Here is a 228430-nt window from a genome sequence, read left to right as displayed (position 1 = left end):
GCCATAACGGCCACGCGACGAAAACCGAGCAGACCGACCAGGGCAACGCGGCCAGCGGGCAGGCGACCCTCGCCAAGAAGAAGGCTGCCGCCCTGTGGAACCCCATAGCGCAGCAGTACGGTCTCCGGCAGCACCAGTTCAACAAGCTCTGAGCCGCTGGCCGCGGCACTGAGTAGACCGTATGAGCCGAGCCGGTCACCGAGACGACAGGACAGGTTCGGGCCGCTGCGGTGACGGGGTCGACGTGCCCCATCGCGTCGAGGGCTTCGGTGCGGAGGCGCTCGCGCCGCATTACCAGCGGATCCTGTCGGTCCTGGCCGCACCGGAGGCCGCTTGCGGGACGCGGGCGATGAACGCTCGAATTGAAGACCGTGCTGTACAGCAGGGAAGCACAGCAACCGACCACGACCAGCAGCGCCCTTCAGGGCCATAGCGCAACCGGTATGACCGTCTCCGACCGATCCACATAGAGCTACGGTCAGAAGGTAGCTGTGCCCCACACCACCCCTGGCCGACCCCCCTGACGGCAGTCTGACGGCAACGACAACGGACGTCAGCGTACGCAGCGGTATGTCACGGGGCGTCGATGTCGGTCGTTGTCGGGCCGGATCATGATCTGGCCGAACGATCAACTCGCCTGAAAAGCAGAGGATCGGCTGTGCCCTGCGTGCCCGTTGCGTGCGCGGTCCGGCGGGGCGCAACGGGAACTCACGAGGAACAACGGTGCCGATCGCGCTCCGACCCAGGTCAGGGACTTGCCAGGTCAGCCGCCATCCGCATACGGCGTCTTCCAAACTGGTGCTCCAGGGACGCAGCGGCGCTTGACCGCGTCATCGATTCGGCTCACCAGGCGCCGACGCCCGCCAGCAGGCAGGCGAGCTGGTAACTGCCCAGCCCGGACGCGAGTGTTGCCGCGCCCATGGCCAAGAACCCGGCGAACGCATGCCCGACCTCGGGCGCGGATGACCAGGGTTCCCGGCCCAGGCGGGCTCGAGCATGCCTGCTCGCTTTGAGCGAAGCACCGCCCGGTCGGGCATCGGCTGTCTCGACTGCCTCGCGGACGGCTCCGATGACCGCCTTGTCGCCGGAGTCGACGGCCAGGCGCACCCCGTGCTGGTCGCGCAAGCGCAACTCGTCCGTCGAGCCGCCGAATCGGCCGATCAGCATGGCCGGCCGAAGTCAGCTCGGCTTGCTTGATGACAATCAACTCGCCGCGGTCCGGCACGGCCTCGACGTACCAGAGGCCGCCTTCCTCATCAGCATGGCGAAAGTGGTGCCATACGGTGGCGCCCTCATCGAGTGCCCGGTAGTGCGCCATGATCTCTGCTGCGTTGCGCGCCAGGTCGACCACGAGACCATCGTGCCAGCGAGCGCAAACGGCTGCACCGTCCTGACATCCACGAGTGACATCAAGGGCGCCGGACGCCAACACTCCTAGGCGGTCTGGCATGGCCAATGTGGCCGGGAGGCTCCCCGGCAGTATCGAGGAGGGATCGAACTTACAAGGCAGTGGTCTTCAAGCCTCAGAACGCTATGCGCGCCGCTTTGGCCCACCCAGGTCCAAGTTCCCGACTGGCTCAACTGTCCAGAGATGCCACGTAGGAAGCCAGCTTGGCAGGGCTCACGACCCACATGATGCGTTCGATGCCGCGTTCCGACACATCAGCGGTCACAAGAGCCACCGCGTCACCGTGGCGCATCACGAGGGCAGCTGGCCTGCCGTTTGCCTCTACCCAGCGGATATCTGTCTCGGGCCAGAAGCGCGGGGAGTATGCGACAAGGGTCTTGGAGACATGTGGGCGGCCGACGATCGGAATCTTGGATGCCCCGCGCTTCCCTGCACCGTCGGCGTAGCTGACCACGTCGGCGGCGAGAAGCTTCTCCAGGGCCGCCAGATTGCCGGTTTGCGCCGCTTCGACGAACGCCCTCAGCAGACGGCGGTGAGCGGTAGAGCTGACCGGCTCTTTGCGTTCCGCTGTCAGGTGCTTCCGGGCACGGCTTACCAACTGGCGCGTATTGGCTTCGCTCGTCTCCAAGATATCCGCGATCTGTTTGTACGGGTAGATAAAGGCTTCCCTCAGCACGTAAGCAGCACGTTCCACGGGGTTCAACTTCTCCAGAAGGAAAAGAACCGCCATGTCGAGTACCTCTGCCCGTTCCGCCCCCAACTGCGGATCCGCGCTCGTATCGATCGGCTCCGGAAGCCAAGGCCCGATGTAGGACTCGCGCTGCATCCTGGCGGACTTGGCATGGTTGATTGACAGGCGGGTGGTGATCGTGGTCAGGAACGCCGCCGGCTTCTGGATGTCGGCATGGTCGATGGTCTGCCACCGCAGCCATGCCTCCTGGACGATGTCCTCGGCTTCCGCGGCACTGCCAAGCACGCGGTAGGCGATGCCGAACAGTCGGGGACGCGCCGCCATGAAATCCCGTGTTGCCTGCTCAAGGGAGTCTGCTTTTTCACGCGTGCGCATGAGTGGCCTCCAACTCGTGATCACCATGCTATTAGTGGGCACAGTGGGGCGCTCGCCGAGATGGGCAGGTGTCCCGCTCCCCTCCAGCGGTTGACTCAGGTCACCTTCACCTGGACCACGTGCGCTCGTACTGGTGGATCTTGTTCCAGTCAACGCCGTCGAACGCTGGCACCCACGCGAATCCAGCACCCAGGGGTGCTGTGTCCCAGCCGTGCCTAATGGCGTCTCCACTCACGGCCCGATACCGAGCCCAATCGTTCAGTGACTTTCGGTTTGATTTGCGGAGCTGTCACAAAGTGGAGGGCTGGTTTGACATTCGACCGAAAGGGTTGAAATGGGGCCTCTCTTCCCCCGGCTGCGCAAGGACAACATCCCAATGTTGACAGAAAACATCACAAAGGTGACTCTCGGTAGCGAGGTCAACGGCCTCGGCATGTCCGGCACAGCATTCGCGCTGCTCGACGAACTGGGCACGGTTGTCGGATGGACGCAGGCTGCCCAGCGGCTCGTCGGTCATGGTGCCGGGGACATCATGGGCCGTTCTGCCGCCCTGGTGGTGCCGTCCTTCGAGGCAGCAGCCACCACCTCAGGGTTCGTCGAGCGCTGCCTCGCCGAGAACGGCCGGCCGGGCGCGACGTCTGTACGCCACCGCGGCGGTCACCTGATCGACATCAGCCTGCGGATCACGGCACTGCGAGGCCAGGACCCGGCCGAGGTCGTCCACATCCTGCCGGGACACATGCGGCTCCAGCCGTCCACCCCGCCATGGTCCCGGCCGCCGCAGCCGACCTGCGTGAGAACGACAGCCACCTGCGTGAGGAGGACAGCTCGATGACCAACACGGACAGGATGACCCTTGGCAAACGATTGAACACGCGCGAGATATCCGAGTCGGCGGTCGCGATGCTCGACGAGAGTGGGACGGTGGTCGCATTGACGCAGGCCGCCGAGCGGATTCTCGGGTACTCCGCCGGGGACGTGGTGGGCCGGTCCGCCACACTCGTGCTGCCGTCTTCCGAGGAAACGCCGACGATATCGGCGTTCATCGAGCAGTGGCGTGCCCAAAATGACTGGTCGGGCATGATCACGGTGCGCCACCGCGACGGCCGCATGCTCGACATCGCCCATCGGATCTCGACGTTGAAGGGGCAGGACGGAACATTCCGGTGGCTTGTGTCCGTCACCGACGTCGGCACTCTCTCCCAGGAAGCGATAAACGGAACGGTGCGGGAGTCGCTCCGCACCCACGCGCCGATCGGCATCGTCGTTCGTGACCCGCAGCTGCGTTGCGTCTGGGCGAACGACACGATGGAGAGCCACGACGGCATCTCCCTCGACCGGCGGCTCGGCCGGCGACTCACCGAGTGCCTGCCCGGCTTCGAGGCCGAAGCCCTCGAAGCGGCGATGCAGCAGGCGCTGCGGAACGGCACCACCGCGGTCCACGAGCACCGGGCGTGGCCGACGGAAGATCCGCGCCGGGAGCATGTGTTCTCGGTCTCGTACTCCTGCCTCCAGGACGCGGACGGCAAGACAGTGGCGGTGTGCGCCATCAGCGTGGATGTCACCGGCAATCAGCGGACGCGCGAGCGCTTTGCCATCCTCAGCCAGGCCCGCACGCGTATCGGCAGCACCCTGGACGTCATGCAGACCGGGCAGGAACTGGCCGACCTTGCCGTGCCCGTGCTGGCCGACTTCGCCTACGTCGAACTGGCGGAGTCCATCCCGTTCGGCGAAGAGCCCCCGACCCCCATCGACATGAGCGATCGCCCTCCCGTATTCCTCCGTGCCGGTCAGGCCTCGATCCACCCAGGAGTCCCGGAGTCGTCCTTTGCGCGAGGGGAGACGGTTTTCGTCCCCGCAACCTTGCCGCACGCCGGCGTTCTGCGCACAGGGAGGTCCTACCTGGAACCGGTGCTGGACACCTCTCCTGGGGCATGGATCGACCACGACCCGGCGCGGGCGCAAAAGATCCGTGAGAACGGGACGCATTCCCTGATGATCGTGCCCATCATTGCGCGACGCGCCGTCCTGGGTATCGCGCTGTTCCTCCGCACCGAGGACCCCGTCCCCTTTCACGAGGATGACCTGCTCCTCGCCGAGGAGCTCGTCACCCGGGCCGCGCTGGCCTTGGACAACGCCCGCCGATACACGCGCGAACGCACCGCGGCCCTCGCACTCCAACGCAACCTGCTCCCCCACCGTTTGATGGGCGGCGCGGCGGTCGAGGCGGCCTGGCGCTACCTGCCGGCCGACACGGAAGCCGGCGTCGGAGGTGACTGGTTCGATGTGATCCCGCTGTCCGGCGCCCGGGTGGCCCTCGTCGTCGGCGATGTCGTCGGACACGGCATCAACGCCGCCGCGACCATGGGCAGGCTCCGCACCGCCGTACGCACGCTCGCCGACCTGGAGATGCCCCCCGACGAACTGCTGGCCCGTCTCGACGGCACGTTCCAGCGACTGGCCGAGGAAGACGCCAACGCCGCGGACCAGACCCCCACGGTTGTAGGCGCCACCTGCCTGTACGCCGTCTACGACCCGGTCACCCGAAAGTGCACCATGGCACGGGCCGGGCACCCCCCGCCCGTGATCATCGACCCGCAGGGCCAGGTCACCTTCCCCGACCTGCCCACCGGAAGCCCACTCGGCATCGGGCTGGGGGTTCCCTTCGAGGCCGTGGAGCTGGCACTGACCGAGGGAAGTCTCCTCGCCCTCTACACCGACGGCCTGATCGAAACCCGCGACCACGACATCGACGTGGGAATGCGCCGCCTGGCCACCGCCCTGGCCCAACCGGATCGCTGCCTGGAAGACCTGTGCGCCCGAGCGACGCAGACCCGCCCGCGTCAGGCACCGTCCGACGACGTCACCCTGCTCCTGGTGCGGACCCGCTCCCTCAATCCCGCCCAGGTCGCCTCCTGGACGCTTCCGAACGACCAAACCGCTGTCCGCAGCGCCCGGCACATGGCGGCCCGTCAGCTGACCGAATGGGGCCTGGAAGGTCTCCAGGACCCGACGCAACTGATCGTCAGTGAACTGGTCACCAACGCCGTCCGCCACAGCACCGGCCCGATCGGACTGCGTCTGATCCAGCATCAAGTCCTGACCTGCGAAGTGTTCGACACCGACGCCAGCTTCCCGCGTCTGAGTCACGCACGCGCCATCGACGAAAACGGCCGCGGACTCTTCCTGGTCACCCAGCTGTCCCGCAGATGGGGCACCCGCCCGGAATCGGGCGGCAAAGTCATCTGGGCCGACCTGGACTCCGCACCCTCACACGGTTGAGCAGACGCCCGGCCACGTCCACGGCCGGGCCGTCCCTGGGACGTCCGAGGCCGGAACGTCAGCCTCACCACCCCGCCCACGAGCTCACTCACCACGCACAGCGTGTTCTCACGCTCGACGCTCAGGCCGACGGCCTTCGGCTGCAGCGCACACCGCTGGACGCCTCCCCGGAGAGGTACGCGAGTGCACAACGTGTGCACACTCGCGCGGGAACGCCCCGGGAACTCGCAGGCCGAAGCGGGCACTGCCCGGACACGGTAAAGGGCCCCGACCAGACCATAAGCCCGGGTCAAAGCCCAGACGGCAGACGAGTCGGGCTGTACGCCGGGTTCTGTCCCCCGAGGTCCTCGCGGCCCTCAGGGTGACGGCCATCCATCTAGGACCGGCGTTGCCGCCGGCCTCGTGCGGTCTACCCGCGGACTCGGGCGGGCAGCCCTCGAACGTCCGCGCAGGAACGCCCCTTCTTTCGGAGGGGTGCCCCCTTTTGACCTTGCTCCGGGTGGGGTTTACCGAGCTGCCCAGGTCACCCTGGGCACTGGTGGTCTCTTACACCACCGTTTCACCCTTACCGGGGCCGTACGCATACGGTCCCGGCGGTTTGCTTTCTGTGGCACTGTCCCGCGGGTCACCCCGGGTGGCCGTTAGCCACCACCTTGCCCTGTGGAGCCCGGACGTTCCTCGGGGAACCCCCTAGGGGGACTCCACGCGGCCGTCCGCCCGGCTCGTCTGCCGTATCGACCATGGTACCGGGCGTGCCGAGCGCTTGGGTGCCGCGGCCGTCGCCAGCACCGAGCCGGCGAGGATCAACGCGAAGGCGACGACGATGCCCGCCGTCAGCCGCTCGTCCAGGAAGATCGCGCCCGCCCCGACCGCGACCGCCGGATTGACGTACGTGATGACCGTCGAGCGGGTCGGGCCCACCTCCTTGATCAGCTCCAGGAAGGCCACGAAGGCGACGGCGGTGCAGATGACGCCCAGTCCGGCGAGCGCGGCCAGCACTTGCGCGGACGGCACGGTGCTCGGCCAGGTGGCCGCGGCGGCCGGGGCGTACACCAGTGCCGCGAGGGTCAGGCAGGGCGCCGTGAGGTGGAGCGAGGGCACGTCCTTCATGTACCGGGCGGCTATCAGCGGCGCCGTGGCGTAGCCGAGCACGGTCACCAGCACTTCGGCCAGGGAGCGCGCGTCGCCGCCGGTCAGATGCGGGATCGTGAGGACCGCCACGCCCCCGAGGCCGAGCGCGAGCCCGACGATCCGCCGTGCGCCGAGCCGTTCGGTGGCGCCGAAGAAGCGGGCCATGACCACGCCGACGATCGGAACGCCCGCGATGAGCAGGCCGGCGGTGGAGCTGGACAGATGGCGCTCGGCGTCGGTGAGGGTGAACCAGGGGCCGATGATCTCGATGCACGCGAAGGCCAGCATCGGTGCCCAGTGCACCCGTACGGTCCGGATCAGGCCCCCTTGGCGCACCGCGAAGGGCAGCAGGAGCAGGGCACCCAGCGCACAGCGCGTGAACACCACCATGGACGGGGACACGGCGTCCACCGCCACCTTGATCATCAGGTAGGGGACGCCCCAGATCACTCCCATCAGGGAGAACAGGAACCAGCCGCGTGCAGTCATACCGGCAGTGTCGGCGTCTGCTCACCCCGCGTCTTGAACGCTGTTGCGGTACACCGTCACGGACACGCTCGTGCGGTACGCCGCCGGGGTCACCCCGAGCACCCGCCGGAACCAGCGCGTCAGATGCGCCTGGTCGGCGAAGCCGACGAGGGCGGCCACCTCGGCAGGGCGCAGGCCGGCCTCCAGCAGGGTCCTGGCCCGGTTCACCCGGTGCTGGGCGAGCCAGGCGTACGGAGGCACTCCCATGGTCGTGCGGAAGGCACGGAGCAACTGGTAGCGGGACAGGCCGAGCCCGGCGGCGAGGTCGGCGAGGGAGGGCGGGGTGACGAGTTCGTCGGCGAGACGGTCCCGTACGACGTGGGCGATGGAGGCCGCGCCGGGGATCGCGTCGTCGAGCGCGCGGGCCGTGGAGTGGCGCCGGGCGAGCGCCGTGAGCAGCCAGGGCAGGCGCGACTCGGCCTCCAACGGGTCAGGACAGACGCTCAGTTCGGTGTGGGTGGCACGCAGCGCGGCGACGAGTTCTGGGTCGTCGACGACGGGTTCGCGGAAGTGCGGGAGGCCGCCCAGGATGCCGTCGGCGAGCAGCGACGGCTCCGCGTACAGGGCGCGGTAGGCGTAGCCGTCGGTGGCGGTGGCGGGTGCACCGGTGTGCATCTCACCGGGGTCGAGGACGACGATCGTGCCCGGTCCGGTGCGGATGTGGCCGCCGCGGTAGTCGATGACCTCGGAGCCGCCGGTGCAGACGCCGATCGTGTACTCGTCGTGGGCGTGCGGGGCGTAGCGGTGCTGGTCGAAGCGGGCGGTGAGCAGGTCAAGCGACGGCCCGCAGCGGCCGAGATGTGCCCTGGTCCAATGGGCCTGTTCACGTGCGCTCACCCTGCACCCCCCTCATCTGGGGGTGCAACGCCTTCAGCGCCCGTTTCCATACCGCCGAGAAGCTCAGAGGAAGTCGGTCGTGTCCAGTTCGAAGGCGAACGGCTCGGGGAGGGTCAGCGACTTGCCGAAGGGGAACGTGCGGTGCTGGCGGTAGTCGTCCTTCTCGGGTTCGCTGAACAAGGCGATCGAAGAGGCTTCGCGGTCGACCAGCAAGTAGAGTCGACCAGCAAGTAGAGGGGGATGCCGCCGCGGGCGTAGCAGCGGCGTTTGACCTCGCGGTCGGTCCTGGGCTTGGTCGACGACACCTCCAGCACCATGGCGACTCCCTCGCAGGGCATCCAGGGGTCGGCGCTCCGGTAGAGGCGCATATCCCTGGGGGCGAATGTGCCGTCCGGGATGATGTGGTCTTTCGGGGCTCCACCCTCGTTCTTCGGCTTCAGCCCCTTGTTCCCGGAGAACTGCATGTCGGTCCGGGACCGCCTCTACATCTGCATCACGATCGACTCGATGTAGTCCTCGTGATCCCCGTCCGGCGGCGGGGTCACAACGATCTCCCCCTCGATCAGCTCAGCCCTGAAACCCTCCGGGGTGTCCAGAGCGAGAAACCCCTCCAGCAGGACCTCTGCCTGCGTAAGCGGCTCATGGGCCATGGCAGTCACGTCACCCCCTCCTCCGGTCGCTCGCCAGACTGGGACATCGGAAGATCAACTGTCCGTGAGCTCGGGAACCGTTCCCTCGATCGTGGCACACGATCACGGCCACCGTCAGGGACATCCGGGCACGTCGGAGGCGGCGAGGTCCTCGCTTGACCCTGCCGCGACGTCAGCGTTTGTACTGGTGCCATGCGGATCGGAGAACTGGCCGCGGCCGTCGGCGTCACCACACGGACCGTGCGCCACTACCATCATCTCGGGCTCCTGCCCGAACCTGACCGGCGCCCCAACGGCTATCGGGACTACGGACTGCGGCATGCCGTGGTCCTCGCCCGGATACGGCGGCTGGCCGAGCTGGGCCTCGGTCTCGCCGAGGTGCGGGACGTGCTCGCGGACGACGAGGGGCGCGACCTCGCCGAGGTGCTCGCGGAGCTGGACGAGGACCTGGCGCGGCAGGAGGCGGCGATCCGTGAGCGCCGGGCCCGGCTGCGCCTGCTGCTGGAGCGGGGCCGGCCGGGCGAGGACCCCGTCTCCCCCGAGCTCGCCGCCCTGTTCGCCGGGATGGAGCGCTTCCTCGATTCCCCCATGGCCGCCAAGGACCGCGAGGTGCTGGCACTGATCGAGACCGCGGCCGGACCCGAGGAGCGGAAGCGGCTGGCGGCCGCACTGGGCGAGGCGTTCGGGGACCCGGCCGCCGTGGAACAGGCGCAGGACGTCTATGCGCTGCTCGACGCGCTCGTGGACGCCGACGTGGACGATCCGCGGGTCGAGGAGGCCGCCCGGGCGGTCGAAGCGTGCCTGCCGGACGGTCTGGTGCCCGAGGAGGGCATCGACGACGACCACGCCTTCCTGCATGCGCTCTACGCGGACATGTCACCGGCCCAGGCGGAAGCCGTCCGCCGCGCGCTGCGGATGCACCTGCGGGGCCGGCGATGAGAACGGTGTGCGTCCTGGTGCGGCACGAGATGCGGCTCCTCGCGAGCCTGGCGCTGTGGGCCACGCGCCGGACCCACGGGACGGCCGGCGGACAGGCCTTCGGATACGCACGGGGACAGGGCGCGGTGCTGTCCGGGTTCGCGTTCGTGTGCGTGGTGGAGACCTTCACCACGTCCGTGCTGCTGCGCGGCCGGCCGTTGCTGCACCGGGTGGTGCTGTTCCTGGACGTCTACACCGTCGTCTTCGTCGTCGCCCTGTACGCGGCCCACATGGTGCGCCCGCACGTACTCGACCGCACATGTCTGCGCGTCCGCCGGGCCGCCCACGTCGATCTGCGCATCCCGCTGGAGCGCATCGGGACCGTGCGCCGCGAACTGCGCACCGTGCACGAACGCCGCGAGGGCGAACTGGACCTCCCGGTCGGCTCCCAGACCTCCATCACGCTCGAACTGACCGAGCCGGTCGCCCACCTCACCTTTTTCGGCCACAGCCGCCCGGTCCGCGTCGTCCGCTTCCACGCCGACGACGCCGACCGCGTCGTACGGGCGCTCACGCAGGCGCGATCGGCACGGCCCCAGGGGGACCCCGTAACCTGACGAACGCCCCACCACTCGCTCCTGAGGAGAATCCGTGCTCGTCCTGCTCCCGCCCTCCGAAGGCAAGGCGTCCTCCGGTCGCGGTGCCCCGCTGGACCTCGGGTCGCTGTCGCTGCCGGGGCTGACCGCCGCGCGGGAGGCCGTCCTGGCCGAGCTGGTGGAGCTGTGCGCGGGCGACGAGGACAAGGCGAGCGAGGTGCTCGGACTCAGTGAGGGCCTGCGCGGGGAGGTCGCGAAGAACACCGGGCTGCGGACCGCGGGAGCGCGGCCCGCGGGGCAGATCTACACCGGTGTGCTGTACGACGCACTGGATCTGTCCTCGCTGGACACGGCGGCGAAGCGGCGTGCGTCCGCGTCGCTCCTGGTCTTCTCCGGCCTGTGGGGCGCGGTCCGTGTGACCGACCGCATCCCCTCGTACCGCTGCTCGATGGGAGCGAAGCTGCCCGGACTCGGGGCGCTCGCCTCCCACTGGCGCACGCCGATGGCCACCGTCCTGCCCGAAGTGGCGGGCGACGGACTGGTGCTCGACCTGCGCTCCTCCGCGTACACGCCCGCATGGCGGCCGAAAGGCGTCGTCGCCGGGCGGACGGCGACCGTGCGGGTACTGCACTCCCAGATGGTGGACGGCGTGGAGAAGCGCTCGGTCGTCAGCCACTTCAACAAGGCGACGAAGGGGCGCATCGTCCGCGCCCTGCTCACGGCCGGAGCCGCGCCCAAGCACCCGGCGGCGCTTGTGGAGGCGCTGAGAGACCTCGGCTATGTGGTGGAGGCCGAGGCGCCCGCCGGACCGGGGAAGGCGTGGTCCCTGGACGTGGTGGTGACGGAGATCCACTGACACCCGGAGGCATTGCAGCATGTGCAATGACCTTTGCGCATGCTGTTTTCGCTGGGCAGGATACGGCCATGACCTCGCCACTGCCCTCGTCGCCGTCCGCCGTTCCGGTCCTCGATCTCGCGCCCGTCGTCCCCGTGGTCGTTCTGGACGAGGCGGCCGATGCCGTGCCCCTGGCGCGGGCGCTCGTGGCGGGCGGGCTGCCCGCGATCGAGGTGACGCTGCGCACCCCGGCCGCGCTCGACGCGATCCGTGCGATCAGGGCCGAGGTCACGGACGCGGTGGTCGGGGCGGGCACGGTGATCAGCCCCGGGCAGGTGGACGACTGCGTGGCGGCGGGCGCACGCTTCCTGGTCAGCCCCGGCTGGACGGACACGCTGCTGGCGGCGATGCGGGCGTCCGGGGTGCCGTTCCTGCCGGGCGTGTCGACGACGTCGGAGGTCGTGGCCCTGCTGGAGCGAGGCGTACGGGAGATGAAGTTCTTCCCGGCGCAGGCGGCCGGCGGTACGGCGTATCTCAAGTCGCTCGCCGGACCGCTCCCGCAGGCCCGTTTCTGCCCCACGGGCGGCATCGGCCCGGCGAACGCCCCCGAGTATCTGGCACTGCCCAACGTCGGTTGTGTGGGGGGGACATGGATGCTGCCCGGGGACGCGGTCGCGGCGAAGGACTGGGCCCGCGTCGAGCGGCTGGCGCGGGAGGCGGCGGGGCTGCGCCGCCCGATCAGCGCAGAGGGGACGTGTCGTTGAGGAGGCGGAGACTGGCGTTGCCGTCGCCGTAGTACGCCACCGCGGTCAGCGACGCCGCCGACAGTTCCATGCGGAACAGTGCCTCGGGAGGTGCGCCGAGAGCGAGGCGGACGAGGGTCTTGATGGGCGTGACGTGCGAGACGAGCAGGACCGTGCGGCCCGCGTGGGAGGCGAGCAGCTTGTCCCGTGCGGCGGCGACCCGGCGGGCGACCCCCTCGAAGCTCTCGCCGCCGCCGCTGGGTTCGGCCTCCGGATCGCTCAGCCAGGCGTTCATGTCGTCGGGGTACCGCTCGCGCACCTCGCCGAACGTGAGACCCTCCCAGGCCCCGAAGTCCGTCTCGCGCAGCTCCTCCTCCACGCTGACGTCGAGTCCCAGGCGGGCGGCGGCGATCCCGGCCGTTTCACGGCAGCGCGCGAGCGGCGAGGAGACGACGGCCTCGATGGTCCCGCGTGCGGCGAGCGCTCCGGCCACGAGTTCGGCCTGGCGGCGTCCGACCTCGGAGAGCGCCGGGTCGCTGCCGCCGCTGCCGGAGAACCGCTTGAGCGGGGTGAGGGCCGTCTCGCCGTGGCGCAGCAGCACGAAGGTGGTGGGGGTGCCGAGGTCGGGCGGGGCCGAGGCGACGTTACGGGCGGCCCGGACGTCGGCGTCGGCCCGCTCCGCCCGGCCGGGCCCGGCGCTCGCGGCCGCGCCCTCCTGCCGCCGGTCCGGTGAACGGACGCCGGAGGACGAAGCGGCCGAGGCCGCCAGGGCCGCCCGCGCCCGCGCAGCGCCGGCGCTCGCATCAGCCGGCGGCCCCACCGGATCAGGCGCCGTCACACCGTTCACGTCCAGGTCCGCGGTGGACCGGGACGCGTCCCACTGCTCGCCCCGCTTCCCCGCGTCCATCGCCTCGTTGGCCAGACGGTCCGCGTGCTTGTTGCGTTCGCGCGGGATCCACTCGTACGTGACCTGCCCGGCGGGGAAGACGGCGGCCGCCTGCATCGCCAGCGGTCTCATGTCCGGGTGCTTGATCTTCCAGCGGCCGGACATCTGCTCCACGACCAGCTTGGAGTCCATGCGGACCGACACCCGTGCGTCCGGGTCCAGTTCGCGGGCCGCACGCAGCCCGGCCAGCAGTCCCCGGTACTCGGCGACGTTGTTGGTGGCGGTGCCGATGAACTCGGCCCGTTCCGCCAGCGTTCGGCCGGTCGCCGCGTCACGCACCACGCTGCCGTAGCCCGCGGGCCCCGGGTTGCCCCGGGACCCGCCGTCGGCCTCGACGATGAACTCCCGCACGCCGTACGCCTCTTACAGTCCGGACTCGGAGGTGCGCACCAGGATGCGGCGGCAGTTCTCGCAGCGCACCACCGTGTCGGGCGCGGCCGCGCGGATCTCGCTGAGCTCGGTGATCGCCAGCTCCTGGCGGCAGCCCTGGCAGGTGCGCTGGTACAGCTTGGCCGCGCCGATGCCGCCCTGCTGCTCGCGCAGCTTGTCGTACAGCTTCAGCAGATCCGCGGGCACCGAGCCCGCGACGACCTCGCGCTCCTTCGTCACCGAGGCGGCCTCACCGTCGATCTCCTCGAAGGCCGCGCCCCGGCGCGCCGTGGCGTCGTCGATCTTCGACTGCACCGACGCGACACGCTCGGTCAGCTCGGCGACCCGCTCCTGCGCGGACTCGCGGCGCTCCATCACCTCGAGGACGACGTCCTCCAGGTCGCCCTGCCGCTTGGCGAGGGAGGCGATCTCGTGCTGGAGGTTCGCCAGGTCCTTCGGCGAGGTGACCGCGCCGGAGTCGAGGCGCTGCTGGTCGCGGGTGGCACGCTGGCGCACCTGGTCCACGTCCTGCTCCGCCTTGGTCTGCTCGCGGGCGGTGTCGCTCTCCTCGGTCTGCGCGGCCACCAGCAGGTCGCGCAGCTGTGTGAGGTCCTTGGTCAGCGACTCGATCTCGGCGTGCTCGGGCAGGGACTTCCGCTTGTGCGCGAGCTGCTGCAGGCGTACGTCCAGGGACTGGACGTCGAGGAGTCGGATCTGGTCGGCGGGCGCGGCGTTCAGTTGGGGGCTCCAGGGGTATCGGACGGTGCGCGCACAGCGCTCCTCGGAAGGGCGGTGGCGGGCGCCGCGTGGGCGGTCCAGGGGTCGGTGACCGTCTTCGAGACATGGACGCGCAGGTCCCATCCGTGACGGTCGGAGATCTCGTCGAGCTGGGCGGCGGCCAGCTCGCACCAGGGCCATTCGGTGGCCCAGTGCGCCGCGTCGAGCAGCGCGAGAGGACTGTGGGCGCCGGCGGCCATGAACTCCGACGCCGGGTGATGGCGCAGGTCCGCCGTGAGGAAGGCGTCGACGCCGGCCGCGCGGACGTCGTCGAAGAGGCTGTCGCCGGAACCGCCGCTGACGGCGATCGTGCGGACCAGTGCCTCGGGGTCCCCGGCCACCCGGATGCCCTGCGCGGTGGCGGGCAGCCGCTCGGCGGCGCGGGCGGACAGCTCGCGCAGGGTCACGGGGTGGTCCAGCTCGCAGACCCGGCCGAGGCCCCGGCGGCCCTCCGGATCGGTCGGGTCCGGGACCAGGGGGCGCAGGACCCGCAGGTCGAGCGCGCCGGCGAGGGCGTCGCTGACACCGGGGTCGGCCCGGTCGGCGTTGGTGTGGGCGACGTGCAGCGCGATGTCGTTCTTGATCAGGGTGTGCACGACCCGGCCCTTGAAGGTGGACGCCGCCACCGTCGTCGTACCGCGCAGATAGAGCGGGTGGTGGGTCACCAGGAGGTCGGCGCCCAGCTCCACCGCCTCGTCGACGATCTCCTGCACGGGGTCGACGGCGAACAGGACCCGGGACACCCCCTGGCCGGGGTCACCGACGACCGTGCCGACCGCGTCCCAGGACTCGGCCCGCTCGGTGGGCCACAGGGTCTCCAGCGCGGCGATGACTTCAGACAGACGGGGCACGGGGAAAAGGCTACCTGCCCCGGGTCCCTGCCCCATCGGTCACGGACGACGGGCCGGACGGACGGGCGCGGCGGACCCGGATGCCCGCCCGGGAGGGGCCGGGCGGGCGGGTGCGAGACGCGGGTCGCGAGAGGACCTGCGCCGCGCGCCGGGGAGGTGACGAGAGGCCCGGGTCCGCGGGAGGAAAAGGTCACCAGGGGACCGGGCGGGTGCGAGAAAGGGGTCGCGAGAGGACCTGCGCCGCGCGCCGGGGAGGTGACGAGAGGCCCGGGTCCGCGGGAGGAAAAGGTCACGAGAGGACCGGCGGGCGCGAGGAAGAGGTCGCGAGAGAAGCGGGTCCGCGTCAGGGGGAGGTCGCGAGAGAACCGAGCCGCCCGCGCCAAGACGAGGCCATGAGAGAACCGGTCCCCGCCAGGCAGAGGTCGCGCGGGGGCCGTCGCGCGCCCCCTGGTGCAGCACACCCGCCCCCGTTTCCTCAGCGGAATCGCATGACGAACACCCTTATGTGTGAAGCGGCCGTCTGCCCATGTCACGCCCGTGCGTACGAAAACTAGCTTCGTTGCCGGAGGTGACCGAACGATGACGGCCTGTGCCTTCACGACCGCCGCGCCGAACGGGAACGAACGGGCCGAGCGGCCCGGATGCGTGCTCACCGCGGACGGCTCCTACGCGGCGCGTCTCGCCCTGAACGGCGAGTGCTGGTACCCGGAACGCTGGACCCTGGACGGCCCCGAACCCTACGCCGTGCCCCTGCCCGGCACCCAGCCGGAGGAACCCGGCACCGAGGTGCAGCCCCTGGCCGACGGCCGGGTGCTGATCCACCGCCTCGTCGACGGGCGGCACACGTTCTCCCTGCTCTACCCGACCGGGCCGGGGACCGGCGAACTGCCGCTCGGCGCGCTGGAGTGCCCCCGGGAGGGGACCCGGGTCCGGCTGCTCCCGCCCGCGCCCACGGGGGACCGGGCGTTCGCACTCGCCGTGGACGAGGGGTCGACGGCGCTCTGGCTGGTCGCGGGCGGACCGGGCGGACCCGAACGGCTGGCGCAGGTGCCCGGCCGGTGCTCGGGCGGGGCGTGGCTGGACCGCACGGGCCGGCTGCTGGCCCTGGACAGCACGCCCGAGTCGGGTCCCACGAAGACGGTCGTGGTGGATCTCGCGCGGGGCGGGGAGGTGTCGCCGCTGCTGCAGATCACGGACGCGAGCAACGACCGGCTGCTGCTCGCGGATCCGGACAGCGGGCTGCTGCTGATCCGCTCGGACGCGCCGTCACCGGGTGAGGACCGGCTTGGCTGGGGCGTGTTGGGGAGCACGCTGCCGGTGCGCTTCCCCGAGTGTCTGCGACTGGGCTGTCCGACGACGCCGTTCGCGATCCAGCCGGGCCAGGCCCTGATGCCGGAGAGCTGCGCGGTGGCGCTGCGGATCGACGGTGCGGCGGGCAGCTGGCTCGGGTTGTGGCGCCCGGCCGAGCGCAGGGTCCGGCATCTCGCGCCGCCGGCGGGCTGGTTGGCGGGGGCGGGGCTGTGGACGCGGGAGGGGGTGCTGCGGCTGCCGTTCGCGACGCGGGCCGTCCGGTGCGGGGTGGCGAGCCTGGCGGTGCCCAGAGGGCCGGTCGCACCGGCGGCGCCGAGGGACACGCGCGAGCAGCAGGTCGCGGAACGCCCCGAGCGGGAGGGGTCGGCACGTCCGGTGCCCCTGCGAGATGCCCCCTTCGGGAACCCCGCGGCATACGCACCGCAGAGCGCCCGGGGAAGCTCCCTCCCCGCGACCGCCCCCGGCACCCCTCCGGCACCCGAGCCCGAGGCCGCTCAGGGATCAGCCGTCCCCGCGACCGCCCCCGGCACCCCTCTGGCACCCGAGCCCGAGGCCGCTCAGGGATCACCCGTCCCCGCGACCGCCCCCGGGACACCTGTGACACCCGAGCCCGAGGTCCCCCGGAGATCTCCCCTCCCCGCGGCCGCCCCGGCGAGCGGACCCCCGTCGTCCGGACCGAGCGGCATCGTGCTCAACCGCCCCCGCTTTCGTCTTCTGACCCCCCATAGTGCTGCTTCCGGCCGTGAGACCTCCATGAGCGGGGGACGCCCATGACGGACGGCACATATGGACGGGAGCCGGGACGGTCCACGCCCGACGGGTCTTCCTCAACGAAACGGCAACAACCCGTGTCCAACCGGGGTGTCTCCTGTCACCACAGCCGCAGGTGCCCGCTAAGATCGCCCGCCTGTACGAAGGTCATATCTACGGGGTGAAGACTTCCGATGAGCGTGAACGACACCAGCACCACCCAGCCGCCCGGTACCGGGGCCGGCGAGCCCGACGGGCACGGCCGGCACCGCGGTCCGGTATCCGCCCGGGAGACCGACGTGACCCCCAACGGGCGTCACCGCAAGCCTTCCGAGCGGACCGCCGCGTGACGTCCGATCAGCAGGCGATCGCTTTCTGAAGGTGCATCGGTTCCACCGAGGGCCCCGTCCGTTCCTCACGGACGGGGCCCTCGCCGCGCAGGATCAGGAACGGCCGGGCGGTCCGGAGCCGGCCGCCCCTCGGCGAGCGTTCATTCCCGGCGTGCCGGACCGCGTACGAGGAGCATCATGGCCGCCCCGATCGCCATCGCCGCCGCCGGCCACAGCAGGGCGTTGGCCATGACGGCCGAGACGACGGCACGGACGGAGTCCTGCACGTCGTGTGCGGACTCCAGCCGCTGGAAGTCGATGTTCTTGAGCGCCTCCCGCCGGCTCGCGGTGAGGCTCGCCGAGTGCGCCGCGATCTGGGTCTTGAACTGGGCCGTCATGACGGTCGCGATGACCGCGGAGCCGAGCGTGGCACCGATCTGCCGTGAAGCGTTGAACACGCCCGATCCCGCGCCGATGTAGGTGGGCGGCAGGCCCTGCATCGCCGCGACGGCCAGCGGGCTCATCATCAGCGAGCTCGCCGCGCCCATCCAGGCGGCGTGCGCGAGCAGCAGGACCAGGGACATGTCGGGCGTCATCAGGAAGTGCCGGACGAAGAGCGCGCAGCTGAACAGGGCGAGCCCGGTGAACGCCGGCCATTTGGGCCCGACCCGGTCGACCAGCTTGCCGATCCAGGGCGCGAGCGGTACCGAGACCAGCGCCGAGGGCAGCATCATCAGCGCTGCCTGGGCGGGCGTCATGCCTCGGCCGGCCTGGAAGTAGAGGGTGCCCGGGAAACTCGCGGCGGTGATGGCGAAGCCCCCGGCCGCGACGGCCAGGTTGGCCGCGGCGAACGTCCTGACCCGGAAGATCCCCATCGGCACCAGCGGCTCGCTCCTGTTCACCAGCTCCCAGGCGACGAAGAGAACCGCGAGGACGACTCCGAGGGCGAGGACGTCGAAGACGCGGACGGGAATCCCGGTGCGGTAGCCGAGGACTTCGAGGTTGTCGGTGATCCTCGACCATTCGTAGTCGCTGCCGTTCTCCAGGCCGTAGACGAGGCAGAACAGGGACAGGCCGCTGATCAGTACGCCGATGAAGTCGAAGCGGTGCGGGTCGCCGGGCAGGGCCGGCACGAACCGCCGGGCCACCAGGAGCCCGACGATCCCGATCGGCACGTTGATCAGGAAGATCGAACGCCAGCCCAGTGAGTCGATGAGCAGACCGCCGCAGACCGGCCCGACGAGGATGGCGCCGCCGGAGACCAGGCCCCAGTACGACATGGCCCGGCCGCGGACCTCCTTGGGGAAGATCCTGCTGACGGTCGCCATGGACTGCGGGGACATGGTGGCGGCACCCAGGCCCTGAAGGGCCCGGAAGGCGATCAGCTGTCCGATGCCGGCCGCGAGACCGCACAGAAGGGAGGCTCCGGTGAAGACCGCCAGGCCGATCAGATACATCCGCTTCGGGCCGAACCGGTCACCGAGGCGGCCCGCCAGCAGCAGCGGCACGGAGTACGCCAGCAAGTAGGAACTGGTCACCCAGACCGTCGTACTGATGTCCGTGTGGAGATCGGCGGCGAGCTTGGGCATCGCCACGACCACGATGGTGGTGTCGAGCATGAGCAGGAAGAAGCCGACCATGAGGGCGGCGAGTGCACCCCACGGTGCCTGGACTGGAGGCGCGGCTCTCTCGGCATGCGACGTGGTCATGGTCCGACGGTGCCACGGAGCGCGGCCCGGACATCGGTGGCACGCGGCGGGCCAGGGCCGGTTGGGGGCGAGAAGGACGACCGGGCCGCCGTTTCGGTGGGGCGGCGGCCCGGGACCCGGTCATGCGTGCTTCAGTGCCAGCACCTCCACCGCCGCGAACGTGTCGCCCTTCGGACGCTGCGCGTAGTGCGGGGTGAGCAGGGCGTCGAGCTCGTCGTAGCTGAAGGCGTCCTGCTTGGTGTCGAATCTGGCCTGTACGCGCGGGCGTTCGATGATCGCGACGACGCCGCCGTGCACGACGAGGAGTTGCCCGTTGACCAGGGCGGCGGCGGGTGAGGCCAGATAGCCGACCAGCGGTGCCACATGCTCCGGGGCGAGCGGGTCGAGGCCCTCGTCGGGCGGCTCGAGGCCGGCGAAGACGTCCTGGGTCATCCGGGTCCGGGCGCGCGGGCAGATCGCGTTCGCCGTCACCCCGTACTTGGCGAGGGCGAAGGCCGTCGAGGTGGTGAGTCCGACGATTCCGCCCTTGGCCGCCGCGTAGTTGGGCTGCCCGGCCGATCCGGCGAGGAACGCCTCCGACGACGTGTTCACGATCCGCCCGTACACCGTCCCGTCCCCGGCCTTGGCGCGCGCCCTCCAGTGCGCGGCGGCGAAGCGGGTGGTGTTGAAGTGTCCCTTGAGGTGGACCCGGATCACCGCGTCCCATTCGTCCTCGGCCATCGAGAAGACCATGCGGTCCCGCAGGATGCCCGCGTTGTTGACCAGTACGTCGAGCTTTCCGAACTCGGCGACCGCCAGTTCGACGAGATCGCGGGCCTCGGCGAAGTCGGCGACGTCCCCCGTGTGGGCGACAGCCCGGCCGCCCGCCGCGCGGATCTCGGCGGCGACCGCCTCGGCGGGGGCCGCCGAGGCCTCGCCCGAGCCGTCCCGGCCCGGCTGCCCGTAGTCGTTGACGACGACGGCCGCGCCGAGCCGGGCGAGCTCCAGCGCCTCGGCCCGGCCCAGGCCCCGGCCCGCGCCGGTGACGACCGCGGACAGACCTTCCAGTGGCAGCGACATCAGGGTCCCTTCGGAAGACGTGCGGACGGGAAGTGGCTCAGATCTCGATGCAGGTGCGCAGCGCCGTGCCCGTCCGCATCTGCTCCAGTGCCTCGTTGATCCCGGCGAGCGGCACCCGGTGGGTGATCAGGCCCGCCAGATCGATGCGCCCGGCACGCCAGAGCGCGATGGTCCGCTCGTAGGAGCGCAGGACGTCCCCGCCGCCGTACATGGACGGCAGGATCCGTTTCTCGTCGAAGAACAGCTCGAACATGTTCAGCTGGAGGAAGTCGTCCATGGCGCCCGCGCCGACCACGACGAGCGTGCCGCCGCGCCGGGTGTTCTCGTAGGCGGTGCGGGCGGTGGCCGACCTGCCGACGACCTCGAAGACGTAGTCGAAGCCCTCGCCGCCGGTGACCTGCTGCTTGGCATCGGGCAGTTCCTCAGGCGGCACCGCCCGTGTGGCGCCGAACCTCAGGGCGGCCTCGCGGCGGGAGAGCACCGGGTCGACGGCGACGATCTCGGCCGCGCCCTTGAGCCGCGCGCCCTGGATCGCGGAGATGCCGACGCCGCCGCACCCGATGACGGCGACGGACGAACCGGCCCCCACGTCGGCGGTGTTGAGGGCCGCCCCGAGGCCGGTGGTCACACCGCAGCCGATGAGGGCGGCGATGTCGTACGGCACGTCGTCCGGGACGGGCACCGCGCAGCCCGCGTCGACGACGACCTCCTCGGTGAACGTCCCGGTGCCGGCGAAGCCGAAGACGTCACCGCCGGGGCGCTTGAAGTTGGGGGCGCCCGCGTTCATGAACCCGGCCAGGCACAGTTCGGTCTGGCCGCGCCGGCAGGCGGGACAGGCACCGCAGGCCGGCAGCCAGCAGACGACCACCCGGTCGCCGGGCTTCACGGTGCCGACACCCTCACCCACTTCGAGGACCTCGCCCGCGCCCTCGTGGCCGGGCACGAACGGGGCCGGCTGCGGCAGTACGCCGCTCATCGCGGACAGGTCCGAGTGGCACAGCCCGGTGGCGCGCACCCGGATCCTGACCTTGCCGGGGCCGAAGCCCGTCGCCTCGACGTCGTCGAGGACCTCCAGCTTGTCCTGGCCGATCTCGTGCAGTACGGCTGCGCGCATGGTGCGGCTCCCCTCTAAGGCTGGATGGCTCAGGAGTGTTCGACGATCGTGTCGGCGAGGACCGGGGCGTCGTCCCGCTCGAGGGCGGACACGGCCACCCGGACGGAGCCCTCCTGCCGCCACATCCGGATGCGCAGGGTCTCGCCGGGGAAGACGACCCCGGCGAATCGGGTGGTGTAGGCGCGCACGCGGGTCACATCACCGCCGAGCAGTGTGTCGGCGACCGCCTTGAGCGTGATGCCGTAGGTGCACAGCCCGTGCAGGATGGGCCGCTCGAAGCCGGCGACCTCGGCGAACTCGGGATCGGCGTGCAGCGGGTTCCAGTCGCCGCTGAGGCGGTAGAGCAGGGCCTGGTCTTCGCGGACCGGCCGCTGGGCGACCTTGTCGGGCTCCCCGGTGGGCGGGTCGAGGCGGGCGGAGGGCCCGCGGTCGCCGCCGAAGCCGCCCTCGCCGCGCAGGAAGATCTGCGAGTCGCTGGTCCACAGCGGGCCGTCGGCGTCGGCGGCCTCGGTGCGCAGGACGAGCACGGCGGCCTTGCCCTTGTCGTACAGGGCGGCGATCCGGGAGGTGGTTCTCGCCCTCCCCTCGACCGGGATCGGCCGGTGCACGGTCAGGGTCTGGCCGCCGTGCAGGACGCGGGCGAGATCGACCTCCACGCCGGGCATGGAGAGGCCGCTGATGACGCCCGGGGCTCCCGCGCCCGCGACGGTGGCGAAGCTCGGCAGCACATGCAGGCGGGACTCCAGGGTGTAGCGCAGTTCGTCGGGGTCGGTCGCCGGGCTCGGCCTGTCGGGGTTCGTGCCGGCGCCGACACCGAGGTGGTAGAGCTGGACGTCCTTGCGGTCCCAGGTGATCTCGCCGGTCCGGGGTTCGGCGGCGAGGGCCTTGGCTGCATCGATGGGCATGGGGCTCCTGACGCTGGCGGGTAAGACCCCGGCGCGGCCGTCCGCACCGTCGGCCGCACCGGGGCCGTCAAGCGGCCGCGGAACCCGCCCGTTCTAGAACGCGTTCCAGTACGGCGTCCTTCTGTATAGCTCAGCTCCCAGGGGTTGGGAAGACTGCTGACGGTACGTCAGGAATGCTGCCGTGCCCCGACAGCCGTGACATTTGTCCTGCCGGAGTCCGTACAACAACCACTACTGCCGTCAGCTCCGCCTCCGTAATGTCACAGACATGACTAAGACGACCGGGACACCACCTGCCGTGTCCTTCACGGGGGCGGTCAAGACCTTCGGCGCGGTGCGCGCCGTCGACGGCGTGAACCTGACGATCGCGAGCGGCGAGACGGTGGCACTGCTCGGCCGCAACGGCGCCGGGAAGTCCACCACCATCTCCCTTCTGCTCGGCCTGAACGAGCCCGACGAGGGCGGGGTGGAGCTCTTCGGCGGCACCCCGGAACAGGCCGTGCTGGCCGGCCGGGTGGGCGCCATGCTGCAGGAGGCGCGGGCGGTCCCCCGGGTCACCGTCCACGAGCTGATCTCCTTCGTGGCAGGCCGCTACCCGGCCCCGATGCCCGTGGCGCAGGCCCTGGAACTGGCTGGGATCGCCGATCTGGCCCGGCGGCGCGTGGACCGGCTCTCGGGCGGACAGACACAGCGGGTGCGGTTCGCGGTGGCGCTCGCCGGCAATCCCGCGCTGCTCGTGCTGGACGAGCCGACCGCGGCGCTGGACGTGGAGGCGCGGCACGCCTTCTGGAACTCGATGCGGGACTACGCCGGCCGCGGTCACACCGTCCTGTTCTCGACGCACTACCTGGAAGAGGCCGACGCGCACGCCGACCGCATCGTCGTCATCGACCGCGGCCGCATCGTGGCGGACGGCACGGGCGAACAGCTGAGGCGGGCGGCGGGCGGCAACCTCGTCTCCATCGACCTGGCCGGGCGCGGCACCGAAGGGCTGACCCTGCTGCCCGGTGTGCGCTCGGTGGAGGTTCGCGGAGACCGGGCGCTGCTGCGCACGGACGACTCCGACGCGACGGTCATCGCCCTGGCGGAGCTGGGCGCGATACGCGGCCTGGAGGTCGCCCCCGCGTCGCTGGACGACGCGTTCCTGGCCCTGACGGCCCGCGAGAAGGAGACGGTGTGATGTGGGACTACCTGCGGCTCGAAGTGCGCCGGACGCTGCGTGACGTGGGCTTCGTGATCGGCGGGATCGCGATGCCGGTGATGATGTATCTGCTCTTCACCAACCTCGGGGGCGCGGACAACGACTGGAAGACGGCCTCGATGGTGGGCATGGCGGCGTACGGCGCGGTCGGTTCGGCCTTGAACACCGGCGGCGGGGTCGCCGAGGACCGGGCGATCGGCTGGCTGCGGCAGCTGAGGGTGACCCCGATGCCCCCGCGCCAGGTCGTCGCCGGACGGGCGCTGACCGGTTCGGTCACGGTGCTGCCCGCGATCGTCGCGGTGCTCCTGGCGGGTGGACTGTTCAACGGGGCCCGGCTGGCGGCATGGCAGTGGGCGGCCATCGCACTGCTGCTGTGGCTCGGCTCGGTGCCCTTCACCCTGCTCGGCCTCGGCAACGGCTACCGGCTGACCGCGCAGACCACGGGCGTCGCCAACATGATGTGCAACCTTGGCCTCGCGGTGCTCGGCGGCCTGTGGTTCCCCATCGCCCTGTTCCCCGGCTGGCTGCGCTCGGTCTCCGCGTACACCCCGACGCACCGCTTCGCCGAGATCGGCATATCGGTGGCCGAGGGCCACGCCCCCGCACTCGGTGCGGTCGTCGTCCTGACGGCCTGGCTGCTCGCGTTCGGTTCGTACGCTGTCTTGTCGTACCGCCGCAACGCGGGGAACGTCTGAACGGAGGTGAAGGACATGTCCTGGTTGCGCAAGGCCGGCTGCCGCGTGGACGCGTGGCAACTCGCGCGCGAGACGTGGAAAGAGGACAAGGAGCGCCTCAAGGCCGAGCGGAAGGCCGCCCGCAAGGCGGGCAAGGCGGTGGAGAACCCGGGCCCGCCGCCCACCGGGTTCACCCTGCTGCCGTGGCTGCTGATGGGGTTGGGGGCCTTCTCCAACATCTTCCAGGGCAAGACCCCGAACCCGTGGATCGGCAGCATCGGCCTGCTCACCTTCAACTCCCTCTACATCTACGTCGTGTTCCGCGCCTTCGACAGGGAACGGCGCGAGGCGTGGTCCACGCGTGCGGCCCTGGTCCTGATGGGGGCGGTGACCTGCGGTCTGGCCATCGGCTACGGCGGCAACTGGCTGCTGTTCTTCCCTCTGCTCGGCCTGGCGACGGGCGCCATCGTCCGGGGCCCCTGGCTGGGGAAGTCCGGCCTGGGGATCACCGTGGTGGCCGGTACCGTCGCGTGCCTGCGCGACGGCTGGAGCGGGATCAACATCGCCTACGGCACCTTCCTCTCGACGATGGTGACCGCCGCGATCCTGTCCCTGTCCGAGGCCGTGCGCGAACTGCGCGCCGCCCGTGAGGAACTGGCCCGCCGCGCGGTGGAGAAGGAACGCCTGCGCTTCTCCCGCGATCTGCACGACCTGCTCGGCCACACCCTCTCGGTGATCGTCGTGAAGTCGGAGGCGGCCCGCAGGCTGGCCGACCGCGACCTGGACGCGGCACTGATGCAGGTCACCGACATCGAGTCGGTCGGGCGCCAGGCGCTCACCGAGATCCGCGAGGCGGTGACCGGCTACCGCGAGGGAAGCCTGGCGACGGAGCTGGACCGGGCCCGCTCGGCCCTGACCGCCGCGGGCATCGAGCCCCTCGTCCGCCAGTCGGGCCCTCCTCTGGTCCCGCAGACCGAGGCCCTGCTCGGCTGGGTGGTGCGCGAGGCGGTCACCAACGCCGTACGGCACAGCGGCGCGTCCCGCTGCGAGATCGCCGTCGAGGGCAGGGCCGGTCGCGTCCGGCTGACGATCTCCGACAACGGCGACGGCACACCCTCCACCCCTCCCCCGGCGGGCATCGGCGGAACCGGGCTGAAGGGCCTGACCGAACGCCTTGGGGCAGCGGGCGGCTCCCTGCGTGCCGGCCCGTCGCCGCGCGGCGGCTTCACGGTCACCGCCGAACTCCCGGTGGAGGGCGAACTGCCCGTGGAGCCGTCCGCCGCACCGCTCTCGGCGGCGGCCACCGGGCCCAGGGCCGACTGACCACCCGGCCGGCGCCGGCGGTCCAGAAGGAGGCGCCCGAGGAGGACAAGAGGAGGTGCCGTGAAGAGGCGCGTAGCCGAATCATGACGACTCCTCGCTCATCGGACCCGGTGGCCCCTTCGACCGCTCGGCACGCGTCCCGCCGGGCGTCGCGGCCGTATCCGGCACCGTACGCTTCACTCCGTGGACGAGATGCCCAGAAGTCACCGGCCTGCGAAGTGCATCAGGGTTCTGCTCGCCGAGGACCAGGGCATGATGCGCGGCGCGCTCGCCCTCCTCCTCGGCATGGAGGCGGACATCGAGGTCGTCGCGCAGGTCGCCACGGGTGACGCGATCGTGGACGCCGCGCTGATCCACCGCCCCGACGTGGCCCTGCTGGACATCGAACTGCCGGGTATGAGCGGTCTGGACGCGGCCGCCGAGCTGCGGGAACAGACTCCGGACTGCCGGGTGCTGATCCTCACCACCTTCGGCAGGCCCGGTTATCTGCGCCGGGCCATGGAGGCCGGCGCCGCGGGGTTCCTGGTCAAGGACGGTCCGGTGGAGGAGCTGGCCGCCGCGATCCGCAAGGTGCTCACCGGCGAGACGGTCGTCGACCCGGCGCTGGCCGCGGCGGCTCTCAGCGCCGGGCCCAGCCCGCTGACCGCGCGCGAGTGCGATGTGCTGAAGGCCTGCGTGGACGGGGCGACGGTCTCCGATATCGCGGGCAAGCTACATCTGTCCGAGTCCACGGTCCGCAACTACCTCTCCTCGGCCATCGGCAAGACGGGCACCCGCAACCGCATGGAGGCGATGCGGGAGGCCAGGCAGCAGGGCTGGCTGTAGCGCACCGCGGGGCGGCGCCGGGGGCGGCGCCGGGGGCGGCCGTGACGGCCGTCCGGCCCTGACCCGGGTTCAGATTCCCATGGGCTGGTCAAGGATTCGTTAGTACGCCGAAGCATCGGAATAGTTGCTCGTGCATACGAGGTTTACCCAGCACTTATCCCGCGCGGATCTTGCGAACCACTCATTCCGCGCCTGATCACTTTCGGCCTGGAGGCCTCACGCAATGACGCACACGACGACCGACCAGCCCGCTCGGAGGCAGTCCGGCGCGATCGTGCCGGTGCTCGCCTTCGCGGGAATCGTTGTCGCGGTGATGCAGACCCTGCTCGTCCCGGTCATCAAGGATCTGCCCCAACTGCTGAGCACCGCGCCCAGCAACGCCACCTGGGTCCTGACCTCCACCCTGCTCTCGGGTGCCGTGGCCACTCCGATCATGGGCCGCCTCGGCGACCTCTACGGCAAGCGCCGGATGCTGCTCGCCAGCCTCGCGGTGATGGTGGTCGGCGCCTTGGTCAGCGGCCTCACCAGCGCGGTACTCCCGATGATCGTCGGGCGCACGCTCCAGGGCTTCGCGATGGGCGCGATCCCGCTCGGCATCGGCCTGATGCGCGACATGCTGCCCCGCGAGCGGCTCGGTTCGGCGATGGCCCTGATGAGCTCGTCGATCGGCGTCGGCGGCGGACTGGCGCTGCCCGCCGCCGCCCTGGTCGCCCAGCACGCGAACTGGCACGCCCTGTTCTTCGGCGCCGCCGGACTCGGCGTCCTGTGCATCGTCCTCACCCTTCTCGTGGTGCCCGAGTCCCCCGCCCGCGCCGCCGGCTCCTTCGACCTGGCCGGCGCGCTCGGCCTGTCCGCCGGTCTGGTGCTGCTCCTGCTGCCGGTCACCAAGGGCAGCGACTGGGGCTGGTCCTCCGGCACCACGCTCGGACTGTTCGCCGCGTCGGTCGTGGTCCTCGTCCTGTGGGGCGTGATGGAACTGCGCATGAAAGCCCCGCTCGTGGACCTGCGCACCACCGCCCGCCGCGAGGTGCTGCTCACCAACCTCGCCTCGATCATGGTCGGCGTCTCGTTCTACGTCGTCTCGCTCGTCCTGCCGCAGCTGCTCCAGCTGCCCGCCGCCACCGGCTACGGCCTCGGTCAGTCCATGGTCGTCGCGGGCCTGTGCGTGGCACCGCTCGGCCTGACCATGATGTTCACCGCGCCGGTCTACGCCCGGCTGTCCGCCAGGTACGGCCCCAAGGTCACCCTGGTCCTCGGCCTGATGATCATCGCGCTCGGCTACGGCGGCGGACTCGGCCTGATGGACGCCGCCTGGCAGACGGTGATCACCTCGGTGGTCCTCGGCGCCGGCATCGGCCTCGCCTACTCCTCGCTGCCCGCGCTGATCATCGGCGCGGTCCCGGCCTCGGAGACGGGTGCGGCCAACGGCCTCAACACCTTGATGCGCTCGATCGGCACCTCGGTCTCCAGCGCCGTCATCGGCATGGTGCTCGCCAACACCGCGAACCGTGTGAACGGCGTCGTGATCCCCACCATGCACGGCTTCCACGTCTCGTTCCTGATCGCGACGGCCGCGGTCGCGGTCGGTCTGCTGCTCGCCCTCTTCCTGCCGGGCAGCCGCTCCTCGGCCAGGCCGCAGCTGCGCGCCAGCAGCGAGGAGGACGCCAACCTGGAGCGGGCTCAGGAGGCACTGCGCGCCTTCCGCGGCCGGATCCTGGACGCCGACGGCACCCCGGTCGCCCGCGCCAAGGTCACGCTGATCGACCGCCGGGGCCGCCAGGCGGGCGCGACGCTGTCCGCGGAGGACGGCGGCTACACGCTGGCCGTACCGTCCGAGGGCTCCTACGTCCTGGCCGCCACGGCCGCGGGCCACGCCCCGCTGGCCTCCTCGGCCACCCACTCCGGCGACGACCGCCCGGTGGACCTGGACCTCTCCCTGCCGGGCCGGACGGTCTCCGCCTGATCCGCCCCGGCACCCCGTACCCCCCGTCGCCCGCGCGACGGGGGGTGCGGCAGCATGGGGCGCCTACAGGTGGTGCGCCGGCTTGCACAGCCGCACGCCGCCTGCCCGCACGTGCAAGCGAAAGGATCCCCATGCCAGCGGCACCCAAGCCCGAGATCCTGGCCGCGTTCGAGGCCGCCAAGGGGTTCATGCCGCTCGGTGAGGGGCTCGCGCTGTACGAGGCCGCCGTCACGGCCGGGCGGCTGGGCCTGCCGCTGCTGGAGGTCGGCACGTACTGCGGACGCTCCACGATCCTGCTCGCCGACGCGGCCCGCGCCGCGGGGGTCACCGCGCTCACGGTCGACCACCACCGCGGCAGCGAGGAGCAGCAACCGGGCTGGGACTACCACGACCCGGAGACGGTCGACCCCGAGGTCGGTCTGATGGACACCCTGCCCACCTTCCGGCGCACCCTGCACAAGACCGGCCTCGAGGACCACGTGATCGCGCTCGTCGGCCGTTCGCCCCAGGTGGCCACGGTGTGGAATGCGCCACTCGGCCTCGTGTTCATCGACGGCGGCCACACCGACGAACACGCGAACGCCGACTACGAGGGCTGGGCGCCGCACGTGGCCGAGGGCGGGCTGCTCGTCATTCACGACGTCTTCCCCGAGCCGGAGGACGAGTTCACCGGCCAGGCCCCTTACCGCGTCTACCTCAGGGCGCTCGCATCCGGCGCGTTCAAGGAGGTCTCGGCGACGGAGTCGCTGCGCGTCCTGGAGCGAACGCGGGCGATGGACGAGCCGCGCCGTTAGGGTCGCAGACATGTCGTACGCAGGTCCGGACTTCGATCCTCCAGAGCCGCGCCGCTCCCGGCGCGGTCCCCTCACGGTGGCGGTGGCCACGCTGGTACCGGCCGCGCTGGTGGGCTGGCTGGTCTACGAGGCGGTGGCCGACACGGGCAGCGGCCCGGCCGGCGCGGCGCCCGCGACGAGTTCCGCGGCGTCCCGCTCCGCCACGGCCTCCCCGCCGGAGGGCGGCAACAAACCGGCCGCGCCACCCGCCTCCACGCGGGCGGCCACCCGCGGCGGGACCGGCCCCCTGGCGGGCAAGATCGTCGTCGTCGACCCCGGGCACAACCCCGATAATTACCAGCACACCGCCGAAATCAATCGGAAAGTGAATATCGGGACAAATCGCAAGGAGTGCGACACCACCGGCACGTCCACCAACGCCGGTTACCCGGAGGCCCGGTTCACACTGGATGTGGCCCGCCGCCTGCGCACGCTCCTCGAACAGCAGGGCGCCACGGTGAAGTTCACCCAGGACGGCGACCGCCCGTGGGGACCCTGCGTGGACGAACGGGCCAGGATCGGCAACGCGGCGCACGCCGACGCGGCGATCTCCATCCACGCGGACGGGGCGCCCGCGGGCGACCGCGGCTTCCATGTGATCCTCCCGGCCTCGGTGCACGACGGTGCGGCCGACACCCGGCCGATCGCCGCCCCTTCCCGCGCTCTCGGCGAGCGCATCGTGGGCAACTTCGTCCGCGTCACCGGCAGCGCTCCCGCCAACTACGTGGGCGGCGGCACCGGTCTCGACGTCCGGAGCGATCTCGGCGGTCTCAATCTGTCAACGGTTCCGAAGGTGTTCATCGAGTGCGGCAACATGCGCGATAGCAAGGACGCGGCATTGCTGACCAGCGGCGCGTGGCGGCAGAAGGCGGCAGAGGGGATCTCTGAGGGAATCGTGAGTTTCCTGCGCCGGTGACGATCATCGGTCCGGACCGGGCGGACACCCAGCGCGGGCGGACGATAGTGTCCTCCTACGATGAGGGGCCACCCCCGCGCTTCACACCGCGGCCCGGGGGCGACATGGTGACAGCGACGCCTCCACCGACGACGAGACGACAGACGAAGGACCTGAAGTGAATATCCGCTCCCTCACTAGGGGCGACGGCGTGGTGATCGGAGCAGCGGTATTGCTGTTCATCGCGTCGTTCCTCGACTTCTACTCGGCCGCGGGCTTCAGCGGCTCGAACGCCTGGGACACCCTCGGTGTAGGCCTCGGCCTCTACATGGGTGGAGTCATCGGTGCCGCTCTGATCGTCGCCAACCGCTGCCTGCCGCAGCCTCGCAAGATCGCCGGTCTGGACCTCGGAACGGTCGGTGCGGCGTTCACGATCCTCGCCGCGTGGAGCCTGTTCTGGTTCCTGCTGGACGTCCCGAGCAGCCTGGACGCCGGCACCGGCCTCGTCCTCGGCTTCATCGCCGCCCTCGTCCTGGCCGCCGCAGCCGTCGCCGGCCCCCTGGTCCCCGCCCTGCAGGCCGCCCTGATCCCGGCCCCCAAGCCCGCCGCGCCCCAGCCCTACGGCGTGCAACCGCAGGGCGGCTACGGCTACCCGGGCGCCCAGCAGCCGTCGTACGGCGGGCAGCCGCAGCAGGTTCAGCAGCCGTACGGTGGACAGCCGCAGCAGGCTCCCGCCCCGGAGTTCTCGCCGTTCTGGTTCGCCGTGCCGGTGCCGCGTCCGCTGTACGCGGAGGACGGCTCGCCCACGCCGGTCGCCGAACTCGCCCCGGGCACCTGGTACTTGGCCGTCGACCAGCGCGGCCCCGGCCTGGTCGCGCAGACGCAGGACGGCCGTCGCGGTCTGCTCCAGGACACGACCGGCATCCAGCGCGGCTGAACCCCTTTCAGATTTCAGGCACGGCCCTTCGCCCTTCCGGGCGGGGGGCCGTTGTCGTAGAGTCGCAGCCGTACTTGGACAACTGACGCTGTGTCAGATCTGACGGCGCAGGGAGGCGGCATGCGGCTCGGACTCGCGCTCGGCTACTGGGGCCGCGGCCCCGCGGCGGACCAGGTCACGCTGGCGCAGGAGGCTGAGCGGCTCGGCTACGACTCGGTGTGGACCGCCGAGTCCTGGGGTTCGGACGCCTTCACACCGCTGACCTGGATCGCCGCGCGGACGTCACGGATCAAGCTGGGCACGGCGGTGGCTCAGATGGCGGCGCGGTCCCCGACCACGACCGCGATGCACGCGCTCACTCTCGACCATCTCTCCGGCGGACGCATGATGCTGGGCCTCGGCCTTTCCGGGCCGCAGGTCGTCGAGGGCTGGTACGGGCGGCCGTTCCCCGCGTCGCCGCTGACCGCGACCCGCGAGTACGTGGACGTGGTGCGCCAGGTCCTGCGCCGCGAGGCGCCCGTCGCACTGGACGGGCGCTTCCACCCGCTCCCCTACCCCGGCCCGGACGGCACCGGACTCGGCAAGTCGCTGAAGCCGATCACCCATCCCCTCCGCGCCGATCTGCCGGTCCTGCTCGGCGCCGAAGGGCCGAAGAACGTGGCGCAGACGACCCGGATCGCGGACGGCTGGCTGCCGCTGTACTGGTCGCCGACCCGTTCCGAGGTGTACGGGGTGACGTCCGCGGGACCGGACGAGGCCCGCCGGGAAACGGGCGGGCGCCCCTTCCTCGTCGCCCCGATGGCCCGGGTGACGGTCTGCGACGACGTGGCCGAGGGGCTGCTGCCGGTCAAGGCGATGCTCGGCTTCTATGTCGGGGGGATGGGGCCGATGAAGGGGCCCGCGAAAGGCCCGGCGGGGAGCGGTGGCCGGGCGGCGGGCGGACGGAACTTCCACGCCGACCTCATGGCCCGCATGGGCTACGAGGAGGAGGCGCACCGGATCCAGCGGCTGTTCCGGGAGGGCCGGCGTCAGGAGGCCGTACAGGCCGTGCCCGACGCCTTCGCCGACGAGATCTCGCTCGTCGGTCCGCGCGAACGCGTCGCGGAGCGGCTGGAGTTGTGGCGCAAGGGTCCGGTGACCGACCTGCTGGCACTGGCACCGGACCCGCACACACTCCGGGTGCTGGCCGAACTGAACGCGTAGGAGGGGCACCGCCCCGCGACGCTGCGCGGCGGCGCCCCCAGTGCTCGCGGCGTGTGCGTCAGCCCGTCGCGAGCTGTCTGGCCGTCGGGACCTGGCTGCTGACCGGGATACCCGCACTCTTCACCGCGTTCCTCACCTGACGGACGACGTCGGCGAAGGTGCGCGCCGCTGCCTCGTCCCCCTTGCGGAGCCGGGGCGGCAGAGTCTTCAGCGCCTCGATGCGCGGGGAGAGCGGGGCGAGGGCCTTGGTCAGCGCCGGGTCGCCCTGGGCGTTGCGCAGAGCCGCCTCGAGCCGGTTGTAGGCGTAGGTGCCCGCCAGTTCCGCCTGGGCGAGTGCCGCCGCCCGCCTTCTGTCGCCCGCCTTGAACGCCCCTGCCTTCGACGGCTCGGCGATCCACCGGGACGTGGCGCCGGCCGCGAGCCCCGCGTTCGTCACCAGCCGGGACCTGGCGAACTTCTGCCGCTCCGCCGGGGTGCTCGGGGACGGTGTGGCAACCGCTATGTATGAGGCGGCCTTCTGCGCGGTACCGCCCCTGCCGCAGGCGGCGGCGCCGAACAGGACGGAAGAAAGGGCGAGCACCACGGCTAGAGGGCGTATCGGTGCGGGCACGGGATCCTCCGGGCCTTGGACAGGGAACGGGAGGTCTGCCGAGGCCGGGAGACCGCGGCTCCACCGACAGGCTCGCCCGCCTGGCCGCACCGCGCCGTTCGGACGGGTCCGTTCGGGTGACTCCCTTGTCCCACAAGGGAGTCACGGCACCCGCGCTGGTTTCATCGAGGGACGACGGGCAACCCGATGGATATGTCCCCTCGATATCGCAACGGTGCGAACCAGGCCGGCACGGTCATCGCGATCGTCGCCGACGTCATGGCCTTCATCCTGGGCCTGTGGATCCTGATGTACGTACTGGACGCCAACCGCGCCAACGACCTGGTGCAGTTCGTCCACGACGCGGCGAACTGGCTTGCGGGCTGGTCGCACGACCTGTTCACCTTCGACCAGGCCTGGGCCCGTGTGGTCGCCGGCTACGGCCTGGCCGCCGTGGTCTATCTCTTCGTGGGCCACGCCATCGCCCACCGGATGCACCGGCACTGAGCCGCCGAGGGCCTTCCTAGGCGCAGCAGTCCGGGTCCAGGCCGCGCGGCAGCCGTTCACCGCCGAAGACCGCGCACGTCGGCTCGTCGCCACCGAGCGCGGCCACGGCGAGAAGCAGCGAACCCGCCGTCCACGTGGTGAGTTCCCGCGGCCAGACAGTCCGGTCCTCGAAGACGTAACCCGTCCAGTACAGGCCCGTCTGCGGATCGCGCAGGTGCTGGATCGACTGGAGGATCTCCAGCGCTCGGTCGGACTCGCCCATCGCCCACAGGGCCAGGGCGAGTTCGGCCGACTCGCCGCCGGTCACCCACGGGTTGGGGACGACACAGCGCACGCCGAGACCGGGTACCACGAAGCGGTCCCAGTCGGTCTCGATGCGCTCCTTCGCCTCCGGGCCGGTCAGCGCGCCGCCCAGGACGGGGTAGTACCAGTCCATCGAGTAGCGGTCCTTGTCGAGGAACCGCTCCGGGTGCCGGCGTATCGCGTGGCGTAGCGCGCCCACCGCCAACTCCCAGTCCGGCTGGGCCTCTTCGCGCTGCTCGGCGATCGCGAGGGCACAGCGCAGGGCGTGGTGGATGGAGGAGCAGCCCGTCAGCAGGGCGTCCGGGACGTCCGTGCCGTCGTCCTCGCGCTTCCAGCCGATCTGCCCGCCGGGCTGCTGGAGGCGGAGCACGAACTCCATCGCCCCGTACACCGTCGGCCACAGCCGGTCCAGGAACGTGTCGTCGCCGGTGGCCAGGTAGTGGTGCCACACTCCGACCGCCACGTACGCGACGAAGTTCGTCTCACGGCCGCGGTCGGTGACGTCCAGCGGGTCCCCGTCGGCGTACGCCGCGTACCAGGAGCCGTCCTCGTTCTGGTGCCGGGCCATCCAGTCGTACGCCCGCTCGGCCGCCGCGTGCTCTCCCGCCGCGTCCAGCGCCATGGCCGCCTCGACGTGGTCCCACGGATCGAGGTGGTGGCCGCGGAACCAGGGCACGGCGCCGTCCTCCCGCTGCACGGCGAGGAGCCCGCGGACGGTCGCGGCGGCCTCGTCGGCGGTGAGGACCCCGGGCAGGACGAGGTGTTCTGTCCGGGGCGTGGTCACGCGGCGTCCGCCTCGGAGAGGCGGGGCAGGTGGGGCTTGGTCGCGTAGGCCACGAAGCTCTTGCCGATCACCGGGTTCAGCGCCTGTTCGGCGACCCGGGTGGCGAACGGCTTCTTCATGATGTCCCAGACCAGCAGCTTGTGGTACGCGCGCACCGGCAGCACCTTGTCGTTGTCGACGCCGAACGCGCACTTCAGCCACCAGTACGGCGAATGCAGCGCGTGCGCGTGATGCGTGCCGTACGGCCGCAGGCCCGCCTCCCGGATCTTGCCGAGGAGTTCGTCGGCCTTGTAGATGCGGATGTGGCCGCCCTCGACCTCGTGGTAGGCGTCGGACAGGGCCCAGCAGACCTTCTCGGGGCCGTAGCGCGGAACGGTGATCGCGATGCGGCCGCCCGGCTTGAGCACCCGGACCATCTCGGCGAGCACGCCCTTGTCGTCCGGGATGTGCTCCATCACCTCGGAGATGATCACGACATCGAAGGACTCGTCGGGGAAGGGGAGCGCGAGGGCGTCGCCCTCCATGGCGGTCGCGGTGGCGCCCTCCGGGGCCTCGCCCGCCTCCTTCATCGCCGCGAACCACTTGGCGACCTCGCGGATCTCCTCGCCGTTGCGGTCCAGAGCCACGACCTGGGCGCCGCGCCGGTAGCACTCGAAGGCGTGCCGTCCGGCACCGCAGCCGAGGTCCAGGACACGGTCGCCCGGGGCGAGCGGGAACCGGGAGAAGTCGACGGTCAGCACGTGGCCCTGCTTTCGCGATCGGGTACGACGAGTTCTTCGGCTGGTACTTCGGCGGCGACCGTCACCGCGGACACGGAGCGGTCGCGGTGCGCTGCGGGACGACCGGTACCGGGGGCCGCGGAGCCGGCGATAGCCTCGCGGTACCGGGCCACGGTTCCCTCGGCGGCGCGCGCCCAGGTGAAGCGGCGCAGTACCCGCTCCCGGCCGGCCACGCCGAGCCGTACCCTCAGCTCCGGGTCCCCGAGCAGCCGGCTCAGACCGGCGGCCAGCGCCCCCGCGTCGCCCGGCGGTACCGCCAGGCATGTCTCGCCGTCCGGTCCCGCGACCTCCGGTATGGCGCCTCCGGTCGTCGCCACCAGCGGCGTGCCCGTGGCCATCGCCTCGGCGGCCGGCAGTGAGAAGCCCTCGTACAGCGACGGCACGCACGCCACCTCGGCCGACCGGACCAGGTCGACCAGTTCCGCGTCCGAGATGCCCTTCACGAACTCGACGGCGCCCTCGAGCCCGTACCGCTCGATCGCCCGCGCGACCGGCCCGTCCTCGGCGCGCTTGCCGACCACCACCAGATGCGCCCCGGGGTGCTCGGTCCGCACCTTCGCGAGCGCCTCGATCAGGAAGACGAGGCCCTTGAGCGGCACGTCCGCGCTGGACGTCGTCACGATCCGGCCGGGCACCTGCGGCACCGAGGGGTCCGGCGAGAACAGGTCGGTGTCGGCGCCGATGTGCACGACGTGGACTCGGTCCCGGGCGACGCCGAGATGGTCCACGATCTCCTGTCGGGAGGTGCCGGAGACGGTGAGGATCGTGGGCAGCCGGCGGGCGACGCGCTTCTGCATGCGGGTGAACGCGTACCAGCGCCGTACGGACGCCTGCCGCACCCAGCCCTTGGCCGCGTCCAGCTCCAGCCGCCGGTCCACGGTGATGGGATGGTGGACGGTGGTCACCAGCGGCGCGCCCAGGTCGCCCAACAGGCCGTACCCGAGCGTCTGGTTGTCGTGCACGACGTCGAAGTCACCGCGCCTGGCCCGCAGATGACGGCCGGCGCGCAGGGAGAAGGTCAGCGGCTCCGGGAAGCCGCCGGTCCACATCGTCGCCACTTCGAGGGCGTCGATCCAGTCCCGGTACTCGTCCCGCTTCGGGGTGCGAAAGGGGTCGGGCTGGCGATACAGGTCGAGGCTGGGCAGTTCGGTGAGGGACAGGCCCCGAAGGTCCTCCCCCTCGTCGAGCACGGGGTACGGCTGCGCACCGATCACCTCGGCCCGGTGGCCGAGCCGGGTGAGCTCACGCGAGAGGTGCCGTACGTAGACGCCCTGACCGCCGCAGAACGGGTTTCCCTTGTAGGTGAGGAGCGCGATGCGCAACGGGCGGTCCCCGTCTGCGGCCGAGCCCTCCTGGGGACCCGCCTCCCTGGCATCAGCGGTCACTCTCGGCCCCTTCGTTCTGCCATTTCCCGCGAGACTACGCCGGGACGGTAATCTAGAACAAGTTACAGACTTGATCGTAGAGCCTCCGAATCTACCGGCAGGTAGGGCCGCTGTGAGAGGGGGATCAGGTGATTCGCGCCACGGCCCGACACCCTGCCATGCTGTTTGATCACCCGCCCTCACCGACTGTCACGGAACGGGACCCATGCCTGCGGAAGCCAAGGTGCCAGCCAGTACCGCGCGACCGGCGGCGCAGCCGGCCTCACCTCCGCTCACCGAGCGGCAGGAGGCGCGTCGTCGCAGGATTCTGCACGCGAGCGCGCAGCTCGCCAGCCGGGGCGGATTCGACGCGGTGCAGATGCGTGAGGTGGCGGAGTCCTCGCAGGTGGCCCTGGGCACGCTCTACCGCTACTTCCCCTCGAAGGTGCACCTCCTGGTCGCCACCATGCAGGACCAGCTGGAGCACATGCACGGCACCCTCAGGAAGAAGCCGCCGGCCGGGGAGAGTGCGGCCGATCGGGTGGCGGAGACCCTGATGCGCGCCTTTCGCGCGCTGCAGCGCGAGCCGCATCTGGCCGACGCCATGGTGCGCGCCCTGACTTTCGCGGACCGCAGCGTCTCCCCCGAGGTGGACCAGGTCTCCCGCCAGACGACGGCGATCATCCTGGACGCGATGGGCCTGGAGGACCCGACACCGGAGCAGCTCTCGGCGGTCCGCGTGATCGAGCACACCTGGCACTCGGCCCTGATCACCTGGCTCTCCGGCCGCGCCTCCATCGCCCAGGTCAGGATCGACATAGAGACGGTGTGCCGGCTGATCGACCTGACGGGCCCCGGCGAGCGGGGCTAGGACCGCCGGCGCGGCGAAGGGGCCGTCCGGGCACAAATAAAGACCTACGAGACGGGCTTGGGCGACCTTCAGATCTCTCGACCTTCCGAGTCTTTCAACCTTCCGATCTCTGGATCTTGCGATCTATTGATCTTCAGGTCTCTCGGCCGACCGTTGTCGGCCCCGGCGGAAACCGAAGTCTCACGCCAAAGTCGGCATCTTCCGGTCGAGATTCCTCACTCGCCCCGTAGGCGACTTTCAGAATAGCATCGTCATACCGGGATGGAACCCCTCATGACCACATTTTTCGGACGATTCGGGCGGTGTCCCGGACCGGCCTAGTCCTCCGACGGGAACACCGGCTCCCCGCTTCCCACCAGCGTGATCGCGATCGCCCCCACCGGGCAGTTCTCCGCCGCGTCCAGCACCTGCTCGCCCGCGTCGGCGTCCGGGTGGACGGGGTGGGACTGCCGGGCCGAGTCGAGACTGAAGGCGCCGGGTGCGCGGTGGACGCACTGCGCGGAGCCGATGCAGACGGCGCGGTCGACCTCGATGTGCCAGCGGTCTCCCATGCGCTACGCCTCCCCGTACCCGGCCGGCAGGTGGATCATCTTGTGCTCCAGGAACTCGCCGTACCCCTCGGGCCCGAACTCGCGCCCGAGACCCGAGTTCTTGTAGCCGCCGAAGGGGCCGAGCATGTCGAGGCTGAAGGTGTTCACCGAGTACGTGCCGGTACGCACCCGGCGGGCGACCTCGATGCCGTGCTCGACGTCCGCCGTCCACACGCTGCCGCTCAGCCCGTAGTCGGAGTCGTTGGCGATCCTCACGGCCTCGCTCTCGTCGCCGTACGGGAGCAGGCAGATGACGGGCCCGAAGATCTCCTCCCGGGCGATCCGCATGGAGTTGTCGACGTCGCCGAAGAGGGTCGGCTCCACGTACCAGCCGCGGTCCAGGCCCGGCGGCCGGCCGCCGCCGGTGAGGATCTTGGCGCCCTCCTCCTGGCCGATGCGGATGTAGTCGAGGCTGCGCTGCTGCTGGCGCCCGGCGACCAGCGGACCAACTTGGGTGGCCGCGTCCAGCGGGTCCCCGACCACGAGGGCACTCGCCGCGGCGGCGAAGGCGTCGGCGAACTCGTCGTAGCGCGAGCGCGGTACGAGGATGCGGGTCTGGGCCACACAGGCCTGGCCGTTGTTCATCCACGCGGCCGGCACGATCCCCTGCACCGCCGTGGAGACGTCCGCGTCCGGCAGCACGACGGCCGCCGACTTGCCGCCCAGCTCCAAGGTCACCCGCGTCAGGTTGCGCGAGGCCACCTCCATGACGCGCCTGCCCGCCGTGACCGAACCGGTGAACGACACCTTGTCCACGCCGGGGTGCGCGACCAGGTACTCGCTGACCTCGCGGTCGGCGGGCAGGATCGACAGCACGCCCTCCGGCAACCCCGCCTCGCGCGCGATCTCGCCGAGGACGTACGCGTCCAGCGGCGACTCGGGGGACGGCTTCAGGATCACCGTGCAGCCGCTGAGCAGGGCGGGGGCGAGCTTGGCGGCGGCCACGAACTGCGGCACGTTCCAGGGCACGACGGCCGCCACGACCCCGACCGGCTCGCGCCGCACGAGGATCTTCCCGAGGACGCCGTCGCGCCGCTCCTCGTGGGTGAAGTCCCGTGCGACCGTGATCGCCGCGTCCCACACCATCATCGCGCCCAGCGCCTGAGCGAGGACGCTCCAGGAGTACGGGGAGCCGTTCTGGGAGGAGATCACGCGGGCGATCTCCTCGTACCGTGCCGCGATCGCGTCCTTGATCCGGCCGACCACCTCGATCCGCTCGCCGAGCGTCGTCCGCGGCCAGGGGCCCTCGTCGAAGGCCCGGCGCGCCACGGCCACCGCCCGGTCGACGTCCTCGCGCGAGGCGTGCGGCACCCGGCCGATGACCTCTTCCGTGTGCGGCGAGACCACCTCGATGACGTCCTTGCCCAGGGGGTCGGTCAACTCCCCGCCGATGAACAGCTGTCCGTGTTCCACGAGCTCGGTCATGGCCGACTGCCTCCCCGGGACGCCTCTGACGATCCATCAGATATCGCCACTGATACCAGGTCCGGCCGACGGAGTCCACGGCCGGGACGCACATGGAAGATGACCCGGGCTACCTTCGAAACACGTTCTAGTTATAGTGACCCGAAGACGGCGATTGGGGAGTCATGGCTGAGACGGCCGATCACGGTGGGGGCGTACGGTCGATCAGGGTCCCGATCCCCGACAATCCCCTCGGCCACACGCTGGTGTACGTCGTCGACACCGACCGCGGCCCGGTGCTGGTCGACACCGGCTGGGACGACCCGGACTCGTGGGACACCCTCGCCGAGGGGCTGACCGCGTGCGGTACATCGGCCACGGAGATCCACGGGGTCGTCGTCACCCACCACCACCCGGACCACCACGGCCTGTCCGGCAAGGTCCGTGAGACGTCCGGGGCCTGGGTCGCGATGCACGCGGCGGACGCCGCGATCGTGCGCCGGACCCGCGAGACCCGCCCCGAGCAGTGGTTCTCCTACATGGCCGCCAAACTGGCGGCGGCCGGCGCGCCCGAGGACCACCTGGCACCGCTGCGCGCCGCGCGCGGCCGGGGCCGCCTGCCCGGCTTCTCCCCCGCGCTCCCCGACCGCGAGATCGCCCCCGGTGAGCTCCTCGACCTCGCCGGCCGCCGGCTGCGCGCGATCTGGACCCCCGGACACACACCCGGCCATGTGTGCCTCCACCTCGAGGAGGAGCACCCCGCCGGGCTCCCGGGCCACGGCCGCCTCTTCTCCGGCGACCACCTGCTCCCGGAGATCACCCCGCACATCGGCCTGTACGAGGACCCGGACGACACCACCGTGACCGACCCTCTCGGCGACTACCTGGACTCCCTGGAGCGCGTCGGCCGACTCGGCCCCGCCGAGGTGTTCCCGGCCCACCAGCACATGTTCACCGACGCCTCCGCCCGCGTCGGGGAGTTGCTGGCCCACCACCAGGACCGGCTGACCGGCCTGCTGGCCCTGCTCGGCACCCCGCTGACTCCCTGGCAGCTCGCCGAGCGCATGGAGTGGAACCGCCCCTGGGACGAGATCCCGTACGGCTCGCGGAACATAGCGGTCTCGGAGGCCGAGGCCCATGTGCGCCGCCTGGTGAAGACGGGCCGCGCGAAGGCGGCGCCCGGAACCGACCCCGTGACGTACGTGGCCGTGTAAAAGACTTCGCATCCGGCCTCCCCGCGCTGGTACCAAACGGTATGGATCCCTTGGAGCAGCTCCTCGCCGAACGCGCCTGCGAGCGCCTCGTCCTCGACTTCGTCCACCGCCTCGACCTCGGCGAGCCCGCCTCCGTGGCCGAGTTGTTCACGGAGGACGGCAGCTGGCGGTGGCCGGCGGGCGAGAGACTGGTACGGGGCCGGGAGGCGCTGCGGCAGTACTTCGCCGGGCGGCCGCCGACCGGCTCTCGCGCCGGCTCATGTCCAACGTCCTGGTCACGGTGACGTCCCCGGACACGGCCGTCGCGAGGTCGTACTTCACGACGCACCGCGTCGACGGCCACCAGGGCGGCATGGTCCCGGCGGGTCCGCCGACGCAAGTCGGCCACTACGAGGACGAGTTCAAGAAGGTGCACGACACCTGGCTGCTCTCCGGCCGCACCCTCTTCCTCGCTTTCGGCGGCCCGACACCCCGTCTGCCGGCTAGCGGCCGTGCCCGTCACCGCCGCCCGGACGGACCGGCTCACAGGGGCCTCTCAGGGGTGCCTGTACCGGCGGGTAGAGTGGCCGGGTCGTTCTCACACTCGTACGGGGGGAAGCCGGTGGAAATCCGGCGCTGACCCGCAGCCGTGAGCCACGCACGTGGCGAGCCGGATTGCCCCGCGCGGTTCGTGACCGGCTCACGCGCACCGGCGGCCCGCCGGTGTACGGCACCGTCGAGGTCTACGGAGCCGAGCCGCCCGGAGTGTTCCGTGCTGCCCGGCTCCTCGCAGGGAGTGGCACATGAACCTCCGCCGCAGCACCGCGGCTCTGGCAGCAGCGGCCGTGATCGGCCTCGCCGCGCCCGCCGTCGCCGCCGGCCCGTCCGCGTCGCCGACCCCGGCGATACCCGACGGCCTGTACGGCAGCGCGGACCCGACCTACGACGGCGTGTGGCGCCAGTCGCTGACGCTTCTCGCCCAGCACACCGTGGGTGCCGAACCGGCGAGTTCGGCGGTGGGCTGGCTGACCGGGCAGCAGTGCGCGAACGGCGCGTTCGCGGCGTTCCGTCCGGACCGCGCCAAGCCCTGCGACGCCAAGCTCATGGTCGACACCAACAGCACGGGCGCCGCCGTCCAGGCCCTCGCCGCGCTCGGCGGACACGACGCCACCACCGGCAAGGCCGTCACCTGGCTGAAGTCCCTGCAGAACGCGGACGGCGGCTGGGGCTACTCCCCGGGCGGCGCGAGCGACGCCAACTCCACGGCCGTCGTCATCGGCGCCCTCGCCGCCACGGGCGAGAAGCCGCAGGAGGTCCGCAAGGGCGGCAAGTCCCCGTACGACGCCCTGCTGAAGTTCGCGCTCCCCTGCGCCGGCGACGGGGCGGGCGCCTTCGCCTACCAGCCGGACAAGAAGGGCACGTTGGCGGCCAACGCGGACGCGACGGCGGCGGCCGTGGCCGGCGCGCTCGGCAAGGGACTGGCCGGGGACGGTGTGAAGCCCGACGGCGCGACCCTGACCTGCAAGGACGCCACCGACCCCGGGCAGGCCGCCCGGAACGGCGCCGCGTACCTCCTCAAGGCCCTGGCCAAGGACCAGCACCTCACACAGACCCTGCCCGGCGCCAAGCCGCAGCCCGACTACGGCAACACGGCGGACGCGGTCGTCGCACTCGCCACCGTGGGCCAGGGCGAGCAGGCCGCTCGTCCGCTGCGCTGGCTGGAGGCCCACTACGCGCAGTGGGCGAAGCAGAGCGGACCGGCCGCGTACGCCCAGCTGATCCTCGCCGCGAACGCGGAGGGCTTCGACCCGCGCGACTTCGGCGGCCAGGACCTGGTCCGGCTCATGGACACGACCGGACCGGCCCCCAAGTCCGTGCCCGACGCGGACGCGTCCTCTTCGGACGACTCCGGAACCTCGGCGACGTCCGACAAGGGCGACGGCCCGCTGCGCGTCGCGTGGATCGTAGGCGCCTGCCTCCTCGCTCTGACCGCCGGAGGCATCCTGTACACCTCCCGGGGCGGGAGGCGGCCGTGATCCGCCGTGTGTGCGCCCTGTTCCTGGCTCCTCTGCTCCTGCTGCTGGGCGCCGCCGGCCAGGCCGAGGCCGTCGGCTACCGCTACTGGTCCTTCTGGGAGCGCGGCGACGGCCATTGGACGTATGCCACCCAGGGCCCGTCGACCGCCCGCCCGGCCGACGGTGACGTCCAGGGCTTCCGGTTCGCCGTCAGCGAGGACTCCGGGGACGCCACGAAGCCGCGCGGCGCAGCGGACTTCGACGCCATCTGCGGGGGGACGCCCGCGCGGGCCGGCCAGAAGCGGGTGGCACTGGTCATCGACTTCGGCATTCCGTCGGACGCCTCGTCGGGCGAGACACCGCCCCCCGCTCGCACCGCCTGTGCCCGCATCCCCGGGGACGCGACGACGGCGGACGCGCTGGCGGCGGTCGCCAAGCCCCTCCGCTACGACACGAACGCCCTGTTGTGCGCCATAGCGGGCTACCCGCACAAGGGTTGCGGCGAGCAGGTCGCGGCGAAGACGGACCCGGCGCCCGCGAAGAGCGAGCCGGACCAGGGCCCGTCGGTGGGCGTCCTCGCGGGCGCCGCCGCCGTGGCCGCGCTGGGCGGGGCGGCGCTGTGGCAGGCCCGCCGCCGCAGGGGCTGACGATGGCACCCCCGTCGCGCGGCGGCCGGCGGGCCGTCCACCCGGGCGCCTGGTGGCTGTGGTCCCTGGGGCTCGCCGTCGCGGCCACCCGCACCACCAACCCCCTCGTGCTCGCCCTGCTCGTCGCCGTGTCCTCCTACGTCGTCGCGGCCCGCCGGACCTCGGACCCCTGGTCCCGCTCGTACTCCGCCTTCGCCAGGCTCGCCCTCGCCGTCCTCGCCGTCCGGCTCGTCTTCGCCGTGGTCCTCGGCTCGCCCATTCCGGGCAGCCACACCCTTGTGACCCTGCCCGAAGTCCCGCTCCCGCACTGGGCCCAGGGCATCCGCATCGGCGGCCGGGTCACCGCCGAGGGCCTCGTCTTCGCGTTCTACGACGGCCTGAAACTGGCGACGCTGCTCGTCTGCGTCGGTGCGGCGAACGCGCTCGCCAACCCGGCCAGGCTCCTCAAGGCCCTGCCGGGCGCCCTGTACGAGGCCGGCGTAGCGGTGGTCGTCGCGCTCACCTTCGCCCCGCACCTCGTCGCCGATGTGCGGCGCCTGCGCGCGGCGCGCCGCCTGCGCGGCCGGCCCGACCGGGGTCTGCGCGGTCTGCTCCAGGTCGGGCTGCCGGTCCTGGAGGGCGCGCTGGAACGCTCGGTGGCCCTGGCCGCCGCGATGGACGCACGCGGCTTCGGCCGCACCGCCGATGTCCCACCCGCCGTGCGGCGCACCACCGCGGCCCTCTCCCTCGGCGGTCTGCTCGGTGTCTGCGCGGGCACGTACGGACTGCTGACGGCGGAAGGGGGCACCTACGGTCTGCCGCTGCTCCTTGCCGGCCTGGCCGCCGCCCTCGCCGGGCTGCGTCTCGGCGGCCGCCGCTCGCCGCGCACGCGCTACCGGCCCGACGAGTGGGGCGTACGGGCCTGGCTGGTCGCCGGTTCCGGGATCGCGGCGGCGGCGCTGCTGGCCGTCGCCGCCGCCCGGGATCCCGCCGCCCTGAACCCCGGCGTCGTACCGCTGACCGCTCCCGCGCTGCCCCTGCTGCCCGCTGCGGCCGTGCTGCTCGGTCTGCTGCCCGCGTTCGTCACCCCCGCACCCGAGGAGTCCGCGTGATCCGCTTCGAGGATGTCTCCGTGACGTACGACGGTGCGGCCGAACCCGCCGTGCGGGGCGTCGACTTCTGGATCCCCGAGGGCGAACTGGCGCTGCTCGTGGGCCCGTCCGGGGTCGGCAAGTCGACGGTGCTCGGCGCGGTGAGCGGGCTGGTACCGCATTTCACGGGCGGCACCCTGCGCGGCCGGGTCACCGTGGCCGGACGCGACACCCGTACCCACAAACCCCGCGAACTCGCCGACGTGGTGGGCACGGTGGGACAGGATCCGCTGTCCCACTTCGTGACCGACACCGTGGAGGACGAACTCGCCTACGGCATGGAGTCGCTGGGGCTGCCGCCGGACGTCATGCGGCGCCGCGTCGAGGAGACCCTGGACCTGCTCGGTCTCGCCGAGCTGAGGGACCGGCCGATCACCGCCCTCTCCGGCGGGCAGCAGCAGCGCGTGGCGATCGGCTCGGTGCTCACCCCCCATCCCAAGGTCCTGGTGCTCGACGAGCCGACGTCCGCGCTGGACCCGGCGGCGGCCGAGGAGGTCCTCGCCGTCCTGCAGCGGCTCGTCCACGACCTGGGCACCACGGTCCTGCTGGCGGAGCACCGGCTGGAACGGGTCGTCCAGTACGCCGACAGCGTGGTCCTGCTCCCGGGCCCCGGTGCCCGCCCGGTCCTCGGCACCCCCGCGGAGATCATGGCCGTCTCCCCGGTGTACCCGCCGGTGGTGGACCTCGGCCGCCTGGCCGGCTGGTCGCCCCTGCCCCTGACGGTCCGCGACGCGCGCCGCCGCGCGGGCGCCCTGCGTGACCGCCTCGCGGGCAGCGCACCGGTGAACGGCCCTGGGCCGCGCCCGGTGTCCGGGCCGGGCCCCGGTATCCCCGCACCACGCCGTCTGCTGCGCCGGCGTACCGCCCCGGCAGTGGCGGCGCCGGAACCCCCGGCGGCCGTGACGGCGCTCGCGGTCCGCCGCGGGCGCGTCCAGGCCCTGCGCCATGTCGACCTCACGGTCACCGCCGGGGAGACCGTGGCCCTCATGGGCCGCAACGGCGCCGGCAAGTCCACGCTGCTGGCCGCGCTCGTCGGGCTGGTCGAACCGGCCCACGGCTCGGTACGGGCCGGCGGCGCCGTGCCGCACCGCACCGCACCGCACGACCTCGTACGGCGCGTGGGCCTCGTACCACAGGAGCCGCGAGACCTTCTGTACGCGGACACGGTCGCCGCCGAGTGCGCTGCCGCGGACCAGGACGCGGACGCCGCACCCGGCACCTGCCGGGCCCTGGTGTCCGAACTGCTGCCTGGCGTCGCGGACGACACGCACCCGAGGGACCTCTCGGAGGGGCAGCGCCTGGCCCTCGCGCTGGCCGTCGTGCTCACGGCGAGGCCCCCGCTGCTGCTCCTGGACGAACCGACGCGGGGTCTCGACTACGCGGCGAAGGCCCGTCTGGTCGCCCTGCTGCGGGAACTGGCCGCCGAGGGGCACGCCATCGTGCTGGCCACCCATGATGTGGAGCTGGCCGCGGAACTCGCCCACCGCGTGGTGATCCTGGCCGAGGGCGAGGTCGTCGCCGACGGCCCCGCCGCCGAGGTGGTCGTGGGGTCCCCGTCGTTCGCGCCCCAGGTGACCAAGGTCCTGGCCCCGCAGCGGTGGCTCACCGTGGCCCAGGTCAAGGAGGCGCTGTCGTCATGACCTCCCGGCTGCCGGAGGGGGCCGCGCCGTCCCGGCCCCGTCCGTTCGCGAACTCCCGGATCCGCCCCGTCCGCCTCGGCCCCCGTTCCGTCGCCGCGCTGTCCCTTGTGAGCGCGGTGGGTGTCGTGGGGTTCACGTGGCCCCTGTTCACCGATCCCGGCTCGGGTCTGGCGGCGCACGCCCAGGACGCACCCTGGCTGTTCGCCGGGCTGCTCGTGCTGCTGGTCGCCGTCGTGACGGCGACGATCTCCGAGTCGGGGCTCGGTCCGAAGGCCGTGGCCATGCTGGGGGTGCTCGCCGCGACCGGCGCGGCCCTGCGGCCGATCGGCGCCGGAACCGCCGGTATCGAGCCGATGTTCTTCCTGATGGTGCTGAGCGGGCGGGTGCTCGGGCCGGGGTTCGGGTTCGTCCTCGGCAACGTGACCATGTTCGCGTCGGCGCTGCTGACGGGCGGGGTCGGCCCCTGGCTGCCGTTCCAGATGCTGGCCATGGGCTGGTTCACGCTGGGCGCGGGCCTGCTTCCGGGCCCCGGCCGGATGCGGGGGCGCGCCGAGGTGGCGATGCTCGCCGGGTACGGGTTCCTGGCCGCGTTCGCCTACGGCACGGTGATGAACCTGGCCGGCTGGCCTTATATGGGGGCCCTCGCCTCGGGCATCGCCTACGACCCGCACGCCGCTCTCGCCGCCAACCTCGCCCGTTTCCTCGCGTACTGCCTGGCCACCTCCCTGGGCTGGGACCTCGGCCGCGCCGTCGTCACCGTCGTCCTGACGTTCGCCCTCGGCCCGGCCGTGCTCAAGGCGCTGCGCAGGGCGACCCGGCGCGCGGCTTTCGAGAGCCCGGTCGCCTTCGAAGACGCCTAGCCCGTCCCCTCGGTCACGCTCCGCTCTCCGCGGGTACGCCCCGGGTCACGCTCCCGCCCTCCACGGGTGCGACCCCGGTCACATCTCAACTCCCCCACATGCGGCGCCGGTCACATCCGGGGGCCCTTCACGGGCATCCCCACCACCCCTGGGCTGCGACCTGGGTCACAGCGACCACCCCTCCGGCTGCGGCGCGGGTCACACCGTATGTCTGCGCTGCGTATCGCCACCTCGACCTTCGGTGACACAAACCGTGACGAGCCCCACGTGAGCGGCGTCACCTACGGCCTCGGGCCGTAGCCGGAACCGGAAGTCATGTACGCGGCAATTCAGCCGCTGACCTGGGAATTGAGAGCCAGATCACACAACCAGTCCGAGCCGCGGATGCGACCACCACTAGTAAAAGGGGGCATTGCGGACATTCCTTCGGCCTGCTTCTCTGGATGACGTCGCCGGGCGCCGCAGAGCCCACACGGGCCGCGGCGCCGATGCACACCCTCACCACGCCCCGCGTGGTTCGGGCATGCCGCGACTCCCTGTACCCGACCGAAAGGTGCCACGTGTCCGTCTCCTTCATCCGCCGCATCGCCACCCCGAAGAAGGCCATCGCCACCGCCGCCGTCGCGGCTGCCGCCGCCGGCATGGCAATGGCTTCGGCGCCCGCTCAGGCCGCCACTCCTTCTACGGCCACCAACGCCCAGGCGATCGCGCGTCAGATGATTCCGGACGCCACGCAGTACGAAGCGTTCAACAAGATCGTCTCCCACGAGAGCGGCTGGAACGTCCACGCCACCAATGCCTCCTCCGGCGCCTACGGCCTGGTCCAGGCCCTGCCGGGCTCCAAGATGGCGTCCGCCGGTGCCGACTGGAAGACCAACCCGGCCACTCAGATCAAGTGGGGCCTCGACTACATGAACTCCCGCTACGGCAGCCCGGCCGCCGCGTGGAACTTCTGGTCGGCCCACCACTGGTACTGATCGAGCCGAGCTCTCGCTGCTGCGCAGGCGGCGGTCCCCGAACCGGGGCCGCCGCCTTCGGCGTTTGCGCGCGAGTCGCTCCGCCGCACGGGTGAGCGCGGTCACCGACCGACTACGGCGTCTACAACCGCTGGATGATCGTGCCGGTGGCCAGTCCGCCGCCCGCACACATCGTGATCAGTGCGAACTCCTTGTCGCTGCGCTCCAGTTCATGGAGCGCCGTGGTGATCAGCCGGGCGCCGGTCGCACCCACCGGGTGCCCCAGCGCGATGGCGCCGCCGTTCACGTTCACCTTCTCCAGTTCCTGCTCGAAGACCTGCGCCCAGCTCAGCACCACCGACGCGAACGCCTCGTTGATCTCGACCAGGTCGATGTCCTTCAGCGACATCCCGGCCTTCCCGAGTACGGCCTTCGTCGCGTCGATCGGCCCGTCCAGGTGGAAGTGCGGGTCCGCCCCCACCAGCGCCTGGGCCACGATCCGCGCCCGAGGGCGCAGTTTCAGCGCCCGGGCCATCCGCTTCGACGCCCACATGATCGCCGCGGCGCCGTCCGAGATCTGCGACGAGTTGCCCGCCGTGTGCACCGCCGTCGGCATGATCGGCTTGAGCCTCGCCAGCGCCTCCATCGACGTGTCGCGCAGCCCCTCGTCCCGGTCGACCAGCCGCCACATGCCCTGGCCGGCCTGCTGCTCCTCCTCGTTGGTGGGCACCTGCACGGCGAACGTCTCGCGCTTGAACCGCTCCTCCGACCAGGCGATCGCGGCCCGCTCCTGCGAGATGAGCCCGAGCGAGTCGACGTTCTCCCGGGTGAGTCCGCGGTGCCGGGCGATCCGCTCCGCCGCCTCGAACTGGTTCGGCAGATCCACGTTCCACTCGTCGGGGAAGGGCTTGCCGGGGCCGTGCTTGGACCCGGAGCCCAGCGGCACCCGCGACATGGCCTCCACGCCGCAACTGATCCCGACGTCGATGACGCCCGCCGCGACCATGTTGGCCACCATGTGCGAGGCCTGCTGCGAGGAGCCGCACTGGCAGTCCACGGTCGTGGCGGCGGTCTCGTAGGGCAGGCCCATGGTCAGCCACGCCGTGCGCGCGGGGTTCATGGACTGCTCGCCGGCGTGTGTCACGGTGCCGCCGACGATCTGCTCGACGCAGTCGGCGTGAATGCCGGTGCGGCCGAGGAGTTCGCGATAGGTCTCGCCCAGAAGATAGGCGGGGTGCAGATTGGCGAGCGCGCCTCCGCGCCTGCCGATGGGGGTGCGTACGGCTTCGACGATCACGGGCTCCGCGGCCATGGGGGGTTCGTCCTCTCCTCGGTCACCCGCGCGGCGCGGGCGTCCCGGCCCACCCGCCACGCAGAACTAGTACGCGTTCTAGTTCTGCGTGCAGTCTGCTGACACCGGACCCGAGGCCGCAAGAGGCTTGCAGCCTCCGAAGTCGTGATCTGCACGAATCCCGCACGCAATTGGGGTGGCCGCACCCCTTGCGACTTATAGAACCCGTTACTACCTTCACGGCAATTCCTGATGGACCGTCAGAATGCTGGGGGTCGCCATGCCCTGTCCCGCGCTGCCCGACGGGTTCGACTTCACCGACCCCGATCTGCTGCACCACCGAGTGCCCCTGCCGGAGTTCGCCGCGCTGCGCCTGGCCGAACCCGTGCGCTGGATAGCCCAGGCGGGCAATGCCGCCGGCTTCCAGGACGAGGGGTACTGGGCCGTGACCCGCCACGCGGACGTCAAGTACGTCTCCACGCACCCGGAGATCTTCTCCTCGTCCCTCAACACCGCGATCATCCGGTTCAACGAGGACATCGCGCGCGCCGCGATCGACGCCCAGCGGCTGATCATGCTGAACATGGACCCGCCCGAGCACACCCGGGTCCGCCAGATCGTCCAGCGCGGCTTCACCCCGCGGGCCATCCGCGCGCTGGAGGACAGACTGCGCGCCCGTGCGCAGGCCATCGTCCACGGCGCTCTCGCACAGCGGGGCCCGTTCGACTTCGTCACCCAGGTCGCCTGTGAACTGCCCCTTCAGGCCATAGCCGAGCTGATCGGCGTCCCCCAGGACGACCGGTCCAAGATCTTCGACTGGTCGAACAAGATGATCGCCTACGACGACCCGGAGTACGCGATCACCAAGGAGGTCGGCGCCGAGGCGGCCACGGAGATCATCGCCTATGCCATGAACATGGCCGCCGACCGCAAACAGTGCCCGGCCAAGGACATCGTCACCACGCTGGTGGCCGCCGAGGGCGAGGGCAATCTGACCTACGACGAGTTCGGGTTCTTCGTGCTGATGCTGTCGGTCGCCGGCAACGAGACGACCCGCAACGCCATCACGCACGGCATGCACGCCTTCCTCACCCATCCACAGCAGTGGGACCTGTACAAGCGGGAGCGCCCGTCCACCGCCGCCGAGGAGATCGTCCGCTGGGCGACCCCGGTGGTCTCCTTCCAGCGCACCGCCGCCCAGGACACCGAACTGGGCGGCAAGCAGCTCAGGAAGGGCGACCGGGTCGGCCTCTTCTACTCCTCCGCCAATCACGACCCCGAGGTCTTCGACGACCCGGACACCTTCGACATCGGCCGCGACCCCAACCCGCACCTCGGCTTCGGCGGCGGAGGCCCGCACTACTGCCTGGGCAAGTCCCTCGCGGTGCTGGAGATCGACCTCATCTTCAACGCGATCGCCGACGCCATGCCGGGTCTCAGGCCGGCCGGCGATCCGCGCCGTCTGCGCTCGGCCTGGATCAACGGCGTGAAGGAGCTCCAGGTCACGGTGGACTGACGGACCCGGGCCGTCGGCTTCCCGGCGCCGCCGGCCCGTCCCGGGGGAGGCAGGGGCACTCCCCTACACCCCGCCCCTGCCTCCCCCCGCGGCGCATACGACCCATGTGACCCACCTTCAGGTGAACGTCCGTCTTCCCTCCGGCGTCTTCCAGGGGGCACAGTCGTCCCACCCGCCGAAGACGTCGAACGGAAATGCGCACCCGTGGCCCCTGCCGAGCTCACCGTCGTCCGGCCGGAGGACCCGGCCACCCTGCGGAACCGCCCTTTCCGGGCATTTCGGGGCCGCCATCGGGTGCCGCTCCTCGCCACGCTCACCGTCCTGCCGCTGTACGCGCTGTGGTGGCTGTTCCTGGCCACCGGCGGCGGTGACCTCGCGGCCCAGGAGGCATGGGCCGGGTTCGCCGCCCGGCACGGCGCGTCGGCGTACAACCTCTTCTGGTACGGCGGGATGCACACCGCCAACTACAGCGTGATCTCGCCCTACTTGATGGCCGCGCTCGGCGTGCGCACCGTCACCGTCGTCTCCGGCCTCACCGCCACATGGCTGGCCGCGGTGCTGATCGTGCGCACCCGGGTCCGCAGGCCGGCCGGACCCGCGCTGCTCGCGTCGCTGGCGCTGTGGTGCGACGTGGCGTCCGGCCGTACGACGTTCGCGCTGGGCGTCGCGTTCGGGCTGGCGGGCTGTGTGCTGCTGGTGGGGGTCCCCCGGCACGAGCGCGGCCGCGACCGGGGCAGGGGGTGGCGGCCGGTGCTCGCGGCGGCGTGCGCGGCCCTGGCGACCATGGCGAGCCCGGTGGCCGGGCTGTTCCTGGCCGTGGTGGGGGCCGGATTCCTGCTCGTACGGGACTGGCGGCGAGCCCTCGTCCTGCTGCTGCCGCCCCTCGCGGTGGTCGCCACCACCACCCTGCTGTTCCCGTTCGAGGGCGAGCAGTTGATGCCCGCGGGCCGCATCTGGCAGCCGGCCCTGCTGGGCCTGGCCGTCGCGGTGCTGGCTCCGCGCCGCTGGCGGGTCGCGCGGTGGAGCGGGGTCGTCTATGCGGCCGGAACCGTCCTCGTCTATCTGATCCCGTCGCCGATCGGGACGAACATCGAGCGGTTCGCGGAGCTGTTCGCGCCGGCCGTACTGCTCGCGGCGCTGCTCACCGCGCCCCGGCTGCACCTGCTGCGGCGCAATCTCCTGATCGTCGTGCTGGTCCTCTCCGTCGTCTGGGTGGGCCGCAAGACCGCTGACGACCTGCGTGTCTCCACCACGGTGCCGGCCTGGGCCACGGACACCGGCGGCGTGCTGCGGACCCTCGAGGCACTCGGCGCCGACCGCACCCGGGTGGAGGTCGTCCCCGCCCGCAACCACCGGGAGGCGACCGCGCTCGCCCCGCACATGAACCTGGCCCGTGGCTGGAACCGGCAGCTCGACATCGAGCGGGGCCGCCTCTTCTACGACGGCACGTTCTCGGCGGCGGCCTATCGCGGCTGGCTGGACCACTGGGCGGTCGGTCTCGTCGTCCTGCCGCTGGGCAAGCCGGACGGGTTCGCCGAACAGGAGGCGCGGCTGGTCCGCGACCACCGCCCCGCCTGGCTGGAGCCGGTGTGGCAGGACGCCCACTGGAGGGTGTACCGGGTGCGGGGCGCGGTGCCCCTGGTGCAGGCGCCGGCCGCCGTGTTGCGGACGACGAGCGCCACGATGGACGTGCGGGTGCCGCGGCCGGGTTCGGTGACCGTGCGGATCGCCTACTCGCCCTGGTTGCGCACCGAGGGCGGCTGTCTCACCCGCGCGGGAGAGTTCACCCGGCTGACGGTCACCGCGCCGGGCACGTACCGGATCAGCTCGGAGTACGGGCCTTCACCGGGGCCGGTGCGGTGCTGACCCCGGCGGCCGCCACCGCCACCCGGGCCCGGGGCCCCTGGAGCAGATGGACGAGCCCGAAGCCCGAGCCGACCACGGCCGCACCGCCGACGGCGTCCAGCACCCAGTGATTGCCGGTCGCCACGATCGCCGAGACCGTGAAGAGAGGGTGCAGCAGGCCGAGCGCCTTCATCCACCACCTGGGCGCGAGGATCGCGATGGTGAGGCCGCACCACAAGGACCAGCCGAAGTGCAGCGAGGGCATCGCCGCGTACTGGTTCGTCACGGCGGTCAGCGTGCCGTAGTCGGGCTTGGAGAAGTCCTGGACCCCGTGGACGGTGTCGATGATCCCGAGGTGCGGCATCAGACGCGGCGGGGCGAGCGGGTAGAGCCAGAAGCCGACCAGGGCGATCAGGGTGGTGAAGCCGAGGACCGAGCGCGCCCACCGGTAGTCGACCGGGCGGCGCAGGCAGAGCACGGCGAGGACGGTCATCGGGACCACGAAGTGGAAGGACTCGTAGTAGAAGTCGAAGAAGTCGCGCAGCCAGCCCACCTTCACGACGGCATGGTTGGCCCAGTGCTCGACGTCGATGTGCAGGAACCGTTCGGCCGCGAGGACCTGGTCGCCGTGGTGCTCGGCGGTGGCCCGGCCCGCCGTGCTGCTGTCACCGGTCGCCGCAAGCCTGACCTGGGCGTAGGCGGCGTAGGTGACCCGGATCAGCAGCAGTTCGAGCAGCAGGTTGGGGCGGCTGAGGACCCTGCGGAAGTACGGCAGGAGGGGCACGTGCTTCCAGCGGGCGGGGACGGGCCGGGCGTACTCGGTGGGTACGGGCGCCCGGTAATAAGGGGACGTCCGGGACAGGAACGGCACACAGGTGGCGGCGGCGAGGGCGGCCAGCAGGACCAGGTTGTCGCGGAGCGGCTCGATGCCCCCGATGTTCGGCAGCATCATCGTGGCCGGCAGTGTCATCACCAGGACGACGGCGACCGGCCACATATACCGGTCGGAGGCTCTGCGGCCGACCCGTCCGACCACCGCGAGCAGCACCCACAGCAGCTGGTGCTGCCAGCTCGTGGGCGAGACGACGACGGCGACGCACCCGGTGACGGCGACGGCGAGCAGCAGCTGACCGTCGTGTGCGTACCGGATCGCGCGGCGCAGCCCGAGGACCGCGACCGCGGCGCCCAGCAGGAAGAACAGCCCGATCTCCAGCGGTCCTGACAGGCCCAGTCTGAGCAGGGCACCGTGCAGGGACTGGTTGGCGTGGTCGTCGGCCTTGCCGCCGAGGCCGGTGCCGGCCAGATGGTGCACCCAGTAGGTGTACGAGTCGTGCGGCATCGCCGCCCAGGCGAGCACGGTGCACACCGCGAACGTGCCGGCGGCGGAGACGGCGGCACGGCGGCGTCCGGTGAACCACAGCAGGGGGGCGAAGAGCAGCACGGTCGGCTGGAGCGCGGCGCCCAGGCCGATCAGCAGACCGCCGGCCCGCTCCCCGCGTACGGCGAAGCAGCCGAGCAGCACCAGCAGGACCGGGATGATGCTGGTCTGGCCGAGGTAGAGGGTGTTGCGCACCGGCAGCGACAGCATCAGCAGGCTGATCGCGACGGGCGCGGCGAGCAGTGCGCTGCGCCGGGTCACCGGCTGCGGCAGGGCGCGGGCGGCGACCAGGCCGAGCGCGACGACCAGCAGCAGCGTGCCGAAGGTCCAGCTCCAGCCGAGGGCCTGTTGCGCCGCCCGGGTCAGGGGTTTGAGCACCAGACCGGCGAACGGCGTGCCGGTGAACCGGGTCGAGTCGTACAGCGACCCGCTGACGTGCAGGACCCCGTTGGGCCCCACCCAGGTCTCCAGGTCCGTCAGCCGGTCGCCCCGGGGTGTGCTCAGGGCGACGGTGACCTGGCGCAGGGCCAGGACGGCGGCGATCGTCCAGAGGCCGATCCGGGCCACCTTCAGCCGTGCCTGCGCCTGCTCCGCCGCCCCCGCCCCGAAGGCACCGCCCATCTGACCGCTGTGCTCCGCGTTCGCCACGCCCCGTCGGCCCTCCCGCCCCGTTCGTTCCGTGTATCCCGCGCGTTTACGCCTGTCCGCACCCTATGAGGTTTGGCACCCCCGATGTGAGACGCAGGCAACCCCCACTTCACCTGAGATCCGCCCGGCTTTCGTCCGGACGACGGTGCATGAGCAGTCCGGTTCCAGCCAGGGGGCGCGAGAAGGATCACAAACAGGACGGCCGACGGCGCCCCGCGACGCGCGCGTCACGCCTGCTTAGGCCGCATTTAGGCACTCTGGGCGGTACGCCGGTCACGGGACGTAACGGTGGCAGGTACACCTATGGTCGCTTTTCGGCCCGCCCCGCGGCAGTCCACCGGTCCGCCCGCCGGCGGCGAGCCCTGTCCCTGTCCCCGTCGAAAGGCAGGCGAGCGGAACCTTGGCGACCGTCGCTCCACTCTCCGTCCCCCTCACACCGAAGGCCCCGGCCCGCCCCGAGGCCACCGTCACCGACCCGGCTCTGGTCAGGCGCGCCGTGAAGGCGGCCGCACTGGGCAACGCGATGGAGTGGTTCGACTTCGGCGTCTACAGCTACATCGCGGTGACGCTGGGCAAGGTGTTCTTCCCGTCCGGCAACCCCACCGCGCAGCTGCTGTCCACCTTCGGCGCGTTCGCCGCGGCCTTCCTGGTCCGCCCGCTCGGCGGCACGGTGTTCGGGCCGCTCGGCGACCGCATCGGACGGCAGAAGGTGCTCACCCTGACCATGATCATGATGGCGGCCGGCACGTTCGCGATCGGCCTGATCCCGTCGTACGCGACGATCGGCGTCGGCGCCCCGGTCCTGCTGCTCGCGGCACGCCTGGTCCAGGGCTTCTCGACCGGTGGCGAGTACGCGGGCGCGTCCACGTTCATCGCCGAGTACGCGCCGGACAAGAGGCGCGGCTTCTTCGGCAGCTGGCTGGAGTTCGGCACGCTCGCCGGGTACATAGGAGGCGCCGGCCTGGTCACCGTGATGACCGCGCTGCTGTCCTCCGAGGACCTGGTGGCCTGGGGCTGGCGGATCCCGTTCCTGATCGCGGGCCCTATGGGCGTCATCGGCCTCTATCTGCGGATGCGCCTGGAGGAGACCCCGGCCTTCGCGGCGGAGGTCGAGAAGGCCGAGGCCGACCGGCCCAAGGTGCCCCTGCGGGAGATGGTGACCGGGCAGTGGAAGGCGCTGCTGCTGTGCATGGGCCTGGTGCTCGTCTTCAACGTCACCGACTACATGCTGCTGTCGTACATGCCGAGCTATCTCACCAGTGAGCTCAAGTACGACGAGACCCACGGACTGCTGGTCGTGCTCGGCGTGATGGCGCTGATGATGGTCGTGCAGCCCTTCGCCGGCGCGCTCACCGACCGGATCGGCCGCCGCCCGCTGATCGCGGCCGGCTGCGCGGGCTTCCTGCTGCTGTCGGTTCCGGCACTGCTGCTGATCCGCCAGGGCAGCCTGCTCGCGGTCGCGCTCGGGATGGGCGCGCTGGGCCTGCTGCTGGTCTGCTTCACGGCGGCGATGCCTGCCGCGCTGCCGGCCCTCTTCCCGACCCGGGTGCGCTACGGCTCGCTCTCGATCGGCTTCAACGTCTCGGTGTCACTGTTCGGCGGCACGACCCCGCTGGTGGTCACGGCCCTGATCGGGGCGACCGGGAACATGATGATGCCCGCCTACTACATGATGGCGGCGGCCGTGATCGGAGGTGCCGCCGTCTGGTTCATGGCGGAGTCCGCCGGACGGCCGCTGCCCGGTTCGGCACCCTCGGTCGAGCGCGAGGAGCGCTGACTGGGGCCCCGTACGGGGTCGAACACCACGTCGTCTCGGTGCCGCACGTGGGGCGGCCCGATCGGGGGACATCCACTGACAGGGGAGCTCGCCTCGGGCTATATTCCTTAGGGAGACTAGTTAGCCCACCTAACTACGCATATGAGAGGCATGGTGCATGAGCACAGCGCAGGAGCTCTGGGACGATGTCGACGCCTACTTCACCGACCTTCTCTCCCCCGCAGACGAGGCACTCACCGCGGCCCTGCGCGACAGTGAGGCGGCCGGGCTGCCGCCCATCAACGTCGCGCCGAACCAGGGCAAGCTGCTCCAGCTCCTCGCCGTGATCCAGGGTGCGCGCCGCATCCTTGAGATCGGCACGCTCGGCGGCTACAGCGCGATCTGGATGGGCCGCGCACTGCCCGAGGACGGCCGTCTGATCACCCTGGAGTACGACGCGAAGCATGCCGAGGTCGCCCGCGGCAACCTCGCACGGGCGGGCCTGGGCGGGATCACCGAGGTTCGCGTCGGCCCGGCGCTGGAGTCGCTGCCGAAGCTGGCCGAGGAGCGCCCGGAGCCTTTCGACCTGGTCTTCATCGACGCGGACAAGGTCAACAACGCGCGCTACGTCGAATGGGCCCTCAAACTGACCCGCCCCGGGAGCCTGATCATCCTCGACAACGTGGTGCGCGCCGGCCGGGTCACCGACGCGGACAGCGAGGACCCGAGCGTGCGGGGCACCCGCGCCGCGCTGGAACTGATGGGCTCGCATCCGAAGTTGAGCGGTACGGCGGTGCAGACGGTGGGCACGAAGGGACACGACGGGTTCGCGCTGGCGCGCGTCGTCGGCTGAGGCCGCGGTCCCCTCAGACCTCGTGGTAGAAGCCCACGTTGACACTGCGCGGGGCGGTGCGGTCCCGGATGACCACTTCCCCCGAGCCGCCGTGCGGCAGTCGGGCCGTGCCGCCGTACGGCAGCGGCTGCACCGGGTGCCCGGCCAGCGTGAGCAGCACCTCGGAGGAGGGATCGGCGTGCGAGCCGCGCAGCCAGGTGACCTGCCAGCCGCCGTCCGGGCCGCACAGGAACTCCAGGTGGACACGGGAGATGAACAGCCAGTCGTCGGGGGTGGCCAGCCTGCACACGGTCTTGTCCCGGCCCACCCGCAGCACGGAGCCCGGATCGCTGGGCGAGTCGGCCATCTGCATGCCGGCCGTCGCCCCGGCGTCCTCCCGGGAGACCGAGGCCATGGTGAGTTCGAGCACGTGCGCTCCTCCTGAGTGCGGCGGTTCCGGCGCTGCGGCGGTTCAAGTGTTCCGCCGCTGAGCCTGGTTGGCGTTCGCTGCGGAATGATAATTCGCCCGATCGCTTCGTCGGGTGACCTCCGGCACAATGAACCCATGACCGAGCGCAAGCCACCCGGCGTCAGCTTCGAGTCCTTCGCCGACAAGCAGATCCGCGACGCGCAGGCCCGCGGGGAGTTCACCGACCTGCCGGGGGCGGGTCGGCCCGCGCCCGCCGTGACCGAGACGGTGTACGACGAACTGTGGTGGATCAAGCGCAAGATGGCCCGCGAGGGGATCGCGGTCCTGCCCCCGACGCTGGCCTTGCGCAAGGAGGCGGAGGACACGCTGGCGGCGGCCGCGGTGGCACCGTCCGAGCGGCTGGTGCGACGGCTGGTCGAGGACCTGAACGTGAAGATCCGCGACATGATGTTCAAGCCGCCGCCGGGACCGCCTCTGGGTCTCAAGCCGTACGACGTGGAGGAGATCGTCCGGGACTGGCGCGCGCGCCGGGCCGGGCGCCCCGGAGCGGACTGAGCGCCGCAGCGCGCGGGGGCCGCACCCCGGGACATGGTCCGGGGCGCGGCCCCCGCGTCGTGGTGCGGATGTCAGATGCCGAGCAGCCGCTCCGCCGTCGCCCGGTAGTCGCGCAGGGCGAGCCTCAGCTGTTCCGTGTCGGGAGTGGCGTGGGTGCCGTCGCCGGTGTCCTGCCAGGAGGCCTTCAGGGTCCGCCGCCGGGAGACCAGGGCGTCAGCGAGCTCTGCGGCGACCTCCTCGACCACCCGGTCGGCCTCTTCGACTGCCTCCCGGGGGCTGTCCACGAACTCGCCCACAGCGTGCTGCAGGCGCAGACCGTACTTGTCGCAGCTCTCCGGTGGCAGCAGCCGGCCCTCACCCGGCCACGCCTTCGCGGCCCGGCGCTCCTCGCCCCGTGCGGACCGCCCTTCGACCGCCTCCGGACGAACACCCGCGCCGGACCGCACATCCGCGGCTCCTTCTCGGCGATCACCCAGACCGGACCGCGCCTCTGCCGCCCGCTCACGGCGACCGTCCAAGCCGGACCGCGCATCCGCAGCCGTCTTCGGGCCACCGCTCCCGTGGGACCGCGCCTCGGCCCGCTCACCGCCCACGCTCGCGCCGGGACGCACCTCGTCCCCCGCGCCGCGGCCCACTTCGCCGGGCCGTACCGACATCTCCTCCCGGCCCTCGCCCAGGCCGGACCACGCATCCGCAGCCGTCTCCGGGCGACCGCTCCCGTGGGACCGCGCCTCGGCCCGCTCACCGCCCACGCTCGCGCCGGGACGCACCTCGTCCCCCGCACCGCGGCCCACCTCGCCGGGCCGTACCGACATCTCCTCCCGGCGGCCGGGTTCGTCCGGCCGTGCCGCGGCCGGTTCCCGGCCGTCGGCGCTCCTGCCCGGTGTCCTGTCCGCCACGGCGCTCAACTCCCCTTCGCGTGCTGCCGGTGGAACGTCCACGCGTGGCGGGACTTCCCCGTGTCACGGGCCGGGGTCCGCGCGGGCGTCTCCTCCGAGGGAGCGGCCTGCTCCTGGCGCGCGGGCGCCGTGAGCTCCTCGAAGAGGCCGCGCGCGTCCAGCAGGGCCGCGCGCAGTTCCTCGGTGTCGCCGTGGGCCTGGGCGAGTGCGGCCCGGTGCAGCCGGCGGTAGCCGTGGACATGGTGGGGGTGGTGCACGGACAGCGCGTCGAGCTGCTCCTCGTAGCGGCCGCCGTCCGGGAAGCCCCGTGCGCCCGCCAGCTCGGCGAGCAGCCGGTCCGCCTCGGCCACCGCGTCCCTCGGGGAGTCGACGAACCGCTCCTGCGCCGCCGTCCAGCGCGCCGTGTACCGCTCGCGTTCGGACGGCTCCAGCGGCTGCTCGTGCAGCGAGCCGTACCGCTTCAGCCGCTCGTCGAGTTCCCGCTCGGCGGCCTTGGTGTCGCCGTCGTGACGGGCCACGGTGCGCTCGTACTCGGGCCCGAAGCGGCTTTTCAGACCTCCCCCGGCGAACGCGCTCCGGGCACGAGGGGACAAGGCGGCCGCGCCCGCGAGGACGGCCGCCACGATCACGATCACGATCAGAACGATGATCACGCCTGTGGACATGGATGCCTTCCGGTCTCTCGGCCCTGCGGGCCGTCTTCCGCCCGGGTTGCCCGGACCGCCGCAGCCAAACGACCGGCGCACGGCCGGAGCACGCCGCCCCGCGGCCCGTGTGCGCCGGGGAGCGGACCGGAGCGGACCGTCGTCACCGGGTGGCGGCCCCGCAAATTCGCTTGCGCCGGCTGCCCGGCCGTTCACGACAATGTCCGGCATGACCTGGACCGTCGCCTCAGAGCCCCATGACTCGCCCGTCGCCGCCGCGCTGTGGCGGGCGTACTACACGGAGGTCAGCGATCGCTGGTACCAGCTCCACGAGGGGCGTGCCACCGACCCGGACGAGCTGGAGCGGGAGATCGCCGCCGACACCGGCGGGTATCTGGCCCCGCCGGGCGGGCTGCTGCTGGTGGCCCGGTACGAGGGCGAGGCGGCAGGCACCGCCGGCGTCCAGCTGCTGGACTCCGGCACCGCGGAACTGAAGCGGGTCTTCGTGCGCGAGGAGCTGCGCGGCCGGGGCGGCGCCCCACTCCTCGTGACCGCCGCCGAGAAGGCGGCCCGCGCGCTCGGCGCACGGAGGATCGTCCTGGACACCCGCCACGACCTGGTCGAGGCCCGCGCTCTGTACACCCGCCTCGGGTACGAGGAGACCGAGCCGCACAACGACCAGGCGTACGCGGAGCACTGGTTCGCGAAGCGGCTGGCCTAGGCCCGTTCGGGCGGGCCGGTCCGGGACCGCTCGCCGGGACGCTCCGCGTCGCTGCCGCACATCTCCGTGTTCAGCTCCCGGACCAGCTTGACCAGATCGGTCGGGCGGTCCGGGGCCCACCAGTCGCCGAGCAGTTCGGCCAGGGACTCCTCACGCGCCTTGGCCAGGCGCACGGCGACCTCACGGCCCTCCTGGGTCAGGTACAGGTCCAGTCCCTCGCGCCGGGCCAGACCCCGCTCCTCCAGCTGCCGCGAGGCGGCGAGGATGACCTTCAGCGGGACCGTGCTGCGCTCGGCCAGCACCCCCGGCTCGGCCCAGCCGTACTTCTTGATGCGCAGCAGCAACCAGCTCGCTCCGGGCAGCAGGTCGTACCCGGCCCGCGAGGTGATCTTGTCGTAGACCTGGCGCCGCCCGTCACGGGAGCCCAGAAGGGACAGCGCCCGGCACACCTCGTCGTAGGACGAACGCTGCACGGGGTTGCTCGCCAGCGTCTCCGTCCCGTCCGGCGCCGTCACCGAACCGCGCAGCGTGTCCTCGCGCAGGAACCACGCCAGGACGAAGCCGAGGAGGGCGACCGGGGCGGCGTAGAGGAAGACGTCGGTGATCGACACGGCGAACGCGTGCAGGACGGAGGGCCGTACAGAGGCCGGAAGAGCGGCGATACCGCGCGGGTCGGCCTTCAGGGCGTCCGGCCCTACGCCCGGCGGGAGCGAGCGCCCGGCGAGCGCCACGGTGAGGTTGTGGCCGAGCCGGCTCGCGAACACCGTGCCGAAGATGGCCACGCCGAAGGAGGCTCCGATGGAGCGGAAGAAGGTGGCGCCGGAGGTGGCGACGCCGAGATCCTCGTAGCCGACGGCGTTCTGCACGATCAGCACCAGGACCTGCATCACCAGGCCGAGGCCCAGGCCGAAGACGAAGAAGTAGCCGCTCATCTCCGCGGTGCCGCTGTGCTCGTCGAGCTGGTGGAGCAGAAGAAGGCCGACCGTGGTCACGGCGGTGCCCGCGATCGGGAACACCTTCCAGCGTCCGGTGCGGCTGACGATCTGGCCGGAGCCGGTGGACGACAGCAGCATGCCGACCACCATCGGCAGCATGTGCACACCGGAGCTGGTCGGGGTGATGCCGTGGACGATCTGCAGGAACGTCGGCAGGTACGTCATCGCACCGAACATCGCGAAGCCCACGATGAAGCTGATGATCGCGGAGAGCGTGAAGGTGCGGACGCCGAAGAGCCTCAGCGGGAGCACGGGTTCCTTCGCCCGGCGTTCGACGAGCACGAAGGCCACGAGCAGCACGGCCCCGAGGATCGCCAGGCCGATGATCTGCGGCGAGGCCCAGGGCCAGGTCGTGCCGCCGAGCGAGGCGACCAGGACCAGGCAGGTGGCCACGGAGGCGATGAGAAGGGTGCCGAGGTAGTCGATCACGTGCCGCTCGGCCTTCCGCGGGATGCGCAGGACCGTCGCGATCACCGCGAGGGCCACGATGCCGACGGGAAGATTGACGTAGAACACCCAGCGCCAGCTGAGGTGCTGGGTGAACAGCCCGCCGAGGAGCGGCCCGAGCACGCTGGTGGCGCCGAAGACGGCGCCGAAGAGTCCCTGGTAACGGCCCCGTTCCCGGGGCGGGACTATGTCGCCGACGATCGCCATCGACAGCACGATGAGTCCGCCGCCGCCGAGCCCCTGGACCGCGCGGAAGGCGATGAGCTCGAGCATGTTCTGGGACATGCCGCACAGCGCCGACCCGATCAGGAAGATCACGATCGCGGCCTGGAACAGCTTCTTGCGCCCGTACTGGTCGCCGAGCTTGCCCCACAGCGGGGTCGCCGCGGTCGAGGCGAGCAGATAGGCGGTGACCACCCAGGACAGATGGTCGAGGCCGCCGAGGTCGCTGACGATGGTCGGCAGCGCCGTCGAGACGATGGTCTGGTCGAGCGCGGCGAGCAGCATGCCCAGCAGAAGTGCACCGATGGAGACGAGGACGTCGCCCTGGACGCTCCTGTCCACGGACGTGCGCCGCCCGGCGAGCAGTCCGCCGCCGACATCGCCCATGCCGTCGCCTGCCGCTGCTGCCTCTCCCGCCCTGCCCTGCGTGTCGTCGGTCATGAAGGCCTCCCGGGGACGGTCGTACGACCTCCGTGGACCCTGGGGCCCGGGGGCCCCGCTCGGTCCCGGGGATTCCCGTCCATCGTCCACTCTCATCGTGGTCGGTATGACCAGTTATGGCCTGTTGAGTCCCGATAGGAAGCGGAGATTCCGGGGGGCTCTGGGAGATTACGTGAGGGAGATCTGCATAATTTCTGGAATTCGTCGGGGAGGGGACCCACGCGTGAGCGGAACGAACGGACAGACCTGCCCGGAGTGCGCGGCACCGCGACGGCCGGACGGCACGCCGTCGTGCGGGTGCACCCGGCGGGCGTCCGAAGCGCTCCGGGACGCCCGGACGGCGGAGGCGGCCGCGGCAGAGGACTTCGATCCGCTGCGGATCCGTCCCTATGTGGAACTCGCGGTCCCCGCGACCGAGGTTCCGGGGGACCCGGGCCGGGCAGCGGAGGCGCCGGCGGCCGGGGCAGCCGCACCCGACGAGACCATGCGGCTCGCGGCCGTACGGGAGGACACCGGGCGTCCGACTCCCGGACCGGAGGGAGCCGGGGGGCAGAGCACCCCTGGCGGGACGCAGGGGCCGGCCACCGAGCCGGCGGGGACAGAGGGGCTCGGCACGGGGCCGGACACCGCCCGGCGGACCGCTGCGGACACGGACGGGACCGCACGGGGGGCGGCCGCGGACGAGACGGTCGTCCTGCCGGGCGCGGGCGAGAGCGTCCGGCCGGCCGCCGTGGACGAGACGGTCCGGCTCGCTGCCGTGCCGCCGACTCGGAGTGCCGTGCCGGAGGGTGCCGCGGGGCCGGAGGAGACCATGCGGCTCGGCGCCGTGCCCGGCGGAACAGGCGAGAACGGTGCTCACGCGGCCCCCGCCTTCGCGGACGAGGAGCCGGCGGGCCGTAGTCGGCGCACCGTGCTGCTGGCCGCCGGCGGGGCGGTCGTGGTGATCGCGGCGGCCGCGGCGCTCGTCGGCGGGCTGCTGTCGTACAAGTCGCCGTAGCGGGACGGGGCACTGCCCGAGGGCATCCGGGCGAGCGTGCCGGAGGCCTCGTCGCCGAGCGAGGTGTCGGCCCCGCCGTCCACGGTCTCGGCGGCGGCACCTTCGGTGAGTGCGCCGCCGTCGCCGACCGGCAGCCCCTCGCCCTCGGTGACGTACAGCGCGTCACCGACCCCTTCCGTCTCCGCCGCCCCGAGCCGCTCGGCCACGACCGCGAGGGCCAGCGGATCGCCGTCCCCGACCTCCGGGAGCGATGCCGGCCTCGTCCTGCGGCCGGGCGACGAGGGCCCCGAGGTCACCGAGCTCCAGCTCCGGCTGCGTCAGCTGAACCTGCACAGCGGCAAGGCGGACGGCGAGTACGACAGCCAGGTGGAGTACGCGGTGCGCACCTACCAGTTCGCGCGCGGCGTCACCGGGGACGAGTACGGGGTGTACGGGCCCGCCACCAGGCTGAAGCTGGAGTCGGAGACGACCGAGCCCTGACGCGCCCGGCGGGACACCGCCCGGTCAGCCGATGTGCACCCGGATGGTCCCGCCCTCCGCCGCCTCGGCGCGCACCCGGGTCAGGTCCGGGACCAGGACGTCGGGGCTGTGCACACCGGCCCGGTGGCCGACGCCGACCACCCGCATCCCGGCGGCGCGCCCCGCGGTGATACCGGCGCCGGAGTCCTCGAAGACGACGCAGTCCTCAGGGGCGACACCCAGTTCGGCGGCACCCTTCAGAAAGCCCTCGGGGTCAGGCTTGCTCGCGCCCACGCACTCGGCGGTGATCCGCAGGTCGGGCAGCTTCAGGCCCGCCGCACCCATACGGGCGGTGGACAGTGCCACGTCCGCCGACGTCACGAGGGCGTGCGGGAGCCCGGCCAGGGAGGCGAGGAACGCGGAGGCGCCGGGAACCTCGACCACGCCGTCCACGTCCGCGGTCTCCTCGGCGAGCATGCGGTCGTTGTCGGCGAAGTTCTGCTCCATGGGGCGGTCCGGCAGCAGGACGGCCATGGACGCGTACCCCTGGCGTCCGTGCACGACCTTCATCACCTCGTCCGCGTCCAGCCCGTGCCGGTCCGCCCAGCGCCGCCAGCAGCGCTCCACGACGGCGTCGGAGTTGACGAGGGTGCCGTCCATGTCCAGCAGGAGGGCGCGGGCGGTGAGAACGGTCGTGGCCGGCATCGGCATGGCTCCAGTGCGCGAGGAAGGGGCCGACGGGCGGCCCCAGGGACAAGGCGGCCCCGCCCGCCGGTCAGGGGGAGCGGACGGGAGCCACTTTGTTCCTTCACGATACAAAACAGGCTCGCCTCGTGCCACCGCCCCTGACCTGCATCGGAGTCGCTCCCTCCGGAACGGTCATCTCGAGGACACCGCTGCGACACCGCATGGACGCCGTAGCGACAGGCGAACGGACATCTGTGCCGCAGCCCGCGGCACTCGCGTCACGCCGCGACGGCCTCGTACAGGCTCCATACCCCGAGGCCCAGCATCAGCAGCGCCGCCACCTTGGTGATCAGCTTCAGCGGCACCCTCTTCATCAGCGCCCTGCCGCCGACGATACCGAGGCCCGCGACGGCCCACAGGGCGAGGACGGCGCCGAGACCCACCGAGAGGGGGTCGTCGTAGCGGGCGGCGAGGTTGGCCGTCATGATCTGGGTGAGGTCGCCGAACTCGGCGACCAGGATGAGCATGAAGCCCGCGGTCGACACCTTCCAGAAGCTCTGGTTCTCCGGCCGGCGGATCTCCTCGTCGTCGTCGCCCTTCTTCAGCAGCAGCACGGCCGCGCCCCCGAGGAAGAGCACTCCGGTGATCCCGTGCACGATCTGCTGCGGCAGCAGGGTCAGCAGACTGCCCGCCGCGACGGCGAGCACGACGTGCAGCAGGAAGGCGGCGGCGACACCGGCGAAGACGTACGAGGCGCGGTAGCGGGTGCCGAGGACGAGTCCGGCGAGGGCCGTCTTGTCCGGCAGCTCGGCCAGGAAGACGACGCCGAAGACGAGCGCCAGGACGGTGATGCTGATCAAAATTCCTCAATCGGTCGGGGCTGCCCCACCGAGAGCGCTGTGACTGCCGCAACACCTCGGCACGGCAGCGCACGGGTCACCCGTGCCGAGGACACGGATGTGCGCTGCATGCCGAAGGTCTCGCTGGCCGATCCTCGACAAGGATCCACCTCCGGGCGCCGGCTCAGACGAGCTGAGCAGTATGTCGACGGTCCGGCGAAGAGCTACTCCCCTTCTGCGCGCCCCATGCTACGCGACCACCGGGCGGCCCTTCAGGGGCCGTAAGTCATGTCACACCCCTTGTTGTGTCATGTACGCGTCACTAGCGTCTAACCGGACGCATACCTCCAGGCAACGCGCCCCCGCGAGCATGTCCTGGCTCGCACCTCAACACCCCCACCCCACAAGGGAGTTCACATGCTCAAGGTCTACGCGCGTCGACGCGTCAGCATACTCGCGGCTCTTACCGGACTCATAGCCTCCGTCGGACTCTTCAACGGTCCGACCGCCTCGGCCGCACTCCCCACTCCGGTCAGTGGCGCCACCGCCCGCAGCTACCTCGCCTCGCTCACCGTGGCGACGGAGAACCGCACCGGCTACAACCGCGACCTCTTCCCGACCTGGATCACCATCAGCGGCACCTGCAACACCCGCGAGTACATCCTCAAGCGCGACGGCTCGAACGTCGTCACCGACTCCTCCTGCGCCGCCACCAGCGGCAGCTGGTACTCCCCGTACGACGGCGCGACCTGGACCGCCGCCTCCGACCTCGACATCGACCACCTGGTCCCGCTCGCCGAGGCCTGGGACTCCGGCGCCGGCAAGTGGACGACGTCCCAGCGCCAGGCGTTCGCCAACGACATCACCCGTCCGCAGCTGCTCGCCGTCACCGACAACGTCAACCAGGCCAAGGGCGACCAGGACCCGGCCACCTGGATGCCGTCCCGCACGGCCTACCGCTGCACGTACGTCCGGGCCTGGGTGCAGGTGAAGCACTACTACAACCTCTCGGTCGACTCGGCCGAGAAGAGCGCGCTGCAGAGCTACCTCGCCAACTGCTGATCTCCGGCCCCTCCCCGCTCACCTCCGTCGTTCCGTACCGTACGGGGCGACGGAGGAGGGGATCACCGTGGCGAGACTGTGCCTGGGGCCGCTGCTGAGATACGTGGACGGCTCGTCCGCGACCGTGTGGGTCGAGGCGAGCCGCCCCTGCACCGCCGAGGTGCGCTGCCCCTCGGGCGCCCACGGCACGGCCAGGACCTTCCACATCGCCGGGCACCACTACGCGATCGTGCCCGTGACCGGACTCGTGCCGGGCACCACGGAGCCGTACGAAGTGCTGCTGGACGGCACTCCCGTATGGCCACCGCCCGAGTCGCCGTTCCCGCCCTCCTCCATACGCACCCCGGACCCCGAGGTGCTCCGCGTCACCTTCGGCTCCTGCCGCTGGGCCGCGCCCCCCGTCGGCCGCAAGGACCCGGTGGGCCCCGACGCGCTGGACACACTGGCGGCGCGCCTTGCCGCCGCCCCGGACGCCGAACGTCCCGACGTCCTGCTGCTGTTGGGCGACCAGGTGTACGCGGACGAGACCTCGTCCGCGATGCGCGAGCGGATCACCGCCCGCCGCGGGTTCGCCGGTCCTTCCCGGCGTTCCCGGTTCCGCCCGGACCGGGCGGACCCCATCGGCAGCCAGGTGGCGGACTACGAGGAGTACAGCTGGCTGTACCACGAGTCGTGGCGGGACCCGGAGATCCGCTGGCTGCTGTCGACCGTGCCCAGCTGCATGATCTTCGACGACCACGACATCATCGACGACTGGAACACCAGCGCGTCCTGGCTCGCCGGTGTGCGCGCGACCGCGTGGTGGCGCGAGCGGCTGCTGAGCGGCCTGATGTCGTACTGGGTCCACCAGCACGTCGGCAATCTCTCCCCGGCGGAGCTGGCCGCCGACCCGCTCTACGCGGCCGTGCGCGAGACCCCGGACGGCACGGACGTCCTGCGCGCGTACGCCGCCCAGGCCGACACCCACCCCGGCACCGTCCGCTGGAGCTACCACCGGGACTTCGGCCGCGTGAGGGTGGTGATGGTGGACACCCGGGCGGCCCGCGTCCTCGACGAGGACGGCCGGGCGATGCTGGCTCCCGCCGAGGCACAGTGGCTGCGCGAGCAGGCGCTCGGCGCCCGGAACGGCTGCGACCATCTGCTGATCGGCAGCTCCCTGCCCTGGCTGCTCCCCCATCTCGTACACGACGCCGAGGCCTGGAGTGCCGCCCTGTGCCGGGGCCGTCGCGGGGCCCGCTGGGCCCGCTTCGGCGAACGCCTGCGCCAAGGCGCGGACCTGGAGCACTGGGCGGCGTTCCCGGAGTCGTTCCAGGCACTGGCCGACCTCATCGCCGAGGCGGGGGCGGGGCCGGGGGCGCCGGCCAGTGTGTCCGTGCTGTCCGGCGATGTGCACCACGCGTACATCGCCGAGCCCATGTGGCCGGACGCCGGGCCCGACGCCCGTGTGCTCCAGCTGACCTGCTCCCCGGTCCACAACTCCGTCCCGTGGTCCATAAGACTCGGCTTCCGCTTCGGCTGGAGCGGCCTCGGGCGGTTCCTCGGCCGCCGCCTGGCCCGCCACGGACGGGGCCCGCGACCCCGTCTCGACTGGCGCCGCAGAGGCGGCCCGTGGTTCGGCAACCACCTCATGACGCTGACACTGCACGGCCGTTCCGCGTCATTGCGGGTCGACCGGGCACGTCCGGACGGGACCGGAAAGGCACGGCTCACGACCGTGGAGGAGTCGCCCTTGACCACCTCATGAGGGACATCCGGGGCGTGTGGGACGCGCGTTGGCTTCCGCGGCCCGCGACGGCATGATGATGCGGACTGCCGGGTTCCACCGGCACGTCTGTCACCCTGCGCCCCCACACGCCCGGGAGTCACCCGTTTTGTCTGCCGCGACCATGGAATCCGTGTCCGTCTCCGTCGCCGTCGTCGGCGCGGGACCACGCGGCACCAGCGTCCTGGAACGCCTCTGCGCCTCCGCCCCGGAACTCCTCCCACCCGGCGCGCGACTGACCGTGCACGTCGTGGACCCGGCACCGCCGGGGCCGGGCCGCGTCTGGCGCACCGCGCAGTCCCCCGAGTTGCTGATGAACACGGTGGCCTCACAGGTGACGCTGTTCACGGACGAGAGCGTCGAGTGCGCGGGGCCGATCCGGCCCGGACCGAGCCTGTACGAGTGGGCTCACGGCGACAGACCGGCTCCCGCTGGTGAGTTGGAGTCCCAAGGCCCCGAACACAGGAGCGCCACAAGCCCGTTGGGACCCGACGACTACCCCACCCGCGCCCAGTACGGCCGGTACCTGGAGTGGGTGTTCGCCCGTGCGGTGGGCGGCGCCCCGGCCGCGGTCCGGGTCCAGGTGCACAACGCCCGCGCGATACGCCTGCAGGACGCGTCCGACGGCCGCCAGACCCTCACCCTCGCCACCGGGCGCACCCTGACCGGACTGTCCGCCGTGGTCCTGGCCCAGGGCCATCTGCCCGCCGCAGCGGACCCCGACCGGCTCCGGCTCGCCGCGCATGCGGTCCGTCACGGGCTGCGCCACATCCCGCCGGCCAACCCGGCGGACGTCGACCTCTCCCCGCTCGCACCCGGGGAAACGGTCCTGCTTCGTGGGCTGGGCCTCAACTTCTTCGACCACATGGCCCTGCTCACGACGGGCCGCGGCGGCCGGTTCGTCCGCACCGCCGAAGGGCTGCGCTACCGGCCCTCGGGGCATGAGCCGCAGCTGTACGCCGGATCCCGCCGCGGTGTGCCGTACCAGGCGCGCGGCGACAACGCCAAGGGCCCCTACGGCCGCCATGTCCCCCTGCTGCTGACGGACGAGGTGACAGCCCGCTTCCGTAAGCGCGCCGACTCGGGCGAGGCGCCGGACTTCAGGGAAGAGCTGTGGCCGCTCGTGGCCAAGGAGGTGGAAACGGTCTACTACGAGGCGCTGTTGGCGCGCCGGGGTGCCGAACGGCCCGGCTTCCGGGGCCGTTTCCTCGCCGCCCGCCACCGCGCCCCCGAGGAGAGCGCGCTCCTGGACGAGTTCGGCATACCGGATACGGACCGCTGGTGCTGGAAACGCGTCTCCCGCCCGTATAGGGGACGGACCTTCGCCTCGCCCTCCGCATGGCGCGATTGGCTTCTTGCCCATCTGCGCGAGGACGCCGCACAGGCCGCGCTCGGCAATGTGGAGGGTCCGCTCAAGGCAGCCCTGGACGTGCTGCGCGATCTGCGCAACGAGCTGCGGCTGATCGTCGACCACGGCGGTCTGTCCGGCGCCTCCCGCCGGGATCACCTGGACCGCTGGTACACCCCGCTCAACGCCTTCCTGTCCATCGGCCCGCCCAGGCGGCGCATCGAGGAGATGACCGCGCTGATCGCGGCGGGCGTACTGGAGGTGGTGGGCCCGTGTCTGGAGGTGCGGGCCGAGTCCGGCGCCTGGGTCGCCCACTCGCCGGACGTCCCAGGCTCGACCGTACGCGTCCGCACACTCATCGAGGCGCGGCTGCCGGAGCCAGATCTACGGCGCACCGCCGACGCACTCCTCGGCGGCCTGTTCCGAACGGGTGGATGCCGTCCGCACACGGTGGACGGTTACGAAACCGGAGGCGTGGACGTCACACCGCGGCCCTACCGCCTGATCGACCGTCAGGGCGTCGCCCATCCACGGCGGTTCGCGTTCGGTGTGCCCACCGAGGGCGTGCACTGGGTGACCGCGGCGGGCGCCCGCCCCGGGGTGGATTCGGTCACCTTGTCCGACTCCGACGCGGTGGCACGGGCCGTTCTGCGCACCGCGTCGGCGGAAACGGAACCGCCGGCACGGTCGGCCACCTGGCCGAATGTTGAACTGCCCGCATAGATCAGGCGTGCACCGTACCGGCCGACACCTGGCCGTTCCGGCACGCCGCCGTGATTCAGCTCGTCGCCGGCGCCCTGGTGCTGCGCGGCCTCGGCACGCGAGGTGCCGCGTCCATGGCGTCCGGCTCGATGGCGTTCGCGTACTTCGACGTGCACCAGTCGGGCGCCCTGCGGCCGGTCCAGAACGGCGGCGAGATGTCGGCGATCTTCTGCTGGTCCGTCCTGCTGCTGGTCTTCACCGGCTCCGGCGCGTTCGGCCTGGACCGCCTCCTCGCCTTCCGGTCCGTCACCGCGGCAGGCCCTGCCTCGGACCCCGTCACGGCCTGATCCACCCCGGCGCACGGACGGCGCGCCCGGCGGCGGAGTCGGGCCCTTCCGTGCCTCCCGCGACCGGCCGCCACACAGGCTCCTCACCAGCCCCCGGTGCATCTACCGCCACAACCGCGGCGTACTCTGTTCGGCTGTCGAAGGCCGCTCCTGCCGCTCCCCCGAAAGATCGCGGCTCGCAGTCGCCTCTGGGGAGTCGGACGGGGAGTTCGTGTTGGAGAGTGTGGGGTCGCTGGCCGACAGCCCCTGGATATACCCCGCGGTGGCCCTGTCGGTGCTGCTGGACGTCTTCCTGCCGGTGCTGCCGAGCGGCGTACTGGTGATCGCGGCGGCGACCGCGGCGGCCGGAACGGCCGTGGGGCACGCTCCGGACATCCTCGGGCTCATCCTGTGCGCGGCGGCCGCCTCGGTCCTGGGGGACCTGGTGGCCTACCGGCTTGCCTGGCGCGGGGGTGCCCGGCTGGACCGCGCGATCGCACGCTCGCGCCGGCTGACCAGCGCGCAGGAACATCTCGGTAGGGCCCTCGCCCGCGGCGGCGGCGCCCTGGTGATCCTCGCCCGGTTCGCGCCCGCGGGCCGCTCGGTCGTCTCCCTGGGTGCGGGCGCCGCCCACCGCCGCGCTCGCGACTTCCTGCCCTGGTCGGCGCTGGCGGGCATCACCTGGGCCGCCTACAGCGTGGCCCTCGGCTACTTCGGCGGGCAGTGGCTGGGCGCGAGCTGGCTGGCGACGGGCGTCTCGGTGGTGGCCCTGTTCGCGGCGGGCGCCGGCGCGGCCTGTCTCATACGCCGTCCGGAACCGCGGAAGTAGCGTCACGGGACCGTCCTCGTACCTCGAGCCCGGCGAGCAGTTCCGCGGTGGCCGCGGCGACGGCGTCGACCGCGTGGTCGAAGACCTCACGGTTGTGGGCGGCCGGGGCGCGGAAACCGGAGACCTTGCGCACGAACTGGAGCGCGGCGGCCCGGATCTCGTCCTCCGTGGCCTCCTCGGGGATGACGGGCGGTCGGAGCGTCTTGATACTGCGGCACATGGGTCCAGTGTCGCGCCCTCGCGCCGCCCGCACCCTCCCTCACGCGAAACCGGTGGGAATACCCCTGTTCGCCACTGGATTGTGCAGGCCATGACCACTGCCGACATCCTCTACGTGGGCGGCCCCACCGCCGTCATCGAGCTGGGCGGCGTACGTCTCCTCACCGACCCCACCTTCGACCCGCCGGGCGAGTACCCCATCGGCTCGCGCAGCCTGGTGAAGACGGCAGGCCCGGCGCTCCCGGAGACGGAGATCGCCCCGGTCGACGCCGTCCTCCTCTCCCACGACCAGCACCCGGACAACCTCGACACGGCCGGACGCCGCTACCTCGCCGCGGTCCCGCTGACTCTCTCCACGGCGTCGGCGTACGACCGCATCGGCGCCCCGGTGCGGGCCCTGCCGGCCTGGCAGCACGCGGACCTTCCACGCCCGGACGGCGGGGTGCTGCGGGTCACGGCCGTACCCGCGCTGCACGGCCCCGAGGGCAGTGAGCCGGTCGTCGGCGAGGTCACCGGATTCGTGCTGTCCGGCGAGGGCCTGCCCACCGTGTACGTCAGCGGGGACAACGCCTCACTCGGCGTGGTGCGTGCGATCGCCGACCGGCTCGGCCCGTTCGACGTGGCCGTCCTGTTCGCCGGTGCCGCCCGCACCCCGCTGGTCCCGGACGCCCCGCTGACGCTGACCAGTGAGGACGCCGCCGAGGCGGCCCGGATCCTCGGCGCCCGCCATGTGGTCCCTCTGCACTTCGAGCACTGGGCCCACTTCACACAGGGCGGCGCCGAGCTCACCGAGGCGTTCTCGGAGGCGGGCCTGGCCGACCGGCTGCACCTTCCGGAGCCGGGGTCCCTGATACGCCTGTAGCGGCCCCGGTCGTTCCGGGGCCGCCAGGTGTGCTCCGGGCGGAAGCCGCCGCCCGGCGCTCGGGAGGCCGGCTCGGACCGACGGGTCCGACCGGCCCCGGGATCAGACCAGGTGGGTCTTGGCCAGCAGCTCCAGGACCTCGGCGGTCGTGCCCGTCTCGCCGAGGCGCGGGAAGATCCGCTCGACGCTGCCCTGGTGCGACTCGACATCTCGGTCGGCCATCGCGTCGGTGGCGAGGGTGACGTGGTAGCCGTGCTCGTACGCGGCCCGGGCGGTCGACTCGACGCCGATGCTGGTGGCGATACCGGTCAGCACGATCTGGGTGACCCCGCGGCGGCGCAGCTGGACGTCGAGGCCGGTGCCGTGGAAGGCACCCCAGTTGCGCTTGGTCACGTGGATGTCCCCCGGGTGGCCGGACAGTTCGTCGACGATGACGTCCCAGCCCTCCGGGAAGGCGCCGGCGCCGGGTACGCGCTCGGTGCGGCCGGGTACGACGTCCGCACCGTCGGCGGCGAAGGAGACCCGGACCAGCACGACGGGGAGGTTCCGGGCCCTGAAGGCGTCGGCGAGCTCGACACTGCGGGCCACCACGTCGGGCCCGCTGTGCGGCTGGACGGGCGTCCCGACGATGCCGTTCTGCAGGTCGATCACGACCAGCGCGGTGCGCGGGTCGAGGGTGGTGAGAGCCATGGATCAGGCCTTTCCTGACGTGGGTGTGCGCGAAGGGGAGGTGGACAGGGAACGGTCCGGCAGCGTGACCAGCACCAGCAGGACGGATCCCGCTGCCATGAACAGGGCCAGGTGGTGCAGCCCCGTCGAGTCGGCGCCGTGGGCGAAGAAGGCCGCGTTGGCGGCGGACGCGCCCAGTGCGCCGAGGTACATGAAGGTGCGCAGCAGTCCGGCGGCGGAGGCGATGCGCTCGGGAGCGGACTGCCGGTAGAGGGCGTTCTGGGTGGCGAGTCCGATCAGGCCTTGCGGGACACCCATGACGACGCCGACGGCGAGCAGCAGCCACACCGGGCTGCCGGAGTTCAGCATGAGCAGCCCGGCGCAGCCCACGACCTGGACCACGCCGCCGACGAGCAGCTTGCCGCGCACCGCCTCACGGCGCCCGGTGATACCGGAGACGGCCAGGGCGCTCGCCGACAGCGGCAGCAGCACCAGACCGGCGGCGGACGGGCCCAGCCCGCGCCCCTCCTCCAGCCACTGGGTGAACCCGTACAGGAACGCGTACGCGGTGGTGTAGCCGAGGAACTGGCGCAGATACGTGGCGAGCAGCGGGACATTGCCGCCGAGCACCCGCAGGTCGATGAACGGCCTGGGCGTCCGCAACTCCCGCAGGGCGAAGCCCGTTGCGGCCACGACGGCGAGCAGTGGCATCCACCAGTGCGTCAGGTGCGGGCTCATCAGGAAGAACATGAGGGACAGGAGCATGGCGGTGAAGAGCACCATGCCCGGCAGGTCGACGGTGCGCCGGTCCTGGACGACCTTCGACCGGGGCAGCCACAGCGTCCCGAGGACCAGACAGGCCGCGGACAGCGGCACGTTGACCGTGAAGATCACACGCCAGCCGCCCACGCCGATCAGGAATCCGCCGAGCGCCGGTCCGACGACGGCGACGGCCTGGTTGGCGACGGAGAGCGCGGTCAGCACCAGGGCCGGGCTGTCCCGCCCGGTGCGCTCGGCCTCGTTCCGGGTCAGCTGCATGGACGCCGGATACGCGGCCGAGGTGCCGAGGCCGAGCAGCACGCGCGCGGCGATCAGCAGACCGAGGGACGGCGCGAGCGCACCCATCAGGCCGGCGGCGCCCACCAGGGCCGTACCGGTCAGATAGAGGCGGCGCGGCCCGTACATGTCGACCAGCCGCCCGATGACGGGCTGCCCCACGGCAGTGGCGAGGTAGAGCGCCGACACGAGCCAGGCGGTCTCGGCGGGCGGTGCCCCGAAGGCGATGCCGATCGGGACGAGCGCCACGGCGATCATCGCGGAGTTGATCGGGTTGAGGACCGACCCCAGGATCATCGGGGCGATGAGCCGGCGGTCGAAGCGGCCGGCCGGGGTGGGGCGCCGGGTCCCGGCCGGCGCGCCGGCCGGTTTCGGTATCACTGGCGGGTCAGCTGTTCCATCAGCGCGAGCGCTGCCAGCACGGTCTGGCGCTCCTCCTCCGTGTAGCGGTCCTGCAGGGCACGGGTGAGCCATTCCTCGCGGGCCTGCTGGTCGCCTTCGACGCGCTCGCGTCCGGCCTCGGTGAGGGTGACCAACTGGCGGCGGCCGTCGTCAGGATCGGGACTGCGCCGGATCAGTCCGAGCTGTTCGAGGACGGCGAGCGTGGCGGCCATCGACTGCGGACGCACACCCTCGGCGGACGCCAGGGTGCTGGCGGTGGCGGCGCCGCCTTTGCTGATCAGGGTGAGCGCGGACACCTGGGAGGGCGTGAGCTCCTCGTCCCCGGCGACCTCTCTGATACGGCGCCGCAGCCGGCTGAACACGACGCGCAGGTCACGAGCCGCCCGGGCGGCGGATTCGGAGACGCCTTCGGGCTTCTGGTCCATGCCCGACACGCTAATTCCTTCAGGTAAAACTGTCCAGTTTCACCTGTCCAATCCCACCCGGGCAGGCGGACCTGGGCAACTCGCCCTGAAGATCTCCGAGCCGGTCAACCGTTCGAGTGAACCGGAAGAAGCGGCTCGCATCGCAAAATCGAACAGGCGTAGCATTGCGGCGTGGCTGCGACCTATGACTTTCCGAGTGACCTCCTCGCTGGTCAGGAGGAGCTGCATCAGGTCCGGGCCGAGCTTCTGGCCCTGCTGAAGCGGCTTCCCTGGTCGGTGGAGCCGCTCGACGCATTCAGTGACGACACCGGCTGGCGCAAGGTGGAGCGCCCCGCCTCCCCGGGCTGGACCGAGGACGAACAGGCCGAGGTGGAGAAGCTCCGTCAGCGCGAGCGCGAACTGGCGGTCTTCGTCTCCTGCCACCGCTTCTGGGCGGAGGTGGCGGTGGAGAGCACGGTGGACACACGGATGCGCCTGAAGCACGCGCACGAGGCGCCGCCCGGTGAGTCGTCACGAGGCAAGTACTGACAAGGAGTTGACGGAACGAAGGAAGACCGAAGCCCCCGGCCGCCTGCTTGAGGTCCGGGCGGTCACGGAGGTGCGGTCGGGCGGTGTCCTGGACGGACACGGACGAACGTTCGACAGGTCCGGCGACCGGCTGTGCGGGGTGGTCCAGGAGCTCGACAAGCTGCACAGGGCGGCGCGATCGGACCTGACGATCAGCCGCGCCCGGCCGTGAGCCGCCGGTCGGCGAATCCGTGGAGGGACCGGTTCAACCGGGCTCCACTGCGCCGCGCCGCTGCGATGCGAAGGCCGCGGTGCCGGCGCACACGACGCCGGCCAGCGCGAAGCCCACCACGCCCGGGTTGACGTAGCCCGGAACGGCTTCGGCGGCGTAGCTTCCGCCGTCCTTCGTCACGCAGACGAACCGGAGGGGCACGTAGTCCACGGTGTAGTCGACGACATGCAGCGCTCGCTCCCACTGGCCCGGCGTCCGGCAGGGCCGCAACGGCGCCGAATCGGTGCCGCCGTCCTCCGCGTCCAAGACCGCGCCGCCGACACCGAGCAGGCCCCACGCGTACAAGGCGGCCGCGCCGGCGCCCAGGAACGCGGCGAGACTCCGCAACCACACCTGGCGGTCGGCGTGGCGGAGGCCGACCCTGCCCAGGGTGCCGAAGCCGTACCCGGCGAAGGCGAAGGGAACGACCAGCCCGGCCGGGATGAGCAACAGGAGCAGATACGCCATCGGGTGAGCCAACCAACCCGAGAACACGTCGACCGTGACGGAGCCCACAGTTCCGGCAACAGGAGCGTCACAGCTCGTGGAGGCCTCCCCCTCGACTCATCCGAGCCGAGCCGGAACTCCCCTTCAGAACCAGCCGGCAAGAGCACACGGTCCTGGCTCTACCGGACCGGAGACCGTCCAGCGTGTCAGTACCACCTGCGATGATCCCTGAGTCACCCCGGGTGGGAGGGATCATGGGCATCGGCTACAAGACGTCATGGCTCGCTGTGCGGGACGCCACACCGGAGGAGGTCGCCGACGCTCTCGGGCTGCGACACCGGCGGACCGTGGACTGGACAGAGGGCACCGGCGCTGCCTCCCGGCAGGGAGTCTTCGTGGCCAGGCCCGTCCCCGACTGGACGATCGCCCACGGTCGGATCCACTTGCCTGCCGGGATCGACGCCACCGATCCACGCTTTCCCACCTGGCTCCGGACGCTGGGTACGCAACTTGGGGACGTCCAGTACTTCGCCACCGACCGCATCGGCGAATACCACGCCTGGGCCAAGGTGGAATCCGGCGAGCTGACCCGCGCCTACTGCTACATCGGTATGCACGGCGACGTTCCGCTGCACATCGGCGAACCCACCGATGTCGAGAGGGAACTCGGTGTCGGACAGCGCTGGCTCGAGGACGGATGGCAGGACTGGCAGGAACCGCAATGGGACGAATGGAACGCTGCCATGCCGCGAGAAGCCGATGTCATGCGCATAGCCCAGAACTGGAGCATCTGCCCCCTGGACATCCCGGACGACACCGTCGACGCCCCAGGGATCCACGGCCTCCCGTCCGGTGTCGAACCACGCCCTGAACGCGAATAGGCGGGCCCCGCACATGCCGCACATCCCGGGTTACGAAGACGGCCCTCTGGTCGCGGGCAGCGCCCCTCTGGACAACCCCTTGTTCTGGCCCGTGCACCTCGGCTCCTGCTTGCAGTCGGCCATGGGCGCCAAGACGACGGATTAGCATTAAAAGGACGGAAACACTTCCGGAGTTTTTCCAAAAACGGGGCCGAGTGAGGGAAATTACCCTCCGCGCACGCTTCTCGACCACAGTCGTTGCAGGCCCGTATTTGTGAATTCACACCCGTCCCGAAAGCGTGCAACATGTCGTCATCGTGCCTGATAGGCGTGTCAGGCAACACCTTAACGATCACTCCGGTTACCGTGCGGGCCCCAGGTGTTTTTCACAAGGGATTGAACACGCCAGTCGACGGACGAGATTTTTTAGCCAATTACTGGCGTATCCCGGTCGAGAGGATACGGACCATGCACGACTTTTCGCGTCGCGGCCTGTTCAAGGCGACGGCGGTGGCCGGAGCCGGCGCGGTCGCCGTCCCGGGCGTTACGGCCGTGGAGGCCCCGTACGCGAGCGCCGCGAGCCACGGGCACGAGAACGGGAAGTGCCCGCGGGCGCAGCTGACCGGCCGCATCGTCCACTCCGAAGACGCCGGATACACGGACGCGCGCCTCGGCTGGGACCAGCTCTTCTCCCACTATCCGCTGGTCATCGTCTTCGCCCAGAACACCCAGGACGTGGTCAACGCCCTGACGTGGGCGCGGCAGAACGACGTGGCGGTGCGGGTGCGGAGCGGCCGCCACGCCCTTGAGGGCTGGTCGAACGTGGACAACGGCCTCGTGATCGACATCAGCGAGTTGAAGTCGGTCCACATCGACACCCGCTCTCGTATCGCGACAGTCGGCGCTGGGCTCAACCAGTTGGAAGCGGTGACCACACTCGCGAAGCAGGACCTCGCGGTGACGACGGGAACGGAGGGCAGCGTAGGCCTGTCCGGTGCGACGCTCGGCGGCGGATTCGGCTTCCTCACACGCTGGCTCGGCATGGCCTGCGACACCCTTGTGGGGGCCGAGATCGTCGTCGCGTCGGGTACGGAGTGCGCCAAGGCGATCAGGGTGGATCTGGAAAACCACTCGGACCTGCTCTGGGCGCTCCGCGGGGCGGGAAACGGCAATTTCGGGATCGTCACGTCACTCACCTACAGAGTGGCTCCGCTGAAGAGCGTCACTTATCTGCAAGCGACGTGGTCCGGATCCGAGGTTCTGCAGGACGACCTGCGAGGGGTCTTCGACGCATGGCAGCGTACGGCACCGGTCGCGGACAACCGGCTCGGCACCCAGCTTGAGATCCACAAGAACCAGATCCTGCTGTTCGCAGTTCTCGCCGAGGGATCGGAGGCAGAGACGCGGCAGTTGCTGGCCCCGATCCTGTCGGTCGGCAGCCCCCAGGTCTCGGTTGAGGTCGACAACTGGGGTGTGGTGTATGCGAAATTCCAGATTCCGACCGCGGCCGAACCCGCGAACTGGAAGTTCTTCTCCCAGTTCACCACCAGACCGTTCCCGATGACGGCAATCGACGTGATCGCCTCATTCATGCAGAACGCCCCTACGGACGACAGCAATTTCTTCACCCAGGCCTTCGGCGGGGCGGTCAGGAGGAGCCCCCGGGGCGGCACCGCTTTCCCGCATCGCAACGCGCTCTTCTACTCCGAGCCCGGCGCCGGCTGGGGGAAGCGCAGCGACCAGCCAGGCGTCTCCGACCCGCTCACCCCGCAGGCCCAGGCCTGGGTCGCCGAGTTCAGCCAGGCGCTGCGGCCCTACGTGAACGGCGCCTACGTCAACGTGCCGAACATCGCGCAGCAGGATTGGGAAACCGCCTACTGGGGATCCAACTTCGACCGGCTGCGCGAGATCAAGGCCAAGTACGACCCGTACAACGTCTTCCAGTACGAGCAGAGCATCCCGCCGGCGTCCCGCTCGCGCGAACGCGCGTGACCCACCTCAGCCGGCAGGCACTTGCGCTCGCCCTCTGCCATCGGCCCGCGCACGGCCCGTCCGGCGCGTAGGCGGCACGACGGCCCCGAGCAGCCACCACCAATGACCGAGGCCCAGGTCTCCGGGTACCACCCCGCTGATCTGGGCCTCGGTCGCGTCCCAAGGATCTTCCACCCCTGGTCATCCGGCCGTCGGGGTCGGCAGCACCCGCTCGGCCAGCCGCAGCACCGTCGCCATGGCGCCCTTTTCACGCCAAGCCATTCTCAGCGCGATCGGTTCGTAATGATCCGTGACCCGTAGGAAGCGCACACCCGGTGTGCTGACGTTGTCGGCGAGCCGGGCCTGCTCGCGGAGTGGCTGCGGGTGCAGGACCGGCTGCTCCCCGAGTTGCTGACCGGCTATGCCGACGTCGGAGCGACCGATCCGGCGGCCGTCGACGAGCTGCGGGCGCGATCACGGCAGGTCAGGGAGCACCCGGAGACCGCGGTGAAGGAGTCGCACACCGAACCGGCCCAGCGTCACAGTCCCTGGTCGACCGCGCAGCTGGAGCAGATCGGCACCCAGGTGTCCATGGTCGCCGGGTGCGTCACCCTGCTGCACGAACGCCTGCCGCGAACTCCGCACGACACCGTGCCGGCGCTGACCGAACTGGCCGATCCGATGCACGAACACCTCTCCGCTCTGGCCCGTGCCGCCGCCGGAGGCGAGCCCGTGGCCCCGGGAGCACTGCGGTCGGTGTTCGACTCCTTCACCGCCCGGTCCGGCCTGCCGACCGAGCTGTCCTACGGTTCCGACAGAGCTGTGACCAGCCACGCCGTCGCCCTGAGCGCCGCAACCGTCGACGCCGTCGAGGCCCTCACCGCCACCATCGCCTCCCGCCACCGCCCCCGTCGCCACGCGGCAGCCTGAGATTCCGCAGGCCGGTCGTCCGCCTCGGCCGGCCAGCCGAGGCCGAGGAGAACCGCGTCCCAGGGATCGTCCACCCCCTTGATCCGTGCGCGCACGTGTGCAACGCGGGCGCGGACCGTGCGGTGGAAGGTGTTGTGCTCCCCTACTACGCCGCTGCCTCGGAGCTCGCGCGCCCGGGCTCCATGGATGACGGTGGGTTGCGCGTACCGGGGATGCGTATGACCGCCTCGGTCCCCTGAGCATCGGCGGGCTGCAGCGTCACTGTGCCACCGGCCTGCTGAACAACCTTGGCCACGATGGCGAGGCCCAGACCGCTTCCCGGCAGGCTGCGCGCTGTCGGCGAGCGCCAGAACCGGTCGAACACATGCGGCAACTCGTCGGCGGGAATGCCCGGACCTTGGTCGCGCACCGTCAGCCGGCCGTCGCTGAGCCGAAGACTCACGGTGCCTCCGGCGGGCGAAAACTTGACGGCATTGTCGAGCAGGTTCACCACCGCTCTTTCCAGAGCGGTGGGTTCGGACAACACGTACCACTCATCCAGGTCACTGGTGAACTCGAGTTCACTGCCCCGCAGCTTCACACGCTCCATGGCACGTCTTGCCACTTCGTGCAGGGCGACGACGTGCAGGGATGTCTCGTCCGGCGTGGTGTCCGGCCGGGAGAGCTCCTGCAAGTCGGCTATGAGGGCCGCGAGTTCTCCCACCTGGGACTCCACGGAGTGAAGCAGGTCGTTCATGGCCTTTTCGGGAAGATTCCGGCCTGACCTGTGGCTCCTGATCAAGAGTTGGATGTTCGCGCGGAGCGATGTGAGTGGGGTGCGCAACTCGTGTCCGGCATCGGCGATGAGTTGCTGTTGGCGGTCTCGCGACGTCGCGAGAGCCTCGGTCATGTCGTTGAAGCTCTTGGAAAGCCTGGCGATCTCGTCATTGCCGTCGGCAGGTATCCGAACTGTCAGGTCTTGCGTGTGTGCGATGTGCTCCGCGGCATCCGTGAGATGTCCCACCGGCCGCAGGCCGGCACGGCTGATTCCTATCCCGGCCGTGGCCGCGCCGATGACGCCGAGTCCTGCGAAGCCGAGCAGGAAGAGGGCGAGACTGTTCAGGGGCTTGTCCACGACATTGAGGGATTGCGCGATGGATACCGCGTAGTCCCCCGAGAACCGCGGGGGCATATCGGGATGTGTCGTCGAAACGCGCATCCTCTGCCCGTCCTCCGACGTGGCGTCATGCACCGCCGACCTGAGCATGCCCCGCGCGACGGCGAGATCGCTCTCGTCGACGGCAATCTTCTTGTTGCCAGGAGCGACACATACCGTCCCGTCCGCGGTGATGACCTGCACCACATAGGGCGTGGGCGTTTCGCTGCGTTGACCCGTGTCCGGCAATTCCGTACCGCACAGACTCAGCAGATCCTGGACATACCCGGGCGATGCCTGCACGCTCTCCAAGTTCGAGTCCAGTTGAGCTGTCAGCTGCTGACGGGTGACGAGCCATGACGCTACTGCGACGGCACTCACCGCTACGGCCACGGCCACGGCAGCGGACAGTCCCAGTCGCAGCCGCAAGGTCAGACGCCAGAGCGGGCTCTTCATGTCAGTCGTTCCCTCGAGTGTTCACTGCGCGCCCCTTGCCACTCCGAGGCAGGCGCGTTTGCACCATGGCCGCCCACCGGCCCTGGGCAGACTGCCCAGACGGCGCACGCACGCCGGCTGCACCGTGCGCTGACCGGCTCCCTCGTCCTATGCCGAGAGTGTGCGACGCGAAAATGAGAGCCATCTGAACGCTCTGGCCCGATGTCCCGCCGGCCCGGCCTCCGAGGAACTGCAAGCTCATCATCAAGGGGATGGCGGCCCCTATTGGTTTGTGGACATGGCCTCGACTTTGCGTGCGAGCAGGTGAATCTCCTGGAACTGCCGACGGTCGGTGGGCTGTGGATTACGAACCATCCGGGCTATCTCGGCCAATCCGGACGTGCGCAGCATCGCGGCGAGGTGATCAGGCGACCACCGATAGGCCGGCGCAACCGCGTGGTCGAAGACCTGTGGCGGGTGAGACGGGTCATCGCCGGCCCAGAAGCCGACCAGAAGATGGCCGCCAGGTGCCAGCACGCGATGGAACTCCGCCAAAATGGAGGGGAGTTCTTGCGGTGGAGTGTGGATGATGGACCAACGGGAAAGGACGCCTTTCAGCATTCCGTCGGCGATGTTCAACGCGGCCATCGAGCCCACGTCGAACCGCAGGTCCGGGTAGGCCTGTCGAGCCAACTTGATCATCGCAGGAGAGGCATCCACGCCGAAAGCCGCCAGCCCCAACTCGCCCAGGCGAGCGGTGATATGGCCAGGTCCACATCCCAGGTCCGCCACCTGACCGCCGCCACTCGCACTGACGACCTCGGCGAAGGCACTCAAGACTGCGCGGTCAAGGGGCCTGCCACGCAGCTCGTCGCGGAACCGCTGCGCATACAAGGAGGCAGCAGCGTCGTAGGCATCACGGGTGGCACTGAGGGCATCATGTCCGACCATGTCCGCGACAATAGTCCTGGCGCTGAGCCCGGCTGCCGTTCCTCCCTCGGCTGCACGCCCCCACGGCGGATCAGGGGACATCCTTCGTCCGCCGCTCTTGGTGTCAGCCGCTGATGTCGGACGTCAGTGGGTCGCTTGACGGTGGCCTGGACAGGGAGCTGCTTCCCCTACCTCAGGAACGCCGACTTGGACGCTGGGCGACCACGACCAGGTACAAGCCGAGGAGGCCGAACGGCATGCCTCCGTAGAACAGCAGGCTGTCACTTCGGGGCCCAGTGATGAAGAGCTGCGTGAAGAGGAAGAGACCGAGGGCCAACGCGCCGTAGCCCCACAGACGCGGCCGTGCGATCGACACTCTCCCCACTGGGAGCCGGGCCGTTGTCACGACAACCAGGCCCGGGGCGAAGCAGAGGACTGTGGCCAAGATCAGAAATATGTCCATGCCGGACTGACATCCCATGGCGAGAACGCGGTGCCGACCAAGTGATCAACCGGCGCGCAGATCATCCACCTCTGCGAGTGCGCACGCAAGATCGAGGGCCCCACGCGCACCTGGGCGCCACCTTTCCTCTCCCGGCATTCGCCGACCGTGATCCTGGCACCGCTCCCGGCCCGTCGTCCCGGTACTCCAACGGGAACGTGTTGTCCTGGAGCATGAGGAGCCGGCCTGGATGTCAGATGCTCCGAAGCCGTCGAGGACATCAAGACGGGTCGCACGTCGGTCGGGATCGGTTCTCCCGTGCCGCGATCTCACGGAACAACGCTGCAAGTTTGCGCAGTTGCTGCTGTCGTGCTTGCTCGGCCTTGTGCCTCGCCCTCGCCTCTCGTGCGTCATCGACGACCCCCCAGGTGCCGCCAAGGCCGACGGCGAACCACACTGCGGCGTGCACGTAGGCGTGCTGGTGCACGCGGTGGATGGCCACGGCGTAGGCGCCGAGGGTACCCAACCGCACAGTCCATCGGTTTATCGCATCGGCCTTCCGCTTGAGCCATCGGTCCCGCGTGGTGCTGTGCCCGCTCAAGTCCTCACCTTGCTTGCTGGTCCTACCGACGGCCGATAGCGCCGAGCCTATAGACGCTGATCCGCCTCGGACGGCCAGGGGAGGGTCCCGGCGCTCGGTCGTGCAGTACTGCGCCATGGGCGGCTCCGCCTCACAGCACAACCCACACCGGGTCCCACCATGGTTCCCCGGGGTTCCCCGCACGATCGGGCACCCATGCGGCACGGGCACCTTGAACCGGCGCATCTCTCCCGGCGCGGCGATCCTGGGCGCGCCGATCTCGTCGGTGGCCTCGCCCGTCCGGATGACATGCCGCACCGCCTCCACTCGAGCCGTGCCACGCCACCCGCACGCGTCCGCGCTTCGCGCTTAGGGTCACGCCAGGAGGTAGCGGATGCGAGTGGGGTTGCACGCGCTCGGCATCGGTGACGGTGCCCGCCCGGAAGTCATCCGAGCGGTGGCCACAGCCGCGGAGACGCACGGCTTCGCAAGGCTCTGGTGCGGCGAGCACGTGGTGCTCGTGGATGCGCCCGTATCCCGTTACCCCTACTCCGTGGACGGCCGGATCGCCGTGCCCGCGGACGCGGACTGGCTGGACCCGCTGCTCGCCCTGAGCTTCGCGGCGGCGGTCACGAGCCGGATCGAACTCGCCACCGGCGTACTCCTGTTGCCTGAGCACAATCCGATCGTGGTCGCCAAACAGGCCGCCACACTCGACGTGCTCTCAGCCGGGCGGTTCAGCCTTGGTGTCGGGGTCGGCTGGTCGGCCGAGGAGTTCGCAGCGCTAGGAGTCCCCTACGCCGGGCGCGGGCGGCGGGCCGAGGAGTACCTCGCCGCGATGCGCACGCTCTGGGCCGAGGACCCGGCCTCCTTCGCGGGGGAGTTCACGCGCTTCGACGCGATCCGGGTCAACCCGAAGCCCCTGCGCGGCGGCCGGCTCCCGGTCATGATCGGCGGCAACAGCGACGCCGCCCTGCGCCGCGCGGTCGCGCTCGCCGACGGCTGGTACGGCTTCAACGTCCCGGCGACCGAGGTCCGCTCCCGCGTGGCCGTCCTCTCCGACGAGTGCGCCCGCCAAGGTCGCGCCTTCGACGAACTCATGGTTGCCGTCGCGTTGAGCGACGGCACACCGGAGCACCTGCCGTCACTCGCCGCAGCAGGCATCGCAGAACTCGTGGTCGTCGGCGCACCCCCGCCGACTCCCGACGCGGCAGCCACCTGGGTCGCGGAACTCGCCCGGACGTGGATTCACGGGAACCAGTGACCGAGGTCGGCTGGGTCACCAGCCACCATGGCCTCGCTCCCCCGGGCACGCGGAGTCCGATCACGGTTCCAGTCATCGCAAAGGGTGGGCCGGACACGCCTCCCACCGCCCTGCCCACTGCTAAGAGCGCCGGGCTACCGTCATCTACACCTTCTTCGACCTCGCCGACACCGTCATCACTGTGCGTGGCCTGATCCGCCAGGCATGGACACATCGCTGGGACGAGTGCCCGAACCCCGTCCGTGACCACCCGCCTATTCGCGCGGCCCTCTTAAAGCGGTGTGCCCTTCAGCCGTCCATCCGGAATTGGCCGACCGCAGAGCCTGAGTGCCAGGTCTTCGGCGGCGCCGTGCAGCGCCGGGCCCGATCCGTACGACCAGTCAAGGTCGGTGGCCTGGAAGCTGTGTCCCTGAATGTTGATGCCGAAGTGTGTGTGCACGCCGCCCTCGGTGAGGTCGTTGAGAACGACCCGGATCGTCTCGTCGGGTGAGCGGCGCGGCACCCCGAGCGGTACGGTCACGTCGAGTCCGTGGATCACCACATGATTGAGCGCGCCGTGGTACCCGCCACCCGGCGGCGTCCAGTGCTGCATCACCTCGTCGCGCAGGTTGGCGACGAGCTTGCCAGTCGGTAGTTCGGCGTCCCGGCGGGCGATCTGGTTCGACAAGCGGCTGAAGTCAAAGTCGCAGCGTCGCAACTCGGCCATGAACTCCTCCTCGGAGTACCGCGCCGCCATGGTCATGTGCGCGATGACTTCGCGAACCCGCCACCCCTCGCACAGAGATGGGGTGTCCCACTGCGCATCGGAGGCGAAGCCGAGCAAGTCGGCGAGGGCCGCGAACTCGGCGGCTACAGCAGGTTGCAGAGAGGCGTCATCCGTCAAGGTCATCAACTCCATGCCGCTCGTACGGTCGTCGATCGTCACCAGGTCAGACGAACCACCTGCGGCAAACTCATCGGTCCACGGTGATACAGGTTCATGGAGATCTCCACAGTGGATCGGCAACCCTCCACGTGAACCCCAGATCCATTCGTGCACCGCAACATGGGTGCTCGGTGCGCACCTGTCCGCGCGACCTCTTTTGGTCCGCACCTGGGACTTCCACGTGAAGGCGTCCGCGGTCCGAACAGCCGACCATCCGCATCACAGATCCACGCGGGACTCTGTCTCCCGGCTCCCCTGCCGCAACACGACGTGCGCGGGCCTGAACGGCAGACTGCGCAGAGTCGGCTCCATGACCGTGAAGAGCGCTTCCGCGTCCGCGCCGTAGGCGTACACCACGGCTTCGCCACCACCGAACTCGTTGCCGTCGACCTCGCCGACTCCCGCCTTCTTGACGGCGACCGCCATGGCCCGCTCAGCGTCGAATATCGCCTCGCGCTCAGCGCGTGAGCCGTACTCGTCGTCACTCAGGCGGTAGTGGGCGATGACGGCCTGTTCGGACGTCTCCGGTTCGGGGAGCTCAAAGAGTGTGTCCATGCGCGCACGATCCCACCAGCCTCTGACAACGCGCCCTGCCGGGCATGCCGTGCGCTCGACGGCGCACGCTTTCCAACTGTGGTGGTGGCGTTCGGGACGGCGCTCAGTCACAAGTAATTCGGCGTACATCAGCCGACCCTGCCGGCCTGAGTCCGCACGTCAGAGGCACCCTGCATCCAGTACCGCCTGAGCGAATGCCTCTGGTGGGGTAGAGAAACCTCCACCGCGCGGAGGCCCCAGGCTTCGGCCGCATACGACGCCTACTGAGCGTGAGGTGATCAGTCCTTCGGCTCGGCCGCCTGGACTCATTCGGCGCGCTGTCCGACACGGAGGACGCTCAGATAACGGCGGGGCGCTCGGTCGCCCATCCGCGTGCGGATGCGCTGGGCGATGGCGTCGAGCAGGGGCTCACGGACGGCGCGGTCGATCTTCCGGTACAGCGACGTCGAGCGAAGGAGATCGGCGAAGCCGTCCCCGTCGAACCACTGAACGGTCGGGTACCAGCGCACGATCGTCGGGCCGAACAATCTTCCAGGGTCGTCGACCAGTCCCCAACCCTCGTCGGTGGTCCGCACGTCGTCCTCCAGTGGCGGATGGCCCCAGCCGGGGTTCCCGGGGCAGAACCGCTCGTGGAGGTCGGCGGTCTCGGCGTACACCTCAGGCTCTCCCGGCCGGCGGACAACGACGTTGCCGAGCAGTGCCATCCAGCCTCCGGGATGGAGCACGCCGTGCGCTCGCTGCCAGCCGATCGACGGGTCGACCCAGTGCCACGACGACGCAGCCACGAGGACGTCGAAGCGTCGACCGCGGTCGTCCCACTCCTCAAACGTCGACGTCTCGACTTCGACGTTGCGAAAGGTGGCGATCCGTTGGCGAGCCAGTACGGCCATGTCCGCGCCCGGCTCGATGGCGGTCACTGAGCATCCGAGCGCTGCCAGCGAGCACGTCGCCTGACCGGTACCGCAGCCCACCTCCAGCACCGACGACCTTTCGTCCATGCCGGTGACGGCGACAAGGTCCGCGAACAGCTCGTCGGGGTATCCCGGCCGGACCCGGTCGTAGATCTCCGGCACCTCGTTGAACACCCGGCCGAGCTCATGTCGATTCGGGCGCGCCTTCGGATCATCAGTCACGAGCGCACAAGCTATGAGGCTCGTCGGCGGGGCGCCACTGGTTTGGCGGCAGCCGCTGACGCGCTGCCGCCGCCAGTCCAGAGAAGTCCGAAGACGATCGAGCCAGTCCAGACGCCCTGCCTCGTTCGTCGAGCAGCTGGCCCATCACCTCGCCGAGTACTCCCGTGCCGGCCGCACCGAGCTCGTCTTTAGCCGTCAACCGGTCCCACGCGAAGATCCGGGCAGTCATCCGCGGAAGTCTTCCGCCGGCTCGGCCAGGAAGAGGTCAAGACCGTCGCCGTGCAGCGTTCGGACCGAAACCACTGAACAGGCCCATCTGCCCGTCAGGTTGGAAAAGCCTCGTTGTCGCGCGACCGCGCTGCCTCAGCGCGGATGCGCGCCTCATGAGCGCAAGCGTGAGCGCGGACGTCACGGCATCCGGGCTTGACGTTCACACTAATGTCAACCTTTAGCTTCGGTTCAGCAGCTGAAAGCCAGCTGAAAGCCAGCTGAACGGCGCAAGGAGACATTGCCATGTCCAAGGCTCTGACAGGACGGACTGCACTCGTGACCGGAGGGTCGCGGGGTATCGGTGCGGCGATCGCTCGTGAACTGGCGCGCGAGGGTGCACACGTTGTCATCACCTACCGAAAGTCGCGCGAGCGGGCGGAAGAGGTTGTAGCCGACCTGACCGCTCTTGGGGCGAAGGCGCTTGCCATACAGGCGGATCAGTCCGTTCCCCACGAGGCGTCGACCGCTGTCGAACAGGCTGCCGAGTTCCTGGGCGGCCAGATCGATGTGCTGGTGAACTCTGCCGGAATCGCCGTCATGGGCACCGTCGACCAGTTGGACCTGGACCTTCTCGAAGGGGTCCAGCAGATGATGGCCACCAATGTGATGGGGACCGTCGTCACCACGCATTCCGCATCGCGCTATCTGCCCGACGGCGGGCGTGTCATCCTGATGGGAAGCAATGTCGCCCACCGCATTCCCGTCCCTGCCGTTGCCGAATACGCAAGCAAGGCAGCGATCGACCAGCTCGGCCGCGGGTGGGCGCGCGACTTCGGCCCGCGCGGCATCACCGTCAATGTCATACAGCCCGGGGCGACCGACACGGACATGAACCCCGCGGACGGGCCGAACGCTGCCCCGCAGGTGGCCATGACACCTCTGGGGCGCATGGGCACCACCGAGGACATCGCCAAGGCGGTCGTCTTCCTCGCCAGTGAGAACGCTGCGTACATCACAGGCGCACGGTTGACCGTCGATGGCGGATTCAGCATCTGATTCGGAAGCAGCACCCATAACGCGCGGGGCTCCGGTGCCAGGACGACGGTCGACGGCACCGGAGCCCCGCCACTGGGGAATCGGTCCGTTGCGGCGCCCTCCAGCCCGCCTCCGTCTCACCGGCAGCGTCAGACCTGCGCCTCACCGACAGCGCCTTCCGGCAGGAGAGCGCTCGGCCGCGTGCGTCTCGCCGCTGTTACTCCGCAACCAGGTCCAGGACTCCATCCGCGGTCGTAGGCGTGGGGGCCGCGCCGTCCTCCTGGAGGCGCAGGTATGCCTCGATCGCGCGCTGGTTGCGTTGCAGCACGTCGATGCGCCGTTTGATGCTGCTGAGTTGACGTCGCAGGCCGTCCAGGTCTTTTGCGTCCGGGCACTCCCGGGCGTGCGCATCGCCGTCGGCGGACTCGAGACAGGGCAGGACCTCGCGGATCATCTCCGTCGTCAAACCGGCTTCGAGAAGTTCGCGGATCTGCAGTACACGGTCGATGGCCGGCTCGCCGTACGTGCGGTATCCGTTAGGGCTCCGGAACGGCGTCAGGATGCCGACCTCTTCGTAGTAACGAAGCAGCCGCGGCGCGACACCGGTCTTCGCAGCCAGTTCTCCGATCTTCATACTTCCCTCCCCCTGTCAGGCATTCGTGCGGACGGTACGCCTCTTCATCGCACAGGTAGTCGATCTTGCCTTCGGCCGCTGGACCTTCACACTACTGAAAGGTTTGGCGTCTTCCGCGGTCCGGAATGTGAGATCAGACCGCCGCCGCCACGGTGTCACCGTGGCTTGACCAACGAAGGTCGGCGGAACGGCTTTGGGCTGGAGTTTCAATGCCCCGGTCAAGCGCCGCTGCCTGGGGCTTGGAGTACTGGTTTGGAAGACGGCGTATGCGGCCACTGGCCGACCTGCCGAGACTCCCACCTGGGCCAGACCGGGACAGAGCGCAGCAGGGCCCGTCGTCCCCCGTGGCTCCCCGCTGCGTCCCCTCAGAACGGGCCCGCAGCAGGCAGGATGAGCCCCTCGATGCCGAACTACGGGCACGACGGTCACCAAGGTCTACTGGGCACCTTTTGATCCGTCGCTCAAGTCGAAAATGACGTGGTCCAGTTGGCCCCACGGTGTGAATATGGCCAGATGCTCTTTCGCGCTGCGACAGCGGACCCCGCAGATCTCAACCGCGCCGCCGCCTACCCGGCCGATGGTCCCGTCCCCGCCTTGAGCGCGGAAAGGATCCGAGAGGAGCTCGCGAGCAACCAGTTCCGCCCCGAGTGGATCTGGTTCGCTGAGGACGAGACTGGGAAGATCCTGGCTCGCGCTCTGTGGTGGGGCCGTGCGGACAGCGCGCGACCGATCGCGCTCGATTGCCTCCAGGTGCACTCCAGCGTCGCCGACCCGGTCGCCATCGCCTCCGGGCTGCTTGCCGCTGCCCATGCCGCCTTCGGGGCTCTTCCTGCTTACAACAAGCTCGCTGCCCCGCGACTGGCGGAGCAGCCCGGCGTTGGTCGATGCGGTGGCCTGGCGTAGGGAGGCGGCGTACAGGTCCGGACTGAGCAGCGAGATTGAGCGTCTGCGGTACGAGTGGACACCGGCTGCCGCGGTCCCTGCGCCTGCGGGGAAGCTGATCTTCCGGGAGGGTACGGGCGAGGAGTTCCTCGACGCGTTCATCCGGCTGTCGGCCGGGAGCCTGGATCTGCACACACAGAACGAGCTCCGCTCGATGGGCCCCGAGCAATTGGCCCGCGCGGACATCGAGTTCTACCTCAACTGTCCTGGTGAGCGCTCCTGGTGGCGCCTTGCCGAACTGCCGGACGGCACTCTGGCGGGCCTGGCCATCCCCTCCGCGACCCCCTACCACCGAAACGTCGGCTACCTGGGTGTCGTCCCGGAGCAGCGCGGACAGGGCCTGATCGACGAAATCCTCGCCGAGATCACCAGGTTCCACGCGAGCGAGGGCGCCGACCGCATTACCGCCACGACGGACACCGTCAACGCTCCGATGGCCGCCGCCTTCGACCGCGCGGGCTATGAGATAACGGAGATCCGCCTCGTCCTGGAATCCCCATCGCAGTGAGCCGACAAGCTCGTCCCCGACAGCCAACGGGGAGCGACGGCGGCAGTGTAACCACGCGGTCGGCGTAGCGGCTTTGTGTGATCACAGCGTCGTGGCGTCTTGATGGCCCCGTTGTCCGGGGGCTGGTGTCGATCACTCAATTCCGAGGGGCCCGATGCCTAGATCCTCACGCATGACACGACGCATCTGAGCCATGGCCGTGCGCCGCTGCGCTATCAAGGGGGCTTCCTCGGCGGATCCGACAGTCACCCCTTGGGCGTAGGCGTCACGTAGCGTGCGCCAACCGTGAAAGGCCTCATTCCCGGCCGCCACGACCTGAGGCGGGCCCACGAGCCACAGGCGCTCACTTGCTGTGTAGATACCAGTGCCGCGGAAGGCTTCCCGCACGGCGGCATCACGCGCCGAGTCGGACATGTGATCGCCCAAGGCGACAGCGCGGATCTCCTCACCTGCGGCTTTAAGGGCGGAAACGAACTCGGTGTACACCTCGCGCCGTACCTCCAGCGCGTGCCTGGCCTCCTCCCGCTGCCACCGATTGCGATCCGCGATCAGAGTGGCCGAGATGCCGATGACGGCACCAGCCAGTGTAGAGAGCAAAGGCATCCAGTCCATGCGCCGCAGCTTGTCTGAACCAGAACGCGAGTACCAGTGGTCTCGTCGCGGACGCGGGCCCAGTGCGGCTCGGTAGCCGATCAGCATCGAGTCCAGGTTCTGGAGGGAGCTGCGGCGTAGCCACATGGACCGGCTCCTCACGAGGCGCCTACAGCGCGAGTTGAGCGGCGCTGATGTCAGACCTGGATGTCAAAGACCCCCGGCCATGATCGGCTGGGGGTCTGTTTCCTGGTGGGCGCGGACGGTTTCGAACCGCCGGCATCCCCCTTGTCAGGGCGGGGGTGTGGGCTGGCCCTGGCGCCCAGGTCGCACGGGCTCTGGCTGCCGCCCAGGTCAACGGTGCATCTCGACTGCAACGGACCGTCGTTGACCGTGATTGACCGTAGAATGTGGCACGGCTGTGGCACGACTGCGCCCCTAGATGCGAACTCCCGGCTGGGTGGTCATTGAGGTGCTCAGCTTGGGAAGCCGTGATCCTTTGCGGCCGGCTTGGGCGCTGACCCGGGCGAGCGGTTGGGCTGCGGCTTCGTCGGCGGCGCCTGCCTTCACCGTGACTCCCCGCTGTTCCCCGCTCGATCTGGTGCGGTTGTGGTGCAGCAGCGATCCTGTGTCAGGAAGGGGTGCTCGGCGAGCGGCGTCAGTGAGCAGCCTTACCACTTCCGCCACTTATCCGTGATCTGGTACCGGCCGAGTCCATGTCGGGCGGTCAGAGCGACAATGTCGACGCCGTGCTCGGTAAGTGATCGGTCGATGTAGTCGCACAGTAGCTCGCGCTCGTCGGTTTCGTAGGCGCTCCCGTTGTGGGCTTCGTTCACCGCGTTCAGTGCCAGGACAACGCGTTCCACGACGCCGAAGATCTGCGCGTCGTCTGCCTCAGCCAGGCAGCGAAGCTCTGTCTCGAAGGTGTCGAGGACGGCGTCGGTCGCCGTGAGCAGATCTTCGGGGAACAGCCCCGCCATGCATGCGCACTCAGGATCCAGGGTGCCGGCGGCGAGCTCTTCAGCTTCCTCCGCTATGCCCTCGCGCCATATCGTCGTAGGTCTCTCAGCCATGGAGCGGACCGTACAGCGCAGGTCTGACAGGGGGCTGGGCATCGACGTGACTCGTACGCCGGCGCCAGGTGCACGCTTTCCAAGTGTGCTGGTTCCAGTCGGGCGGCCGTATGGAGGCGTTCACCTGTGTGCATGTGCGGCCGTCGCCCTGGAACGCGACTTGCCGTGGTACTCATCCGGACGGGGCGGTACGTGCATGAATGAGACCAGAAGTGAGACCACGACCGGTGCTGGCCGACTGGGCGGCACGAACGGGCAGCCTTCTGATCCGTAGGCGGGTGCGACATCATCACGAACCGACTTCCTGTGAAGACCCCTTGCTGGTCTGCCGAGTCGTCGGTGTGCCACTGTGCGCAGTAATACACCTCTGTTGATGTCAGCTACTGATGTCACGCCAGGTCCTGGAAACCGTGACCTACCGGATGTTCGTGGCGGGTGGCAAGATCACACGAGTGTCCGATGCTGCTGAGTTGTCGTTGCGGTGGGGAGCGAAGTCCGCACGCTGGTGGACCGCGCTGGCCGCGCTCTTCGCGGTCGCGGCGGGGGTTGCGGCACGCCTCGGTGCTCCGGACGCCCAGGATTGGGGGATCCTTTCCGCATGCGTGGGTTCGGCGGCTGCCTTGGGCGTCGGGCTGCTCAGGCGACGGGTGGAGGCGGGCCCGGACGGGCTGCGTTTCCGCACGGTGCTGCGGTGGCGGCGGCTGGAGTGGGACGAGATCGTCCGCTTCGAGGACCTGCGGGTAGATTCTGCCGACTCCCGGATCAGTACTCCGAACCTGCGTGCCGCGGCCACACTGCGCGACGGCTCCTCGGTCTCGCTGCCGGTGCCATGGGTCGGCGCAGCCGACGTGGGCGACTTCGAGAAGCAACTGTCCCAGTTGCGTGCACTGCACCGCCGTTACAGGCGCAGCAGCCGGGGGTCATAACTGGGACAAGCTCAGGCCCCGGTCGCTCTCTGGAACAGAGCCCCTGACCTGCGGTGCGGAAGGTCAACTATCCCGAACCAGCGTGAACCCGGCGCCCTTGTAGTACCGGTGCAGCCCCTCGTTGTCCTTCCATGTGTCGAGACGCACAACTCGGCCTGCAGGGCCAGCGGCGGCAGGGGCGTTTCAATTCCCGTCCCGCTCACTGGATCGGCGCCGCTTCGGCCGAGGGCGGATGTAGTCGAGGATGGCGCCTGCAGTCGTCACCACGACTACCACCGACATGAGGGCGGAAAAGATCCGCAGCACCCCCTCGCCATATAGGGCCTGGTAGCCGAACCAAGCCAGGGCGATGCAGGTCATCAGGCCGTCGCCAAGTCTTCTCAAGCGCGGGTCCATGCGCACTCCCGAGTCAGTACGCCCGCGAACCGAGCCCCTGAGTGCGGCATGGACCCGCTTGCGTCCTGCACCCACCACTCTCCCCAACTCCCATCCGGCCCGCCGTCGACCCACACACCGTGGAGCGGGTGTGGTTCAGGGCGTCAAGGTGGAGCGCGCCACTGTACGAACGACTGTAAGGATTGATCATGGCACCGCTCGGCGGCCTGACCCACCGAACGTCTTTCTCGGCACGCTCGGCGGTGTCCTGCGCCGGAACAACTTCCGGCGGATCCGGCTCCGTGCCCTCGCCGCGACCGGCCTCGGCGGCGTGCGCTTCCACGATCTCCGGCACACCGGCAACACTCTGGCCGCGACCGGTGGTGCGACCACGCGCGAGCTGACGCACCGCATGGGCCACTCGTCGGTGCGAGCCGCGCTGGTCTGTCAGCACCTCGTCAATGGCCGCGATCACCGGATCGCCGACTACGTCGACGGGCAGATCAAGGGGGTGAAGCGGCCCCCTGCGCGGTCCATCTGGCACGTAAGCGGCACGACGGCTCCGAACAGCCAAGAAAAATCAAGGCCCAGGTCTCCGGGTATCCCCCGCTGACCTGGGCCTTCATCGTGTCCTGAGACCAGTGGGCGCGGACGGTTTCGAACCGCCGACATCCGCCTTGTAAGGGCGGCGCTCTACCGCTGAGCTACGCGCCCAGGACGAGTCGACAGCCTACCTTGCCCGGGGGGATGCCCGGCAAACGCGTATATGCGGGATGCGGGCGGGCGGCGGCCCTCGACGGTCCCTGGCACCCCCGTACCGGGGGTTAGCCCCACCCCTGATCCGGGAGAGTGCCGGATCCTCCCGGGTGCCCGCCCTGCGTACGGTCGAAGGGCGCTCGGGGCCCTCCGGGCCGAGTCCAGGATTCAAGATTTCAGGGGGGAAACTCATGGCTCGTACGACGCGGCGTACCGGACCGGGTCGGTGTACTCGCGTGATCGCTCTCGGCGGTGTCGCCGCCGTGGTCGTCGCGACGGTCGCCGGGTGCGGGAGCGATGCCGGGGACGATCCGCACCCGGATCACCGTGCCTTCGCACTGCACGGCCGTACGCTCACCGTCGACTCCGACGACTCGGCGCTGGAGATCGTCCCGGCCGATGTGCACCAGGTCGAGGTCACCCGGTGGTTCAAGGGGACGGTCGTGGTCGGCGGGGACCCCCGGGTGACCTGGGCCATGAAGGACGACCGGCTCGTTCTGCGGCTGAAGTGCTCCGGGCTGGTCGCGGACTGTTCCGCCCGGCACCGGATCGAGGTGCCGCGCGGGGTGGCCGTCAAGGTCGAGGAGGGCGACGGGAGCGTGCGGGCGCAGGGTTTCAAGGACGCGCTGAGCATCCGTACCCAGGACGGTTCGGTGCTGGTCACCGACGCCTCAGGGCCGCTCACGCTGGACAGCGCGGACGGGTCGGTACGGGCGAGGGGCGTGCGCTCGCGACGCGTGCACGCCACGACGCAGGACGGCTCCGTCGACCTCGAACTGGGCGCCGTGCCCGATCGCGTCGAGTCGAGCAGCGCGGACGGCTCGGTCACGATCGCGCTGCCGCACGACACGTACCGTGTCAGCACCCGCGCGCAGGACGGCTCGGTTCATGTGTCGGTCCCCAGGGATTCGGCCAGCTCCCATGTGATCGACGCGCGGACGGAGGACGGGTCGGTCACCGTACGGACGGCGGGGTAGTCCGCAGGGGCCGGGAGGGACGAGATCCGGCCACTGCGCACAGTGAACCGAACGCCCCGTGTGTTCGTCCTCAACCGGTGGGAGAATGACACCGGGCAGGGCGGATGACAGCACGGGAGAGGGATGTGACGGCGACACCACCACAGCCGTGCACGCCGTTCGCGCCATGCGCGCGCCATCGATCACCGAGCTGTCGGCCCGGTCTCATGCGCGCGCCGCGTCCGTCGGACACCGGGCACCACGATCTGCACGCCGCACGGGAGACCGCCGGTGCGTCCGGCAGCATTGATCCGCGCGCGGCCCAGGGCGCCGCACGGAGCGCGGCGTCCCGTCGCCCCACTCCGGCCCGTGACGTCCTGGCGCTGCTCAGCCTGCCCCTCGTCGCCGCGCTCGGCGCCGCGCTCGTTCTGCCCGGGGCGTTCGCCGGGGGCGGGACGCGGCGCTGGTTCGGAGGGCGGTCCGAGGGGCAGCGGGCCCAGGCGCAGGCCGCCAAGGACGCCGCCGCGGCCGCCTTCTACGAGCTCGACACCGCCCAGCGCGATCTGCGGATCTCGATCGAGACCATCGCCGCCGTGGACGACTCCCCCGCCGCCCGTCGTGCCCTCTCCGACTTCGAGGCGCTCGGGCGGCGTATCGACGAGGCCAGTCACCAGTACATCCAGGCCGTCGACGCGCATGACCTCGACCGGGTCGATCTCGAGGCCTCGGCGGCCTCTCACGCCCGTGCCGAACTCACCACGGCCAAGGACGAACTGACCCGTGTCAAGCAGGAGCTGGATCGTTTCGGCGACAGTCTCGGGCCGTTGCTCGGCAAGGCCGAGACCCAGCTCGCCCGGCTCGCCCCGGCCGTGGAGCGTGCGCGCCAGGCCCTGCTCGCCGCGAGCAACGCCCTGGACGGCGTCCGGGCCTCGGGGCTCAAGGCCGACGACCTGGCCGCCCGGCTGGCCGCCCTCGCCCCCGAGCTGACCAAACTCAACCAGGGCGCCGGCCGGCATGGTGCGGCGCAGACCCTGGAGCGCGCCGAGCGTGTGGCCAGGGAGGCCGAGGCCGTACGGACGCAGGCCGAGCGGCTGCCCGAGCAGGCCGCCGAGATCGATCACCGGCTCGTCTCGCTGCGGACCCGGGCGCAGGCGCTCACCACCCGGGCCGGGCAGGTGCAGCCCGTGCTGAGCGAGCTGCGGCGGCGGTTCACCGCGGCGTGCTGGCAGGACCTGCAGCATGTGCCGGATCAGGCCGGCGAGACCGTACGGCAGGCCGAGCTGAAGCTGAGGGAGGCGCAGACCGCGCGCGACGACCAGCGCTGGCCGGACGCGACCTCGCTGCTGTCGACCGTGCGGTCGCTGCTGAACACGACGGACGAGGCGGTGTCCGCGGCCGGTGACCGGCTGCGGCGGCTCAACGCCGTGCAGAAGGATCCGCAGCAGGAGATCGAGCGGACGCGGTTCGCGATCCGTGACGCGCAGCGGCTGGCCATGACGGGGCGGACGAATCCCGATCCGCGGCACGCCCGTCCGCTCGACGATTCCGTGGCCCGGCTGGACCGGGCCGTCGCCACGCTCGAGGGCCGTCACCCGGACTACTGGCACTTCCTGACCGAGACGGAGGCGGTGCGCCAGACGGTGGCCCGGGTGGTCTCGCAGATCCGGGAGGAGCGGGGAGCCGGTCACTGAGGCCCGGCTCCCGCTCCGGAAGCGGCCCGCTCAGGTGCGGTAGGCGTAGTACGCCGCGTTCGGGTACGACGCGATGATGCTCGCCACCGACCTGTTGTAGGTGTTGGTGGAGTGGTACGTCACGTACGGCACGCCCTGCGGGCTGCGGTAGGTGACGATCATCGAGTGGTCCTTCGACCCGTCCTTGTTGAAGTCCATCTGCAGCACGTCACCGACGTCCATCTGGTAGACGTTGGCGAGGCTGGTGACCCGCTTGGAGGACAGGGCGAACCACGAGAACTCGTTCACGCCGACGAACGAGTCCGACTGGATGTCGGCGGTGCCGAACCACTTGTGCCAGTCGTACGTGTAGCCGGGGACGTGCTTCCAGCCGCCGGCCTTCAGGGACTGGCTGACGAAGTTGGTGCAGTCGCCGCCGGCGCCCTGCCCGTTGAAGTCCGGGTAGGCCGGGTTGTAGTCGTTCCAGTACTTCTGCGCGTACGCCGCCATGGCCTTGTAGTCGTAGCCGGTGGCCGAGAAGTTCTTCGGCTTGGCCGGCGCGGACCGCGTGGTGGCGGAACGGGTCGCCGAGGGCGGCCCGTCGTCGGCGGCGGTGGCCGGCGCGGCGACGGCCGGCTTGGCCACCTGGTTCACCGCGAGGTAGCCGTGGTCGGTGTCACGTATACCGCTCAGCTGCCAGTCGCCGTGCCGGTCCGCCTTGAACGTCAGCTCGTGGTGGGCCTGGAAGCCGGTGGTCTTCGGCTCGGTGCCCTTGACCTTCTCGTACGTCAGGGTCGTGGTCTCGGTGACGTCGACCGTGGCGCGCCGGCCCTTCACCTGCGTGGCGTCCAGCGTGACGCTGGTGCTGGCCCCGCTGTACTTCTCGCCCAGCTGCGCCAGGCGGGACTTGCGGCCGCTCAGCTGGTCAAGTGCCGAGCTCTCCGCGCGTGACTGCGTGCCGGACAGACGTACCTTGCCGGAGAATCCGGACGTGCGCTGCTTGCCCTCGGTGCCGCGCCCGTCCACCAGGGCCTGCGTGCGGTCGGTGAAGACCGCGTCGGCCAGTCGCTGGAAGGTGGCCTTGGTCGCCGGGTCCACCGTCGGGTCGTCGGTCACCGCCGCACCCGCGCTCCAGTTGGGCAGCAGGGCCACTCCGGCGACCACCGAGGCGGCCGCCGCCGTGATGATGGTCGCGCGGCTCCGCTTACGGCTCAATCTTCTTGATTTCAATGATGTTCCCCTCTATGCCGGTACCCCTACCGGGCGTTCGCATCTTCGCACGGCCTCTGTGGCAGTTGTGAAGAGGGGATGCACAAGTGGAACAAGACTGTTCCAGGCGTCACTTGACAACCGTCGACCAGTCCGGTGACTGGGCCGGGTCCAGACTGCGCAGCCGCTCCAGCGTTCCGGGCTTCTGCACGTCGAGCCAGTCGGCCAGTTCCTTGAAGGACACGCACTGGACGCCCTTCTTGGAGCAGACGTTCTTGACCACCTGGTCGATGGCCTTCATGTAGATGCCGCCGTTCCAGTCCTCGAAGTGGTTTCCGATGAACAGGGGAGCCCGGCTGCCGTAGTAGACGCGGTTGAAGCCGGCCATGTACGAGTCCACGGTCGTCTGCTCCCACTCGGCGTACTTCGCCGGATCACCCTTGGTCTCGCCGCCCGACTGGTTGTAGAGGAAGTTGAAGTCCATCGACAGGCCCTGGTACTTGCCGCCCTCGTACGGGAGCATCTGCAGCGGGAAGTCCCAGATGCCGTTCTTCTTCACCGGCCATATCTGGAAGTCGCCCGGGGAACTGGCGTCGTAGCGCCAGCCGTAGCTCTTCATGGCCTTCAGCAGGTTCGGCTGGCCCTCCAGGCAGGGCGCGCGGCCGCCGGTGACCTCGTCCTTGAAGTCGAAGGGCAGCGCGGGGATGTCCTTGTAGCCGGTGCTGGTCTTCCAGTTCTGGACGAAGGAGTAGAACTGGTCGATCTCGCTCTTCCACTCGTCGACGCTCCAGTCGCCGCCGCCCTTGGCGCCGCAGAAGTGGCCGTTGAAGTGGGTGCCGATCTCGTTGCCTTCGGCGTAGGCCTGGCGGAGCTGCTCCAGCGTCTCGCGTATGTGCTCGTCGGTGGCGTAGTCGATGGCCGCGTCGCCCGGCGAGTGCATCGGCCCGTGGTACAGGTCCTTCTTGCTCTTGGGCAGCAGATAGATGCCCGTGAGGAAGAAGGTCATATGGGCGTCGTACTCCTTGGCCATCTCCCGGTAGTGCGAGAAGAGATGGTCGCTGCCCTCCAGTGCGCCGTCCCAGGAGAAGACGACGAACTGGGGAGGCTTTTCACCGGGTTTGAGTGGAACCGGCTTCAACTCGCCCTTCTGCGGGCCGGTGTACGAGGTGGACCCGTCGCCGAGGATCTTCGTCTTGCCGTCCCACTTCGGCGTCTGGCTCGGCTTGGCCGCAGCGCCCTTGCCGTCGCCCTGCCGGGCTCCGGCGGAGGCGGTGGGTGTGGTGTCGTCGTGCCGGGAGACCGCGAGGAAGGTCACCGTCACCGACGCCAGGGCGAGGAGAGCCGCCAAGGTGATGTTCCGGCGGTTGGTGCGTGCGGGTCGGGCGCGGCGGTGGCCGTTTCTCGTACTCATGGGCGGCTCGTTCTGCGAGGAGGCGGGCGGGGTGCGGTCTGCGGCGCCGGCGTCAGCCGAGCGGGCTCATGGCCTCCGTCCAGATGCCGTAGGGCACGCTGTCCGCCGGGGTTCCGGCGAGCCCCTTGAGCGGCAGCGGTTGGAGGCTCTTGGCCAGGTCCATGCGGTAGGCGACGATCGCAGTGGACACGGACTTGGCCGTTCCTACGTACCAGGAGGCCGTGTCGTCCTGTGTGGTTCCGGCTTTTCCGGACACCTGCGCGGAGACGGAGGCCGCGCTCGGATGGGCGGTGCGGAAGGACTGAGTGAGGGCATCGTCGACCTGGCGGGCCACCTCGGAGCCGACGGCCTGGCGCGGCTTCGGCGTCTTCAGGGCGACCAGGGAGCCGTTGCGGGTGATGCGGCGCACCGAGTACGGCTCGGTGTGCGTCCCGTCCGAGGCGAACGTGGCGTACCCACTCGCCATCCGGATCGCACTGGGCGTGGCATTGCCCAAGGACAGCGCGGGCACCTGCGGGCCCATGCTCGAGGAGAGCAGTCCGGCCGCCTCCGCCGTCTCGCGCACCTGGACCAGGCCGGTGTCCATGCCGAGCTGCATGAAGGGCGTGTTCACGGACAGGGCGAGGGCCTGGGCCAGGGTCATCTGGCCGTAGGACCTGTTGCCGTCGTTGTGGGCGGCGACCTTCTTGCCGCTGCGGTCCCAGTACGGACCCTCGGGCGTGGTGACGGGGACGCCGTCGTCGCCGTCGTAGAGCGACTCCGGGGTGACCGGGGTCGCGGGGCCGCCCCGGGTCTTGTGGACGCCGTGCTCGAGACCCGCGGCGTAGACGAACGGCAGAAAGGCCGAACCCACCTGCACCGTAGTGGCGTTGGACTCGTTGTAGCCCTGCGTACGGTGGTCGGGGCCTCCGTAGACGGCGAGGATACGGCCGTCGGTGGCCACCGAGGCGGCTCCGTAGTGCGCGGTCTTCGCAAGGTCGGGGTGATCGATGCCGCCCTGTTTGCGGGCCTTGGTCACGGCGTCGGTGAGCGCGTCCTCACGCTTACGGTCGAAGGTCGTGTAGATCTGGTAGCCGCCCAGGTCGAACTGCTTGTCCGAGATGTGCGCGGACTTCTTGGCGTACTGCGAGGCGAGTTCGACCAGGTAGTCGCTCTGCTTACCGGTGTCGTAGAGCGGGTTCTGCTTGAGCGGCTCGGGGAACGTCTTGTACTTCGCCCGCTCTTGCGGCGACAGCTTGCCGATCTTGACCATGCGATCGAGGATCCAGGACCACCGCTCGACCGCCCGCTGGTGGTTGGCCTTGTTCAGGGTGGGGTCGTAGAGACCGGCGCCCTTCAGCAGGGAGGCCAGAAAGGCGGCCTCGCCCGCGTTGAGCCGGCTCACGTCCTTGCCGTAGTAGGCCTGGGCGGCACGCTGGATGCCGTAGGTGCCGCGACCGAACCAGCTGGTGTTGAGGTACCCCTCGAGGATGTCGTCCTTGCTCATCCTGTTGTCGAGCTTGAGGGAGATCATCGCCTCGGTGAACTTGCGGTCCACCGTCTGGTTCTGGTTCAGGTAGACGTTCTTCACATACTGCTGGGTGATGGTCGAGCCGCCCTGGGTGTCCCCCTGGCCGACCGTGCGCCACAGGGCTCGGGTGAGGCCTTTGAACGAGATACCCGGGTCCGAGTAGAAGCTCTCGTTCTCCGCGGCGAGCACCGCCCAGCGCACCTGCTCGGGTATGTCCTTCAGCGGCATCGCCTGCCGCTGCACCCAGCCGGTGCGGGCCATGGGCGTGCCGTCGCTCCAGAAGTAGACGTTGTCCTGCTGGGTGGCGTACGAGTTGAGGTTCTTCGGTATGTCCGTGGCGGCGTACGCGACGACCAGGAAGAGGCCGCTCAGGACCACGGACGTCAGCCCGCCCCCCAGCCACTGCCGCCAGGAGGGCATCCAGCGCCGCCAGCCGGTGCGGCCAGGGCGCGGGTAGACCGGCTTGAGTTTGCGGGCGTAGGGCGCGAGCCGCTGGGCGTACGGCTCCAGCTTGCGGGCGTAGGGCTCGAGCTTGCGCACATACGGCTGGAAGAACGCGGTGACACGAGTGAGGGGCGGGGCCGGGGCTGCCTTCTTGCGGCTGGCGCGCCGCCCGGCTGGCTTGGGCCGGAACACCCGCAGTTGCATCGTGGCGTCGGGCGCCTGCTGCGCGGCGGCCTCCGGGTCCGGCTGCGGGGCTGCAACGGCCTTCAGCTGCATCGTGGCGTCCGGTGCCTGCTGCGCGGCCGCCTCCGGGTCCGGCTGCGGGGGTGCCACAGCCTTCAGCTGCATCGTGGCGTCCGGAGGCAGCGCGGGGCCGGCCTTCAACTGCATCGTGGCGTCCGGGGGCAGCGGCACCCCGGCCTTCAACTGCATGGTGGTGTCGGGGTCGAAGGATGTCTCGGCCCGGGCCTCGCCTTCCGCAGGGCGCTGCCGGGGCTGCTTCGGCGTCGGCCGGCCGGGCGGGAGACCGTCGTTCTCGCTAGCCACGGCAGCCTCCGGCGCACACACGAACCCGGAAGCACCGCCCCCGTATCCGCTGCCAAGCCTGGGTCACCACTGCGTCTCCCTCCGCACTCGGTGTTGCGCGCGCGGGTAGATGCAGCTGCCACGTATGCGGCTGCGAGCCCCCCTCACGACGATGCGGCTCATCGTGACTCATATAAAAATATCAGCGGTCTCTGTGGTGTCCTGGGTCAGGAGGGGCGAAGAAATGGCCAACTCGGGAACTTTGAGGAGATCTTAAGAAGATCCTCGTGTCGCCCAGGGGGCCCAGCAGCCCCACGAAGTCCTGGGATCGCCCGAAACCGCCGGTTAGTCTGTGCCCATGCCTCGCTATGAGTACCGCTGCCGTACCTGCGGCGACACGTTCGAACTGAGCCGTCCGATGGCGGAGTCCTCCGCACCCGCCGCCTGCCCGTCGGGCCACGACGACACGGTGAAACTGCTGTCGACGGTCGCGGTGAGTGGCACCGCGTCCGCTCCGGCCGCTGCCCCCCGCGTGGGCGGCAGCGCCGGTGGCGGGTGCTGCGGCGGCGGCTGCTGCGGCTGAAACCGCTCGGCCGCGCCGCGCCGGGCCCGGCGCATCCGGTCGCGCCGGGCCGGTCACCGATCGACGGCAGTCGGCCTACGCCTCCCGCGCCGCCTTCAGGAACTCCCGCAGAATCCGCTCCCCGGCCAGAACTCCCCGCTCGGGCAGGGCACTGATCGCCGGTGCCGTCCAGTCTGCGTCGGCCAGTTCGCCATGGCCCGGGCGCCAACCGCGGTCGGCTGCCAGCAGCAGGTCAGCGTCGAGCAGCGAGTCCCCGGCCGCCAGAGTGAGGGTGGCGCCGGTGCGACGGACGACCTCGCGCACCGCCGCGCTCTTGGTCAGCGGTTTCGGCACGGCATAGATCTTGCGGCCCTGCAGGGACACGGTCCAGCCGCGGTTCTCCGCCCACACCGCCAGTTCCTTCACCCATTCCTGGGGCAGCAACTCGCGTTCGACGACGAGATAGACGAAGAGGTCCTCCGCGACCCGGTGCTTGCGTACCCAGGCCGGGTCGGCGGTGGTCTCCAGATGCTCCCGTACCTCGGCCAGTGGCGCGCACTCGTCCGCCAGCCGGGCGAGCACCGACGCGTGCCACTCGGGGTCGGAGACGCCGTCCACCAGCAGATGGCCGCCGTTGGCGCAGATCGCGTACGCCGGGGCGGGACCTGGCAGGTTGATGCGCTGGTACTGCTTGCGGGTGCGGGTCGTCGTCGGCACGAACACCGCCCGGTCGACGAGGTCGGTGAGCAGCGCGGCCGCGGTCTCGGTCATGTACGACAGGGGCTTGCTCTCGTGCACCTCGACGCACAGCAGCCGGGGCGCCCTCGGATCCGGCATGGTCAGCGCGAGCGCCGCGGACGAGTAGATCAACGTACGGTCGAGGTCGCTGGCGACCAGCACGGGGGTCATACCGCCACCGCCTTGCCGTCGGCGCCGGTGGCGCCCCGTGTGTACTGGGGATGGATCAATCCGACACAGGTGTAAGGGAGTCCGTCGACCTCCTCGACCGGTACCCCGCGCTGCTCGGCCAGCAGGCGTACATGGTCGAGGTCGGCGCCGGCCCCGGACCGCGCCAGGATCTTCCAGGGCACCCGGCGCAGCAGCACCCGGGTCGTCTCGCCGACACCCGGCTTGACCAGGTTCACATCGTGGATGCCGTACTCCTCGCTGATGCGCTCCACCGCCGCCCAGCCCTCCCAGGTGGGAGTGCGGTCGCCGGCGAGCAGTTCCTTGGCCTGCGCACAGGCCGCCTCCTCGACCTCGGAGAACCGGGCGGAGACGGCGTCGAGGAAGGCGCCTGACACATCGGCACCGGCGAGCTCCCGGTAGAACTTCGCGCCGTGGTAGTCGTGCGGGCCGACCAGGTCGGCCCGCAGCACCGTGCGCGAGATCAGCCCGGACACCGTCGAGTTGAGGCAGGCGGAGGGGATGAGGAAGTCCTCCCGGGTGCCGTACGTCCGGACACAGGAGCCCGGGTCGGCGAGGACGGCTATCTCCGGGTCGAAGCCGGTGATGCCGTCGGACTCCTCGAACTCCCGTATCGCGTCGGCCAGTTCCCGGGTGATGGCGCCCTTGCCGGTCCAGCCGTCGACGAAGACGACGTCGCGGGGGTCGTGCCGGTCGGCGAGGTAGCGCAGCGCGTTGGCGTCGATGCCGCGGCCGCGCACGATGGACACCGCGTAGTGCGGCAGGTCGAGGCCGTGCCGGTGGTGGGCCCAGCGGCGCATCAGGATGCCGACGGGGGTCCCGGCGCGGGCGAGCGAGACGAGGACCGGGCGCGGTGACCGTTCCGCCAGCAGACTCTCGGTGACCACGCCGACCGCCTGCGCGATCCGCACGGCCGAGCTTTCGAGAGCCGCGTGGAACAGCTCCTGATACTGCTCGCTCGGCTGGTACTCGACGGGAAGGGACTCGGCGTAGTGCGCCCCGCCCTTCTGGATCGCCTCCTCGCGCTCCTCGGTCGGCGCCTCCAGGGTGACGTCCGAGAGGTCCTGGAGCAGCCAGCCGACCTCGTCGGGCGCGTACGAGGAGAAGGCGGGGCCGCGGAGTGGCTCGGGCAGCATGGCGGGCCTTTCGGGGGCATACGGAGGCGCGGGGACGTAACTGGGTACGACCGCGAGCAGGACGTGCGGGGTGTGGGCGGCGAGCCGGTCGAGCAGGCCGCCGGGGGCGTGCAGTTCGGGAGTGTCGGCCACGGAGTCCACGACCGCGACGACGGCGTCGAAGCCGGCGTCCGCGACGTTGTAGGCGTAGCGCTCGCCGGGGCCGTCGGCGGGGGCGTCATGGGCGGGGAAGACGATCCGGCTGCGTATCGCGTAGCCGGGATCGTCGACGGCCAGGACGGGTGAGCGGGTGGTCGTGGAGTAGCGGACCTCGGCCGGAACGGTCTCCTCCAGCTCGCGGGCCAGGCGGAGCGGCGCGTACATCAGCTCCTCGAAGCCCAGCACGAGCACGCGCCGGGCCCCGCCGGGTATCGCCTCGGCGAGCCGCGCGGCCATGGCGGGCAGCGCGTGCTCCAGCCAGGCCCGGTGCCCGGGGGTGAAGCCGTGCCGTCCTCCGTCGGGCAGCCCGCGGGGCCAGCCGAGCTCGACCCGGGTGACCGTCCCGTACGCCTGGCGGTGGGGTACGGCCGACTCGTGCCGGGCGACCAGCTCCTGCCCCTTCTCCAGGACGCCCTCCGGCAGCCGAACGGTGCCGGCGGCCGCCGTCACGAGGTCGATCCGGGCGCCGATCTCCCGCCCGAACTCCGTCAGCCGCCCCAGGTCCGCGGCGGAGCGCATATCGACCAGCGCCACCACGACATAGCGCTTGCGCGGGTACCGCTGGTGCAGATCCCGGATGGTGTTCATGACCGTGTTGCCGGTCGAGAACTCGTCGTCGACCAGGACCAGCGGACCGTCGCCCGCGAGCAGCGCCGGATCCTCCGGGAGCAGCAGGTGCGAGGTCGCGTGCGAGTGGGACTCCTCGAAGCCGCCGGCCCGGGCGACGCCCTCGACCGGGCGGCGCGTGGAGTGGAGACAGGTCGCGAGACCGAGACCGTCGGCGACCGAGTGGCCGAGTCCGGTCGCCGTCTCCGCGTACCCGAGGACGACCGCGCGGCGCCCCTCCTCGGTGCCCAGCAGGTCCCGTACCCGGCGGCCGAGCGCGAACCCGTGGCCGTGGACGACGGACGGGAGCTGCGGGACGTGCTTGCCCAGCACATTGGAGACCAGCAGGTGCGCGCGTTTGGGGTTGCGCCGCAGCGCGAGCCCGAGCAGATCGGTCAGCCGCTCGTCGCCGACGAGCTCGACCCCGAGCCGCTCGGCGACCCAGGTCCCGGACCAGACCATGTTCTTCATCGGTTCCTCGTCGGTACGGCGTCAGTGCGACAGCGGGGCGGTGGCGCCGCTCAGCCCGGAAGCCCCCGCGGCCAGCAGGTCCACGAAGCCGATCTCCTCGTCCGCCACGCCGAAGACCTCGGCGCGTTGGAGGGTGCGCTCGGCCCAGGCGCGATGCGGCTTCACCTCGTTCATCTTGTTCGTGTAGGCGGAGCGCAGCACGCCCCCGCCGAGACGCTCGGGCCTCAGGATGTCCTGGGCGTCGCTGAACTCCTCGTGACTGACGACCGACAGCGCGTGCACGGGCATCACGTGCGAGGGGTGGATGCAGGTCTTGCCGAGCAGGCCGTTGGCACGGTCCAGGGAGATCTCGCGCAGCAGCCCGTCCAGGTCGTGCTCGATGAGCGTCTCGCGCAGTTCCTCGACCTCCCCCTCGAGGAACGGGCTGCGCCGCAGCTGCGGCTTGAACATGCGCTCCTGGACCCGGAAGTACTCCCACACCGGCCCGGTCACGGTGAATCCGGTGCCGTCGGCACGCCCGAGGACGTTGACCACGTCGGCGATCACGGAGGCGACGATCTGGACGTCGTACGCCGTCATGTCGGGCGCTCGGCGCAGGCCGTAAGAAGAGCAGAAGTCGGTGACGCCGAGTCGCAGCGCGAGGACGCGGTCGCGGTACTTGTCCACCGTGCGGAAGATGCCCGCCAGCGTCTCCCGGCGCGTCTCCAGGTAGAGCAGGGAGGGCGACTCCAGGACGGGCATGGCGAACAGCCGGCGCCCGCTCGCCGCCTCGGCCCGGGTCAGCGCCTCCATGAAGGCGACACCGCGCTCCTCGGTGAACTTCGGCAGCACGAATCCGGACAGCAGGCGGACCGCCGGGCCGAGCCGGGCCACCAGGTCCGGGATCTGCTCGGGTACCCGGACCCGGATGAAGAGCAGCGGAAGCTCGACGTCCGAGGAGGAGGCCAGGGCGGTCAGCTGCCGGACCAGGTTCTCCTCGGCGTCCACGACGTCGGCGTCGTCGATGGAGTCCTCCAGGCACAGCACCATGGAGACGACTCCGCGCCGCGCCTGCTTGACCACGTCGTCGCCGAGCTGCGGGCGGGTCGCGGGACTGTAGAGCGTGGCTCCCAGGGCCGCCGCGAGCACGCGGGCCGGGGAGTCGGCGGTGAAGACGGCCGGCTCCCGGTGGAAGAGGCGCTGCCGCTCCTCAGGGGCGATGTGCCCGAAGTGACGCATAGGACTTTCCCCCGTGGTGTTAGCGATGCGACAAGACGTGGCCGGTAATAGTACGTAGGACTCGATGTCCTGGGTTCCCGTCGGGCATGAAGTTCAGGTAACTCGGCTGTGTCGGCGGTACGTCAGCAACACGGCGGTCACCGCCACCCCCACGTTGTCGTGACCTGAACGGAGAAGGCAGGATGACGCCATGACGCACGCGATGCTGAAAGGGTCGAACGTAGCGCTCGAGGCCACGGCGGTACGGGCGGTGCTGCGTTGGGCACCGGGACAGGGCGTCCCGGACGTGGACGCCTCGGCGCTGCTCCTCGGCCCCGACGGACGGGTGCGGTCCGACGAGGACTTCGTCTTCTACAACCAGCCCCGGCACCCTTCGGGGAAGGTCCGGCTGCTCGGCAAGAAGCGGGAAGCGGACAAGCTGACCGAGACGGTCCAGACGGATCTGACGGGCATCGAGTCCGGCGTGGCGCGGATCGCGCTGGTCGCCTCCGCGGACGACGTCACCTTCGACCGGGTGCGGGCGCTGTGCATCCTGCTGTACGACGCGGCCGTCGCCGACGGGAAGCCGCTGGCGTACTTCGAGATCAAGCCGGAGACGGGCGCGGAGACGGCACTGATCTGCGGCGAGCTGTACCGGCGAGGCGACGGCTGGAAGTTCCGGGCGCTGGGCGAGGGCTACTCGAACGGGCTGAAGGGCCTCGCGAACGACTTCGGCATCTCGGTGGACGAGTCGGAGGCCCCGCAGACCGACGCGGGCCTGCCCATGGCGGAGGCCCGGGACACCGCGGTGGTCCACGGCGTGGGTACCGTGTCGGTGCCCGCCCCGCCCGAGGTGTCGGTACCGCTGCCACCGGAGCAGCCGCTGCCGCGACAGCCCGCGTACGGATATCCGCCGGTGCCGGCGCCGACGCAGCCCGCATACGGCTATCCCCAGCCGGTCGGCCGGCCCGCCTACGGCTATCCGCAGCCCCAGACGGCCGCGGCACCCGACCCGGCGTACGGGTATCCGCCCACCGCGGCGCCCGCGCCTGACCCGGACTTCAAGCTGCCGCCGCAGGGGCCGCAGTTCATCGGGCGGTAGTCGGCGAAAAGCCCGTGGGCGGGGCCCCGGCGGGCGGAGCCGGCTCACGCCTTGGTCTTGTACCCGCGGCCCCACTGCAGGCCCCATCCGTACAGCCGGTCCAGTTCCGCCTGGAAGCCGTAGACGAACTTCACCTCGCGGCGGACGACGAGCTCGCCCTTGATGTTCTCGATCATGACGACCGCGCACGAGCGGGCCTGCGGATGGCGTTCGTCGAGCCCGATCTCGATGCGCGGGCCGTTGCTGGGGTAAAGGGTGACCACCGCGTGCGTACGGTCGAACGCAGGCGTCTGGTCGTAGATGTAGACGAATACCAGGAGCCGTTTGAAGTCGTCCCGGTGGTCGAGGTTGACGAAGATCGTCTCACCGGAGCCGGAGCCGAACCGGTCGTCGCCGCTGAGCTTGATGTACGGCGGATCGTTGAGCTCCCCGAAGAAGCTGCCCAGCGGCTGAACCACACCCTTGGTGCCGTCCGAGAGCTCGTACATGCAGCCGAGGTCGAGGTCGACGTTGACCATGCTCTGGGTGTGCGCCTGGACGACCTCCGGGGTGAACAGGCGGAACGGATGGCGCAGCAGACTGCCCCGCTCGGGGCCGCCGATGTCCGAGGTCCGCATCCGCCACGACAGGTTGATGCGCAGGTTTCCGGTCGCCGCGCCCTGCTTGGTGAGGGAGACCCGGTGGTGCCGTTTGGTCAGCTCGATCGAGTTGGTCGCGGCGCTGCCCGAGTCGAACTCGGTCGCGCGCCCGCGCCACATACCGTCCCAGAAGCTCATGCCCGCCCCCCTGCACTGCACTCACGGTTCAACAGCCGCGGGGCGGCCGTCGAGGACGAATCCCCACGGCCGCCCCGCACAGAGCGTTCCTCGCCCTGGAGCCCGTCACACCCCGGACGAGACCTCAGTCTTCGCGTCCGAGCTCTCCGCTTTTCCCTCGGCCGCCGCGAGCGCGCGGTTGCGGCGCACGGAGGACCAGAAGGACCAGCCGATGAGGAGGACGCCGACGAGACCGGTGATCACCTCGTTGATCTGGTGCTGGATGGTAACCATGAGGATCACGGCCAGCGCGCCGATCGCGTAGTGCGCGCCGTGCTCCAGGTAGACGTAGTCGTCGAGAGTGCCCTGGCGGACCAGGTAGACCGTCAGCGACCGGACGTACATCGCACCGATGCCGAGGCCGAGCGCCATCAGGATGATGTCGTTCGTGATGGCGAAGGCACCGATCACACCGTCGAAGGAGAAGGACGCGTCCAGGACCTCCAGGTAGAGGAACATGAAGAACGCGGCCTTGCCGGCCAGGAGGACCGCCGAGCGCTCCTTGCCGGTGCGTACGGCCTCTTCCTCCTCCTCGTTCTCCCGCTCCTCCTCATCTTCGAGCCGGTCCTCGAAGTAGCCGGAGAGACCGCCGACGATCATGTAGGTGATCAGACCGGCGATGCCGGCGATCAGTACCGTCTGCGCCTTGTCTGCGTGCGTGCCACCGTGCTGGTGGGCGTGGGTGGCGAAGGTGAATGACGTGATCAGCAGGACGACCAGCGCGATGCAGACCGACAGCATGTCGACCTTGCCGAGCTTGGCGAGCGGCCGCTCGATCCAGCGCAGCCACTGGATGTCCCGCTCCTCGAAGATGAAGTCCAGGAAGATCATCAGCAGGAACATCCCACCGAAGGCGGCGATCGCCGGGTGGGCATCGGTGACGAGCTGCTGGTACTGATCCTTGTCGGTCAACGCCAGGTTGACCGCGTCTATCGGGCTCTTTTTCGCCGTGATGGCGACGATCACCACGGGGAAGACCAGCCGCATGCCGAAGACCGCGATCAGCACACCCACCGTGAGGAAGATCTTCTGCCAGAAGGCACTCATCTTCTTCAGGATTCCGGCGTTGACCACCGCGTTGTCGAAGGACAGCGAGATTTCGAGGATGGACAGGATCGCCACGATGCCGAAAGCGGTCCACCCCCCATAGAGGACCGCAAGGACCAAGCCGACCGCGGTGACCACGAACGACCAGCCGAAGGTTTTCAGAAGCACTGGCTACCCAATCCGAATCTCTACGGGGCTCCCCCGTCGCCGTACCCGGCTTTACGAAACGTTGACTCCGAAGTCTAGAGCGATCCCGCGCAGACCGGATGCGTACCCTTGACCTACGGCCCGGAACTTCCACTCGCCGCCATAGCGGTAGAGCTCGCCGAAGATCATCGCGGTCTCCGTTGAAGCGTCCTCGCTCAGGTCGTAGCGGGCGAGCTCCTGGCCGTCGGCCTGGTTGACGACACGGATGAAGGCATTGCTGACCTGCCCGAACGTCTGGCCACGCTCGTCGGCCATGTGAATGGAGACAGGGAAGACGATCTTGTCGCACTGGGCGGGCACCTTGGCGAGGTCCACCAGGATCGACTCGTCGTCGCCCTCGCCCTCACCGGTGAGGTTGTCACCGGTGTGCTCCACCGAGCCGTCCGGGCTCTTGAGCTGGTTGTAGAAGATGAACCACTCGTCACCGAGGACCCGGCCGCCGCTGCACAGCAGCGCGCTCGCGTCGAGGTCGAAGGGGGCTCCGGTGGTGGAGCGCGCGTCCCAGCCGAGCCCGATCATCACCTGCGTGAGGTTCGGTGCGGCCTTGGAGAGGGAGACGTTGCCTCCCTTGGCGAGCGTGACGCCCATGTTGCTGGTCCTCCCCGAGATGATGCTGCTCTGGTTGTTCTGCGCGTCCGGCGCCGCACACAAACGGTGCGGCGCCGGACGACAGGGCTTTCAGCCGGCTCAGACGTTCACGCCGAAGTCCTGCGCGATGCCGCGCAGCCCCGAGGCGTAGCCCTGCCCGATGGCGCGGAACTTCCACTCCGCGCCGTGGCGGTACAGCTCGCCGAAGACCATGGCGGTCTCGGTGGAGGCGTCCTCGCTCAGGTCGTACCGGGCGATCTCCTGCTGGTTGGCCTGGTTGACGACGCGGATGAACGCGTTGCGCACCTGGCCGAAGGACTGCTGGCGGTTCTCGGCGTCGTAGATCGACACCGGGAAGACGATCTTCTCGACCTCGGTCGGGACCGAGGCGAGGTTGACCTTGATCACCTCGTCGTCGCCCTCGCCCTCACCGGTGAGGTTGTCGCCGGTGTGCTCGACCGAGCCGTCGGGGCTCTTGAGGTTGTTGAAGAACACGAAGTTCTGGTCGCTGCCGACCTTGCCCGACGTGTTCAGCAGCAGGGCGCTGGCGTCGAGGTCGAAGTCGGTACCGGTCGTGGTGCGGACGTCCCAGCCCAGACCGACGAGGACCGCGGTCAGGCCGGGGGCCTCCTTGGTCAGGGATACGTTGCCGCCCTTGCTGAGGCTGACTCCCACGAGTCCCTCCATTGGTGTCCGGGGGCGGGGAGCCCCGTCGTGCGTTGGCATCGGATCAACGAGTCGATCCTAGTGACGGGTTCCCGTGGCCTGCAGGCCTTGGAACCCGAGAATTACAGGGTGTCGAGCGCCTTCACGTACTCGTTCAGGTCGCGCGCGTCCGGCAGGTCGTTGACCACGGTCCACCGCACGACGCCTTCCTTGTCGATGATGAAGGTCCCGCGCACCGCGCAGCCCTTCTCCTCGTCGAAGACGCCGTAGGCGCGCGAAGTGTTGCCGTGCGGCCAGAAGTCGGACAGCAGCGGGTACTCCAGGCTCTCCTGCTCGGCGAAGACGCGCAGGGTGTGGATGGAGTCGTTGGAGACGGCGAGCAGCTGTGTGTCGTCGTTGACGAACTTCGGCAGGTTGTCGCGCAGCGCGCACAGCTCGCCGGTGCACACACCGGTGAAGGCGAACGGGTAGAAGAGCAGGATGACGTTCTTGTGACCGTGGAAGTCCGAGAGACTCACGGTCGCGCCGTGGTTGTCCTTGAGCTCGAAGTCGGGGGCCTTGTCGCCGACCTGGATCGCCATGGGCCTGCATCCCTTCGCTGAGGCTGTTCGGGTGCCGACCACCCTACGCAGCGATCACAGCGGACCCACGGACGGGCTGAGTCGAGTCAGCCCGTCCGGCGTGCTGGGACGAGGCCGTCAGGCCGGAAGGGGGTCCGGGGGGGGGGGCCCCCGCCCCCGCCGCCCCCGCGGCCGGCCCCCCCCCCGGGGCGGGACCGCGCCCGGGGGGGGGGGGGGGGGGGCGGGGGCGGGGGGGGGGGGGGGGGGGGGGGGGGCCCCCCCCCCGCACACGGCCGCCTCGGCGGCCGGCCACCCCGGCGGAGCGTCACCGCTTGGACTTGGCCGCCTTCGGCGTCACCAGTCGGGACCCGCTCCAGTCTTTGCCCACGCTGACACTCTTGGACGCCGACAGACCCGCTGTCGTCGAGGCTTCCGAGATGTCGCTCGGCTCCACGTAGCCCGTACGGCCGGTCTTCGGCGTGAGGAGCAGGATCGAGCCGCCTTCTTCGATGTACGTGGTGGCGTCCACGAGCACATCGGTCAGGTCGCCGTCCTCGTCGCGGAACCACAGCACCACGGCATCGGCGACGTCGTCGTACTCCTCGTCCACGAGCTCGCTGCCGATGACTTCCTCAATGGCCTCGCGGAGCTCCTGGTCGACGTCGTCGTCGTAGCCGATCTCCTGGACCACCTGCTCGGGCTGGAACCCCAGCCTCACGGCAGGGTTCGTCCGCTCCTCCGCGTGGTCCGCGGTCGCGCTCACGGGTTGCCTCCTGATCATGTCTTGGTGAGTATCTCAGCCACGCGCGTACGCGAAGCATTGGCCGTAGTCCACACGGGCGGGGCGGATCGCGCAAGTACCCGGCGGTTCAGACCGCCGAAACGGTGACGATCCTGGCCGTGTCGCCGCAACTCCAGGCACGGTATCGCGTCCAAGGGTGATCTACACCACACCGTTCTGCCCGGTTTGCGCATTCCGGAATCATCCGCGGGTACGAGAGTCGAATGACTTTGCGGGACGCGTCATGACTCGAGCGTATCGTTGCGTTTTGGTCGGGCCCGTCCCCGAAAGACCGGTCCCGCGCGATGGTTACCTCACAGTAGAGATGACGTTTCGCTTCCGCGAGGTACACGATGGGGATCGGCGCAGGCACAAGGAAAAAGTGGCCCTCTGACAGGTAAGGAACAGCGTGGCTTCCGGATCCGATCGCAATCCGATCATCATTGGCGGCCTTCCGAGTCAGGTTCCTGACTTCGATCCCGAAGAGACCCAGGAGTGGCTCGACTCCCTCGACGCCGCCGTGGACGAGCGCGGCCGTGAGCGGGCCCGCTACCTGATGCTCCGTCTGATCGAGCGGGCCCGCGAGAAGCGCGTGGCCGTGCCCGAGATGCGCAGCACGGACTACGTCAACACCATTCCCACCAAGAGCGAGCCGTTCTTCCCGGGCAACGAGGAGATCGAGCGCAGGATCCTCAACGCCACGCGCTGGAACGCGGCCGTCATGGTCTCCCGGGCCCAGCGGCCCGGCATCGGGGTCGGCGGCCACATCGCCACCTTCGCCTCCTCCGCCTCGCTGTACGACGTGGGCTTCAACCACTTCTTCCGCGGCAAGGACGAGGGCGACGGCGGCGACCAGGTCTTCTTCCAGGGTCACGCCTCTCCGGGCATCTACGCGCGCGCGTACCTCCTCGACCGGCTCACCGAACGTCACCTGGACGGGTTCCGCCAGGAGAAGTCCAAGGCCCCGTACGGACTCTCCAGCTATCCGCACCCGCGCTCGATGCCGGACTTCTGGGAGTTCCCGACGGTCTCCATGGGCCTCGGCCCGATCGGCGCGATCTACCAGGCCCGGATGAACCGCTACATGCACGCGCGCGGTATCGCGGACACCTCCCGGTCGCACGTGTGGGCCTTCCTCGGCGACGGCGAGATGGACGAGCCGGAGTCGCTCGGCCAGCTGTCGATCGCCGCCCGCGAGGGCCTGGACAACCTGACCTTCGTCGTCAACTGCAACCTGCAGCGCCTGGACGGCCCGGTGCGCGGCAACGGCAAGATCATCCAGGAGCTGGAGTCGGTCTTCCGGGGCGCCGGCTGGAACGTGATCAAGCTCATCTGGGACCGCACCTGGGACCCGCTGCTGGCGCAGGACCGGGACGGGACCCTGGTCAACAAGATGAACACCACGCCGGACGGCCAGTTCCAGACGTACGCGACGGAGTCCGGCGCCTACATCCGGGACCACTTCTTCGGCGACGACCACCGGCTGCGCGCGATGGTCGAGCACATGACCGACGACCAGATCCTGCACCTGGGCCGCGGCGGTCACGACCACCGCAAGATCTACGCGGCGTTCAAGGCGGCCAAGGAGCACAAGGGGCAGCCGACGGTGATCCTGGCCAAGACCATCAAGGGGTGGACGCTGGGCCCGAACTTCGAGGGCCGCAACGCCACCCACCAGATGAAGAAGCTGACGGTCGCCGACCTCAAGCACTTCCGGGACCGCCTGCACCTGCCGATCTCCGACCAGGACCTCGAGTCCGGGCTGCCGCCGTACTACCACCCGGGCCGGGACACCGAGGAGATCCAGTACATGCACGACCGGCGCAGGTCGCTCGGCGGGTACGTCCCGACGCGCGTCGTGCGCTCCAAGCCGCTGCAGCTGCCCGGCGACCAGACGTACGCGAGTGTGAAGAAGGGCTCCGGTCAGCAGTCCATCGCCACCACCATGGCGTTTGTGCGACTGCTGAAGGACCTCATGCGGGACAAGGAGATCGGCCGCCGGTTCGTGCTGATCGCACCCGACGAGTACCGCACCTTCGGCATGGACTCGTTCTTCCCGAGCGCGAAGATCTACAACCCGCTCGGCCAGCAGTACGAGTCGGTGGACCGGGACCTGCTGCTCGCGTACAAGGAGTCGCCGACCGGCCAGATGCTGCACGACGGCATCTCCGAGTCGGGCTGCACCGCGTCGCTGATCGCCGCCGGTTCGGCCTATGCCACCCACGCCGAGCCGCTGATCCCCGTGTACGTCTTCTACTCGATGTTCGGTTTCCAGCGCACGGGTGACCAGTTCTGGCAGATGGCGGACCAGCTGTCTCGCGGTTTCGCCCTGGGCGCGACCGCCGGCCGTACGACCCTGACCGGTGAGGGTCTGCAGCACGCGGACGGCCACTCGCAGCTGCTGGCCTCCACCAACCCGGCGTGCGTGGCCTACGACCCGGCGTACGGCTACGAGATCGCGCACATCGTGCAGGACGGTCTGCGCCGGATGTACGGCTCCTCGCCCGAACACCCGCACGGCGAGGACGTCTTCTACTACCTCACCGTCTACAACGAGCCGATCCAGCAGCCGGCCGAGCCCGCGGACGTGGACGTCGAGGGGATCCTCAAGGGCGTCCACCGGATCGCCGAGGGCACCTCGGGCACCGTCCCGGCCCAGATCATGGCCTCCGGTGTCGCCGTGCCGTGGGCGCTCGAGGCGCAGCGGATCCTCGCCGAGGACTGGAACGTGCGGGCCGGCGTCTGGTCGGCGACCTCCTGGAACGAGCTGCGGCGCGAGGCCGTGGAGTGCGAGGAGCACAACCTGCTGCACCCCGAGGAGGAGCAGCGGGTGCCGTACGTGACGCAGAAGCTGGGCAGCACCGAGGGTCCCTTCGTCGCCGTGTCCGACTGGATGCGATCGGTTCCGGACCAGATCGCGCGCTGGGTGCCGGGGGCCTACCAGTCCCTCGGCGCGGACGGCTTCGGTTTCGCGGACACCCGTGGGGCGGCCCGCCGCTTCTTCCACATCGACGCGCAGTCGATCGTGGTCGCCGTTCTGGCGGAGCTGGCCAGGGCGGGCAAGGTCGACCGCTCGGTGCTCAAGCAGGCGATCGACCGCTACCGGCTGCTCGACGTGACGGCGGCCGACCCGGGAGCGGCGGGCGGCGACGCGTGAGGCCGGGGTCGCACTGACCGCAATAAGGGCGGCGGGCCGATGGCCCCGCCGCCCTTACGCGTTCCTTACGATGCAGCCATGGAGCAACCGTCGGCGCAAGCCCGTTGGGAGCAGCGCACCCAACGGCCGCTGTTGGCGCTCGCGCTGTTGTTCGCCGTCGCCTACGCCGTGCCGATCGTGGACAACCCGGCGGACCCGACCCTGGCGCTCGCCTGCACGGTGACGGAGTGGGTGGTGTGGGGCGCGTTCGCCACCGATTATCTCGTTCGGCTCGCGATCGCCCCCTGCCGCCGGGAGTTCGTCCGCACCCACTGGCTGGACCTGGGTGCTGTGGTGCTGCCCGTCCTCCAGCCGCTGCGGCTGCTGCGGATGGTGTCGACGCTGCTGCTGGTCGGGCGGCGGGCCCGGATGGCCTCGCAGATCCAGCTGACCACGTATGTGGCCGGCGCGGTCGTCGGGCTGCTGATGTTCGGGTCGCTCGCCGTGCTGTCGGTGGAGCGGGAGTCTCCGAACGGGAACATCAAGACGCTGGGCGACGCCCTGTGGTGGTCCTTCACGACGATGACGACCGTGGGCTACGGCGATCATGCGCCGACCACCGGGCTCGGGCGGATTCTCGCCGTGGGGCTGATGCTCTCCGGGATCGCGCTGCTCGGTGTGGTGACCGCGAACATCGCCGCCTGGTTCATCGCGCGGTTCGACCAGGACGACGCGGAGGAGCGCCGGCAGACGGCGGCGATCGATGCGCTGACGGAGGAGGTACGGGCGCTGCGGGCCGAGGTGGCCGCGTTGTCGGGGACCTCGGTGCCGCACCCGCACGCACCTGAGGAGGCGGGCCCGAGGCCGTAGCCGGGCCCGCCTCTCGCTCCGCTTCGGCCCCTCGGGTCAGAGAAGTGCGTTCCCGGGGGTCGTCAGGCCGACCAGCCAGATGAGTGCCAGGAGGGTGTCGATCGCTCCCAGGACCAGGGCCACCAGGGCCGGGACGGCGTGCGTGCCCGCCCAGCTGCGGCCCATGGCCAGCCAGCCGCAGACCACGGCGACGGGACCGAGGACGATACCGAGGGCGAAGAAGCCCGCGATCGCGCAGACGACTCCGATGATTCCCAGCGTCGCGCGATCCGGCCCGCTCCTGGACCACATCCGGCCTCGTGAACGGGGGTACCTGCGCGTGCTGTTTCCGAAGCCCGCCATCATCAACTCCCTGAACTCTCTCGCCGGTTCGGGCCTGATGTGCGGGTACCCCCGTTTTCCGGGCCAAGTCCTGCCCGCGCGCCGCCCCCCTCCGGCAGCGCGCCGCAGTCCAGCCGTCCTCCGCCTCGCGCAGCCCTGCCGTGCGAAGGACGTGACCCGCCCTGACCCGTGACGCCCCGGGCCGGGCGGGATCTCGACCGTCGTCACCCTGCAGGGCGAACTCGCCCGGGCGGCGTCAGATGTGCGCGGCCCCCGCGCCGGCCTCCGCGTTCTCGCCCCGCTTGGTGAGCAGGGCGACCAGCACCGCGACCGCCGCGACACCCGCGGCGACCAGGCAGGCCAGGCTCATACCGGAGATGAACGTGTCATGGGCGACAGTGGTGATCTTCTGGGCGATCGCGGCCGGGGTGTCCGGGGTCACCGGGGCCACACCCACCTGTACCGACTCGGAGGCCTGGCCGAGCTGCGCCCCGGTCAGCGGCGGCAGCTTGGCGTCCGCCCAGTTGCCCGCGAGGTCGTGGTCCACCTTGGAGGCCATCACGGCGCCCAGAACCGCTGTGCCGAGGCTGCCGCCGATCTGCATGGCGGCCTGCTGCAGACCGCCCGCGACACCGGAGAGCTCCATGGGCGCGTTGCCGACGATGACCTCCGTGGCGCCGACCATGACGGGCGCGAGACCGAGGCCGAGCAGCGCGAACCAGATCGACATGACACCGCTGCCCGTGCCGGCCTTCAGCGTCGACATCCCGAACATGGCGATGGCGGTGGCCGCCATGCCTCCCGCGAGCGGGATGCGCGGGCCGAGCTTGGTGATCGCCGCGCCCGCCAGCGGAGAGCCGACGATCATCATGCCGGTCAGCGGCAGCAGGTGCAGGCCCGCGTCGACCGGGCTCATACCGTGCACGTTCTGCAGGTAGAAGGTGACGAAGAACAGGCCGCCCATGAAGGCGATCGCCATGAGGACCATCAGGACGACACCCGCCGAAAGCGGCACCGAACGGAACAGCCCCAGCGGGATCAGCGGCTCCTTCACCCGCGTCTCCCAGAAGGAGAAGAAGGCGAAGCCCAGCACGGACGCGCCGATGAACAGCCAGGTCTTCGCGTCGCCCCAGCCCCAGGCCGGCGCCTTGATGAGGGCCCAGACCAGGCAGAACATGGCACCGGACAGCAGCACGATGCCGAGCAGGTCGAAGGAGCGCGGCGCGTTCTTCGCACGGTGGTCGGTGAGGATCACCAGGCCGAGGACGAGCGCGAGGGCGCCGACCGGCACGTTGATGAAGAAGACCGACTGCCAGCTGACGTGCTGGACGAGCAGACCGCCGAGGATCGGGCCGCCCGCGGTGGAGGCGCCGATGACCATGCCCCAGATGCCGATCGCCATGTTCAGCTTCTCGGCGGGGAAGGTGGCCCGCAGCAGGCCGAGCGCGGCCGGCATCAGCAGCGCGCCGAACAGGCCCTGGAAGACGCGGAAGGTCACGACGAGGGCGATGCTGTCGGACAGGCCGATGGCACCGGAGGCGGCGGCGAAGCCGACCACGCCGATCAGGAAGGTCTGACGGTGCCCGAACCGGTCGCCGAGCTTGCCCGCGGTGATCAGGGTGACCGCGAGGGCGAGGAAGTAGGCGTTGGTGATCCACTGGACGTCGGCGAAGCTCGCGCCGAGGTCCTTGGCGATGGCCGGGTTGGCAATGGCGACGATGGTGCCGTCCAGGGCCACCATCATGACGCCGACCGCGACGGTGATCAGGGTGAACCATGGGTGGCCGCGCAGTCCGCGTCCGGGCGTCCGGTCCGACGGCGCCGCCGGCCGGCCTGCCGTCTTGTCCCCCGGTCCCGTCGCGTCGACGGTGGTCTGACTAGTCATACGGTGGAGGCTAGTGACAGCCACTGACAATCGACAAACCAATTCACATGTCGGTAACTGTCACGCCACTCCCGGATAGGCTGAACGGGCCAGATGAACAGAAAGAGGACACATGGAGACCGCGCCGCGGCCGGGGCTGCGTGAACGCAAGAAGCAGCGCACCCGGGACGCGCTGCTGCGCGCCGCCCTGGAACTCTTCCTCGCTCAGGGGTACGAACGGACGACGGTCGACGAGATCGCCGAGGCCGTGGACGTGTCGCAGCGCACCTTCTTCCGGTACTTCGCCGGCAAGGAGGAGGCCGTCTTCTTCGCCCATTCCGTCGCCGCCGCCCACTTCGTCGACCTGGTGCGCGCCCGGCCGCGCGAGGAGGCGCCGCTGGAGGCGCTGCGGCAGGCGGTCCTCCAGGGCTGGGACGGCATCGGCGAGGCCATCGAACAGATCATCCCGGTCCAACTCCACCTGCGCACCTACCGCTTGATCGAGTCGACGCCGGCCCTGTTCGCCACCCACCTGCGCCGTTCGGCGGAGCTGGAGGAGGAGATCGCCCGCGTGATCGCCGAGCGCGAGGGGCTCGACGTGGACACGGATCCACGGCCGCGCGTGGCGGTGGCTGTGTTCGGCGGGGTGATACGCGTGACGGAACGGCTGTGGAGCGCACGGGAGGACCTCAGCGTGGCCGCGATCCACGAGTTGACGGCCTCGTATCTCGATGCCGTGCGCCCGGTGTTGGCCGAGCAGTGGCGCACGGAGTGACCAGGCGTCCTTCCCGCGGGCGTCAAGCCAATTACCGGCGCGCGGGGGCCCGGAGGCACGCGGCGAGGTGAGATCCGGCCACCCGGAGTGCCAAGTGACGTGCGCCTCATCGACTTACCGTGACGATCGAACGTAAATCACACCCGTTTTGCCGCAATTGGCGTACGAGAAACGTGAGACGCATCACTCGGTTAACGCGAAACACTCCCGTTCTCCTAGTGTGTCCTTCCAGTGACTTCCTTCGACACCTCCCCGCAACTCAACGTCTGGCGTGCACTGCTTGCGCTGGGCGTGGTCTTCGTGATGCTCGCGACGACCGGCTGGACCGCCGTGCGCAGCCATCGCGGCGCCACGCCCCTCCAGGCGTCGCGTTCGGCGTGGGAGCACGGCAGGATCGCCGGACGCGAGCTGCCGGACCCCGGCGCGTCCCCGGCCCGGATCGCCGATTTCTTCGCCTCGCTCAGCGCCTACCAGCGCTCCCGGCTCGCCCACCGCTACCCGCTCGCGGTCGGCAACATGAACGGGGCGCCCGTGCAGCTGCGCTATGCGGCCAACCGGATCGCTCTCGGCAAGCAGCGCAAGGTCGAGCGCGCCCGGATGCACGACGACCGGCTGTCGTCCGTCGGGCAGCGGGAGGCGGGCCGCCTCATGCACCGCTTCGACGCCCTGATGAGCCAGGGCCGGCAGATCCTCGCCTTCGACCCGGAGGGCTCGGGCCGTATCGCCGAGGTCCTCGGCGATCTCGACACCGCCCAGCGGATCTCGGTCGTCGTCCCGGGCGTCGACACCGATCTGCTCACCTTCCAGCGCACCTACCGCGCGTACTCGGCCCCGGTCGGCATGGCCACGTCACTGTACGCAGCGGAGCGCGCGGCGAGCCCCCGGACCCGTACCGCCGTGATCGCCTGGGCGGACTACACCGCGCCCAGCGGCCTCGGCATGGAGGCGGCGACCGCGATGCGCGCCGAAGAGGGCGCCGTCAGGCTGAACGCCCTCGTCCGCGCCCTGCCCGGCCGCTCGCCGGTCCAGCTGTACTGCCACAGCTACGGCTCGGTGGTGTGCGGGGTGGCGGCGCACGCACTGCCGTCCCGGGTGTCCGACATGGCGGTGGCCGGCAGCCCCGGCATGCGCAGCCAGTCGGCCGCCGGGCTGCACACGACCGCCCGGGTGTGGGCCATGCGGGACGCCGACGACTGGATCCAGGACGTGCCCTACCTGGAGGTCGGCGGCCTCGGTCACGGCGCCGACCCGGTCTCCCGGGCCTTCGGGGCGAGGGTGCTGTCCGCGCAGGGAGCCAAGGGCCACGCCGGCTACTTCGCACCCGGCACCGAGAGCCTGCGGAACTTCGCCGCGATCGGTGTTGGCGCATACCGCACGGTGGACTGCGTCCGCCATGATGACGTCTGCCGGCCGGGTTTGTCCGGGTCGGCGTCGTCCGGACGCGCGTAGAAAGACAGGAATTGCGGTCTGCCGGGGGAGGCGACGGAGGAGCAAGTGCCGCATACGATAAGCCGCATGGGTGACGTACTGGCCGGATTTCATGCCGCCTGGGAGTTCGACTCCGACTCCGTGCTCATCCGCTTCGAACGGGGGATCCGGACGCCGAAGCTGTTCCAGGCGCTCGGCGAACGGCGTATTCCCCTGGAGGCGATCGCGGGGGTGACACTGACCGAGGGCAAGCGCGGGACCGTGGTCCTGCACGCGGTGCCCAGGCCCGGCGCCGACCCGCTGATGGAGGCGGCGGACGGGCAGCTCAAGGAGGCGTCCGACCCCTACCGGCTGGTCCTGCCGGCCGAGCGGGAGGCGCTCGCCGAGTACTACGCGGACGAACTGCGCTCGCTGCTGACCACCGACGGCGCTCCAGCCGAGCGGTTCCTGGTCGATCCGCCCGGGACGCCGCAGCAGTTCAAGGCGTACGACGGAAAGGCGTCCTTCGACGGCAGGGCGGTGTCCTTCCGCTGGTTCTGGACGGGCGCGTCCTCCGCCAAGTGGAAGGCCGGCGACCAGAGCTTCCCGGTCGGCGACCTCAGCGGGGTCGAGTGGCGTTCCCCCGAGGTCCTCGAAGGCCATCTGCGGCTGCTGCGGCGGGAGCCGGCGGTTTCGCAGCCGGCTCAGCCGGACCAGGATCCGGCCTCCGTGGTGTTCGGGCTGGGCTACGGCCCGGTGCATGAGTCGTTGCCCTTCGCCGCGGCGGTGCTGGCCGCCGTAGGGGCCGCCGGGCCGGCCCCGGTCGCGGTGCCCGCCGCCAGGCGGGACCCGGCGGACATCGCCGAGCGCATCCGCCACCTGGGGGAGCTGCACAAGGCGGGCCTGGTCACGGACGAGGAGTTCAGCACCAAGAAGGCGGAGTTGCTGGCGGAGCTCTAGCCTCCGGGCGGAGCTCCGCCGTCCGCCGGGTGCGGCGCTACTCCCTGCCCGCCGATGCGAACGTCATGTCCGGGTAGCGGTCGCCCGCGACCTTGGCGGCGATCGGTTCCAGCAGGGCCAGTTCGCCGGCACTCAGGGTGATGTGCGTCGCCGCCACGTTCTCCTGGACGCGCGTGCGCTTGGTCGTGCCCGGGATCGGGACGACCGGCAGTCCGTGCACCGCGGCCTGCTGCTGGGCCCAGGCCAGCGCGATCTGCGCCGGAGAAGCGCCATGGGCCTCGGCGACGGCCCTGATCGGCTCCAGGAGCGCCACGTTGGCGGCCGCGTTCTCACCGGTGAAGCGGGGCATCGTCCGGCGGAAGTCCTGGTCCGTCAGGTCGGTCTCGGCGTTGGAGAAGGAGCCCGTGAGGAAGCCGCGGCCGAGCGGTGAGTACGGCACCAGGGCCACGCCCAGTTCCTTGGCCGCCGGAACGACGTTCGCCTCGATGTCCCGGCTGAACAGCGACCACTCCGACTGCACCGCGGCGATCGGGTGGACGGCCCGGGCGGCGCGCAGTTCGCCGGCGGTGACCTCGCTGAGTCCCAGGTGTCTGACCTTGCCCTCGCGCACCAGCTCCGCCATGGTGCCGACCGTCTCCTCGATCGGCACGTTCACGTCCCGGCGATGCATGTAGTAGAGGTCGATCACATCGACGTCCAGGCGCCTGAGGCTGGCCTCGACGCACTCACGGATGTAGGGCGGGTCGTTGCGGATGACACGCTTGTACGGTTCGTTCGGCGACGAGGAGATCGCGAACTTCGTCGCGATGACCACCTCGTCCCGGTGCGCCTTGAAGAACGGTGACAGGAACTTCTCGTTCTCCCCCGCGCCGTAGGCGTCGGCCGTGTCGTAGAGCGTGACGCCCAGCTCCAGCGCCCGCTCCAGCGCGGCGCGCGACTCCCCGGCGTCCGAGGGGCCGTACGCCCAGCTCATGCCCATGCAGCCCAGGCCCTGCACGCCGACCTCGGGACCGTCGTCGCCGAGCCGCACCCTGGCGATCCTGCTGTCCGTCATCGGGGCCTCTCCGACGCCAGGGCCTGCCCGGCGTCCGCGTAGAAGTCGATCTTGCGGTTGAGCACCGCGAGCGTGTCCTGGAGTTCCGCGATCCGGGAGAGCACGTCCCGGCGGGTCGCCTCCAGGAGTTCGTACCGCTCGGCGTAGGTGTGATCTCCGGCACGCACCAGCTCGGCGTAGCGCACCATGTCGGCGACGGGCATACCGGTGAGCCGGAGCTTGCCGACCAGGTCGAGCCAGGCGAGGTCGGCGTTGCAGTAGCGGCGCTGACCGGTGTGCGAGCGGTCCACGTGCGGCATGAGCCCGATCCGCTCGTACCAGCGCAGGGTGTGCGCGGTCAGGCCGGTGAAGGCGACGACCTCGCTGATCGTGTAGCTGTCCTGCCCGTCGGGCCGGGGGTGGCCCAGTGGCGGGACGGAGCAGACGTCGGTCCCGTTGTCGGCCGCCTCGGCCAAGGTCTCGATCACCGTCATGCACCCCACGCTAAAACCTTCGAGTGGACTCCAAGCAAGCGGAGTGGGGTGAAAATGGCGAGACCCCGGCAGACGGCCTGACTAGCGTGCGCCTCATGAGTGTTGTACGCCGGGCCGTGCCCGAGGACGCCGCCGAGCTGCTGCGGCTGCGTCAGGTGATGCTGGATTCCGTCCACTCCGCAGGTTCCGCCACCCAGTGGCAGGTGGAGTCCCTGCCGACCGTGCGCCGTCGTCTCGCCGATCCCGGGACAGGATTCGCGGCGTTCGTCATCGACCATCCCGAGCGGCCGGGGGCGCTCGCGGCACTGGTGGCCGGGACGGTCGAGTACCGCATCGGCCGCGAGGGCAATCCGCACGGCCGGGTGGGGCACGTCTTCAGCGTCGCCACCGATCCCGACGCCCGCCGCCGCGGATACGCCCGCGCGTGCATGGAGAGACTGCTGGACTGGTTCCGCGAGCAGGACGTCCGGCACGTCGACCTGAACGCGTCCGCCGAGGCCGAGCCGCTCTACGCCTCGCTGGGCTTCGTACGCAAGCCGGACCCCTCGATGCGGCTGCAGCTGTGAGCCGCATAGGCTCGGAAGCATGTCCTTGCAGAGCCTGGCGCTGATCGAGAACTGGCCCGTCGCCACCGCCGCCGCGGCGGTGGTCCGTGCGGACGGCACCGTGCTCGGCACGCGCGGCCCGGTCGACCACCGCTTCCCGCTGGCCTCGGTCACCAAGCCGCTCGCCGCGTACGCGGTGCTCGTCGCGTACGAGGAGGGGGCGGTCGAGCTGGACGAGCCCGCGGGACCGCCCGGCTCCACGGTCCGCCATCTGCTCGCGCACACCTCCGGGCTGGCGTTCGACGAACACCGGGTGATGTCGGCACCCGGGGAGCGGCGGCTGTACTCGAACGCCGGGTTCGAGGTGCTGGGCGACCATGTGGCCAAGGCGACGGACATCCGGTTCTTCGAGTACGCACGCCAGGCGGTGCTGGAGCCGCTGGGCATGACCTCGACGAGCCTGGACGGCTCCCCGGCCAAGGACGGCGTCTCGACCCTCGCCGACCTGGTGCGGTTCGCGGCGGAGGTGCAGGCGCCGCGGCTGCTGGATCCGCGGACGGTGGCCGAGGCGATGACGGTGCAGTTCCCCGGCACGAAGGGCGTGCTGCCGGGGTACGGGCACCAGAACCCCAACGACTGGGGACTCGGCTTCGAGATCCGCGACTCCAAGTCGCCGCATTGGACGGGGAATTCGTCCTCACCGAGGACGTTCGGCCACTTCGGGCAGTCGGGCACGTTCCTGTGGATCGACCCGGACGCGCAGGTGGCGTGCGTGGCGCTGACGGACCGCGCGTTCGGGCCGTGGGCGACCGAGGCGTGGACGCCGTTCACGGACGCGGTGCTGGCGGAGCTCGGCGGGCGCTAGCCCATCTCCCACATCAGCAGCTCCGTCTCCGTCACGCCCACCGCCTCCAGGTCCTTCGCGTCCGTGATCCGCGCCGCGTCCCCCGGGCCCAACTCATGCCCGCCCAGGTGCGCTTCGCCGCGGACCACATGCACGTACGCACACGCGGCGTCCGGCACCGCCGTCCGCTCCCCCGCCCCCAGGCGGCGCACATGGAGCATCGCGCGGGCCTCCGGGACCGCGTACGGCGTGGAGTCGGCGATGCCGTGGACCACCTCGTACACGGGATCGCCGCCCGGTTCCAGCGGAGCCAGCCACATCTGGACGAAGACCAGCGGCACGTCGCCGTCGTTGCGCTCCACATGGCGCACGCCACCGGCCGCGCTCAGGCGCTGGACGTCGCCGGGCCGGATCACCGAGGTGCGGCCTGTCGTGTCACGGTGACTCAGCTCACCCTCCACCACCCATGTGACGATCTCCGTGTGGCTGTGCGGGTGCTCGTCGAAGCCCGCGCCGGGTGCGAGCCGCTCCTCGTTGCAGGCGATGACCGCGCCGAAGCGCAGGTTGTCGGGGTCGTAGTGCGGACCGAAGCTGAAGGCGTGCAGGGACTCGATCCCCGCGGCCGGATCCCCCCCGCGGTAGCGCTCGCCGGCGCGCCGTACGTCCATCACGGGATCCACGGTAGTCCCGCGCGGCGCCCGCCCTCCGGGACCCCCAGCACACGGCCCCGGCCCGATAAGGCAGTCTTGTCCCCGTGCCCCATCCCGAAGCCAGCCACACCGAACACGCGGTGCGCTCCGTCCATCCGCACGCCGCGACACTGAAGCGGCTGGAGAAGTCCTCCGGAAGTCTCGCCGCGCAGGCCATCGCCCGCATGGACGAGACCCTCCCGTGGTACCGCGCGATGCCCCCGGAGAACCGCTCCTGGATCGGTCTGGTGGCCCAGGCGGGCATCGCCGCCTTCACCGAGTGGTTCCGGCACCCGGACGCCCCCCAGGCCATCTCCACCGATGTCTTCGGGACCGCGCCGCGCGAGCTGACCCGCGCCATCACGCTGCGCCAGACCGTGGAGATGGTGCGCACGACCATCGAGGTGATGGAGTCCGCCATCGACGAGGTGGCCGCTCCCGGTGACGAGTCCGTGCTGCGCGAGGCACTCCTGGTGTACGCCCGTGAGATCGCCTTCGCCACCGCCCAGGTCTACGCGCAGGCCGCCGAGGCACGCGGTGCCTGGGACGCCCGGCTCGAGTCGCTCGTCGTCAACGCCGTGCTCAGCGGGGAGGCCGACGAGGGGGCGGTCAGCCGGGCCGCCGCGCTCGGCTGGAACTCGCCCGAACATGTGTGTGTGGTGCTGGGTACGGCTCCCGACGGTGACAGCGAGTTGACGGTCGAGGCGATCCGGCGGGCCGCCCGGCATGCCAAGCTCCAGGTCCTCACCGGGGTGCTCGGGGACCGGCTCGTGGTGATCGCCGGGGGCCGCGACAACCCGCTCGCCGTCGCCAAGTCGCTGATCGGTCCGTTCGCCGCCGGAGCCGTGGTGGCCGGTCCCGTCGTGCCCGATCTGCTCGCCGCGACCCGCTCCGCGCAGGCCGCGGCCGCAGGCCTCAAGGGGTGTTCTGCCTGGCAGGACGCACCGCGGCCGGTACTGGCCGACGATCTGCTCCCGGAGCGCGCGATCGCCGGAGATCCGAGCGCGCGCGAACAACTGGTGGAGGAGATCTACAGACCGCTGGAAGAGGCGGGCTCGGCTCTCCTGGAAACCCTGAGCGTCTACCTGGAACAGGCGTCAAGTCTCGAAGGCGCCGCAAGGATGCTCTTCGTTCATCCGAACACCGTGCGCTACCGGCTCCGACGTGTGACTGACGTCACCGGCTGGTCGCCGTCTGATGTACGCTCCGCGTTCACGTTGCGGATCGCACTCATCCTGGGGCGGCTGACCGAGGGGGAACCCCAGAACTAGTCTTTTGTCGGAGGCCCACAAAACCCCCTGCGGTTCTTCGTCCCTGTCCTCACGGGCGGCTTTGGCCGTCCCCAAGAGAGAGTGTGAGAGTGCTCGTACTCGTCGCTCCCGGCCAGGGCGCCCAGACGCCCGGCTTCCTGACTCCCTGGCTCGAACTCCCCGGCGCCGCCGACCGTGTCGCCGCCTGGTCGGACGCCATCGGGCTCGACCTCGCCCACTACGGCACGGAGGCCGACGCCGACGCCATCAGGGACACCGCCGTGGCCCAGCCGCTGCTGGTCGCCGCCGGTCTGCTGTCCGCCGCGGCACTCGGTGACATCGTTCCCGGGGCGGTCGCCGGCCACAGTGTCGGTGAGATCACCGCCGCCGTCTTCGCGGGCGTCCTCGAGGACGCGGCCGCCCTGACGCTCGTCCGCCGGCGCGGGCTGGCCATGGCCGACGCCGCCGCCATCACGCCCACGGGCATGTCGGCGCTGCTCGGCGGCGAGCCGACGACGACGATCCCGCATCTGGAGAGGCTCGGTCTGACCCCGGCCAACGTGAACGGCGCCGGGCAGATCGTCGCCGCCGGCACCCTGGAGCAGCTCGCCGCCCTCGAGGCCGACAAGCCCGAGGGAGTGCGCCGTGTCGTCCCGCTGAAGGTCGCGGGCGCTTTCCACACCCACCACATGGCCCCCGCGGTCGACGCCCTGGCGCACGCCGCCGAGGCGCTGGCGCCCGCGGAGCCGAAGGTCACCTACGTCTCGAACAAGGACGGGCAGGCCGTCGAGACCGGCCCCGAGGTGCTCCAGCGCCTGGTCGGCCAGGTCGCCAACCCGGTCCGCTGGGACCTGTGCATGGAGACCTTCGAGAAGCTGGGCACGACCGCGCTGATCGAGGTGTGCCCCGGCGGCACCCTGACCGGCCTTGCCAAGCGAGCGCTGCCCGGCGTCACGACGCTGGCCCTGAAGACCCCCGACGACCTCGACGCTGCTCGCGAGCTCATCGCCGAGCACAGCGCCTGATCAGGAGACCCGTGAGCATGTCGAAGATCAAGGCACCGAAGGGCGCTCCCTACGCGCGCATCCTCGGCGTCGGCGGCTACCGCCCCGTCCGGGTGGTCCCCAACGAGGTGATCCTGGAGAAGATCGACTCCTCCGACGAGTGGATCCGCTCGCGTTCCGGCATCGAGACCCGGCACTGGGCGAACGACGAGGAGACCGTCGCCGCGATGTCCATCGAGGCGTCCGGCAAGGCGATCGCCGACGCCGGGATCGACGCCGAGCAGATCGGTGCGGTCGTCGTCTCCACCGTCTCGCACTTCAGCCAGACCCCGGCCATCGCCACCGAGATCGCCGACAAGCTCGGTACGAACAAGGCCGCCGCGTTCGACATCTCGGCCGGCTGCGCGGGCTTCGGCTACGGCCTCACGCTCGCCAAGGGCATGATCGTCGAGGGGTCCGCGCAGTACGTCCTCGTCATCGGCGTGGAGCGCCTCTCGGACCTGACCGACCTGGAGGACCGGGCCACCGCCTTCCTGTTCGGCGACGGTGCGGGCGCGGTCGTCGTGGGCCCCGCCGAAGAGCCGCACATCGGCCCGACGGTGTGGGGTTCGGAGGGCGACAAGTCCGAGACGATCAAGCAGACGGTGCCCTGGAACGAGTTCCACGCCCGGATCGGCTCGATCGGCGGGACCTCCACGGCCGATGTCTCCGGGCTCCCGGTGGACAGCGAGGGCAACGTCAAGTTCCCCGCGATCACCCAGGAGGGCCAGGCGGTGTTCCGCTGGGCCGTGTTCGAGATGGCGAAGGTCGCCCAGCAGGCGCTGGACGCGGCCGGGATCACCGCGGACGACCTGGACGTCTTCATCCCGCATCAGGCGAACGTGCGGATCATCGACTCGATGGTGAAGACTCTCAAACTGCCGGAGCACGTCATGGTCGCCCGCGACGTGCGCACCACCGGCAACACCTCGGCCGCCTCGATCCCGCTCGCGATGGAGCGGCTCCTGGCGACCGGCGAGGCGAAGAGCGGCGACACCGCGCTCGTCATCGGCTTCGGGGCGGGTCTCGTGTACGCCGCGACGGTCGTTACCCTCCCCTAGGCACTCCGTGCCGGATCAAGCGGTCCGACACGGGAACTGCAAGCACCTGCCGCTGACGCGGTGGGCGCCACACCCTCTGGATACATACGAAGGAGCGCCTGACATGGCCGCCACTCAGGAAGAGATCGTCGCCGGTCTCGCCGAGATCGTGAACGAGATCGCCGGGATCCCCACCGAGGACGTCCAGCTGGACAAGTCCTTCACCGACGACCTGGATGTCGACTCGCTGTCCATGGTCGAGGTCGTCGTCGCCGCCGAGGAGCGCTTCGACGTGAAGATCCCCGACGACGACGTCAAGAACCTCAAGACCGTCGGTGACGCCGCCGAGTACATCCTCAAGCACCAGGCCTGATCAACCGATCAACCTGGGCAGACTGCCCAACGCCGGGCCGGTGGCCCGGCCTTCGGGCCGTCGCCTCGCCACCCGGCGGTGGCGCCGCTGAATCCTCGCATCCGTTGGAGAAAGAATTCCCGTGAGCTCGACCAATCGCACCGTGGTCGTCACCGGTATCGGCGCAACCACACCGCTGGGTGGCGACGCGGCCTCTACCTGGGAGGGCCTCGTCGCCGGCAAGTCCGGTGTCGGCCCCCTCGAGCAGGAGTGGGCCGCCGAGCAGGCGGTCCGCATCGCCGCGCAGATCGCCGTGGAGCCGTCCGAGGTCATCCCGCGGCCCCAGGCCCGACGCCTTGACCGCTCCGCGCAGTTCGCGCTGATCGCGGCCAAGGAGGCCTGGGCGGACGCCGGTTTCACCGACAAGGCGGGTGAGGACTCGAGCATCGACCCCGACCGTCTCGGTGCCGTCATCGCCTCCGGCATCGGCGGTGTCACCACGCTGCTCGACCAGTACGACGTACTGAGGGAGAAGGGCGTCCGCCGGGTCTCCCCGCACACCGTGCCGATGCTGATGCCGAACGGCCCGTCCGCGAACGTGGGTCTGGCCGTGGGCGCCCGTGCCGGTGTGCACACCCCGGTCTCCGCGTGCGCGTCGGGCGCCGAGGCCATCGGCTACGCCATCGAGATGATCCGCACCGGCCGCGCCGACGTCGTCGTCGCCGGCGGTACGGAGGCCGCGATCCACCCGTTGCCGATCGCCGCGTTCGGCAACATGATGGCGATGTCCAAGAACAACGACGACCCGCAGGGCGCCTCGCGTCCCTACGACACCGACCGGGACGGCTTCGTCCTCGGCGAGGGTGCGGGCGTCCTGGTCCTGGAGTCCGCCGACCACGCCGCCAAGCGCGGTGCCCGTGTCTACGCGGAGGCGGTCGGCCAGGGCATCTCCGCCGACAGCCACGACATCGTGCAGCCCGAGCCCGAGGGCCGCGGCATCTCGCACGCCCTGCAGAACCTGCTCGACAACACCGACCTGAACCCGGCCGAGGTCATGCACGTCAACGCGCACGCCACCTCGACGCCGGCCGGTGACGTGGCCGAGCTGAAGGCGCTGCGCAAGGTCTTCGGCGACGACGCGGACCACATCGCGGTGTCCGCGACCAAGTCGATGACCGGTCATCTGCTCGGTGGCGCGGGCGGAGTGGAGTCGGTGGCGACCGTCCTCGCGCTGTACCACCGCGTCGCCCCGCCGACAATCAACATCGAGAACATCGACCCCGAGGCGGAGGCCAACGCCGACGTCGTCCGCGGCGAGGCCCGCAAGCTGCCGGTGGAGGGCCGGATCGCCGCGCTGAACGACTCGTTCGGCTTCGGCGGCCACAACGTCGTCCTGGCGTTCCGCACGGTCTGACGCGCGCCGTCCCCGTCACGCATGAAGGGCCCCCGCCGCTCGGCGGGGGCCTTTCGGCTGTCGTCGCGTGCCGTTCAGCCGTCGTCAGGTGCTCTTCAGACGACCTGGTGCAGCCACCGCACCGGGGCGCCTTCACCCGCGTAGCGGAACGGCTCCAGCTCGTCGTCCCAGGGCTTGCCGAGCAGTCTGGCGAGTTCGGCCTCGAGGTCCGTCTCGCCGCGCTGGGAGCGCACCAGGGCGGCGCGCAGCCGGTCCTCGGGGATCAGGATGTCGCCGTGGATGCCGGTGACGGCGTGGAAGATACCGAGGTCGGGGGTGCAGCTGTAGCGCTCGCCCTCGGCGGTCGGGCACGGTTCCGCGGTCACCTCGAAGCGCAGCAACTGCCAGCCGCGCAGGGCGGAGGCAAGCTTGGAGGCGGTGCCGGGCTCGCCCTGCCAGGAGAACTCGGATCTCCAGGTGCCGGGAGCCGCGGGCTGCCGGATCCAGTCGAGGTTGACGCGCGTGCCCAGCACGCCCGCGACCGCCCACTCGACGTGCGGGCACAGTGCGCGTGGCGCGGAGTGTACGTACAGGACTCCACGTGTCGTCACCTGAACCTCCGGGCAGACCGCGACATCTTGTAACTTTACGGAACGTGCGTGGCAGAGCGGCCACGGGGCGAGGCTACCGTGCTGCGGCGCAAGGAGTGTGACGTACCGTCGGTCCGGACGGCCGTTAACGCCGAGGTTTCACCCAAGGGGACGCGCGACTGACCGAGCGTGTCCGAAGCGCTGCCGAACGAGGGCGTCCATCGACCGCCGGGCCATGGACAACGAACGAGGGGACCAGAATGCGGAAGCGAAGCCACCGCCCACGGACCGTGGTGGCGGTCACGGCGGCGGCTCTTCTCGGGCTCGCCGGCTGCGACGCCTCAGGGGGCGACGGCACCGCTTCGCAGACGACCACCGAGCAGTCGCGGCCGTCCCCGAGGCCGGCGCCGCTCTGGAACCGCTCCCCGGGCTCGATCGCCGCCGTCGGCGACTCCATCACCCGCGGCTTCGACGCGTGCAACGTGCTGTCCGACTGCCCCGAGGTCTCGTGGGCGACGGGCAGCGACGCCGGCGTCGGCAGCCTCGCGGTACGGCTGCTCGGGGCGGCCGGGGCCGCCCTCAAGAGCTGGAACTACGCCGTGACCGGGGCCCGGATGTCCGATCTGGCCGGGCAGATGGTGCAGGCCGCGCGGCGGAAACCGGAGCTGGTGACCGTGATGGTCGGCGCCAACGACGCCTGCCGGCCCTCCCCCTCCGCGATGACCTCGGTCGCCGGCTTCCGCGCCCAGTTCGAGGAGGCGATGGCGGCACTGCGTGATGAGCAGCCCAAGGCGCAGGTCTACGTCTCCAGCGTGCCGAACCTGAAGCGGCTGTGGTCGCAGGGCCGCACCAGCCCGATCGGCAAGGAGGTGTGGAAGCTGGGGATCTGCCCGTCGATGCTGGGCAACGCGGACGCGCTGGACGAGGCGGCGACGAAGCGGCGCGACAAGGTGCAGGCCCGCGTGGAGGCGTACAACAAGGTCCTGAGAGAGGTGTGCGCGCGGGACCGGAGGTGCCGCTTCGACGGCAACGCGGTCTTCGACTACCGCTTCGGCACCGACCAGCTCAGCCAATGGGACTGGTTCCACCCGAGCAGGAACGGTCAGGCACGGCTCGCGGAGATCGCCTACCGCACCGTCACGGCGAAGGACCCCGTGACCTAGTGTTTCCCACATGAGCGAACTTTTCGGCACACTTCCCGACGGCACCCCGGTACGCCGCTGGACGCTCGAGCGGGACGGGGTGCGCGTGCGGGTCCTGTCGTACGGCGGGATCGTGCAGTCGGTGGAGATCCCCGACCGGGACGGGCGCCGGGCGGACGTGGTGCTGGGCTTCCCCGGGCTGAACGGCTATCTGGAGCATCCGGAGCCGTATCTCGGTGCGCTGGTGGGCCGGTACGCCAACCGCATCGGGGGTGCCCGCTTCCCGCTGGGCGGCCGGAGCTACGCACTCGGGCCGAACGACGGGCCGAACTCGCTGCACGGCGGTGCACGCGGATTCGACAAGCGCTTGTGGGACGTGGAGCCGGTCGAGCACGGCGTACGGCTGTCCCGGGTGAGCCCGCGCGGCGAGGAGGGCTTCCCCGGCCGGCTGGAGGTCTCGGCGACCTGCACCCTCGATGCGCGGGGCGCGCTGCGGATCGCCTACGAGGCGGTCACGGACGCGACGACCGTCGTCAACCTCACCAACCACTCCTACTGGAACCTGTCCGGTTCGGGGCATGCGGGCGGGCACGAACTGCGCATCGTCGCATCCCGGATCACCCCGGTGGACGGGGACCTGATCCCGGCAGGCGAACCGGCGGACGTGACGGGCACCCGCTTCGACTTCCGCACGGCGCGCAAGACCGGCGTGGGCTACGACCACAACTTCGTGCTCGACAAGGGCGTGACCGCGACCCCGGAAGAGGTCGCCGAACTGCACGATCCGGCATCCGGGCGGGTGCTCACCGTGGCCACGACCGAGCCCGGGCTCCAGCTCTACACCGCGGACCACCTCGGCGCCCCGTTCGCCCCCGGCGACGGGATCGCGCTGGAGACGCAGCACTTCCCGGACTCCCCGAACCGGCCGGACTTCCCGAGCACCGTCCTGCGACCGGGTGAGGTGTACCGCTCGGAGACGGTGTACGCCTTCGGGGTACGGGCCTAGCCGCTCGTGCCGCGCGGCACCGGCCCCGCAACGCCCCGAGCCCCGGTCCAGGGGTCAGGTCCCGGACCGGGGCTGCTCGCGGGGAGGCCTGCCCCGGATCAGACGTTAATCCCCGTCGTGAGCCGGTGGTCCGCGATCGAGGGCCGGGCCTGGATCTCGTACGAACCCTTCACAAACGACCAGGCGTTCGAGTTCACACCCCGGACCTCGCACCCGCATGGCGTACCGGTCGCCGCCTGTGGAGCGACAGATCTCGTGGTCCTGCCGCGACATGCGGGCGATACGCATGTCGTACCGTGACGCCGTGCCGCCAGGTCCAGGAGGGAGGAACGGCGCGCGGAGAGCGTGCGTGCGGCCTTGGAAGTGATCGCCGAGCGCGGCTACCGCGGAGCGAGCATGGCGGCGGTCGCCGAGCGGGTGGGCCTGACCCAGCAGGGGCTGCTGCACTATTTCCCGACGAAAAACGCGCTGCTGGTCACGGTGCTCAAGGAGCGGGACCAGTGGGACGCGGTACCCGACGGCCGGTGGCGTGTGGACCTGCTCGCCGCGCTCATCGAGTACAACGCGATGCGGCCCGGAATCGTGCAGACGTTCGCGGCGCTGCTCGGAGAAAGCGTCACGGAGGGGCACCCGGCGCGCGGGTACTTCACCGAGCGGTACCGCGGCGTGCGCACGAGCATGGCGGCGATGCTGCGCGCCGAGTACGGGAGCGGCTGCCGAGCGGCCTGACTCCCGAGCGCGCCGCCCCGTTGCTGGTGGCCGTGATGGACGGAACCCGCTCGCCGACGGCGGCCCGGTGCGACTGCTCCAACTCGCCGATGACGACTCGATATCCGGCACCCCCGCCCCGAGGGCTCCCTCCTCGACGCGGCCCTGCGCCACGGCTTCCGGCCGCGTATCGCGCACGTCGTGGCCGAGTGGGCAGCCAAGCTCGGTACGTCGCGGCCGGTCTCGGCGTGGCCCTGGTCCCGGCCCTGGCGGCGGACTCGGTGCGCCCGGACGTCGTACTGCTCCCGGTCCTGGACGAGGCGGCGCCGGCGCGCGCGGTGTACGCGGCGACGGCCCGGGGGCGGTCCCTGACTCCCGCCGCGGAGGCGTTCGTGAAAGCGCTCCGCGAGGCGGCGGCGCGGCTGCCCGTCTGAGTCCCGCACCGTGGCACCCGCCACGGCCGCCACGCGATACTGCGCCCGTCCGGCACCACGCACCCCACTGCGACGGAAGGACCTGAACTCCCTTGACTTCCCTACGTGTGCGGAGCGGCGTCCTGGGACTGGCCCTGCTCGCTGGGCTCACGGCCCCGCAGACGGCGACCGCCGAACCCGCCGCCACGACCGCCGAGGAGCAGCGGCTCGACCGGGCCGTCCCGCAGGAGATCCTGAAGCGCTCCGGATTCGACTCCATGGCCCCGGAGTTGGCGCGGGCGCTGGCGAAGACCCACTCCTACGCACAGGCCGAGCGGGTCGTCGCCCGGCAGGGGTCTTCGCTGTGGCGGCGGGCCGTCGACCGGGCACAGGGCCGGGGCGCGACCGGCGGCGACCTCAGCAGGGACGACGACCGGCCGCTGTACTGGGCGCGGTTGGGGATGACCCGGGAAGTGCGGACCTGGGAGCCGCGGTTCGGTCTCACCGGCACCCAGCGGGCACGGCTCCTGTCCGAGCTGGAGGTGACCTCGCGCGGCCAGGACACCGTGCGCTACCCGCCCGGCAAGGGTGTGCAGCGGATCCTGCTGACCGGGTTCGACCCGTTCACGCTGGACCGGGACATCCGGATCTCCAACCCCTCCGGGGCCACCGCGCTCGCCCTGGACGGCACCACGATCGAGACGGCCCACGGCCCGGCGCGCATCGAGACCGTGGTGTTCCCGGTGCGCTGGCAGGACTTCACCGACGGTGAGGTCGAGCGGACGCTGCGGCCGTACCTGCCGAAGGCCGACCTGTTCACCACCGTGAGCCAGGGCCGGATCGGCCGCTTCGACGTCGAGCGCACCAACGGGGCCTGGCGGGGCGGCTTCCCCGACAACGACACCATCGGCCGGACGGGGACCGTCCCGGTCGCGGACCCCGCCACGCAGCCGCAGTGGACGTCGACCACCCTCCCGTACCGGGCGATCGTCGCCGCGGACACCGGGCGCTTCCCCGTGTACGACCACACCGAGGTGACCGAGATCCCGGCGGGCGGCACGGCTCCCGTCGTACGGCCGGACGGACCGACGGCCGGCTCGGTGGCCCGGGCCGGGGGCGGCGGCGACTACCTCTCGAACGAGATCGCCTACCCGGCGACGCTGCTGCGGGACCGGCTCGGGCTGCACGACACGCTGCCGGGCGGGCATGTCCACACCCCGGTCCTGCAGTTCGGGACGGGCAACACGGACCCGGCGACCGGCACGGTCACCGACCCCGAGTTCGTACGCAACCGGCTCGACATCATCGCCCAGGTGAGGTCCATCGTGACGGTGGCCGCGGACACCGCGTTCGGCGTCAGGCGCGGCTGACCTGCTCGCCCTTGGGGTCTTCCGCCCCGGCCGACTCCTCGCCCAGCAGGTCGCGGGCCAGCAGCGTGGCGCCCGCGACCGCGCCCGGCATCAGGAAGACCGCGACGAAGGGGACGAGGAAGGCCAGGCCGAGGGGCGTGCCGAAGCCCCAGACGAGCAGCTTGCGCGAGCGCAGCAGGGTGAGGCGCTCGCGGAGTTCCACGCCGCGGCGCTGGAGGGCGACGGCGGTGAGTTCCTCGGTGAGGAAGAAGCCGGTGACGAAGAAGCCGGCCACGGGGACGACGGTCTGCCCGACGAGCGGGAGGAAGCCGAGGGCGAACAGGAGGACGCCCCAGAGCGCCGCGCGGACGAGGATGCGGAGGCTGTCGCGCGTCGAGATCCACAGTTCGCGGTGGAGGGGCAGGCCCGACTGCGGGGCGGTGCCGTCCGGGGAGACATCGCGGTCGACCCGCTCCGAGAGGCTCTCGTAGAAGGGCTGCCCGACGAGAAGGGTGACCGCCGTGAAGGTGAGGACGGCGAGGAGGAGGGCGAGGGCGAACAGGACGGCCGTGAGGAAGCCGCGGAAGAGGCCGAGCCAGGGGCTCGGCCAGGTGTCGGCGAACGGTGTGGCCCAGGTGACGGCGTCGTCGCCCCACAGGGCCAGGGCGACGAGTATCGCCGTGTACAGCACCAGGGTTATCAGCCCCGGCAGGAGGCCGAAGCCGTACTGCCTGCCGTGCCGGGCCACCCATCGTTGGCCCTTCAGGAGATGACCGAATCCCGCCCCGAGATCATGCATGGGGGAGACTTTACCCACGCGGCCGGGCACCGAGGAGCGTGCCCGCGGCGAGACCGGCCGCCGCGGGCAACTGCGGGCTGCTGTCAGAGCTTGACGATCATCTTTCCGATGTTGTCGCCGCGCAGCACGCCGAAGAACGCCTCCAGGTTGTTCTCGATGCCCTCGACCACGGTCTCGCGGTACTTGAGGTCGCCGGAGCGAACCCAGGGACCGACCTCCTGGACGAACTGCGGCTGCAGGTCGTAGTGGTCGCCGACGAGGAAGCCCTCGATACGGCCACGGGTCTGGATGAGGCGGACGAGGTTCTTCGGACCGGGCGCGGGCTCGGTGTCGTTGTAGACGGAGATCATGCCGCAGACGGCGATCCGGCCGCCCCGGTTGAGGGACCCGATGGCGGCCTCCAGGTGCTCTCCGCCGACGTTGTCGAAGTACACGTCCACGCCGTCCGGAGCGGCCTCGCGCAGCTGCCGGCTCACCGGACCGTTCTTGTAGTTGAAGGCGGCGTCGAAGCCGTACTCCTCCAGCAGGAGCTTGACCTTCTCGTCGGAGCCCGCGGAACCGATGACCCGGGAGGCGCCCTTGAGCTTGGCGATCTGGCCCACCTGGCTGCCGACCGCACCGGCGGCACCCGACACGAAGACGGAGTCGCCCTCCTTGAAGGAGGCGGTGCGCAGCAGACCGGCGTAGGCGGTCAGGCCGGTCATGCCCAGCACGCCGAGGTAGGTGGAGAGCGGAGCGGCCTCGGGGTCGACCTTGACGGCCTGCTTGCCGTCCATCACCGCGTACTCGCGCCAGGCCAGGAAGTGCAGGAGGTGGTCGCCGGCCTCGATCCCCTCGACGTTGGAGGCGATGACCTCGCCGACCGCGCCGCCCTGCATCGGCCGGCCCAGCTCGTAGGGGGCCGCGTACGACTTGGCGGCGCTCATGCGGCCGCGCATGTAGGGGTCGACGGAGACGTACTTGTTCCGTACGAGCACCTGGCCCTCGCCCGGCTGCGGGATCTCCGCCTCGACCAGGGCGAAGTCCTCGGGCTTGGGCCAGCCGACCGGGCGGCTGACCAGGTGCCATTCGCGGCTGACGGAGGGGAGGGTGGGGGAATCGGTCATGGCGCCTTTCCTCACGGCTGCGGCTCTAAGTATTTCAGTACCTGAAACAACCATGCGCCTGAATATTTCACGCTGTCAAGTAACGGGGTAGCCTGGATGCCATGGCCACCCAGAAGACATCCCGCATAGACCCCCTGACCCTGGAGGTCGTGGAGCTCATCGGCACGGTCGTGGCCCGCTACCACGAGGAGTACGAGGAGGCCGCTGCCGAGCACGCACTGACCGGGGCGCAGGCGCGACTGCTCGGCCTGCTCTCGCTCGAACCGCTGCCGATGCGGCGGCTGGCGCAGAAGCTGAAGTGCGAGCCGTCCAACGTCACCGGGATCGTGGACCGGCTGGAGGCGCGGGGTCTGGTGGAGCGCCACCCGGACCCGGCCGACCGCCGTGTGAAGATCGCGGTGGCCACGGAGGAGGGCCGCCGGGTCGCGCGCGGCCTGCGCGACTCCCTCGACTTCGCCCGCGAGCCGCTGGCGGGACTGTCCGACGCCGAACGGCTGTCCCTGCGGGACCTGCTCCGCCGGATGCTGGGGGCGTAGGGCACCGCGCGGTCACCCGCCGCGGCCGCCCGGCGCGCAGGCTCAGGCGCCCCCGGAAGCCGGGCGCCGGGGACAACCCTGCGGCCCGGAAGCCGAGCGGCGCATCCGTTCGACCCGCGGACCGCTCAGGTGCACCACCACAGGAAACGGTTGCAGGTTTTCGTCGGCGACGGTCGCGGAGTCGGGCTGGCCGAAGGCGGCTTCGTCGCCGGAGCGCTGCTCGGCGTGGACGACGGCGCCGGCTGGGGGGCCTGGACCGTGCGGGTCGGGAGGACCGTCGCGGTCGGCGACGGTGTCTCCTTGTCGGCCTTCTTCTTGTCGTCCTTCTTGCCCTTGGCGGACTCCGACGGAGACGCGGAGGTCGATGCGGAGATCGAGGTCGCACCGCCGCCATCGGGCATCGCGGTGCTCTCCTTCACGGAGGCGCCGCCGTCCGCCGTCGCGTCCCCGGCGGCCGCGGTCTTCGGAGTGGTCCCGGGCGCCTCTATGCCGAGTTCGGCCAAACTCAGGGCACCCGCCGCCAGCAGCAGCCCGGCGCCCACGAACAGCACCCGTCTGCGCCGCCGGCGATGGGCCGCGGCCTTGCGGTCGCGACGCCCGGCCCGTCCCTCGGGAGCGCCGTCACCGTCGCCCGAGGCGACGCGCCCCTTCGACCGCCGCCGGCCCTGCGACCGCCCGGGCCGCGCGGGTTCGTCCTCGTACGGCACCTCGGGTTCCTCGGAACCGTCCGTGCCGTCGTATCCCTCGTAACCGTCGCCGTCGGGGTGTTTGCCCTCCTCCTCCGCGGCGGCGTACGCGTGCAGTTCTTCGACAGGTGTGCCGCACCCCGGGCAGGCGAGGGCGCCATTGAGGTGCCTTCGGCACGGGTGGCAATAGTCCATGACGCGGGAAGACTAAATTCCGCACGGGTAACGTTCCTAGGGGCAGCTGTGAAAGTTGTGTGCTGAACCACCCTGAACGGTGTGGCGAGTTGAACACGGAGTGCTACGGCGTTCCCGGGATCGCTTGCCGAAACCGTTATGCGTACACCCCATTGACACCCCCGCCACCCCCTCCTTACTGTCACGCCAGCATTTCGAACGCGTGACGAAATTTCGAACACGCCAGTCTGAGCCGACGAAACACCGTCCGAGCAGCGAGGGGCAACTGCCGTGCGCATCACCGGAATCAGCACACACGTGGTCGGGACGCCATGGCGCAACCTGACCTACGTCCAGGTGCACACCGACGAGGGCGTCACCGGAGTCGGAGAGACCCGGATGCTCGGCCACACGGACGCGCTGATCGGCTATCTGCGCGAGGCGGAGGCCAACCACATTCTCGGTTCCGACCCGTTCGCGGTGGAAGAGCTGGTCCGCCGGATGAAGTACGGCGACTACGGCCGGGCGGGCGAGATCGTGATGTCGGGCATCGCGGTCGTCGAGATGGCCTGCTGGGACATCAAGGGCAAGGCACTCGGCGTCCCCGTCTGGCAGCTCCTCGGCGGAAAGGTCACCGACCGGGTCAAGGCCTACGCCAACGGGTGGTACACGACGGAACGGACACCCGAGGCGTACCACAAGGCCGCCCAGGAGGTCGTCGCCCGCGGCTACCGGGCCCTGAAGATAGACCCGTTCGGCACCGGCCACTTCGAGCTCGACCACGAGCAGACCCTCTACTCCGTCTCCCTCATCGAGGCCGTCCGCGACGCCATCGGCCCGGAGACCGAGCTGATGCTGGAGATGCACGGCCGCTTCTCCCCGGCCACGGCCGTCCGGCTCGCCCACGAGCTCGCGCCGTTCAAGCCGGCCTGGCTGGAGGAGCCGGTGCCTCCCGAGAACCTCAAGGCGCTGGAGAAGGTCGCCGCGAAGGTCGACATCCCGGTCGCCACCGGCGAACGCATCCACGACCGCATCGAGTTCCGCGAGCTGTTCGAGAACCAGGCCGCCGACATCCTCCAGCCGGACGTCGGCCACATCGGCGGCATCTGGGAGACCCGGAAGCTGGCCGCCACGGCCGAGACCCACTACATGCTGGTGGCCCCGCACAACGTGGGTGGCTCCGTGCTCACCGCCGCCTCCCTCCAGGTCGGCTTCACCTCCCCGAACTTCAAGATCCTCGAGCACTTCAACGACTTCGCGGACGCGGACATCAAGAAGGTGGTCAAGGGCGCGCCCGAGGTCGTCGACGGCTACTTCCACCTCTCCGACGCCCCCGGGCTCGGTGTGGAGCTGGACACCGACGCGGCGGCCGAGTTCCCGCAGCAGCAGGCCCGGTTCGACCTGTGGGCCGAGGGCTGGGAGCAGCGCAAGCCGAAGGGGACGCAGTGAGCACCGAGGTCGTCGTCGAGGCGCCGGGCGTGCACCGTCTGGCCCGCCACGAACCGGTGGCGCCGGGCCCCGGAGAGGCGCTCGTACGGGTGCACGCCGTCGGCATCTGCGGCAGCGACCGCGAGGTCTTCCAGGGCAACCGGCCCGAGGGCTACGTCCGTTATCCCCTCGTGCCCGGTCACGAGTGGTCCGGCACCGTCGAAGCGGTCGGCGCCGGAGTGCCCGAGGCACTCGTCGGCCGCGCAACCGTCGGGGAGGGCTTCCGCAACTGCCAGGTGTGCGACCGCTGTCACGCGGGCGAGACGACCCTGTGCACATCGGGGTACGAGGAGACGGGCTTCACCCAGCCGGGCGCGATGGCCGCCACCCTCACACTCCCGGCCCGTCTGCTGCACGTCCTCCCCGAGGACGCCGACCTGACGGCGGCGGCCCTGCTGGAGCCCGCCGCCTGTATCGCGGCCGCCGCGCTGAAGGCGAACGCCCGGCCCGGCGAGCGCGTCGCCGTGGTGGGCACCGGCACGCTCGGCATGTTCGCCGTGCAGTTCCTCAAGGCCCTCTCCCCGGCCGAGCTGCTGGTGGTCGGCACCCGCGACGACCGCGAGGCACTGTCCCGGCAGTTCGGCGCCACTGACTTCCGCACCCGGGACCAGCACCTTCCGGCCGGCTTCGACGTCGTCATCGAGACCGCCGGGTCCGCTTCCGCCGCGCGCACCGCAGCGGCCCTGCCCAGGCGCGGCGGACGCCTCGTCCTCACCGGCATCCCGGCACCCGGCGCCGAGGGCCTCGACCCCACCGATCTCGTCGTACGGCAACTGGAGGTGCACACCGTGTTCGGGGCGCCGCCGGACGCCTGGGCGCACACGGTCCGGGTCTTCGGCGCCGGGCTGCTCGATCCGCTGCCCCTGATCACACACGAACTGCCGCTCGACGGGTTCCCGCAGGCCATGGAACTGGTGGGGTCCGGCGATCCGAAGGTCGGCAAGGTCCTGCTGCGTCCCTGACACTCCCGGACCGTACGCCGGCACGGAATCACCCGACGAGTTCCGTGCCGGCGTACCACCCGGCCTCTCCACGCCCCACGACACGAACGTTGTCCGAAATACCGAACATGAAGGACGCCTTGTGACCGACTCCGCTACGGCAGCCCGCAGGCCCGGTGAGCAGGTGCTCGCCGCGCTCGGCCTGGGCGCTCCCGTCCCTTCCCCCGCCGACGCCTCTCCGCACGCCTTCCCCGGAGGTGGCCGCTGGCGCACCGAGATCCCCTCGTGCGAGGGACCCGAGGCGCTGGCCGTGGTCCTCAAGGAGTCCTCCCGGCTCGACGTGCCCATCCACCGCATCAGCCAGGGCAGCGGGGTGTGGATGCTGACCGACGCCGAGATCACCGAGATGGTCGAGGCGACCGGTGAGCGCGACATCGAGCTGTGCCTGTTCACGGGGCCGCGCGGGACCTGGGACATCGGCGGCTCCGTACGCACCGACTCGCGCGGGGCCGGGCTGCGCGCCCGCGGCCACGACGCCGTCGCCGGCTGTGTCGAGGACGCCGTCCGGGCCGCGGAACTGGGCGTCAAGTGCCTGCTCGTCGCCGACGAGGGGGTGCTGTGGACGCTGCACCGGGCGCGCACGGCGGGGATCATCCCGGCCGACACCACCCTCAAGGTGTCCGCGCTCATCGGGCCGGTCAACCCGGCGTCGTACTCCGTCTTCGAGCACCTCGGTGCCGACTCCGTCAACGTGCCGAGCGACCTGACGCTCGATCACCTCACCGAGATCCGGCGGGTCTCCGCCGCCCCCATGGACATGTACATCGAGGCCCCCGACGACCTCGGCGGCTATGTGCGGATGTACGAGGTCGCCGAGCTCATCCGGCGCGGCGCACCGCTGTATCTGAAGTTCGGTCTGTCCAAGGCCCCCGGGATCTACCCGTACGGCACCCATCTGCGGGACCTGACCCTGGACACCGCCCGGGAGCGGGTGCGGCGCGGCCGGCTCGCTCTCGACCTGCTCGCCCGGCACGGCGCGGACGGCGACATGGCGCCGCTCGGCTCCCGGCTGCCCGGCCCGCTGCACCGGTTTCCCACTGATGTCACCCCACTCAACGACGAGAAGAACGAGGACTGATCAGCCATGCGCACTCGTAGAGCCGCTCTCGCCGCGACAGCCGCAGCCGCCTCCCTCGCCCTGACCCTGTCCGCCTGCGGCCAGAACAGCGAGGGCGGCAGCAAGGAGGACAAGGGGAGCGCCAAGGGCGGCACGATCGGCATCGCGATGCCGACGAAGTCCTCCGAGCGCTGGATCTCCGACGGCAACAACGTCGTCAAGAACCTCCAGGCCAAGGGCTACAAGACCAAGCTCGTCTACGGCGAGGACGACCCGGACACCCAGGTCTCGCAGATCGAGAACCTGATCACCCAGGGCGTCAAGGGCCTGATCATCGCGGCCATCGACAACAAGTCGCTGAACAACGTGCTCCAGGAGGCCGCCGACGCCCACATCCCGGTCATCGCCTACGACCGGCTGATCCTCGGTACCAAGAACGTCGACTACTACGCCTCCTTCGACAACACGAAGGTCGGCGAACTGCAGGCGGGCTACATCGTCGACAAGCTCGGCCTGAAGGACGGCAAGGGCCCCTTCAACATCGAGCTGTTCGCCGGCTCCAACGACGACAACAACACCAAGTACTTCTTCAACGGCGCGATGAGCGTCCTGAAGCCGTACATGGACAGCAAGAAGCTGGTCGTCCGCTCCGGCCAGACCGCGCTCAACAAGGTCACCACCCTGCGCTGGGACGGCGCCACCGCGCAGAAGCGCATGGACGACATCCTCACCTCCTCGTACAAGAGCCAGAAGGTCGACGCCGTCCTGTCGCCGTACGACGGCATCTCCATCGGCGTGCTGTCCTCGCTGAAGTCGGACGGCTACGGCAGCAAGAGCAAGCCGCTCCCGGTCGTCACCGGCCAGGACGCCGAGCTGGCCTCGGTGAAGTCGATCATCGCCGGTGAGCAGACGCAGACCGTCTACAAGGACACCCGCAAGCTCGCCGAGGTCGCCTCGACGATGGTCGACGACGTGCTGGCCGGCAAGAAGCCCGAGGTCAACGACTCCAAGACCTACGACAACGGCGCGAAGGTCGTCCCGTCGTACCTGCTGCAGCCGGTGAGCGTCGACAAGACCAACTACGAGGAGACCCTGGTCAAGGGCGGCTACTACACCGACGCCGAGCTCAAGTGACCCCGCGGCCGTACCCGACCCCACACTGATTGGAAGGCACGACCATGGCGGGACCCGTCCTGGAAATGCGCTCGATCGTCAAGACCTTTCCCGGCGTCAAGGCGCTGTCGGACGTCACCCTGACCGTCCGTCAGGGCGAGGTCCACGCCATCTGCGGGGAGAACGGCGCCGGGAAGTCCACCTTGATGAAGGTGCTCTCCGGCGTCCATCCGCACGGCACCTACGAAGGCGAGATCCTCTTCGAGGAGGAGATCTGCCGCTTCAGGGACATCCGGGCGAGCGAGCAGCACGGCATCGTCATCATCCATCAGGAGCTGGCGCTGGTGCCGTTCCTGTCCATCGCCGAGAACATCTTCCTCGGCAACGAGCACGCCACGCGCGGCTTCATCAACTGGAACGACACCCTCAAGCACGCCACGGAACTGCTGCGCCGCGTCGGTCTCGACGAGCACCCGGAGACCCGGGTCGCCGACATCGGCGTGGGCAAGCAGCAGCTGGTGGAGATCGCGAAGGCGCTGTCGAAGTCGGTGAAGCTGCTCATCCTCGATGAGCCGACGGCGGCCCTGAACGACGAGGACAGCGGCAAACTCCTCGATCTCATCCTGGAGTTGAAGAACCAGGGCATCACCTCGATCATCATCTCCCACAAGCTGAACGAGATCCGCCGGGTCGCCGACTCGGTGACCATCCTGCGCGACGGACGCACCATCGAGACACTCGATGTGAAGGCGCCGGAAACGACCGAGGAGCGGATCATCGCCGGCATGGTGGGCCGCGACCTCGACCACCGCTTCCCCGAGCGCACTCCGCACGAGGCCGAGGAGGACGCGGCCCCGGCGCTGGAGATCCGCAACTGGACGGTGTTCCACCCGATCGACCAGCAGCGCAAGGTCGTCGACGATGTGTCGATCCAGGTGCGGCGCGGAGAGATCGTCGGCATCGCGGGACTGATGGGCGCCGGGCGCACCGAACTGGCGATGAACGTCTTCGGGCGCGCCTACGGCCGCCACGCGAGCGGCACGGTGCTCAAGGACGGCCGGGAGATCCGTACGAAGACCGTCGCCGAGGCGGTCGGACACGGTATCGCGTACGTCACCGAGGACCGCAAGCACTACGGACTGAACCTCATCGACACGATCAACCGGAACATCTCGCTGACCGCGCTGAAGAAGGTGGCGAAGCGGGGCGTGGTCGACGAGCACGAGGAACGGCAGGTCGCCGAGGGCTACCGGAAGTCCATGAACATCAAGGCGCCGACCGTCTTCGAGCCGGTGGGCAAGCTGTCCGGAGGCAACCAGCAGAAGGTCGTCCTCAGCAAGTGGATCTTCTCGGGGCCCGATGTGCTGATCCTGGACGAGCCCACGCGCGGTATCGACGTGGGTGCCAAGTTCGAGATCTACACGGTCATCGACCGGCTGGCCGCCCAGGGCAAGGCGGTCGTCTTCATCTCCTCCGAGCTGCCGGAGCTGCTCGGTATGTGCGACCGCATCTACACGATGGCCGCCGGAAGGCTGACCGGTGAGGTGCCGCGGGCCGAGGCCACGCAGGAAGTGCTGATGCGCCATATGACGAAGGACAAAGAGGTGACGCGATGAGCGCCGATGTGACCGCGAAGACCCCGGCCCCCGCGCCGCCGGGCAGAAGCGGATCGGCCGGCGACGAGGGTCTGCTCCAGCTGATGCTGAACGGTCTGCGCCGCAACATGCGGCAGTACGGCATGCTGATCGCGCTCGGCCTGATCGTCGTCCTCTTCGAGATCTGGACCGGCGGGGACCTGCTGCTGCCGCGCAACGTCTCCAACCTGGTGCTGCAGAACAGCTACATCCTGATCCTCGCGATCGGCATGATGCTGGTGATCATCGCGGGGCACATCGACCTCTCGGTCGGTTCGCTGACGGCGTTCGTCGGCTCGTTCGCCGCCGTGCTGACGGTCAGCCATCATGTGGCGTGGCCCCTCGCCCTGGTGCTGTGTCTGCTGGTGGGCGCGGTGGCGGGCTCGGTCCAGGGGTTCCTGATCGCGTATCTCGGCATACCGTCGTTCATCGTCACCCTCGCCGGGATGCTGCTGTTCCGCGGTCTGACGGAGATCCTGCTCAAGGGGCAGACCCTCGGCCCGTTCCCGGACGGGCTGCAGAAGATCGGCAACGGCTTCCTGCCCGAGGTCGGCCCGAACACCAACTACCACAACCTCACACTGCTCCTCGGCCTCGTGCTGATCGCGGCCGTGGTACGGCAGGAGGTGCGGGACCGGCGGCGGCAGCAGGAGTTCGCCCTCAACGTGCTGCCCGGGCGGCTGTTCGCGCTGAAGCTCGTCGCACTGGTCGCCGCGGTGTTCGTCCTGACACTGCTGCTCGCCAGCTACAAGGGTGCACCGATCGTGCTGATCATCCTCGGCGCCCTCGTGGCCGGCTACGGCTATGTGATGCGCAACGCCGTCTTCGGCCGCCACATCTACGCGATCGGCGGCAACCTGCCGGCGGCGAAGCTGTCCGGCGTCAAGGACAAGCGGGTCACCTTCCAGGTGTTCCTGAACATGGGCGTGCTCGCGGCCCTGGCCGGTCTGGTGGTCGCGGCCCGCCTGAACGCGGCCTCACCGAAGGCGGGTGTGAACTTCGAACTCGAGGCGATCGCCTCGTCGTTCATCGGCGGCGCGTCCATGAGCGGCGGTGTGGGCACCGTCCTCGGCGCGATCATCGGCGGTCTTGTCCTCGGCGTGCTGAACAACGGCATGAACCTCCTCAGCGTCGGCACCGACTGGCAGCAGGTCATCAAGGGCCTGGCCCTGCTGGTGGCGGTCGGCTTCGACGTGTGGAACAAACGCAAGTCCGGTTCGTGAGCCGGCAAGGCCCCCACCGGCGGTGGGGGCCTTGCGCTTCCTCGTGCGACCCGTCCCCGACTCGCCGGGCGCGTGACGTGCCACCAGCGGGAACGGTTCCCGAAGGCACATCTCTTTCACATCAGTTGAACACCGCCTCCCGCGCATCCGTATGAAAGGGCGGCCCGTGCTCCCCCCTGCACGGGCCACCTGAAAGTCGACGGGCCCGGTCGTCCCCACCGGGCCCGCCTCATACGGAGGTTCCATGGCCGACAACGTCACCTCGCTCTTCCGCAGCACCGCAGCGCACAGCCCCTCGATGGCCGCGCTGACGCGGGAGGGTGGCGACGGTACCGGCCCGGTGGACTTCTGCATCCCGTGCAACCCGTACTTCCCCACGTCCGCCATGTTCGACGAGATGGCGACGCGGCTGCGCGAGATCGTCACCTACTACCCGAGCAGCGCCGACACGATCACGGCCGAGCTGTGCAGCCTGCTCCAGCTGCCGCCGCAGTGCGTGGCGATGGGCAACGGCTCGACCGAGCTGATCACCTGGACCGACCACCTGCTGGTCCGCGAGTCCCTCGCCGTCCCCGTCCCCACCTTCGGCCGCTGGACCGACCAGCCGATGGAGACCGGCAAGCGCGTCGACATGTTCCCGCTCCAGGAGTCCAGCGGGTTCGCCCTGGACCTGGCGCAGTACGCCGAGTTCATCCGCAGACGCGGCACCCGCGTCGCCGTCGTCTGCAACCCGAACAACCCCGACGGCGGGTTCGTGCACCGTCAGGCGCTCGTGCAGTTCATGGACGCGATGGCGGATCTGGACCTCGTGGTGATCGACGAGTCGTTCCTGGAGTTCGCCGACGCCGAGAACGAACCGAGCGTCGTCCAGGACGCCGTGATGCGCCCGAACATCATCGTGCTGCGCAGCCTCGGCAAGAACTTCGGCCTGCACGGCATACGGTTCGGCTATCTGGTCGCCAACCCCTCGCTCGCGGGCAAGGTCCGCTCGATGCTGCCGAAGTGGAATCTCAACTCCTTCGCCGAGCACGTGGTGTTCATGCTGAAGGAGCACGCCTCCGAGTACCTGGAGAGCCTGCACCAGGTCCGCCGGGACCGCCTGGACATGTCGCGCCAGCTCTCCCAGCTCCCCGGCCTGACGGTCTACCCGTCGCAGGGCAACTTCCTCTTCGTGCGCCTCCCCGTCGGCGCCGAGGGCACCGTGGTCAGGGACCGGCTGCTGACCGAGCACCGGATCCTGGTCCGCGAGTGCGGCAACAAGATCGGTTCATCCAGCCGCTTCCTGCGGCTCGTGGTGCGCCCCGAGGTGGACGTGCGTCGCCTGGTGTCCGCCATGGAGCAGGTGCTCTACGGGACCAGGAGGGGAGCCGCCGTGCCCGAGCTGAGCACAGGGACCAGCTACAGCTCGGGCACGGCGGCGGTGGACCGGCTCGTCAGCCAGACGAACGGGGCCGGTGTCATGGGACTCGCCTCCCAGGCCGCGTCGATGCCGCTGGCCCCGGGCTCGGCCCCGGCGCCCGCCCCGGCCCCCATGCCCACGCCGGCTCCGCTGCCGACGCCGGCCGCCCCCGTCCCCATGCCGGCACCCGTGCCCATGCCTGCTCCCATGCCGGCGCCCACGCCGATGCCGGTACCGATGCCCGCCCCGGCAGCCGCCGTCCCCATGGCCCCCGCGATGCCGCCGGGGGTCGCTCCGGCCCCCGCGACCGGCTTGCAGCCCGTTCCGCAGACCGGTCTGCCCGGGCTGGCGGCGGCCGCGCAGAACCGGCGCGGCATGCCCGCCGCGGGCGGCCTCACGGCCGCCCAGGTCCGCGGCCGCACCCAGCCGGAGCCGGTCCCCGAGCCGACCGGCTGGCCGGCGGCGGGTGCGATGTACAACCAGGTCGGCTGAGCCACCCCTCACTCCCACCGACCCTCCGCCGTCCACCCGGCCCGAGCCGGACGGGTGCCATGTGCCCGCAGAGACGCCCCGGGCCGGTCACACTGCTCTGCCGAGGGCTTCCACCCGCTCGGCAGATCGATCTCGACGCGCACGGTCTTGCCGGGCGGCGGCTCGCGGTCCAGCACCTCCCACCGGTCCGCGAGCGCGTCGACGAGCACAAGCCCGCGGCCGCTCTCCGCCAAGGCGGCCGATGACCGCACCGCACCGGGCGCCGGCGGGTGCGGCGGCCCGCTCCGGGTGTCGCTCACCTCGATCCGGACGCTGCCGGTGACCAGGGACAGCCGCAACTCGAAGTCCCTGCCGGGTACGCGGCCGTGCGTCACCGCGTTCGCGGCCAGTTCGGCGACGATCACGGCGGCGGCCTCGGAAGTGTCCGTCCCGTGCGGGACGCCCCAGGTGTGCAACTGGTTCAGCGCGAGGTGCCGGGCCAACCGGGCGCCGCGCGGGGTGGCGCTGAGGCGCTGCGCGAACACACGTACGGTAACCGGGCCTTGGGGAGTGGGAGGTGCGGTCATGCGCCCAATCTGGCGGACAGGAGGGGCACTTCACCAGGTCGACAGCACGTACGCTGCGGCAGCGTACGCGTTCACCGACTGGACAGTACCAGTTACTTTCCGTGACCATGGCCGCGGAAGGCGACCGACGGTGGTCGATGGTGCGACGGGTACGGGCGGGGAGCCGGAGTCCTCGGACAGTCTGCGGACGTTCGGGGCGGTGGTGCAGGCGTTATGGGAGCACGCGGGGCTCAGCCGGGACCAGTTCGGCGAACTGGTGCGGTTCTCCAAGCACACGGTCGCGTCCGTGGAGCTGGGGCGCCGGATGCCGGAACCGGCCTTCGTGGAGCGGGCGGAGGAGGCCCTCGGGAACACGGGGGCCTTGCGGAAGGCGGCGGGTCATCTGGCACGGCAGCCGGGGCTGGCGGCGTGGTTCCGGCAGTGGGCACGGCTGGAGACGGTGGCGGTCAGTCTGTACACGTACGAGTGCCGGCTGGTTCCAGGGCTGTTGCAGACGGAGGGATACGCGCGTCAGTTGTTCGTGGACCAGTTGCCGCCGCTGGAGGACGAGCAGATCCAGGTGCGGTGGGAGGCCCGGGCAGAGCGGCAGCGCTTGCTTCGGGACCGGCCCAGCACTGCGTTCAGCTTCATCCTCGAAGAGCACCTGTTCCTCCGGCGCACAGGTGGGGTGGACGTCACGCGTCAGCTCATCGACCGCGTACTGGCGGCCTCCGAACTGCGCAACGTCGAGATCCAGGTCATGCCGTTGATGCGGGCGTCCCATGCCGGACTGCACGGGCCCATGCAGCTGCTGGAAACCCCCGACAACAAGTGGCTCGCCTATACAGAGGCTCCGGAAAGCGGCCGGCTCATCGCCAACTCCAAGGTGGTCAGCGTGCTCCAGCAGCGCTATGCCAGGATGCGTGCGCAGGCTCTCACCCTCGAAGACTCCGTGAGTCTGTTGGAGCAGATGCGAGGAGCGCTATGAGCACGCCCGAACTGGCCTGGTTCAAGAGCAGCTACAGCAGCGGCAGCCAGGGGGACTGCGTCGAGATCGCCCTCGACTGGCACAAGTCGAGTTACAGCAGCAGCGGTTCCGGCGACTGCGTCGTGGTCGCCCTGTCCCCCGCCACCGTCCACGTCCGCGATTCCAAGGACGCGCGCGGCCCCCGCCTCACCCTCTCCCCCGCCGCCTGGACCGACTTCCTCTCCTTCGCCGTACAGGCCTGATCTCTGCCTTTGACCCGCCGCGCCTCGCGTAGGCGACCCCCTGACCAACATGTTCGTCGCGAACTTGTTCGTGGCGAACATGTTCGTTATCGACGAGGCATGACAGCGCACTCCCCCTCCGCCCGCAGCCGCCGCGAGCGCCCGGCCAAGCCCGCCCTCACCCGGGACGGGATCGTCGACACCGCGGTCGCGCTGATGCGCTCCGAAGGTCTGGAGCGCGTCACCATGCGCCGGCTGGCGCAGGAGCTCGACACGGGCCCCGCGTCGCTGTACGTCTACGTCGCCAACACGGCCGAGTTGCACGCCGCCGTGCTCGACCGGCTGCTCGGCGAGGTCGACCTGTCCCCCGCGGACGCCACCGCCCCCGGCGACTGGCGCGAGCGGCTCGTACGGCTGCTGACCTCGTACGTCGAGGTGGTCTTCGCCCACCCGGCGCTCGCCCGCGCGGCCCTGGTGGCCCGCCCCTTCGGGGAGAACTACCTGGGGCTCGTGGAGGCCGTCCTCGCGCTGCTCGCCGAGGGCGGGGTCCCCCCGCGCGGGGCGTCATGGGGGGCTCGACCTGCTGCTGCAGTACGCGACGGCGAGCGCGGCCGAGCACTCCGGCCGGGGCCAGTCCCCCGGGGCGGAGGACGACTGGGACGCGCTGACCCGGGCCCTGCTGAGCGCCTCGCCCGCCCGGCACCCGCAGATCGCCGCGCTGGGCTCGGCACTCCTGCACGGCACCGGCGAGGAGCGTCTGGCCTGGGGCTTCCAGGTGCTGATCAGCGGCATCACCGCGGCACCGGAACCGCCCACCACACCGTGTACTCCACCTGCTCCCGCTTCGTGAGGAGGCCACCATGGCCACCGGGAACACCGCACCCCTCCACCACCCCATGGCCGTCGTCGGCGCCGGACTCGGCGGTCTCGTCGCGGCCCGCGTGCTGCACGTCCACGGCATCGAGGCGGCCGTCTACGAGCTCGACGCCTCGCCCACCGTCCGGCACCAGGGCGGCATGCTCGACATCCACGAGGAGTCGGGACAGGTCGCGCTGCGCGCCGCCCGGCTCTTCGAGGAGTTCCGGGCCGCCGTGCATCCGGGCGGCGAGGAGGTCCGGATCCTCGACCCGGACGGCACGCTCCGCTACAAGGACGGCCAGGAGAGCGGCCGCCCCGAGGTCGACCGCAACGACCTGCGCCGCATCCTGCTGGACTCCCTGCCCGAGGGGGCCGTCCGCTGGGGCGCGAAGGTGACCGGCGCGCGCCCCCTCGGTGACGGCCGGCACGAGGTGACGCTCGACGACGGCACCGTGTTCACCACGGATGTGCTGATCGGTGCGGACGGCGCCTGGTCCGGATCCGGCCGCTGCTGTCCCCGGCCGTACCCGTCTACACCGGCGTCTCCTTCGTCGAGACGGACCTGCACGAGGCGGCCGTGCGGCATCCGGCGACGGCCGAACTCCTGGGCGGGGGGATGACGTTCTCGCTCGCCGCCGGCAGGGGCTTCCTCACGCACCTGGAGACCGACGGCTCGATCCACGCGTACGTGGCCTTCAAGGCCCCCGAGGACTGGCTGCCCGGCATCGACTTCACGGACCCGGCCGCGGCCAAGGCGAAGCTGCTGGGGTATTTCGAGGGCTGGGACGACCGGTTGCGTGCTCTCGTCGCCGACGCGGACGGCACGCCGACCCCCCGTCAGATCCACGCCCTCCCGGTCGGCCACCGCTGGAACCGCACGCCCGGAGTGACCCTTCTCGGCGACGCGGCCCATCTGATGTCGCCGTTCGCGGGCGAGGGCGCGAACGCGGCGATGCAGGACGGCGCGGAACTGGCCACGGCGCTCGCCGGGCACCCCGGCGACCCCGAAGCCGCACTCTCCGCGTACGAACACGCCCTGTTCCCGCGCGCCGAGCGGGCCGCCGCCGAGTCGGCCGAGGGCCTCGCTCTCCTCTTCGGCCCGGACCCCGTACGGAACCTGGTCGCGATGATGAGCGGCGGCGCCTCGTAGTCCGGGTTCCGGTCAGGGGTTCTCCCAGGCCGCGGGTTCCTCGGCCAGTGCCCGCACCGGGGCCGGCAGCGTGCCCGTCGCGATGTCCGCGAGAGTGACGCCCTCCAGGATGCGGCGGACGTTCGCCCGGACCGCGACCCACAGCGGCAGCAGCGGCTCCGCGGGCCCGGTGTAGGCGAGCCGGTTCGGGCGTTCGCCGCGCACCGAGACGATCGGGCCGTCCACCGCGCGGATGACGTCGGCCACGGTGATCGTGTCGGCCGGGCGCGCCAGCCGGTAACCGCCGTTGCCACCGCGCCGGCTGTCGACCAGGCCACCGCGGCGCAGATCTCCGAGGATCCCCTCCAGGAACTTGTGCGGGATGCCCTGCGCGGAGGCGACCGTCTCCGCCTTCACCGGATCGCCGCCCTGGCGCACGGTCAGCTCCAGTGCCGCCCGTACCGCGTAATCCGCCCGTGCCGAGATCCTCATACGCTCATTGTGATGCCTGTCACCGGCCACAATGTCGGCAGCCGCGCCCGTGAGGAGACTGTCCTGGTGTTGAGCAGACGTACCTTCAGCGCGCTCGTCGGCACCGCCGCGCTCGGCCTTTCGCTGGGCGGGAGCGGTGAGGAGTGCGCCGCCGTCACCGCGCCGACCGGTCCCGTCCCCGAGCCGCCGGGTGCGGACGGGCGGGACCACTCGGTGGGCTTCGACAAGTACTCGATGATCGTCGACGGCGGACGGGTCGTGCTGTGGTCCGGCGAGGTGCATCCGTTCCGGCTGCCGAGCCCGTCGCTCTGGCGGGACGTCCTGCAGAAACTGCGCGCCCACGGCTACAACACGATCAGCGTCTACGTCTCCTGGAACTACCACTCCCCCGCCCCCGGCGCATACGACTTCTCAGGCGTGCGCGACCTCGACCTGTTCCTGCGCACGGCCGCCGAGACGGGGCTGTACGTGACCCTGCGCCCGGGCCCGTACATCAACGCCGAGGTGGACGCGGGCGGCTTCCCCGGCTGGCTGACCGCCACCGGGGGCACGGCCCGAACCGCCGACCCCACATACCTGAGGCATGTGGACGAGTGGCTGACCGCCGTGAACCGGATCGCCGTCCGGCACCTTTACACCAAGGGGACCGGCACCATCGTCCTCTACCAGCTGGAGAACGAGTACGCGAACCACGTCACCGAGGCGACGGGCCGCGACTACATGGCCCACCTCTACCGGAAGGTGCGCGCGGACGGCGTCGACGTGCCGCTCTTCCACAACGACAAGGGCAGGAACGGCCACTGGGCGCCCGGCACCTTCGACACAGGCGGCGGGCAAGGGCGTTGGCTGTACGCCTTCGACGGCTACCCCTCGCCGCTCCAGGCACCCCTGGACTGGGGGTACTTCGGCCCCGGAGGGACCAAGGGCGGGTCCACCGCGAGCCCCGACACTCCTGGGTTCCTGGCCGAGTTCGGGGGCGGCTGGTTCGATCCGTGGGGCGGCGCCGAGTTCGACGGCAAGGGGTACACCGAGTCGCGCCGCACCCGGGACGCGGCCTACGAGCGGCGTTTCTACCTGACCAACCTCGCCAACGGCATCAAGGTCCACAACGTCTACATGACCTTCGGCGGCACCTCGTGGGGCTGGCTGCCCGCGCCGGTCGTCTACACGTCGTACGACTACGGGGCCGCGCTGGACGAGGCCCGGCAGCCGACCGCCAAGCTGGTCCCGATGCACCAGCTCGGCCATCTGCTGCGCAGCGTGCCGGATCTGGCCAAACTCGACCGCGCCGAGGACATCGATGCCGGCGGTGGTCCGGGCCTGAGGGCCTATCACCTCGTCAACCCGGACACCAAGGCGCACGTCTACGTGCTGCGGAACGACACCTCCACCGAGGCCGTCGCCGCCGTCCCTCTCTCCGGGACCACCGTCCGCGTGGCCCTCCCCGGCCGCGACGCCCGGCTGCTGACCACCGGCCTCTCCCTCGGCCCGCGCACCCTGCGCCACTCCACCGCCCAGCCCATGCTGTGCCTGACCGCGGGCCGCCAGGACGTCGCCGTGTTCACGGGCCGCTCCGGCGAGGCGACACAGACCGCACTGGAGTGCGCGAGCAAACCGTCCGTCAGCGTGCTCGAAGGTGAGGCCCTGTACGAGTACCGGGACGGGGCGCTGCACGTGGACGCCCGGCTCGGCGGTCTCACCCGGGTGCTGGTGGAGGGCGGAGGAGTGCCGCGACCGCTGCTGCTGCTCCTCGCCGACGACCAGACGTCCGTACGGCTGTGGCGCCATGACACCCCGTCGGGCTCCCTCCTGGCGTACGGGCCCGCGCTGCTGCGCACCGCCGTCCTGCGCGGCACGGCCGCGCGCCTGACCGGCGACACCGTCGAGCAAGCGGACCTGGAGGTGTGGGTGCCGCGCGGGGTGACGGAGGTCGTCTGGAACGGGCGGCCCGTGCCGGCACTCGTCACCGCCTCCGGCAGCCTGCGCGCCACCCGGCGGCTGCCGGGTGCGGGACCGGTCCGGCTGCCCGCGCTGACCGGGTGGCGGCGGAAGGCCGAGAATCCCGAGTCGGCCCCCGGCTTCGACGACTCGGCATGGCGGACGGCCGACCGGACGTCCTCCTACAGCACGACACCCGTGCCCGCGGGAGCGCCCGTCCTCTTCGCGGACGACTACGGCTTCCACTACGGGGACGTCTGGTACCGGGGCCGCTTCGAGGACGCGGCGGATGCCGAGTCGGTCTCGCTCTCCTATGTCACCGGCACCCAGGGGCTGCTGATGGCGTGGCTGGACGGAGAGCCGCTGGGAACGCACCGGATGCCCGTGCCGGACAAGAAGACGGTGCGGCAGGCAACATGGGCGGCGACGGCGACGTTCCCGCTCCCCCCGGAGAAGGGGCCCGCGGTGGGCAAGGAGAAGGAGTCCCACGTCCTGTCCGTCCTCGTCCGCCGGATGCAGCACGACCAGGACGGCCAGGCCGACGACACCCACAAGGCGGGACGGGGACTGGTCTGCGTCACCTTCGGCGGCGCGTCGCCCAGGGTCGGGTGGCGGATCCAGGGCGGGACGGCGCCCGATCCGGTGCGCGGCCCGCTCAACAACGGCGGGCTGTACGGGGAACGGCACGGCTGGCATCTGCCCGGCTTCGCGGACGGCGACTGGCAGTCCGTCGCCCTGCCGCGGGCCGAGCGGCTACAGGGCGTGGTCTGGTACCGGACCGGATTCCGGCTCGCGGTCGATCCCGGGACGGACGCGTCGATCGGGCTGACCCTCACCGACGACCCGGCCCGCGCCTACCGGGTGCAGATCTTCCTCAACGGCTGGAACATGGGCCAGTACATCAACGACGTGGGTCCGCAGCACACCTTCGTGCTGCCGAACGGGGTGCTCGACACCCGGGGGGAGAACACGCTCGCTCTGGCGGTCCTCTGCGACGGGACGACGCCGTCGGGCCCGGGGGCGGTGGAGCTGACGCTGCTCGGCCGGGCGTCCGGAGGAGTCCCGGTCACCCGGGTGGACTCTCCCGGCCCGACGGGCGCGGCCTAGACCGCCGTCCCGCGGGGCAGCACCGCATGGGCGATGCCGGTGAGGTTGCCCTGCAGGATAAGGATCTCCCTCTGGCCCGATCCGTCGAGACCGGCGGCGTAGACGTTCCCGGCCAGGTCGGTGATGTACATACGGACGCCGTCCGGATCGAGGGCGATGCCGATGCCCTCCATCAGGTGGGTCATCAGGATCTCGGGCGTCCGCCGGCCGCCCGGCGGGTCCGTCGGAGCGCGGTTCACGGTGTTGCCGCGCGGCGGGTCCCCTCGATCCGTCCAGTACAGCATGTGCTCGGCGAGGTCGAGTTCCAGGTCGATGGGCTCCGGGAGACCGTCGAACAGCACCTCGATGTCGCCGCGTTCGGCCGGGCTCTCCCCTGCGGGCAGGTCGATCCCGGCCCGCAGGATCCTCCCGAGTCCGGCGTCGCTCGGGCCCTTCTGCGTCCAGTAGAGGTGTCCGGCGACCGGGTCGACCGTGACGCCCACGCACCACTTCGTCTCGTCGCGGCGGTCGTCCTCGCCCTGTCCTGCCTGCACCAGGGTCTCGAGGTGCGAGCCGTCGAGGTCGCAGCGCATCACGCGCATGCCCTCGCGATCGCCCCAGTACAGCTTGCGGCCGGCGGCCTCGAGGTGGAGCTGCTTCGGCGTGTGGGTGACGCCGCTGGGCACGATCGTCGTCCGGTTGCCTCCGTCCAGGTCCACTCGTTCGATCGAGCCGTCGTTCTCCGGCGGGAAGCCCATGTTCGTCCAGTAGATGTGCCCGGCCACCACGTCGACGGCGACCCCGTCGGGGATCCTGCACCCGGTGACGAGGACCTTCTTGGCTGAGCCGTCGGGGTTCACGGAGAACAGGCGGCCGTCGCTGCTGGCCTCGAGCACGAACAGTCTTTCCTGGCGCCGCGTCACGGTCCTTCCTCCGCCGGACGACCGGCCGCGGCGGACGGTTCGTGCTCGGCCCGCACGGCCAGCAGGGCGGACAGCATCGCGTCCCGCCGGGCGTCCAGTTCGTCGATCGAGCGGCCGCCCGCCTCCTCCAGGACGCCGTTCACGATCGTCTCCTTGAGCTCGGGCGTGAACTCGGGAGTGCCCAGGTGCTGCCAGGACTCCACCATCCGCGGCATGAGGGTGTCCATGAAGTGCTGGATGCCGCCCTCTCCTCCGCCGAGATGCCACAGCAGATGGGGGCCCATGACCCCCCATCTGAGCCCCGGCCCCCAGGACACCGCGTCGTCGGAGTCCGCCACGTCGAGCACTCCCTCCTGAACCAGGTAGACGACCTCGCGGTACAGCGCTTCCTGGATCCGGTTGGCGACGTGCCCGGGGAGCTCCTTCTTGAGGTGAATCGGTTTCTTGCCGATCGCGGCATAGAACGACATGGCCTCCCGGATCGTCTCCGGCGCGGTCCTCGTCCCGCCGACGACCTCGACCAGCGGGATGATGTGCGGCGGGTTGAAGGGATGGCCGATGACGGTCCGCTCCGGATGGCGGCACTCGGCCTGGATGACGCTCATCGTGATACCCGACGAACTCGACGCGATGATCGCGTCCGGCGGCGTGGCATCGTCGATGTCGGCGAACAGCCGGACCTTCAGCTCCGGGCGCTCCGGTGCGTTCTCCTGTACGAAATCGGCGTCCCCGAGTGCCTGGCGGAGGTCCGCGGTGAAGCTCAGGCGCTCCGGCGAGGCGTCGGGTGCGAGCCCGATGGAGGCCGCCGCGTCCCATTTCGCCGCCACGTACGACCGCAGGGCCGTCTCCGCGGTGGGGGCGGGGTCGGTCGCGGTGACGTCGAAGCCGCGGACGAGATAGTGCGTCGCCCAGCTCGCACCGATGGTGCCGGTCCCGACGATCGCCACGCGGCCGACGGTTCTGTGCGCATTCATGGCTGGTCACTGCTCCTGGAAGTCGTACGCGGGCTACCGGGGAAGGAATCGGCCGGCCTGGCCGGCATCAGCGGCCGTGCCAGACGGGGGCGCGCTTGTCGGCGAACGCCCGTGCGCCTTCCTGCGCGTCCTCGCTGGCGAACACCCCGCTCGTGAGCTCGTCCTGCCGCCGGAAGGCCTCGCTCTCGTTCAGGCTCTGCGTCTCGCGCACGACCTCCTTGACGGCCGCGAGCGCCAGCGGAGCGTTCCGCCCGACGCGCTCCGCCAGTTCGCGGGCCACGCCGAGCGCGGCGCCGGACGGGGTCAGCTCGTTGACGAGGCCGTGCTCCTTGCCTTCGGCGGCGGTCAGCGGCTCGCCCGTCAGCAGCACACGCATCGCCACGTGGTGCGGCAGGCGGCGCGGCAGCCTGACCAGTCCGCCCTCCGCCGCCACCAGCCCGCGCATGACCTCGGGGAACCCGAAGCGGGCGTCCTCCGCCGCGACGATCAGGTCGCAGGCCAGCACCATCTCGAAGCCACCGCCGAGCGCCCAGCCCTCGACCGCGGCGATCAACGGCTTGCGCACGGTCGTTCGGGTGAGTCCGCCGAATCCCCGGCCGGGGAGCACCGGCAGCTCACCCTTGGCGAATGCCTTCAGGTCCATGCCCGCGCTGAACACCCCGCCCGCGCCCGTCAGGACGCCGGCCGTCAGCTCCGGGTCCCCGTCGAGCAGATCCACGGCCGCCCCGAGCTGTACGGCGACCTCGTGGTCCACGGCGTTCTTCTGCTGCGGGCGGTTGATCGTGATCGTCAGCACTCCGGCGCGGCGATCGCGCAGCACCACGCCCGGCGCTCCGGACGCCGTGCTCATCGCGACGCCTCCCCTTCCGGCGCGCCGGGAACCGCTCCCTCGGCGTGCAGTTCGGCGATCTCGTCGGGGCCGAATCCCAGCTCGGCGAGGATCTCGTCGGTGTGCTCGCCCAGGTCCGGTGCCCGCTTCGCCGGGACCTTCGGCACGCCTCGCAGGTTGACCGGGCTGCTGATGGTCTCCTCCAGCCCGGTGACCCCTTCCTGCGGCACGACGATGTCGTTCACGCGCAGCTGCGGGTCCTGCACGGCCTCCTCCGGTGTCTGGATGAGGCTGAAGGTGACGCGTTCCCGGGCCAGAGCGTCCTTCCAGTGGGCGAAGGGCCGTGAGCGGAACTCGGCGTCGAGCAGCTCGGCCAGCGCGCCGGCGTACTTGACGAAGCCCTCGGTGTCCGCGAAACGCGGATCCTCGAGCAGCTCGGGGTGTCCGATGGCCCGCGTCAGTCCCGGCCAGTGCGGGGGTGAGGCGACCAGCATGAACCACTCACCGTCCGCGGACAGATAGGGGTTGATCAGCGGGTTCGCCGGCGCCTTCCGGTCGTGCAGCTCGAACGGCGTGCCGCCGGCGAGCGCGCCGGCCACGAGCGTTCCGGTGGCCCAGACGCCCGTCGCGAGCAGCGAGGTCCCGACACTGGCCCCTTGCCCCGTCCGTTCGCGGCGGTACAGGGCGGTCACGATCGCGGCGTAGATCGCGATCGCCGTCATGTAGTCGCCGCTGCCCCAGACCGGCACGGTCGGCGGGGCTCCCGCGTCCCGGGTGGAGGCCAGCAGCCCGCTGCGCGACCAGGCGGCGGTCAGGTCGAAGCCCGGCTGCCCGGCGTCGGGCCCGGCATCCCCGAAGCCCGTGATGTCGGCGTAGACGACCTTCGGGTTCCAGCCCGCGATCTCGTCGTAGCCGAGGTGCAGCTTCTCGCGCGTGCCGTGCGGAAAGTTGGTGATCACCACGTCGGCCCACTCGACGAGGCGCTTGAGGATCCTGGGGGCCCCCGGGGACTTCAGGTTGATCACCATGCCGCGCTTGTTGCGGTTGGCGAGGTGCCAGCTGTAGTTGGCCTGTGCCCGGGGGCTGGGGGGCACGGAGCTCAGCCCCCGCTGAGGGTCGCCCGCTCCCGGTGGCTCGATCTTGATGACGTCCGCTCCGAAGTCGGAGAGCACGGTGGCCGCGGCCGGTGCCGCGATGAAGCTCGACGCGTCGAGCACCTTCAGGCCGGTGAAGACGGATTCGATGGTCATGGCCATCACTTCACGAAGGCGCTGAGGCCGCCGGTGACGGCACGTCCGACGATGAGGGTCTGGATCTCCCGCGTGCCCTCGTACGAGTAGAGGGCCTCGGCGTCGGCGACGAAGCGGCCGACCTTGTAGTCGAGGACGATGCCGTTGCCGGCCAGCAGCTCCCGCGCCCACCCCACGTTCTCCCGCATGCGCACGGTGCAGTAGGCCTTCGCCAGGGCGGACTGCTCGTCCCGGTACACCCCGGCGTCCTGCAACTGGGCCAGCCGCGTCACCATCCCGCACGAGGCCGTGGCGTTGCCGAGCATCTTCACCAGCAGGTCCTGCACCAGCTGGAAGCCTCCGATCGGGCGGCCGAACTGCTCGCGCTCCTTCGCGTACTGCAGGGCGATCTCGTAGGCGCCGAACATCACTCCCACCGCCTGCCACGCCACCCCGCTGCGCGTCCGGCGCAGGATCTCGGCGGTCTCCTTGAACGAGTTCGCCTTCTGCAGCCGGTTGGCCTCCGGGACGCGGCAGCCCTCGAGCACGATGTCGGCGTTCTGCACGATCCGCAGCGCCATCTTGTGTTCGATCTTCGTCGCGGTGAACCCGGGGGTGTCCTTCTCCACGACGAAGCCCAGCACATGACCGGTCTCGACATCACGGGCCCAGAGGACGACCAGGTCGGCGAAGGTGGCGTTGCCGATCCACCGCTTGGCCCCGTCGAGGACCCATCCGTCGCCGTCCCGGCGCGCGGTGGTCTGCAGGCCGCCGGCCACGTCGGAGCCGCCGTGCGGCTCGGTCAGCGCGAAGGCGCCGATCTTCTCGAAGCGGCTCATCGCCGGCAGCCAACGGCGCTGCTGTTCCTCCGAGCCGCAGGTGAGGATGGTGCCCATGGCCAGACCCGTGTGCACACCGAAGAACGTGGCCATGGACGCGTCGGCGTGCCCGAACTCCAGCGCGATGAAGCCCGCGAGGAGGTTGCTCGGCTTGGATTCCGAGGAATCCGGGTCCGCCCAGTCCAGCAGCCCCAGCCGCCCGAAGCCCTCCACCAGCTGGAAGGGGAACTCGGCCCGGGCCCAGTAGTCGTCCACGATCGGGTCCACCTGCGTGCGCAGGAACTCCCGGATGGACTCGATCGTCCCCCGCTCCCCGTCCGACAGCAGTTCCTCGTAGGCGTAGAAGTCCGCGGGCAGCAGCCCTTTGTCCAGGTAGGGGCCGGAGGGTGTGGGCAAGGTCGTGGTGCCGCTCATCGCAATCTCCCTCAAGCGCTGCGGGGCATGGCTCGGAGATCCGCGCCCGTCAGCGCTCTCCCTGCCCGGCGTATCGGTTCTTGGCGCGTATTGAACGCGGAACCGGGGCCGCTTGCCCGGACCCTCGCCGACCGCGGGTGCCGATGTCGCCGCCGACCACCCCAGTGGCCCGCCGCCCGCCCCGTGCGGGAGAGGCCGGGGCCTTCCCGGACAGGGGGCGAGGGCTGCGCTCGGGACGGCGCTGTGGAGAACGGCGCTGATGCCGCCGTGCCGCGGCGGTCCCGGGGACCTGGCGGGGCCGGCCCGCACCGGGTCGGCGCGGGCCCGGCTTCGGTGAGCGCGAGAGGGTGCCCGGTGCGGGCCATGAGGCCCTCCCGGGGAGGGACGGAACGGCGGTGAGGCGGGGGAACGCGGCCCCGCCCCGCCGCCGCACGGGGCCCTGGAGCGGGTGTCAGCCGGCGAAGGCCGGCTGCGGCAGGCCCTTTCCGGCGCCCGGTACGACGAGCACCGAGCCGGAGAGCGGATGCGGGGCGTCCGGACCCGTGCGGGCCGTGGTGATGTAGAGGTCGGCCAGGTCCGCCCCGCCGAACGCACAGGCGGTGGGCCGGGGCACGGGCAGTTCGAGTACGCGGTCCAGCTCTCCGGAGGGGGTGTAGCGGTGGACCGCCCCGCCGTCCCACAGGGCGACCCAGACGCAGCCGTCGGCGTCGACGGCGAGCCCGTCCGGGAAGCCGCGGTCGACCCGCGCGAGCGGGCGCCGATCGAGGGGGAGCCCGTCGTCGCCGACGTCCAGGACGTCGACGCGCCGGGTCGGCGAGTCGATGTAGTACATCAGCCGGCCGTCGGGGCTCCAGCCCGTGCCGTTGCTGACGGCGACGTCGTCCAGCACCGTGCGCACCGTGCCGTCCGGGGCGATGCGGGACAGTGAGCCCCCGCCGGGCGCCTCGTCGTAGCGCATGGTGCCCGCCCACAGCGAGCCGTCGGGGGCGACGGCCGCGTCATTGGCACGGCGGCCGGGTACGGGTTCGCGGAGCAGCCAGCGGAAGTCACGGCCGCCCGGCCCGTAGAGGCCGACGCCGTCCCGGAGGTTCACCACCAGGCCGCCGCCCACACGCGGCTTGGCGGCACCCACGTGCTGCTCGGTCGCCATGACCGTGCGGTGCCCGGAGGCGGGGTCGTACGTGTGCACGCGCGAGCCCAGGATGTCGACCCAGATCAGCCGCCGGGCGCCGGTGTCCCAGGTCGGCCCCTCGCCGAGGGCCGCCTCAGCGCGTACGGCGACCTCGAACCCCCTCATGCGGCACCCCGGTGGCCGAGCCGCTCGGAGAGTTCCCCGGCACCCTTCCTGGCGAGCTGCTCCAGTTCGCCGCGGCGCTCGTCGCTCCAGCGGATCATCGGAACGGAGATGGAGAGAGCGGCCACCACCTGCCCGGTGCGGTCGCGCACCGGTGCCGCGACACAGCTGACGTCGGGGTTGGACTCGCGGGTCTCCACGGCGACGCCGCGGGCGCGGATCTCGCCCAGGGCCTCCCGCAGGACGGTCGCGTCCGTGATGCTGTTCGGGGTCATCGCGGCGAGCTCGGCACCGTCCGGGATGCGCGCGGCCAGTTCCTGCTCGGGAAGGGACGCGAGGAGCATCTTGCCGACCGAGGTGCAGTGGGCGGGCAGCCGGCGGCCGGCCGCCGACACCATGCGCACCGCGTGCGTGGAGTCGACCTTGGCGATGTAGATGACGTCGGTGCCCTCGAGGATCGCCACGTGCACCGTCTCGTCGCAGGTCTCGGCGACGGACCGGGCGACCTGCTGGCCCTCGGCGGCGAGGTCCAGCTGCTCGGCGTAGCGGCTGCCGAGTTGATACGGGCGCACACCGAGCCGGTAGCGTCCCGGCTGGCCCGGCACCGGGACGACGTACGAGCGGGCGGCGAGCGTGGTGACGAGCTCGTGCACGGTGGTGCGCGGCAGCTGGAGCTTGCGCACGATGTCGGGGGCCGAGAGCGTCCCGTCCCCGTCGAGGAAGAGCTCCAGTATGTCGAGAGCCCGGGTCACGGCAGGTACGAGGCGTCCCACGACCGGCCCCCTCTCCTGTGTTCGAAATTTCAACTGGTGATCGGCATGGCGAACACAGGCTAGTCACAGTGGGCTTGGCCGGGCAATGGCCGTGCGGTGCGTGCGACGGTGGTCCGGGGCCGCCCGCCCACGGGTCACGGGGTGCCGGGGATGGGCCCGAAACCCTTCTCGTGGGCTTCGTCCGGCACTGCCGCCCGGAAGGCCGGGCGGGCAGTACGGTGGGGCGCGTAGACCCTCGACCGAGACGCAAGGCTGTCGGCAACGCTCGTGACCCGGACCTCACACCCCTTCGGCGCCCTGGACTTCCAGCTGGTCCTGCTGCGCCGTATGGCCGACCACAATCCGGACCTGGTCGAGAACGCCCGCCGCACGCTGGGCGTGTCCATCGCCGACATGCGTGAGGCCAACAAGCGGTGGCAGGCGATGGTCCGCTCGCCGCGTCCCCGGCCGGCCGCTTCCCGGTACCGCTCGGTGCTCGGCGAGCCCGAGTCGACGCAGCCCCGCCGGATCGGCGACCTGGACTGCGAGGCCGTGCTGTGGCCGGTGCCGCTCTGGCCGGACCTGCGCTTCGAGATCCTGGTGGCACCGAACGGGGTGGTGTGGAACGAGTGGCTGGTGCGCGCCCCGGGCGCCACCGCACCGGCCCTGGAGAGCGTGCGGGACCTCACGCCCTGGTCCTGCACGGTCGACGAGGTGGCCCGCGCCTTCGCCCCGGCCCGCCCGCTGGAGGGTACGGCACCCACGCGCTGGGGGCTGGCCTTCACCGCGCCGGACGCGTCGGGCGAACGGCGGGCGTGCGCCGCGGAGTTCACCTGGGGTCTGCTGCAGCGGGTCGGTGTCCGCGGGCAGCCTTGAGTATCTCCGTCACGACCACGGGCACCGATCCGGGGTGCAGGTCGAGGAACAGGTTCGGCTCGACCAGTTCGAGCTCCATCACGCACGGCCCCCCGTCCGCCCCGTCCACGAGGTCGACACGGGCGTAGAGCAGCTCGGGTGTGCCCGGTACGGCGGCCAGCGCGCGCCGGGCGACGTCGAGTTCGGCCGCGGTCGGGTCCCAGGGTTCCACGCCGGGGTGGGCCACCTTCTTCTCGTCGTACGGAGAGCCGGGCACGAGGACGGCGCCCTTCCGGCTCGCGTGCAGGAACCGTCCGCCGAAGAACAGCAGCGCCCGTTCCCCGCCGGCGTCGATGCCCTTCACATAGGGCTGCACCATCGCGGTGAACCCCTCCGCGTGCATCCGCTCGAGCTGCCGTACGGCGGTGGCGTGCTCCCCGGGCGTGTACCGGGCGGCGAACCGGGCGCCCGCGCCGGAGGTGGGCTTGACCACGTACTCGTCGTCCCCGGGCAGGTCGAGGGGGTCGCCGGGAGCGACATAGCGCGTGGGGACGACCGCGACGCCCGCGGCGGCCAGCTCCCCCAGATACCGCTTGTCGGTGTTCCAGCGCACGACCTCCACCGGATTGACCAGCCGTGTGGCCTTCGCGCACCGCTCGGCCCAGCCCGTGAACTCCGCCGCCCGCCAGCTGTAGTCCCAGGTGGAGCGGATCACGGCCAGGTCGTACGCCGCCCAGTCGACGTCCGGGTCGTCCCAGTACACGGCATCGGCCCCGGCCCCGGCCGCCCTCAACTCCGTCACCAGGCCGGGCAGATCGCGGTCCGCAGAGACGTCCGGCCCGGGGCGGCAGGTGACGAGCGCGACTCGGGCGGCATCGGTGCGGGGCACGTCTGGACTCCTGTTCGGGCGACGATTGCTGCGCGCAGGCTAACAACGGGCCGGGGAGCCGCGGCACCCCATATGGGCGGCGGCTGTCAGGGCACGACCCCTGGGTGGCTCGCCCACGTCGGCCGGGACCGGGCGAAGTGAGGTGTCCATCACCACCCGAGCGGGTTTTCGCTCACTCTGGTGTAGGAACGGTCCTTGAGTCCGTACGTCCGCTTCGACCCCAGGAGTGCTCCGCGTGTCCTCCCTCTTTCCGGTCCTGACCGAATCCTCGGCCGGGCGGCGGCCCGCCCTGCGCTTCGGGGAAAGGGCCCTGACGTACGCCGAGCTGGCCGCGGCGGCGGGTGCGCTCGCCGGGCGGATCGGCGGGGAGGCCAGGGTGGCCGTGTGGGCCACGCCCTCGCTGGAGACCGCCGTCGGTGTGGTGGCCGCGCTGAGCGCCGGTCTGACCGTCGTACCGCTCAACCCGAAGTCCGGGGAGAGCGAGCTGCTGCACATCCTGTCGGACAGTGCGCCCTCGCTGGTGCTGGCCGCCCCCGGCGACGAACTTCCCGGGCCGGTGGGCGAGTTGGAGCGCGTCGATGTCGATGTGCGTGACGCCGGCGCGTACGCGCCCGCCGATGCCGCCGACGAGGACCCCGCCCTCGTCGTCTACACCTCCGGGACCACCGGCCCGCCCAAGGGCGCCGTCATCCCCCGCCGCGCCGTGGCTTTCACGCTCGACGCGCTCGCGGACGCCTGGCGGTGGACCGGGGACGACGTGCTCGTGCACGGGCTGCCCCTGTTCCATGTGCACGGGCTGGTTCTCGGCATCCTCGGCCCGCTCCGGCGGGGCGGGTCCGTCCGGCACCTGGGACGCTTCAGCACCGACGGTGTGGCACGCGAGCTCGGCGGCAGGGCGACCATGCTGTTCGGCGTGCCGACGATGTACCACCGGATCGCGGAGGCGCTGCCGGGCGACCCGGGGCTGGCCAAGGCGCTGGCCGGCGCCCGGCTGCTGGTCTCGGGGTCCGCCGCGCTGCCCGTGCACGACCACGAACGGATCGCCGCCGCGACCGGCCGCCGGGTCATCGAGCGCTACGGGATGACCGAGACCCTGATGAACACGAGCGTCCGCGCGGACGGGGAGGCGCGCCCCGGCACGGTCGGTGTGCCGCTGCCCGGGGTCGAGCTGCGGCTCGTCGAGGAGGACGGCTCGCCGATCGCCGCGTACGACGGGGAGACGGTCGGCGAGATCCAGGTCCGCGGCCCGAACCTGTTCACCGGGTACCTCAACCGGCCCGACGCCACCGCCGCCGCGTTCACCGCCGACGGCTGGTTCCGCACCGGCGACATGGCGGTCCGTGAGGCCGACGGGTACGTACGCATCGTGGGCCGCAAGGCCACCGACCTCATCAAGAGCGGCGGGTACAAGATCGGGGCCGGTGAGATCGAGAACGCCCTGCTGGAACACCCGGGGGTACGGGAGGCGGCCGTCACCGGGGAGCCCGACGAGGATCTGGGGGAGCGGATCGTCGCCTGGGTGGTGCCGGTGGATCCCGCGACCCCGCCCGGCGCCGACGAGCTGGCCGACCACGTGGCCCGCCGGCTCGCCCCGCACAAGCGCCCGCGGGTCGTGCGGTACCTGGCCGCCCTGCCCCGCAACGACATGGGCAAGATCATGAAGCGGGCGCTTGGCGATGCCTGAGCGCCCGACCGCGCGGGAGGCCCTCGCCCTCGTCACCGAGGACTTCGGCGAACTCCCCCACCCCGTGCGGGAGTCCAAGCCGGACGGCCCCCTGGAGTGGGCGGGCTACGACGCCTCGCGCGCCCGCGCCACCGCACGCACCGGCGAGGCGGAGTCCGTCGTCTGCGGCCGGGCGACCGTCGGCGGCACCCCGGCCGTACTGATCGCGTTCGAGTTCGGCTTCCTCGGCGGGTCCCTCGGCGAGCGCACCGGGGACCGGCTGGAGGCGGCGCACAGGTACGCCCGTGAGCACCGGCTGCCGGTCGTCTCGCTGGTCGCGACGGGCGGCAGTCGGATGCAGGAGGGCATGCTCGCGCTGACCCAGCTTCAGCGGGTGGCCCGGCAGTCGGCGCTCACCCGTGCGGCCGGGCTGCCGCAACTCGCCGTCCTGCGCGACCCGACGACCGGCGGCGGCTGGGCCACGCTGGGCGCAGGCGCCGATGTGGTGCTGGCCCTGCCGGGCGTCCAGGTCGGCTTCGCGGGCTCCCGGGTACGCCCGCCGGACGCGGACCCGGCGGCGTACACCGCGGAGGCCCAGCTGGCGGCCGGCACGGTCGACGCGGTCGTACCGCCCGAGCAACTGCGTGAGACGGTCGCACTGTGGCTGCGGCTGCTGACGGCTCCCTCGGCCGAGCCGGCGCCCGTACCCGCCGCGCTCGGTGCGCCGAACCTGCCGGCCACCGGCTGGGACGCCGTGCGGCGCGCCCGCGACCCGGAGCGCCCGCGCGCCGGGGCCTACCTGGACGCTTACTTCACCCGCCGGGCGGCCCTGGGCGGCGACCGCAGCGGTGGCAGGGACGCGGAGGGCATGCTGTGCGGTTTCGGCATCCATGACGGCCGAACGATCGCGTACGCCGCCCAGACCGGCACCGCGACCCGCCCCGCGGGATACCGCACGGCCGCCCGGCTGATCCGCCTGGCCGACGCCCTGTCCGTGCCCGTACTGACGCTGGTGGACACCCCGGGCGCCGCCAACGACGCGGAGGCCGAACGGCAGGGCGTGGGCGCCGCCATCGCGGATCTGTTCACCGCGGTCGCCACCGCCCGTACGCCCGTGACCACGCTGGTGATCGGCGAGGGCGGCTCGGGCGGCGCGCTCGCCCTGGCCGCCCCCGACCGCACCTGGGTCGTACCTGACAGCTATTTCTCCGTCATCGCACCGGAGTTGGCGGCCGCGATACTCAAGCGCCCGGCCGACCAGGTGCACGCCACGGCGGACCAGCTCCGCCTGCGCCCCCAGGACCTGGTGGAGCTGGGAGTGGTACGGGGAATCGCAGCCGCCGAGGCCGCCCCACCAGGGTGAACCACGGAACACCGGCGCGGGCGGGCAGGGGGGCGCCACTTGCGAGTGGACGCGGGGGCTGCACGGCGGGCAGGCGCGGGGCTCCGTTGAGGGGCTCGGCTTGCAGGCCCGGGAGCTCCGCTTGCGAGCGGGCGGGGGTGTTCCGCTGCGGGCGAGCGCGGGTGTTCCGCTGGGGGCGAGCGCGGGAGGCGCCACTGCCGGCGACCGCGGGGGCCCCACCGCAAGCAGGCGCGAGGGCCGTTGCGGGGCACCGCTTGCGGCCCGGGGGCTCCACACTGCGAGCGGGCGGGGGTGTTCCGCTGCGGGCGAGCGCGGGAGGCTCCACTGCCGGCGACCGCGGGGGCCCCACCGCAAGCAGGCGCGAGGGCCGTTGCGGGGCACCGCTTGCGGCCCGGGGGCTCCACACTGCGGGCGGGATCGGGAGCCCGACAGCGGGGAGGCATGGCGGCTCCGCTTGCGGGCGGGCGGGGGTGTTCCACGGCAGGCAGGCGCGGGCGGGGACTCCTTCGCGGAGAGTCGCGAGGACCCCTCCGTAGGTACCCACGCAGCTCGGCTTCCAGGCGGCCGTGGGGACTCCTCCTCGGGCTCCTTCGCCGGCAGGTTCGGCAGCTTCTCTGCGGGCGGGCGCGGGACTCCGCTAGCGGGCGGGTGCGGCGGCTCCACGGCGGGTTGGCGCGGAGACTCCTCCGCAGGGAGACGCAGGAACTCCTTCGCCGGCGGGCACGGGGCTCCGTAGCGGGCGGGCACGGGTGTTCCACTCCAGGCAGGCGCGGGACTCCGCGGGCAGACGCCGGAACTCCTCCGCGAAGAGTCGCGAGGACCCCTCCCTAGGCACCCGCCGCGGCCCCGCTTGCAGACAGACGCGGGGACTCCTCCGCGGGCAGGCGCCGCGACTCCTCCACCGACAGACGCGGAGACTCCTCCGCAAGCGGCCGCACAGGCTTCGATGCCGAGGTCAGCGCGCGGTGGCAGGGGAGCGCGGGCACAAGCTTCCCAGGGCGCGACGCACCCCAGTTCACCCGTCCGGGTGAACCCGCCCGGCCCCTCTCAAGGGGCGAGGTCCTTCCGTCCGGCGCACGATGCTGAAGGAGAGGCCCGCCACCCGGCGGCCACCCGCGGTCTGTTCTCGGAAGGTACCGCCATGACCGTCAGTCTGGACCAGCTGCGCCGTTGCCATTTCGCCGTCGACCTGGGAGCGGCCCGGACCCGTGTCTACGTCAAGGGGGCCGGGCTTGTGGTGGACCAGCCCAGCGCCGCCGCCGTGAACACCCGGACCGGTGCGCTGATAGCGGTCGGTGAGCTCGCCGAGAAGATGACGGGGCGTACTCCCGCCTACATCCGCGTGGCGCGGCCCGTGTCCGGTGGCACCGTCGTGGACATCGAGATGGCCCAGCGGATGCTGCGCCATCTGCTGGGCGAGAAGCTGCGCCGGAGCCTGCGTCGCAAGCCCCGGCTGCGGGCGGCGGCCTGCACGCCCCACGACGCGGACCCGCTGGCGCAGCGCGCGGCCATCGAGACGCTGGTGGGCCTGGGCGCCCGGCGGGTGGAGCTCGTCGACACGCTGGTCGCGGCCGCCGTGGGGTGCGGGCTGCCGGTGGAGCAGCCCGAGGCCTCCATGATCATGGTCTGCGGGGCGGCCGCCACACAGATCGCCGTGCTGTCGCTCGGGAACATCGTGACCGCGGAGCGGATCCCCGTCGGAGGCGAGGCGGTCGACCACGCGATCGTGCAACATCTGCGGCACGAGCACGCGTTGATGCTGCCGAGCCAGTCGGTCCGGCCGCTGCAGCTCGCCCTCTCCGGCAACGGGCTCACCCCGCACGGACCCGCGGCCACCGAGATCCTCGGGCGCGACGTGGCGACGGGACTCGCGCGTTCCGTGCTGGTCGACACCGCCGCCGTACGGGACGCCATCCAGACCCCGCTGACCGCCGTCCTCGACGGCATCGGCAAGGTACTGCGGGACTGCCCGCCCGACCTGGTGGCCGACCTCGCCGACCGCGGCATCATGATGGTCGGCGGCAGCGCCCTGCTGCCGGGCCTCGACCAGATGCTGCGCCAGGCCACCGGTATGCCCGTGCACATCGCCGAGCGACCGGACATCTGTGCGGTCCAGGGCCTGGGAGAGATGCTGGAGGGCAGGATCCAGCCACTGCTTCTCAATCCGCTGGCGGCCTGACCCGAAGGGGGGCCCGCGCCCCGGTGCCCGTACGGCACCCCTTCGTGGACCGTCGCCGTACCGCGCCGTCCTCCGCCACGGCGTCACAGGGCCTGCTCAGCCCAGACGATCTTGCCCTGTGAGGTGTAGCGCGTCCCGACCGCCTCGGCGATCTCGGTGACGATGAGCAGGCCGCGCCCGCCCTGGTCACCGGCCTTCGGATGCCTGGGGTGCGGGGCCGCGCTGCTGGTGTCGGACACTTCGCAGACCAGGGCGCGGTCCCGGATCAGGCGCAGTTCCACCGGGCCGGTCGAGTAGCGGATGGCGTTGGTGACCAGCTCGCTGGCCAGCAGCGCGGTGCTGAAGTCGAGGCCGTCGAGGTCCCAGGCCTGCAACTGCCGCCGGGTCCAGGCACGGGCCACCACGACGGCCGCGAGGTCGTGGGGCAGCCGCAGACTGGCGATGTCCTGGGAGTCCAGCGCCCGGGTGCGGGCGGCCAGCAGCGCCTGGCAGTGGTCGGGGAGCAGCACGCGCGCGTAGTCGTCGAGGACCGCCTGGACCGGGTGGCCGGACCAGCTCGGCACCGCCCGCGAGGTCGGCCCGAAGCGTGTCTCCGGAGCGGGCTCGGGTGCCTCGCCGCTGCTGCCCAGGAGCAGGACGCTGTCCGGATGGACCTGGAACTCCCACTCCTCGAAGAGCTCGTCCGAGGAGCCGAGCGGCCGGTGCTCGGGCAGGTAGGGGGTGCTGACCCTGCCCTGGGCGGTGACGACCTGAAGACAGACGTTGCCCGCCCGTGAGACCGTGCAGCGCCCGTTGACCGGGTCGTAGACCAGGAACAGACAGTGGTCCCCGGCGCCCGCCGGCTCGTCGTCGGCGGCCGTGGAACAGCCCTGCGGCGAGGGTGGCGAGGGACTGTCCGCGGCGATGCCGTTCACCCGCGCCAGAAGCTCCGAAGGCGCCATGTCCAGCCTGGCGAGCGCACCGATCACCGCCCGCAGCCATCCCATCCGGGCCGCCGCGCCGAGGCCCTCGTCGCCTGCCACGCCCACCACGAGGGCGAGACGTGCGCCCGGGAGCCGGATGGCGTCGAACCACGCACCGGCGGATCCGCCGGACGAGACCTGTCCGCCGATGGCGGGCGCCGCGGTCACCGAGGGCATCTCCTCCGGCAGCAGAGAGCGCTGCAGCTCCCGTCCGGCGTCCTCCCACTCGATGCGGCGTCGCATCAGGTCGAGACCGCGGGCCGTGCGCTCCGCGAGTTCGGTGGCCGCCCGCAGGTCGTCCTCCCGGAACGGCGGAGTACCGGCGCGCCGGTAGAAGGTCGCCAGTCCGAGAACCAGGCCCTGGACCGTCAGCGGGACGACCATCATGCAGCGCAGCCCGGCTTCCTCGATCCGCCGGGCGCGGTCCGGGTCACGTGCCAGCCACCGGGGCTGGGAGCCCAGGTCGCGGACGATGCGAGGCCGCAGGTCCTTGACGCACTTGCGGTACGGAGTCTTGGCGGGCAGCCTGCTCGCGTCACCGACCGCATAGGCCGGACGGCATCCACGGCAGTGCACCGAACGGAAGGCGGCGCGCCGCAACGTGGGTCGTGCGCTCTGCGCTCCGTGCCAGGCCCGTTCCCCGCACCGGACCGTGTCCGAGAGCTCGACGGCAGCCAGGTCGGCCAGACCGGGCACCGCCGCGTCCGCGAGGCCTTGAGCGAGCTGGAGCGGGTCCCCCGCGGGCCTGGCCGGGCACCCGTCGGTGTGTGGAGGAGTGAAAGGGGTCATGGTGGCCGTCCTGAGGATGTACCTGGGTGGCTGTGCTGTCATCCAGGTTCCGCCCGCACCGTGGCGTGCCGCATCCGCGCCGTACCGCAGTGAGGGTCCGCAATGCGCACCCGGGGGCTCGCGGGGATCCCGCAGCCCCTTGCGGGTTTCCCGCACACTCCCGCCCGAGGGCCGTATGGAGCGGCCGGAGGGGCGACCGGAGTCCTACCGTTGCTGTTATGAACGTCCAACGTCACGGCCCCGCTCCCCCGGCCGACCCGCGAACGACCGTGGTCCTCGCGGACGACCATCTGGTGGTCCGGGCAGGTATGCGGCTGCTGCTCTCCCAGGACAAGGCCTTCCAGGTCGTCGCCGAGACCGGCACCGTGCCCGAGACCCTGCGGGTCGTGCAGGACCGCCGTCCGTCCGTGCTGGTCCTGGACCTGTCGATGGGAGGACAGTCGAGCCTGCCGGTCATACCCGAGATGCTGGCCGCCTCCCCCGAGACACGGATCCTGGTCCTCACCATGCAGGAGGATCCCGCGTTCGCGCGGGCCGCGATGAGATCGGGAGCCACCGGCTACCTGCTCAAGGAGGCCGCCGGCGAGGAACTGGTCGCGGCGACCCGCCAGGTCTCCACCGGTGGCACCTACGTGCAGCCCGCCATGGGAGCCCGCCTGGCGACCGCGGACAACGGGAACGACGGCGGGAACGTGCTGACCGGCCGCGAGGTCGAGGTGCTGTCCCTGCTGGCGGCCGGACACACCAACCAGGAGATCGCCCGGCGCCTGTATGTCTCGGTGCGGACGGTCGAGACCCACCGGGCCCGCATCCGGGACAAGCTCGGTACGGAGACACGGGCCGAGCTGATCGCGGCGGCACGCGAGCGCGGGCTGCTCACATGACCTGGGGGCTGCCACCGCGGTTCCGCCTCGTCACCGAGGCGGCGGCCACCGCACTGCTGGTGGCGGCCCTGGCACTGGAGGTCACCGACCAGCCGCTGCAGTCCGAACTCGTCCTCTCCCTCGCCGCGGCGATCCTCTTCTTCACCGCCGCCTCCCTCTCCACCCTGGCGCGCCGGACCTGGCTGATGGTCGTGGCCGGGATCTCGATGATGCTCGCGGTGGCGGGGCTGGTCCGCATCGCCCAGGAGCCGCTTCTCAACGCCCTGCACGTCCTGCCCCTGCTGCTGATCGCCTACGCGGCCTCCACCGGACGCGCCACGGCTCTGCGTCAGCGCAGACTCGAGCGGATACGGGCCTCCGCGCGCCGCGACGGTGAGGAGCGGGAACGCCACCGCTGGGCCCGTGAGCTGCACGACGACACGCTCCAGGAACTGGGCGCGGTGCAGATCGTGCTGGCCTCCGCGGCCGTCGGCGGGCGGCCCGAGGCCATGCGGGCGGCCATCGACCAGGCGCGCAGCCTCATCAGCAACCAGATCGCCTCGCTGCGCCATCTGATAGCCGAGCTGCGCCCGGCCGCCCTCGACCAGCTGGGGTTGCGGCCGGCCCTCCAGACGCTGTGCGAGCGCGCCTCGGAAACCTTCGGCATCGCCGTCGAGTTCCGCGGCGACCCGGACGGGGACGGGGTCGGCGACAGCCGGCTCAGCCCCGAGGCGCAGGCCCACGTGTACCGCATCGTCCAGGAAGCGGTCACCAACGCGGTGAAGCACGCCCAGCCCCGCACCATCCGGGTGGAGCTGCACGAGCACGGGCGCACGGTCACCGCGACGGTGACGGACGACGGCTGCGGGATGCCCAACCCGCCCGGCGCCCGCACACCCCATCGCGCCAGGGGCGCCGCGTCCCAGGGCATGGGCCTGGCGGCCATGCAGGAGCGCGCGGACCTGCTGGACGCGTATCTCGCCTTCTCCAGCGTGCCCGGCGCGGGGACCCGGGTGAGGCTGCGGGTGCCGTACGACCGGTGACGTGGCGTGCCCGGCGCCGAGCGGACCCGCTGGACGGAACCTGCCAAGTGGCGTACCCACGGAAAGATCCCCCGCGCCCGTGCGTCCGATCCGGGGGGCATGGCCGGCCTGATGAGAGAGAACCTCTGCGTCACGCGGGACATCGAGCCGGCCTCGGGGGCCCGGACCGACCGTCCTCCGGCACGACTGGGGTGCCGGCGGATCGCCGCAACCCGGGCGCGACGGTGCTGGTCCTGCAGAGGACCCCGGCACGCCCACGAGCGGAGCGCATCCGGGAGGCCGAACTCCGCATCGGCTGGGGCCAGTTGGTGTCCTGATCTTCCGCCACTCGGGCGGGCGGCGGGCCGACTGCCGATCCCTGACGTGTCGTTACCGCCATCCGTGGCAGAGAGGGTGCACAATCGGTGCAGGTGAAAACATTCCTGCACCGACAGGCCTCGGTGGGGCGGGTGGGACTCGAACCCACGGCCGACGGATTATGAGTCCGCTGCTCTAACCGGCTGAGCTACCGCCCCGTTACGGCGCGTCGCGTACATGTGTGCGCGCCGTCTGCCGCAGCATAGCCGCTCATACGATCTCCTGCTTCGGATGGTCGGCTACACGTGACCTTGAGGAGCCCACCAAAGGTGCGGCGGTTCCCGCGGACATGAAAAAGGACCCCAGCGGGGTCCTCTTCAGCGCTCCCCCGACTGGACTCGAACCAGTAACCTGCCGGTTAACAGCCGGCTGCTCTGCCAATTGAGCTACGGAGGATTGAGCTCCCCCGACTGGACTCGAACCAGTAACCTGCCGGTTAACAGCCGGCTGCTCTGCCAATTGAGCTACGGAGGAATGCCTCGTTGCATCGAACGTACCTACCTGGGTATCCGCCAGGGGGCGCGCGCTCGCTGCGACACATACATTAGCGCAAGCAGGGGGGTGCTCCGCCAATCAGTACTCCCCCGCGCCGATGCCCACGCAAGGGACGACGCAGACGCAAGGGAAGGGTGGCCGCCATGCGCTATCGGCTCACGTTCGTCGCCGGACTGGTTCTGGGCTACGTGCTGGGCACGCGAGCCGGACGTGAACGGTACGAGCAGCTGAAGAAGTCCGCCCGTCAGGTCGCCCAGAACCCCGCCGTCCGCAACACCGCCGAAACCGCTGCCCAGCAGGGACGCGAGATCGCCGGGAAGGCCTTCCACGTCATGAGCGACAAGGTCGGCGACCGCATGCCGGCCTCGGTCGCCGGGCGTGTCCGCTCCCTGCGTGACCGGAACGCGAACGGCAGCGGCGGGGACGACTGGGGAACGAACAGCACCTGACGGCCCCGGCCGACGGCACCCGTCCGGCGGCCGGCAGGCTTCCGTTCGCGCCGGGAGTGTCGTGAAGCGCTCCCGGCGCGGCGCGGCCACCCCCCTCCGTACGGCAGAATTCCGCCATGGGGATAGTCGCCGGGTTGGACAGTTCGCCCGATTTCACTCGTATCGTCGTCTGTGACACGGACACGGGTGCCGTGCTCAGGCAGGGGTATGCACCGCATCCGGTGGAGAGCCCCGAGGCCGGCGCCGCCGGCGGAGGCCGTCCCTCCGACATCGATCCGCAGGCCTGGCTGCTGTCCCTCGGGGAGGCGGCCGGCGGCGGACTCCTCGAAGGCGTGCAGGCCATCGGCGTCTCCGCCCAGCAGAACGCGCTGGTCCCGCTGGACGCCCAGGGCGCCACCGTGCGGCCCGCGCTGGTCGGCGGCGACAAGCGGGCGCAGGTCGCGGCGGCCGACCTGATCGAGGCCCTCGGCGGCCGGCAGGCCTGGGCCGAGGCCGTCGGATGCGTACCCCAGGCCGCGCGGCCCGTGACCAAACTGCGCTGGCTCGCCAAGAGCGAACCCGACAACGCCCGGCGCACCGCCATGCTGCTGCAGGCCCACGACTGGCTCGTGTGGCAGCTGCTCGGGCGGCCGTTGCGCAGGACCACCGATCGCGGCGGGGCCTCCGGGACCGGGTACTGGTCGGCGGCGACCGGCGCCTACCGCACCGACCTGATCGAGCTGGCGCTCGGCCACCAGGCCATGGTGCCCGAGGTGCTGGGGCCCTCCGAGGCGGCGGGGACGACCCCGGAGGGGCTGCTGATCTCCGCGGGCACCGGCGAGACCATGGCGGCCGCCCTGGGTCTCGGCATCGGGCTCGGCGACGCGGTCGTCTCACTCGGCGCCTCCGGATCCGTCATGGCCGTGCACCCCGAGGCACTCGTCGACTCGACCGGGATGATCACCTCGCTGGCGGACGCGACCGGCATGCATCTGCCGGTGGTGACCACGCTCAACGCGGTGCGCACCCTGCGCGGCACCGCCGAACTGCTCGGCGTGCCCGACCTGGAGGCCCTGTCCGAGCTCGCCATGAAGTCGACACCCGGCTCCCACGGGCTCGTCCTCCTGCCCTACCTGGAGGGCGAGCGGACCCCCAACCTGCCGCACACCGCGGGCACCCTGGCCGGACTGCGGCGCGAGTCGATGCGGCCCGAGCACCTGGCGCGCGCCGCGTTCGAGGGGATGCTGTGCGGACTCGCGGACGCGCTGGACGTACTGCGCGGGCGCGGCGTCGAGGTGCGGCGGATCTTCCTGCTGGGCGCCGCCGCGGAGCTGCCCGCCGTGCAGGCCGCGGCGCCCGCACTGTTCGGCGTGCAGGTCGTGGTGCCGCAGCCGGCCGACTACGCGGCGGTCGGTGCGGCCCGGCAGGCGGCCTGGTCTCTCGGCGTGTCGCGGGGCACGCTCGACCCGCGCACCCCGCCCGCCTGGCAGGGACCGGCCGGCCAGGTGCTGGACCCGGGCGACGAACTGGCGGTGGGGCAGGCGGTGCGTCAGCAGTACGTGTCGGTGCGCGAACAGACACATCCGGGGGCATTCCGCTCATAGGGTCACAAACGCCCGCACCTTCGAACGCTCGCTCGGTGCCGTACACGTGCGGGCGTACCGGTACGGTGCCTTTTCCGGCTCCTTGCCTGTCCACGTCCGGTGGCTGAATCCACGTCAGCTTTTCCGCCCGCCGCCGCATTATTCAGTTGAGGTAACGCGGGTGGAGTGTCGGACGATAGTGGGTGGTGCATCACCGACCGCGATGCCGTCCGTCGACGACTCCGAGAGATCTCGCGTGCTCATACGACTTCTGAGGGCCCACCTGCGCCCGTACAAGAAACCGATCCTCCTGCTGGTGCTGCTGCAGTTCCTGCAGACCTGCGCCACGTTGTACCTGCCCACCCTCAACGCGCACATCATCGACAACGGTGTCGTGAAGGGCGACACGAACTACATCCTGACCTTCGGCGGCCTGATGATCGGGGTCTCCCTCGGCCAGGTCGTGTGCAACATGGGCGCCGTCTACTTCGGTGCCCGCACCGCCTCCGCCGTCGGCCGGGACATCCGGGGCGCCATCTTCGACCGGGTGCAGTCCTTCTCCGCCCGTGAGGTCGGCCATTTCGGGGCGCCGTCGTTGATCACCCGCACCACGAACGACGTGCAGCAGGTGCAGATGCTCACCCTGATGACGTTCACCCTGATGGTGTCGGCGCCGATCATGTGCGTGGGCGGCATCGTGCTGGCGCTCGGCCTGGACGTGCCGCTGTCCGGCGTACTGGTCGCCGTCGTGCCCGTGCTCGGCATCAGCGTGACGCTGATCGTGCGGAGGCTGCGGCCGCTGTTCCGCAGCATGCAGGTCCGTCTCGACACGGTGAACCGGGTGCTGCGCGAGCAGATCTCCGGCAACCGCGTCATCCGCGCCTTCGTCCGCGACGACTACGAGAAGGGCCGCTTCGGGGAGGCCAACACGGAGCTCACCGAGGTCTCCCTGCACACCGGCCGGACCCTCGCGCTGATGTTCCCCATCGTGATGACCGTGGTGAACCTCTCCTCGATCGCCGTGGTCTGGTTCGGGGCGCACCGCATCGCCAGCGGCGGCATGCAGATCGGCGACCTGACCGCGTTCCTCGCCTATCTGATGCAGATCGTGATGTCCGTGATGATGGCCACCTTCATGTTCATGATGGTGCCGCGCGCGGAGGTGTGTGCCGAGCGCATCGAGGAGGTGCTCGACACCGAGTCCAGCGTCGTGCCGCCCACCGCCCCGGTGGTCGAGCTGCGGCGCCACGGCCATCTGGAGATCCGCAACGCCGGGTTCCGCTACCCGGGTGCCGAGGAGCCGGTTCTCAAGTCCATCGACCTGGTGGCGCGACCCGGCGAGGTCACGGCCGTCATCGGGTCCACCGGCAGCGGCAAGTCGACCCTGCTCGGGCTGATCCCCCGCCTCTTCGACGCCACTGAGGGCGAGGTGCTCGTGGACGGCGTGAACGTCCAGGAGGTCGAGCCGCGGCTGCTGGCGAAGACGGTCGGGCTGGTCCCGCAGAAGCCGTACCTGTTCGCGGGCACGGTCGCCACCAACCTGCGCTACGGCAATCCTGATGCGACGGACGAGGAGCTGTGGCAGGCGCTGGAGGTGGCGCAGGCCAAGGAGTTCGTCTCGAAGCTGGAGAACGGGCTCGACTCCCCCATCGCGCAGGGCGGCACGAACGTCTCGGGCGGCCAGCGCCAGCGTCTGGCCATCGCCCGCACCCTCGTCCAGCGGCCGGAGATCTACCTCTTCGACGACTCCTTCTCCGCGCTCGACTACGCGACCGACGCGGCCTTGCGGGCGGCGCTAGCACAGGAGACCGCGGAGGCGACGGTCGTGATCGTCGCCCAGCGGGTGGCGACCATCAGGGACGCCGACCGGATCGTGGTCCTCGACGAGGGCCGGGTCGTCGGCACCGGCCGGCATCACGAGCTGATGGCAAGCAACGAGACCTACCGGGAGATCGTGCTCTCCCAGCTCACGGAAGCGGAGGCTGCCTGATGGCCGGGCCCATGGGACGCATGATGGGCGGGGGCGGCCCCGACCAGCGCTCGATGGACTTCAAGGGATCCGGAAAGCGGCTCCTCGCCCAGTTCAAGCCCGAACGCACCCTCATCGTCGCGATGTTGGTCTGCGGCGTGCTCAGCGTGGGGCTCTCCGTGATCGGGCCGAAGATCCTCGGCAGGGCGACCGACCTCGTCTTCGCCGGGATCATCGGCCGGCAGATGCCCGCGGGACTCACCAAGGAGCAGGTGCTCGAGTCCATGCGGAAGCGGGGCGAGGGCGGCATCGCCGACATGCTCTCCGGCACGGACTTCACCCCGGGCAAGGGCATCGACTTCGATGCCGTGGGGAACGTCCTGCTGGTCGCGCTCGGCACGTTTCTGGTGGCCGGCCTGCTGATGGCGGTGTCCACCCGGCTGTCCAACCGGGCCATCAACAAGACGGTCTACCGCATGCGCGAGGACGTGCAGGCGAAGCTGTCGCGGCTCCCGCTGTCGTACTTCGACCAGCGGCAGCGCGGTGAGGTGCTCAGCCGCGCGACCAACGACATCGACAACATCGGGCAGACGCTCCAGCAGTCGATGGGCCAGCTCGTCAACTCCCTGCTCACCATCGTCGGTGTGCTCGTGGTGATGTTCTGGGTGTCGTGGGTGCTGGCGCTGGTCGCACTCGTGACCGTGCCGCTCTCCTTCGTCGTGGCCACGCGGATCGGCAAGCGCTCCCAGCCGCACTTCGTGCAGCAGTGGCGCACCACCGGCAAGCTGAACGCGCACATCGAGGAGATGTACACCGGGCACACCGTGGTCAAGGTGTTCGGACGCCAGGACGAGTCGGCGCAGCAGTTCGCCGAGCAGAACGAGCAGCTGTACGAGGCCGGTTTCAAGGCGCAGTTCAACAGCGGTGTGATGCAGCCGCTGATGATGTTCGTGTCGAACCTGAACTATGTGCTGGTGGCCGTCGTCGGTGGACTCCGGGTCGCGTCGGGCTCCCTGTCCATCGGTGACGTCCAGGCCTTCATCCAGTACTCGCGGCAGTTCTCGATGCCGCTGACGCAGGTGGCGTCGATGGCGAACCTGGTGCAGTCCGGGGTCGCCTCGGCGGAGCGGATCTTCGAGCTGCTGGACGCGGAGGAACAGGCCGCCGACCCCGAGCAGGGACAGCGTCCGGAGGAACTGCGGGGCCGGGTGGCACTGGAGCACGTGTCGTTCCGCTACGACCCCGACAAGCCGCTGATCGAGGATCTGTCACTGAAGGTCGAACCGGGGCACACGGTCGCGATCGTCGGCCCGACGGGTGCCGGGAAGACCACGCTCGTGAACCTGCTGATGCGGTTCTACGAGGTCACCGGCGGGCGGATCACGCTCGACGGGGTCGACGTCGCCAAGATGTCCCGGGACGAACTGCGGGCCTCGATCGGAATGGTGCTCCAGGACACCTGGCTGTTCGGGGGCACGATCGCGGAGAACATCGCGTACGGGGCCGTGCGCGAGGTCACGCGCGGGGAGATCGAGGAGGCGGCGCGGGCGGCGCACGCCGACCGGTTCGTCCGTACGCTGCCGGACGGCTACGACACCGTGATCGACGACGAGGGCACGGGGGTGAGCGCGGGTGAGAAGCAGCTCATCACCATCGCGCGGGCGTTCCTGTCCGACCCGGTGATCCTGGTGCTGGACGAGGCGACCAGTTCGGTGGACACCCGCACGGAGGTCCTGATCCAGAAGGCGATGGCGAAACTGGCGCACGGACGGACGTCCTTCGTCATCGCACACCGGCTGTCGACGATCCGGGACGCGGACACGATCCTGGTGATGGAGAACGGGTCCATCGTCGAACAGGGCACGCACAGCGACCTTGTGGACGCCGACGGTGCCTACGCACGGCTGTACAAGGCGCAGTTCGCCCAGGCGGTTGCCGAGGTCGACTGAGTCCCTGGGGGCCGCTCCCTGCGAGCGGCCCCCTTTTCAGTCCAGGTAGCCCCTCAACTGGTCCGCGAACGCGTGGTCCCGGAGCTTGTTCAGGGTCTTGGACTCGATCTGGCGGATGCGTTCACGCGTCACGCCGAAGATGCGGCCTATCTCCTCGAGGGTGCGGGGACGGCCGTCGGCGAGGCCGTACCGGAGCTGTACGACCTTCCTCTCCCGTTCGCCGAGAGTGGAGAGAACCGCTTCCAGGTGCTCCCTGAGCAGCAGGAACGCCGCGGACTCGACCGGGCTCGCGGCGTCGCCGTCCTCGATGAGGTCGCCGAGGGCCACGTCGTCCTCCTCGCCCACGGGGGCGTGCAGCGAGACGGGTTCCTGGGCGAGCCGCAGCACCTCGCTGACGCGCTCGCTGGGCAGCTCCAGATGGGCGGCGACCTCTTCCGGCGTCGGCTCGTAGCCGCGCTCCTGGAGCATACGGCGCTGGACGCGGACGACGCGGTTGATCAGTTCGACCACGTGGACCGGGACGCGGATGGTGCGGGCCTGGTCGGCCAGGGCCCGGGACATGGCCTGACGGATCCACCAGGTCGCGTACGTCGAGAACTTGTAGCCGCGGGCGTAGTCGAACTTCTCGACGGCCCTGATCAGGCCGAGGTTCCCCTCCTGCACGAGGTCCAGCATGGTCAGTCCGCGGCCGACGTACCGCTTGGCGACGGAGACGACGAGCCGCAGGTTGGCCTCGATGAGCCGGCGCTTGGCCATCCGGCCCATGACCACCAGCCGGTCCAGGTCCAGGGCGAGCCGGGTGTCCAGGTCCGGGGTGTTGACCAGCTTCTCCTCGGCGAACAGGCCGGCTTCGACACGGCGGGCGAGTTCCACCTCCTCGGCGGCCGTGAGCAGGGGGATGCGGCCGATCTCGCGCAGATACTGGCGGAACAGGTCCGAGGAGGGGCTGCCGCTTGTCTCCGCGGGGGCGCGCAGCGGTTCGACGGGCTCGGGCTCCTCGGTGGCCTCACCCGCGGGCGGCTCGTCGAGTTCGGGCGGGTCCTGGGGCTCGGCCTCCGTCCCGGGGTCCTGCGCGAGCCCGTTGTGCGTGGACACCGTCGTGAGGACGCCGGTATCCATGCCCGGCTCGTCGCTGACGACGTCGGTCTGTGTGAGGGTCTGGGTCTGCACCGGGGCGACCTCCAGGAATGTCGCTGCTGAGACATGCGGCAGCGGTATGTCGGGGATGGGTCCGGTGGTTCGCCCGCCGGCCATCCCGTAGTCGATGAGCGGAACCGCGGGGATGCCGGACCCGCTGTGGGCGGGTCGGCCGCGCTCCGAGGACTCAGGCACCGGAACCCAGTGTGGAGTACGACACATCGCTCCCACGAGGGGCGTGCGTCCACTTTTTGAGTCCGGTGCGTGACCGGGCGGTTACTCAGTTCGTTCGACCATCTGACCGGAGGACCGGGACCATAGGGGAAGGGCCGATCGGGCTGGACGGGGAACATGAGCGAGAACGAGGAGCTGCGACGTCGCCTCGAGGCACTCGAGGCGCGCGTGGACGAGGTCGTGGAGCAGCAGGCCACGCCCCTGCGCGGCGGCGCTCACAGCGCGGCCGCCCCGCGTTCGCGCAGCGCCTGGTCGTACTGCTGCAGGACCCACAGCTCGTTCTGCACGGCGGAGAGGTGGGCCGGGTCCGCGTGGGAGCCGAGGCGGGTCAGGGTGCTCTGGATGTCGCGGACACGTCGCTCGACCGCACGGCGGCGGACCGTGACGAGCTGGGCTCCCGCGTAGGTGTCGTCCACCTCTTTGCGCAGCATGATGGCCTCGACCGCCAGCTCCGTCACCATGGCGCGGACCGTGTCGTCGGGGGCCGCCTCGCGAACCCGGACCAGGTACTCCTGCGGGTCCTGCGCACCGTACTCCGCGCCCCCCGCCTCCAGGATCGCCTGGCGCACCGCCGCGTACGGCGGTGCGGTGAACTCGTCCATCCCGTACGCGTCGAACGCCGGGGAGACCAACTCCGGCCGCTGGAGGGCGAGTTTGAGCAGCTCGCGCTCGGTCGCGAAGACCGGGTTGCGAAGGTTCAGTGCCGGGCCGGAGACCGTCGGGCGGGGAGCTGCCTGGTAGGGCTGCTGGGGGTGGCGGCCGGCGGGCGCGGGTCCCCTGCCGCCCCGGTCGCGTGCCCAACGGGCCAGTTGCGCCACCCGCTTGACCACGAACTGGGTGTCGAGGATGCCGAGCATGCCGGCGAGCTGGACCGCGACCTCGTGCTGGGCGCCGCTGTTCTTGATGCGGGCGACGATGGGGGCCGCCTCGTCAAGGGCTGCGGCGCGGCCGGCGGGGGTGTCGAGGTCGTACCGTACGACGATCTGGCGGAGCGCGAACTCGAAGAGCGGAGTGCGGGGTTCGACCAGGTCGGATACGGCCTCGTCGCCCTTCGCCAGGCGCAGCTCGCAGGGGTCCATGCCGTCCGGCGCGATCGCGATGTACGTCTCGGCGGCGAACTTCTGGTCGTCCTCGAAGGCGCGCAGTGCAGCCTTCTGTCCGGCCGCGTCACCGTCGAAGGTGAAGATCACCCGCGCCGAGCCGTTGTCCATCAGCAGCCGTCGCAGGATCTTGATGTGCTCGCCGCCGAAGGCCGTGCCGCAGGTCGCGATGGCCGTGGTGACTCCCGCGAGATGGCAGGCCATGACGTCCGTGTACCCCTCGACGACCACCGCCCGGCTCGACTTCGCGATGTCCTTCTTCGCCAGGTCGATGCCGTACAGGACCTGTGATTTCCGGTAGATGGCCGTATCGGGCGTGTTGAGGTACTTCGGCCCGTTGTCCGCCTCGTACAGCTTTCGTGCGCCGAAGCCCACCACGTCGCCGCCGATGTCGCGGATCGGCCACATCAGCCGGCCCCGGAAGCGGTCGATGGGGCCGCGGCGGCCCTCCTGGGAGAGACCGGACAGCAGCAGTTCCTTGTCGCTGAAGCCCTTGCCGCGCAGAAAGCGGGTGAGGTGGTCCCAGCCCTGGGGGCTGTAGCCGACGCCGAAGTGGAGCGCGGCGGCCTGGTCGAAGCCGCGCTCGGCCAGGAACTTCCGCCCCGTCTCCGCCTCGGGGCCGGAGCCGAGCTGCTCCGCGTACCACTCGGCGGCCAGCTTGTGGGCCTCGACCAGGCGGATGCGCTCACCGCGCTGATGGGTCGGGTTGTACCCGCCCTCCTCGTACCGCAGCGTGATGCCCGTCCGGGCGGCGAGGCGCTCGACGGCCTCGGAGAACGAGAGGTGGTCGACCTTCATCACGAACGTGATGGTGTCGCCGCCCTCCTGGCAGCCGAAGCAGTGGAACAGGCCCTTGCTCGGGCTGACCTGGAAGGACGGGGACTTCTCGTCGTGGAACGGGCACAGGCCCTTGAGGTTGCCGCCCCCCGCGTTGCGCAGCTGGAGGTATTCGGACACGACGGAGTCGATCGGGACCGCGTCCCGTACCGCCTTCACGTCCTCGTCGTTGATCCGTCCTGCCACGAGGAGATTCTACGGTGGCGCACCGACAGCCACGGGGCTCGTGCGGCGCCCCGGCGAAGACGCGGGGCGCACGCGCGGGCACCTAGGCGGACAGGCTCTCCAGCGGCACTCCGGGGTCCGCCAGCGCCTCCGGGCTCACCACGGTCCTGGCCCGGATCAGGTCCTGGATGCGGTCTGTGACGTCCCACACATTCACGTTCATACCGGCCAGCACCCTCCCTTCCTTCAGCCAGAAGGCGATGAAGTGCCGCTTTCCGGCGTCGCCCCGGATCACCACCTCGTCGTACGACCCCGGCGGCGCCCACCCCGAGTACTCCATCCCGAGGTCGTACTGGTCGGAGAAGAAGTAGGGCACGCGGTCGTACGTGATGTCCTTGCCCAGCATGGACCGGGCGGCCGCAGGGCCACCGTTGAGGGCGTTGGCCCAGTGCTCGACCCGCAGCCGGGTGCCGAACAGCTCGTGCCGGAAGGACGCCACGTCCCCCGCCGCGTAGATGTGCGGGTCGGAGGTGCGCAACCCCGCGTCCACCGCGACGCCGCCCCCTTGCGCGCGGTCGGCCAGCTCCAGCCCCGCCGACTCCGCCAGGGCGACCCGCGGCGCCGCGCCGATGGCGGCGAGCACGTCGTGCGCGGGGTGCTCGTCGCCGTCGTCGGTGCGGGCGGCCAGCACCATGCCGTCCTGGCCGACGATCTCGGTGAGCCGTACGCCGAAGCGGAAGCGGACGCCGTGCTCGCGGTGCACTTCGGCGAAGAGGTTGCCCAGCTCGGGGCCGAGGACCGCGTGCAGCGGGGTCGGCTCGGCCTCCACGACGGTCACCTCGGCGCCGTACTCGCGGGCCGCCGCCGCGACCTCCAGGCCGATCCAGCCGGCGCCCGCGATCACGAGGTGGCCGTTGTCCCGGCCGAGCGAGGCGAGGACGCCCTTGAGCCGCTCGGCGTGGGCGAGCCGGCGCAGATGGTGGACGCCGGCGAGATCGGTGCCCGGGATGTCGAGGCGCCGGGGCTCGGCTCCGGTCGCGAGCAGCAGCTTGTCGTAGCGGACGAGGGTGCCGTCGTCACCGAACCGGACCGTCCTGGCCTCGCGGTCGAGGGCGACGACGGTCTGGCCGAGGTGCAGCTCGATGTCGTTCTGCGCGTACCAGGCGGGCTTGTGGACGAAGACGCTGTCTCGTTCCTCCTTGCCCAGGAGGTACCCCTTGGAGAGCGGGGGCCGCTCGTAGGGGTGGTCGCGTTCGTCGCAGATCAGTATCACCCGGCCGGTGAAACCCTCCGCGCGGAGTGTCTCGGCCGCTTTCGCACCGGCGAGACCTCCCCCCACGATGACGAACGTCTGATCCGCGTCGACCACTTGATGCCTCCTCTTAAGGATGTCGCCATATGCGAGCCTCTCGCATGGAGCGTGGTGCGGGAAGAGGGAGTGCCCCGATCAGGCCGGGTCAGGTCACCTTCGGCTCATGTCCGCCGGGTCAGCCGTGCGTGCAGGGAGCGCGCCGAGGCGTCCGTGAGCGAGGCGATCTGGTCGACGATCACCCGTTTGCGGGCGCGGTCGTCGGCCGCCTCGGCGAACAGGGCCCGGAACTGCGGGTCGAGTCCTTCGGGGGCCCGGGCGGTGAGCGCCTCGGCCAGCTCGGCGACCACGACCCGCTGGTCGGCGCGGAGCCGCTCCTGCTCGGCGCGCTGCATCACGTACCGGTCGGCGACCGCCTTGAGGACCGCGCACTCCATGCGGGCGCCGTCCGGTACGACGAGTTCGGCGGCGTACCGCGTGAGGCGCCCGCTGCCGTAGGCCGCCCGGGTGGCGCCCTCCGCGGCCAGGCAGAAGCGGCCGATGAGCTGGCTGGTGGCGTCCTTCAGCCGGGCCTGGGCGACCGCGGAGCCGTCGTAGCCGCGCGGCCACCACTCCTGGGTGAGGAGCCGGTCGAGGGCCTCGGCCAGTTGCTCGGGGTCGGTGTCCGCCGGCACGTACCGCCCGAGGGCGACCGCGAACACCGCCTGCCGCTCCGGCTCGGCGTGCAGGCAGCCGGGGTCGATATGGCCGGCGTGCAGGCCGTCCTCGAAGTCGTGCACCGAGTAGGCCACGTCGTCGGACCAGTCCATGACCTGGGCCTCGAAACAGGTGCGGTGGCCGGGGGCGCCCTTGCGGACCCAGTCGAAGACGGGGCGGTCGTCCTCGTAGACGCCGAACTTCCGGGACGTGGGATCGGTGGGGTGGGCGCCGCGCGGCCAGGGGTACTTGGTGGCGGCGTCGAGGACGGCCCGCGTCAGGTTGAGGCCCACGCTGACGAGTTCACCGGTGTCGGCCCCCACGAAACGCTTGGGCTCGATGCGGGCGAGCAGCCGCAGGGACTGGGCGTTGCCCTCGAAGCCGCCGCAGTCCTCCGCGAACTCGTTCAGCGCCTGCTCGCCGTTGTGCCCGAAAGGCGGGTGGCCGAGGTCGTGGGAGAGACAGGCCGCCTCGACGAGGTCGGGGTCGCAGCCGAGGGCGGCGCCGAGCTCACGGCCGACCTGGGCGCATTCCAGCGAGTGGGTGAGCCGGGTGCGGGGGCTGGCGTCCCAGGCGTCGGTACTGGTCTCGCCCGCGGCCGCGGAGCCGAGGGCCTGGGAGATGCCCGGGGCGACGACCTGTGTCTTGCCCGCGAGCCGGCGCAGCGCCGCCGAGTGCAGCACCCGCGCGCGGTCGCGCTGGAAGGCCGTGCGTCCCGGGCGTTTGTCTGGTTCGGGTGCCCAGCGCTCGACGGCCGCCGCGTCGTACGCCGAGCCGGCCGCGCCGTTCTCGTACCGCGCGCAAGTGTCGTAGGCCTTCGGTGCAGTCCCGTCCATGACCCGACAGTAATCGCAGCGGATGACAATCGGGATGCGGGCGTCCGTCTACCGGCGGGCCGTTTCGCGGGCGCACGGGTGAAGGGCGGCCTCGGGTTCTGCCGGGCGAACGCGGCCGGATTCGGGGCGGGAGAACCGAGGGTCGTGGGCGCGGACGGGCCCCGGAATCGGCCCGCCGGAGTGGAGCCGGTGGGTTCAGGCCGTGGCCAGCGCGGGCTCGGCGATCGGCTCGGCGGGCGCGAGTGCCTGGTCGTAGCGGTGCAGGACGAGCCGGGCCATCGCCGGGTGGGCGCCGAGCGGGGCCGCGGCGATCCCGGGGGCGGCCTCGGCGCACTCGGTGGCGAAGCGGCCGGGCGCGGCGAAGCAGGAGGCGACGGCGATCCGGTGACGACCGCGGGCGGCGAGCGCGCGCACCGCCTCGGACACGGTGGGCGCGGCGGCGGAGGCGTAGGCGGGGACGACGGGGACGTCCAGGCGTTCGGCGAGGAGCTCCGCGATGCGACGGGTGCCGCCGGCGGAGTCCCGGTCGCGGGAACCGGCGGCGGCGAGCACGACGGCGCTCGCCCGGCGCCGGCCGTCGCTGAGCGTGGTGCGCCAGCCCGCCTCGACGAGCCGGGCGTAGAGGGTCTCCACAAGGAGGGGGTGCGGTCCGAGCGGTGCGGCGATACGGATGTCCGTCCGCGCCGCCGCGACGGCTTCGGGGATGTCCCGCTTGACGTGGTGGCCGCGGCTGACGAGCAGCGGTACGAGGACGGCGCCGGGGTCGCCGAGCGCGGCGAGCGTGTCGGGCAGCAGGGGCTCGTTCAGCTCGATGTGCCCGAGGTGCACGGGCAGGTGGGGGCGCAGTTCGCGGACCCGTTCGGCGAGGGCGCGCACGGTGGACAGGGCGCGCGGGTCGCGGCTGCCGTGTGCCACGAGGACGAGCGCGGGCGGGGCCGGGCGCCGGGAGCCGTTCATGCTGACCAGGCCGAGCCGGCTGCCGAGCTGACTGGTGATCCGGTCCATCAGTTGCGCCGTGCTGTCGAGGTGGGCGCCCTGGAGCGGCCGGCCGCCGGGGCTGGGCTGGGACTCGTCTCGAGGAGGGTTCGACGCCGTCATGGACCGATCCTGACGGCAGCAGATTGCCGGGCTGTTGCACCACCGTGACCGCGCTGTTTTCCGGGACTTCACCTCGCGGGGGCGAACGGGGTGAGAAGCGCGGGGCCGTCCGCAGCCCCTCGCGGGGAGCGGGGCCGTCGACCGCGGGCCCGTCCTAGTCCGGCGCGAACCGGATCACCGTACGCTGCGTCCTCACTGGTGACACTGGTGAGAGCGAGCGACCCGGGGGGACGCGCTTCGATGGGCCTGCCGCGCCTGAGGATCCGCAGACCGAAGCTGCCGCGTACGCGTGCGGGACAGCGGCGGGCCGTACAGGGTCTTGTGCTGCTGTGTGTGCTGGCGCTGCTGCCGGCGACCTGGATGTTCCTGACCACGGGCAGCCGGCTGCGCACGACCGCGGATGTGCCCCGCACCGATGTGGCCGTCGTCTTCGGCGCCGGCCTGTGGGACGGCGAGCCGTCGCCGTACCTCGCCCACCGGCTCGACGCGGCCGCGCAGCTCTACCGGGCGGGCCGGATCAAGGTCGTCCTGGTCACCGGCGACAACAGCCGCGACGACTACGACGAGCCGGACGCCATGCGCGTCTATCTGACGAAGCACGGTGTACCGGGCGGCCGGGTCGTGCGCGACTACGCCGGGTTCGACACCTGGGACTCCTGCGTCCGGGCGAAGAAGATCTTCGGTGTGGACCGGGCGGTCCTGATCAGCCAGGGCTTCCACATCCGGCGCGCCGTCGCCCTGTGCCGGGCGGCGGGCGTGACGTCGTACGGCGTCGGCGTCGACGACAAGCACGACGCGACCTGGTACTACGGCGGCACCCGGGAGGTCCTCGCGGCGGGCAAGGCCGCCGTGGACGCGCTGTTCCAGCCGGACCCGACCTTCCTCGGCCCCAAGGAGCAGGGGGTCGTGAAGGCACTCGCCACGGCGCGGGGCTGAGGGCGCGGAGCACGGGCGGACGGGACCTCACCGCGCCGGGCGGCCCGCGGGGAGGCCGCCGTCCCGGCCGTGTAACCGGCGGCCGCCATGGCACGTAACACCGCCGACGCAGGCTGGGCGGTATGCGGAACACCTCGACGCCCACCCATTGCCCGTACTGCGCGCTCCAGTGCGGGATGAATCTCTCGCCCACCCCGACGGGAGGCGTCGAGGTGAGCGAGCGCGGGGACTTCCCGGTGAACCGGGGCGCGCTGTGCGGCAAGGGCCGGACGGCACCCGCGCTGCTGTCGTCGGGGGTCCGGCTGACCTCGCCATTGGTGCGCCGCGCAGGGGTCCTCAGGCCCGCCGGGTGGGAAGAGGCCCTGGACCGCGTCGCCGGGGAGCTCGCCCGGGCGCGGGCGGAGCACGGCCCGGACGCGCTCGGGGTGTTCGGCGGGGGCGGCCTGACCAACGAGAAGGCGTACGCGCTCGGGAAGTTCGCCCGGGTGGTCCTCGGCACCTCGCAGATCGACTACAACGGGCGGTTCTGCATGTCGTCGGCGGCGGCCGCGGGCGTACGGGCGTTCGGCCTGGACCGGGGGCTGCCGTTTCCGCTGGAGGACGTGCCGCGCACCGGATGCGTGATCCTCGTCGGCTCCAACCTGGCGGAGACGATGCCGCCCGCGCTGCGGTATCTGACGGAACTGAAGGAGAACGGCGGCAGGTTGATCGTCGTCGACCCGCGCCGTACCCGGACGGCCGAGCAGGCGGACCTGCATCTGGCGCCCCGCCCGGGCACGGATCTGGCGCTGGCGCTCGGTCTGCTGCACCTGATCGTGGCCGAGGGGCGCACGGACGAGGCGTACATAAGGGAGCGCACCAGCGGCTGGGAGGAGGCGCGGGCCGCGGCGATGGCGCACTGGCCGGAGTACGTCGAGCGGATCACCGGGGTGTCCGTGCCGGAACTCCGGGCGGCGGTACGGCTGTTCTGCGACCCGAAGGCCGCGATGGTGCTCACCGCACGCGGACCCGAGCAGCAGTCCAAGGGTACGGACACGGTGGGTGCCTGGATCGACCTGTGCCTGGCGACCGGCCGCGCGGGCCGACCGCTGTCCGGCTTCGGCTGCCTGACCGGCCAGGGCAACGGGCAGGGCGGCCGCGAGCACGGCCAGAAGGCGGACCAGTTGCCCGGCTACCGCAATCTGACGGACCCCGCGGCGCGGCGCCATGTCGCCCGGGTGTGGGGGGTGGACCCGGACGCGCTGCCGGGCCCGGGCCGCAGCGCCTACGAACTCCTCGACGCGCTGGGCACGGACGTCCGCACGCTGCTGCTGATGGGGTCCAACCCGGTGGTGTCGGCACCGCGCGCGGCGCACATCGAGGACCGGCTGCGCTCACTGGACTTCCTCGCCGTGTGCGACGTGGTCCGCTCCGAGACGGCGGAACTGGCCGACGTGGTCCTGCCGGTCACGCAGTGGGCGGAGGAGACGGGCACCACGACCAGCCTGGAGGGCAGGGTCCTGCTGCGCCGCCGGGCGCTCGCCCCGCCGCCCGGAGTCCGCAGCGATCTGGAGGTCCTGCACGAACTGGCCGCCCGGCTGGGCATGGAGAAGGGCTTCCCCACGGACCCGGAGGAGGTCTTCGGCGAACTGCGCCGCGCGAGTGCGGGCGGTCCGGCTGACTACTCCGGGATCACCTACCGGAGACTGGCCGAGGAGAACGGTGTGTTCTGGCCGTGCCCGGCGCCGGCCGCCGGGGAGGACGTACTCCCGGACGATTCCGGGCTCGACGGGCCACCGGTGGCCGTTCACCCCGGTACCCCCCGCCTCTTCCTCGACCGTTTCGCCACCGGCGACGGGCGGGCGCGGTTCGCCGCCGTGTCGTACCGTCCCGCCGCCGAGGAGCCCGACGACGACTATCCGGTACTGCTGACCACCGGCCGGGTCGTCGCCCAGTACCAGTCGGGGGCGCAGACGCGGCGCGTGGAGGAGCTGAACGCCGCCGCGCCGGGCCCGTATGTGGAGATGCATCCCCGGCTGGCCGAGCGGCTCGGCGCGGCGGACGGGGAGGCGGTGGCCGTGGTGTCACGACGGGGCCGGGCCGTCGCGCCCGCGCGGATCAGCCGTGCCATCCGGCCCGACACCGTCTTCATGCCTTTCCACTGGCCGGGCGAGGGCCGCGCCAACACGCTGACCAACCCGGCGCTCGACCCCACCTCCCGGATGCCGGAGTTCAAGGTGTGCGCGGTACGGCTGGAGCGGGTGACCGGCGACCCCGGAGAGTGACTCAGGGAGTGGGCGTCCGTGAGGCGCTCGCCGCGCTGTCCGGTGGCGGGGTGCTCGTTGTCGCTCCGCCGGACGGCACGCCCGGCTGCGGTGCCCCGGACGTCCCGCCGGACGATCGGGACTCCGGGAGCGGGGAGCCGTCGCCGCCCGTGCTCTCCCCTGTGTTCTCCCGCGTGGGATCGATCCCGACGGTCAGCGTCGCCAGCAGCCCCTTGTCCGCGTCCCCGGTGACGTGCATCAGCCCGTCCCTCGTGCCGCCTCCGACGTACACCGGGTCCTGAGCGAGCCGGGTGCGCGTGCCGGTGTGCCGGGTGTAGGGGGCTCTCGCGCCGACCTCGTCGGAGTACCGGTCCGCGAAGAAGAGCTGGCCGGTCCAGTTGACCCTGCCGCCCGCGTAGGTGCCGCCGGTCGCCCTGCCTCCGGTGTGCACCCTGACGTGGATGTGCGGGGCCCGCCGCGCGTACCAGCCGGGGAAGACGGTCGCGAACTCGGCGGTCCCGCCGGCGTCGGTCGTCTGGAAGCCCCGCAGATACGTCCGTGGGTTTCGCGCCGCTGTTGTCGCTGCCCGCGGCGGGCGCGGTGCCGCCCGGCCGCGCGGTCGGGTAGCCGGAGTAGTAGCCCAGGCGTCGCAGTGCCAGACCTCCACGGCGGCGTCTTTCAGGAGCGCACACGCGTGCGGCTCGTCGCGCACGGTCAGCCGCAGCGTGAGCGGGACGCCCTTCTTGCCCTCGGTGATGTCCCTGCGGAACGGGGCGCCGGCGAGGTGGTAGGGCCCCACGGTGACGCTCGGGTTGAGGACGCACAGTCCGTCGCCGGGAGCGGGGCTCGGCGCCTTGCCGGGACCGGGGCCCCGGGAGACCTGGGACGGGGAGGAGCACGAACTGAGCACGGGCCCCAGGACGGCACCCACGGCGCGCCGCCCAGCGCGAGCGCCCGCCGCCGGGTGAAGTCGCTTTCGCTCATGGCCCGGACCCTAGGCGCAGTGGCCCGGCGGCAGGAGGGGGCACACGGGGCGGTCGCCCGCACGAGCGATGCGGTCCCGCCCTCTTATCCGGCTCACTCGAAAGCCGGACATCCCGGGTCTCAGCGGCGCGCCGACCAGTCCCCGCTCTCGATGGGCCTGCCGTGCGCGCGCAGCCGTACGGCGACCGCGGGCCCCGCGACATAGACCCAGGCGTGCACGGTCCTGCCGTCGGCGGCCGTGACGTCCCGGCGCACCCGCTCGTACAGGGTGTGGGGATCGCCCGGCACGTACTCCTCCAGCCGGTCGAGGGCGGCGCGCAGTTCGCCGTACGCCTCGGGCAGCGCGGTGACGATCTCACCGGTGACCGTGCCCCCGTCCTGCTCCACCGCGTACGGGTATCCGGGGCCGTCGTACAGCACGGCGCCGGGCAGCAGGCCGGGCTCCTCGCGACGGGTACGGCCGCGCAGGAAGAGGTCGTGGTTGTGCTCGCCGGGGCGCAGCGTCCCGTACACGAAGAACGGCAGTCTCACGCGTCCGCTCCCTCGTCCGTCCTGTCGGCCGCAACCATGCGTCGTCTCACCTTCGCACCTCTGACCGCGCCTGCCGAAACGATCCTCACCCCCCACACACATCTCCCCGACCGCGCTATGGACATGACATGTCATGAACCCTTAAATCAGGGGAACGCCTGAGGTCCCCGCCTCCGGCCCCCCTATGCGCCCCCACGCGCCTTCCCGAGGAGACCGATGAGTCGGATACGGCACATCCGAGGTTCCCGTCTCACCGCGGCCGGTACCGCCGCGACCACCGCCGCCCTGCTGGCCGCCGCTCTCGCCCCCGCCCCCACCGCCGGCGCCACCGACAGACCCAGCCGGGCCACCGCGATCGACAACGCCGCCGCGGCACTGGTGCACCAGGCCACGCGCCTGGGCCTGACCCCGGCACAGGGCACGAGCGTACGCGACGTCGTCGTGGACGCCGACGGCAGCCAGCATGTGCGCTACGACCGTACGTACCGTCAACTCCGCGTCCTCGGCGGCGACTTCGTCGTCCACATGAGCCCGAACGGCTCCTACCGCAGCTCGGACCGGGCCACGAAGCGTGCCATCACCGTGCCGACGACCACTCCCTCCGTCAAGGCTCCCGAGGCGGCCGACCTGGCGACCACCGCGCTGCGGGCCGCGAACGCCGGCGAGCTGCTGAAGAAGGTGACCGCCAAGCCGCAGCTCGTCGTCGACGCGCTGCACGGGGCGCCGCGGCTCGCCTGGCGCACCGACGTCGTGGGCCAGGACTCGCTCGGCAACCCGGTCGCCCGCACGGTCCTCACGGACGCCCGCACCGGGAAGCAGATCGACGCGTGGGACAGCATCGAGACGGCGAGCGGCGACGGGCAGTCCCTCTACAGCGGCACGGTCGGTCTTGAGACGACGCAGTCCGGGTCGACGTACCAGCTCAAGGACCCGACCCGGGGCAACACCTACACCGGCGACGCCGCGAACAAGACGGACCTGTGCTTCCTCGGGATCTGCTTCAGCCGTGCGCCCGCCACCCTGTTCACCGACTCCGACAACCACTGGGGCACGGGCACGGCCTCGGACCGCTCCTCGGCGGCGGTGGACGCGCAGTACGGCACCGACGAGACCTGGGACTACTACAAGAACGTCCACGGCCGCAACGGCATCGCGGGCGACGGCAAGGGCTCGTACAACCGCGTGCACTACGGCACCAACTACAACAACGCCTTCTGGGACGACAGCTGCTTCTGCATGACGTACGGCGACGGCGACGGGACGACCTTCGGCCCGCTGGTGGCGCTGGACGTGGCGGGCCACGAGATGTCGCACGGCGTGACGTCGAAGACGGCGGCGCTGACGTACTCGGGCGAGTCGGGCGGCCTGAACGAGGCGACCTCGGACATCTTCGGGACCCTGGTGGAGTGGTACGCCAACAACTCCTCCGACCCCGGTGACTATCTCATCGGCGAGAAGATCGTCCGCTCGGGCTTCGGCAAGTCGGCGCTCAGGTACATGGACAAGCCGTCGAAGGACGGGAACTCGGCGGACTGCTGGAGCTCGTCGGTCGGGAACCTCGACGTCCACTACTCCTCGGGCGTGGCCAACCACTTCGCGTACCTGCTGGCGGAAGGCAGCGGCGCGAAGACCCTCAACGGTGTCTCCTACGACTCCCCCACCTGCAACGGCTCCACGGTGACGGGCATCGGCCGCGACAAGCTCGGCAAGATCTGGTACCGGGCCCTGACGGTCTACATGACGTCCTCGACGAACTACGCGGGGGCGCGCACGGCCACGCTGAACGCGGCCAAGGACCTCTACGGCGCGGGCAGCACCGAGTACAACGCGGTGGCGGCGGCGTGGAGCGCGGTCAACGTGAGTTGATCGCCGCCGTGCCGCGGCGGGCGTAAATCCGTGGCGGGCCGGGTCCCGGTGCGTCTACGCTCCGGCACCCGACCCGCCCACGGCCTCACGGAGACCCATGCCCGCCGCGAAGATGCACGCCGACGAACTCGACGTCGACAGCGCCCTGGTGCGCCGGCTGATCGCGGAGCAGTTCCCGCGGTGGGCGGGGCTGCCCCTCGCCGACGTCCCGTCCGCCGGGACCGACAACGCCATGTTCCGGCTGGGCGACGACATGGTCGTACGGCTGCCGCGCCGCCCGGGCGCGGCCGGGCAGGTGGCCAAGGAGCAACGCTGGCTCCCGCTGCTCGCCCCGCACCTCCCGCTGCCGGTCCCGGTGCCGCTCGGCCGGGGCGAGCCGGGGCCGGGGTACGGGCAGCCCTGGTCGGTGCTGCGCTGGCTGGACGGCGAGAACGCCTACGACGCGCCCCTCGTCGATCTCACCTCGGCAGCCGAGGAGTTGGGCCGCTTCGTGGCGGCGCTGCGCAAGGCCGACGCGACCGGCGGCCCGGCCTCCTGGCGCGGCGGCCCGGTCGGGGCGAACGACGCACACGTCCGCGCCGCGATCCGCGATCTGGGCGCCGAAGGCCGGGTGGACGCGGCCGCGGCGACCGCGCTGTGGGAAGAGGTCCTCCGGCTCCCCCAGTGGGACGGTGATCCCGTGTGGCTGCACGGCGACCTCCTGCCCGGGAATCTGCTGACCGGGGCCGGCCGGCTCACCGGGGTGATCGACTTCGGCGGCCTGGGCGTGGGCGATCCGGCGGCCGACACCCTGGCCGCGTGGGCTGTCTTCACGACCGGCACCCGCGAGGCGTTCCGCGAGGCGGCCGAGTGCGAGGACGCGACGTGGGCGCGGGGACGGGGGTGGGCCCTGTGCTTCGGGCTGACGGCGGAGCACTACTACCTGCAGACGAACGCGGTCCTGGCGGCGGTGGGCCACCGGACCGTGGCGGAGGCGCTCGCGGGCTGAGGGGCTCGCGGACGGGCGCCGGCGGAGCAACGGGCGCTTCGGACACAGCGGTCCTCCGGGACCCCCGCACCGCCACCGCCCTGCCCGACCAGAACGGCCGACTGCTCCTTCGCACGAATCCGCGCAGGTCAGCGGCGGATCCGGAGATGCCCGGAAAAAACTTCCGGCGCGGTGTCGAGAAAGCGTCGACGGCTCCGACGTCCCCTGTGAAAGTTGCCCACAAGGGGCGGCACGCACCCAGGGAGCGGAATCATGAAGTATCTGGTGATGGTCCAGGGCTCACAAGCCGACTACTACGCGATGCAGGGGAAGGGCTCCGAGCACAGCCCGGTCTGGAGCGAGAAGGACCTGCAGACGATGTTCTCCTTCATGCAGGCCGTCAACGACGACCTCGCCGAGTCCGGTGAACTGGTCGACGCCCAGGGGCTGGTCGAACCCGCGCAGACCCGCTTCGTGCGGGCGGACAAGGACGGCCGCCCGGTGATCTCGGACGGCCCCTACGGCGAGACGAAGGAAGTGCTCGCCGGGTACTGGGTGCTGGACTGCGAGAGCCTGGAGCGGGTCACGGAGATCGCGGCCCGCGTCGCCCGGTGCCCGGTCCCGGAGGGCTCGCCCGACCACCCGGTCGTCATCCGCCCCATTCAGGAGAGCGGCGGCGATCTGTGCCCGTGACAGGCACGAGCGAGGTCGAGGACCTGCTGCGGCTGCACGCACCGCAGGTCCTCGGCGCGCTGGTGCGCCGCTACGGGCACTTCGGCCCGGCCGAGGACTCCGTACAGGAGGCACTGCTCGCCGCCGCGCAACAGTGGCCCAGGACCGGCGTACCGGACAATCCGCGCGGCTGGCTGATCAAGGTGGCCTCGCGCCGCCTCACCGACCAGCTGCGCAGCGACGAGGCGCGGCGCCGGCGCGAGGAGACGGCGGCGCAGCTGACACCGCGGGACGCCTTCACGGCGCCTGGGCCCGGTGAGAGCCGCGCCCCGTCCGACGACGACACTCTGACGCTGCTCTTCCTGTGTTGTCATCCCGCCCTGACGCCGGGCGCGCAGATCGCACTCACCCTGCGGGCCGTCGGCGGTCTGACGACGGCCGAGATCGCCCGTGCGCTGCTGCTGCCCGAGGCGACGGCCGCGCAGCGGATCAGCCGGGCGAAGGCGAAGATCAAGGACGTGCCGTTCCGTCAGCCGCGCTCCGAGGACCGCGACCAGCGGCTGGCGGCCGTGCTCCAGGTGCTCTATCTGATCTTCAACGAGGGCTATACGGCGACCTCCGGAGCCGCTCTGCAGCGCGCGGACCTCGCACATGAGGCGATCCGGCTGACCCGTGCCGTGCGGCGACTGCTGCCGCGGGAGGGCACGGTCACCGGGCTGCTGGCCCTGATGCTGCTCACCGAGGCGCGCAGCGCGGCCCGCAGCGGTCCCCACGGCGAGCTGATCCCGCTCGACGAGCAGGACCGCGCACGCTGGGACCGCAAGGCGATCGCCGAGGGCACGGCGCTCGTGGAGGAGGCGCTCTCCGAAGGCCCGGCCGGCGCCTATCAGCTGCAAGCGGCCATCGCCGCCCTGCACGACGAGGCGGAGCGGGCGCAGGACACCGACTGGCCGCAGATCCTCGCTCTGTACGACCTTCTCGTGGCCCGTACCCCCGAGCCCATGGCGGCGCTGGGGCGGGCGGTGGCGGTCGCGATGGTGGAGGGCCCGAAGGCCGGGCTGGCCGAAGTGGCTCGACAAGAGGACCGGCTGACCGGCCATCACCGGCTCGACGCCGTACGCGCCCACCTGCTGGAGAAGGCGGGGGACCGGGAGGGCGCCAGGGCCGCGTACCAGCGGGCCGCGCGGCACACCCTCAGCATCCCCGAGACCCGCTATCTCCAGATGCGGGCGGCACGGCTGGGACCCGGCGCCGAGGACACGGACAGGACACCGCCCGGCAGTTGACCGACGCGCTGCCCATCGACCGAACCGCCTCCCGGCGCCCAGTGCGCCGGACTACCCCGCGTACGGCCGCGCCCGCTTCGCCTCCCGCAACGCCCCGGCCCACCAGACGAGTTGATCCAGCATCACCTTGGCGGCCGCATCGGGACCCGTGGTGTCACGCGGCCGGCCCTCCTCGTCGAAGGCGGCGCCGCCGCCGTGGAACGACACCGTGTCCCGCATGGTGACCGCGTGGAGTTCGGCGAAGACCTGGCGCAGGTGTTCCACCGCGCGCAGGCCGCCCGAGACGCCGCCGTACGAGACGAGGGCGACCGGTTTGGCCCGCCATTCGGTGTAGTGCCAGTCGATCAGGTTCTTCAGGCCCGCCGGGAAGGAGTGGTTGTACTCAGGCGTGAGGACGACGAACGCTTCGGCGCCGCCCAGCTTCGGGGTGACCTCGGCGAGCGCGGCCGTCGCCCGGGGGGACGGGGCCAGCGTCGCGGGCAGCTCGGCCTCGGCCACGTCCACGACGTCGAGTACGAGGTCGTCGCGTTCGCGGATCCGGCCGAGCAGCCACTCGGCGACGACGGGAGCGAAGCGGCCCTGGCGGTTGCTGCCGATCACGACGGTGACGCGGACAGGCGCGGAAGTGGGGACATCTGTGATGGTGTTCATGAAGCACAGCCTCATACCTCAACCAATCTTGAGGTCAAGCGCGCACCTCCGGGTCGCGGCCGGGCCGGCCCGCGCGCCGTCACCGCGCAGCGCGTCTCACTCTCCGTCACCCGTTTCGCAGCCGCGTCTGGGCCCTTCGGGTGTTCTGTCGCGACCCCCTGCCGTATGCCCACTGACCTGCCCGAATGCCGCCTCCTCCAACCGGTGGGGCTGTCGACCTGACACTCGTTCATCGTATTTCTGACACATCGTCAGAAGGCGGCCCGGGCCTACAGCCCTTTTCCTCGAGAGTGCAGGGCACGACCTACGCAGCGGCACACTGGGGGTGCCGCGGGCCGTGTCCCCGGAGGAGCACCGCCATGCGACGAACGGCCCGCCTGATCACCGGTCCTGTGCTCGCCGTCGCCGCCGTGGCGCTGGCCGCCGGAACCGCGTACGGCAGTGACGCCCGAAAGCTGGAGGTCTTCCCCACGACCGTGGTCCCCGGAGCCGACGTGACCGTCAACACGGCGGCGTGCGGCCCGGACGGCTCGGCCGCCGGGGACGCCACCGCGGTCGGCGCCGGCGTCTTCACCCTGGCGCCCAGCACGCACAAGCAGGACGCGATCGGACGGTTCCGGGTGCCGCCGAGCGCACAGCCGGGCACGTACGAGATCGTCGCGAAGTGCGCCGGCGCCCGGCACGACACCGTGGCGGGGGACCTGATCGTCTCCATGACCGCGGCCAAGAACCCGGCGCTTCCGAAAGGAAGCGTGCAGACAGGGGTCGGGGGCGCACTCGGCCCCGACCCCGTGCGGTCCGCGGCCGGCGTGGCGGCGCTGGCTCTCGCGGCCGCCGGCGGTACCTGGCTCCTGCATCGACGGGCGAGAGCCGACAGGATGTGACGGACATTCCGCGCTGTCCGTCCGCCGGTACCGCCCCCCGCTCCCCCTCCGGGTCCGATGCCCCTCGCGGCCCGGAGGGGGCTCTTGATCCCGTATCCGATGGGAGTTTCATGTGAACAAGGTCGGCACGTCCGGCTCGGTCGGGGACGCCGCCATAGCATCCGTCACGATAGCCGCCCTGTGCTCCGGTGTGTGGCTGCTGCACAGCGCCGAGAGCCAGGCACCACCGCAGCCGTCGGCCGCGCAGGCGGCCGCGGTCACGGACAGCGTGAAGCCCGGCTCGCCCCCGTTGCCGCCCTCGCCACCGGACCGCATACGCATACCGTCGATCCGCGTCGACGCCCCTCTCACCGGACTAGGGCTGACCGACACGGGCCGCCTCAAGCCCCCGCCCGCGACGGACAAGAACCTCGCCGGCTGGTACCGGGGCGGCGCAACCCCCGGAGAGTCGGGCACCGCGATCGTCGCCGGTCATGTCGACGACGCGACGGGCCCGGCCGTCTTCTACGCCCTCGGCGCGGTGAAGAAGGGCAGCACGATCGAGGTGCACCGGCGCAACGGCTCGACGGCCGTCTTCTCCGTCTACGGGGTCCAGGTCTTCTCGGACAAGAACTTCCCCGACCACACGGTGTACGGGACGGCGCACCGCCCCGAGCTGCGGGTGATCACCTGCGGTGGCGGCTACTCACGCGGGACGGGCTACCGGGGAAACGTGGTCGTCTTCGCACGCCTCACGGCCGCCCGCTGATCGGCCCTGCCGCCCACGGCCCGCCCGAAGGCGCGCGACCGGCGCCGGGTGACTGCCCGACGGGACCTCACCACCAGCGGACACCGCGGCACCGCACCCTCACAGCCGCGCCCCGCCCACGCTGAGGGCAGCGTTCCTCACGGGAAACGGCCGTGATGCGGCCGGGTAACGTCGGCACCGCACGCTGCGGTGCATGACCTCGGACACGCGTGTGGTGGTGATCGGCGCCGGACTCGCGGGCACCCGTCTCGCCCGGCGGCTCGGCGAGCTCGGCACGCCCGCCCTGCTCGTCGGCGAGGAAGAGCACGCCCCCTACAACCGCGTCCTGCTCGCCGACGTCCTGGCCGGCCGCTACGCGCCCGAGGTGATCTCCCTGCCGGCACCGGAGCACCTCGTCCGCGCCCGGGTCGTCCGGATCGACCGCGCGCGCCGCGAGCTGCACTGCGCCGACGGCTCGGTGATCGCCTACGGCACGCTCGTCCTCGCCACCGGCTCCAACCCCGTGCTCCCGCCCCTGCGCGGCCTGCTCGACAGCGACAGGCAGGAACTTCCCGCGGGCGTGCACGCGTTCCGCACCCTGGACGACTGCCTGCGGCTCACCGGGGCGGTACGCGAAGGGGTGCGCGCCGTCGTCGTCGGTGGCGGACTGCTCGGCGTCTCCGCGGCCCGCGCGCTCGCCGTCCGCGGCGCCCATGTCGTCCTCGCCCAGCAGGCCGAACGCCTGATGGAGCGTCAGCTCGACCCCCCGGCCTCCCGGCTGCTGCACCGCCACCTGAGCGACCTCGGCGTGGAGATCCACACCGAGACGCGGGTCCGAGGCGTCCGCACGCTCGGCGGGGCGGTCCGCTCCGTGGAGATGGCCGACGGCTATGCCCTCGGCACCGATCTCGTGGTCCTGGCCTGCGGCGTCCGCCCGCGGGTGGGCCTGGCCCAGGAGGCGGGACTGGCCGTCCACAAGGGCATCCTCGTCGACGACGAACTGCGCACCTCGGACCCGCACATCCGGGCCATCGGCGACTGCGTCGAGCACGCCGGCACGGTGTACGGGCTGGCCGCCCCGGCCCTCGAACAGGCTGAAGTCCTCGCCGGACTGATCGCGCCCGGGACCGGCCTGCCGGGCGGCCCGGCCGCCCGCTACACCGGCACCCGCGCCCTGACCCGGCTCACCCTTTCCGGTTCTGCCGTCCTCGACCTCGCCGCCTTCGGCGAGACGGACCCGGAACCGGGCGACGACACGGTCCAGCTCGCCGACGCCGTCAGCGGCACCTACCGCAAGGTCGTCGTCCGCGACGGCCGTCTCGTCGGCGGGGTGCTCGTCGGTGCACTCGGCACCGTCGGCGCACTCGCCCGCGCCTGGGAGGAGGCCGAGCCGCTCCCGGCCGACGCCCCCCTGCTCCACCTGCTCACCAACGACGGAGGCTCCTGATGTCCACGGCCACCCCCACCCTCGTGCTCGTCGGCCACGGCATGGTCGGCCAGCGCTTCCTCGAAGCGCTGGCCGAGCGCGGACTGACCGCCACGCACCGCGTGGTCGTGCTGTGCGAGGAGCCGCGCCCCGCCTACGACCGGGTCCGGCTCACCTCGTACTTCTCGGGCACCACACCCGAGGAACTGTCCCTGACCGACCGGGAGTTCATCGAGCGGCACGGGATCGAGCTGCACCTCGGCGACCCGGCCCTGACGATCGACCGGGACGCGCGGACGGTCACCGCCCAATCCGGGCTCACCGTCGCTTACGACACCCTCGTCCTCGCCACCGGCTCCTATCCCTTCGTCCCACCGGTCCCCGGCAAGGACGCGGAGGGCTGCTTCGTCTACCGCACCATCGAGGATCTGCTGGAGATCGAGGAGTACGCCCGGACGAGGGCGGTCACCGGGGCCGTGGTCGGCGGCGGGCTGCTCGGTCTGGAGGCGGCCGGCGCACTCAAGGGCCTGGGCCTGGCCACCCACATCGTGGAGTTCGCGCCGCGCCTGATGCCGGCGCAGGTCGACGAGGGCGGCGGCGCCGCGCTCCTGCGGACCGTCGAGGGGCTGGGCCTGACCGTGCACACCGGCACGGGCACCCAGGAGATCGTCGCCGGTGCGGACGGCCGGGTGACGGCCATGAAGCTGTCCGACGGCTCCGTACTCGACACCGACATGGTCGTGTTCTCGGCCGGGGTCCGCCCCCGCGACCAGCTCGCCCGTGACTGCGGGCTCGTGGTCGGCGAGCGCGGCGGCATCGCCGTGGACCAGCAGTGCCGCACGGTGTCCGATCCACGGCTGTTCGCGATCGGCGAGTGCGCGCTGGCCGCGGACGGCCGGGTGTACGGGCTGGTCGCGCCGGGGTACGAGATGGCCGGGACGGCCGCCGCGGCGATCGCCGACGAGGCGGAGAAGGCGTCGTTCACCGGCGCCGACCTGTCGACCAAGCTCAAGCTGCTGGGCGTCGACGTGGCGTCCTTCGGCGACGCGCACGGCACCACCGCGGACTGCCTCGACGTCGTCTACGCGGACTCACGCTCGGGCACGTACAAGAAGCTGGTCATCGGCCGTGACGGGGAACTGCTCGGCGGCATCCTGGTCGGCGACGCGGAGGCGTACGGCACCCTGCGCGCCCTCACCGGGTCCGTACCGCCCGTCGCCCCCGAGCAGCTGGTGCTGCCCGCGGGGTCCGGCGCCCCGGTCCAGCTCGGCCCGTCCGCGCTGCCCGACGAGGCCGTCGTCTGCTCCTGCCACAACGTCACCAAGGGCACGATCCGCGGCGCGGTCACCGAGCACCGCTGCTCGACCGTGCCCGAGGTGAAGAAGTGCACCAAGGCCGGTACGGGCTGCGGCAGTTGCGAGAAGGTGCTCGGCCGGCTCGTCGCGGACGAGCTGGCGGCGAGCGGCGTCGTGGCCGACAAGGGGCTGTGCGGCTGCTTCCCGCAGACCCGCGAGGAGCTCTACGAGATCGTCCTCGCGCTGCGCATCTCCTCCTATCAGCAGCTCCTCGACCGCTACGGGCGCGAGGGCGCGCGCGGCGGCGACGGCTGCGAGACCTGCAAGCCGGCCATCGCCTCGGTCGTCGCCTCGCTGGCCCCGGCGATCGGCGCCGACGGCCATGTACTGGACGGCGAACAGGCGGCCCTGCAGGACACCAACGACCACTTCCTCGCCAACCTGCAGAAGAACGGCTCGTACTCGATCGTGCCGCGCATCCCCGGTGGTGAGATCACCCCGGAGAAGCTGATCGTGATCGGTGAGATCGCCCGCGACTTCGGCCTCTACACGAAGATCACCGGGGGCCAGCGGATCGACATGTTCGGCGCGCGGGTGGAGCAACTGCCGCTGATCTGGACCCGGCTGGTAAACGCGGGCTTCGAGTCGGGGCACGCGTACGGAAAGGCCCTGCGTACGGTGAAGTCGTGCGTGGGCCGGACCTGGTGCCGCTACGGCGTCCAGGACTCCGTGCGCATGGCGATCGACCTGGAGCTGCGCTACCGGGGCCTGAGGTCCCCGCACAAGCTGAAGTCGGCGGTCTCGGGGTGTGCCCGCGAGTGCGCGGAGGCCCGGTCGAAGGACTTCGGCGTGATCGCGACGGCGAAGGGCTGGAACCTCTACGTCGGCGGCAACGGCGGTGCCACCCCGCGGCACGCGGACCTGCTGGCCCAGGACCTGTCCGACGCCGAACTGGTCCGCCTGATCGACCGCTTCCTGATGTTCTACATCCGCACGGCCGACCGCCTGGAGCGCACCTCGGTGTGGCTGGAGCGTATCCCCGGCGGCCTGGACCACGTACGGGACGTGGTGGTCCAGGACTCCCTCGGCATCTGTGAGGAACTCGAGTCGCTGATGGCGGCACATGTGGCGAACTACCGCGACGAGTGGGCGCAGACCCTCGACGACCCGGAGCGGCTGGCCCGTTTCGTGTCCTTCGTGAACGCCCCCGGCACCCCCGACCCGGTGGTCGGCTTCGTGCCCGAGCGCGACCAGATCAAGCCCGACCTGCCGTTGCTGACGCTCGGCACCCGCCCCCTGGAAGGAAGCGCGCAACGATGACTCCGGCACCCGGCACGCGAGGCCCCGAGGTCCGGCTCCACCTCGACCACGACCGCTGGCTCACCGTCTGCGACCTGGGCCTGCTGGTTGCGGGCCGCGGGGTGGCGGCACTGCTGCCCGACGGCCGCCAGGCGGCGGTCTTCCGCGACCGCGCGGGCCGGCTGTACGGCATCGACAACCGCGACCCCTTCAGCGGCGCCGCCGTCCTCTCCCGCGGCCTGACGGGCACTCACGAGGGCCGCACGTTCGTCGCGTCCCCCTTGCTGAAGCAGCGCTTCGATCTCACGTCGGGCCAGTGCCTGGACGACGACAAGGTGCGCGTGGCGGTGTACGAGGTACGCAGCGCCTGACCGCCGGGCGGCGTCCCCGCACAGGGTGCGCACTCGGCTCTCTGAACTGCGTGTCCGGGGCCACGAAGCCCCGCGCGGAGGAGTGAGAACACATGAGAGCTGAGCGCGTTGCCGACGCGGGCGTCAGAAACAGTGCGGAGAGACCGCCCAGCCATGACCGAATCGTAGTGACGACACTACTGATGGTTCGGATGGCGAGTATGGCGAGTATGGCGAGTAAAAAGTCTGCGAGCGGTCGATTTGAGCCTTTTCCGTAAGAGGTAAACGCTCTACGCTTATTTCTATACGAGGGAGGGACGCCGGCCTGTCGCGTCCGCGGTGGCCGGCTCGTGCATCCAGAAAGAGGTTCAGCAATGGCGCCATCGTCCACCCGGCCCGAGCTCGACGAGACGTACACCGAGATCACCGACTGGTTCTTCGAGACCTACCTGCCGCGGTGGGTCACGGCCGTGGAGACTTCACACGATCCCTCCTTCATCGGCGACTACTGGGCAGCCCCGCTCTGGGTCGGAGACGACAGCGGGCTCGTCACCCTCGCCCCCACGGCGGAGGACGTCACCGCATGGTTCAAGGTCACCTTCGACCGCCTGAGGACCGCGGGCTACACGCACACCGCGGTGCTCGACCGCCGTGTGGTGGTGTTCAACAAGGACGGTGGCGCCATTGACGTCATCTGGTCGCGTCGCCGCGCTGACGATTCGGAGATCGAGCGCCCGGCTGTGCACTTCGTCATCGCCCGCGGCCGCGACGGGCTGCGTATCGTGACGATCGAGGCCACCCTCACCGACTCCGACACGCTCGACGAGGTGTGGCCGATCCGCCGGGGCGGGGACCTGTGACCTCCGCCGGCCTCGCGCAGCGGTTCGCCCCGTCGGGCCTCCGCTCATGATCGTCGCCACAGGCGACACGAGGACGCAGACAGACATCGCGCTCGCCGCATATGAGCGCGCCGGCGAGCCCAAGAAGCTCATCGCCCACGAGGGCGGGCACTTCGGCGCGTACGTCGCCCCCTTCGACGAGACCGGTGGCAGGGCCACGGACTGGTTCATCCAGCATCCCAAGCCCGCCGCGACCAGCTGACGAGCACCAGGCACACAAGGAAAGTCACGCACCATGGCATCTGACCTTCGTTTCCAGGTCCACGTCGCCGACCCGACCCCCGAACACGGCACGCCCCCGGTGCCGCACGGCCACCCGGCGGTCGCATCCCCCATGTCATCGACGCTCATCACCGGTGAACGCGACGCCGTCCTCGTCGACACCCCATGGACACACGAACACATTCGCGTGATCGGCGACTGGATCGCCTCGTTCGACAGAAACCTGACCGCGATCTACCTCACCCACGGCCACGGCGACCACTGGTTCGGCGTTCCCGCACTGCTCGACCGGTTCCCGGGAGCAAGGGTGTACTCAACCACCGGAACCGCCAGGTACATCAGGAAGCAGCACGAGACCCGCGGCGAGCAGTGGGACGCCCGGTTCCCGGGGCAGGTCTGCGAAGGGGAGATCCACCCGGAGATCATCCCGGCGGAAGGCATCGAGCTGGAGGGCAACGTTCTGAAGGCGGTCGAACTCGGCCACACCGACACCGACGACACAACCGGTCTGTGGGTACCGTCCATCCGCCTCTTCGTCGCTGGCGACTCGGTCTACAACCACTGTCACCAATACCTCGACGAATCCGGCGACGGGGGACTTCAGGCGTGGTACCGGGCGCTGGACACGATCGAGGCGCTGGATCCGACGTACGCGGTGGCCGGCCACAAGGACAAGGCACAGCCTGACGACGCGGGCGCCGTCCAGCGGACGCGGACCTACCTCGACACGTTCCAACGACTCGCCGCAGAGGACACCCGCACGCCCGAGGAGTTCTTCGACGAGATGATGCGGCTGTTCCCCGGGTACGCCAACCCGATGGCCTTGTGGCGCAGCGTCGTCGCAGTCATCGGCCGGCCCACCGCCGGGTGAAGACCTCTCGCGGCGCCGGGCTCGACGATCCGGTGGGCGGCGTGGCTCACGCCGACGCCCACGGGGGCGGCTCGGCCAGGGCTGGACATCATCTGGGTCAGTTCTCCTGCCACCAGGCGGGGCGGCCTTGGCGTACTCCTCCGCCGCTTCCTCCCAGACGAAGTGTCCCCCCTCGATGATCTCGAGCTTGCTGTGGGGCAGGCGCTCGTGCAGGTACTCGGCGTTGACCACCGGCACCACCGGGTCCTTGCTGCCGTTGATGATCTGGACCGGCGTCTCGACGGTGGCCAGCAGGTCGCCCAGGACCGGCAGTTCGGCGGGATACGCGCGAACGTAGGACATCTGGTCGACGAAACGCTGTCCCACGCAGGACGCGAGGTAGTCCTCGCGCACCTCCTCCGGCAGCTCGTAGCCCTCGATCTTGTCGACCGCGACCGTCACGATGGTCTTGGGGTTCATGGCCCGGTACGGCGCCAGGTCCTCGGCGTGCACCCACTCGCGCAAGGGACTGCCCAGTTGCAGCGGGACCGCCGCCCCGCCGGTGCCCACGACCGCGCTGCGGAATCGGTCCGGGTGCCGGGCCACGGCGAACAGCACCGCGCTGGTGCCGATGTCCGGGCCCACGACGTGGGGCTTCGCCAGCCCGAAGGTGTCGGCGAGCCGCACGATGAACTCGCTCATCGCCTTGGGCGAGAGCAGGTCCTCCCGCAGCTCGGAGTGCCCGAACCCCGGCAGGTCCACCGCGATCAGGTGAGCGTGCTCGGCCAACCGCGACCAGGTCGCGTCGAAGGCGTACAGGCTCTCCGGCCACGGGCTCAGCAGCAGCGCGTCGCAGTCACGGGGTTCGTCGCTCTCGGCGTACCGGATGGACAACCCGTCGATCGTCCGGAATCGGGGCTTGATCTCACTCATGTTCTTCTCCTCTGACAGACACCGCGAGCCGAGTGACCCTCGTTCGCGAGGCGGCCGCCAGTCGACGAGATCGACAGGGACAACGGCGGGGTGTAACGACCTATCGAATTAGTCACTTACCTCCCACCACGGCTCCCCGTCGACATGTAAGCTCCTTTCACGAAAAGACCCTGTGGTACGGTGCCGGCGTGAGCAGAGAAGGACAGGACACCGCGCGGTCGATCCCCGCCACCGCCGCGGCCATCGTGGAGCTGCTCAACTCGCGAGCCCACGGCATCACCCCGGCCCTTCCGGACACGCTCGAGAGTCCGCAGACGGCGGGCAAGATCCTGCGCCCCTTCGGTCAGCCCGAGGGGCAGCAGCCGGCACCGAGCCTCATCGCCGAGGTCCGTGACCTGCGTGCGGCCCTCGTTGACATCGTCACGGCATCGGAACCCGAGGAAACGGCAGCCGGCTGGGCACAGATCACGCGGTGGTCGTCTTCGATCACATTGAGGCAGGTCTTCGCGGCGCCGGGAGAGGTGGGGCTGCAGCAGATCGGCGGCGATCCCGTGATCGGCGGTATCACCATCGCGGTGGCGGAACTCGTCGCCGACGGCACCTGGCGGCGCATCCGCGCCTGCGCCAACGAGACCTGCGCCCACGCCTTCTACGACACCACTCGCAGCCGCACTCAGCGTTGGCACTCGTACGAGGTCTGCGGCAACAGGAACAACGTGGCCGCCTATCGAGCCAGGCACAAGGCCCGGTCCACGCGCTGACGTGCGCCCCGGCTCGACGAGGCAGCGGTGATCGGTACCGGGCCCGCCCGGTACCGATCACCGCTGCCTTCAAAGACGCGCCGCCCGTTCCCGTGCGCCCGCCCGGGCGGCGGCACGCGTTCTTCCGCCAGACGCCCTTCCGCCTCGGCAGCCCACCCAGCGCGGCGGCGAGCCCTTCCTGCCACGCGACGTCGAAGTGCGACCAGACCACAGCCATGAAGTAATGGCCTAAACTGAATGGCGATTACATGTAGTGGGTGTGACCCGTGCCTACCTGGTCCCCGATCTCCTCGGCTCTGGTCTCGTTCAAGAAGCAATCGACTGATGGGAAGAGCAGGCATGGCCGCGCACACATCGGATACCACCTGGCGTGGCCGAGCACTGGTACCCGTGCTCGTCTACGTGGGCACAGTGGTGGCGGTGATCAGCAGCCTCGGTGCGCCGCTGATTCCCACCATCGCCGGAGCCGACCATGTGCCACTCTCCGAAGCCCAGTGGTCCCTGACCGTCACTCTGCTGGTCGGGGCGGTCGCCACCCCGACGATGGGGCGACTGGGCGACGGTCCGCTACGGCGTCCGACGATCCTGGGTGCCCTGTCGTTCGTGCTGGTGGGAAGCGCGCTGGCGGCCCTTCCGTTCGGCTTCGTCTGGCTGGTCGTGGGCCGGGCGTTCCAGGGCGTCGGGCTCGGCCTGATCCCGCTGACCATCGCGACCGCCCGGGACAACCTGCCGGCGGAGCGATCCCGCTCGGTCATCGCGCTGCTCTCGATCACCACCGTGACCGGCGTCGGCCTGGGGTATCCGTTGACCGGTCTGATCACCCAGGTCTTCGGGTTCCATGCCAGTTTCTGGTTCGGTGCGGCGGTCAGCGGCATCGCTCTCATCTCCGCGGTGGTCGTCCTGCCGCACACCCGGCACCTGGCGCCGCGCCGTCTCGACGCGTTGGGCGCGATCCTGTTCGGTGCGGTCCTCGGCGGACTTCTGCTCGCGCTGAGCGAGGGCGAATCCTGGGGTTGGACGTCGCCGACACTGATCAGCGTGTGCGCCGCGTCGCTGGCGTGCCTGGCGGTCTGGATCGTGTACGAGCTGCGGACCGGTCAGCCGCTGGTCGACCTGCGCCAGCTCCGCAACCGTGTCGTACTGACCGCCGACCTGATGGGGCTCGTCGCGGGCATGGGTATGTACCTGCTCTTGTCCCTGGTCACGCGGCTGGCCCAGACGCCCGCCGGCCCGGCTCACGGCTTCGGGGTGTCGGCTGTCGTCGCCGGATTGATCCTGCTGCCCTTCTCGGCCGGCAGCCTGTCGGCGAGCAGGGCCGTCCCACTGGTGGCACAGCGCTTGTCCTGGCGGTTGACGCTGCCGCTGTCCTGCGGCGTCATCCTCCTGTCCATGCTGTGGTTCGGGCTGAACCGGTCCGGCCTCTGGGAGCTGTTCGTCGTGATGGGCGTGGCGGGCCTCGGTGTCGGCTGCGTCTTCGCCTTGGTGCCCGGGTTGGTCGTCAACTCGGTGCCGGCCAGGGAGGTCGGGAGCGCCATCGGCTTCAACCAGGTGCTCCGCTACGTCGGGTTCGCCACGGGAAGCGCGTTGAGCGCCGCGGTACTCGAGTCCCACACCAGGGTCGGAGCCGTCCTGCCGGACCCCGTCGGCTACAGGTTCGCGGCCGTGCTGGGATGCGCGATCTGCGCGGCGGGCGCAGTGACCGCGATCGTGCTACCGGGGCGACGCCACTCCCAACCGGACGTCCTCGTGGACGGCGGGGAAGCGCCGACCGTGGGCATGCCGGTGCGGAAAGGGCTGGAGCCCGCCGATCGCAGCATGGAAACCACAGGCTGACCTGAAGCCGGAGCGATCGAAGGCGAGGCCGTCAGCACGCCTGCGGCCAGGGGGCCGAGCTCCACGGCTACGCTCCCCAGGCAACCGGCCCCGCCCGTCCCGCTGGTCTCCACAGAAGGTGGCGCTGGACCACCGCCCGTCAACGCGAGCTTGCGTCTTCCTCCGCAAGCCGTTCCTGATCAGGACTGAGGCGTTGAAGTGCCGCAGATCGTGAAGCGTCGCGTCTCGATCTGACGCATCGTCTGAACTCCTGAGCCTGCGAGGAGTTGGTCCGCCGTTCCGGCGGTCGCACCAGGAGTGGTGGACGCATCACGGCCCGTACGGACGTTCAGGGACGTCTGAGCTGTCGTCAAAACGTCCCTCAGGCACCCGCGCAGCCGATCACGTCGCCGTCGGGGAGCACATCGGGTAACCGCCTGATGCCTGGGTGAGAGGTGCGACGGGCACGGTGGCACCGAGCGCGGAGCTCTGCAGCGCCGTGATGCGCTCGATGACGAGTCCCAGCAGCACGGCCGCCGCGATCATGAGCGCCTCCGCCAGCACGAGGAAGGCCATCGACCCCGGGGCCACCCAGCCCGCCACCACAAGCACCAGCGCGTGCGTGATCCAGGCAGCCCACAGCTGCCATCCGTGCGCCGACTTGCTTCCGGCCTGGGGCTGGCCAACAACACCGTGGTGCGGGCCTACCGCGAACTGGAGGTCGCAGGTCTCGTCAGGAGCCGCAGAGGCTCCGGTACGCAGGTCATCGCCCCAGCGCCCGAGACCGACCTCAAGGCGAAGCTCCAGGAATACGCCGACAGTTACGCGGCTGCTGCAAAGCAGCTCAATGCCACCGACGAAGAAGCCCTCGCGGCGATCCGTCACGCCTTGGCAAGCATCGACGCAGTCTGATCAGGGCAGCACACATCTTTCGAGTCGGGCCCTCATGCGATCAGTGGTCAGGAGGTCATCTTCCCGGTAGTCGCAGTGGTGGGTGTCGCCCAGATAACGACGGACCCGGCACCGTGGCCCGCAGCCACCTTCACGATGCCGGGGTCGATCCACATCACGGTTCTCATCGGCAGGTCGAACGAGGTGAGCCTGAAGCCGGCGCGCTCGGCGGCGTCCGCGAGCACGTCGTCCGGCACAGGGTCGACCACGACGGCACGCATGTAGGAGCCGAAGTCAGGCTCGTCGGGCAGCCAGCAGTACTTCGCGAGGTGCTGTTCGATCCTGTCGGCGAGGGCGGTGCGGAACGCGTCGATCTGTTCGCGGGTGCGCTGCCGCCTGCCGTGGGCCGTTGTGACGTTCGCCAAGGCCGTACGTAGCGGCGCGCCGACATCATGGTGCGAGGGCGTGGCGAGCTGCTCGGCCCACCAGGCGGCGGCAGCCGCAGCTTCGGGGCGAGGGGTCATCGGCCCCATCCCCTCGCGGCTGCCGCGAGGATGGTGAGGGTGCGCGGGCGGTTCGGTGAGGGTCATAGTGATCCCTAGGTCGAGACCGGCGCGGGGGGCGGGGTGCCAGTGTGCAGGCCCGTGAAGGTCTTGTGAAGTATGTGGCCTTTCGTTACCGCGGGTAGGTCAACTCGACCAGGCGGGCGGCCGGACGGCCGCCACTCCCCCATCACTTCCGCTCGAAACGCTCCAGCGGGTCAACGGCAACAAACGCCAACAAACGCCATTTTCCTGGTCAGCGACTTAGCTTGACAGCCTCCGCAGACAATGCAGGGACGGGCGGCACCCTCGCACAGGGTGCAAGACCAACCCCCTGCACAAAGTGGTGAACAACGGCCAGTGGGTATCGACGGGGCATCGGAGCCGCAGGCCACCGGTCGTCGAGCGTGACTGGCAGCAGCCCCGCCCACCTGCGAATTTCGAGCGGGAGAGGAGAAGGGCCAGCCTGTGCGGGCCCAGGCCGCCCCGTTGCCTGTCAGTGCAGTCCGCTGTAGGCGGCCATGATGATCTCCATGCCGCGGTTGTCCTCCTGCTGGTCCCGGCCGATCATCTGGTTCATGACATAGGCCACCGTCATGCGTGAGCCGGGATCGCTCGCGACCAGCGAGCCGCCCCAGCCACCCCAACCGAAGGTGTTGCCGAACTTACCGAAACCCACCGTCCAGCACATCGGGGTGCCCAGCACGCGGTCCTCGCCGCGGAACACTTCCTGCCACGCGGGTTCGCAACCCTGGGGGAGGCGACTTCATCGGCTATTGCGGGTTGATCATTGGCCGATCCACGGCAGAGGAGCCTGAAATCGCGTATGAGTTGTTCCAGCGCGCGCATGGGCATGGCTACGCCACCGAGGCGGCTGGCGCGGTGCTCGATGCCGCTATAGCGACCGGGCGGAAACGGCTCTGGGCGACCGTTGGCACATGGAACACACCGTCGTTCCGTGTCCTTGAGAAGCTCGGCTTCGAGCGGCATCACGTTGCTACGGACGACCGTGGTGAGCATGTATGGCTCACACGCTCGTTGCTGTGACGCGGGGTAGCGCTCCAGTCCCTCGTGGCCAGCCGAGCAGACCTCAGCGGCCTTCGTGCCCATAGTTCGCATCGAGGGCCGCACCGCGGCACCCCCTCGGGCCGTCTCTGGGCCGTTCGGTGATGACCAACGTTGACAGACAACACCGACCAGTACCGGCGTCAGCGCAGGTGGAAAAGGGTGGGATGATGCGGGGGGTCAGGTGGCAGACTGGCCGCATCACTTCCAGAAGTACTGATCACGCGCCTTCTCGTGCACTTGCTACTCTCTGGAGCCGTGAGCCAGAGCGGTGCCCAAGCAGCTGCATTCTTCCGGGACGTCGCGCGCGAGCGGACGGTTTGGTTCGTACGCGACGATGCCGGCAGCCCTGCCCCGATGGACTCCAGCGGACGGCGATCAGCTCCGTTCTGGTCCACAGCCTCACGCGCGAAACGAGCAGCCGAGCTCTGGGGTGGAAACCTTCGCGTCGAGTCAATGACGTTGGACCACTGGCGCAATGCCGAGCTTCCTGACCTGGCCGACGACCAGTTGCTCGTCGGGATCAACTGGTCGGGCCCGCGGTTGGTCGGATGGAGCTTCACCGTCCCCGAGGTGATCAATCGCCTTACCCACGCGCTCGGCGAATCTTCCCCCGGGCTAGCACCGGCCTCCGGTTAGGCGAGCGACCCGTGCGTGCCGCATCCGTGCCTCGGCCTGAGGCAGTGCTGCGATCTTCTGACTGAAGACGGCAATGCCTAGGGGCAGCCGTCTCAGTTTCCGTCTCATTCAGCCCCGCTCACGGCCGTTCAGACGAGACTTCGTGCCCGGCCCGACACGGGACCAGGCCGCCCATGAACGCAGCTGAACGGACCTGTCCGCAGCCCAGCGAAGCACCAACAGACTTGGAAAGCGTGTTGGGCGTGCGAGTCACCAGGCGTCAGTTCGCGCCGGGCCCGGTTGGGTGTGCCGGACGCCGGTGCACGCCACCAGCGTGCTGCCGTCCTCGTCGAGAAACAGCATGAAGATCCAAGATCCGTCGGCAGTCCTGATCTGGCCCAGTCGAACCGGTCGGCCGTATAGGTCGAGGCCTTGCACGGCCCGCTCCAGGCCGGAAGTCTCGATGCCCTTCCGGCGGGTGAGACGGAGTCGGCGCCCGTAGATCTTCGCGAGCGACTCGGCTGACGTCGTTCCGTCCCAGACAACGTGTGAAGCGCCGGCGCGGAGAGCAGCCAGTGCGGCCAACGACGTCTCGTCGCCACCGTCCAGCAGCCGTTCGAGCTGTACCCGCTCCATGGCCTCACCCCCGGCCAGGATCCTGCTGTACAGCAACAAAGTGCAGCAACCCCAGCAACCGGCAGCACCCAACACCGGCCGCCATGACCCTCTCCACAGCCTGTATGACCTCCGATGACCGATCTCTACAGAGCTACGGATCAGAAGGTGCCCGTGCCCCACCCGTGCCCGATAGGGCGGGGAACCACGGGGAATCACGGTGCCGAGCGGGCACCGCGCAGCGCAACGGCCCCTGGAATTCGCCTCGCCTGGTCAGGGGCCGTTCACCTGCGCGGTGGGTGTGGGATTTGAACCCACGGTGACTCGCGCCACGACGGTTTTCAAGAGCGTCGCGATGTTATGGCCAATCCCTACCCTGACCTGCGTCGATATCCTGCCCCGTCCGATTCGCCAGCCTGTTGGCCCACACATGGCCCACAGGCTGCCCAGATAGGTGCGTAGGCCGCCGGGTAACCGTCAGTGCGCGCCCCTCGCCGGTCGGCGAGATACTCGCCATCCGCGGACCGGCGAGCTGCTGTCCACCGTGAAGTTCATGGTGCAGACCCTCGCCGCTGCCGGCGAACTCCAGCGCGACCTCCAGCGCGAGCTGACCTACGACGGACTGCGAGCCGCCGAGGCCAAGGGCAACAAGGGCGGACGCCGCCCCGCCGTCCCGGCCGACAAGACCGACGCCGTGCGCACGGAGTACCTGGAGGGGCGGTCCATCGCCGCCCTCGCCCGCGAACACGACGTCAGCCGCGGCGCCATCCGCACGGCCGTCGCCGACCTGATGCCCGACCACACCGCCATCGAGCAAGAGGACGTCCCGGCCCCGGAGCTGCCGGTCACCCTCGACATGCCCGGCAAGGTCGCCGACTTCCTCCGTACCAGCGAGCTGGAGCCCGCCGAGCGCGCTGTGCTCGACCAGGGGGTGACCGTACGGCGCGGCCAGGGCTACACCCTGCGCGTCAGCGCAGCCCCCGCGATCCACCGCCAGCTTCTCGCCCGCTGCCAGCCCCTCGACGGCACCCAAGGTGTCCCGGTCGTCCCGGCTCAGCGCAAGGCCCGCCGCGAGTACGAGAACCGCGTCGGCGCCCTCATCGAGTGATCACCACCGTTTGCGGCTGGTGACAGCGTTCTTACTGGCACCCCAAGAGGTCGACCTCCGCGAACGGCTCCAGGCTCAGCCCCACCCGAACGCCGAGCTGCAGTAGACCCCCCGCGACCTGCATCAAGCCCGTGATCACCGGCTTAGCGTTAACCGCTGTACCGCAGTCGCTGTACCGCTGTGCCCCAAGGCCGGATCGGGCCGATGGGCTGGTCGCTCATCGTGCCTCCTCCTTCGCAGAATCCTTCACAGAACCGATGATGCTTCGGTAGAACTCGGGGCGGCGGTCGGCAAGGACGTCGTTGTGCTCGCCGAGGCGCTTGTCGCGGGCCGTCGCCAACGCGCAGTCGGCGAGCAGCAGCTCGTCGCCCGTCTCGGTGGCAGGCCCCGCCACCGGGTAGCCGTCGAGGTCGACGACGACGGAACCGCCGGTCCACGGGACGTCCCGCTCGGCAAGGCTGGCGCTGCGGTCGCAGACGGCAACGAACATCCGATTGATCGCCGCGTTGGCCTGCACCCGGATCACCTCCCCCGGGCGCTCGCCCGCGGGGCGCGGAAAGAGCGGCCAGTTGACCGGCACGCAGAGCAGGTCCGCGCCGCCCAGCGCGAGGGTGCGCACCCACTCCGGGAACTCCTGGTCGTAGCAGACCAGCAGGCCGATCCGGCCGACCGAGGTGTCGATGACGGGCGGCAGTTCGGCACCGGGGACGAAGAACTGATGCTCGTCGCCGAAGAGATGGGCCTTGCGGTAGACGGCTCGCAGGCCCTGTGGGTCGACGAGGACGGCCGAGTTACGGATCAGGCCGTCCTCGTCGCGTTCGCAGAGCCCGCCGACGACGATCAGCCGGTGGCGCCGGGCCAGCGCGATCCAGCCGGTGACGGTTGGGCCGTCCAGGGGTTCCGCGAGCGACGACGCCTCCGCCGCGTCGCGGAAGACGTAGCCGCTGTTGGAGAGTTCGGGCAGGACCACGACCTTGGCCCCGGCCTCGGCTGCGTGCTCGATCGCCTCGCGCGCGGCGGCGCGGTTGGCCACCGGGTCGCCGACGCGCAGGGTGAGCTGCGCGCAGGCGATCCGGGTGGTGCCGTCGTTGAGGAAGGCCATCTCAGACCGCCAGCGGGGTGCCGTTGTGGGCCTCGGGGCCCTCCGCGTCCTCGCCCTCCAACGCGCGGTCGCTGGCGGCGATCGCGGCCTCCTCGGCGCTGAGGTCCAGGCCACGGGTGAGCACGTAGTACAGGACGCCGGCGACGAGCAGGCCGACCGCGAAGGAGATGTCCGCGCCGCCAAGCGCCTTGGCGACCGGGCCGGTCCAGAACGAGGTGGCGAAGAACGGGATCATCGCGACGAAGCCCACGGTGTAGGCGGTCAGGCCCTGCCAGGACCAGCGGCCGTAGATGCCGCGCGGGTCGAAGATCGCGGTGATCGCGTAGTGGCCGCGGCGGACGAAGTAGAAGTCCACCAGGTTGACGGCGGTCCACGGGATCAGGAAGTAGAGCATCAACAGCACGAAGTTGTTGAAGTTCGCCAGGTAGTCGGCGGGCAGCGCCAGCGCGACGGCGAAGACGACCAGCTCGATGACGACAATGCCCGCGACCCGGGCCTTGACCGTCGGCCTGACCTTGCGGAAGGCGTCCACGGCGCTGGTGGAGGTCAGCATCGCGCCGTAGGCGTTGACTGCCATGATCGAGATCAGCGCCAGCGAGGAGACGACCACGGCGAAGGTGCCGAAGCCGGGCAGGATGTCGTTGCCGACCTGCCGCAGGCCCGCGATCGCGTCCGGGTTCGGCAGCGCGGAGGCCAGCAGCGAGCCCAGCGACATCAGCCAGACGGCCGAACCGGCAGCGCCGAGATAGGTCCACCAGATGACCTTCTTGGCCGGGACGTCCTTGGGCAGGTAGCGCGAGTAGTCGGAGACGTAGATGGCGTAGCTGATCTGATAGCCCGCGGCGGCGGAGAAGACCACCAGGAAGGCCGTGAAGGTGCTACCACCGGAGGTGGTGCCGGCGTGCGGTTGCAGGTGCGCGATCGCGCCGACGGTGAGGACGCCGAAAACGACGATCAGCAGGTAGGTCAGCCAGCGCTGGACGACGTGCAGCAGGTCGTGGCCGACCACGGCCAGCACGATGGCCAGGCCGATCAGCAGCGCGTACCAGAGCGTCGTCCCGCCGGGCAGGACGGTCTGCAGGCCCTGGGTGGCCAGCACGACGTTGAAGACGTTGAAGCCGACGTAGACGAAGACCACGGCCGCGAACGGGACGATCGCGCCGCGGATGCCGAACTGGGCCCGCGACTGGATCATCTGCGGCAGACCCATCCGCGGGCCCTGGTTGGCGTGGAAGGCCATGAAGAAGGTACCGAAACAGGCGCCCAGCACCACGGCCAGGACGGACCAGCCGAGGCTGAGCCCGAGCGCGGGGCCGATGAAGCCGGTGACCATGGTGGTCAGCACGAAGTTGCCGGTAAACCAGAACGGACCCTGGTGCCACACCTTGCCGCGCCGCTCGCGGGCGGGCACGTAGTCGATGGAGCGGGTCTCGATGAGGCCCGATCCGCCGGAGCCGTCTGCGTTCGGCCGGTGCTGAGATCTGTGCTGGTCCATGGGGCCTTCCTGGGTGGCGCGGAGGCGGGGCGGTAGCAGGAACTTACGTTCCGGCCACACTCGCGACGATGGCCCCCAAGTCGATTCTTAGCCGCGTCGATGGACACTATGTCCATGCCTCTTCATCTTGCCGACCTGGTGGCGCGACCCGAGCTTCACCTCTCCGTGGTCGCCGCGCCGGATCGGCTGGACCGACCGGTGGAGGCGGCCCATGCCTCCGAACTACTCCGTCCGGGGCAGTGGCTGCAAGGGGGAGAGCTGCTGATGACGATCGGGCTGCTGCTGCCGATGACGGAGGAGGCATGCCGGGCCTACGTGCAGGACTGCGCGGCGGCCGGGGCCGGCGCGCTCGTCCTCGGCCTCGGCCGCGAGCTGCCGTACCAGGAGGCCCCGGCGCCGCTGATCGCCGCGGCGGAGGCAGCGGGGCTGCCGCTGCTGACCGTCCCGGACGAGGTGCCGTTCATCGCGGTCACCAAGGCCGTCTTCGCCGCCAAGGCGGCGGAGCAGCACCGGGCCCTGGAGCGGGTCTTCGACGCGCAGCGGCGACTGACGGCGGCCGCCGCGTCCGGACGCGGCCTGACGGCAACGCTGGAGGCCTGGGTGGACGCGACCGGCATCGCCGCCGCCGTCACCGACCTGCTCGGCCGCCCGATCGCGGCGGCAGGGCTGGACGACCTCGACCCGTTCGGCCCGGCGGGGCTGCCGCCGGCCGTCACGGAGCTGGTCCACAAGGTCGCCGGGCGCGGGCTGCGCGGCAGCGCCAGCAGCGCGTCGGGCAGCCTCGGCAGTGTCGAGGTCCAACCGCTGGGCGCGAACCGGCTGCGCGGACTGCTGGTGCTGGTCGGGACGCTCGCGCCAAACGACCGGATGCCCGCGTCGGGTCTGGTGTCGCTGCTCTCGCTGGAGCTGGAACGCCGCCACCTGGCCGACGAGCCGGAGCGGCGGCGCCGCTCGGCACTGTTGGGGCGGCTGCTGACGGAAGGCGTCTCCGCCGAGCATGCGCACGACGTGCTCGCGGTGGCCGGGCTGGCCAGCGACACGGTCCGCACCGTCGCGGTCGACCCTTCCGGCACGTCCGCCGAGATGGCGGCGGAGGTGGCCGCCGACCTGGCCCTCGCCGTCCCCGGCGGCCTGGTCCGCGTCCACGACGGGCTCGTCGAAGCCGTCGTCGGCGACAACCTGGACCTGATCGAGATTCTCTCCCGCTTCGCGTCCGGCGCCCCGGCGGGCATCGGCCCGGCCGTCCCCCCGGAGGCCGCCACTGGCTCGTTGCGCCAGGCGCGCGCCCTCGTCGCGGTCAGCCGCGCCCTCGGCCACCCCGCGCAAACGCGCGAGGCGCACTCGGCGCGCCTGCTCCTCGAATTCGGCGACCGCCGTGCGCTGCGCGGCTATGCCGACGCCGTCCTCGGCCCCCTCGACTCCGCCGACCCGACCGGCGACCTCGTCCGCACCCTCGCCACCTGGCTCGACACCGGCGGCTCCTGGGACGAGACCTCCCGCCGCCTCGCTGTCCACCGCCACACCGCCCGCAACCGCATCGACAAGGCCATGCGCCTCACCGGCCGCAACCTCGACGACGGCGACGACCGCTTCGACCTGTGGCTGGCCACCCGCATCCGGCAGGAGATGAAGGCGCCGGGGACGTGAAAGGTGCCGTTGCAGTCCCGGAGTGACCGGTGCCGCGGGCATGACGCTGATCGGCGCGTCCAACCTCGCCGGACACGGTTCCACCGCCCAATTGCTCGGGTTCACCGCCGTCGCCGCGCTGGTCGACCACCTCGGCGTCTACGGCCTTGGTACTGGTGGGCTCGCGTATTCAACTGTCGCCAGTTCTTGGCCTGGGCTGGGGGTGGGCGACGCTCCGTGGCCGAAAAGGTCTACTTCCTCGGAAGACGCCTCGACGGCGTGAGCGCTGCTGTTCAGGATCATGCGCACGCATCGCGTGTCGGTCACCGGCTGGGTGAGGCATCGGGGGGCGGCCGCGATGACGCTGTCCACCGCCAGGGCTTCGCGCACCTCGGAGGTCCGAGCGAGGATCGACAGTTCGGTCTCCGAGGCGCCAAAGGCGACGTTGCATTGGTAACAGGCCCCGAACTCCTATCTCTGACACCAGGCGCAAAGTAGGTACGTCTCCGCTGGTCAGCGGTTCGGCCGACTGCGGGGTAAGAACGCTGTCACCAGCCGCAAGGGGCAAGTGTCGGAAAACGAGGGCGAGCTCAAGTGCTCGGCGAACGGCGCGATTTTGATGTCTCCGAACTCTCGCCCGGGCAATGCCTCCAGCCACTCGTCCAGCAACCGTTGAGCGGCGGCCACGACCGGTGCCTTCTCGGGTCCATCTGGGACAGTTCCAGTGGCCTCAATCGTTGAGTCAATGTGACGACCGGCCTTATCGAACTCGTGAAGGATCGCGTACCAACGCCGCACGACACGGCCAGCGTCCCAGTCCTCCCGCCCTTCGAAGACTCCGGATACGTGCGCGAAGAACTGGCCCCGCTCCCAACGGCCGATCGTGGAAGTGCGGTGGTGAGGCTCCCACCGAATGGGTATCAGGTCCGGCACGCTCATGGCCGAACCATACGCGTCGGCCACGACATCGCGACCTTGGAGCCGCCCGGCTACTCGCTCGTAGATGAGATTGACCCCCGTGGAGCTGGGCGGCCTGACCTTCCGGGCCGTCTCTGGGCCGTCCGAAGGCAGACGATGACGACCAACGCTGACAACCGTTGACCACTCGATCGCAGGTCACAGCGTTGGTCGTCTAGACCGCACCAGGTCAGCGGGGCACTGCGTCACTTCTTCGACGTCTGACCAGGAACGCCCCTCGGTCGGTTCGTGCTCGGTGAAGCAGAGGGTTGGAGGTGATCGGAGAGGTGGATGAGCTGGTCAGCCCACAGAAGGATCCTGGGGCGGCCTGATGGAGCCCACCGACCGCCGCCGGCGGCGGCTACTACGTCGGCAGACGTTAGCCGCATCTGGAGGGCACAACGAGGGCACAACGGCTTCGGACCGGCCCAACGGCAACCAACGCCCACAAACGCCATTTTCCCTGGTCAGCGACTTAACTTGACAGTCTCCGCAGATGATGCGCGAAGGGGCGGCGCCCCCGCACAGGGTGCCGCCCCTTCCGGTGCGCCGGGATCGTCGTCGTATCGGTGAGGGTCAGGGCCCGACGACGATCCCGGGGTCCCTCAGCGGTGGTCGCTGTCCTCCGCCTGCGACGCCGCCCGGCCCGCCTCCAGACGCGCCACCGGGATCCGGAACGGTGAGCAGGAGACGTAGTCGAGTCCGACCTCGTGGAAGAAGTGGACCGACTCGGGGTCGCCGCCGTGCTCGCCGCAGACGCCGAGCTTGAGACCGGGGCGGGTGGCGCGGCCGGCCTCGGCGGCCGCCTTCACCAGGGAGCCGACGCCGTCCCTGTCGATCGTCTCGAAGGGGCTGACGCCGAAGATGCCCTTCTCCAGGTAGGCCGTGAAGAACGACGCCTCCACGTCGTCCCGGCTGAAACCCCACACGGTCTGGGTCAGGTCGTTCGTGCCGAAGGAGAAGAACTCGGCGGCCTCCGCGATCTGACCGGCGGTCAGCGCGGCGCGCGGCAGCTCGATCATCGTGCCGATCGCCAGCTTCAGCTGCGTCCCCGAGGCAGCCTCGACCTCGGCGATGACCCGGTCGGCCTCCTCGCGCACGATCTCCAGCTCCTGGACGGTGCCGACGAGCGGGATCATGACCTCCGCTCGCGGGTCGCCCTTGGCGGCCTTGCGCTCGGCGGCCGCCTCCGCGATGGCCCGCACCTGCATCGTGAACAGGCCCGGGATGACCAGGCCGAGGCGTACGCCCCGCAGGCCCAGCATCGGGTTCTGCTCGTGCAGGCGGTGCACGGCCTGGAGCAGGCGCAGCTCGTTCTCGTGCGGCTCCTGACGGGACTCCGCCAGCGCCACACGCACCGACAGCTCGGTGATGTCGGGCAGGAACTCGTGCAGCGGCGGGTCCAGCAGGCGAATCGTCACCGGGAGGCCGTCCATCGCCTCGAAGAGCTCGACGAAGTCCTGCTTCTGGAGCGGCAGCAGCTCCTTGAGGGACTCCTCGCGCTCGGTCTCCGTGTCCGCCAGGATCAGGCGCTCGACCAGCTCACGCCGGTCGCCGAGGAACATGTGCTCCGTACGGCACAGGCCGATGCCCTGCGCGCCGAAGCGCCGCGCCCGCAGCGCGTCCTCGGCGTTGTCCGCGTTGGCGCGGACGCGCAGGCGGCGCTTGCGGTCGGCGAACGCCATGATCCGGTGCACGGCCTCGACGAGCTCGTCGGCGTCGTCGGCGCCCGCGTGCATCCTGCCCTCGAAGTACTCCACCACCGGGGAGGGGACCACCGGGACCTCACCGAGGTACACCTTGCCGCTCGACCCGTCGATCGAGATGAGGTCGCCCTCCTCGACCACGTGCCCGCCCGGCACGACCATCCGCCGGCGCTTGGTGTCGACCTCCAGCTCCTCCGCGCCGCACACGCAGGTCTTGCCCATGCCGCGCGCGACCACGGCCGCGTGGGAGGTCTTGCCGCCGCGCGAGGTGAGAATGCCCTCGGCCGCGATCATGCCGTCCAGGTCGTCCGGGTTCGTCTCGCGGCGGACCAGGATGACCTTCTCGCCCGAGCGGGACCACTTCACCGCGGTGTACGAGTCGAAGACCGCCTTGCCGACCGCAGCGCCCGGCGAGGCCGCGATGCCCCGGCCGACCTGCTCGACCTTCGCCTGCTCGTCGAAGCGCGGGAACATCAGCTGCGCGAGCTGCGCGCCCGTCACCCGCTGCAGCGCCTCCGCCTCGTCGATCAGGCCCTGGTCCACCAGCTGCGTCGCGATCCGGAAGGCCGCGCCCGCGGTGCGCTTGCCGACACGGGTCTGCAGCATCCACAGCTGGCCGCGCTCGATGGTGAACTCGATGTCGCAGAGATCCTTGTAGTGGTTCTCCAGCGTCTCCATGATCTGCATCAGCTGGTCGTACGACTTCTTGTCGATCTGCTCCAGCTCGGCGAGCGGCACCGTGTTGCGGATGCCCGCCACCACGTCCTCGCCCTGCGCGTTCTGCAGGTAGTCGCCGTACACGCCCTGGTGGCCGGAGGCGGGGTCACGGGTGAACGCCACGCCGGTGCCCGAGTCGGGGCCCAGGTTGCCGAAGACCATCGAGCAGACGTTCACAGCCGTGCCGAGGTCGTGCGGGATGCGCTCCTGGCGGCGGTAGAGCTTGGCCCGGTCGCCGTTCCAGGAGTCGAAGACCGCCTTGATGGCGAGGTCCATCTGCTCGCGCGGGTCCTGCGGGAAGTCGCGCCCGGCCTCGGCCTTGACGATCTTCTTGAACTTGGTGACCAGCTTCTTCAGGTCCGCGGCCTCCAGGTCGGTGTCGACCGTGACCTTCTTGGCCGCCTTGGCCGCCTCGAGCGCGTCCTCGAAGAGTTCGCCGTCGACGCCGAGGACGGTCTTGCCGAACATCTGGATGAGGCGGCGGTAGGAGTCCCACGCGAAGCGCTCGTCGCCGGCCTGCTTCGCCAGGCCCTGCACCGACTTGTCGGAGAGGCCGATGTTGAGGACGGTGTCCATCATCCCCGGCATCGAGAACTTCGCACCGGAGCGGACCGAGACGAGCAGCGGGTTGTCGGCCTGGCCGAGCTTCTTGCCCATCCGCTCCTCGAGCGCGGTGAGGTGTGCACTCACCTCGTCACGCAGTGCCGCGGGCTCCTCGCCGCTGTCGAGGTAGACCTTGCAGGCCTCGGTGGTGATGGTGAAGCCCGGAGGGACGGGAAGGCCCAGGTTGGTCATCTCGGCGAGGTTGGCACCCTTGCCACCAAGGAGGTCCTTGAGGTCCTTGTTGCCTTCGGTGAAGTCGTAAACGAACTTCACGCCCTCGGCGCCGTTCTCGGCTACGTGGTGATCTTTGTTTTCCGACACGGTCTCGACTCCTCGAGGACGCGGTGGCTGCCCTGACGGCGAGGAACATACCCAGATCGAAGGCGTCTGGGTACGTCCACTTGTGCGTCACAAGCCTGTAACCACTCGTCCGCCACCAGATCGAAATTCAAGGCTTGGCAACCGCCCATCGGGTGCTGTTTTCACTTCTTGAACGCATCAACGCCCTTAGACACGTCCAAACGCTCAAATGAGCAGCTGTCGGCACTTCTGATTTCGATCGATGAACGATCAAGTGGTGGCACTGAGTGCCACCACTTGGAGAAGTGCAGCCGTCCTGGAACCGCTCATCTGAGCGCAACCCCTATCAGGGGTGGCGAGAATCACGCTATGCGAGACGGCCGGCTTTCACCATGCGGACGGGCATCCCGGACAGAAACACGCCTGTCACAGGCCAGGCCGTCACCCCCGTCACACCCCGAGCGCGAGCAGCCGCTCCTCCACCCGTTCCGGGGCGTAGAGGTGCTCCACGACCAGCGCACCGGCCCCGATCAGCCCCGCCCGCTCCCCGAGCTGCGAGGTCACCACTTCCAGGTGCGCCGTGGAGCGGGGCAGCGCCCGTTGGTACAGCAGTTCCCGGACACCGGTGAGGAAGGGTGTTCCGGCCAAATCGCCGGCGATCATCAGGACCCCGGGGTTCAGCAGGGTCACCACGGTCGCCAGGACCTCCCCGACCAGCCGCCCCGCCTGCCGTGCCAGCGCGGCGGCCTCCGGGTGCCCGGCGGCCAGCAGATCCCGTACGTCCGAGCCCGAGGCGGCCGGCACTCCGGCCTCCGCGAGCCGGCGGGCGACGGCACCGCCGCTCGCGACGGCCGCCAGACAGCCGTACGAACCACACCGGCACAGCGCATCGGCACCGTCGGGAACGCGGATGTGGCCGATGTCCCCGGCGCCGCCGTCGATGCCGCGGTAGATCCGGCCGTCGACGACCACACCCGCGCCGATGCCGGTGGAGACCTTCACCAGCACGAACGCCGAACAGTCCGGGTGGCCGGTGCGCTGCTCGCCGTACGCCATCAGGTTCGCGTCGTTGTCGACCAGCACGGGCAGGTCGGCCGTACCGCCCGTGCGCTCCGCGAAGGCGCGGCCCAGCCCGCCTCTTATGTCGTAGCCGTCCCAGCCCGGCATGATCGGCGGTTGGACGACCCGTCCGGTGTCGCGGTCGACCGGCCCGGGGACGGCCAGCCCGATCCCGCACACCTCGTGCGCCCCGTGGCCCGTCTTCCGCAGCAGTTCGGCGAACCGGCCGCCGAGTTCGCCGAGCACCGCGTCGGGGCCGTCCTCGATGAGCAGGGCCCCGGAGTGCTCGGCGAGCACTTCGCCGGTCAGGGAGAGCACGGCGGCGCGCGCGTGCCGGGTGTCGAGGTCGGCGGTGAGCACCACCGCGTGGGCGTCGTCGAACTCCAGGGTGATCGAAGGGCGGCCTCCCAGCGGGGAGTCGACCGGTCCGCCCGCCCCCTCGCGCAGCCAGCCGGCCCGGAAGAGGCGGTCCAGGCGCTGCCCGACCGTGGCCCGGGACAGGCCCGTGACCTGCTGCAGGGCACCCCGTGTCGTGGCGCGGCCGCTGCGCACCAGCGCGAGCAGATCCCCGGCTCCGGCCCGACCGCCCGGCTTTCCGGCCCTCCCGCTCATGCGAACCCCCTTGCGTTCACTGACCCTGCATTACATGCTGAGTTTTGCGTGTCAAATAGGCGTAACCCTACGGTAGCCACTGCCGAACTCGTCGGCCGGACGTCTTTCGGGGAGACCTGAGTGGACCGAAGTACCCAACTCACCCGCCGTACGGAACCCACGGGTCCTGTGCGCCCCTTGGGGCCGCCGCCGGCGTCCTCTCCGGGTGAGACCGTCCGTTCGGGTCCCCATGTATACGATCCGGCGGGGCCTGCCGGGTCGCTGCACGTCAGGGCGGCGCAGGTGCTGGAGGACAACTGGGCGGGGACCTCCACGGTGCCCTCGCGCCGTCTGTACCCGCACCAGTGGTCCTGGGACTCGGCGTTCATCGCGATCGGCCTGCGGCACATCTCGCCGCTGAGGGCACAGACGGAACTCGAGACGCTGCTCGACGCCCAGTGGGCGGACGGGCGCATCCCGCACATCGTCTTCAACCCCTCCGTGCCGCTCGACGCGTACTTCCCGAGCCCCGACTTCTGGCGCTCATCGACCGCGGGGCGCGCTGCGGGCGCCCCGCGCACCGTACAGACCTCGGGCATCGTGCAGCCACCGGTGCACGCGCTGGCCGCCTGGCTGGTGCACCGGTCGGACCCTGGGCTGTCCCGGGCACGCGGCTTCCTGGCCCGGGTCCACCCGCGCCTGGCCGCCTGGCACCGCTATCTGCTGCACCGCCGCGACCTGGGCGGCGGCGGGCTCGCCTCGGTGGTCCACCCCTGGGAGCAGGGCATGGACAACAGTCCCGCCTGGGACGCCCCGCTGTCCCGTGTCACCCCGGCCCCGGCCCGCTCCTTCCGCCGCGCCGACCTCGATCACGGGGCGCCCGAGGACCGGCCCACGGACCTGGACTACGGACGGTATGTGCGGCTGGCGGCGGACTACCGGGACGGCGGGTACCGCGACGGAGCGGCCGCGAGGTACCGAGACGGGACGGAAGGGAGGTCCTCGGCCGGAGGCGGCGCGTTCGCGGTCGAGGACCCCGCGTTCAACGCGCTGCTGATCGCGTCGGAGCACGCGCTCGCCCGTATCGCCCGGGAGCTCGGCGCCACGGGCACGGCGCGGCACGCCCGTGCGGAGCGCCTGACGGCGGCCCTGGTCGACCGCCTGTGGGACCCGGCGGAGGGGCTGTTCCTGTGCCGGGACGTGTGCGACGGCTCGCTCATCCCCGAACGCAGTGTCTCCGGGCTGATACCGCTGCTGGCGCCCACACTGCCCCGCGACATCGTCGCCGCGCTCGTCCGTACGCTGCGCGGGCCGCACTTCGGGCTCGGCGGCGCGACCCGGCTGGTGCCGAGTTACGACCTGCTCGGCGAGGCCTTCGACCCCCACCGGTACTGGCGTGGGCCCGCCTGGTTCAACACCGGCTGGCTGGTGGAGCGCGGCCTCAGGGCGCACGGGGACGGCGCGAGCGCCGACGGGCTGCGCGAGGCCCTGCTGACCACGGCGGACGCCACGGACTTCGCGGAGTACGTCGACCCGTACACCGGCGAGGCGTGCGGCGCGCTCGGCTTCAGCTGGACCGCCGCGCTCACGCTCGACCTGCTGCACGAACGCCCCGGACACGGCGTGTCCCCCGCGGGCATCGGCACGTTCGACAGAAGTGAGAAGTGACCAGGGAGGGGACCGGGGATGACGGAGCGGCATCATCTGCTCGTGCGGGGCGGGACGTTCGCCGCCGTGGGCGACGGCGGGGACATCAGCGGGGTGCGGGGCGGCGGTTCCCCGGCCGGGTTGTTCGTACGGGACGCACGGCACCTGAGCCGGTGGCAGCTCACCGTCGACGGTGCGGTGCCCGAGACACTCACGCCGGTCGCCGGCGGGGACACCGCCCGCTGTGTCCTCGTGCCGCGCGGCGGCCGCCAGGAGCCGCCCGCGCACACCGTCTTCCGTGAACAGGCCGTCGCCGACGGCGCGTTGGTGGAGTCGCTGCGCGTCACCAGCAACCGTCCGGTGCCGACGACCGTCCGCGTCGCGGTCACCGCGGACGCCGACTTCACCGACCAGTTCGAACTGCGCTCCGACCACCGTACGTACGCCAAGTCCGGTGCCGTCCGTTCCCGTCAGGTCCTCGACGACGGCGTGGAGTTCAGCTACCAGCGCGGCGAGTGGCGGTCCCGTACGACCGTGACGGCCGAACCCCCGCCGGACGGTGTGGAGGAGACGGGCACGGGCGCCCGCCGCCTGGTGTGGACGCTGGACCTCGAGCCGCACGGCTCGGCGGAGCTGGCGCTGCGGGTCGCCGCCCGGCCGCACGGGGCGGTGCAGGACCCGGTGCCGCCTTCCCCCACCGCCGTCAACAGGCAACTCCTCGCACTCGAGGGCGAGTTCATGGAGGGCGTGGCCTTCCCCACCGGCTGGCCCGAGCTGGCCACGGCCTGCACTCGGGGCCTGTCGGACCTCGCCGCGCTCCAGGTGCCCGCGACCGGCCCCGACGGCGAGGAGCTGCGCGTCCCCGCGGCCGGCGCCCCCTGGTTCCTCACCCTGCTGGGCCGCGACGCGCTCCTCAGCTCGCTGTTCGCCCTGCCCTACCGCCCCGGGCTGGCCGCGGCCACGCTGCCCGCTCTCGCCGCGACGCAGGCCACCGAGGTGGGCACGCGTTCGGTGGCCCAGCCGGGGAAGATCGTGCACGAGGTGCGGCACGGGGAGCTGGCGCACTTCGGGCAGGTGCCCTACGGGCGGTACTACGGCTCGGTCGACGCGACGCCGCTCTTCCTGGTCCTGCTCGGGGCCTACGTCGAGCAGACCCGAGACATGGCGCTGGCCCGCCGGCTGGAACCCAACGCCCGCGCGGCGATCGGCTGGATGCTGGACCACGGCGGGCTCACCTCGCGCGGCTATCTCGTCTACCGCGCCGACCAGGGCGGCCTCGCCAACCAGAACTGGAAGGACTCCCCCGGCGCGATCTGCTGGGCCGACGGCAGCCGTCCGGTGGGTCCGGTGATGGCGGCGGGTGCGCAGGGGTACGCCTACGACGCACTGCGCCGCACCGCGCACCTGGCCCGCACGGTGTGGGACGACGAGGTGTACGCGGCGCTGCTGGAGCAGGCGGCCGGGGATCTGCGCGACCGCTTCCAGCGGGACTTCTGGATGGACGACCGCGCCTTCCCCGCGCTGGCCCTGGACGGCGAGGGGCGCCAGGTGGACGCGCTCGCGTCGGACGCGGGCCATCTGCTGTGGTCAGGCCTGCTCGACAAGGAGTACGGAGAACTGGTCGGCCGACGGCTGCTGGAGCCCGACTTCTTCTCCGGCTGGGGGGTACGCACACTGGCCGCGAACCAGTCCGCGTACCACCCGATGTCGTACCACCGTGGCTCGGTCTGGCCGCACGACAACGCGCTGATCACGCTGGGGCTCGCCCGCTACGGGCTGCACGACGAGGCCCGTACCGTCGCGCACGCGCTGGTCGAGGCGGCGACGGCCACGGGCCACCGACTGCCGGAGGTACTCGCCGGGTACGGCCGCGACACGCATCCGGAGCCGGTGCCGTATCCGCACGCCTGCGTCCGTGAATCGCGCTCGGCGGCGGCACCGCTCGCGCTGCTCACCGCGGTCGGCGGCGCCTAGAAGACTGCTGAAGATCTTGTCGTGGGCTGTCCGGCCGTAGGTCGGACAGCCCTTCTTGCTTATGCGGTGGCCGGGGTGAGGTGCCAGCTGC

At 70.9% G+C, this 228430-nt stretch carries 200 protein-coding genes, 4 tRNA genes, 1 other RNA gene, 11 pseudogenes and 1 riboswitch; of the genes and pseudogenes, 120 read left to right on the top strand and 96 right to left on the bottom strand.

Translation table 11 applies throughout. The annotated features are described in order from the left end of the window. Positions 1 to 843 precede the first annotated feature (843 nt). Positions 844 to 1167 (bottom strand): hypothetical protein, encoded by a 324-nt coding sequence (locus ABZ904_RS05150; RefSeq protein WP_359393329.1) that lies wholly within the window; start codon positions 1165 to 1167, stop codon positions 844 to 846. Between the two features lie 410 nt (positions 1168 to 1577). Next, the gene (locus tag ABZ904_RS05145) at positions 1578 to 2474 is read right to left on the bottom strand and encodes an RNA polymerase sigma-70 factor (RefSeq protein WP_359393327.1); all 897 of its coding nucleotides are present in this window, start codon (positions 2472 to 2474) and stop codon (positions 1578 to 1580) included. Between the two features lie 400 nt (positions 2475 to 2874). Between ABZ904_RS05145 and ABZ904_RS05140 the strand changes: the two genes are divergently transcribed. Together ABZ904_RS05140 and ABZ904_RS05135 are read left to right on the top strand one after the other, a co-directional pair. Next, a complete protein-coding gene (locus tag ABZ904_RS05140; RefSeq protein WP_360988867.1) occupies positions 2875 to 3309 on the top strand; it encodes a PAS domain-containing protein in 435 nt (144 codons plus the stop codon). Beyond that, on the top strand, positions 3306 to 5756 hold the full coding sequence (locus ABZ904_RS05135) for a SpoIIE family protein phosphatase (RefSeq protein ID WP_360988864.1): 2451 nt from the start codon (positions 3306 to 3308) through the stop codon (positions 5754 to 5756). The genes ABZ904_RS05140 and ABZ904_RS05135 overlap by 4 nt, the downstream gene beginning before the upstream one ends. Before the next feature lie 304 nt (positions 5757 to 6060). Here ABZ904_RS05135 and rnpB read toward each other — a convergent pair. From rnpB to ABZ904_RS05115, 4 genes and pseudogenes are all read right to left on the bottom strand, one after another. Beyond that, positions 6061 to 6481, bottom strand: an RNA gene (rnpB, locus tag ABZ904_RS05130) — RNase P RNA component class A. A gap of 115 nt (positions 6482 to 6596) precedes the next feature. Next, positions 6597 to 7313, bottom strand: a pseudogene (locus ABZ904_RS05125) (DMT family transporter); the annotation flags it as partial. 84 nt (positions 7314 to 7397) lie between these two features. Next, a complete protein-coding gene (locus ABZ904_RS05120) occupies positions 7398 to 8252 on the bottom strand; it encodes an AraC family transcriptional regulator (protein ID WP_359393321.1) in 855 nt (284 codons plus the stop codon). Between the two features lie 63 nt (positions 8253 to 8315). Then, positions 8316 to 8902: pseudogene (locus ABZ904_RS05115) on the bottom strand (Uma2 family endonuclease). A 192-nt stretch (positions 8903 to 9094) separates the two neighbouring features. Here ABZ904_RS05115 and ABZ904_RS05110 point away from each other — a divergent pair. From ABZ904_RS05110 to eda, 4 genes are all read left to right on the top strand, one after another. Further along, positions 9095 to 9841: a MerR family transcriptional regulator gene (locus ABZ904_RS05110; protein WP_359393319.1), complete on the top strand. Its 747-nt coding sequence runs from the start codon at positions 9095 to 9097 to the stop codon at positions 9839 to 9841. Beyond that, positions 9838 to 10437 (top strand): hypothetical protein, encoded by a 600-nt coding sequence (locus ABZ904_RS05105; RefSeq protein WP_361821207.1) that lies wholly within the window; start codon positions 9838 to 9840, stop codon positions 10435 to 10437. Before ABZ904_RS05110 ends, ABZ904_RS05105 begins: the two co-directional genes overlap by 4 nt. A 34-nt stretch (positions 10438 to 10471) precedes the next feature. Next, the gene (gene yaaA, locus ABZ904_RS05100) at positions 10472 to 11272 is read left to right on the top strand and encodes a peroxide stress protein YaaA (protein WP_360988855.1); all 801 of its coding nucleotides are present in this window, start codon (positions 10472 to 10474) and stop codon (positions 11270 to 11272) included. A gap of 68 nt (positions 11273 to 11340) precedes the next feature. After that, positions 11341 to 12015 (top strand): bifunctional 4-hydroxy-2-oxoglutarate aldolase/2-dehydro-3-deoxy-phosphogluconate aldolase, encoded by a 675-nt coding sequence (gene eda, locus ABZ904_RS05095; protein WP_359393313.1) that lies wholly within the window; start codon positions 11341 to 11343, stop codon positions 12013 to 12015. Here eda and ABZ904_RS05090 read toward each other — a convergent pair. The 3 genes from ABZ904_RS05090 to ABZ904_RS05080 are packed head-to-tail and all read right to left on the bottom strand — an operon-like array spanning position 11990 to position 14937. Next, the gene (locus tag ABZ904_RS05090; protein ID WP_359393311.1) at positions 11990 to 13291 is read right to left on the bottom strand and encodes a bifunctional RNase H/acid phosphatase; all 1302 of its coding nucleotides are present in this window, start codon (positions 13289 to 13291) and stop codon (positions 11990 to 11992) included. The genes eda and ABZ904_RS05090 overlap by 26 nt on opposite strands. A 12-nt stretch (positions 13292 to 13303) precedes the next feature. Next, positions 13304 to 14047: a C4-type zinc ribbon domain-containing protein gene (locus tag ABZ904_RS05085; protein WP_360989441.1), complete on the bottom strand. Its 744-nt coding sequence runs from the start codon at positions 14045 to 14047 to the stop codon at positions 13304 to 13306. After that, entirely contained in the window at positions 14044 to 14937 is an 894-nt protein-coding gene (locus ABZ904_RS05080; protein ID WP_360988849.1) for a Nif3-like dinuclear metal center hexameric protein, read from the bottom strand. The genes ABZ904_RS05085 and ABZ904_RS05080 overlap by 4 nt, the downstream gene beginning before the upstream one ends. 579 nt (positions 14938 to 15516) lie before the next feature. On the opposite strand from ABZ904_RS05080, the gene ABZ904_RS05075 reads away from it, so the two are divergent. Together ABZ904_RS05075 and ABZ904_RS05070 are read left to right on the top strand one after the other, a co-directional pair. After that, the gene (locus tag ABZ904_RS05075; protein WP_361821203.1) at positions 15517 to 17022 is read left to right on the top strand and encodes a hypothetical protein; all 1506 of its coding nucleotides are present in this window, start codon (positions 15517 to 15519) and stop codon (positions 17020 to 17022) included. Positions 17023 to 17192: 170 nt separating this feature from the next. After that, positions 17193 to 17348: a hypothetical protein gene (locus ABZ904_RS05070; RefSeq protein ID WP_359393440.1), complete on the top strand. Its 156-nt coding sequence runs from the start codon at positions 17193 to 17195 to the stop codon at positions 17346 to 17348. A 140-nt stretch (positions 17349 to 17488) separates the two neighbouring features. Here ABZ904_RS05070 and ABZ904_RS05065 read toward each other — a convergent pair whose 3' ends face one another. The 4 genes from ABZ904_RS05065 to ABZ904_RS05050 form a co-directional block, all read right to left on the bottom strand. Beyond that, on the bottom strand, positions 17489 to 19036 hold the full coding sequence (locus ABZ904_RS05065; protein WP_359393305.1) for a DHA2 family efflux MFS transporter permease subunit: 1548 nt from the start codon (positions 19034 to 19036) through the stop codon (positions 17489 to 17491). 120 nt (positions 19037 to 19156) lie between these two features. Continuing rightward, positions 19157 to 20095, bottom strand: coding sequence for a 3-oxoacyl-ACP reductase (locus ABZ904_RS05060; RefSeq protein WP_359393303.1), 939 nt, complete (start codon positions 20093 to 20095; stop codon positions 19157 to 19159). 37 nt (positions 20096 to 20132) lie between these two features. Further along, entirely contained in the window at positions 20133 to 21209 is a 1077-nt protein-coding gene (locus ABZ904_RS05055; RefSeq protein WP_359393301.1) for a Zn-dependent alcohol dehydrogenase, read from the bottom strand. Positions 21210 to 21238: 29 nt separating this feature from the next. Continuing rightward, positions 21239 to 22114 carry a MaoC/PaaZ C-terminal domain-containing protein gene (locus tag ABZ904_RS05050; protein ID WP_359393299.1) on the bottom strand — a complete coding sequence of 292 codons (876 nt, stop codon included), beginning with the start codon at positions 22112 to 22114 and terminating at the stop codon, positions 21239 to 21241. A 268-nt stretch (positions 22115 to 22382) separates the two neighbouring features. Between ABZ904_RS05050 and ABZ904_RS05045 the strand changes: the two genes are divergently transcribed. The 9 genes from ABZ904_RS05045 (at position 22383) to ABZ904_RS05005 (ending at position 31968) form a co-directional block, all read left to right on the top strand. Next, positions 22383 to 23294 carry an ABC transporter ATP-binding protein gene (locus tag ABZ904_RS05045; RefSeq protein ID WP_361821198.1) on the top strand — a complete coding sequence of 304 codons (912 nt, stop codon included), beginning with the start codon at positions 22383 to 22385 and terminating at the stop codon, positions 23292 to 23294. Further along, positions 23294 to 24010 carry an ABC transporter permease gene (locus ABZ904_RS05040; protein ID WP_361821196.1) on the top strand — a complete coding sequence of 239 codons (717 nt, stop codon included), beginning with the start codon at positions 23294 to 23296 and terminating at the stop codon, positions 24008 to 24010. The genes ABZ904_RS05045 and ABZ904_RS05040 overlap by 1 nt, the downstream gene beginning before the upstream one ends. A gap of 15 nt (positions 24011 to 24025) precedes the next feature. Next, the gene (locus tag ABZ904_RS05035; protein ID WP_361821193.1) at positions 24026 to 25312 is read left to right on the top strand and encodes a sensor histidine kinase; all 1287 of its coding nucleotides are present in this window, start codon (positions 24026 to 24028) and stop codon (positions 25310 to 25312) included. Positions 25313 to 25504: 192 nt separating this feature from the next. Continuing rightward, a complete protein-coding gene (locus tag ABZ904_RS05030) occupies positions 25505 to 26137 on the top strand; it encodes a response regulator transcription factor (protein WP_359393423.1) in 633 nt (210 codons plus the stop codon). A 223-nt stretch (positions 26138 to 26360) separates the two neighbouring features. Continuing rightward, positions 26361 to 28100 (top strand): MFS transporter, encoded by a 1740-nt coding sequence (locus tag ABZ904_RS05025; RefSeq protein ID WP_360988830.1) that lies wholly within the window; start codon positions 26361 to 26363, stop codon positions 28098 to 28100. A 131-nt stretch (positions 28101 to 28231) separates the two neighbouring features. Continuing rightward, the gene (locus ABZ904_RS05020) at positions 28232 to 28894 is read left to right on the top strand and encodes a class I SAM-dependent methyltransferase (RefSeq protein WP_359393292.1); all 663 of its coding nucleotides are present in this window, start codon (positions 28232 to 28234) and stop codon (positions 28892 to 28894) included. Between the two features lie 10 nt (positions 28895 to 28904). Further along, entirely contained in the window at positions 28905 to 29849 is a 945-nt protein-coding gene (locus ABZ904_RS05015) for an N-acetylmuramoyl-L-alanine amidase (RefSeq protein WP_359393291.1), read from the top strand. A gap of 157 nt (positions 29850 to 30006) precedes the next feature. Then, positions 30007 to 30765, top strand: a complete 759-nt coding sequence (locus ABZ904_RS05010; protein ID WP_359393288.1) for a hypothetical protein — start codon at positions 30007 to 30009, stop codon at positions 30763 to 30765. A 120-nt stretch (positions 30766 to 30885) separates the two neighbouring features. Beyond that, the gene (locus tag ABZ904_RS05005) at positions 30886 to 31968 is read left to right on the top strand and encodes an LLM class F420-dependent oxidoreductase (RefSeq protein WP_360988822.1); all 1083 of its coding nucleotides are present in this window, start codon (positions 30886 to 30888) and stop codon (positions 31966 to 31968) included. A 58-nt stretch (positions 31969 to 32026) separates the two neighbouring features. On the opposite strand, the gene ABZ904_RS05000 is transcribed toward ABZ904_RS05005, so the two are convergent. Then, on the bottom strand, positions 32027 to 32578 hold the full coding sequence (locus ABZ904_RS05000; RefSeq protein WP_359393283.1) for a hypothetical protein: 552 nt from the start codon (positions 32576 to 32578) through the stop codon (positions 32027 to 32029). Positions 32579 to 32770: 192 nt separating this feature from the next. Here ABZ904_RS05000 and ABZ904_RS04995 point away from each other — a divergent pair, with 192 nt between their 5' ends. Next, positions 32771 to 33064 (top strand): hypothetical protein, encoded by a 294-nt coding sequence (locus tag ABZ904_RS04995; RefSeq protein ID WP_359393280.1) that lies wholly within the window; start codon positions 32771 to 32773, stop codon positions 33062 to 33064. 16 nt (positions 33065 to 33080) lie between these two features. Here ABZ904_RS04995 and ABZ904_RS04990 read toward each other — a convergent pair whose 3' ends face one another. Genes ABZ904_RS04990 through ABZ904_RS04980 form a run of 3 tightly spaced genes read right to left on the bottom strand, consistent with a single transcriptional unit; the run spans position 33081 to position 36315 of the window. After that, on the bottom strand, positions 33081 to 34151 hold the full coding sequence (locus tag ABZ904_RS04990; protein WP_359393277.1) for a prenyltransferase/squalene oxidase repeat-containing protein: 1071 nt from the start codon (positions 34149 to 34151) through the stop codon (positions 33081 to 33083). Next, positions 34148 to 34891 (bottom strand): class I SAM-dependent methyltransferase, encoded by a 744-nt coding sequence (locus tag ABZ904_RS04985; protein WP_359393275.1) that lies wholly within the window; start codon positions 34889 to 34891, stop codon positions 34148 to 34150. The genes ABZ904_RS04990 and ABZ904_RS04985 overlap by 4 nt, the downstream gene beginning before the upstream one ends. Next, complete coding sequence (locus tag ABZ904_RS04980; RefSeq protein WP_359393272.1) at positions 34885 to 36315, bottom strand: glycosyltransferase family 4 protein; 1431 nt, start codon at positions 36313 to 36315, stop codon at positions 34885 to 34887. The genes ABZ904_RS04985 and ABZ904_RS04980 overlap by 7 nt, the downstream gene beginning before the upstream one ends. A gap of 205 nt (positions 36316 to 36520) precedes the next feature. On the opposite strand from ABZ904_RS04980, the gene ABZ904_RS04975 reads away from it, so the two are divergent. Then, positions 36521 to 37165, top strand: a complete 645-nt coding sequence (locus ABZ904_RS04975; RefSeq protein ID WP_359393270.1) for a TetR family transcriptional regulator — start codon at positions 36521 to 36523, stop codon at positions 37163 to 37165. Between the two features lie 317 nt (positions 37166 to 37482). Here the strand turns inward: ABZ904_RS04975 and ABZ904_RS04970 are convergent, their stop codons facing one another. After that, positions 37483 to 37716, bottom strand: coding sequence for a ferredoxin (locus tag ABZ904_RS04970; protein ID WP_359393268.1), 234 nt, complete (start codon positions 37714 to 37716; stop codon positions 37483 to 37485). A gap of 3 nt (positions 37717 to 37719) precedes the next feature. Next, on the bottom strand, positions 37720 to 39180 hold the full coding sequence (locus ABZ904_RS04965) for an aldehyde dehydrogenase (protein WP_359393266.1): 1461 nt from the start codon (positions 39178 to 39180) through the stop codon (positions 37720 to 37722). 164 nt (positions 39181 to 39344) lie between these two features. Here ABZ904_RS04965 and ABZ904_RS04960 point away from each other — a divergent pair, with 164 nt between their 5' ends. The 8 genes and pseudogenes from ABZ904_RS04960 to ABZ904_RS04925 all read left to right on the top strand — a co-directional run bounded on the left by ABZ904_RS04960 (position 39345) and on the right by ABZ904_RS04925 (position 47621). After that, complete coding sequence (locus tag ABZ904_RS04960; protein ID WP_361821183.1) at positions 39345 to 40373, top strand: MBL fold metallo-hydrolase; 1029 nt, start codon at positions 39345 to 39347, stop codon at positions 40371 to 40373. A 41-nt stretch (positions 40374 to 40414) separates the two neighbouring features. Continuing rightward, positions 40415 to 40866 (top strand): annotated as a pseudogene (locus tag ABZ904_RS04955) (nuclear transport factor 2 family protein); the annotation flags it as partial. 98 nt (positions 40867 to 40964) lie between these two features. Further along, a riboswitch (cobalamin riboswitch) is annotated at positions 40965 to 41033 on the top strand. A gap of 122 nt (positions 41034 to 41155) precedes the next feature. Then, positions 41156 to 42388 (top strand): prenyltransferase/squalene oxidase repeat-containing protein, encoded by a 1233-nt coding sequence (locus ABZ904_RS04950; RefSeq protein ID WP_361821180.1) that lies wholly within the window; start codon positions 41156 to 41158, stop codon positions 42386 to 42388. Then, complete coding sequence (locus ABZ904_RS04945) at positions 42385 to 43014, top strand: SCO2322 family protein (RefSeq protein ID WP_359393259.1); 630 nt, start codon at positions 42385 to 42387, stop codon at positions 43012 to 43014. The genes ABZ904_RS04950 and ABZ904_RS04945 overlap by 4 nt, the downstream gene beginning before the upstream one ends. 2 nt (positions 43015 to 43016) lie before the next feature. Then, the gene (locus tag ABZ904_RS04940; RefSeq protein ID WP_359393257.1) at positions 43017 to 44105 is read left to right on the top strand and encodes an energy-coupling factor transporter transmembrane component T; all 1089 of its coding nucleotides are present in this window, start codon (positions 43017 to 43019) and stop codon (positions 44103 to 44105) included. Then, positions 44102 to 45784, top strand: coding sequence for an ATP-binding cassette domain-containing protein (locus ABZ904_RS04935; RefSeq protein ID WP_361821176.1), 1683 nt, complete (start codon positions 44102 to 44104; stop codon positions 45782 to 45784). Before ABZ904_RS04940 ends, ABZ904_RS04935 begins: the two co-directional genes overlap by 4 nt. Beyond that, positions 45781 to 46644, top strand: a complete 864-nt coding sequence (locus tag ABZ904_RS04930; RefSeq protein WP_361821173.1) for an ECF transporter S component — start codon at positions 45781 to 45783, stop codon at positions 46642 to 46644. The genes ABZ904_RS04935 and ABZ904_RS04930 overlap by 4 nt, the downstream gene beginning before the upstream one ends. A 560-nt stretch (positions 46645 to 47204) precedes the next feature. After that, positions 47205 to 47621 (top strand): transglycosylase SLT domain-containing protein, encoded by a 417-nt coding sequence (locus tag ABZ904_RS04925; RefSeq protein WP_359393251.1) that lies wholly within the window; start codon positions 47205 to 47207, stop codon positions 47619 to 47621. Between the two features lie 121 nt (positions 47622 to 47742). Here ABZ904_RS04925 and ABZ904_RS04920 read toward each other — a convergent pair whose 3' ends face one another. Then, positions 47743 to 48912: a steroid 3-ketoacyl-CoA thiolase gene (locus tag ABZ904_RS04920; protein WP_361821170.1), complete on the bottom strand. Its 1170-nt coding sequence runs from the start codon at positions 48910 to 48912 to the stop codon at positions 47743 to 47745. 259 nt (positions 48913 to 49171) lie between these two features. On the opposite strand from ABZ904_RS04920, the gene ABZ904_RS04915 reads away from it, so the two are divergent. After that, complete coding sequence (locus ABZ904_RS04915; RefSeq protein ID WP_361821307.1) at positions 49172 to 50407, top strand: cytochrome P450; 1236 nt, start codon at positions 49172 to 49174, stop codon at positions 50405 to 50407. A 252-nt stretch (positions 50408 to 50659) separates the two neighbouring features. Next, positions 50660 to 52273: a hypothetical protein gene (locus ABZ904_RS04910; protein WP_359393419.1), complete on the top strand. Its 1614-nt coding sequence runs from the start codon at positions 50660 to 50662 to the stop codon at positions 52271 to 52273. On the opposite strand, the gene ABZ904_RS04905 is transcribed toward ABZ904_RS04910, so the two are convergent. Next, positions 52230 to 54278, bottom strand: a complete 2049-nt coding sequence (locus ABZ904_RS04905) for a bifunctional glycosyltransferase 87/phosphatase PAP2 family protein (RefSeq protein WP_359393246.1) — start codon at positions 54276 to 54278, stop codon at positions 52230 to 52232. The genes ABZ904_RS04910 and ABZ904_RS04905 overlap by 44 nt on opposite strands. 400 nt (positions 54279 to 54678) lie before the next feature. Here ABZ904_RS04905 and proP point away from each other — a divergent pair, with 400 nt between their 5' ends. Then, positions 54679 to 56055: a glycine betaine/L-proline transporter ProP gene (proP, locus tag ABZ904_RS04900; protein WP_361821167.1), complete on the top strand. Its 1377-nt coding sequence runs from the start codon at positions 54679 to 54681 to the stop codon at positions 56053 to 56055. 157 nt (positions 56056 to 56212) lie between these two features. After that, complete coding sequence (locus ABZ904_RS04895; protein ID WP_359393242.1) at positions 56213 to 56887, top strand: O-methyltransferase; 675 nt, start codon at positions 56213 to 56215, stop codon at positions 56885 to 56887. A gap of 13 nt (positions 56888 to 56900) precedes the next feature. On the opposite strand, the gene ABZ904_RS04890 is transcribed toward ABZ904_RS04895, so the two are convergent. Further along, the gene (locus ABZ904_RS04890; RefSeq protein ID WP_359393240.1) at positions 56901 to 57296 is read right to left on the bottom strand and encodes a hypothetical protein; all 396 of its coding nucleotides are present in this window, start codon (positions 57294 to 57296) and stop codon (positions 56901 to 56903) included. A 135-nt stretch (positions 57297 to 57431) separates the two neighbouring features. Here ABZ904_RS04890 and ABZ904_RS04885 point away from each other — a divergent pair, with 135 nt between their 5' ends. Next, positions 57432 to 57851, top strand: a complete 420-nt coding sequence (locus ABZ904_RS04885) for a DUF1992 domain-containing protein (RefSeq protein WP_359393238.1) — start codon at positions 57432 to 57434, stop codon at positions 57849 to 57851. A 71-nt stretch (positions 57852 to 57922) separates the two neighbouring features. Here the strand turns inward: ABZ904_RS04885 and ABZ904_RS04880 are convergent, their stop codons facing one another. After that, positions 57923 to 58750: a hypothetical protein gene (locus tag ABZ904_RS04880; protein WP_361821165.1), complete on the bottom strand. Its 828-nt coding sequence runs from the start codon at positions 58748 to 58750 to the stop codon at positions 57923 to 57925. 5 nt (positions 58751 to 58755) lie between these two features. Beyond that, positions 58756 to 59415 (bottom strand): hypothetical protein, encoded by a 660-nt coding sequence (locus tag ABZ904_RS04875; RefSeq protein ID WP_360988774.1) that lies wholly within the window; start codon positions 59413 to 59415, stop codon positions 58756 to 58758. Positions 59416 to 59614: 199 nt separating this feature from the next. Here ABZ904_RS04875 and ABZ904_RS04870 point away from each other — a divergent pair, with 199 nt between their 5' ends. Further along, on the top strand, positions 59615 to 60115 hold the full coding sequence (locus ABZ904_RS04870; RefSeq protein WP_361821161.1) for a GNAT family N-acetyltransferase: 501 nt from the start codon (positions 59615 to 59617) through the stop codon (positions 60113 to 60115). Here ABZ904_RS04870 and ABZ904_RS04865 read toward each other — a convergent pair. Beyond that, a complete protein-coding gene (locus tag ABZ904_RS04865; protein WP_361821304.1) occupies positions 60112 to 62064 on the bottom strand; it encodes an MDR family MFS transporter in 1953 nt (650 codons plus the stop codon). The genes ABZ904_RS04870 and ABZ904_RS04865 overlap by 4 nt on opposite strands. Positions 62065 to 62443: 379 nt before the next feature. Here ABZ904_RS04865 and ABZ904_RS04860 point away from each other — a divergent pair, with 379 nt between their 5' ends. Beyond that, the gene (locus ABZ904_RS04860; protein ID WP_361821158.1) at positions 62444 to 63217 is read left to right on the top strand and encodes a hypothetical protein; all 774 of its coding nucleotides are present in this window, start codon (positions 62444 to 62446) and stop codon (positions 63215 to 63217) included. 36 nt (positions 63218 to 63253) lie between these two features. Further along, positions 63254 to 63697: a peptidoglycan-binding protein gene (locus tag ABZ904_RS04855; RefSeq protein ID WP_361821155.1), complete on the top strand. Its 444-nt coding sequence runs from the start codon at positions 63254 to 63256 to the stop codon at positions 63695 to 63697. 24 nt (positions 63698 to 63721) lie between these two features. Here ABZ904_RS04855 and ABZ904_RS04850 read toward each other — a convergent pair whose 3' ends face one another. Then, entirely contained in the window at positions 63722 to 64387 is a 666-nt protein-coding gene (locus tag ABZ904_RS04850) for an HAD family hydrolase (RefSeq protein ID WP_361821152.1), read from the bottom strand. A gap of 254 nt (positions 64388 to 64641) precedes the next feature. Further along, positions 64642 to 65223: a TMEM165/GDT1 family protein gene (locus ABZ904_RS04845; protein WP_359393226.1), complete on the bottom strand. Its 582-nt coding sequence runs from the start codon at positions 65221 to 65223 to the stop codon at positions 64642 to 64644. A 396-nt stretch (positions 65224 to 65619) separates the two neighbouring features. Between ABZ904_RS04845 and ABZ904_RS04840 the strand changes: the two genes are divergently transcribed. The 5 genes and pseudogenes from ABZ904_RS04840 (at position 65620) to ABZ904_RS04820 (ending at position 71231) form a co-directional block, all read left to right on the top strand. Then, complete coding sequence (locus ABZ904_RS04840) at positions 65620 to 66264, top strand: HNH endonuclease family protein (protein ID WP_359393224.1); 645 nt, start codon at positions 65620 to 65622, stop codon at positions 66262 to 66264. Positions 66265 to 66331: 67 nt separating this feature from the next. Continuing rightward, positions 66332 to 68008, top strand: coding sequence for an alkaline phosphatase D family protein (locus tag ABZ904_RS04835; RefSeq protein WP_361821148.1), 1677 nt, complete (start codon positions 66332 to 66334; stop codon positions 68006 to 68008). Between the two features lie 142 nt (positions 68009 to 68150). After that, complete coding sequence (locus ABZ904_RS04830; protein ID WP_361821145.1) at positions 68151 to 70097, top strand: FAD/NAD(P)-binding protein; 1947 nt, start codon at positions 68151 to 68153, stop codon at positions 70095 to 70097. Positions 70098 to 70108: 11 nt separating this feature from the next. Continuing rightward, positions 70109 to 70423: pseudogene (locus tag ABZ904_RS04825) on the top strand (DoxX family protein); the annotation flags it as partial. Between the two features lie 211 nt (positions 70424 to 70634). Further along, complete coding sequence (locus tag ABZ904_RS04820) at positions 70635 to 71231, top strand: VTT domain-containing protein (RefSeq protein WP_361821142.1); 597 nt, start codon at positions 70635 to 70637, stop codon at positions 71229 to 71231. On the opposite strand, the gene ABZ904_RS04815 is transcribed toward ABZ904_RS04820, so the two are convergent. Beyond that, on the bottom strand, positions 71203 to 71451 hold the full coding sequence (locus ABZ904_RS04815; protein ID WP_359393215.1) for a DUF2277 domain-containing protein: 249 nt from the start codon (positions 71449 to 71451) through the stop codon (positions 71203 to 71205). The two genes, ABZ904_RS04820 and ABZ904_RS04815, sit on opposite strands and share 29 nt — an antisense overlap. A 90-nt stretch (positions 71452 to 71541) precedes the next feature. Here ABZ904_RS04815 and ABZ904_RS04810 point away from each other — a divergent pair, with 90 nt between their 5' ends. Beyond that, positions 71542 to 72312, top strand: coding sequence for an MBL fold metallo-hydrolase (locus tag ABZ904_RS04810; protein ID WP_360988751.1), 771 nt, complete (start codon positions 71542 to 71544; stop codon positions 72310 to 72312). Between the two features lie 102 nt (positions 72313 to 72414). Here the strand turns inward: ABZ904_RS04810 and ABZ904_RS04805 are convergent, their stop codons facing one another. From ABZ904_RS04805 to ABZ904_RS04795, 3 genes are read right to left on the bottom strand one after another with little or no spacing between them, the layout of a single operon-like run. Continuing rightward, the gene (locus ABZ904_RS04805; RefSeq protein WP_359393211.1) at positions 72415 to 73002 is read right to left on the bottom strand and encodes a hydrolase; all 588 of its coding nucleotides are present in this window, start codon (positions 73000 to 73002) and stop codon (positions 72415 to 72417) included. Between the two features lie 3 nt (positions 73003 to 73005). Then, the gene (locus ABZ904_RS04800) at positions 73006 to 74418 is read right to left on the bottom strand and encodes an MFS transporter (RefSeq protein ID WP_359393209.1); all 1413 of its coding nucleotides are present in this window, start codon (positions 74416 to 74418) and stop codon (positions 73006 to 73008) included. After that, the gene (locus ABZ904_RS04795) at positions 74415 to 74864 is read right to left on the bottom strand and encodes a MarR family transcriptional regulator (RefSeq protein ID WP_359393207.1); all 450 of its coding nucleotides are present in this window, start codon (positions 74862 to 74864) and stop codon (positions 74415 to 74417) included. Before ABZ904_RS04795 ends, ABZ904_RS04800 begins: the two co-directional genes overlap by 4 nt. A 171-nt stretch (positions 74865 to 75035) precedes the next feature. On the opposite strand from ABZ904_RS04795, the gene ABZ904_RS04790 reads away from it, so the two are divergent. Further along, the gene (locus ABZ904_RS04790) at positions 75036 to 75392 is read left to right on the top strand and encodes a hypothetical protein (protein ID WP_359393205.1); all 357 of its coding nucleotides are present in this window, start codon (positions 75036 to 75038) and stop codon (positions 75390 to 75392) included. A gap of 7 nt (positions 75393 to 75399) precedes the next feature. Beyond that, positions 75400 to 75603, top strand: coding sequence for a hypothetical protein (locus ABZ904_RS04785; RefSeq protein ID WP_360988746.1), 204 nt, complete (start codon positions 75400 to 75402; stop codon positions 75601 to 75603). A 33-nt stretch (positions 75604 to 75636) separates the two neighbouring features. Here the strand turns inward: ABZ904_RS04785 and ABZ904_RS04780 are convergent, their stop codons facing one another. Beyond that, positions 75637 to 76110 carry a hypothetical protein gene (locus ABZ904_RS04780; protein ID WP_359393201.1) on the bottom strand — a complete coding sequence of 158 codons (474 nt, stop codon included), beginning with the start codon at positions 76108 to 76110 and terminating at the stop codon, positions 75637 to 75639. A gap of 233 nt (positions 76111 to 76343) precedes the next feature. On the opposite strand from ABZ904_RS04780, the gene ABZ904_RS04775 reads away from it, so the two are divergent. From ABZ904_RS04775 to ABZ904_RS04765, 3 genes are all read left to right on the top strand, one after another. Further along, on the top strand, positions 76344 to 76970 hold the full coding sequence (locus ABZ904_RS04775; RefSeq protein WP_361821136.1) for a hypothetical protein: 627 nt from the start codon (positions 76344 to 76346) through the stop codon (positions 76968 to 76970). A gap of 447 nt (positions 76971 to 77417) precedes the next feature. Next, positions 77418 to 78941, top strand: coding sequence for an FAD-binding oxidoreductase (locus ABZ904_RS04770; RefSeq protein WP_359393195.1), 1524 nt, complete (start codon positions 77418 to 77420; stop codon positions 78939 to 78941). Between the two features lie 363 nt (positions 78942 to 79304). Further along, complete coding sequence (locus ABZ904_RS04765; protein WP_361821133.1) at positions 79305 to 79850, top strand: hypothetical protein; 546 nt, start codon at positions 79305 to 79307, stop codon at positions 79848 to 79850. Between the two features lie 145 nt (positions 79851 to 79995). Here ABZ904_RS04765 and ABZ904_RS04760 read toward each other — a convergent pair whose 3' ends face one another. The 3 genes from ABZ904_RS04760 to ABZ904_RS04750 form a co-directional block, all read right to left on the bottom strand. After that, positions 79996 to 81441, bottom strand: coding sequence for a HAMP domain-containing sensor histidine kinase (locus ABZ904_RS04760; RefSeq protein ID WP_361821131.1), 1446 nt, complete (start codon positions 81439 to 81441; stop codon positions 79996 to 79998). A 261-nt stretch (positions 81442 to 81702) separates the two neighbouring features. Continuing rightward, positions 81703 to 82371 carry a class I SAM-dependent methyltransferase gene (locus ABZ904_RS04755; RefSeq protein WP_361821127.1) on the bottom strand — a complete coding sequence of 223 codons (669 nt, stop codon included), beginning with the start codon at positions 82369 to 82371 and terminating at the stop codon, positions 81703 to 81705. 172 nt (positions 82372 to 82543) lie between these two features. After that, the gene (locus ABZ904_RS04750) at positions 82544 to 82726 is read right to left on the bottom strand and encodes a hypothetical protein (protein ID WP_359393187.1); all 183 of its coding nucleotides are present in this window, start codon (positions 82724 to 82726) and stop codon (positions 82544 to 82546) included. A gap of 1040 nt (positions 82727 to 83766) precedes the next feature. Here ABZ904_RS04750 and ABZ904_RS04745 point away from each other — a divergent pair. Together ABZ904_RS04745 and ABZ904_RS04740 are read left to right on the top strand one after the other, a co-directional pair. Further along, the gene (locus ABZ904_RS04745; RefSeq protein ID WP_359393185.1) at positions 83767 to 84636 is read left to right on the top strand and encodes an LLM class F420-dependent oxidoreductase; all 870 of its coding nucleotides are present in this window, start codon (positions 83767 to 83769) and stop codon (positions 84634 to 84636) included. A gap of 94 nt (positions 84637 to 84730) precedes the next feature. Then, positions 84731 to 84868, top strand: a pseudogene (locus tag ABZ904_RS04740) (IS5/IS1182 family transposase); the annotation flags it as partial. Positions 84869 to 84907: 39 nt separating this feature from the next. Here the strand turns inward: ABZ904_RS04740 and ABZ904_RS04735 are convergent. From ABZ904_RS04735 to ABZ904_RS04725, 3 genes are all read right to left on the bottom strand, one after another. Next, positions 84908 to 85675, bottom strand: coding sequence for a maleylpyruvate isomerase family mycothiol-dependent enzyme (locus ABZ904_RS04735; protein ID WP_360988726.1), 768 nt, complete (start codon positions 85673 to 85675; stop codon positions 84908 to 84910). Positions 85676 to 85780: 105 nt separating this feature from the next. After that, on the bottom strand, positions 85781 to 86116 hold the full coding sequence (locus tag ABZ904_RS04730) for a hypothetical protein (RefSeq protein ID WP_359393181.1): 336 nt from the start codon (positions 86114 to 86116) through the stop codon (positions 85781 to 85783). A 305-nt stretch (positions 86117 to 86421) separates the two neighbouring features. After that, positions 86422 to 87249: a class I SAM-dependent methyltransferase gene (locus ABZ904_RS04725; RefSeq protein ID WP_360988723.1), complete on the bottom strand. Its 828-nt coding sequence runs from the start codon at positions 87247 to 87249 to the stop codon at positions 86422 to 86424. 513 nt (positions 87250 to 87762) lie between these two features. Between ABZ904_RS04725 and ABZ904_RS04720 the strand changes: the two genes are divergently transcribed. After that, entirely contained in the window at positions 87763 to 88515 is a 753-nt protein-coding gene (locus ABZ904_RS04720; RefSeq protein WP_361821122.1) for an SDR family oxidoreductase, read from the top strand. Between the two features lie 196 nt (positions 88516 to 88711). Here ABZ904_RS04720 and ABZ904_RS04715 read toward each other — a convergent pair whose 3' ends face one another. After that, positions 88712 to 89128, bottom strand: a complete 417-nt coding sequence (locus ABZ904_RS04715; protein ID WP_359393174.1) for a MerR family transcriptional regulator — start codon at positions 89126 to 89128, stop codon at positions 88712 to 88714. A 513-nt stretch (positions 89129 to 89641) separates the two neighbouring features. Between ABZ904_RS04715 and ABZ904_RS04710 the strand changes: the two are divergent. Next, a pseudogene (locus ABZ904_RS04710) lies at positions 89642 to 90578 on the top strand (GNAT family N-acetyltransferase). Positions 90579 to 90710: 132 nt separating this feature from the next. Here ABZ904_RS04710 and ABZ904_RS04705 read toward each other — a convergent pair. Both ABZ904_RS04705 and ABZ904_RS04700 read right to left on the bottom strand, forming a co-directional pair. Further along, entirely contained in the window at positions 90711 to 91277 is a 567-nt protein-coding gene (locus tag ABZ904_RS04705) for a hypothetical protein (RefSeq protein WP_361821119.1), read from the bottom strand. 563 nt (positions 91278 to 91840) lie between these two features. Beyond that, positions 91841 to 92242: a hypothetical protein gene (locus ABZ904_RS04700; protein WP_361821116.1), complete on the bottom strand. Its 402-nt coding sequence runs from the start codon at positions 92240 to 92242 to the stop codon at positions 91841 to 91843. A 386-nt stretch (positions 92243 to 92628) separates the two neighbouring features. Here ABZ904_RS04700 and ABZ904_RS04695 point away from each other — a divergent pair, with 386 nt between their 5' ends. Next, positions 92629 to 93168, top strand: a complete 540-nt coding sequence (locus ABZ904_RS04695) for a PH domain-containing protein (protein ID WP_359393166.1) — start codon at positions 92629 to 92631, stop codon at positions 93166 to 93168. Positions 93169 to 93351: 183 nt separating this feature from the next. Here ABZ904_RS04695 and ABZ904_RS04690 read toward each other — a convergent pair whose 3' ends face one another. Beyond that, positions 93352 to 93564, bottom strand: coding sequence for a hypothetical protein (locus ABZ904_RS04690; RefSeq protein WP_359393164.1), 213 nt, complete (start codon positions 93562 to 93564; stop codon positions 93352 to 93354). Positions 93565 to 93694: 130 nt separating this feature from the next. On the opposite strand from ABZ904_RS04690, the gene ABZ904_RS04685 reads away from it, so the two are divergent. After that, positions 93695 to 94156, top strand: a complete 462-nt coding sequence (locus tag ABZ904_RS04685) for a hypothetical protein (RefSeq protein WP_361821113.1) — start codon at positions 93695 to 93697, stop codon at positions 94154 to 94156. Between the two features lie 29 nt (positions 94157 to 94185). Here ABZ904_RS04685 and ABZ904_RS04680 read toward each other — a convergent pair. After that, positions 94186 to 94257: transfer RNA gene (locus ABZ904_RS04680), tRNA-Val, on the bottom strand. A 233-nt stretch (positions 94258 to 94490) separates the two neighbouring features. Between ABZ904_RS04680 and ABZ904_RS04675 the strand changes: the two genes are divergently transcribed. Next, positions 94491 to 95276: a DUF4097 family beta strand repeat-containing protein gene (locus ABZ904_RS04675; protein ID WP_361821111.1), complete on the top strand. Its 786-nt coding sequence runs from the start codon at positions 94491 to 94493 to the stop codon at positions 95274 to 95276. Positions 95277 to 95482: 206 nt separating this feature from the next. After that, complete coding sequence (locus ABZ904_RS04670) at positions 95483 to 96946, top strand: hypothetical protein (protein ID WP_361821109.1); 1464 nt, start codon at positions 95483 to 95485, stop codon at positions 96944 to 96946. Positions 96947 to 96976: 30 nt separating this feature from the next. On the opposite strand, the gene ABZ904_RS04665 is transcribed toward ABZ904_RS04670, so the two are convergent. The 3 genes from ABZ904_RS04665 to ABZ904_RS04655 all read right to left on the bottom strand — a co-directional run bounded on the left by ABZ904_RS04665 (position 96977) and on the right by ABZ904_RS04655 (position 101703). Beyond that, positions 96977 to 98089 carry an amidase domain-containing protein gene (locus ABZ904_RS04665; RefSeq protein ID WP_361821301.1) on the bottom strand — a complete coding sequence of 371 codons (1113 nt, stop codon included), beginning with the start codon at positions 98087 to 98089 and terminating at the stop codon, positions 96977 to 96979. A 175-nt stretch (positions 98090 to 98264) separates the two neighbouring features. Next, positions 98265 to 99545, bottom strand: coding sequence for a hypothetical protein (locus ABZ904_RS04660; RefSeq protein ID WP_361821107.1), 1281 nt, complete (start codon positions 99543 to 99545; stop codon positions 98265 to 98267). 52 nt (positions 99546 to 99597) lie between these two features. Then, complete coding sequence (locus ABZ904_RS04655; RefSeq protein ID WP_360996791.1) at positions 99598 to 101703, bottom strand: transglycosylase domain-containing protein; 2106 nt, start codon at positions 101701 to 101703, stop codon at positions 99598 to 99600. A gap of 679 nt (positions 101704 to 102382) precedes the next feature. On the opposite strand from ABZ904_RS04655, the gene ABZ904_RS04650 reads away from it, so the two are divergent. Beyond that, positions 102383 to 102607 (top strand): zinc ribbon domain-containing protein, encoded by a 225-nt coding sequence (locus ABZ904_RS04650; protein WP_359399356.1) that lies wholly within the window; start codon positions 102383 to 102385, stop codon positions 102605 to 102607. Between the two features lie 75 nt (positions 102608 to 102682). On the opposite strand, the gene ABZ904_RS04645 is transcribed toward ABZ904_RS04650, so the two are convergent. The 3 genes from ABZ904_RS04645 to ABZ904_RS04635 are packed head-to-tail and all read right to left on the bottom strand — an operon-like array spanning position 102683 to position 107142. Continuing rightward, entirely contained in the window at positions 102683 to 103495 is an 813-nt protein-coding gene (locus ABZ904_RS04645; RefSeq protein WP_360996761.1) for an HAD family hydrolase, read from the bottom strand. After that, a complete protein-coding gene (locus ABZ904_RS04640) occupies positions 103492 to 105924 on the bottom strand; it encodes a phosphoribosyltransferase (protein ID WP_361821104.1) in 2433 nt (810 codons plus the stop codon). The genes ABZ904_RS04645 and ABZ904_RS04640 overlap by 4 nt, the downstream gene beginning before the upstream one ends. Positions 105925 to 105945: 21 nt before the next feature. Continuing rightward, on the bottom strand, positions 105946 to 107142 hold the full coding sequence (locus tag ABZ904_RS04635; RefSeq protein ID WP_359399351.1) for an HpcH/HpaI aldolase/citrate lyase family protein: 1197 nt from the start codon (positions 107140 to 107142) through the stop codon (positions 105946 to 105948). Positions 107143 to 107332: 190 nt separating this feature from the next. Between ABZ904_RS04635 and ABZ904_RS04630 the strand changes: the two genes are divergently transcribed. Further along, the gene (locus ABZ904_RS04630) at positions 107333 to 108223 is read left to right on the top strand and encodes a TerD family protein (protein WP_360996757.1); all 891 of its coding nucleotides are present in this window, start codon (positions 107333 to 107335) and stop codon (positions 108221 to 108223) included. A 44-nt stretch (positions 108224 to 108267) separates the two neighbouring features. Here ABZ904_RS04630 and ABZ904_RS04625 read toward each other — a convergent pair whose 3' ends face one another. The 6 genes from ABZ904_RS04625 to ABZ904_RS04600 form a co-directional block, all read right to left on the bottom strand. Further along, a complete protein-coding gene (locus ABZ904_RS04625; protein ID WP_359399348.1) occupies positions 108268 to 108999 on the bottom strand; it encodes a Tellurium resistance in 732 nt (243 codons plus the stop codon). 105 nt (positions 109000 to 109104) lie between these two features. Then, positions 109105 to 110253, bottom strand: coding sequence for a DUF475 domain-containing protein (locus ABZ904_RS04620; protein ID WP_359399346.1), 1149 nt, complete (start codon positions 110251 to 110253; stop codon positions 109105 to 109107). 51 nt (positions 110254 to 110304) lie between these two features. Next, complete coding sequence (locus ABZ904_RS04615) at positions 110305 to 110880, bottom strand: TerD family protein (protein WP_359399344.1); 576 nt, start codon at positions 110878 to 110880, stop codon at positions 110305 to 110307. A gap of 99 nt (positions 110881 to 110979) precedes the next feature. Continuing rightward, positions 110980 to 111555 carry a TerD family protein gene (locus ABZ904_RS04610; RefSeq protein ID WP_359399343.1) on the bottom strand — a complete coding sequence of 192 codons (576 nt, stop codon included), beginning with the start codon at positions 111553 to 111555 and terminating at the stop codon, positions 110980 to 110982. A 113-nt stretch (positions 111556 to 111668) separates the two neighbouring features. After that, a complete protein-coding gene (locus ABZ904_RS04605) occupies positions 111669 to 112127 on the bottom strand; it encodes a peroxiredoxin (RefSeq protein WP_360996752.1) in 459 nt (152 codons plus the stop codon). Positions 112128 to 112431: 304 nt separating this feature from the next. Further along, entirely contained in the window at positions 112432 to 112869 is a 438-nt protein-coding gene (locus ABZ904_RS04600) for a DUF3052 domain-containing protein (RefSeq protein WP_359399339.1), read from the bottom strand. Between the two features lie 427 nt (positions 112870 to 113296). On the opposite strand from ABZ904_RS04600, the gene aceE reads away from it, so the two are divergent. Together aceE and ABZ904_RS04590 are read left to right on the top strand one after the other, a co-directional pair. Beyond that, the gene (gene aceE, locus ABZ904_RS04595; protein WP_360996747.1) at positions 113297 to 116044 is read left to right on the top strand and encodes a pyruvate dehydrogenase (acetyl-transferring), homodimeric type; all 2748 of its coding nucleotides are present in this window, start codon (positions 113297 to 113299) and stop codon (positions 116042 to 116044) included. A gap of 78 nt (positions 116045 to 116122) precedes the next feature. After that, positions 116123 to 116893, top strand: a complete 771-nt coding sequence (locus ABZ904_RS04590) for a potassium channel family protein (protein ID WP_359399334.1) — start codon at positions 116123 to 116125, stop codon at positions 116891 to 116893. Between the two features lie 36 nt (positions 116894 to 116929). On the opposite strand, the gene ABZ904_RS04585 is transcribed toward ABZ904_RS04590, so the two are convergent. Then, positions 116930 to 117238, bottom strand: coding sequence for a small hydrophobic protein (locus ABZ904_RS04585; RefSeq protein WP_359399332.1), 309 nt, complete (start codon positions 117236 to 117238; stop codon positions 116930 to 116932). A gap of 232 nt (positions 117239 to 117470) precedes the next feature. Beyond that, on the bottom strand, positions 117471 to 119099 hold the full coding sequence (locus tag ABZ904_RS04580; RefSeq protein WP_359399330.1) for an MFS transporter: 1629 nt from the start codon (positions 119097 to 119099) through the stop codon (positions 117471 to 117473). Positions 119100 to 119211: 112 nt separating this feature from the next. Between ABZ904_RS04580 and ABZ904_RS04575 the strand changes: the two genes are divergently transcribed. The 3 genes from ABZ904_RS04575 to ABZ904_RS04565 all read left to right on the top strand — a co-directional run bounded on the left by ABZ904_RS04575 (position 119212) and on the right by ABZ904_RS04565 (position 122220). Next, positions 119212 to 119853 (top strand): TetR family transcriptional regulator, encoded by a 642-nt coding sequence (locus ABZ904_RS04575; RefSeq protein ID WP_359399328.1) that lies wholly within the window; start codon positions 119212 to 119214, stop codon positions 119851 to 119853. Positions 119854 to 120084: 231 nt separating this feature from the next. Then, complete coding sequence (locus ABZ904_RS04570; RefSeq protein WP_359399326.1) at positions 120085 to 121302, top strand: alpha/beta hydrolase; 1218 nt, start codon at positions 120085 to 120087, stop codon at positions 121300 to 121302. A 66-nt stretch (positions 121303 to 121368) separates the two neighbouring features. Further along, the gene (locus ABZ904_RS04565) at positions 121369 to 122220 is read left to right on the top strand and encodes a DUF4429 domain-containing protein (RefSeq protein ID WP_359399324.1); all 852 of its coding nucleotides are present in this window, start codon (positions 121369 to 121371) and stop codon (positions 122218 to 122220) included. Between the two features lie 37 nt (positions 122221 to 122257). Here the strand turns inward: ABZ904_RS04565 and ABZ904_RS04560 are convergent, their stop codons facing one another. Both ABZ904_RS04560 and ABZ904_RS04555 read right to left on the bottom strand, forming a co-directional pair. After that, on the bottom strand, positions 122258 to 123274 hold the full coding sequence (locus tag ABZ904_RS04560; RefSeq protein WP_360996739.1) for an aldo/keto reductase: 1017 nt from the start codon (positions 123272 to 123274) through the stop codon (positions 122258 to 122260). After that, on the bottom strand, positions 123271 to 123747 hold the full coding sequence (locus ABZ904_RS04555; RefSeq protein WP_359399320.1) for a MerR family transcriptional regulator: 477 nt from the start codon (positions 123745 to 123747) through the stop codon (positions 123271 to 123273). Before ABZ904_RS04555 ends, ABZ904_RS04560 begins: the two co-directional genes overlap by 4 nt. Positions 123748 to 123842: 95 nt before the next feature. Here ABZ904_RS04555 and ABZ904_RS04550 point away from each other — a divergent pair, with 95 nt between their 5' ends. Further along, positions 123843 to 124313: a GNAT family N-acetyltransferase gene (locus ABZ904_RS04550; RefSeq protein ID WP_360996735.1), complete on the top strand. Its 471-nt coding sequence runs from the start codon at positions 123843 to 123845 to the stop codon at positions 124311 to 124313. Between the two features lie 19 nt (positions 124314 to 124332). Continuing rightward, positions 124333 to 125157 carry a serine hydrolase domain-containing protein gene (locus tag ABZ904_RS04545; protein WP_359399316.1) on the top strand — a complete coding sequence of 275 codons (825 nt, stop codon included), beginning with the start codon at positions 124333 to 124335 and terminating at the stop codon, positions 125155 to 125157. Here the strand turns inward: ABZ904_RS04545 and ABZ904_RS04540 are convergent. Continuing rightward, positions 125154 to 125804, bottom strand: coding sequence for a pirin family protein (locus ABZ904_RS04540; RefSeq protein ID WP_359399382.1), 651 nt, complete (start codon positions 125802 to 125804; stop codon positions 125154 to 125156). The genes ABZ904_RS04545 and ABZ904_RS04540 overlap by 4 nt on opposite strands. 86 nt (positions 125805 to 125890) lie before the next feature. On the opposite strand from ABZ904_RS04540, the gene ABZ904_RS04535 reads away from it, so the two are divergent. The 5 genes from ABZ904_RS04535 to fabF all read left to right on the top strand — a co-directional run bounded on the left by ABZ904_RS04535 (position 125891) and on the right by fabF (position 130924). Beyond that, on the top strand, positions 125891 to 127096 hold the full coding sequence (locus tag ABZ904_RS04535) for a helix-turn-helix domain-containing protein (RefSeq protein ID WP_359399314.1): 1206 nt from the start codon (positions 125891 to 125893) through the stop codon (positions 127094 to 127096). A gap of 89 nt (positions 127097 to 127185) precedes the next feature. Beyond that, positions 127186 to 128100: an ACP S-malonyltransferase gene (locus ABZ904_RS04530; protein WP_360996730.1), complete on the top strand. Its 915-nt coding sequence runs from the start codon at positions 127186 to 127188 to the stop codon at positions 128098 to 128100. Positions 128101 to 128117: 17 nt separating this feature from the next. Beyond that, positions 128118 to 129179 (top strand): ketoacyl-ACP synthase III, encoded by a 1062-nt coding sequence (locus ABZ904_RS04525; protein WP_359399310.1) that lies wholly within the window; start codon positions 128118 to 128120, stop codon positions 129177 to 129179. 103 nt (positions 129180 to 129282) lie between these two features. Next, a complete protein-coding gene (locus ABZ904_RS04520) occupies positions 129283 to 129531 on the top strand; it encodes an acyl carrier protein (protein WP_043440034.1) in 249 nt (82 codons plus the stop codon). Between the two features lie 121 nt (positions 129532 to 129652). Next, positions 129653 to 130924: a beta-ketoacyl-ACP synthase II gene (gene fabF, locus ABZ904_RS04515; RefSeq protein WP_360996726.1), complete on the top strand. Its 1272-nt coding sequence runs from the start codon at positions 129653 to 129655 to the stop codon at positions 130922 to 130924. Between the two features lie 95 nt (positions 130925 to 131019). Here fabF and ABZ904_RS04510 read toward each other — a convergent pair whose 3' ends face one another. After that, positions 131020 to 131514, bottom strand: coding sequence for a DUF3145 domain-containing protein (locus tag ABZ904_RS04510; RefSeq protein WP_359399306.1), 495 nt, complete (start codon positions 131512 to 131514; stop codon positions 131020 to 131022). A 239-nt stretch (positions 131515 to 131753) separates the two neighbouring features. Here ABZ904_RS04510 and ABZ904_RS04505 point away from each other — a divergent pair, with 239 nt between their 5' ends. The 5 genes and pseudogenes from ABZ904_RS04505 (at position 131754) to ABZ904_RS04485 (ending at position 136132) form a co-directional block, all read left to right on the top strand. Beyond that, positions 131754 to 132656, top strand: coding sequence for an SGNH/GDSL hydrolase family protein (locus tag ABZ904_RS04505; RefSeq protein ID WP_360996722.1), 903 nt, complete (start codon positions 131754 to 131756; stop codon positions 132654 to 132656). 10 nt (positions 132657 to 132666) lie between these two features. Then, complete coding sequence (locus tag ABZ904_RS04500; RefSeq protein WP_361821089.1) at positions 132667 to 133641, top strand: aldose epimerase family protein; 975 nt, start codon at positions 132667 to 132669, stop codon at positions 133639 to 133641. A 286-nt stretch (positions 133642 to 133927) separates the two neighbouring features. Further along, positions 133928 to 134420 (top strand): annotated as a pseudogene (locus tag ABZ904_RS04495) (helix-turn-helix domain-containing protein); the annotation flags it as partial. Between the two features lie 138 nt (positions 134421 to 134558). Then, positions 134559 to 134783: a LysR substrate-binding domain-containing protein gene (locus ABZ904_RS04490; RefSeq protein ID WP_359399300.1), complete on the top strand. Its 225-nt coding sequence runs from the start codon at positions 134559 to 134561 to the stop codon at positions 134781 to 134783. 92 nt (positions 134784 to 134875) lie between these two features. Next, the gene (locus ABZ904_RS04485) at positions 134876 to 136132 is read left to right on the top strand and encodes a pyroglutamyl peptidase (RefSeq protein ID WP_361821087.1); all 1257 of its coding nucleotides are present in this window, start codon (positions 134876 to 134878) and stop codon (positions 136130 to 136132) included. On the opposite strand, the gene ABZ904_RS04480 is transcribed toward ABZ904_RS04485, so the two are convergent. Both ABZ904_RS04480 and ABZ904_RS04475 read right to left on the bottom strand, forming a co-directional pair. Continuing rightward, the gene (locus tag ABZ904_RS04480; RefSeq protein ID WP_360996710.1) at positions 136119 to 136910 is read right to left on the bottom strand and encodes an EI24 domain-containing protein; all 792 of its coding nucleotides are present in this window, start codon (positions 136908 to 136910) and stop codon (positions 136119 to 136121) included. The genes ABZ904_RS04485 and ABZ904_RS04480 overlap by 14 nt on opposite strands. Before the next feature lie 83 nt (positions 136911 to 136993). Beyond that, on the bottom strand, positions 136994 to 138016 hold the full coding sequence (locus tag ABZ904_RS04475) for an NADP-dependent oxidoreductase (protein WP_361821084.1): 1023 nt from the start codon (positions 138014 to 138016) through the stop codon (positions 136994 to 136996). A 101-nt stretch (positions 138017 to 138117) separates the two neighbouring features. On the opposite strand from ABZ904_RS04475, the gene ABZ904_RS04470 reads away from it, so the two are divergent. Further along, on the top strand, positions 138118 to 138552 hold the full coding sequence (locus tag ABZ904_RS04470; protein ID WP_359399292.1) for a MarR family transcriptional regulator: 435 nt from the start codon (positions 138118 to 138120) through the stop codon (positions 138550 to 138552). A gap of 125 nt (positions 138553 to 138677) precedes the next feature. Here the strand turns inward: ABZ904_RS04470 and ABZ904_RS04465 are convergent, their stop codons facing one another. Continuing rightward, positions 138678 to 139433, bottom strand: coding sequence for a hypothetical protein (locus ABZ904_RS04465; RefSeq protein WP_361821081.1), 756 nt, complete (start codon positions 139431 to 139433; stop codon positions 138678 to 138680). A gap of 270 nt (positions 139434 to 139703) precedes the next feature. Here ABZ904_RS04465 and ABZ904_RS04460 point away from each other — a divergent pair, with 270 nt between their 5' ends. The 7 genes from ABZ904_RS04460 to ABZ904_RS04430 all read left to right on the top strand — a co-directional run bounded on the left by ABZ904_RS04460 (position 139704) and on the right by ABZ904_RS04430 (position 148819). Beyond that, positions 139704 to 140861, top strand: a complete 1158-nt coding sequence (locus ABZ904_RS04460; protein WP_359399288.1) for a mandelate racemase/muconate lactonizing enzyme family protein — start codon at positions 139704 to 139706, stop codon at positions 140859 to 140861. Then, complete coding sequence (locus ABZ904_RS04455) at positions 140858 to 141862, top strand: alcohol dehydrogenase catalytic domain-containing protein (RefSeq protein WP_359399286.1); 1005 nt, start codon at positions 140858 to 140860, stop codon at positions 141860 to 141862. Before ABZ904_RS04460 ends, ABZ904_RS04455 begins: the two co-directional genes overlap by 4 nt. A gap of 121 nt (positions 141863 to 141983) precedes the next feature. Further along, entirely contained in the window at positions 141984 to 142979 is a 996-nt protein-coding gene (locus ABZ904_RS04450; RefSeq protein ID WP_361821076.1) for a hypothetical protein, read from the top strand. A gap of 6 nt (positions 142980 to 142985) precedes the next feature. Next, entirely contained in the window at positions 142986 to 144092 is a 1107-nt protein-coding gene (gene chvE / locus ABZ904_RS04445; protein WP_360996693.1) for a multiple monosaccharide ABC transporter substrate-binding protein, read from the top strand. Positions 144093 to 144136: 44 nt separating this feature from the next. Then, positions 144137 to 145687, top strand: a complete 1551-nt coding sequence (gene mmsA / locus ABZ904_RS04440; RefSeq protein ID WP_359399280.1) for a multiple monosaccharide ABC transporter ATP-binding protein — start codon at positions 144137 to 144139, stop codon at positions 145685 to 145687. After that, positions 145684 to 146928: a multiple monosaccharide ABC transporter permease gene (mmsB, locus tag ABZ904_RS04435; protein WP_361821073.1), complete on the top strand. Its 1245-nt coding sequence runs from the start codon at positions 145684 to 145686 to the stop codon at positions 146926 to 146928. Before mmsA ends, mmsB begins: the two co-directional genes overlap by 4 nt. Positions 146929 to 147172: 244 nt before the next feature. After that, on the top strand, positions 147173 to 148819 hold the full coding sequence (locus ABZ904_RS04430) for a histidinol-phosphate transaminase (protein WP_361821070.1): 1647 nt from the start codon (positions 147173 to 147175) through the stop codon (positions 148817 to 148819). An 8-nt stretch (positions 148820 to 148827) separates the two neighbouring features. Here the strand turns inward: ABZ904_RS04430 and ABZ904_RS04425 are convergent, their stop codons facing one another. Continuing rightward, entirely contained in the window at positions 148828 to 149385 is a 558-nt protein-coding gene (locus tag ABZ904_RS04425) for an ATP-binding protein (protein ID WP_361821067.1), read from the bottom strand. A 130-nt stretch (positions 149386 to 149515) separates the two neighbouring features. On the opposite strand from ABZ904_RS04425, the gene ABZ904_RS04420 reads away from it, so the two are divergent. From ABZ904_RS04420 to ABZ904_RS04405, 4 genes and pseudogenes are all read left to right on the top strand, one after another. Next, positions 149516 to 150352 carry a helix-turn-helix transcriptional regulator gene (locus ABZ904_RS04420; RefSeq protein ID WP_361821065.1) on the top strand — a complete coding sequence of 279 codons (837 nt, stop codon included), beginning with the start codon at positions 149516 to 149518 and terminating at the stop codon, positions 150350 to 150352. Continuing rightward, positions 150349 to 150594 carry a DUF397 domain-containing protein gene (locus ABZ904_RS04415; RefSeq protein ID WP_359399270.1) on the top strand — a complete coding sequence of 82 codons (246 nt, stop codon included), beginning with the start codon at positions 150349 to 150351 and terminating at the stop codon, positions 150592 to 150594. The genes ABZ904_RS04420 and ABZ904_RS04415 overlap by 4 nt, the downstream gene beginning before the upstream one ends. A 99-nt stretch (positions 150595 to 150693) precedes the next feature. After that, positions 150694 to 151423 (top strand): annotated as a pseudogene (locus tag ABZ904_RS04410) (TetR/AcrR family transcriptional regulator). A 10-nt stretch (positions 151424 to 151433) separates the two neighbouring features. Continuing rightward, positions 151434 to 152581 (top strand): annotated as a pseudogene (locus ABZ904_RS04405) (NAD(P)/FAD-dependent oxidoreductase). 12 nt (positions 152582 to 152593) lie between these two features. Here the strand turns inward: ABZ904_RS04405 and ABZ904_RS04400 are convergent. Continuing rightward, the gene (locus tag ABZ904_RS04400; protein ID WP_360996680.1) at positions 152594 to 153052 is read right to left on the bottom strand and encodes an Rrf2 family transcriptional regulator; all 459 of its coding nucleotides are present in this window, start codon (positions 153050 to 153052) and stop codon (positions 152594 to 152596) included. Between the two features lie 63 nt (positions 153053 to 153115). On the opposite strand from ABZ904_RS04400, the gene ABZ904_RS04395 reads away from it, so the two are divergent. Further along, positions 153116 to 156097 (top strand): beta-galactosidase, encoded by a 2982-nt coding sequence (locus ABZ904_RS04395; RefSeq protein ID WP_361821297.1) that lies wholly within the window; start codon positions 153116 to 153118, stop codon positions 156095 to 156097. Here ABZ904_RS04395 and ABZ904_RS04390 read toward each other — a convergent pair. The 7 genes from ABZ904_RS04390 to ABZ904_RS04360 all read right to left on the bottom strand — a co-directional run bounded on the left by ABZ904_RS04390 (position 156094) and on the right by ABZ904_RS04360 (position 163351). Next, positions 156094 to 156999, bottom strand: coding sequence for a 3-hydroxyacyl-CoA dehydrogenase (locus tag ABZ904_RS04390; RefSeq protein ID WP_360996677.1), 906 nt, complete (start codon positions 156997 to 156999; stop codon positions 156094 to 156096). The two genes, ABZ904_RS04395 and ABZ904_RS04390, sit on opposite strands and share 4 nt — an antisense overlap. Further along, positions 156996 to 157973, bottom strand: a complete 978-nt coding sequence (locus ABZ904_RS04385) for a 3-hydroxyacyl-CoA dehydrogenase NAD-binding domain-containing protein (RefSeq protein WP_359399265.1) — start codon at positions 157971 to 157973, stop codon at positions 156996 to 156998. Before ABZ904_RS04385 ends, ABZ904_RS04390 begins: the two co-directional genes overlap by 4 nt. A 67-nt stretch (positions 157974 to 158040) precedes the next feature. Then, complete coding sequence (locus ABZ904_RS04380; protein WP_360996673.1) at positions 158041 to 158823, bottom strand: crotonase/enoyl-CoA hydratase family protein; 783 nt, start codon at positions 158821 to 158823, stop codon at positions 158041 to 158043. Then, positions 158820 to 160052, bottom strand: coding sequence for a CoA transferase (locus ABZ904_RS04375; RefSeq protein ID WP_360996670.1), 1233 nt, complete (start codon positions 160050 to 160052; stop codon positions 158820 to 158822). Before ABZ904_RS04375 ends, ABZ904_RS04380 begins: the two co-directional genes overlap by 4 nt. 5 nt (positions 160053 to 160057) lie before the next feature. Next, positions 160058 to 161284 (bottom strand): acyl-CoA dehydrogenase family protein, encoded by a 1227-nt coding sequence (locus ABZ904_RS04370; RefSeq protein ID WP_359403718.1) that lies wholly within the window; start codon positions 161282 to 161284, stop codon positions 160058 to 160060. A gap of 451 nt (positions 161285 to 161735) precedes the next feature. Then, positions 161736 to 162581 (bottom strand): SMP-30/gluconolactonase/LRE family protein, encoded by an 846-nt coding sequence (locus ABZ904_RS04365; RefSeq protein ID WP_360996666.1) that lies wholly within the window; start codon positions 162579 to 162581, stop codon positions 161736 to 161738. After that, positions 162578 to 163351, bottom strand: a complete 774-nt coding sequence (locus ABZ904_RS04360) for an IclR family transcriptional regulator (RefSeq protein WP_360996663.1) — start codon at positions 163349 to 163351, stop codon at positions 162578 to 162580. Before ABZ904_RS04360 ends, ABZ904_RS04365 begins: the two co-directional genes overlap by 4 nt. Before the next feature lie 327 nt (positions 163352 to 163678). Here ABZ904_RS04360 and ABZ904_RS04355 point away from each other — a divergent pair, with 327 nt between their 5' ends. Further along, positions 163679 to 164206: a hypothetical protein gene (locus tag ABZ904_RS04355; protein ID WP_359403724.1), complete on the top strand. Its 528-nt coding sequence runs from the start codon at positions 163679 to 163681 to the stop codon at positions 164204 to 164206. On the opposite strand, the gene ABZ904_RS04350 is transcribed toward ABZ904_RS04355, so the two are convergent. Further along, the gene (locus ABZ904_RS04350; RefSeq protein ID WP_360996660.1) at positions 164160 to 165074 is read right to left on the bottom strand and encodes a hypothetical protein; all 915 of its coding nucleotides are present in this window, start codon (positions 165072 to 165074) and stop codon (positions 164160 to 164162) included. The genes ABZ904_RS04355 and ABZ904_RS04350 overlap by 47 nt on opposite strands. Before the next feature lie 235 nt (positions 165075 to 165309). On the opposite strand from ABZ904_RS04350, the gene ABZ904_RS04345 reads away from it, so the two are divergent. The 3 genes from ABZ904_RS04345 to ABZ904_RS04335 all read left to right on the top strand — a co-directional run bounded on the left by ABZ904_RS04345 (position 165310) and on the right by ABZ904_RS04335 (position 170279). Continuing rightward, positions 165310 to 166758: an acyl-CoA synthetase gene (locus ABZ904_RS04345; RefSeq protein WP_361821057.1), complete on the top strand. Its 1449-nt coding sequence runs from the start codon at positions 165310 to 165312 to the stop codon at positions 166756 to 166758. Next, positions 166751 to 168100 (top strand): carboxyl transferase domain-containing protein, encoded by a 1350-nt coding sequence (locus tag ABZ904_RS04340; protein WP_361821054.1) that lies wholly within the window; start codon positions 166751 to 166753, stop codon positions 168098 to 168100. Before ABZ904_RS04345 ends, ABZ904_RS04340 begins: the two co-directional genes overlap by 8 nt. A 1141-nt stretch (positions 168101 to 169241) precedes the next feature. Continuing rightward, positions 169242 to 170279, top strand: coding sequence for a rod shape-determining protein (locus tag ABZ904_RS04335; RefSeq protein WP_359403699.1), 1038 nt, complete (start codon positions 169242 to 169244; stop codon positions 170277 to 170279). Positions 170280 to 170362: 83 nt separating this feature from the next. Here the strand turns inward: ABZ904_RS04335 and ABZ904_RS04330 are convergent, their stop codons facing one another. Further along, a complete protein-coding gene (locus ABZ904_RS04330) occupies positions 170363 to 172030 on the bottom strand; it encodes a SpoIIE family protein phosphatase (protein ID WP_361821050.1) in 1668 nt (555 codons plus the stop codon). A 218-nt stretch (positions 172031 to 172248) separates the two neighbouring features. On the opposite strand from ABZ904_RS04330, the gene ABZ904_RS04325 reads away from it, so the two are divergent. Beyond that, entirely contained in the window at positions 172249 to 172914 is a 666-nt protein-coding gene (locus ABZ904_RS04325) for a response regulator transcription factor (RefSeq protein ID WP_361821047.1), read from the top strand. Beyond that, positions 172911 to 173936, top strand: coding sequence for a sensor histidine kinase (locus ABZ904_RS04320; protein WP_359403689.1), 1026 nt, complete (start codon positions 172911 to 172913; stop codon positions 173934 to 173936). The genes ABZ904_RS04325 and ABZ904_RS04320 overlap by 4 nt, the downstream gene beginning before the upstream one ends. 441 nt (positions 173937 to 174377) lie before the next feature. On the opposite strand, the gene ABZ904_RS04315 is transcribed toward ABZ904_RS04320, so the two are convergent. The 3 genes from ABZ904_RS04315 to ABZ904_RS04305 form a co-directional block, all read right to left on the bottom strand. Continuing rightward, positions 174378 to 174451, bottom strand: a tRNA-Ile gene (locus ABZ904_RS04315). 165 nt (positions 174452 to 174616) lie between these two features. After that, positions 174617 to 174689: transfer RNA gene (locus tag ABZ904_RS04310), tRNA-Asn, on the bottom strand. Between the two features lie 5 nt (positions 174690 to 174694). Then, a tRNA-Asn gene (locus ABZ904_RS04305) sits at positions 174695 to 174767 on the bottom strand. A gap of 164 nt (positions 174768 to 174931) precedes the next feature. On the opposite strand from ABZ904_RS04305, the gene ABZ904_RS04300 reads away from it, so the two are divergent. The 4 genes from ABZ904_RS04300 (at position 174932) to ABZ904_RS04285 (ending at position 180717) form a co-directional block, all read left to right on the top strand. Next, complete coding sequence (locus ABZ904_RS04300) at positions 174932 to 175237, top strand: YtxH domain-containing protein (protein WP_359403686.1); 306 nt, start codon at positions 174932 to 174934, stop codon at positions 175235 to 175237. Between the two features lie 116 nt (positions 175238 to 175353). Next, on the top strand, positions 175354 to 176820 hold the full coding sequence (locus ABZ904_RS04295) for an FGGY family carbohydrate kinase (protein WP_361821043.1): 1467 nt from the start codon (positions 175354 to 175356) through the stop codon (positions 176818 to 176820). Positions 176821 to 177055: 235 nt separating this feature from the next. Continuing rightward, positions 177056 to 178789: an ABC transporter ATP-binding protein gene (locus ABZ904_RS04290; RefSeq protein WP_359403680.1), complete on the top strand. Its 1734-nt coding sequence runs from the start codon at positions 177056 to 177058 to the stop codon at positions 178787 to 178789. Continuing rightward, on the top strand, positions 178789 to 180717 hold the full coding sequence (locus ABZ904_RS04285) for an ABC transporter ATP-binding protein (protein ID WP_359403677.1): 1929 nt from the start codon (positions 178789 to 178791) through the stop codon (positions 180715 to 180717). Before ABZ904_RS04290 ends, ABZ904_RS04285 begins: the two co-directional genes overlap by 1 nt. Before the next feature lie 36 nt (positions 180718 to 180753). Here ABZ904_RS04285 and ABZ904_RS04280 read toward each other — a convergent pair whose 3' ends face one another. From ABZ904_RS04280 to ABZ904_RS04260, 5 genes are all read right to left on the bottom strand, one after another. Continuing rightward, positions 180754 to 182049, bottom strand: a complete 1296-nt coding sequence (locus tag ABZ904_RS04280) for an RNA polymerase sigma factor (RefSeq protein WP_359403674.1) — start codon at positions 182047 to 182049, stop codon at positions 180754 to 180756. A gap of 254 nt (positions 182050 to 182303) precedes the next feature. Beyond that, positions 182304 to 184211 (bottom strand): DNA primase, encoded by a 1908-nt coding sequence (gene dnaG, locus ABZ904_RS04275; RefSeq protein ID WP_360996639.1) that lies wholly within the window; start codon positions 184209 to 184211, stop codon positions 182304 to 182306. Positions 184212 to 184293: 82 nt separating this feature from the next. After that, a complete protein-coding gene (locus ABZ904_RS04270; protein ID WP_359403668.1) occupies positions 184294 to 185559 on the bottom strand; it encodes an FAD-dependent oxidoreductase in 1266 nt (421 codons plus the stop codon). Positions 185560 to 185663: 104 nt separating this feature from the next. After that, the gene (locus ABZ904_RS04265) at positions 185664 to 187031 is read right to left on the bottom strand and encodes a deoxyguanosinetriphosphate triphosphohydrolase (RefSeq protein WP_359403665.1); all 1368 of its coding nucleotides are present in this window, start codon (positions 187029 to 187031) and stop codon (positions 185664 to 185666) included. Between the two features lie 195 nt (positions 187032 to 187226). Beyond that, positions 187227 to 188129 carry a sirohydrochlorin chelatase gene (locus tag ABZ904_RS04260; RefSeq protein WP_360996633.1) on the bottom strand — a complete coding sequence of 301 codons (903 nt, stop codon included), beginning with the start codon at positions 188127 to 188129 and terminating at the stop codon, positions 187227 to 187229. A 240-nt stretch (positions 188130 to 188369) separates the two neighbouring features. Here ABZ904_RS04260 and ABZ904_RS04255 point away from each other — a divergent pair, with 240 nt between their 5' ends. Next, complete coding sequence (locus ABZ904_RS04255; protein WP_359403659.1) at positions 188370 to 189065, top strand: ElyC/SanA/YdcF family protein; 696 nt, start codon at positions 188370 to 188372, stop codon at positions 189063 to 189065. Positions 189066 to 189187: 122 nt separating this feature from the next. Next, positions 189188 to 191329, top strand: coding sequence for a molybdopterin oxidoreductase family protein (locus ABZ904_RS04250; RefSeq protein ID WP_360996630.1), 2142 nt, complete (start codon positions 189188 to 189190; stop codon positions 191327 to 191329). Between the two features lies 1 nt (position 191330). On the opposite strand, the gene ABZ904_RS04245 is transcribed toward ABZ904_RS04250, so the two are convergent. Then, positions 191331 to 192218: a protocatechuate dioxygenase gene (locus tag ABZ904_RS04245; protein ID WP_361821035.1), complete on the bottom strand. Its 888-nt coding sequence runs from the start codon at positions 192216 to 192218 to the stop codon at positions 191331 to 191333. Positions 192219 to 192412: 194 nt separating this feature from the next. Then, positions 192413 to 192823 (bottom strand): gamma-glutamylcyclotransferase family protein, encoded by a 411-nt coding sequence (locus ABZ904_RS04240; protein WP_361821032.1) that lies wholly within the window; start codon positions 192821 to 192823, stop codon positions 192413 to 192415. Positions 192824 to 193039: 216 nt separating this feature from the next. On the opposite strand from ABZ904_RS04240, the gene ABZ904_RS04235 reads away from it, so the two are divergent. The 4 genes from ABZ904_RS04235 (at position 193040) to ABZ904_RS04220 (ending at position 197614) form a co-directional block, all read left to right on the top strand. Next, a complete protein-coding gene (locus tag ABZ904_RS04235) occupies positions 193040 to 194689 on the top strand; it encodes a M4 family metallopeptidase (RefSeq protein ID WP_359403646.1) in 1650 nt (549 codons plus the stop codon). 97 nt (positions 194690 to 194786) lie between these two features. Continuing rightward, positions 194787 to 195677 (top strand): aminoglycoside phosphotransferase family protein, encoded by an 891-nt coding sequence (locus tag ABZ904_RS04230; protein ID WP_360996622.1) that lies wholly within the window; start codon positions 194787 to 194789, stop codon positions 195675 to 195677. 252 nt (positions 195678 to 195929) lie between these two features. Continuing rightward, on the top strand, positions 195930 to 196349 hold the full coding sequence (locus ABZ904_RS04225) for a YciI family protein (RefSeq protein WP_359403640.1): 420 nt from the start codon (positions 195930 to 195932) through the stop codon (positions 196347 to 196349). Continuing rightward, entirely contained in the window at positions 196346 to 197614 is a 1269-nt protein-coding gene (locus ABZ904_RS04220; RefSeq protein WP_360996619.1) for a sigma-70 family RNA polymerase sigma factor, read from the top strand. The genes ABZ904_RS04225 and ABZ904_RS04220 overlap by 4 nt, the downstream gene beginning before the upstream one ends. Positions 197615 to 197665: 51 nt before the next feature. Here the strand turns inward: ABZ904_RS04220 and ABZ904_RS04215 are convergent, their stop codons facing one another. Continuing rightward, a complete protein-coding gene (locus ABZ904_RS04215; protein WP_359403634.1) occupies positions 197666 to 198265 on the bottom strand; it encodes an NAD(P)H-dependent oxidoreductase in 600 nt (199 codons plus the stop codon). A 359-nt stretch (positions 198266 to 198624) separates the two neighbouring features. Here ABZ904_RS04215 and ABZ904_RS04210 point away from each other — a divergent pair, with 359 nt between their 5' ends. From ABZ904_RS04210 to ABZ904_RS04175, 8 genes are all read left to right on the top strand, one after another. Beyond that, positions 198625 to 199149: a hypothetical protein gene (locus tag ABZ904_RS04210; protein ID WP_360996616.1), complete on the top strand. Its 525-nt coding sequence runs from the start codon at positions 198625 to 198627 to the stop codon at positions 199147 to 199149. A gap of 112 nt (positions 199150 to 199261) precedes the next feature. Next, the gene (locus ABZ904_RS04205; protein ID WP_360996613.1) at positions 199262 to 199897 is read left to right on the top strand and encodes a class F sortase; all 636 of its coding nucleotides are present in this window, start codon (positions 199262 to 199264) and stop codon (positions 199895 to 199897) included. A 193-nt stretch (positions 199898 to 200090) separates the two neighbouring features. Next, entirely contained in the window at positions 200091 to 201323 is a 1233-nt protein-coding gene (locus ABZ904_RS04200; RefSeq protein ID WP_361821026.1) for an FAD-dependent oxidoreductase, read from the top strand. Further along, positions 201323 to 203917, top strand: a complete 2595-nt coding sequence (gene nirB, locus ABZ904_RS04195) for a nitrite reductase large subunit NirB (protein WP_361821024.1) — start codon at positions 201323 to 201325, stop codon at positions 203915 to 203917. The genes ABZ904_RS04200 and nirB overlap by 1 nt, the downstream gene beginning before the upstream one ends. Continuing rightward, positions 203914 to 204267 (top strand): nitrite reductase small subunit NirD, encoded by a 354-nt coding sequence (gene nirD / locus ABZ904_RS04190; protein WP_360996606.1) that lies wholly within the window; start codon positions 203914 to 203916, stop codon positions 204265 to 204267. Before nirB ends, nirD begins: the two co-directional genes overlap by 4 nt. Before the next feature lie 353 nt (positions 204268 to 204620). Beyond that, entirely contained in the window at positions 204621 to 205106 is a 486-nt protein-coding gene (locus tag ABZ904_RS04185; protein WP_361821021.1) for a hypothetical protein, read from the top strand. Between the two features lie 46 nt (positions 205107 to 205152). Then, complete coding sequence (locus ABZ904_RS04180) at positions 205153 to 205347, top strand: hypothetical protein (protein WP_360996602.1); 195 nt, start codon at positions 205153 to 205155, stop codon at positions 205345 to 205347. A gap of 33 nt (positions 205348 to 205380) precedes the next feature. Then, positions 205381 to 206238, top strand: coding sequence for an MBL fold metallo-hydrolase (locus tag ABZ904_RS04175; protein ID WP_361821293.1), 858 nt, complete (start codon positions 205381 to 205383; stop codon positions 206236 to 206238). A gap of 135 nt (positions 206239 to 206373) precedes the next feature. Here ABZ904_RS04175 and ABZ904_RS04170 read toward each other — a convergent pair. Then, positions 206374 to 207150: pseudogene (locus tag ABZ904_RS04170) on the bottom strand (alpha/beta hydrolase); the annotation flags it as partial. A 188-nt stretch (positions 207151 to 207338) separates the two neighbouring features. Between ABZ904_RS04170 and ABZ904_RS04165 the strand changes: the two are divergent. After that, entirely contained in the window at positions 207339 to 207911 is a 573-nt protein-coding gene (locus ABZ904_RS04165) for a CGNR zinc finger domain-containing protein (RefSeq protein ID WP_361821018.1), read from the top strand. A gap of 339 nt (positions 207912 to 208250) precedes the next feature. Then, on the top strand, positions 208251 to 209744 hold the full coding sequence (locus ABZ904_RS04160; protein ID WP_361821015.1) for an MFS transporter: 1494 nt from the start codon (positions 208251 to 208253) through the stop codon (positions 209742 to 209744). 381 nt (positions 209745 to 210125) lie between these two features. Here the strand turns inward: ABZ904_RS04160 and ABZ904_RS04155 are convergent, their stop codons facing one another. Then, positions 210126 to 210335, bottom strand: a complete 210-nt coding sequence (locus ABZ904_RS04155) for a hypothetical protein (protein ID WP_361821013.1) — start codon at positions 210333 to 210335, stop codon at positions 210126 to 210128. Between the two features lie 39 nt (positions 210336 to 210374). Between ABZ904_RS04155 and ABZ904_RS04150 the strand changes: the two genes are divergently transcribed. Then, positions 210375 to 210635 carry a hypothetical protein gene (locus tag ABZ904_RS04150; RefSeq protein WP_359412291.1) on the top strand — a complete coding sequence of 87 codons (261 nt, stop codon included), beginning with the start codon at positions 210375 to 210377 and terminating at the stop codon, positions 210633 to 210635. Positions 210636 to 210682: 47 nt separating this feature from the next. On the opposite strand, the gene ABZ904_RS04145 is transcribed toward ABZ904_RS04150, so the two are convergent. Both ABZ904_RS04145 and ABZ904_RS04140 read right to left on the bottom strand, forming a co-directional pair. Continuing rightward, the gene (locus ABZ904_RS04145) at positions 210683 to 211138 is read right to left on the bottom strand and encodes a hypothetical protein (RefSeq protein WP_360996590.1); all 456 of its coding nucleotides are present in this window, start codon (positions 211136 to 211138) and stop codon (positions 210683 to 210685) included. Between the two features lie 514 nt (positions 211139 to 211652). After that, the gene (locus ABZ904_RS04140) at positions 211653 to 211862 is read right to left on the bottom strand and encodes a hypothetical protein (RefSeq protein WP_360996793.1); all 210 of its coding nucleotides are present in this window, start codon (positions 211860 to 211862) and stop codon (positions 211653 to 211655) included. Between the two features lie 53 nt (positions 211863 to 211915). On the opposite strand from ABZ904_RS04140, the pseudogene ABZ904_RS04135 reads away from it, so the two are divergent. Beyond that, positions 211916 to 212203: pseudogene (locus ABZ904_RS04135) on the top strand (GNAT family N-acetyltransferase); the annotation flags it as partial. A 276-nt stretch (positions 212204 to 212479) separates the two neighbouring features. Continuing rightward, positions 212480 to 212860, top strand: coding sequence for a DUF2750 domain-containing protein (locus ABZ904_RS04130; protein ID WP_359411753.1), 381 nt, complete (start codon positions 212480 to 212482; stop codon positions 212858 to 212860). Positions 212861 to 213109: 249 nt separating this feature from the next. On the opposite strand, the gene ABZ904_RS04125 is transcribed toward ABZ904_RS04130, so the two are convergent. After that, on the bottom strand, positions 213110 to 213475 hold the full coding sequence (locus tag ABZ904_RS04125; RefSeq protein WP_361821010.1) for a hypothetical protein: 366 nt from the start codon (positions 213473 to 213475) through the stop codon (positions 213110 to 213112). 532 nt (positions 213476 to 214007) lie between these two features. Between ABZ904_RS04125 and ABZ904_RS04120 the strand changes: the two genes are divergently transcribed. Continuing rightward, on the top strand, positions 214008 to 214562 hold the full coding sequence (locus ABZ904_RS04120) for a resolvase (protein ID WP_360996583.1): 555 nt from the start codon (positions 214008 to 214010) through the stop codon (positions 214560 to 214562). Between the two features lie 217 nt (positions 214563 to 214779). On the opposite strand, the gene ABZ904_RS04115 is transcribed toward ABZ904_RS04120, so the two are convergent. Together ABZ904_RS04115 and ABZ904_RS04110 are read right to left on the bottom strand one after the other, a co-directional pair. Next, a complete protein-coding gene (locus tag ABZ904_RS04115; protein WP_361821006.1) occupies positions 214780 to 215664 on the bottom strand; it encodes a nitrilase-related carbon-nitrogen hydrolase in 885 nt (294 codons plus the stop codon). Position 215665: 1 nt separating this feature from the next. Then, positions 215666 to 217159 carry a cytosine permease gene (locus ABZ904_RS04110; RefSeq protein ID WP_361821003.1) on the bottom strand — a complete coding sequence of 498 codons (1494 nt, stop codon included), beginning with the start codon at positions 217157 to 217159 and terminating at the stop codon, positions 215666 to 215668. A 114-nt stretch (positions 217160 to 217273) separates the two neighbouring features. Between ABZ904_RS04110 and ABZ904_RS04105 the strand changes: the two genes are divergently transcribed. After that, on the top strand, positions 217274 to 218806 hold the full coding sequence (locus ABZ904_RS04105; RefSeq protein WP_359411820.1) for a PucR family transcriptional regulator ligand-binding domain-containing protein: 1533 nt from the start codon (positions 217274 to 217276) through the stop codon (positions 218804 to 218806). Between the two features lie 22 nt (positions 218807 to 218828). Next, positions 218829 to 219068 (top strand): hypothetical protein, encoded by a 240-nt coding sequence (locus tag ABZ904_RS04100; protein WP_359411822.1) that lies wholly within the window; start codon positions 218829 to 218831, stop codon positions 219066 to 219068. A 230-nt stretch (positions 219069 to 219298) separates the two neighbouring features. On the opposite strand, the gene ABZ904_RS04095 is transcribed toward ABZ904_RS04100, so the two are convergent. The 3 genes from ABZ904_RS04095 to ABZ904_RS04085 form a co-directional block, all read right to left on the bottom strand. Beyond that, the gene (locus ABZ904_RS04095; protein WP_360996571.1) at positions 219299 to 219724 is read right to left on the bottom strand and encodes a hypothetical protein; all 426 of its coding nucleotides are present in this window, start codon (positions 219722 to 219724) and stop codon (positions 219299 to 219301) included. Positions 219725 to 220347: 623 nt separating this feature from the next. Continuing rightward, a complete protein-coding gene (gene ppdK / locus ABZ904_RS04090; RefSeq protein WP_361820999.1) occupies positions 220348 to 223089 on the bottom strand; it encodes a pyruvate, phosphate dikinase in 2742 nt (913 codons plus the stop codon). A gap of 429 nt (positions 223090 to 223518) precedes the next feature. Beyond that, positions 223519 to 224739, bottom strand: a complete 1221-nt coding sequence (locus ABZ904_RS04085; RefSeq protein ID WP_360996565.1) for an ROK family protein — start codon at positions 224737 to 224739, stop codon at positions 223519 to 223521. 177 nt (positions 224740 to 224916) lie between these two features. On the opposite strand from ABZ904_RS04085, the gene ABZ904_RS04080 reads away from it, so the two are divergent. Both ABZ904_RS04080 and ABZ904_RS04075 read left to right on the top strand, forming a co-directional pair. Then, positions 224917 to 226386: a hypothetical protein gene (locus ABZ904_RS04080; protein WP_361821290.1), complete on the top strand. Its 1470-nt coding sequence runs from the start codon at positions 224917 to 224919 to the stop codon at positions 226384 to 226386. An 18-nt stretch (positions 226387 to 226404) separates the two neighbouring features. Continuing rightward, entirely contained in the window at positions 226405 to 228339 is a 1935-nt protein-coding gene (locus ABZ904_RS04075; protein ID WP_361820996.1) for a glycogen debranching N-terminal domain-containing protein, read from the top strand. Positions 228340 to 228430 lie beyond the last annotated feature (91 nt).

The sequence above is a fragment of the Streptomyces sp. NPDC046900 genome, from assembly GCF_040644975.1.
Classification (GTDB): domain Bacteria; phylum Actinomycetota; class Actinomycetes; order Streptomycetales; family Streptomycetaceae; genus Streptomyces.
The sequence above is the reverse complement of the archived record's forward strand: the minus strand, read 5'-3'. Positions and strand labels throughout refer to the sequence as shown.

Bases quoted from the DNA above. Each gene is read 5' to 3' on its own strand.
- ABZ904_RS04260 (WP_360996633.1), bottom strand. From the start codon at position 188,129: ATGACGGCGTCGAACCCTCCTCGAGACGAGTCCCAGCCCAGCCCCGGC.
- ABZ904_RS04950 (WP_361821180.1), top strand. From the start codon at position 41,156: ATGAACCTCCGCCGCAGCACCGCGGCTCTGGCAGCAGCGGCCGTGATC.
- ABZ904_RS04655 (WP_360996791.1), bottom strand. From the start codon at position 101,703: ATGCAACTGCGGGTGTTCCGGCCCAAGCCAGCCGGGCGGCGCGCCAGC.
- ABZ904_RS04700 (WP_361821116.1), bottom strand. From the start codon at position 92,242: ATGGCTGAGAGACCTACGACGATATGGCGCGAGGGCATAGCGGAGGAA.
- ABZ904_RS04690 (WP_359393164.1), bottom strand. From the start codon at position 93,564: ATGGACCCGCGCTTGAGAAGACTTGGCGACGGCCTGATGACCTGCATC.
- ABZ904_RS04325 (WP_361821047.1), top strand. From the start codon at position 172,249: ATGAACGTCCAACGTCACGGCCCCGCTCCCCCGGCCGACCCGCGAACG.
- ABZ904_RS04575 (WP_359399328.1), top strand. From the start codon at position 119,212: ATGGAGACCGCGCCGCGGCCGGGGCTGCGTGAACGCAAGAAGCAGCGC.
- ABZ904_RS05035 (WP_361821193.1), top strand. From the start codon at position 24,026: ATGTCCTGGTTGCGCAAGGCCGGCTGCCGCGTGGACGCGTGGCAACTC.
- ABZ904_RS04525 (WP_359399310.1), top strand. From the start codon at position 128,118: ATGTCGAAGATCAAGGCACCGAAGGGCGCTCCCTACGCGCGCATCCTC.
- ABZ904_RS05065 (WP_359393305.1), bottom strand. From the start codon at position 19,036: ATGACCACGTCGCATGCCGAGAGAGCCGCGCCTCCAGTCCAGGCACCG.
- ABZ904_RS04085 (WP_360996565.1), bottom strand. From the start codon at position 224,739: ATGAGCGGGAGGGCCGGAAAGCCGGGCGGTCGGGCCGGAGCCGGGGAT.
- ABZ904_RS05055 (WP_359393301.1), bottom strand. From the start codon at position 21,209: ATGCGCGCAGCCGTACTGCACGAGATCGGCCAGGACAAGCTGGAGGTC.
- ABZ904_RS05145 (WP_359393327.1), bottom strand. From the start codon at position 2,474: ATGCGCACGCGTGAAAAAGCAGACTCCCTTGAGCAGGCAACACGGGAT.
- ABZ904_RS04850 (WP_361821152.1), bottom strand. From the start codon at position 64,387: ATGCCGATGCCGGCCACGACCGTTCTCACCGCCCGCGCCCTCCTGCTG.
- ABZ904_RS04615 (WP_359399344.1), bottom strand. From the start codon at position 110,880: ATGGGCGTCACGCTCGCCAAGGGAGGCAACGTCTCCCTCTCCAAGGCC.
- ABZ904_RS04520 (WP_043440034.1), top strand. From the start codon at position 129,283: ATGGCCGCCACTCAGGAAGAGATCGTCGCCGGTCTCGCCGAGATCGTG.
- ABZ904_RS04965 (WP_359393266.1), bottom strand. From the start codon at position 39,180: ATGACCGAGCTCGTGGAACACGGACAGCTGTTCATCGGCGGGGAGTTG.
- ABZ904_RS04255 (WP_359403659.1), top strand. From the start codon at position 188,370: ATGGGCCTGCCGCGCCTGAGGATCCGCAGACCGAAGCTGCCGCGTACG.
- ABZ904_RS04975 (WP_359393270.1), top strand. From the start codon at position 36,521: ATGCCTGCGGAAGCCAAGGTGCCAGCCAGTACCGCGCGACCGGCGGCG.
- ABZ904_RS04225 (WP_359403640.1), top strand. From the start codon at position 195,930: ATGAAGTATCTGGTGATGGTCCAGGGCTCACAAGCCGACTACTACGCG.
- eda (WP_359393313.1), top strand. From the start codon at position 11,341: ATGACCTCGCCACTGCCCTCGTCGCCGTCCGCCGTTCCGGTCCTCGAT.
- ABZ904_RS04865 (WP_361821304.1), bottom strand. From the start codon at position 62,064: ATGCTGCTCGCCGCGCTCGACCAGACCATCGTCTCGACGGCGCTGCCG.
- ABZ904_RS04730 (WP_359393181.1), bottom strand. From the start codon at position 86,116: ATGGACACACTCTTTGAGCTCCCCGAACCGGAGACGTCCGAACAGGCC.
- ABZ904_RS04110 (WP_361821003.1), bottom strand. From the start codon at position 217,159: ATGGACCAGCACAGATCTCAGCACCGGCCGAACGCAGACGGCTCCGGC.
- ABZ904_RS04230 (WP_360996622.1), top strand. From the start codon at position 194,787: ATGCCCGCCGCGAAGATGCACGCCGACGAACTCGACGTCGACAGCGCC.
- ABZ904_RS04355 (WP_359403724.1), top strand. From the start codon at position 163,679: ATGGCCGACCACAATCCGGACCTGGTCGAGAACGCCCGCCGCACGCTG.
- ABZ904_RS04500 (WP_361821089.1), top strand. From the start codon at position 132,667: ATGAGCGAACTTTTCGGCACACTTCCCGACGGCACCCCGGTACGCCGC.
- nirB (WP_361821024.1), top strand. From the start codon at position 201,323: ATGTCCACGGCCACCCCCACCCTCGTGCTCGTCGGCCACGGCATGGTC.
- ABZ904_RS04555 (WP_359399320.1), bottom strand. From the start codon at position 123,747: ATGACGGTGATCGAGACCTTGGCCGAGGCGGCCGACAACGGGACCGAC.
- ABZ904_RS05105 (WP_361821207.1), top strand. From the start codon at position 9,838: ATGAGAACGGTGTGCGTCCTGGTGCGGCACGAGATGCGGCTCCTCGCG.
- ABZ904_RS04650 (WP_359399356.1), top strand. From the start codon at position 102,383: ATGCCTCGCTATGAGTACCGCTGCCGTACCTGCGGCGACACGTTCGAA.
- ABZ904_RS04415 (WP_359399270.1), top strand. From the start codon at position 150,349: ATGAGCACGCCCGAACTGGCCTGGTTCAAGAGCAGCTACAGCAGCGGC.
- ABZ904_RS04210 (WP_360996616.1), top strand. From the start codon at position 198,625: ATGCGACGAACGGCCCGCCTGATCACCGGTCCTGTGCTCGCCGTCGCC.
- ABZ904_RS04645 (WP_360996761.1), bottom strand. From the start codon at position 103,495: ATGACCCCCGTGCTGGTCGCCAGCGACCTCGACCGTACGTTGATCTAC.
- ABZ904_RS04180 (WP_360996602.1), top strand. From the start codon at position 205,153: ATGATCGTCGCCACAGGCGACACGAGGACGCAGACAGACATCGCGCTC.
- ABZ904_RS04580 (WP_359399330.1), bottom strand. From the start codon at position 119,099: ATGACTAGTCAGACCACCGTCGACGCGACGGGACCGGGGGACAAGACG.
- ABZ904_RS04470 (WP_359399292.1), top strand. From the start codon at position 138,118: ATGGCCACCCAGAAGACATCCCGCATAGACCCCCTGACCCTGGAGGTC.
- ABZ904_RS05075 (WP_361821203.1), top strand. From the start codon at position 15,517: ATGACGGCCTGTGCCTTCACGACCGCCGCGCCGAACGGGAACGAACGG.
- ABZ904_RS04780 (WP_359393201.1), bottom strand. From the start codon at position 76,110: ATGGCGTATCTGCTCCTGTTGCTCATCCCGGCCGGGCTGGTCGTTCCC.
- ABZ904_RS04745 (WP_359393185.1), top strand. From the start codon at position 83,767: ATGCGAGTGGGGTTGCACGCGCTCGGCATCGGTGACGGTGCCCGCCCG.
- ABZ904_RS04545 (WP_359399316.1), top strand. From the start codon at position 124,333: ATGTCCTTGCAGAGCCTGGCGCTGATCGAGAACTGGCCCGTCGCCACC.
- ABZ904_RS04870 (WP_361821161.1), top strand. From the start codon at position 59,615: ATGTCCGGCATGACCTGGACCGTCGCCTCAGAGCCCCATGACTCGCCC.
- ABZ904_RS04565 (WP_359399324.1), top strand. From the start codon at position 121,369: ATGGGTGACGTACTGGCCGGATTTCATGCCGCCTGGGAGTTCGACTCC.
- ABZ904_RS04475 (WP_361821084.1), bottom strand. From the start codon at position 138,016: ATGACCGATTCCCCCACCCTCCCCTCCGTCAGCCGCGAATGGCACCTG.
- ABZ904_RS04970 (WP_359393268.1), bottom strand. From the start codon at position 37,716: ATGGGAGACCGCTGGCACATCGAGGTCGACCGCGCCGTCTGCATCGGC.
- ABZ904_RS05040 (WP_361821196.1), top strand. From the start codon at position 23,294: ATGTGGGACTACCTGCGGCTCGAAGTGCGCCGGACGCTGCGTGACGTG.
- ABZ904_RS05030 (WP_359393423.1), top strand. From the start codon at position 25,505: ATGCCCAGAAGTCACCGGCCTGCGAAGTGCATCAGGGTTCTGCTCGCC.
- ABZ904_RS04125 (WP_361821010.1), bottom strand. From the start codon at position 213,475: ATGGAGCGGGTACAGCTCGAACGGCTGCTGGACGGTGGCGACGAGACG.
- ABZ904_RS04185 (WP_361821021.1), top strand. From the start codon at position 204,621: ATGGCGCCATCGTCCACCCGGCCCGAGCTCGACGAGACGTACACCGAG.
- ABZ904_RS04550 (WP_360996735.1), top strand. From the start codon at position 123,843: ATGAGTGTTGTACGCCGGGCCGTGCCCGAGGACGCCGCCGAGCTGCTG.
- ABZ904_RS05060 (WP_359393303.1), bottom strand. From the start codon at position 20,095: ATGTCGCTGCCACTGGAAGGTCTGTCCGCGGTCGTCACCGGCGCGGGC.
- ABZ904_RS04370 (WP_359403718.1), bottom strand. From the start codon at position 161,284: ATGAGCGGCACCACGACCTTGCCCACACCCTCCGGCCCCTACCTGGAC.
- ABZ904_RS04465 (WP_361821081.1), bottom strand. From the start codon at position 139,433: ATGGACTATTGCCACCCGTGCCGAAGGCACCTCAATGGCGCCCTCGCC.
- ABZ904_RS04120 (WP_360996583.1), top strand. From the start codon at position 214,008: ATGGTGCAGACCCTCGCCGCTGCCGGCGAACTCCAGCGCGACCTCCAG.
- ABZ904_RS04775 (WP_361821136.1), top strand. From the start codon at position 76,344: ATGGGCATCGGCTACAAGACGTCATGGCTCGCTGTGCGGGACGCCACA.
- ABZ904_RS04095 (WP_360996571.1), bottom strand. From the start codon at position 219,724: ATGAGCGTGCCGGACCTGATACCCATTCGGTGGGAGCCTCACCACCGC.
- ABZ904_RS04340 (WP_361821054.1), top strand. From the start codon at position 166,751: ATGCCTGAGCGCCCGACCGCGCGGGAGGCCCTCGCCCTCGTCACCGAG.
- ABZ904_RS04590 (WP_359399334.1), top strand. From the start codon at position 116,123: ATGGAGCAACCGTCGGCGCAAGCCCGTTGGGAGCAGCGCACCCAACGG.
- ABZ904_RS04200 (WP_361821026.1), top strand. From the start codon at position 200,091: ATGACCTCGGACACGCGTGTGGTGGTGATCGGCGCCGGACTCGCGGGC.
- ABZ904_RS05135 (WP_360988864.1), top strand. From the start codon at position 3,306: ATGACCAACACGGACAGGATGACCCTTGGCAAACGATTGAACACGCGC.
- ABZ904_RS04885 (WP_359393238.1), top strand. From the start codon at position 57,432: ATGACCGAGCGCAAGCCACCCGGCGTCAGCTTCGAGTCCTTCGCCGAC.
- ABZ904_RS04560 (WP_360996739.1), bottom strand. From the start codon at position 123,274: ATGACGGACAGCAGGATCGCCAGGGTGCGGCTCGGCGACGACGGTCCC.
- ABZ904_RS04265 (WP_359403665.1), bottom strand. From the start codon at position 187,031: ATGGACGGGACTGCACCGAAGGCCTACGACACTTGCGCGCGGTACGAG.
- nirD (WP_360996606.1), top strand. From the start codon at position 203,914: ATGACTCCGGCACCCGGCACGCGAGGCCCCGAGGTCCGGCTCCACCTC.
- ABZ904_RS04145 (WP_360996590.1), bottom strand. From the start codon at position 211,138: ATGACCCCTCGCCCCGAAGCTGCGGCTGCCGCCGCCTGGTGGGCCGAG.
- chvE (WP_360996693.1), top strand. From the start codon at position 142,986: ATGCGCACTCGTAGAGCCGCTCTCGCCGCGACAGCCGCAGCCGCCTCC.
- ABZ904_RS04760 (WP_361821131.1), bottom strand. From the start codon at position 81,441: ATGAAGAGCCCGCTCTGGCGTCTGACCTTGCGGCTGCGACTGGGACTG.
- ABZ904_RS04235 (WP_359403646.1), top strand. From the start codon at position 193,040: ATGAGTCGGATACGGCACATCCGAGGTTCCCGTCTCACCGCGGCCGGT.
- ABZ904_RS04105 (WP_359411820.1), top strand. From the start codon at position 217,274: ATGCCTCTTCATCTTGCCGACCTGGTGGCGCGACCCGAGCTTCACCTC.
- ABZ904_RS04400 (WP_360996680.1), bottom strand. From the start codon at position 153,052: ATGAGGATCTCGGCACGGGCGGATTACGCGGTACGGGCGGCACTGGAG.
- ABZ904_RS04075 (WP_361820996.1), top strand. From the start codon at position 226,405: ATGACGGAGCGGCATCATCTGCTCGTGCGGGGCGGGACGTTCGCCGCC.
- ABZ904_RS04295 (WP_361821043.1), top strand. From the start codon at position 175,354: ATGGGGATAGTCGCCGGGTTGGACAGTTCGCCCGATTTCACTCGTATC.
- ABZ904_RS04640 (WP_361821104.1), bottom strand. From the start codon at position 105,924: ATGAAGAACATGGTCTGGTCCGGGACCTGGGTCGCCGAGCGGCTCGGG.
- ABZ904_RS04660 (WP_361821107.1), bottom strand. From the start codon at position 99,545: ATGAGTACGAGAAACGGCCACCGCCGCGCCCGACCCGCACGCACCAAC.
- ABZ904_RS04505 (WP_360996722.1), top strand. From the start codon at position 131,754: ATGCGGAAGCGAAGCCACCGCCCACGGACCGTGGTGGCGGTCACGGCG.
- ABZ904_RS04795 (WP_359393207.1), bottom strand. From the start codon at position 74,864: ATGGACCAGAAGCCCGAAGGCGTCTCCGAATCCGCCGCCCGGGCGGCT.
- ABZ904_RS04770 (WP_359393195.1), top strand. From the start codon at position 77,418: ATGCACGACTTTTCGCGTCGCGGCCTGTTCAAGGCGACGGCGGTGGCC.
- ABZ904_RS04380 (WP_360996673.1), bottom strand. From the start codon at position 158,823: ATGAGCACGGCGTCCGGAGCGCCGGGCGTGGTGCTGCGCGATCGCCGC.
- ABZ904_RS05070 (WP_359393440.1), top strand. From the start codon at position 17,193: ATGAGCGTGAACGACACCAGCACCACCCAGCCGCCCGGTACCGGGGCC.
- ABZ904_RS05005 (WP_360988822.1), top strand. From the start codon at position 30,886: ATGCGGCTCGGACTCGCGCTCGGCTACTGGGGCCGCGGCCCCGCGGCG.
- ABZ904_RS04300 (WP_359403686.1), top strand. From the start codon at position 174,932: ATGCGCTATCGGCTCACGTTCGTCGCCGGACTGGTTCTGGGCTACGTG.
- ABZ904_RS04375 (WP_360996670.1), bottom strand. From the start codon at position 160,052: ATGACCATCGAATCCGTCTTCACCGGCCTGAAGGTGCTCGACGCGTCG.
- ABZ904_RS04365 (WP_360996666.1), bottom strand. From the start codon at position 162,581: ATGAGGGGGTTCGAGGTCGCCGTACGCGCTGAGGCGGCCCTCGGCGAG.
- ABZ904_RS04605 (WP_360996752.1), bottom strand. From the start codon at position 112,127: ATGGCGATCCAGGTCGGCGACAAGGCCCCCGACTTCGAGCTCAAGGAC.
- ABZ904_RS04810 (WP_360988751.1), top strand. From the start codon at position 71,542: ATGACCACTGCCGACATCCTCTACGTGGGCGGCCCCACCGCCGTCATC.
- ABZ904_RS04250 (WP_360996630.1), top strand. From the start codon at position 189,188: ATGCGGAACACCTCGACGCCCACCCATTGCCCGTACTGCGCGCTCCAG.
- ABZ904_RS04695 (WP_359393166.1), top strand. From the start codon at position 92,629: ATGTCACGCCAGGTCCTGGAAACCGTGACCTACCGGATGTTCGTGGCG.
- ABZ904_RS04215 (WP_359403634.1), bottom strand. From the start codon at position 198,265: ATGAACACCATCACAGATGTCCCCACTTCCGCGCCTGTCCGCGTCACC.
- ABZ904_RS04915 (WP_361821307.1), top strand. From the start codon at position 49,172: ATGCCCTGTCCCGCGCTGCCCGACGGGTTCGACTTCACCGACCCCGAT.
- ABZ904_RS04840 (WP_359393224.1), top strand. From the start codon at position 65,620: ATGCTCAAGGTCTACGCGCGTCGACGCGTCAGCATACTCGCGGCTCTT.
- ABZ904_RS05015 (WP_359393291.1), top strand. From the start codon at position 28,905: ATGTCGTACGCAGGTCCGGACTTCGATCCTCCAGAGCCGCGCCGCTCC.
- mmsA (WP_359399280.1), top strand. From the start codon at position 144,137: ATGGCGGGACCCGTCCTGGAAATGCGCTCGATCGTCAAGACCTTTCCC.
- ABZ904_RS04720 (WP_361821122.1), top strand. From the start codon at position 87,763: ATGTCCAAGGCTCTGACAGGACGGACTGCACTCGTGACCGGAGGGTCG.
- ABZ904_RS04815 (WP_359393215.1), bottom strand. From the start codon at position 71,451: ATGTGCCGCAGTATCAAGACGCTCCGACCGCCCGTCATCCCCGAGGAG.
- ABZ904_RS04715 (WP_359393174.1), bottom strand. From the start codon at position 89,128: ATGAAGATCGGAGAACTGGCTGCGAAGACCGGTGTCGCGCCGCGGCTG.
- ABZ904_RS05150 (WP_359393329.1), bottom strand. From the start codon at position 1,167: ATGCTGATCGGCCGATTCGGCGGCTCGACGGACGAGTTGCGCTTGCGC.
- ABZ904_RS04585 (WP_359399332.1), bottom strand. From the start codon at position 117,238: ATGATGGCGGGCTTCGGAAACAGCACGCGCAGGTACCCCCGTTCACGA.
- ABZ904_RS04425 (WP_361821067.1), bottom strand. From the start codon at position 149,385: ATGACCGCACCTCCCACTCCCCAAGGCCCGGTTACCGTACGTGTGTTC.
- ABZ904_RS04940 (WP_359393257.1), top strand. From the start codon at position 43,017: ATGGCACCCCCGTCGCGCGGCGGCCGGCGGGCCGTCCACCCGGGCGCC.
- ABZ904_RS04115 (WP_361821006.1), bottom strand. From the start codon at position 215,664: ATGGCCTTCCTCAACGACGGCACCACCCGGATCGCCTGCGCGCAGCTC.
- ABZ904_RS04320 (WP_359403689.1), top strand. From the start codon at position 172,911: ATGACCTGGGGGCTGCCACCGCGGTTCCGCCTCGTCACCGAGGCGGCG.
- ABZ904_RS04960 (WP_361821183.1), top strand. From the start codon at position 39,345: ATGGCTGAGACGGCCGATCACGGTGGGGGCGTACGGTCGATCAGGGTC.
- ABZ904_RS04875 (WP_360988774.1), bottom strand. From the start codon at position 59,415: ATGTCCACAGGCGTGATCATCGTTCTGATCGTGATCGTGATCGTGGCG.
- ABZ904_RS04175 (WP_361821293.1), top strand. From the start codon at position 205,381: ATGGCATCTGACCTTCGTTTCCAGGTCCACGTCGCCGACCCGACCCCC.
- ABZ904_RS05025 (WP_360988830.1), top strand. From the start codon at position 26,361: ATGACGCACACGACGACCGACCAGCCCGCTCGGAGGCAGTCCGGCGCG.
- ABZ904_RS04670 (WP_361821109.1), top strand. From the start codon at position 95,483: ATGCGCGCGCCGCGTCCGTCGGACACCGGGCACCACGATCTGCACGCC.
- ABZ904_RS04540 (WP_359399382.1), bottom strand. From the start codon at position 125,804: ATGGACGTACGGCGCGCCGGCGAGCGCTACCGCGGGGGGGATCCGGCC.
- mmsB (WP_361821073.1), top strand. From the start codon at position 145,684: ATGAGCGCCGATGTGACCGCGAAGACCCCGGCCCCCGCGCCGCCGGGC.
- ABZ904_RS04705 (WP_361821119.1), bottom strand. From the start codon at position 91,277: ATGCTGATCGGCTACCGAGCCGCACTGGGCCCGCGTCCGCGACGAGAC.
- ABZ904_RS04480 (WP_360996710.1), bottom strand. From the start codon at position 136,910: ATGCATGATCTCGGGGCGGGATTCGGTCATCTCCTGAAGGGCCAACGA.
- ABZ904_RS04995 (WP_359393280.1), top strand. From the start codon at position 32,771: ATGTCCCCTCGATATCGCAACGGTGCGAACCAGGCCGGCACGGTCATC.
- ABZ904_RS04330 (WP_361821050.1), bottom strand. From the start codon at position 172,030: ATGACCCCTTTCACTCCTCCACACACCGACGGGTGCCCGGCCAGGCCC.
- ABZ904_RS04430 (WP_361821070.1), top strand. From the start codon at position 147,173: ATGGCCGACAACGTCACCTCGCTCTTCCGCAGCACCGCAGCGCACAGC.
- ABZ904_RS04675 (WP_361821111.1), top strand. From the start codon at position 94,491: ATGGCTCGTACGACGCGGCGTACCGGACCGGGTCGGTGTACTCGCGTG.
- ABZ904_RS04635 (WP_359399351.1), bottom strand. From the start codon at position 107,142: ATGCGTCACTTCGGGCACATCGCCCCTGAGGAGCGGCAGCGCCTCTTC.
- ABZ904_RS04335 (WP_359403699.1), top strand. From the start codon at position 169,242: ATGACCGTCAGTCTGGACCAGCTGCGCCGTTGCCATTTCGCCGTCGAC.
- ABZ904_RS04920 (WP_361821170.1), bottom strand. From the start codon at position 48,912: ATGGCCGCGGAGCCCGTGATCGTCGAAGCCGTACGCACCCCCATCGGC.
- ABZ904_RS04755 (WP_361821127.1), bottom strand. From the start codon at position 82,371: ATGGTCGGACATGATGCCCTCAGTGCCACCCGTGATGCCTACGACGCT.
- ABZ904_RS04895 (WP_359393242.1), top strand. From the start codon at position 56,213: ATGAGCACAGCGCAGGAGCTCTGGGACGATGTCGACGCCTACTTCACC.
- ABZ904_RS05110 (WP_359393319.1), top strand. From the start codon at position 9,095: ATGCGGATCGGAGAACTGGCCGCGGCCGTCGGCGTCACCACACGGACC.
- ABZ904_RS04385 (WP_359399265.1), bottom strand. From the start codon at position 157,973: ATGAATGCGCACAGAACCGTCGGCCGCGTGGCGATCGTCGGGACCGGC.
- ABZ904_RS04630 (WP_360996757.1), top strand. From the start codon at position 107,333: ATGACGCACGCGATGCTGAAAGGGTCGAACGTAGCGCTCGAGGCCACG.
- ABZ904_RS04830 (WP_361821145.1), top strand. From the start codon at position 68,151: ATGGAATCCGTGTCCGTCTCCGTCGCCGTCGTCGGCGCGGGACCACGC.
- ABZ904_RS04160 (WP_361821015.1), top strand. From the start codon at position 208,251: ATGGCCGCGCACACATCGGATACCACCTGGCGTGGCCGAGCACTGGTA.
- ABZ904_RS04930 (WP_361821173.1), top strand. From the start codon at position 45,781: ATGACCTCCCGGCTGCCGGAGGGGGCCGCGCCGTCCCGGCCCCGTCCG.
- ABZ904_RS04625 (WP_359399348.1), bottom strand. From the start codon at position 108,999: ATGAGCTTCTGGGACGGTATGTGGCGCGGGCGCGCGACCGAGTTCGAC.
- ABZ904_RS05020 (WP_359393292.1), top strand. From the start codon at position 28,232: ATGCCAGCGGCACCCAAGCCCGAGATCCTGGCCGCGTTCGAGGCCGCC.
- ABZ904_RS04285 (WP_359403677.1), top strand. From the start codon at position 178,789: ATGGCCGGGCCCATGGGACGCATGATGGGCGGGGGCGGCCCCGACCAG.
- ABZ904_RS05045 (WP_361821198.1), top strand. From the start codon at position 22,383: ATGACTAAGACGACCGGGACACCACCTGCCGTGTCCTTCACGGGGGCG.
- ABZ904_RS04805 (WP_359393211.1), bottom strand. From the start codon at position 73,002: ATGGCTCTCACCACCCTCGACCCGCGCACCGCGCTGGTCGTGATCGAC.
- ABZ904_RS05050 (WP_359393299.1), bottom strand. From the start codon at position 22,114: ATGCCCATCGATGCAGCCAAGGCCCTCGCCGCCGAACCCCGGACCGGC.